The 222,642-nt window shown below is 65.3% G+C and carries 218 protein-coding genes, 2 tRNA genes and 3 pseudogenes (1 of these 223 only partly in view); 121 read left to right on the forward strand and 102 right to left on the reverse strand.

The genetic code is table 11. The annotated features are described in order from the left end of the window. The 6 genes and pseudogenes from BLQ71_RS11480 to BLQ71_RS11500 all read left to right on the forward strand — a co-directional run. The coding region (locus BLQ71_RS11480; RefSeq protein WP_139168475.1) for an IS5 family transposase at positions 1–342 on the forward strand (342 nt) is incomplete at its 5' end. A gap of 45 nt (positions 343–387) precedes the next feature. Further along, positions 388–630 (forward strand): winged helix domain-containing protein, encoded by a 243-nt coding sequence (locus tag BLQ71_RS11485; protein ID WP_373286039.1) that lies wholly within the window; start codon positions 388–390, stop codon positions 628–630. 108 nt (positions 631–738) lie between these two features. Beyond that, entirely contained in the window at positions 739–1,605 is an 867-nt protein-coding gene (locus tag BLQ71_RS11490; RefSeq protein ID WP_232784778.1) for a DUF7146 domain-containing protein, read from the forward strand. A 137-nt stretch (positions 1,606–1,742) separates the two neighbouring features. After that, positions 1,743–2,627 (forward strand): annotated as a pseudogene (locus tag BLQ71_RS11495) (DUF3987 domain-containing protein); the annotation flags it as partial. Continuing rightward, a complete protein-coding gene (locus tag BLQ71_RS27060; RefSeq protein WP_107992216.1) occupies positions 2,626–3,096 on the forward strand; it encodes a DUF3987 domain-containing protein in 471 nt (156 codons plus the stop codon). The pseudogene BLQ71_RS11495 and the gene BLQ71_RS27060, both read left to right, overlap by 2 nt. 421 nt (positions 3,097–3,517) lie before the next feature. Next, positions 3,518–3,808 (forward strand): annotated as a pseudogene (locus tag BLQ71_RS11500) (transposase domain-containing protein); the annotation flags it as partial. On the opposite strand, the gene BLQ71_RS25985 reads toward BLQ71_RS11500, so the two are convergent. Both BLQ71_RS25985 and BLQ71_RS11510 read right to left on the reverse strand, forming a co-directional pair. Continuing rightward, positions 3,792–5,024, reverse strand: a complete 1,233-nt coding sequence (locus BLQ71_RS25985; protein WP_107992215.1) for a calcium-binding protein — start codon at positions 5,022–5,024, stop codon at positions 3,792–3,794. The pseudogene BLQ71_RS11500 and the gene BLQ71_RS25985 overlap by 17 nt on opposite strands. Positions 5,025–5,082: 58 nt before the next feature. Beyond that, on the reverse strand, positions 5,083–6,486 hold the full coding sequence (locus BLQ71_RS11510) for a nucleotide sugar dehydrogenase (RefSeq protein ID WP_083342227.1): 1,404 nt from the start codon (positions 6,484–6,486) through the stop codon (positions 5,083–5,085). A gap of 282 nt (positions 6,487–6,768) precedes the next feature. On the opposite strand from BLQ71_RS11510, the gene BLQ71_RS11515 reads away from it, so the two are divergent. Then, a complete protein-coding gene (locus BLQ71_RS11515; RefSeq protein ID WP_088702331.1) occupies positions 6,769–7,956 on the forward strand; it encodes an XRE family transcriptional regulator in 1,188 nt (395 codons plus the stop codon). After that, positions 7,953–8,462 (forward strand): DUF4411 family protein, encoded by a 510-nt coding sequence (locus BLQ71_RS11520; protein WP_074621827.1) that lies wholly within the window; start codon positions 7,953–7,955, stop codon positions 8,460–8,462. Before BLQ71_RS11515 ends, BLQ71_RS11520 begins: the two co-directional genes overlap by 4 nt. Positions 8,463–8,582: 120 nt before the next feature. Here the strand turns inward: BLQ71_RS11520 and BLQ71_RS11525 are convergent, their stop codons facing one another. The 4 genes and pseudogenes from BLQ71_RS11525 to BLQ71_RS11540 all read right to left on the reverse strand — a co-directional run. Next, positions 8,583–9,509 (reverse strand): IS1595 family transposase, encoded by a 927-nt coding sequence (locus tag BLQ71_RS11525; protein ID WP_074621828.1) that lies wholly within the window; start codon positions 9,507–9,509, stop codon positions 8,583–8,585. 107 nt (positions 9,510–9,616) lie between these two features. Beyond that, positions 9,617–11,197: a glycosyltransferase gene (locus BLQ71_RS11530; RefSeq protein WP_074621829.1), complete on the reverse strand. Its 1,581-nt coding sequence runs from the start codon at positions 11,195–11,197 to the stop codon at positions 9,617–9,619. Then, positions 11,197–11,745, reverse strand: a complete 549-nt coding sequence (locus tag BLQ71_RS11535; protein ID WP_043140988.1) for a hypothetical protein — start codon at positions 11,743–11,745, stop codon at positions 11,197–11,199. Before BLQ71_RS11535 ends, BLQ71_RS11530 begins: the two co-directional genes overlap by 1 nt. A 263-nt stretch (positions 11,746–12,008) precedes the next feature. Further along, positions 12,009–12,302 (reverse strand): annotated as a pseudogene (locus BLQ71_RS11540) (integrase core domain-containing protein); the annotation flags it as partial. A 181-nt stretch (positions 12,303–12,483) separates the two neighbouring features. Here BLQ71_RS11540 and BLQ71_RS11545 point away from each other — a divergent pair. Next, positions 12,484–12,771, forward strand: coding sequence for a hypothetical protein (locus BLQ71_RS11545; RefSeq protein ID WP_074621830.1), 288 nt, complete (start codon positions 12,484–12,486; stop codon positions 12,769–12,771). Between the two features lie 353 nt (positions 12,772–13,124). After that, positions 13,125–13,628, forward strand: coding sequence for a helix-turn-helix domain-containing protein (locus BLQ71_RS26415; RefSeq protein WP_074621831.1), 504 nt, complete (start codon positions 13,125–13,127; stop codon positions 13,626–13,628). 286 nt (positions 13,629–13,914) lie between these two features. Here the strand turns inward: BLQ71_RS26415 and BLQ71_RS11555 are convergent. The 4 genes from BLQ71_RS11555 to BLQ71_RS11570 form a co-directional block, all read right to left on the reverse strand. After that, positions 13,915–13,991, reverse strand: a tRNA-Arg gene (locus tag BLQ71_RS11555). A 114-nt stretch (positions 13,992–14,105) separates the two neighbouring features. Continuing rightward, positions 14,106–15,488: a sensor histidine kinase gene (locus BLQ71_RS11560; protein WP_043140976.1), complete on the reverse strand. Its 1,383-nt coding sequence runs from the start codon at positions 15,486–15,488 to the stop codon at positions 14,106–14,108. Between the two features lie 12 nt (positions 15,489–15,500). Further along, complete coding sequence (locus BLQ71_RS11565; protein WP_074621832.1) at positions 15,501–16,919, reverse strand: dihydrolipoyl dehydrogenase family protein; 1,419 nt, start codon at positions 16,917–16,919, stop codon at positions 15,501–15,503. Position 16,920: 1 nt separating this feature from the next. Next, positions 16,921–17,652, reverse strand: a complete 732-nt coding sequence (locus BLQ71_RS11570) for a TVP38/TMEM64 family protein (protein ID WP_074621833.1) — start codon at positions 17,650–17,652, stop codon at positions 16,921–16,923. 386 nt (positions 17,653–18,038) lie between these two features. Between BLQ71_RS11570 and rpmH the strand changes: the two genes are divergently transcribed. From rpmH to BLQ71_RS11625, 11 genes are all read left to right on the forward strand, one after another. Then, on the forward strand, positions 18,039–18,173 hold the full coding sequence (gene rpmH / locus BLQ71_RS11575; protein ID WP_012177012.1) for a 50S ribosomal protein L34: 135 nt from the start codon (positions 18,039–18,041) through the stop codon (positions 18,171–18,173). 29 nt (positions 18,174–18,202) lie between these two features. Continuing rightward, on the forward strand, positions 18,203–18,598 hold the full coding sequence (rnpA, locus tag BLQ71_RS11580; protein ID WP_069209502.1) for a ribonuclease P protein component: 396 nt from the start codon (positions 18,203–18,205) through the stop codon (positions 18,596–18,598). Then, the gene (gene yidD / locus BLQ71_RS11585) at positions 18,595–18,816 is read left to right on the forward strand and encodes a membrane protein insertion efficiency factor YidD (protein WP_074621834.1); all 222 of its coding nucleotides are present in this window, start codon (positions 18,595–18,597) and stop codon (positions 18,814–18,816) included. Before rnpA ends, yidD begins: the two co-directional genes overlap by 4 nt. A 640-nt stretch (positions 18,817–19,456) precedes the next feature. Further along, a complete protein-coding gene (gene ttcA / locus BLQ71_RS11590) occupies positions 19,457–20,320 on the forward strand; it encodes a tRNA 2-thiocytidine(32) synthetase TtcA (protein ID WP_074621835.1) in 864 nt (287 codons plus the stop codon). Between the two features lie 55 nt (positions 20,321–20,375). Beyond that, positions 20,376–21,920: a putative bifunctional diguanylate cyclase/phosphodiesterase gene (locus tag BLQ71_RS11595; protein ID WP_074621836.1), complete on the forward strand. Its 1,545-nt coding sequence runs from the start codon at positions 20,376–20,378 to the stop codon at positions 21,918–21,920. 152 nt (positions 21,921–22,072) lie between these two features. After that, positions 22,073–23,905 (forward strand): membrane protein insertase YidC, encoded by a 1,833-nt coding sequence (yidC, locus tag BLQ71_RS11600; RefSeq protein ID WP_043140955.1) that lies wholly within the window; start codon positions 22,073–22,075, stop codon positions 23,903–23,905. Beyond that, positions 23,902–24,645 (forward strand): MOSC domain-containing protein, encoded by a 744-nt coding sequence (locus BLQ71_RS11605; protein ID WP_074621837.1) that lies wholly within the window; start codon positions 23,902–23,904, stop codon positions 24,643–24,645. The genes yidC and BLQ71_RS11605 overlap by 4 nt, the downstream gene beginning before the upstream one ends. Further along, positions 24,645–25,298 carry a ribosome biogenesis GTP-binding protein YihA/YsxC gene (gene yihA / locus BLQ71_RS11610; protein ID WP_043140952.1) on the forward strand — a complete coding sequence of 218 codons (654 nt, stop codon included), beginning with the start codon at positions 24,645–24,647 and terminating at the stop codon, positions 25,296–25,298. The genes BLQ71_RS11605 and yihA overlap by 1 nt, the downstream gene beginning before the upstream one ends. 75 nt (positions 25,299–25,373) lie before the next feature. Continuing rightward, positions 25,374–26,261: an acetylglutamate kinase gene (argB, locus tag BLQ71_RS11615; RefSeq protein WP_043140951.1), complete on the forward strand. Its 888-nt coding sequence runs from the start codon at positions 25,374–25,376 to the stop codon at positions 26,259–26,261. Next, entirely contained in the window at positions 26,258–26,929 is a 672-nt protein-coding gene (locus tag BLQ71_RS11620; protein WP_069209507.1) for a ferredoxin, read from the forward strand. Before argB ends, BLQ71_RS11620 begins: the two co-directional genes overlap by 4 nt. Then, complete coding sequence (locus BLQ71_RS11625; RefSeq protein ID WP_074621838.1) at positions 26,926–27,414, forward strand: SixA phosphatase family protein; 489 nt, start codon at positions 26,926–26,928, stop codon at positions 27,412–27,414. The genes BLQ71_RS11620 and BLQ71_RS11625 overlap by 4 nt, the downstream gene beginning before the upstream one ends. A 51-nt stretch (positions 27,415–27,465) precedes the next feature. Here BLQ71_RS11625 and BLQ71_RS11630 read toward each other — a convergent pair whose 3' ends face one another. From BLQ71_RS11630 to BLQ71_RS11670, 9 genes are all read right to left on the reverse strand, one after another. After that, positions 27,466–28,479, reverse strand: a complete 1,014-nt coding sequence (locus BLQ71_RS11630) for an amino acid ABC transporter substrate-binding protein (RefSeq protein WP_074621839.1) — start codon at positions 28,477–28,479, stop codon at positions 27,466–27,468. Positions 28,480–28,655: 176 nt separating this feature from the next. Further along, positions 28,656–29,366 (reverse strand): ATP12 family chaperone protein, encoded by a 711-nt coding sequence (locus tag BLQ71_RS11635; protein ID WP_074621840.1) that lies wholly within the window; start codon positions 29,364–29,366, stop codon positions 28,656–28,658. Further along, positions 29,363–30,037 carry an HAD-IA family hydrolase gene (locus tag BLQ71_RS11640; RefSeq protein ID WP_074621841.1) on the reverse strand — a complete coding sequence of 225 codons (675 nt, stop codon included), beginning with the start codon at positions 30,035–30,037 and terminating at the stop codon, positions 29,363–29,365. Before BLQ71_RS11640 ends, BLQ71_RS11635 begins: the two co-directional genes overlap by 4 nt. Next, positions 30,034–31,077: an RluA family pseudouridine synthase gene (locus tag BLQ71_RS11645; RefSeq protein ID WP_074621842.1), complete on the reverse strand. Its 1,044-nt coding sequence runs from the start codon at positions 31,075–31,077 to the stop codon at positions 30,034–30,036. Before BLQ71_RS11645 ends, BLQ71_RS11640 begins: the two co-directional genes overlap by 4 nt. Then, complete coding sequence (gene crcB, locus BLQ71_RS11650; RefSeq protein ID WP_043140932.1) at positions 31,074–31,448, reverse strand: fluoride efflux transporter CrcB; 375 nt, start codon at positions 31,446–31,448, stop codon at positions 31,074–31,076. The genes BLQ71_RS11645 and crcB overlap by 4 nt, the downstream gene beginning before the upstream one ends. Positions 31,449–31,480: 32 nt before the next feature. After that, positions 31,481–32,110, reverse strand: coding sequence for a ferric reductase-like transmembrane domain-containing protein (locus BLQ71_RS11655; RefSeq protein ID WP_074621843.1), 630 nt, complete (start codon positions 32,108–32,110; stop codon positions 31,481–31,483). 24 nt (positions 32,111–32,134) lie between these two features. Continuing rightward, positions 32,135–32,617 (reverse strand): peptidase associated/transthyretin-like domain-containing protein, encoded by a 483-nt coding sequence (locus BLQ71_RS11660; protein ID WP_074621844.1) that lies wholly within the window; start codon positions 32,615–32,617, stop codon positions 32,135–32,137. A 119-nt stretch (positions 32,618–32,736) separates the two neighbouring features. Then, positions 32,737–34,056 (reverse strand): replication-associated recombination protein A, encoded by a 1,320-nt coding sequence (locus BLQ71_RS11665; protein ID WP_074621845.1) that lies wholly within the window; start codon positions 34,054–34,056, stop codon positions 32,737–32,739. A gap of 4 nt (positions 34,057–34,060) precedes the next feature. Further along, entirely contained in the window at positions 34,061–35,434 is a 1,374-nt protein-coding gene (locus tag BLQ71_RS11670; RefSeq protein WP_074621846.1) for a trypsin-like peptidase domain-containing protein, read from the reverse strand. Between the two features lie 129 nt (positions 35,435–35,563). Here BLQ71_RS11670 and BLQ71_RS11675 point away from each other — a divergent pair, with 129 nt between their 5' ends. After that, the gene (locus tag BLQ71_RS11675) at positions 35,564–36,274 is read left to right on the forward strand and encodes a CDP-alcohol phosphatidyltransferase family protein (protein WP_074621847.1); all 711 of its coding nucleotides are present in this window, start codon (positions 35,564–35,566) and stop codon (positions 36,272–36,274) included. Positions 36,275–36,424: 150 nt separating this feature from the next. Further along, the gene (locus BLQ71_RS11680; protein WP_043140919.1) at positions 36,425–37,249 is read left to right on the forward strand and encodes a transglutaminase-like domain-containing protein; all 825 of its coding nucleotides are present in this window, start codon (positions 36,425–36,427) and stop codon (positions 37,247–37,249) included. A gap of 11 nt (positions 37,250–37,260) precedes the next feature. Here the strand turns inward: BLQ71_RS11680 and xylA are convergent, their stop codons facing one another. The 3 genes from xylA to BLQ71_RS11695 form a co-directional block, all read right to left on the reverse strand. After that, the gene (gene xylA, locus BLQ71_RS11685) at positions 37,261–38,568 is read right to left on the reverse strand and encodes a xylose isomerase (RefSeq protein ID WP_074621848.1); all 1,308 of its coding nucleotides are present in this window, start codon (positions 38,566–38,568) and stop codon (positions 37,261–37,263) included. Next, positions 38,565–40,016, reverse strand: a complete 1,452-nt coding sequence (xylB, locus tag BLQ71_RS11690; protein ID WP_074621849.1) for a xylulokinase — start codon at positions 40,014–40,016, stop codon at positions 38,565–38,567. The genes xylA and xylB overlap by 4 nt, the downstream gene beginning before the upstream one ends. A gap of 171 nt (positions 40,017–40,187) precedes the next feature. Next, on the reverse strand, positions 40,188–40,427 hold the full coding sequence (locus tag BLQ71_RS11695; RefSeq protein WP_043140914.1) for an accessory factor UbiK family protein: 240 nt from the start codon (positions 40,425–40,427) through the stop codon (positions 40,188–40,190). A gap of 95 nt (positions 40,428–40,522) precedes the next feature. Between BLQ71_RS11695 and lgt the strand changes: the two genes are divergently transcribed. The 5 genes from lgt (at position 40,523) to BLQ71_RS11715 (ending at position 44,718) form a co-directional block, all read left to right on the forward strand. Next, a complete protein-coding gene (lgt, locus tag BLQ71_RS11700) occupies positions 40,523–41,434 on the forward strand; it encodes a prolipoprotein diacylglyceryl transferase (protein WP_074621850.1) in 912 nt (303 codons plus the stop codon). Beyond that, positions 41,431–42,504, forward strand: coding sequence for a class I SAM-dependent methyltransferase (locus BLQ71_RS11705; RefSeq protein ID WP_074621851.1), 1,074 nt, complete (start codon positions 41,431–41,433; stop codon positions 42,502–42,504). The genes lgt and BLQ71_RS11705 overlap by 4 nt, the downstream gene beginning before the upstream one ends. Next, positions 42,501–43,256 (forward strand): peptidoglycan editing factor PgeF, encoded by a 756-nt coding sequence (gene pgeF / locus BLQ71_RS11710; protein ID WP_074621852.1) that lies wholly within the window; start codon positions 42,501–42,503, stop codon positions 43,254–43,256. The genes BLQ71_RS11705 and pgeF overlap by 4 nt, the downstream gene beginning before the upstream one ends. 122 nt (positions 43,257–43,378) lie before the next feature. After that, positions 43,379–43,534 carry a hypothetical protein gene (locus BLQ71_RS26420; protein WP_157923299.1) on the forward strand — a complete coding sequence of 52 codons (156 nt, stop codon included), beginning with the start codon at positions 43,379–43,381 and terminating at the stop codon, positions 43,532–43,534. Positions 43,535–44,037: 503 nt separating this feature from the next. Then, positions 44,038–44,718 carry a Hint domain-containing protein gene (locus BLQ71_RS11715; protein ID WP_069209521.1) on the forward strand — a complete coding sequence of 227 codons (681 nt, stop codon included), beginning with the start codon at positions 44,038–44,040 and terminating at the stop codon, positions 44,716–44,718. A 63-nt stretch (positions 44,719–44,781) separates the two neighbouring features. Here BLQ71_RS11715 and BLQ71_RS11720 read toward each other — a convergent pair whose 3' ends face one another. Beyond that, positions 44,782–45,282: an Lrp/AsnC family transcriptional regulator gene (locus BLQ71_RS11720; protein WP_043140899.1), complete on the reverse strand. Its 501-nt coding sequence runs from the start codon at positions 45,280–45,282 to the stop codon at positions 44,782–44,784. A 180-nt stretch (positions 45,283–45,462) separates the two neighbouring features. Between BLQ71_RS11720 and trxB the strand changes: the two genes are divergently transcribed. The 3 genes from trxB to BLQ71_RS11735 all read left to right on the forward strand — a co-directional run bounded on the left by trxB (position 45,463) and on the right by BLQ71_RS11735 (position 49,079). Next, positions 45,463–46,452: a thioredoxin-disulfide reductase gene (gene trxB / locus BLQ71_RS11725; protein WP_074621853.1), complete on the forward strand. Its 990-nt coding sequence runs from the start codon at positions 45,463–45,465 to the stop codon at positions 46,450–46,452. Positions 46,453–46,575: 123 nt separating this feature from the next. Next, on the forward strand, positions 46,576–46,869 hold the full coding sequence (locus tag BLQ71_RS11730; protein WP_074621854.1) for a PIN domain-containing protein: 294 nt from the start codon (positions 46,576–46,578) through the stop codon (positions 46,867–46,869). A 128-nt stretch (positions 46,870–46,997) separates the two neighbouring features. Then, entirely contained in the window at positions 46,998–49,079 is a 2,082-nt protein-coding gene (locus BLQ71_RS11735) for a bifunctional sulfate adenylyltransferase/adenylylsulfate kinase (RefSeq protein WP_074621855.1), read from the forward strand. Between the two features lie 86 nt (positions 49,080–49,165). Here the strand turns inward: BLQ71_RS11735 and BLQ71_RS11740 are convergent, their stop codons facing one another. The 3 genes from BLQ71_RS11740 to BLQ71_RS11750 all read right to left on the reverse strand — a co-directional run bounded on the left by BLQ71_RS11740 (position 49,166) and on the right by BLQ71_RS11750 (position 54,071). Continuing rightward, positions 49,166–50,392, reverse strand: a complete 1,227-nt coding sequence (locus BLQ71_RS11740) for a peptidoglycan-binding protein (RefSeq protein ID WP_074621856.1) — start codon at positions 50,390–50,392, stop codon at positions 49,166–49,168. 61 nt (positions 50,393–50,453) lie between these two features. Continuing rightward, the gene (locus BLQ71_RS11745; RefSeq protein ID WP_133066149.1) at positions 50,454–52,754 is read right to left on the reverse strand and encodes a peptidoglycan-binding domain-containing protein; all 2,301 of its coding nucleotides are present in this window, start codon (positions 52,752–52,754) and stop codon (positions 50,454–50,456) included. 129 nt (positions 52,755–52,883) lie between these two features. Beyond that, positions 52,884–54,071 (reverse strand): peptidoglycan-binding domain-containing protein, encoded by a 1,188-nt coding sequence (locus BLQ71_RS11750; protein ID WP_074621858.1) that lies wholly within the window; start codon positions 54,069–54,071, stop codon positions 52,884–52,886. A gap of 265 nt (positions 54,072–54,336) precedes the next feature. Here BLQ71_RS11750 and BLQ71_RS11755 point away from each other — a divergent pair, with 265 nt between their 5' ends. Together BLQ71_RS11755 and BLQ71_RS11760 are read left to right on the forward strand one after the other, a co-directional pair. Beyond that, positions 54,337–55,551, forward strand: coding sequence for an autotransporter outer membrane beta-barrel domain-containing protein (locus BLQ71_RS11755; protein ID WP_074621859.1), 1,215 nt, complete (start codon positions 54,337–54,339; stop codon positions 55,549–55,551). 61 nt (positions 55,552–55,612) lie between these two features. Next, a complete protein-coding gene (locus tag BLQ71_RS11760) occupies positions 55,613–56,227 on the forward strand; it encodes a glycosyltransferase family A protein (RefSeq protein WP_074621860.1) in 615 nt (204 codons plus the stop codon). 90 nt (positions 56,228–56,317) lie between these two features. Here the strand turns inward: BLQ71_RS11760 and BLQ71_RS11765 are convergent, their stop codons facing one another. Then, positions 56,318–56,545: a DUF1150 family protein gene (locus BLQ71_RS11765; RefSeq protein WP_043140876.1), complete on the reverse strand. Its 228-nt coding sequence runs from the start codon at positions 56,543–56,545 to the stop codon at positions 56,318–56,320. Positions 56,546–56,550: 5 nt separating this feature from the next. Next, on the reverse strand, positions 56,551–56,961 hold the full coding sequence (locus BLQ71_RS11770) for an Hsp20 family protein (RefSeq protein ID WP_043140874.1): 411 nt from the start codon (positions 56,959–56,961) through the stop codon (positions 56,551–56,553). A 158-nt stretch (positions 56,962–57,119) separates the two neighbouring features. Here BLQ71_RS11770 and BLQ71_RS11775 point away from each other — a divergent pair, with 158 nt between their 5' ends. The 3 genes from BLQ71_RS11775 (at position 57,120) to BLQ71_RS11785 (ending at position 59,036) form a co-directional block, all read left to right on the forward strand. Beyond that, the gene (locus tag BLQ71_RS11775; protein ID WP_074621861.1) at positions 57,120–57,344 is read left to right on the forward strand and encodes a YdcH family protein; all 225 of its coding nucleotides are present in this window, start codon (positions 57,120–57,122) and stop codon (positions 57,342–57,344) included. 65 nt (positions 57,345–57,409) lie between these two features. Continuing rightward, entirely contained in the window at positions 57,410–57,898 is a 489-nt protein-coding gene (gene purE, locus BLQ71_RS11780; RefSeq protein ID WP_043140869.1) for a 5-(carboxyamino)imidazole ribonucleotide mutase, read from the forward strand. 64 nt (positions 57,899–57,962) lie between these two features. After that, positions 57,963–59,036 carry a 5-(carboxyamino)imidazole ribonucleotide synthase gene (locus BLQ71_RS11785; protein ID WP_074621862.1) on the forward strand — a complete coding sequence of 358 codons (1,074 nt, stop codon included), beginning with the start codon at positions 57,963–57,965 and terminating at the stop codon, positions 59,034–59,036. A gap of 112 nt (positions 59,037–59,148) precedes the next feature. Here BLQ71_RS11785 and BLQ71_RS11790 read toward each other — a convergent pair whose 3' ends face one another. Both BLQ71_RS11790 and BLQ71_RS11795 read right to left on the reverse strand, forming a co-directional pair. After that, positions 59,149–60,294: an alpha-D-ribose 1-methylphosphonate 5-triphosphate diphosphatase gene (locus tag BLQ71_RS11790; protein WP_074621863.1), complete on the reverse strand. Its 1,146-nt coding sequence runs from the start codon at positions 60,292–60,294 to the stop codon at positions 59,149–59,151. Beyond that, on the reverse strand, positions 60,284–61,039 hold the full coding sequence (locus BLQ71_RS11795; protein WP_074621864.1) for an alpha/beta fold hydrolase: 756 nt from the start codon (positions 61,037–61,039) through the stop codon (positions 60,284–60,286). The genes BLQ71_RS11790 and BLQ71_RS11795 overlap by 11 nt, the downstream gene beginning before the upstream one ends. 55 nt (positions 61,040–61,094) lie before the next feature. Between BLQ71_RS11795 and BLQ71_RS11800 the strand changes: the two genes are divergently transcribed. After that, positions 61,095–61,535: an NUDIX domain-containing protein gene (locus BLQ71_RS11800; RefSeq protein WP_043140858.1), complete on the forward strand. Its 441-nt coding sequence runs from the start codon at positions 61,095–61,097 to the stop codon at positions 61,533–61,535. Positions 61,536–61,544: 9 nt separating this feature from the next. On the opposite strand, the gene BLQ71_RS11805 is transcribed toward BLQ71_RS11800, so the two are convergent. From BLQ71_RS11805 to BLQ71_RS11815, 3 genes are all read right to left on the reverse strand, one after another. Continuing rightward, on the reverse strand, positions 61,545–62,387 hold the full coding sequence (locus BLQ71_RS11805; protein WP_074621865.1) for a DMT family transporter: 843 nt from the start codon (positions 62,385–62,387) through the stop codon (positions 61,545–61,547). A gap of 109 nt (positions 62,388–62,496) precedes the next feature. Further along, positions 62,497–65,952: a chromosome segregation protein SMC gene (gene smc / locus BLQ71_RS11810; protein WP_074621866.1), complete on the reverse strand. Its 3,456-nt coding sequence runs from the start codon at positions 65,950–65,952 to the stop codon at positions 62,497–62,499. Positions 65,953–66,068: 116 nt separating this feature from the next. After that, positions 66,069–66,389: a hypothetical protein gene (locus BLQ71_RS11815; protein ID WP_074621867.1), complete on the reverse strand. Its 321-nt coding sequence runs from the start codon at positions 66,387–66,389 to the stop codon at positions 66,069–66,071. Between the two features lie 242 nt (positions 66,390–66,631). On the opposite strand from BLQ71_RS11815, the gene BLQ71_RS11820 reads away from it, so the two are divergent. Then, a complete protein-coding gene (locus BLQ71_RS11820) occupies positions 66,632–67,843 on the forward strand; it encodes a TsoY family (seleno)protein (protein WP_074621868.1) in 1,212 nt (403 codons plus the stop codon). Positions 67,844–68,004: 161 nt separating this feature from the next. Here the strand turns inward: BLQ71_RS11820 and BLQ71_RS11825 are convergent, their stop codons facing one another. The 6 genes from BLQ71_RS11825 to BLQ71_RS11850 form a co-directional block, all read right to left on the reverse strand. Next, entirely contained in the window at positions 68,005–68,814 is an 810-nt protein-coding gene (locus tag BLQ71_RS11825) for a division plane positioning ATPase MipZ (protein ID WP_074621869.1), read from the reverse strand. A 144-nt stretch (positions 68,815–68,958) separates the two neighbouring features. Further along, complete coding sequence (locus BLQ71_RS11830) at positions 68,959–69,519, reverse strand: F0F1 ATP synthase subunit B (RefSeq protein ID WP_074621870.1); 561 nt, start codon at positions 69,517–69,519, stop codon at positions 68,959–68,961. 4 nt (positions 69,520–69,523) lie between these two features. After that, positions 69,524–70,075, reverse strand: coding sequence for a F0F1 ATP synthase subunit B' (locus tag BLQ71_RS11835; protein ID WP_074621871.1), 552 nt, complete (start codon positions 70,073–70,075; stop codon positions 69,524–69,526). 85 nt (positions 70,076–70,160) lie between these two features. Beyond that, positions 70,161–70,382 carry a F0F1 ATP synthase subunit C gene (locus BLQ71_RS11840; RefSeq protein ID WP_043140840.1) on the reverse strand — a complete coding sequence of 74 codons (222 nt, stop codon included), beginning with the start codon at positions 70,380–70,382 and terminating at the stop codon, positions 70,161–70,163. A gap of 77 nt (positions 70,383–70,459) precedes the next feature. Further along, entirely contained in the window at positions 70,460–71,218 is a 759-nt protein-coding gene (locus BLQ71_RS11845; protein ID WP_043140837.1) for a F0F1 ATP synthase subunit A, read from the reverse strand. Next, the gene (locus tag BLQ71_RS11850; RefSeq protein WP_074622023.1) at positions 71,208–71,624 is read right to left on the reverse strand and encodes an AtpZ/AtpI family protein; all 417 of its coding nucleotides are present in this window, start codon (positions 71,622–71,624) and stop codon (positions 71,208–71,210) included. Before BLQ71_RS11850 ends, BLQ71_RS11845 begins: the two co-directional genes overlap by 11 nt. Positions 71,625–71,943: 319 nt before the next feature. Here BLQ71_RS11850 and BLQ71_RS11855 point away from each other — a divergent pair, with 319 nt between their 5' ends. Next, a complete protein-coding gene (locus BLQ71_RS11855) occupies positions 71,944–72,285 on the forward strand; it encodes an ArsR/SmtB family transcription factor (RefSeq protein ID WP_074621872.1) in 342 nt (113 codons plus the stop codon). A gap of 21 nt (positions 72,286–72,306) precedes the next feature. On the opposite strand, the gene BLQ71_RS11860 is transcribed toward BLQ71_RS11855, so the two are convergent. Further along, positions 72,307–73,212, reverse strand: a complete 906-nt coding sequence (locus BLQ71_RS11860; protein WP_074621873.1) for a DMT family transporter — start codon at positions 73,210–73,212, stop codon at positions 72,307–72,309. Further along, complete coding sequence (locus BLQ71_RS11865; protein WP_074621874.1) at positions 73,209–74,090, reverse strand: LysR family transcriptional regulator; 882 nt, start codon at positions 74,088–74,090, stop codon at positions 73,209–73,211. The genes BLQ71_RS11860 and BLQ71_RS11865 overlap by 4 nt, the downstream gene beginning before the upstream one ends. A 126-nt stretch (positions 74,091–74,216) precedes the next feature. Between BLQ71_RS11865 and BLQ71_RS11870 the strand changes: the two genes are divergently transcribed. From BLQ71_RS11870 to rpmE, 18 genes are all read left to right on the forward strand, one after another. Continuing rightward, positions 74,217–74,798: an FMN-dependent NADH-azoreductase gene (locus BLQ71_RS11870; protein WP_074621875.1), complete on the forward strand. Its 582-nt coding sequence runs from the start codon at positions 74,217–74,219 to the stop codon at positions 74,796–74,798. A gap of 73 nt (positions 74,799–74,871) precedes the next feature. Further along, positions 74,872–75,348 (forward strand): hypothetical protein, encoded by a 477-nt coding sequence (locus tag BLQ71_RS11875; protein ID WP_074621876.1) that lies wholly within the window; start codon positions 74,872–74,874, stop codon positions 75,346–75,348. A 222-nt stretch (positions 75,349–75,570) separates the two neighbouring features. Next, a complete protein-coding gene (gene ffh / locus BLQ71_RS11880) occupies positions 75,571–77,073 on the forward strand; it encodes a signal recognition particle protein (RefSeq protein WP_069209541.1) in 1,503 nt (500 codons plus the stop codon). Positions 77,074–77,173: 100 nt separating this feature from the next. Then, positions 77,174–77,707, forward strand: coding sequence for a GNAT family N-acetyltransferase (locus BLQ71_RS11885; RefSeq protein ID WP_074621877.1), 534 nt, complete (start codon positions 77,174–77,176; stop codon positions 77,705–77,707). After that, positions 77,704–78,231, forward strand: coding sequence for a GNAT family N-acetyltransferase (locus BLQ71_RS11890; protein ID WP_043140820.1), 528 nt, complete (start codon positions 77,704–77,706; stop codon positions 78,229–78,231). Before BLQ71_RS11885 ends, BLQ71_RS11890 begins: the two co-directional genes overlap by 4 nt. Then, positions 78,228–78,734, forward strand: a complete 507-nt coding sequence (locus tag BLQ71_RS11895; RefSeq protein WP_069210594.1) for a GNAT family N-acetyltransferase — start codon at positions 78,228–78,230, stop codon at positions 78,732–78,734. Before BLQ71_RS11890 ends, BLQ71_RS11895 begins: the two co-directional genes overlap by 4 nt. Continuing rightward, on the forward strand, positions 78,731–79,300 hold the full coding sequence (locus tag BLQ71_RS11900) for a GNAT family N-acetyltransferase (RefSeq protein WP_043140815.1): 570 nt from the start codon (positions 78,731–78,733) through the stop codon (positions 79,298–79,300). The genes BLQ71_RS11895 and BLQ71_RS11900 overlap by 4 nt, the downstream gene beginning before the upstream one ends. Continuing rightward, positions 79,300–79,902 (forward strand): GNAT family N-acetyltransferase, encoded by a 603-nt coding sequence (locus BLQ71_RS11905; protein WP_069210592.1) that lies wholly within the window; start codon positions 79,300–79,302, stop codon positions 79,900–79,902. The genes BLQ71_RS11900 and BLQ71_RS11905 overlap by 1 nt, the downstream gene beginning before the upstream one ends. A gap of 36 nt (positions 79,903–79,938) precedes the next feature. Continuing rightward, the gene (locus BLQ71_RS11910) at positions 79,939–80,235 is read left to right on the forward strand and encodes a chorismate mutase (protein WP_043140810.1); all 297 of its coding nucleotides are present in this window, start codon (positions 79,939–79,941) and stop codon (positions 80,233–80,235) included. 44 nt (positions 80,236–80,279) lie between these two features. After that, on the forward strand, positions 80,280–80,642 hold the full coding sequence (gene rpsP / locus BLQ71_RS11915; protein ID WP_043140807.1) for a 30S ribosomal protein S16: 363 nt from the start codon (positions 80,280–80,282) through the stop codon (positions 80,640–80,642). 191 nt (positions 80,643–80,833) lie between these two features. Then, a complete protein-coding gene (gene rimM, locus BLQ71_RS11920) occupies positions 80,834–81,340 on the forward strand; it encodes a ribosome maturation factor RimM (RefSeq protein WP_043140804.1) in 507 nt (168 codons plus the stop codon). A 285-nt stretch (positions 81,341–81,625) separates the two neighbouring features. After that, positions 81,626–82,717, forward strand: coding sequence for a hypothetical protein (locus tag BLQ71_RS11925; protein WP_133066150.1), 1,092 nt, complete (start codon positions 81,626–81,628; stop codon positions 82,715–82,717). 71 nt (positions 82,718–82,788) lie between these two features. After that, positions 82,789–83,592, forward strand: a complete 804-nt coding sequence (gene trmD / locus BLQ71_RS11930; RefSeq protein ID WP_043140800.1) for a tRNA (guanosine(37)-N1)-methyltransferase TrmD — start codon at positions 82,789–82,791, stop codon at positions 83,590–83,592. Between the two features lie 4 nt (positions 83,593–83,596). Continuing rightward, positions 83,597–84,049: a GNAT family N-acetyltransferase gene (locus BLQ71_RS11935; RefSeq protein ID WP_074621879.1), complete on the forward strand. Its 453-nt coding sequence runs from the start codon at positions 83,597–83,599 to the stop codon at positions 84,047–84,049. Positions 84,050–84,110: 61 nt separating this feature from the next. Further along, on the forward strand, positions 84,111–84,446 hold the full coding sequence (locus tag BLQ71_RS11940) for a hypothetical protein (protein ID WP_074621880.1): 336 nt from the start codon (positions 84,111–84,113) through the stop codon (positions 84,444–84,446). A 473-nt stretch (positions 84,447–84,919) separates the two neighbouring features. Next, on the forward strand, positions 84,920–85,840 hold the full coding sequence (locus tag BLQ71_RS11945; RefSeq protein ID WP_083342231.1) for a Hint domain-containing protein: 921 nt from the start codon (positions 84,920–84,922) through the stop codon (positions 85,838–85,840). Between the two features lie 228 nt (positions 85,841–86,068). Continuing rightward, positions 86,069–86,464: a 50S ribosomal protein L19 gene (gene rplS, locus BLQ71_RS11950; protein WP_043140793.1), complete on the forward strand. Its 396-nt coding sequence runs from the start codon at positions 86,069–86,071 to the stop codon at positions 86,462–86,464. Positions 86,465–86,476: 12 nt separating this feature from the next. After that, a complete protein-coding gene (rpmE, locus tag BLQ71_RS11955) occupies positions 86,477–86,698 on the forward strand; it encodes a 50S ribosomal protein L31 (RefSeq protein ID WP_043140792.1) in 222 nt (73 codons plus the stop codon). Between the two features lie 81 nt (positions 86,699–86,779). Here the strand turns inward: rpmE and BLQ71_RS25995 are convergent, their stop codons facing one another. Next, positions 86,780–86,968, reverse strand: coding sequence for a hypothetical protein (locus tag BLQ71_RS25995; RefSeq protein WP_069210587.1), 189 nt, complete (start codon positions 86,966–86,968; stop codon positions 86,780–86,782). A gap of 227 nt (positions 86,969–87,195) precedes the next feature. On the opposite strand from BLQ71_RS25995, the gene BLQ71_RS11960 reads away from it, so the two are divergent. Continuing rightward, entirely contained in the window at positions 87,196–88,545 is a 1,350-nt protein-coding gene (locus BLQ71_RS11960; RefSeq protein ID WP_074621882.1) for an aminotransferase class III-fold pyridoxal phosphate-dependent enzyme, read from the forward strand. Between the two features lie 209 nt (positions 88,546–88,754). Beyond that, entirely contained in the window at positions 88,755–89,552 is a 798-nt protein-coding gene (locus BLQ71_RS11965) for a class I SAM-dependent methyltransferase (protein ID WP_157923301.1), read from the forward strand. Positions 89,553–89,664: 112 nt separating this feature from the next. Here the strand turns inward: BLQ71_RS11965 and BLQ71_RS11970 are convergent, their stop codons facing one another. Together BLQ71_RS11970 and BLQ71_RS11975 are read right to left on the reverse strand one after the other, a co-directional pair. Next, positions 89,665–91,218 (reverse strand): alanine/glycine:cation symporter family protein, encoded by a 1,554-nt coding sequence (locus BLQ71_RS11970; RefSeq protein WP_043140783.1) that lies wholly within the window; start codon positions 91,216–91,218, stop codon positions 89,665–89,667. Between the two features lie 25 nt (positions 91,219–91,243). Continuing rightward, positions 91,244–91,678: a universal stress protein gene (locus BLQ71_RS11975; protein ID WP_074621884.1), complete on the reverse strand. Its 435-nt coding sequence runs from the start codon at positions 91,676–91,678 to the stop codon at positions 91,244–91,246. A gap of 272 nt (positions 91,679–91,950) precedes the next feature. Here BLQ71_RS11975 and BLQ71_RS11980 point away from each other — a divergent pair, with 272 nt between their 5' ends. Both BLQ71_RS11980 and BLQ71_RS11985 read left to right on the forward strand, forming a co-directional pair. After that, positions 91,951–93,624: a bifunctional protein tyrosine phosphatase family protein/NAD(P)/FAD-dependent oxidoreductase gene (locus BLQ71_RS11980; protein ID WP_074622024.1), complete on the forward strand. Its 1,674-nt coding sequence runs from the start codon at positions 91,951–91,953 to the stop codon at positions 93,622–93,624. A 163-nt stretch (positions 93,625–93,787) separates the two neighbouring features. Continuing rightward, on the forward strand, positions 93,788–95,554 hold the full coding sequence (locus tag BLQ71_RS11985; protein ID WP_074621885.1) for a SulP family inorganic anion transporter: 1,767 nt from the start codon (positions 93,788–93,790) through the stop codon (positions 95,552–95,554). Here the strand turns inward: BLQ71_RS11985 and BLQ71_RS11990 are convergent. Continuing rightward, positions 95,528–96,262 carry a metallophosphoesterase family protein gene (locus BLQ71_RS11990; protein WP_074621886.1) on the reverse strand — a complete coding sequence of 245 codons (735 nt, stop codon included), beginning with the start codon at positions 96,260–96,262 and terminating at the stop codon, positions 95,528–95,530. The genes BLQ71_RS11985 and BLQ71_RS11990 overlap by 27 nt on opposite strands. A gap of 107 nt (positions 96,263–96,369) precedes the next feature. Between BLQ71_RS11990 and BLQ71_RS11995 the strand changes: the two genes are divergently transcribed. Continuing rightward, a complete protein-coding gene (locus tag BLQ71_RS11995) occupies positions 96,370–96,825 on the forward strand; it encodes a GFA family protein (protein ID WP_074621887.1) in 456 nt (151 codons plus the stop codon). Between the two features lie 70 nt (positions 96,826–96,895). Here the strand turns inward: BLQ71_RS11995 and serA are convergent, their stop codons facing one another. The 4 genes from serA to paaI form a co-directional block, all read right to left on the reverse strand. Further along, the gene (gene serA, locus BLQ71_RS12000) at positions 96,896–98,497 is read right to left on the reverse strand and encodes a phosphoglycerate dehydrogenase (RefSeq protein ID WP_043140770.1); all 1,602 of its coding nucleotides are present in this window, start codon (positions 98,495–98,497) and stop codon (positions 96,896–96,898) included. Positions 98,498–98,587: 90 nt separating this feature from the next. After that, positions 98,588–99,742 carry a phosphoserine transaminase gene (locus BLQ71_RS12005; RefSeq protein WP_043140767.1) on the reverse strand — a complete coding sequence of 385 codons (1,155 nt, stop codon included), beginning with the start codon at positions 99,740–99,742 and terminating at the stop codon, positions 98,588–98,590. A 261-nt stretch (positions 99,743–100,003) separates the two neighbouring features. Next, complete coding sequence (gene paaK / locus BLQ71_RS12010; protein ID WP_074621888.1) at positions 100,004–101,308, reverse strand: phenylacetate--CoA ligase PaaK; 1,305 nt, start codon at positions 101,306–101,308, stop codon at positions 100,004–100,006. A 27-nt stretch (positions 101,309–101,335) separates the two neighbouring features. After that, the gene (gene paaI, locus BLQ71_RS12015) at positions 101,336–101,788 is read right to left on the reverse strand and encodes a hydroxyphenylacetyl-CoA thioesterase PaaI (RefSeq protein ID WP_074621889.1); all 453 of its coding nucleotides are present in this window, start codon (positions 101,786–101,788) and stop codon (positions 101,336–101,338) included. Positions 101,789–101,902: 114 nt separating this feature from the next. Here paaI and BLQ71_RS12020 point away from each other — a divergent pair, with 114 nt between their 5' ends. Beyond that, entirely contained in the window at positions 101,903–102,244 is a 342-nt protein-coding gene (locus BLQ71_RS12020; RefSeq protein ID WP_043140761.1) for a DUF2794 domain-containing protein, read from the forward strand. Positions 102,245–102,276: 32 nt separating this feature from the next. Here BLQ71_RS12020 and speB read toward each other — a convergent pair whose 3' ends face one another. The 4 genes from speB to BLQ71_RS12040 form a co-directional block, all read right to left on the reverse strand. Further along, a complete protein-coding gene (speB, locus tag BLQ71_RS12025; RefSeq protein WP_074621890.1) occupies positions 102,277–103,230 on the reverse strand; it encodes an agmatinase in 954 nt (317 codons plus the stop codon). A gap of 86 nt (positions 103,231–103,316) precedes the next feature. Further along, the gene (locus BLQ71_RS12030; protein WP_074621891.1) at positions 103,317–104,174 is read right to left on the reverse strand and encodes a C40 family peptidase; all 858 of its coding nucleotides are present in this window, start codon (positions 104,172–104,174) and stop codon (positions 103,317–103,319) included. Next, a complete protein-coding gene (locus BLQ71_RS12035; protein WP_074621892.1) occupies positions 104,174–105,565 on the reverse strand; it encodes a leucyl aminopeptidase family protein in 1,392 nt (463 codons plus the stop codon). Before BLQ71_RS12035 ends, BLQ71_RS12030 begins: the two co-directional genes overlap by 1 nt. Before the next feature lie 72 nt (positions 105,566–105,637). Further along, positions 105,638–106,018, reverse strand: coding sequence for a hypothetical protein (locus tag BLQ71_RS12040; protein WP_043140751.1), 381 nt, complete (start codon positions 106,016–106,018; stop codon positions 105,638–105,640). A gap of 146 nt (positions 106,019–106,164) precedes the next feature. Between BLQ71_RS12040 and BLQ71_RS12045 the strand changes: the two genes are divergently transcribed. Then, the gene (locus tag BLQ71_RS12045) at positions 106,165–106,806 is read left to right on the forward strand and encodes a carbonic anhydrase (protein WP_043140748.1); all 642 of its coding nucleotides are present in this window, start codon (positions 106,165–106,167) and stop codon (positions 106,804–106,806) included. A gap of 62 nt (positions 106,807–106,868) precedes the next feature. On the opposite strand, the gene BLQ71_RS12050 is transcribed toward BLQ71_RS12045, so the two are convergent. Then, positions 106,869–107,237: a hypothetical protein gene (locus BLQ71_RS12050; protein ID WP_074621893.1), complete on the reverse strand. Its 369-nt coding sequence runs from the start codon at positions 107,235–107,237 to the stop codon at positions 106,869–106,871. Positions 107,238–107,369: 132 nt separating this feature from the next. Here BLQ71_RS12050 and BLQ71_RS12055 point away from each other — a divergent pair, with 132 nt between their 5' ends. Continuing rightward, positions 107,370–107,822, forward strand: a complete 453-nt coding sequence (locus BLQ71_RS12055; RefSeq protein ID WP_133066152.1) for a hypothetical protein — start codon at positions 107,370–107,372, stop codon at positions 107,820–107,822. A 124-nt stretch (positions 107,823–107,946) separates the two neighbouring features. Here BLQ71_RS12055 and BLQ71_RS12060 read toward each other — a convergent pair whose 3' ends face one another. Next, the gene (locus BLQ71_RS12060; RefSeq protein WP_074621895.1) at positions 107,947–108,969 is read right to left on the reverse strand and encodes an aspartate-semialdehyde dehydrogenase; all 1,023 of its coding nucleotides are present in this window, start codon (positions 108,967–108,969) and stop codon (positions 107,947–107,949) included. Positions 108,970–109,336: 367 nt separating this feature from the next. On the opposite strand from BLQ71_RS12060, the gene BLQ71_RS12065 reads away from it, so the two are divergent. Then, positions 109,337–111,205 (forward strand): nucleoside-diphosphate sugar epimerase/dehydratase, encoded by a 1,869-nt coding sequence (locus BLQ71_RS12065; RefSeq protein WP_074621896.1) that lies wholly within the window; start codon positions 109,337–109,339, stop codon positions 111,203–111,205. 43 nt (positions 111,206–111,248) lie between these two features. On the opposite strand, the gene BLQ71_RS12070 is transcribed toward BLQ71_RS12065, so the two are convergent. Beyond that, the gene (locus tag BLQ71_RS12070; protein WP_074621897.1) at positions 111,249–112,091 is read right to left on the reverse strand and encodes an LOG family protein; all 843 of its coding nucleotides are present in this window, start codon (positions 112,089–112,091) and stop codon (positions 111,249–111,251) included. Positions 112,092–112,201: 110 nt separating this feature from the next. Here BLQ71_RS12070 and BLQ71_RS12075 point away from each other — a divergent pair, with 110 nt between their 5' ends. The 3 genes from BLQ71_RS12075 (at position 112,202) to BLQ71_RS12085 (ending at position 115,149) form a co-directional block, all read left to right on the forward strand. Continuing rightward, the gene (locus tag BLQ71_RS12075) at positions 112,202–113,119 is read left to right on the forward strand and encodes a threonine/serine dehydratase (RefSeq protein ID WP_074621898.1); all 918 of its coding nucleotides are present in this window, start codon (positions 112,202–112,204) and stop codon (positions 113,117–113,119) included. A 104-nt stretch (positions 113,120–113,223) separates the two neighbouring features. Beyond that, positions 113,224–114,051 carry a 2,3,4,5-tetrahydropyridine-2,6-dicarboxylate N-succinyltransferase gene (gene dapD, locus BLQ71_RS12080; protein ID WP_043140638.1) on the forward strand — a complete coding sequence of 276 codons (828 nt, stop codon included), beginning with the start codon at positions 113,224–113,226 and terminating at the stop codon, positions 114,049–114,051. Positions 114,052–114,117: 66 nt separating this feature from the next. Next, positions 114,118–115,149 (forward strand): sodium:calcium antiporter, encoded by a 1,032-nt coding sequence (locus tag BLQ71_RS12085; protein ID WP_074621899.1) that lies wholly within the window; start codon positions 114,118–114,120, stop codon positions 115,147–115,149. Positions 115,150–115,251: 102 nt separating this feature from the next. On the opposite strand, the gene BLQ71_RS12090 is transcribed toward BLQ71_RS12085, so the two are convergent. Then, a complete protein-coding gene (locus BLQ71_RS12090) occupies positions 115,252–116,490 on the reverse strand; it encodes an AAA family ATPase (protein ID WP_074621900.1) in 1,239 nt (412 codons plus the stop codon). A gap of 291 nt (positions 116,491–116,781) precedes the next feature. Between BLQ71_RS12090 and BLQ71_RS12095 the strand changes: the two genes are divergently transcribed. Further along, entirely contained in the window at positions 116,782–117,102 is a 321-nt protein-coding gene (locus tag BLQ71_RS12095) for a DUF8846 family protein (RefSeq protein ID WP_175459236.1), read from the forward strand. A 3-nt stretch (positions 117,103–117,105) separates the two neighbouring features. Here the strand turns inward: BLQ71_RS12095 and BLQ71_RS12100 are convergent, their stop codons facing one another. After that, entirely contained in the window at positions 117,106–118,146 is a 1,041-nt protein-coding gene (locus tag BLQ71_RS12100; protein ID WP_074621902.1) for a Hint domain-containing protein, read from the reverse strand. Positions 118,147–118,261: 115 nt separating this feature from the next. On the opposite strand from BLQ71_RS12100, the gene dapE reads away from it, so the two are divergent. The 3 genes from dapE (at position 118,262) to rnr (ending at position 122,391) form a co-directional block, all read left to right on the forward strand. Next, on the forward strand, positions 118,262–119,404 hold the full coding sequence (dapE, locus tag BLQ71_RS12105; protein WP_074621903.1) for a succinyl-diaminopimelate desuccinylase: 1,143 nt from the start codon (positions 118,262–118,264) through the stop codon (positions 119,402–119,404). Positions 119,405–119,412: 8 nt separating this feature from the next. Further along, positions 119,413–120,012: a TIGR04282 family arsenosugar biosynthesis glycosyltransferase gene (locus tag BLQ71_RS12110; protein WP_074621904.1), complete on the forward strand. Its 600-nt coding sequence runs from the start codon at positions 119,413–119,415 to the stop codon at positions 120,010–120,012. 81 nt (positions 120,013–120,093) lie between these two features. Further along, the gene (rnr, locus tag BLQ71_RS12115) at positions 120,094–122,391 is read left to right on the forward strand and encodes a ribonuclease R (RefSeq protein WP_043140627.1); all 2,298 of its coding nucleotides are present in this window, start codon (positions 120,094–120,096) and stop codon (positions 122,389–122,391) included. Here rnr and BLQ71_RS12120 read toward each other — a convergent pair. Then, positions 122,388–123,101 (reverse strand): glutathione S-transferase family protein, encoded by a 714-nt coding sequence (locus BLQ71_RS12120; protein WP_074621905.1) that lies wholly within the window; start codon positions 123,099–123,101, stop codon positions 122,388–122,390. The genes rnr and BLQ71_RS12120 overlap by 4 nt on opposite strands. Positions 123,102–123,281: 180 nt before the next feature. Here BLQ71_RS12120 and BLQ71_RS12125 point away from each other — a divergent pair, with 180 nt between their 5' ends. After that, on the forward strand, positions 123,282–124,751 hold the full coding sequence (locus tag BLQ71_RS12125; protein ID WP_229754852.1) for a lytic murein transglycosylase: 1,470 nt from the start codon (positions 123,282–123,284) through the stop codon (positions 124,749–124,751). A 103-nt stretch (positions 124,752–124,854) separates the two neighbouring features. Here the strand turns inward: BLQ71_RS12125 and BLQ71_RS12130 are convergent, their stop codons facing one another. The 5 genes from BLQ71_RS12130 to gpmI form a co-directional block, all read right to left on the reverse strand. After that, positions 124,855–125,343, reverse strand: a complete 489-nt coding sequence (locus tag BLQ71_RS12130) for a hypothetical protein (RefSeq protein ID WP_074621906.1) — start codon at positions 125,341–125,343, stop codon at positions 124,855–124,857. Next, positions 125,340–125,825, reverse strand: coding sequence for an RNA pyrophosphohydrolase (locus BLQ71_RS12135; RefSeq protein WP_074621907.1), 486 nt, complete (start codon positions 125,823–125,825; stop codon positions 125,340–125,342). The genes BLQ71_RS12130 and BLQ71_RS12135 overlap by 4 nt, the downstream gene beginning before the upstream one ends. A 219-nt stretch (positions 125,826–126,044) precedes the next feature. Then, positions 126,045–127,385 (reverse strand): S41 family peptidase, encoded by a 1,341-nt coding sequence (locus BLQ71_RS12140; RefSeq protein WP_074621908.1) that lies wholly within the window; start codon positions 127,383–127,385, stop codon positions 126,045–126,047. 7 nt (positions 127,386–127,392) lie between these two features. After that, complete coding sequence (locus BLQ71_RS12145; RefSeq protein ID WP_074621909.1) at positions 127,393–128,505, reverse strand: murein hydrolase activator EnvC family protein; 1,113 nt, start codon at positions 128,503–128,505, stop codon at positions 127,393–127,395. After that, positions 128,502–130,007: a 2,3-bisphosphoglycerate-independent phosphoglycerate mutase gene (gene gpmI / locus BLQ71_RS12150; RefSeq protein WP_074621910.1), complete on the reverse strand. Its 1,506-nt coding sequence runs from the start codon at positions 130,005–130,007 to the stop codon at positions 128,502–128,504. Before gpmI ends, BLQ71_RS12145 begins: the two co-directional genes overlap by 4 nt. Positions 130,008–130,319: 312 nt before the next feature. Here gpmI and BLQ71_RS26425 point away from each other — a divergent pair, with 312 nt between their 5' ends. Then, positions 130,320–131,075: a DUF3592 domain-containing protein gene (locus BLQ71_RS26425; RefSeq protein WP_074621911.1), complete on the forward strand. Its 756-nt coding sequence runs from the start codon at positions 130,320–130,322 to the stop codon at positions 131,073–131,075. Positions 131,076–131,206: 131 nt separating this feature from the next. Here the strand turns inward: BLQ71_RS26425 and carB are convergent, their stop codons facing one another. After that, on the reverse strand, positions 131,207–134,578 hold the full coding sequence (gene carB / locus BLQ71_RS12160; protein ID WP_074621912.1) for a carbamoyl-phosphate synthase large subunit: 3,372 nt from the start codon (positions 134,576–134,578) through the stop codon (positions 131,207–131,209). Between the two features lie 166 nt (positions 134,579–134,744). Between carB and BLQ71_RS12165 the strand changes: the two genes are divergently transcribed. Next, on the forward strand, positions 134,745–135,419 hold the full coding sequence (locus tag BLQ71_RS12165) for a CPBP family intramembrane glutamic endopeptidase (RefSeq protein WP_074621913.1): 675 nt from the start codon (positions 134,745–134,747) through the stop codon (positions 135,417–135,419). Between the two features lie 13 nt (positions 135,420–135,432). On the opposite strand, the gene BLQ71_RS12170 is transcribed toward BLQ71_RS12165, so the two are convergent. Further along, positions 135,433–136,662, reverse strand: a complete 1,230-nt coding sequence (locus BLQ71_RS12170; RefSeq protein WP_074621914.1) for an SAM-dependent methyltransferase — start codon at positions 136,660–136,662, stop codon at positions 135,433–135,435. Positions 136,663–136,816: 154 nt separating this feature from the next. Here BLQ71_RS12170 and aspS point away from each other — a divergent pair, with 154 nt between their 5' ends. The 3 genes from aspS (at position 136,817) to BLQ71_RS26010 (ending at position 141,311) form a co-directional block, all read left to right on the forward strand. Continuing rightward, positions 136,817–138,598, forward strand: coding sequence for an aspartate--tRNA ligase (gene aspS, locus BLQ71_RS12175; protein WP_074621915.1), 1,782 nt, complete (start codon positions 136,817–136,819; stop codon positions 138,596–138,598). 109 nt (positions 138,599–138,707) lie between these two features. Further along, entirely contained in the window at positions 138,708–140,084 is a 1,377-nt protein-coding gene (locus BLQ71_RS26005) for a DUF1800 domain-containing protein (RefSeq protein WP_074621916.1), read from the forward strand. A gap of 3 nt (positions 140,085–140,087) precedes the next feature. Next, entirely contained in the window at positions 140,088–141,311 is a 1,224-nt protein-coding gene (locus BLQ71_RS26010; RefSeq protein WP_074621917.1) for a DUF1501 domain-containing protein, read from the forward strand. 9 nt (positions 141,312–141,320) lie between these two features. Here BLQ71_RS26010 and BLQ71_RS12190 read toward each other — a convergent pair whose 3' ends face one another. After that, on the reverse strand, positions 141,321–142,037 hold the full coding sequence (locus BLQ71_RS12190; protein ID WP_043140593.1) for a response regulator transcription factor: 717 nt from the start codon (positions 142,035–142,037) through the stop codon (positions 141,321–141,323). 132 nt (positions 142,038–142,169) lie between these two features. Between BLQ71_RS12190 and mce the strand changes: the two genes are divergently transcribed. Next, a complete protein-coding gene (gene mce, locus BLQ71_RS12195; protein ID WP_074621918.1) occupies positions 142,170–142,574 on the forward strand; it encodes a methylmalonyl-CoA epimerase in 405 nt (134 codons plus the stop codon). Beyond that, positions 142,574–142,864, forward strand: coding sequence for a DUF1467 family protein (locus BLQ71_RS12200; RefSeq protein WP_069210554.1), 291 nt, complete (start codon positions 142,574–142,576; stop codon positions 142,862–142,864). Before mce ends, BLQ71_RS12200 begins: the two co-directional genes overlap by 1 nt. Before the next feature lie 14 nt (positions 142,865–142,878). Here BLQ71_RS12200 and BLQ71_RS12205 read toward each other — a convergent pair whose 3' ends face one another. Both BLQ71_RS12205 and BLQ71_RS12210 read right to left on the reverse strand, forming a co-directional pair. Further along, entirely contained in the window at positions 142,879–143,571 is a 693-nt protein-coding gene (locus BLQ71_RS12205; protein ID WP_043140586.1) for an EI24 domain-containing protein, read from the reverse strand. Beyond that, on the reverse strand, positions 143,568–144,146 hold the full coding sequence (locus BLQ71_RS12210) for a nitroreductase family protein (RefSeq protein ID WP_074621919.1): 579 nt from the start codon (positions 144,144–144,146) through the stop codon (positions 143,568–143,570). Before BLQ71_RS12210 ends, BLQ71_RS12205 begins: the two co-directional genes overlap by 4 nt. A 97-nt stretch (positions 144,147–144,243) precedes the next feature. Here BLQ71_RS12210 and BLQ71_RS12215 point away from each other — a divergent pair, with 97 nt between their 5' ends. Continuing rightward, positions 144,244–144,501 (forward strand): DUF167 domain-containing protein, encoded by a 258-nt coding sequence (locus BLQ71_RS12215; RefSeq protein ID WP_074622026.1) that lies wholly within the window; start codon positions 144,244–144,246, stop codon positions 144,499–144,501. An 8-nt stretch (positions 144,502–144,509) separates the two neighbouring features. Here BLQ71_RS12215 and BLQ71_RS12220 read toward each other — a convergent pair whose 3' ends face one another. Further along, positions 144,510–144,740 carry a DUF8831 family protein gene (locus BLQ71_RS12220; RefSeq protein ID WP_043140582.1) on the reverse strand — a complete coding sequence of 77 codons (231 nt, stop codon included), beginning with the start codon at positions 144,738–144,740 and terminating at the stop codon, positions 144,510–144,512. A 9-nt stretch (positions 144,741–144,749) separates the two neighbouring features. Beyond that, on the reverse strand, positions 144,750–145,148 hold the full coding sequence (locus BLQ71_RS12225; RefSeq protein WP_074621920.1) for a thiol-disulfide oxidoreductase DCC family protein: 399 nt from the start codon (positions 145,146–145,148) through the stop codon (positions 144,750–144,752). A gap of 111 nt (positions 145,149–145,259) precedes the next feature. On the opposite strand from BLQ71_RS12225, the gene BLQ71_RS12230 reads away from it, so the two are divergent. The 4 genes from BLQ71_RS12230 to BLQ71_RS12245 all read left to right on the forward strand — a co-directional run bounded on the left by BLQ71_RS12230 (position 145,260) and on the right by BLQ71_RS12245 (position 146,904). Continuing rightward, the gene (locus tag BLQ71_RS12230; protein WP_069210550.1) at positions 145,260–145,967 is read left to right on the forward strand and encodes a M48 family metallopeptidase; all 708 of its coding nucleotides are present in this window, start codon (positions 145,260–145,262) and stop codon (positions 145,965–145,967) included. Positions 145,968–146,069: 102 nt separating this feature from the next. Beyond that, positions 146,070–146,321, forward strand: coding sequence for a DUF6455 family protein (locus BLQ71_RS12235; RefSeq protein ID WP_074621921.1), 252 nt, complete (start codon positions 146,070–146,072; stop codon positions 146,319–146,321). A gap of 3 nt (positions 146,322–146,324) precedes the next feature. Further along, positions 146,325–146,630, forward strand: coding sequence for a DUF6455 family protein (locus BLQ71_RS12240; protein WP_074621922.1), 306 nt, complete (start codon positions 146,325–146,327; stop codon positions 146,628–146,630). 10 nt (positions 146,631–146,640) lie between these two features. Further along, positions 146,641–146,904 (forward strand): DUF6455 family protein, encoded by a 264-nt coding sequence (locus tag BLQ71_RS12245; protein WP_074621923.1) that lies wholly within the window; start codon positions 146,641–146,643, stop codon positions 146,902–146,904. 71 nt (positions 146,905–146,975) lie between these two features. Here BLQ71_RS12245 and BLQ71_RS12250 read toward each other — a convergent pair whose 3' ends face one another. Then, the gene (locus BLQ71_RS12250; RefSeq protein ID WP_074621924.1) at positions 146,976–147,959 is read right to left on the reverse strand and encodes a complex I NDUFA9 subunit family protein; all 984 of its coding nucleotides are present in this window, start codon (positions 147,957–147,959) and stop codon (positions 146,976–146,978) included. A 152-nt stretch (positions 147,960–148,111) separates the two neighbouring features. On the opposite strand from BLQ71_RS12250, the gene BLQ71_RS12255 reads away from it, so the two are divergent. Further along, a tRNA-Leu gene (locus BLQ71_RS12255) sits at positions 148,112–148,196 on the forward strand. Between the two features lie 177 nt (positions 148,197–148,373). Here the strand turns inward: BLQ71_RS12255 and BLQ71_RS12260 are convergent. Next, on the reverse strand, positions 148,374–149,600 hold the full coding sequence (locus tag BLQ71_RS12260) for an ROK family transcriptional regulator (RefSeq protein ID WP_074621925.1): 1,227 nt from the start codon (positions 149,598–149,600) through the stop codon (positions 148,374–148,376). A gap of 218 nt (positions 149,601–149,818) precedes the next feature. On the opposite strand from BLQ71_RS12260, the gene BLQ71_RS12265 reads away from it, so the two are divergent. The 10 genes from BLQ71_RS12265 to BLQ71_RS12310 all read left to right on the forward strand — a co-directional run bounded on the left by BLQ71_RS12265 (position 149,819) and on the right by BLQ71_RS12310 (position 166,069). After that, positions 149,819–150,844, forward strand: a complete 1,026-nt coding sequence (locus BLQ71_RS12265; protein ID WP_043140561.1) for a sugar ABC transporter substrate-binding protein — start codon at positions 149,819–149,821, stop codon at positions 150,842–150,844. A gap of 129 nt (positions 150,845–150,973) precedes the next feature. Continuing rightward, positions 150,974–152,044, forward strand: coding sequence for an ABC transporter permease (locus BLQ71_RS12270; RefSeq protein WP_043140558.1), 1,071 nt, complete (start codon positions 150,974–150,976; stop codon positions 152,042–152,044). Then, positions 152,020–152,847 carry an ATP-binding cassette domain-containing protein gene (locus tag BLQ71_RS12275; RefSeq protein WP_052244427.1) on the forward strand — a complete coding sequence of 276 codons (828 nt, stop codon included), beginning with the start codon at positions 152,020–152,022 and terminating at the stop codon, positions 152,845–152,847. The genes BLQ71_RS12270 and BLQ71_RS12275 overlap by 25 nt, the downstream gene beginning before the upstream one ends. A 191-nt stretch (positions 152,848–153,038) precedes the next feature. Then, positions 153,039–155,417 (forward strand): glycogen/starch/alpha-glucan phosphorylase, encoded by a 2,379-nt coding sequence (locus BLQ71_RS12280; RefSeq protein WP_074621926.1) that lies wholly within the window; start codon positions 153,039–153,041, stop codon positions 155,415–155,417. Beyond that, a complete protein-coding gene (gene glgB / locus BLQ71_RS12285; RefSeq protein ID WP_074621927.1) occupies positions 155,414–157,624 on the forward strand; it encodes a 1,4-alpha-glucan branching protein GlgB in 2,211 nt (736 codons plus the stop codon). The genes BLQ71_RS12280 and glgB overlap by 4 nt, the downstream gene beginning before the upstream one ends. A 29-nt stretch (positions 157,625–157,653) precedes the next feature. Continuing rightward, positions 157,654–158,910: a glucose-1-phosphate adenylyltransferase gene (gene glgC, locus BLQ71_RS12290; protein ID WP_043140549.1), complete on the forward strand. Its 1,257-nt coding sequence runs from the start codon at positions 157,654–157,656 to the stop codon at positions 158,908–158,910. A gap of 4 nt (positions 158,911–158,914) precedes the next feature. Then, positions 158,915–160,351, forward strand: coding sequence for a glycogen synthase GlgA (glgA, locus tag BLQ71_RS12295; protein ID WP_074621928.1), 1,437 nt, complete (start codon positions 158,915–158,917; stop codon positions 160,349–160,351). Then, positions 160,348–162,450, forward strand: coding sequence for a glycogen debranching protein GlgX (glgX, locus tag BLQ71_RS12300; RefSeq protein WP_074621929.1), 2,103 nt, complete (start codon positions 160,348–160,350; stop codon positions 162,448–162,450). The genes glgA and glgX overlap by 4 nt, the downstream gene beginning before the upstream one ends. Next, on the forward strand, positions 162,447–164,417 hold the full coding sequence (gene malQ, locus BLQ71_RS12305; RefSeq protein ID WP_074621930.1) for a 4-alpha-glucanotransferase: 1,971 nt from the start codon (positions 162,447–162,449) through the stop codon (positions 164,415–164,417). Before glgX ends, malQ begins: the two co-directional genes overlap by 4 nt. A 14-nt stretch (positions 164,418–164,431) precedes the next feature. Further along, the gene (locus BLQ71_RS12310) at positions 164,432–166,069 is read left to right on the forward strand and encodes an alpha-D-glucose phosphate-specific phosphoglucomutase (protein WP_074621931.1); all 1,638 of its coding nucleotides are present in this window, start codon (positions 164,432–164,434) and stop codon (positions 166,067–166,069) included. 94 nt (positions 166,070–166,163) lie between these two features. On the opposite strand, the gene BLQ71_RS12315 is transcribed toward BLQ71_RS12310, so the two are convergent. After that, positions 166,164–167,297: a jacalin-like lectin gene (locus tag BLQ71_RS12315; protein WP_069210537.1), complete on the reverse strand. Its 1,134-nt coding sequence runs from the start codon at positions 167,295–167,297 to the stop codon at positions 166,164–166,166. Positions 167,298–167,644: 347 nt separating this feature from the next. On the opposite strand from BLQ71_RS12315, the gene rimP reads away from it, so the two are divergent. From rimP to infB, 4 genes are read left to right on the forward strand one after another with little or no spacing between them, the layout of a single operon-like run. Further along, positions 167,645–168,238 (forward strand): ribosome maturation factor RimP, encoded by a 594-nt coding sequence (rimP, locus tag BLQ71_RS12320; RefSeq protein WP_069210536.1) that lies wholly within the window; start codon positions 167,645–167,647, stop codon positions 168,236–168,238. A gap of 2 nt (positions 168,239–168,240) precedes the next feature. Next, on the forward strand, positions 168,241–169,875 hold the full coding sequence (gene nusA, locus BLQ71_RS12325; RefSeq protein WP_043140532.1) for a transcription termination factor NusA: 1,635 nt from the start codon (positions 168,241–168,243) through the stop codon (positions 169,873–169,875). A gap of 7 nt (positions 169,876–169,882) precedes the next feature. Beyond that, positions 169,883–170,515 (forward strand): RNA-binding protein, encoded by a 633-nt coding sequence (locus BLQ71_RS12330; protein WP_069210535.1) that lies wholly within the window; start codon positions 169,883–169,885, stop codon positions 170,513–170,515. Positions 170,516–170,524: 9 nt separating this feature from the next. Next, positions 170,525–173,023, forward strand: coding sequence for a translation initiation factor IF-2 (infB, locus tag BLQ71_RS12335; protein WP_043140525.1), 2,499 nt, complete (start codon positions 170,525–170,527; stop codon positions 173,021–173,023). A gap of 113 nt (positions 173,024–173,136) precedes the next feature. Here infB and BLQ71_RS26970 read toward each other — a convergent pair whose 3' ends face one another. The 4 genes from BLQ71_RS26970 to BLQ71_RS12350 form a co-directional block, all read right to left on the reverse strand. Next, a complete protein-coding gene (locus BLQ71_RS26970; protein ID WP_043140522.1) occupies positions 173,137–173,259 on the reverse strand; it encodes a hypothetical protein in 123 nt (40 codons plus the stop codon). Positions 173,260–173,437: 178 nt separating this feature from the next. Then, positions 173,438–173,836, reverse strand: a complete 399-nt coding sequence (gene mutT / locus BLQ71_RS12340; protein ID WP_043140520.1) for an 8-oxo-dGTP diphosphatase MutT — start codon at positions 173,834–173,836, stop codon at positions 173,438–173,440. 104 nt (positions 173,837–173,940) lie between these two features. Further along, a complete protein-coding gene (gene argJ / locus BLQ71_RS12345; RefSeq protein ID WP_074621932.1) occupies positions 173,941–175,158 on the reverse strand; it encodes a bifunctional glutamate N-acetyltransferase/amino-acid acetyltransferase ArgJ in 1,218 nt (405 codons plus the stop codon). Positions 175,159–175,164: 6 nt separating this feature from the next. Then, positions 175,165–176,037 carry a peptidylprolyl isomerase gene (locus BLQ71_RS12350; protein ID WP_043140514.1) on the reverse strand — a complete coding sequence of 291 codons (873 nt, stop codon included), beginning with the start codon at positions 176,035–176,037 and terminating at the stop codon, positions 175,165–175,167. 175 nt (positions 176,038–176,212) lie between these two features. Here BLQ71_RS12350 and secA point away from each other — a divergent pair, with 175 nt between their 5' ends. From secA to BLQ71_RS12365, 3 genes are all read left to right on the forward strand, one after another. Continuing rightward, positions 176,213–178,945, forward strand: a complete 2,733-nt coding sequence (gene secA, locus BLQ71_RS12355) for a preprotein translocase subunit SecA (protein WP_074621933.1) — start codon at positions 176,213–176,215, stop codon at positions 178,943–178,945. A gap of 128 nt (positions 178,946–179,073) precedes the next feature. After that, positions 179,074–180,048 (forward strand): translocase, encoded by a 975-nt coding sequence (locus BLQ71_RS12360; protein ID WP_074621934.1) that lies wholly within the window; start codon positions 179,074–179,076, stop codon positions 180,046–180,048. Between the two features lie 21 nt (positions 180,049–180,069). Further along, on the forward strand, positions 180,070–181,623 hold the full coding sequence (locus BLQ71_RS12365) for a substrate-binding domain-containing protein (protein ID WP_074621935.1): 1,554 nt from the start codon (positions 180,070–180,072) through the stop codon (positions 181,621–181,623). Positions 181,624–181,635: 12 nt separating this feature from the next. Here BLQ71_RS12365 and radC read toward each other — a convergent pair whose 3' ends face one another. The 3 genes from radC to dnaK form a co-directional block, all read right to left on the reverse strand. Then, positions 181,636–182,400: a RadC family protein gene (gene radC, locus BLQ71_RS12370; protein WP_074621936.1), complete on the reverse strand. Its 765-nt coding sequence runs from the start codon at positions 182,398–182,400 to the stop codon at positions 181,636–181,638. A gap of 535 nt (positions 182,401–182,935) precedes the next feature. Continuing rightward, the gene (gene dnaJ / locus BLQ71_RS12375; RefSeq protein ID WP_043140501.1) at positions 182,936–184,084 is read right to left on the reverse strand and encodes a molecular chaperone DnaJ; all 1,149 of its coding nucleotides are present in this window, start codon (positions 184,082–184,084) and stop codon (positions 182,936–182,938) included. Between the two features lie 81 nt (positions 184,085–184,165). Continuing rightward, a complete protein-coding gene (dnaK, locus tag BLQ71_RS12380) occupies positions 184,166–186,085 on the reverse strand; it encodes a molecular chaperone DnaK (protein WP_043140498.1) in 1,920 nt (639 codons plus the stop codon). A gap of 224 nt (positions 186,086–186,309) precedes the next feature. Between dnaK and BLQ71_RS12385 the strand changes: the two genes are divergently transcribed. Further along, on the forward strand, positions 186,310–186,912 hold the full coding sequence (locus tag BLQ71_RS12385) for an alpha-ketoglutarate-dependent dioxygenase AlkB family protein (RefSeq protein WP_074621937.1): 603 nt from the start codon (positions 186,310–186,312) through the stop codon (positions 186,910–186,912). Between the two features lie 17 nt (positions 186,913–186,929). Here BLQ71_RS12385 and BLQ71_RS12390 read toward each other — a convergent pair whose 3' ends face one another. Genes BLQ71_RS12390 through BLQ71_RS12400 form a run of 3 tightly spaced genes read right to left on the reverse strand, consistent with a single transcriptional unit; the run spans position 186,930 to position 189,022 of the window. Next, positions 186,930–187,532, reverse strand: a complete 603-nt coding sequence (locus tag BLQ71_RS12390; protein ID WP_074621938.1) for a hypothetical protein — start codon at positions 187,530–187,532, stop codon at positions 186,930–186,932. A 14-nt stretch (positions 187,533–187,546) separates the two neighbouring features. After that, the gene (locus BLQ71_RS12395) at positions 187,547–188,143 is read right to left on the reverse strand and encodes a COG3650 family protein (protein WP_043140491.1); all 597 of its coding nucleotides are present in this window, start codon (positions 188,141–188,143) and stop codon (positions 187,547–187,549) included. 48 nt (positions 188,144–188,191) lie between these two features. Then, a complete protein-coding gene (locus BLQ71_RS12400) occupies positions 188,192–189,022 on the reverse strand; it encodes an ABC transporter permease (protein ID WP_069210602.1) in 831 nt (276 codons plus the stop codon). A gap of 128 nt (positions 189,023–189,150) precedes the next feature. Between BLQ71_RS12400 and cysQ the strand changes: the two genes are divergently transcribed. From cysQ to BLQ71_RS12440, 8 genes are all read left to right on the forward strand, one after another. Next, positions 189,151–189,948, forward strand: coding sequence for a 3'(2'),5'-bisphosphate nucleotidase CysQ (gene cysQ / locus BLQ71_RS12405; RefSeq protein ID WP_074621939.1), 798 nt, complete (start codon positions 189,151–189,153; stop codon positions 189,946–189,948). A gap of 6 nt (positions 189,949–189,954) precedes the next feature. Continuing rightward, positions 189,955–191,178 (forward strand): glycosyltransferase family 2 protein, encoded by a 1,224-nt coding sequence (locus BLQ71_RS12410; RefSeq protein WP_074621940.1) that lies wholly within the window; start codon positions 189,955–189,957, stop codon positions 191,176–191,178. Between the two features lie 139 nt (positions 191,179–191,317). Next, positions 191,318–192,208, forward strand: a complete 891-nt coding sequence (gene galU / locus BLQ71_RS12415) for a UTP--glucose-1-phosphate uridylyltransferase GalU (protein WP_074621941.1) — start codon at positions 191,318–191,320, stop codon at positions 192,206–192,208. Positions 192,209–192,213: 5 nt separating this feature from the next. Next, positions 192,214–193,197, forward strand: a complete 984-nt coding sequence (galE, locus tag BLQ71_RS12420) for a UDP-glucose 4-epimerase GalE (protein ID WP_074621942.1) — start codon at positions 192,214–192,216, stop codon at positions 193,195–193,197. Next, positions 193,178–194,362 carry a glycosyltransferase family 4 protein gene (locus BLQ71_RS12425; RefSeq protein WP_074621943.1) on the forward strand — a complete coding sequence of 395 codons (1,185 nt, stop codon included), beginning with the start codon at positions 193,178–193,180 and terminating at the stop codon, positions 194,360–194,362. Before galE ends, BLQ71_RS12425 begins: the two co-directional genes overlap by 20 nt. A 75-nt stretch (positions 194,363–194,437) precedes the next feature. Next, positions 194,438–195,424, forward strand: coding sequence for a glycosyltransferase family 2 protein (locus BLQ71_RS12430; RefSeq protein ID WP_175459237.1), 987 nt, complete (start codon positions 194,438–194,440; stop codon positions 195,422–195,424). After that, positions 195,421–197,121: a DUF5927 domain-containing protein gene (locus BLQ71_RS12435; protein ID WP_074621945.1), complete on the forward strand. Its 1,701-nt coding sequence runs from the start codon at positions 195,421–195,423 to the stop codon at positions 197,119–197,121. Before BLQ71_RS12430 ends, BLQ71_RS12435 begins: the two co-directional genes overlap by 4 nt. 6 nt (positions 197,122–197,127) lie before the next feature. Then, positions 197,128–198,555, forward strand: coding sequence for a nodulation protein NodH (locus BLQ71_RS12440; RefSeq protein ID WP_074621946.1), 1,428 nt, complete (start codon positions 197,128–197,130; stop codon positions 198,553–198,555). Positions 198,556–198,629: 74 nt separating this feature from the next. Here BLQ71_RS12440 and prfH read toward each other — a convergent pair whose 3' ends face one another. The 8 genes from prfH to BLQ71_RS12480 all read right to left on the reverse strand — a co-directional run bounded on the left by prfH (position 198,630) and on the right by BLQ71_RS12480 (position 204,471). Further along, positions 198,630–199,238, reverse strand: coding sequence for a peptide chain release factor H (gene prfH / locus BLQ71_RS12445; RefSeq protein ID WP_074621947.1), 609 nt, complete (start codon positions 199,236–199,238; stop codon positions 198,630–198,632). Beyond that, positions 199,238–200,350: an RNA ligase RtcB family protein gene (locus tag BLQ71_RS12450; RefSeq protein WP_074621948.1), complete on the reverse strand. Its 1,113-nt coding sequence runs from the start codon at positions 200,348–200,350 to the stop codon at positions 199,238–199,240. The genes prfH and BLQ71_RS12450 overlap by 1 nt, the downstream gene beginning before the upstream one ends. Positions 200,351–200,607: 257 nt before the next feature. Next, positions 200,608–201,072: a PTS sugar transporter subunit IIA gene (locus tag BLQ71_RS12455; protein ID WP_043140466.1), complete on the reverse strand. Its 465-nt coding sequence runs from the start codon at positions 201,070–201,072 to the stop codon at positions 200,608–200,610. Positions 201,073–201,137: 65 nt separating this feature from the next. Further along, positions 201,138–201,701 (reverse strand): ribosome hibernation-promoting factor, HPF/YfiA family, encoded by a 564-nt coding sequence (gene hpf, locus BLQ71_RS12460; protein WP_043140463.1) that lies wholly within the window; start codon positions 201,699–201,701, stop codon positions 201,138–201,140. A 274-nt stretch (positions 201,702–201,975) separates the two neighbouring features. Next, positions 201,976–202,734, reverse strand: coding sequence for an LPS export ABC transporter ATP-binding protein (gene lptB, locus BLQ71_RS12465; RefSeq protein WP_074621949.1), 759 nt, complete (start codon positions 202,732–202,734; stop codon positions 201,976–201,978). Between the two features lies 1 nt (position 202,735). Beyond that, entirely contained in the window at positions 202,736–203,233 is a 498-nt protein-coding gene (locus tag BLQ71_RS12470) for an LptA/OstA family protein (protein ID WP_074621950.1), read from the reverse strand. Further along, the gene (locus tag BLQ71_RS12475; protein ID WP_043140708.1) at positions 203,230–203,844 is read right to left on the reverse strand and encodes a hypothetical protein; all 615 of its coding nucleotides are present in this window, start codon (positions 203,842–203,844) and stop codon (positions 203,230–203,232) included. Before BLQ71_RS12475 ends, BLQ71_RS12470 begins: the two co-directional genes overlap by 4 nt. Before the next feature lie 12 nt (positions 203,845–203,856). Beyond that, the gene (locus BLQ71_RS12480) at positions 203,857–204,471 is read right to left on the reverse strand and encodes a ribonuclease D (protein ID WP_074621951.1); all 615 of its coding nucleotides are present in this window, start codon (positions 204,469–204,471) and stop codon (positions 203,857–203,859) included. Positions 204,472–205,408: 937 nt separating this feature from the next. Between BLQ71_RS12480 and BLQ71_RS12485 the strand changes: the two genes are divergently transcribed. Further along, positions 205,409–206,098: a sugar transferase gene (locus BLQ71_RS12485; RefSeq protein WP_043140453.1), complete on the forward strand. Its 690-nt coding sequence runs from the start codon at positions 205,409–205,411 to the stop codon at positions 206,096–206,098. Positions 206,099–206,134: 36 nt separating this feature from the next. Here BLQ71_RS12485 and BLQ71_RS12490 read toward each other — a convergent pair whose 3' ends face one another. Further along, positions 206,135–206,938, reverse strand: a complete 804-nt coding sequence (locus BLQ71_RS12490; RefSeq protein WP_074621952.1) for an HTD2 family dehydratase — start codon at positions 206,936–206,938, stop codon at positions 206,135–206,137. Positions 206,939–206,976: 38 nt separating this feature from the next. Between BLQ71_RS12490 and BLQ71_RS12495 the strand changes: the two genes are divergently transcribed. Beyond that, positions 206,977–207,375, forward strand: coding sequence for a VOC family protein (locus BLQ71_RS12495; RefSeq protein WP_074621953.1), 399 nt, complete (start codon positions 206,977–206,979; stop codon positions 207,373–207,375). Positions 207,376–207,380: 5 nt separating this feature from the next. On the opposite strand, the gene BLQ71_RS12500 is transcribed toward BLQ71_RS12495, so the two are convergent. From BLQ71_RS12500 to BLQ71_RS12510, 3 genes are all read right to left on the reverse strand, one after another. After that, on the reverse strand, positions 207,381–207,932 hold the full coding sequence (locus BLQ71_RS12500; RefSeq protein ID WP_074621954.1) for an NADPH-dependent FMN reductase: 552 nt from the start codon (positions 207,930–207,932) through the stop codon (positions 207,381–207,383). A 114-nt stretch (positions 207,933–208,046) separates the two neighbouring features. After that, positions 208,047–208,706 (reverse strand): YiaD family glycine zipper/OmpA-like lipoprotein, encoded by a 660-nt coding sequence (locus BLQ71_RS12505; RefSeq protein ID WP_043140442.1) that lies wholly within the window; start codon positions 208,704–208,706, stop codon positions 208,047–208,049. A 176-nt stretch (positions 208,707–208,882) separates the two neighbouring features. Then, on the reverse strand, positions 208,883–209,725 hold the full coding sequence (locus tag BLQ71_RS12510) for a methylated-DNA--[protein]-cysteine S-methyltransferase (protein ID WP_043140441.1): 843 nt from the start codon (positions 209,723–209,725) through the stop codon (positions 208,883–208,885). A gap of 183 nt (positions 209,726–209,908) precedes the next feature. Between BLQ71_RS12510 and BLQ71_RS12515 the strand changes: the two genes are divergently transcribed. The 5 genes from BLQ71_RS12515 (at position 209,909) to BLQ71_RS12535 (ending at position 214,543) form a co-directional block, all read left to right on the forward strand. Further along, positions 209,909–210,829, forward strand: coding sequence for a Hint domain-containing protein (locus BLQ71_RS12515; RefSeq protein ID WP_074621955.1), 921 nt, complete (start codon positions 209,909–209,911; stop codon positions 210,827–210,829). A gap of 155 nt (positions 210,830–210,984) precedes the next feature. Next, positions 210,985–211,629, forward strand: a complete 645-nt coding sequence (gene nth / locus BLQ71_RS12520) for an endonuclease III (RefSeq protein ID WP_074622027.1) — start codon at positions 210,985–210,987, stop codon at positions 211,627–211,629. After that, complete coding sequence (locus BLQ71_RS12525) at positions 211,626–212,615, forward strand: adenosine kinase (protein WP_043140439.1); 990 nt, start codon at positions 211,626–211,628, stop codon at positions 212,613–212,615. Before nth ends, BLQ71_RS12525 begins: the two co-directional genes overlap by 4 nt. A 147-nt stretch (positions 212,616–212,762) precedes the next feature. Next, the gene (locus tag BLQ71_RS12530; protein ID WP_074621956.1) at positions 212,763–213,950 is read left to right on the forward strand and encodes a S8 family serine peptidase; all 1,188 of its coding nucleotides are present in this window, start codon (positions 212,763–212,765) and stop codon (positions 213,948–213,950) included. 56 nt (positions 213,951–214,006) lie between these two features. Continuing rightward, the gene (locus BLQ71_RS12535; protein ID WP_074621957.1) at positions 214,007–214,543 is read left to right on the forward strand and encodes a putative glycolipid-binding domain-containing protein; all 537 of its coding nucleotides are present in this window, start codon (positions 214,007–214,009) and stop codon (positions 214,541–214,543) included. 19 nt (positions 214,544–214,562) lie between these two features. On the opposite strand, the gene polA is transcribed toward BLQ71_RS12535, so the two are convergent. The 4 genes from polA to BLQ71_RS12555 form a co-directional block, all read right to left on the reverse strand. After that, on the reverse strand, positions 214,563–217,370 hold the full coding sequence (gene polA, locus BLQ71_RS12540; RefSeq protein WP_074621958.1) for a DNA polymerase I: 2,808 nt from the start codon (positions 217,368–217,370) through the stop codon (positions 214,563–214,565). 77 nt (positions 217,371–217,447) lie between these two features. After that, the gene (gene trhA / locus BLQ71_RS12545; protein ID WP_074621959.1) at positions 217,448–218,143 is read right to left on the reverse strand and encodes a PAQR family membrane homeostasis protein TrhA; all 696 of its coding nucleotides are present in this window, start codon (positions 218,141–218,143) and stop codon (positions 217,448–217,450) included. Positions 218,144–218,249: 106 nt separating this feature from the next. Further along, on the reverse strand, positions 218,250–219,161 hold the full coding sequence (locus tag BLQ71_RS12550) for a pirin family protein (protein WP_074621960.1): 912 nt from the start codon (positions 219,159–219,161) through the stop codon (positions 218,250–218,252). A 98-nt stretch (positions 219,162–219,259) separates the two neighbouring features. Further along, entirely contained in the window at positions 219,260–219,439 is a 180-nt protein-coding gene (locus tag BLQ71_RS12555) for a zinc-finger domain-containing protein (RefSeq protein WP_069210508.1), read from the reverse strand. A gap of 67 nt (positions 219,440–219,506) precedes the next feature. On the opposite strand from BLQ71_RS12555, the gene BLQ71_RS12560 reads away from it, so the two are divergent. Continuing rightward, positions 219,507–220,442 carry an ABC transporter ATP-binding protein gene (locus tag BLQ71_RS12560; protein ID WP_232786307.1) on the forward strand — a complete coding sequence of 312 codons (936 nt, stop codon included), beginning with the start codon at positions 219,507–219,509 and terminating at the stop codon, positions 220,440–220,442. Positions 220,443–220,604: 162 nt separating this feature from the next. Here BLQ71_RS12560 and BLQ71_RS12565 read toward each other — a convergent pair whose 3' ends face one another. Further along, positions 220,605–220,973, reverse strand: coding sequence for a histidine triad nucleotide-binding protein (locus BLQ71_RS12565; protein ID WP_043140425.1), 369 nt, complete (start codon positions 220,971–220,973; stop codon positions 220,605–220,607). A 129-nt stretch (positions 220,974–221,102) separates the two neighbouring features. Then, positions 221,103–222,642: the 3' portion of a DUF5928 domain-containing protein gene (locus BLQ71_RS12570; RefSeq protein ID WP_074621961.1), read on the reverse strand. It continues 35 nt past the right edge of the window; 1,540 of the gene's 1,575 nt are visible here — the last part of the coding sequence; the start codon falls outside the window, past its right edge; it ends in the stop codon at positions 221,103–221,105.

The raw sequence follows: 222,642 nt of genomic DNA on the forward strand, positions 1-222,642 counted from the left end.
GACCTGTTCCTGACTGCCGGACCCGTCAGCGATTACATCGGGGCGCGTGCCCTGGTCAGCGGGTTGCCCAAGGTGAAGTGGCTGCTCGGAGATCGTGGCTATGATGCCGATTGGTTTCGAGAAGCCTTGCAGGACAAGAAGATACATCCTTGCATCCCGGGCCGGAAGAAACGGAAGACGCACGTCCGGTACGACAAGCGCAGATACAAACGTCGCAACCGGATCGAGATCATGTTCGGCAGGCTCAAGGACTGGAGGAGGGTTGCGACCCGTTATGACCGCTGCCCACGAACCTTCTTCTCAGCAATCGCACTTGCTGCGACCGTAATCTTCTGGCTTTGAGAGAGAACGAGTCCTGACCCCAATGGTGAAACGCAAACCGTCAATATTGGCGGACGTGTGAGATGGGCAATCGAGGAACTGCGGAAAGCTGGCCCGGCGGGCCGCACCGGACGCGAAGCATTGGGGCCGCGATGGGCGGCCTATATCTGGCAGGCCAAGCACGTTCACGGCATCCCGATTGCCGATGCCTGGGAAAGCCATGAAGGCGAGCACCCCGGCAGGCACAAGCGCTGGTGGCTGGATAGCGAAATCCTTTCCTGCATACAGGAAAGCGAGGGCCAGTCATGAACCGGCTGCAAATCTTCTATCTCCGCCGCTTGCACGGCCTGACCGAAGCACAGGCGCAGGCCGTCGCCGCCCTGATCTGGGGGGCAGGCAATGACTGACGCACGCGACATGACAAACCGCCTTGGCGGCAAGTGGCTTCGCACCTATGGCACCGCGCCTTGCCCGGTTTGCCAGCCCGAACGCCGGAAGGATCAAAACGCCCTGACGTTGCGTGATGGCGAGGCCGGGCGGTTGCTGGCGAACTGCAAGCGGTTGGACTGCGGTTTTCGCGACATTCTGGCGGCGGCTGGCGTTGTCCCCGGAGAGTATCGCGCGCCGGATCCAGTGAAACTTGCCCGCCGCGAAGCGGAACAGCGAAACGAAACCGCACGCCGCGCGCGTATTGCGCGGCAAAACTGGCAAGAGGCGCAGCCATTGGCCGGAACCGTGGCAGAAAGTTACCTGCGCGGACGCGGCATCACCTGCGATCTGCCCGATAAACTCCGTTATCATCCGGCCTGCTGGCACGGTGCCACAGCGAAACGCTATCCCGCCCTGGTCGCGGTGGTTGAGGGCGGCAACGGTTTTGCGGTCCACAGAACCTACCTTTCCATGGACACCTCGGAAAAAGCGGCAATCGAGCCAAACAAGGCCATGCTGGGGGCAACCGCAGGCGGCGCTGTGCGGCTCGCTGAAGCCCAAGGTTCGTTGGTGGTGGCTGAGGGCATAGAAACCGCCCTGAGCCTTGCCTGTGGCCTTCTGCGCGCACCTGCGACCATCTGGGCGGCGCTCTCCACCTCTGGAATGCGCGGGCTGCGACTTCCGCCCGACGCCGGGCGACTAACCATCGCCCCCGATGGCGACCCGGCGGGCCGCGCGGCTGCGCACGCTCTGGCCGAACGGGCACACGCGACCGGCTGGGCCGTGTCGCTTTTGCCCGCCCTCGATGGCCACGACTGGAATGATATTCTCATGATGAAAGGGACGCGCGCATGACCGCCTTCAATCCCGCCGAACCCATCCCGTTCACACCCGAAGGACCGCAACCGCTGGTGCGCGAGATTGCCCTCGGCGCGCAGTATCCCGTCACCCATCTCGGACCATTGCGCGAGGCGGTGGAAGCGGTGCAGGGCATGGCGCAGGCCCCCGTCGCAATCCCGGCGGCTTCGGCCCTGGCGGTGGCATCGCTGGCGGTGCAGGGTTTTGCGAATGTGGAAACGCTGGGCGGGCCGCGTCCCGTGTCTCTCTACGCCCTGACCATCGCCCGCAGCGGCGAACGTAAATCGAGCTGTGACGGGCCGCTGATGGCCGCCCTGCGCGACCACGATAGGGAACAGGGCAAGGCCCAGCGCGAAGCCTTTACGGCTTGGCAGAATGCGCACGCGCTATGGAAAGGCGAGCGCGACCGCATCCTTGCCGAGGCCAAGAAGAGCAAGGGAGAAAAGCGCACCGCTGCGCAGGCCGACCTTGACGCGCTCGGGGCGGAACCGGCGGCACCGCCCAGCGCCGACCGCACCGTGACCGAACCGACCTTTGAAGGCCTGACCCGGCTTTTCGCCACGGGGCAACCGTCGCTCGGGATTTTCAGCGACGAAGGAGGGCAATTCCTGGGCGGGCACGCCATGAACAGCGACAACCGGCAAAAGACGCTGGCCGCGCTGAATGACCTTTGGCAGGGCAACCCGATACGCCGCACGCGGGCCGGTGACGGGCACGCAACGCTCTACGGGCGCAGGCTGGCGGTGCACCTGATGGTGGAGCCTGCCGTCGCACGCGCCTTCATCGCCGACCGGATGGCGGCGGATACGGGCTTCCTGATTTGCGAACCGACTTCGACCATCGGCACACGGCTTCATGCGAACGCACGGGGCGATTCCGTGACCGTGGCGGACTTCGGGCAACGGCTGCGCACGATACTGGAAACACCCTTGCCGATGGACGACGAAACCCGCGAACTCTTGCCCCGCGTACTGCCGCTCGCCCCCGAGGCCCGCGCGTTGCTGGTCCGCTTAGCCGATGCAATCGAGGCCGCGCAGGCCCCCCAGTGGCGACCTCGCAAACGTCACCGGCTATGCCAGCAAGGCGGCGGAACAAGCCGCGCGCATCGCGGGTGTGCTGACGCTATGGCGCGACTTGGATGCACCTTCCGTCACTGCGCGGGACATGGGCGAGGGCATCGCGCTTGCGCAATTCTACCTGTCCGAGGCGGTGCGATTGGCCGACGCTGCGACGGTATCACAAGAAATCGACCGGGCCGAAGCACTGCGCAAATGGCTGCTGGAAAGCTGGGAACATTCTGACGTCATGGTGCGCGACGTGGTGCGGCTCGGGCCGAACCCGCTTCGCGAAAGCCCGAAGGCCCGTGCCGCTCTGGGCATCCTTGAGCGGCACGGATGGATTGCGCCGCTCGCCCCTGGAACGGTGGTGCGCGGGGCTGCGCGGAATAAAGCGTGGGCAATCGTGAAGGGTGGCGGCGATGTGGTTTGATGTGTCCGCCGCGCTTGCTGAAATCGAAGGCGACACAGAGCCCGCCGCCGAGGCTCGACCCGCTGCGACAATCGCGACACCTGCGACACAAGCCCCGGATCCACGCCCCGTGTCGCGATTGTCGCAAGTGTCGCAACACGCCCGCCCGCGACCCCGGCGCGCCCCGTCCCCCCTTCATGGCTGGACGGAGAACCTTTCCCGCACGGCAAGTCCCCTGGTGGCCGCCCATTGACCTGGACGGGCCGTGTCGTGTCGCTGGACGATTGGCGCACACTGTCGGATTGGGACCGCCACGGGCCGGGTGGGCGGCGGTGGTGCTGCAAGAGGAGGCAGTGGCTTGAATCTTGATCGAAAGGTTTGCAAGATTTGACCTAACCTGCAGTGACCAGATGTGAGGATGATATGGGGCTGGATCGACCGACGAGGGATGAAGCCTGTGGCTATAGGCAGGAAAAACTGGATGTTTGCCGGTTCTAAGGGCGGCGGAGAAGCCATGGCCACCGCCTTCACCGTCATCGAGACCGCCAAGTTGAACGGCATAGATCCCCAAGCCTGGCTGACCTGGGTGCTCGGGCGCATCGCTGACCACAAGACCAACCGTCACGACGAACTGATGCCTTGGAGTTACGCTGCGCAGGCGGCGCAAGCGAGACCGCCGACGCCCTGCCAGAGCACCTTCACCGGGCGGTCACGCTTCAGGCGATCTGAATAGCGCTGATCACAAGCTCTTCGAAGCTGGCTTCGTCGAGCATTTTGCTGTTTTCGATCGATATATGCAGATCGCCAAACTGCAAGAGACCATCGCCCGATGGCTGCACGATGAAGGCGTCGGCAAGCATTAGCAGGGGATCTGCTGCCGCCAACAGTTCATCGAAACCGGCAAGGACTATGATATCGTCCGCGTTCAAATCAATGATGGTGTCGCTGGATCCATCGCTGGTTTCGGCATCGAAGACAAACCAATCGGTCCCAGAGCCGCCCGACAGGCTGTCTGCGCCAAACCCGCCGATCAGGGTATCGTCTCCCGAGGTCCCGATGAGCGTATCGTCTCCGTCGCCACCGCTCATGGAATCATTGCCGCTTTGGCCTTCGAGCAGGTCATTGCCGGCAGATCCGATCAGGGTATCGTTATCCTTGCCGCCAAAGAGGTTGTCTGATCCATCGCCACCGTCGATCAAGTCATTGCCGTTGCCGCCGTAGATCATGTCCACGTCGTCACCGCCATACAGGCTGTCATCGCCTGTGTCTCCGTATAGCCGATCCTCGCCCGCGCCGCCGTCGAGCAGGTCATTGTCCTTGCCACCTTTCAGCAAGTCAGCGCCGTCGCCACCTTGCAAGGTGTCTGCGTCATCGCCACCGGACAATTTGTCCGCGCCGGAACCACCCACCAGAAGGTCCTCGCCAGAGTCGCCGAAAAGGCTGTCATCCGCCGCGTTGCCAAGAACCGTATCATTGCCCGAGTTGCCGAAGACAGGCCCGGATGCGCCACCGGCAAGCAGGATGACCGTGTCGTCCCCGTCCTTGGCATCGCGTTCCGTTTCCGACGGAGACAGAAAGACGAAATCGTCTTCGACAGTGAACAGGCCTCGGTCTTCGGCAAAGCTTATTCCGTCGGGACCGATCGAAACCTGTACAGGTTCCAGATGCATATCAACGGTGCGCAGGAACAGGCCCGAAGGGCTTACCGAAACCGACGCGCCGATCTTGGAAATGCGATCCAGGAAGGATTCCGGAATCTCGTCCAGAGAGGGCAACCACTTACCTTGCCCCTTGTGCCCGGGGTGGGCCGCGTCAAGCGAGCGCGCCCATTTCAGCAAGAGGGCTTCGGTTGGTGGGGCAAGATCGAGGTCGGGAATTGGCCCGCGTGGGACGTTGCCGGGTGTGCCGGCCGACTTCGCAAGAGTCTTGGCGGCTTTGGGTACTGGCATGGTCTTTCACTCCGAATGAATTGTATTGCGCGGCTCCGCCTGTCGGCCCGCAAACTGGTTACCAACCGATGCCTTGGCAGTGCGCGGGTTCGGTCTGTCCGGCAAACAGGCGAGCAACGTCGATGACCGGAACAAACACGTCCTGCGCCGCCTGGCGGTATTCAGGCAGGGCGTGGGTCACGATCACCGCATCCGCGTCATGAAGCGTGTCCGCGATGTCTTCGCTCAGAAGCTGCGGCAACTGCTGGCAGAGGTCTTGCAAACCCGGTTTCGTCGAGGCCGCGTGGCGCGCACTTTCGGCAACATTGTCAGATGTCACGAAGTGGTCATGTGCGCTGACGGCGATGCCTTTCTCCTGAAGCTGGGCGATCACGTCCAGGATCGGGCTTTCGCGCAGGTCGTTGGTGCCGGGCTTGAAGGCAAGGCCAAGTACGGCCACCTTGCGGGGTCGCGCGGCAAGAAGCATGGCAACGGCCCGGTCGATCTGCGCCAGGTTGGACTGGTCAAGGCTGCCGATCAGGGGCAGGTCCACGTTTCGGCTCTGCGCCAAATGGTTCATCGCCCGCACTTCCTTGGGCAGGCAGGACCCGCCGTAGGCGAAGCCCGGCTTTAGGTAATAGGGCGACAAATTCAGCTTGGTGTCCTGGCAAAAGATGTCCATGACGTCTCTTCCGTCGATATTCAGAGCCTTGGACAGGCGACCGATCTCGTTTGCGAAGCAGACCTTGTTCGCGTGCCAGACATTGTCGACGTATTTGACCAGTTCGGCGGTTTCGATTTCGGTCAGGATCGGCTTGGCATCGACGGGCTCGAAGATCCGGGCCACGATTGCGACAGAGCGTTCATCCGACGCGCCGATGACCGTCTTGGGCGGCGTCCGGAAGTCATCTACCGCGACACCTTCGCGCAAGAATTCGGGAACAAAGGCGATGCCGAAGTCGACGCCGGCCGCCTTGCGTGACGCTTGCTCGATCCGGCGTGCCATGACGTTCATCGTGGTTCCCGGCGGAACAGAACACCGCAAAACGACCACGTGAAAGCTCTTCTTGGTTGCGATGGCGGCACCGATCGTATCGGCCACGCTTTCGATGTAACGCAAGTCACAAGAGCCATCGGAGGCGGTCGGCGTGCCGACGGAAACAAAGGTCGCATCCGTACCGGCAACGGCCGCACAGAGGTCGTCGGTGGCAGAGATTGCCCCGCACTTGACGCCGTCGGCCAACAGGTCATCGAGGCCCGCTTCGTGAATCGGGGATTTGCCTTCCATGACGTTCGCGATCTTGAGCGGATCGACGTCCACGCCAACGACCTGGTGGCCGAGCGATGCAAGACATCCAGCGGTCACCGATCCGACGTAGCCGAGACCGACGACGCTGATGCGCGGTTTGTGGTCCGGAACCAGATAGGGCTGGAACCCCCTCGACACATCTGAATGCCAGTTCGCAGAGACAGCGTCCAACATTTGCTCATTACCTCGATTTCTGTTTCTTTAAGTTGGACAATCAACCTTCATTGTGGTCGAAATTGGACGCTATTAAGAATATGTTAGGATTTGCAGGACTCGCCTCAACTTATTGACGGTAAAGCGAAAATTCGGATGCCTCTGGTGTTTGAAACCGGACATCGTCACCAAAAGGGAAGGGGTTTATCCCCTTGACGCAAGTGATTCAAAACTGCCGCAATCTGGCGGCGGCGTGACGCCGCAGGTCTAGCCTTGCGGTCCAGTAGAAACTACCTTGAGAACATGAGCGCAGCAGGCACCCAACTTCCGTACAATCCGCGCGTCCTTGAGTGGGCGCGTGTTCGTACGGGCATGGCTGTCGACGAAGTCGCAAAAAAGATCAATGTTGCAACTCAGAAGATAATTGACTGGGAGTCAGGAAAGTCCACGCCCACTACGCGCCAAGGTCGGATGCTGGCAGCGTCTTATGACAGGCACTTTCTTGAGTTTTTCTCGGACAGCATACCACAACCTTCTGAGGTTGTGCTGGTGCCAGACTACCGAACCTTCAAAGGCAAACAAGCGCCTGGTCCAAAAGAAACCCGCTCAATGATTGCCGTGCAGGAATGGGCGGAGGAGCAAAGGCTAAACGCTCTAGCGATTATTGAAGAACTTGGGGACCGCCCGCCCGTTTTCTCCCAAAACCTTCGATTTAACCTTGACGCGGATATTGAAACGGCTGCTGAAATCAGCCGCGAAGCAATGGGCCTCAGCATCGACGACCAGCTCCAACTCAAAAAAGCGCTTCGATACACATTCCCTGAAATTCTTCGCGACAAGATAGAAGGCATGGGGGTACTTGTACTCAAGCAAAGTGGGATTACAAAGCTTGGCGCGCGTGGGATTTGCCTATTTGCAGAGCCGCTTCCTGTAATTATCTATGGGAATGAGTCACCGGGTGCGCAGGCGTTCACGCTGGCCCACGAATTTGGTCATGTGCTGCTTGGATCAAGTGGTATAAGCGGACAGCCTCGTCTTGGAGGAAAGTCAGGCCACAAGGCAATTGAGGATTGGTGCAACAGATTTGCTTCGGCATTTCTTGCCCCCAAGGCTTCCATAGAGCGGGCGCTGGAAAAGCCTTCTAAACCCCTGGAGCAATTTGACACAATCGCCCTTGGGGATCTTGCCCAGATGTTCGCTATGAGCCGTCATGCGATGCTCATCAGGCTTGTCAATCTAGGTTATGTGCGGCCTGAATTCTATTGGAAAACAATGCGTCCGCTTTTCCTCGAAGAAGAGGAAAACCATAAGTCTTTCGGGCGTCCACCATACTACGGGAAAAGATACGTCAATGCGAAAGGTCGCTTTTATACTGGACTTGTGATGTCGGCTTGGAGTGGTGGGCACGTGACCGCGCACAACGCAGCCGAGTACATGGGCATTAAGAATTTAGAGCACCTAAAAGATATCCGCGAGGATTATGGATTTTGACCCATAAGTATTGCCTCGATACGTCCGGTTTCTCCAATCCTCTGATGGATATGCCAGAGGACATTCACAAAACACTGTGGCCAAGTGTAGTTGCGAAAATTGATGCTCACATTTTCTGCTGGAATGTGGAGATCGCTACTGAGATGAGTTCCATCCAAGGAGCCGTGGGTGCTGCGCTCAAAAATTGCAATGGTTCGTGCTGCTTTGTGGAGGGTGAGGGCAGTTGGAATTGGGGAGTGTACATTGCGACAAACAACACATGGCGGGATCAGTTTAAGCAGTACATCTCCGAATACAACGGGAACCGAAAAAACACAATTGGCCTCAATGACTTGTCCATTGTTGCGCTTGCTCACACACTGGAATTACCAGTCGTCAGCATGGAGGCCCCCAACCTTGGGCAACCTAGCCAAACAAAACTGCGAATACCGGATTTGTGCAAAGTGGTCCAAGTCGAACACTTCAACTTCACGCAGCTATGTCGAAAAGAGGGGATAAGCGGATGAATCTATCCTTGATGCAAGCGTTGAATGAAGATCGCTTGGAAGACTTCATCGCCCAAGAGGAAGCCCGAGGGGTTGGCCCCATCAGCGAGGCAGACTTTGACGCGACCGCCTCTGCCGTTATCAAAACGCCGCAACCAGACGATCAAACATCAGGTTCACCTCGCCGCGATGGTTCGCGCGGAAAGTGAACTCGTCCAGATACTTGCGCATATGCTGCTGGCTGATCGACACGTGAGTGCCACGGATGGAGTGCTTGAAGTGCCGCCAGAAGCTTTCCACGTGGTTCGTGTGATGCATCGTGTCTGTCTCAGCGTCATAGATCGCCCATTGCTTCGCCCCGTGCTTAACCGCAACGTGAGTGTAGCCTTCGCCTTTCAGTAAGCTGTAGCTGTAGAGTTCGTCAGTCGAAACAGTGGCGCCAGCCTCAACAGTCTTGAGCGTTTCAGCGCGTAGGGTTTTCAGCTTCACGTCAGGAATGATTTCCGTGACCAGCCGCCCGCCACGCTGCTTAAAGCCCATGACGATTGTCTTGCCAGCCGCACCGCGGCCACGCTTGCCAGGGCGCTTGCCTCCCACGTAAGCCTCATCAATCTCAACATGGCCTTGCAGCATGGCCTTGAGTTCGTTCTTGTCCATTTGCTCGCGGATTTTGTGGCCCATCCGCCAAGCGGTCTTATAAGTCACGCCAAGTTGGCGTTGCAGTTCCTTGGCGGAAACGCCGTGGCGCGTCGTAACAAACAGATAGATTGCATAGAACCACGATTGCAGCGGTGTGCGCGTGTCCTGGAAGATGGTGCCAGCGGTGGGGTAAACGTGGTCGCCGCAAGCAGCGCAGGCCCAAGCGCGGCGCACTTGCTCTTTGCCGCGTTTCTTGTCGTAGACCGCGCTCACACGGTGAAAAGTGCTTTCAACACCGCAGGACCGGCACACATGCCTGTCGCCAAATCTAACGCGGAAGATGTGCTCAAGGCAGACTTCATCGTCCGGGAAGCGATTAAAGAAATCGCGAACGCTAAAGTCAGGGGATGCTGATTTGCTCTTTTCCATGCATCATAGATAGCAAATCGGCCTACTTGCGTCAAGGGGATACACCCCAAAGGGAAAGGCAGGCCAGGTCTTCCGGCGTCACGTCGGGCCCTCGATCTGAACGGGGTTCAGAACGTCTGGAACAATGCGCCGGAGCCCAAGACCAGTGCCACTACTTGTATGAAGACAAGGGCAACCGTGACGAACTGGAAAAGCGCGACGGCAGACTTGGCCCGGTAGGCAAGGCTGACTTCGTGCTGAGCTCTCTGACCGCCCCGGTTGGCCCAGCGCTGCTTGTGTGGAAAGAAGATCATGAATGACTTCACCGAAGCATTCAAAAGCTGGTTGGCATACAGCAGGAAAGGCCATGTCAGATCCGGCCGCTTGGCATACCGGAAGAGGAACAGGCTGAGCACCAGGCGGGACACCAGGATCCATGACAGGGCGATCCAGACATAGCCCGGGTCAAGGATCAGCGAGAGCAGGATCAATGTCGGGCTAACCAGCATGGTCCAGATCGCAAGACGCTGATCCAGCACGCACCACCAGATGAACCAGCCGACTTTTCCCGGCCCCAGCTGCAACGCGCGTGCGCCATTGCGCAGCATGTTGCCCGACCAGCGGCGCAGGTTCTGGACCATCCGGTCCCGACCGCTGCCCTTGATGACTTCGACGGTATAGACGCAGACGTCCGGCACGTAGAGCATCTTTGCCCCACGTCCGAGCAGGAAGTACCAGGTGCTCTTGTCGTCCCCGGAGAGGAAGCGGAAACGCCCCCAGAGCCAATGATCGAGGAAATCCGCTTCGATGGTCCGGACAAAGGACAAATTGCAGATCTGCCGCGCCCGGAACATGCTCATCCGTCCGGTTAGGGTCAGGACCTTGTCGCTCATGGCGTGGCTCTGCATGGCGAGCCGGCGTTGTGCGAAACGCATGTTCAGCCAGCGGCGCATCCAGGACGGTCCATAAGTGATGGCCTCTTCGTCCGTCGTCAGGGCCTCGAGCTTGGCATCCGCGCCGAACATGGCGCAGCACCGCGCCAGGACACCAGGGCCCAGAATGGCGTCGCCATCCATGAACAGGATCAGGTCATCGTCGTCTGGAGCGGTGCGAATGATGGCGCGCATCACAAGGCCAATTGCCATCCGCTTGCCAGGCTGGTTCTGGCGGATGAACGCTACTTCTGCGTCAAGATCGGCGCCATGTTCCCAGATAACTTCTTCGATGATGCGTTCGTCGTGACGCGCACCACTGCCGACCCAGATGGTCGCAGGTACGCCTATTTCGCGGATCTGATCCAGAAGTGCCTTGATCACGTGGCGCGTGATGGCCTCTTCTTCGTAGTAGGTCGTCATCTGGACATGCAGGTGCCGTGGTCGCCACCCGTCGTTCCAGATCCGGTCACAGTGACTGCGAATGCCCGGGAACTTGTCCCTTTCGTAACGGCGGGCGCGTTGTGCGTGGTTGAACCACCAGCCATACCGCCATATGCCCAGAAGCCCCAGGACCCAGGTGATCTCTTGGTGCTCCACATCGTAGAGGAACCCCGGGATCAAGACGACGCAAAGCAGACCAAGCAGAACCATGCCCGCCAGGGCCAGCATGTCCCGAAGACGCCATTTGTTCCCGGGAATCGGGGCCTGATGGACCCTCATACGTTCGGCGATGTCGCCATAGGGATCCGCGGGAAGCCAGCTGGTTTCGGGCATCAGTTCTTCTGCGTCTCGGCAGAGGCCGGACCGACACTCAGGGCCTGGTAGATGGGGAGAACAACAGGCTTGTATGCGAAGAAGGCAAAAAGCGCGTAGATGGCGACCGCCGTCAGGACCCGCGTCGGGCGTGGCAAGGCACGGCGCGTCTCCGCCGCGACTTCCTTCGGAGTTTGTTCCATCGAGATTTTTTCGACAGGCGCGTCCATCGCAAGGATCATGCGGTCCATCGTCATCGCCCGGCCCGTTGCCAATTGTCGGTAGAAGTTGGCCAAGACTTCGGACTCACGCTGGCCAATGGCCGAAAACCGGAAGCCGTCGATATCGGGGTCATAGGCCAACCTGGCTTGCAATGTAATGCCGAAGCCCTGGAAGGGGATGGTGATCGTGGCTTCGCCGCTAAGTCGGGGGACCGATATCGGACGCGTCACATGCTCAAGCGACCAGGACTCAGCCCAGAAACATCCCGCGCCCTCGAGGTCAACCAGAAGAGGTGCCTGGATGGTGTAGCTCAAATCTGGCAAAGCGGGTTCGAACCGGACTTTCATGTGATTCATCCTTATTTAAATGAATAATGCTAGTCGAATGTGTCTATTGTTTGGCGTAGCGACGACAGTCGGGGACGCTGAGGGGCATTGTTGTGTCAACGGCGCCAAAAGGGCGGCCAGTCTGGGCATGACGGGCGATTTGGCAGCCGCGCTCCCCAAGGAGTTGGGGTTGCCAAGGTGCCTTTGTCTGCAAGGACCAAATTCGAACTTGGTACAGCCGTTCTGGTGAGGATCCGCCCCACCTGAGTGGTCCGCGTTGAGTGTTAGTGCATGGTCGGCCTTTGGTCCATCGGGACGATGGTTTCCGGAGCCGGCGGGCGGTAGCCCAGAGCACTGTGAGGTCGCTTGGTGTTATAGTGTTTTCGCCATTGTTCGATCAGGATTTGCGCCTCGCGCAGGCTGTAGAAGATTTCACCGTCGAGCAGCTCGTCTCGGAAACGTGCGTTGAAGCTCTCGCAGTAGCCATTCTCCCAAGGCGATCCCGGCTCGATGTAGGCCGTCTTGGCGCCGACGGCTGCGATCCAGTCCCGGACAGCCTGGGCGACGAACTCGGGTCCGTAGCACGTCGGGAAGAAGCGTTGTTTTGAGGTTATGGCCGCGCGCTTCTGCCCCCCCCTTTGTCCCCTTCTTGAATGACCGGGGCCTCGGCGTCAGGCAGGTTGGCCAGGCCACACGTTCGCCCACGATCATCCATGTACCCAGGAAGGATACCGCGATCAGAGATACCCCTATCCCAAGATGCGCCCCGAATACCAGAACCCCGAGGGCCGCGTGGCAAAGGAAAAGGAACAGGACGCAATGACCCTTGGCCCCAAGGAAACTGCGACCAAGCCACCTTTCCCGAAATCCCTGCCGGAACATATCGCCACCGTGCGCGAAGCCCTGTCCGACCTGGGCGAAGCAACCCCGGAACAGGTGGCTCGCCAATTCAAACGGGGCCGCGCCGCGACCGTCCAGCCGCTTCTGCAAAGCCTGACTGCCCTCGGGCAGGCGCGCATTGACGACAAGGGCCGCTTTGCGTTGTGACTGCGCAAAAGGTCAAAAAATGCTATCCTTTGATTTCAAGGTGCTGGCCCGGCTTTGGGTGCCCGGAAAATCAAACGGATCAAAATGCCCGGACCCGACCCACACGCCTTCTGGATTGTCGATAGCGACCCAAGCAGCCCCCGCGCCAGCTATCATTCGTATCTTTGGACCGGCAACGGCGGGAACCGAAAAGCCCGTGCGATTGCCATACTGAAACGCCTGATGCGGCGAGACTGGCATTGCCGCTGGTGCGGCGACACTCTGCCCGACTATGTGCGCGCAGACGCCCTCTATTGCCGCGAAGCCTGCCGCAAGGCCGCCGCGCGGCAAAGACGTTCTGTGAGGGCAGGCGCGTGACCGGGGCGGAACTGGCAGCAATCCGCAAGCGTGCCGGGCTGTCGCAAACCGAATTGGCCCGACAGGCCGGATGCGGGCGCCACGCCGTCAGCTATTGGGAATACAAACCCGTGGTGGACTTGCGCGCCTGGGCCGTTGAACGCATGGCCACAGTCCTGGACCTGCCGGATACACCCGCAGTCACCCGCGCACGGGCGGCTAGGGCTGATTTGCTGGCCGCCGCGGACGCGGCGCGTGAGGCCGCGTTTCTTGTGCACGTCCGGCGACTGCAAATGCAATGCGAAACAGTCAGGGCCAAGCGACGGGTTATCTGCGGCGCGCGGACGCGCAAGGGAACACCCTGCCGTGCGAAGTCCGAACCGGGCAGGCGCCGCTGCAAGTTTCACGGCGGTAAATCGACCGGCGCCAGAACCCCGGAAGGCATCGAGCGCATTCGCGAAGCGCAGCGGCAACGCTGGACGCGCTGGCGGCTTTGCCGCAAAGAGGGTGACAAAACGTGAGGTTTCAGGCCGCGCCCTCGCCATGGGCTGTTACTGCCTCGGCGGTTTGAAAAACAATCAAACCCGCTGCGCGGCATGGGGTGTCACTTCGACAGCCCGGCAATCAAACCCGATTTTGTGGATGCTCGCAAAAGCCTGCCCGCGCCGGTCCCTATGCCGAAAGCTGGCAGGATTGAGCATACCCCCCGTGTCGCATCGCTTTGCGTTCAAGCGTTTTCAGCATGGTGGGTATTTAGGTGGGTGAAACCACCAAATCGCCACTTTTCCCAATGTTATCAGGGGTAAGTGGCGGACCGAGGAGGATTCGAACCCCCGACCCCTTGATTCGTAGTCAAGTACTCTATCCAGCTGAGCTATCGGTCCGTGAGGGCTGCATGTACCCCCCACCTCTGCACGATGCAAGGGGCAATCCGCGGATTTTTTCGATCAGCCCAAAGAATTTCCGCGCAGCCCGCCCGGCGCCGGAAACCCCGGTCGTCAGCCCACGTCTCCCATTGGCAGGCGGATCTCGAAGCAGGTGCCGGTCTCGTCGCTGCGCGCCAGCCTCAGGTTGCCACCGTGTCCGCGCACCAGTTCCGCCACGATGGCAAGGCCCAGCCCCGAGCCCCCCTTGCGCACGCCGCCCTGGAAGGGCTGGAACAGGTGATCGCGCGCCTTGGGCGGCAGGCCCGGGCCCGTGTCGGTCACCGTGATGACCCAATCCGCATCCTCGATCCGCGCGGCAATGTTGATCTCTCCCGGTTGCGAGGTCGCAACGATGGCCTGCCGTGCGTTGCGGACCATGTTCGACAGGGCACGGTAGATCTGTTCCGGATCGCCCCGCACCATCAACCCGGCCGGGATATCCTCGCTCAGCGAGACATCCGCCTCGCCGATGGCCAGTCTTTCGGCCTCGAGCACCTCGTTGGTCAATTCGGCCAGGTTGAACAGGGTCATCACCGGCGCCGGTTCCTCGGCACGCCCAAAGGCCAGCGTGCTTTCGCAAAGAGAGACCGCCCGGGTGATCGAGTTAACCAGCTTGGGTGCCATGCGCTTGACCGCCGGATCCTCGGACATCTCGATCCGGTCCGTGAACAACTGCGCACTGGTCAGGATGTTGCGCAAGTCATGACTGACCCGCGCCACGGCGCCGCCCAGCTGCGCAAGCCGGTCCTTCTGGCGCAGGGCCTGGGTCAGCTGGGTCTGCAGGGATTGCAGCGATTCCTCTGCCTCGCGCAGCTCTCGGACCGTGGCAGAGGGCTTTATGATCCGCCGCGCGTCCTCGGGCGCCTCGGCATAGGCGCCGATATGGCCCACGACCCCCTTGATCGGCTTGACCAGCAAGGACCGCACAGCCAGGAACAACAGCCCGGCCGTGATGATCGAGATCGCCGCCGACAGCAGCAGGATGCGCAGCCCGTAGTCGATCATCGCGGTCCGCAGCGGCCCGCCGTCCATCGTGACCTCGATCAATTCGCCTCCATCGCGGAAGGGATCGCCGATCACACGGATCACCGTCCATTCGCTGTCGACCAGGCAGAGGATCGCGTCCCGCATCAGCACCCAGGCCGACGCGTCGCGCAGGTCGAAGGTCTGCGCCACCTCACCCGGGATCGGCGATGACAGCATCAGTTGCCGGATCTCGTCACGCCGCAGCACCACGTTGAAGACGCCCGCGTTGTCCAGCAGTTCCTTTTCCAGCTCCGGTTCGATCATGTCGTCGGCCAGCAAGGCCAGAGAAGCGATCTGCGCCCGTTCCAGCCGGGCCAGCAGGTAGTCCTCGCGGAAGCGCGCCACGGAGGGGACAAAGATCAGCACCTCTGCCACCATCACGAAGATGATGGTGAGGATCAGGAATCGTCCGGAAAGCGAGTTGACCATGTCCTACCGTACTCAGGGCAGCCAGCGCTGGACCAGCCGCACCACTTTCTTGACCGTCTCGTTCTCGAACAGCCTGGGGGAGAAATAGGCCCCCGCGGCCCGTTTGTTAATCTCCCCGATGGTCGGATAGGGCGAAACCATGTTCGAAACCGCGCTCATCTTGAGGCGGTTTGCGATCACCAGCGACCAGAGATTGATCAGCTCCCCGGCCTGATGGCCCACGATCGACACACCGACGGGGCGCCCCTTGACCACCATGACCTTGATGACACCGCGCGTCCTGCGCTCGGCAATGGCCCGGTCATTGTGGTGGTAGTCGAACCGCGCGACCTCCATCCGGTCGCCGTGTGCCTTCCGCGCCGCGCCCTCTGTCAGGCCGACCTGCGCCAGTTCCGGGCTTGTGTAGGTGGCCCAGGGGATGTGATCCGTCTTGGCCGTGGCTGGCAGCCCCAGCAGGGCAGAGCGGATGACGATCCCGGCATGATAGCCGGCCACATGGGTGAACTGCATTCCGCCCGCCACGTCGCCAATGGCGTAAACGCGAGAGTTGGTGCTCTTTAGACTGGCGTCCACCTTGATGCTCGTCTTGGTGGTCTCGATCCCGGCGGCTTCGAGGTTCAGCTTGTCGATGTTGGGTTTGCGCCCAACTGCCACCAGCAGGTGAGAGCCCCGGAACACGCGCCCGTCCTTCACTTCGACCTCGATGGCGCCCGCCTGTCCCCGCACCTCCTGTGCCAGAGCCTCTTCGGCGATCTCGATGCCTTCCTCCCGCAGGGTCTCCAACACGATCCCGGCCAGTTCCGGATCATCCTTGCCCAGCGCCCTTGCGCCTTCGATCACTGTCACCGCACAGCCCAATCGCCGATGCGCCTGCGCCATTTCCATCCCGATGGGCCCGCCTCCGATGATCAGCAGGTGTTCGGGACGCTCACGCAGCTTCCACAGGGTTTCATTGGTCAGGTAGGGCACGCCGTCCATGCCCGGGATCGGCGGCACCAGCGGAGAAGACCCGGTGGCGAGCACGATTCGCCGCGCGGTGATACGGTAATTGCCAGCCTCGACCTCGCGGTCGGACACGAAACGCCCGTATTCGCGGATGACCCGCACGCCAAAGCCCTCGAACCGCTCCTGGCTGTCCACGGGTTCGATCTGGGAAATCACATCGGCGACATGGTCCTGGGCCGCGGCGTAATCGACCTGTGGCACGGCATTGGCCACGCCATAGACGGCTGCATGCTCCATCCCGTGCGCCACCTTGGCACTGGCAATCAGCGCCTTGGACGGCACGCAGCCGTAATTCAGGCAGTCGCCACCCATCTTGTGACCCTCAAGCAGGATCACGTCGGCGCCCATCTGGCTGGCCCCCGCGGCCACCGACAGGCCACCGGACCCGGCGCCGAGGATCAGCAGATCACATGTCAGCTTTTCCATCTCAGATCCCCTTCCGGCCACGCAGGGCCTTGAGCAGGATCGGCAGGGCGGACAGGGCCGCCAGCCCGAGGATGGGCAGAATCACATGCGGGGCAAAGATGATGCCCAGGTCCGGCGTCTCGCCGCGCTCGAACACCTCGCCCAGGCCCGCGCCGACGGAGGTATAGACCACCGCACCCGGGATGATGCCCAGGAAGGTCGAGATGACATAGCGGTGCACTGGCACCTCGAGAAAGGCAGGGACGAGGTTGGCGACGAAGAAGGGCACCGCAGGGACCAACCGGATCAGGAACAGCATCGACCACTGATTCTCGTCGATGCCGTCCTTGATCTTTTTCACCATGCCCTGAGAATGCTCCAGCCTGTCGCCGAGGCGCGCGCCCAAGCCCCAGCGGGCAGCCAGGAAGATTCCCGTGGCGCCCAGCGTGGCGGCGGTCACGTTGTAGAGCGCGCCGGGAAAGGTCGCGAAGAGAAAGCCGCCGGTCAGCGTGGCAATCGTGGCCCCCGGCAGGGAAAACCCGACGATGACGACGTAGACCGCCATGAACAGCCCCAGCGTCAGCAGGTAATGCGCGTCACGGAACCCCAGCAGCGCCTCTCGGTTGTCGGCCAGTGTCTGAAAGCTCAGCAGGTCGCCCAGCGTGAAGTACCCGATGATCGCCACCACGAGGATGGCCAGCAGGGGCAGGTGGCGTCGGAGGCCGGGTTTGGGCGTGTCGGTCATGTCGCTCATCGTTCGGGGCCTTTGGGTTGCGGCAGGGGCACCGCATAGATGCCCCCGACGCCACCGGGAAAACAGCCGTCTCACGCCCGCTTGATCCGGCTTGTTCCCCAGCGTGAGAAATTCACGCCCGAAAAGCCAGAGTGAAACATTTCGCGGGTCAGGCCGCATGCAAGTGTTGCAGTCGGAACCGGAAGGCCACAAAGGTTCAGTGCACCGAGGGTCGGCACGCCTGCCCCGTGTGGTCGGACGCCGCTCCGAACGCCTGTCAGGCACCCGCGCCATTGGCAAAAAAACCATGACACCCATTTGACAGGGGACGCCCGCCCCCCTATAGGCAGGGCTTCGAATTTCCTGCGCCCGAGTCGACTCGGGGGCATTGAACCGGAGTAGCCGCGATGAAACGCACCTTCCAGCCGTCGAACCTCGTCCGCAAGCGTCGCCACGGGTTCCGCGCCCGCATGGCCACCAAGGCAGGTCGCAAGATCCTGAACGCGCGCCGCGCCCGCGGCCGCAAGAGCCTGAGCGCCTGATCCCCACGCCGCCCACAGCGGAGCGGGAGATGAACGCCGACGAAAAAGCCGCCGCGGATCGCTCCGAGGCGGCCTTTTTGCCGTTGACGGTTCTGGCCCGGCGCGCAGATTTCCTGCGCGCGGCTCGTGCCCGTCGCGCTCCGACAGAGGGGTTCCTGCTGCAGGCCCGGCAACGCCAGGACGGCGAGGCAGAGGGTATCCGCGTCGGGTTCACCTGCTCCAAGAAGGTCGGCAACGCCGTCGCCCGCAATCGGGCCAAGCGGCGCCTGCGCGAAATCGCGCGCCTGATCCTGCCCGAGCAGGGCCGGGACGGCTGGGATTATGTTCTGATCGGCCGCGCGGAAAAGACTGCCTGGCGCGATTTCACCGCCCTGCAGGCCGACCTGCGCCATGCCCTGCGCAAGGTGCACGGGGGCAGCAGATGAGTCCGTTCGCCCATATCGTCGCCCTGCCCGTGCGCGCCTATCGCCTCGTGCTCAGCCCCTGGGTCGGCCACGGGTGCCGCTTTCATCCCACCTGTTCCGTCTACGCGCTGGAAGCGCTGGAAAAACATGGCGCGCTCAAGGGCAGCTGGCTGGCCGCGCGGCGCATTGCCCGCTGCCACCCCTGGGGCGGCTCCGGCATCGACAACGTGCCCGATTGACCACAGCCACGGGCACATTCGCCTCGTGCCCAGGCATTTTCCAAAAAACATGTACCATTTTCGACCGGGCTCGGCTAACGACCCCGCAGAGACCACGCATCAACAAGAGGAGGTCCGACATGAACGATCAGACTTTCTCGCGCCGCGCGGCCTCTCTCGAAGCGACCTGGGGCAACGGCTTTCGCCGATCCGTCCAGGACTAACACCGCTTCACTTCCGGCCCTCGCCTGACGCGGGTCGTTTTCCAACCAACCATCGCTGACATTCGCGCCCGGGGTCCCCCGTGCGTCGTCAGTCCATTTCAAACCAGACCAGGAGTCCGGCCCTTTTCGCGCCGGGAAACACTTATGAACAATCCCGCAGTCGCTCGGCATCCGAGCACCGACATCGCCTCCACCATCGCGCAACACGGTGCGCCCAGGGTGCTTGCCGCCGCCCTGGCCGCGCTGTTCAGGGCCCCGAGAATGCGGCCTCCGCCACCGCTTGCAGAGGATCTGACCGATCATCTCAGGCGGGACGTCGGTCTGCCGCCAAAGACCTTGGTGGACAGACGCCTGGCGATCCAACCCTTCGTTCCGGCACCCGGCCCTGGCCCGCGATAACACTTGCCCAAGTCGCGGCGGGGACGTATCCCCGCCGCATGCTGGATCATGCTGACGACATTCACCCCCTGTTCCACGGGGCGCCCAAGACCACCGAGTTCAAGAAGCTCCGCAAACGGATCGTGCAGAACGTGCGCGAGGCCGTGGAGCAATACGGCATGGTCGAAGAAGGGGCCAAATGGCTTGTCTGCCTGTCCGGCGGCAAGGACAGCTATACGCTGCTCGCGGTGCTGCACGAGCTGAAGTGGCGCGGGCTGCTGCCGGTCGAAATCCTGGCCTGCAACCTCGACCAGGGCCAGCCGGGCTTTCCGGCAACCGTTCTGCCGGAGTTCCTGGAAAAGATGCAGGTGCCCCACCGGATCGAGTACCAAGACACCTATTCCATCGTGGTCGACAAGGTGCCCCAGGGCCGGACCTATTGCGCGCTCTGCTCGCGCCTGCGGCGGGGCAATCTGTACCGGATCGCGCGCGAAGAGGGCTGTTCGGCCGTCGTGCTGGGCCATCACCGGGATGACATCCTGGAAACCTTCTTCATGAACCTGTTCCACGGCGGGCGACTGGCGACCATGCCGCCGAAACTTGTCAACGAAGAGGGCGACCTGTTCGTTTACCGTCCGTTGGCACATGTGGCAGAGGCGGACTGCGACCGATTCGCGCGGGCCATGAACTATCCGATCATTCCCTGTGACCTCTGTGGCAGCCAGGACGGCCTGCAGCGTCAGCAGGTCAAGCAAATCCTTGATGGATGGGAGAAAAACTCTCCCGGAAGGCGCCAGGTCATGTTCCGGGCGCTGATGAACGTCCGCCCGTCGCATATGCTGGATCCGGGATTGTTCGACTTTGCCGGCCTCATGCGGGACATGGAATCGCCCAATTCCTTGAAAAACCCGGAGCCGCGTTAAGAACCGAGTTACCAGCGTCGCCTAGTCTCGCCTCATGAGGTACAAGGACACGGGCATGTTGGCGTCACTTCGCGCGCTTCCGACAACGCTGCGCACAGGCGTGCGGCGGGGTCTGCAGGGACCACAGGCTTTGGCATTCCTGCCTGCGGCGGCGCTTGCCGCCTTCTGGCTGGGGGGCGAGGCGCTGTTGCTGGTGGTTGCCCTGGGCACGCCGGGCATCTTTCTTCTGGTCGGCGTCCCCGCGGACCGGGGCGATGGCCGGTCGGGAACCGATCAGGCCGACATCGTCGACAGCATCGCGGCCACGCAATTGGCGCAACAGGCGCTGGACAATGCGCGCGCGGCCAACCTGGCGACGGCCTGCCTGCTGATCGAGGTCGACGGCCTTACCGAAGTGGCCCAGCAGACCGATGAGGCAACGGTCGACGCCCTGCGCGAACTGACCCTGGGCCGCCTGCGCAAGACCCTGCGCCGCGATGACGAGGCCGTGCGCCTGGGCGAAACACGATTCGTGATCTTCCTCGGCCCCTCGCTGCGGCTTGACCTCGAGGCATTGCTGCAACTCTCCGGCCGCCTGCAGAACGCGGTCGAAGAACCTGCATCGGTTGGCGATGCCATGCGCTATCTATCGGGGTCCATCGGGTTCTGCGGCAGCCTGCGGCTGAGCAACGACGCCTCCGGCAAGCAACTGCTGGAAGCGGCGCAGGTCGCACTTGAGGAAGCAACCGCCAATGGCCCCTCGGCGATCCGTGCCTGGTCCGAAAACATGCGCCAGGCCCACATGGAACAGCGTTCCCTGCGCAACGAGGTGGATCGCGCCCTGTCGAACGGTCAAATCCAGCCCTGGTTCCAACCCCAGATCTGCACCTCGACCGGTGCGATCAGCGGGGTCGAGGCGCTGGCGCGCTGGATCCACCCCGAACGCGGCATCGTCCCGCCCGCGCAATTCCTGCGCGTGCTCGAAGACGCCGGGCGCATGGAACAGCTGTCGGAGGTCATCCTGCAGCATTCTCTGACCGCACTGCGCAGCTGGGACCAGGCCGGGCTCGACATTCCACGCGTCAGCGTGAATTTTTCCGACCCCGAACTGCGCGACCCCCGCCTTGTCGACCGCATCCAATGGGAGCTCGACCGCTTCGGCCTGACCGCCGAACGGCTGGGAATCGAGGTTCTTGAAACCGTGATCGCAGGCGCGCCAGAGGGAATCGTGGCCCGCAACATCGTCGAACTGGGCAAGATCGGCTGCCATATCGACCTCGACGATTTCGGCACGGGTCATGCCTCGATCACCTCGCTGCGCCGGTTCCACGTACACCGGCTCAAGATCGACCGCAGCTTTGTCACCCGCGTCGACCGCGACGAGGATCAGCACCGGATGCTGGCCGCGGTCCTGGGCCTGGCAGACCGGCTGGGCCTGGAAACCCTTGCCGAGGGCGTCGAAAGCGTGGGCGAACACGCGCTGCTGGCCCAGCTTGGCTGTGATCACGTCCAGGGCTTTGGCATCGCCCGCCCGATGCCCGTCGACAAGCTGATCGACTGGGCACATGAACATGACGCCCGGATCGCCGACGCCAGGAAACTGGGCGGCACCACCGGCTGAGCCGGAAAGCCCTTTCCGAACACCTGCCATCCCCTTGCTCGGGTTCGGCATCCATGTGCCACACCGCCCCGTCCGGCTGGATTCCGCTTGACCTTTGCACTGCGGGACGTTTGAACCCAGCGATGACTTTCAACGGATAGGTGGCCGGCCTCATGGACGATCAGAACAAGAACCTGCTTCTCGCGACCGCGCTCAGCATGGTCGTGATCCTTGTATGGTTCCTGCTGTTTCCCCCTCCGGAGCCGACTGAGGATCCGAATGCTCCGGTGGCCACCGAAACCGACGCCCCCGCGCCCGACGGCGTGGCAACCGCGCCGCGTGCCGCTGATCCCTTGGGCGGCGGAACACCGGCAGAGGCCCCCGCGGCCAATGCCGACACGACGGAGGCCCCTCGCCTGCCGCTGGACAGCGCCCGCCTGGAAGGGTCGATCTCGCTCACTGGCGGCCGCATCGACGACCTGCGGCTCAAGGACTATCACGTCGAACTGTCGGTGGAATCGCCCATCGTGCAGATGCTTGACCCGGTCGGCAGCTCCAACCCCTACTACGCGCTCTACGGCTGGGCGCCTGGCAACGGATTGGCGCTGTCGGATGTCCCCGGGGCCAATACCTCCTGGACCATCGAAAGCGGCGAGACCCTGACCCCCGACAGCCCTGTGACCCTGCGCTGGGAAAGCCCCGCCGGGTTGATTTTCCGCCGGACCATCTCTGTCGACGAGGATTTCATGTTCTCGGTCACGCAGGCGGTCGAGAACACCGGCGACCAGACCGTGTCCCTGGCCCCCTACGGCGTGCTCGCGCGGCACGGCGAACCGGACGACCTCAAGAACTTCTTCGTGCTGTTCGAAGGCGCGCTGCAGATGTCCGACGGCATCCTGGAGCAGACCAAGTACAAGAACATCCCCGATCTGGACATGCTGCCCGCCGAGGGCACGCAGGCCACGGTCGAGCGTGTGCAGGAAACCGGCTGGGTCGGGTTCACGGATCACTACTGGATGGCGACGCTGATCCCCGACGCGGGGACGCCGTTCAAGTCGGTGGTCAAATACGACGCCCGCCGCGACATCTACCAGACAGAGGCGGTGCTGCCGACCGTCGAACTGGCGCCCGGCGCCAGCCGGGAGGTCAGCAGCAAGCTCTTTGCCGGTGCCAAGGAATGGGAAACCATCCGGGAATACCAAAAGGCCGGCATCGACCGCTTCCTCGACTCGATCGACTGGGGCTGGTTCTTCTTCATCACCAAATACATGTTCGCCGTCCTGCACTGGCTGAACCTGCATATCGGCAACATGGGCCTCGCCATCATCGCTCTGACCTTGCTGCTCAAGGCGCTGCTGTTCCCGCTGGCCTATAAATCCTATGCCTCGATGGCCAAGATGAAGGAACTCCAGCCTGAGATGGAAAAGCTCAAGGAGCGCGCGGGCGACGACCGCGAGAAGCTCCAGAAAGAGATGATGGCGCTCTACAAGAAGGAAAAGGTCAACCCGGCCGCCGGCTGCCTGCCGATCCTTCTGCAGATCCCGATCTTCTTCTCTCTTTACAAGGTGATCTTCGTCACGCTGGAACTGCGGCACGCCAACTTCTTTGGCCCGTTCAACGATCTCTCGGCGCCTGATCCGACCTCGCTCTACAACCTGTTCGGCCTGCTGCCCTGGGGCGCGCCCGATCCGCAGTCGATCCTGGCCCTGGTCTTCATCGGCATCCTGCCGCTGCTTCTGGGTATCTCGATGTGGCTGCAGCAAAAGCTGAACCCGGCGCCCGCCGATCCGACGCAGCAGATGATCTTTGCCTGGATGCCCTGGGTCTTCATGTTCATGCTGGGCGGTTTCGCCAGCGGCCTGGTGGTCTACTGGATCACCAACAACGTGATCACCTTCATGCAGCAGTACATGATCATGCGCAGCCACGGGTACACGCCCGACATCATGGGCAACATCAAGTCCAGCGTGAAAAAGAAGAAGGACAAGGAGCAGGACAGCAAATGACCCGTTCCCTGACCGCGATCTGGCGCTTTCCGATCAAGAGCCACGGCCGGGAAGAGCTGGACGCGGTCACGCTGAGCGCCGGGCAGTGCCTGCCCTGGGATCGCCTTTGGGCTGTCGCACATGACCGGTCCGGTGCCGATGGTTCGGAATGGGTCTCCTGCCGGAACTTCTCGATCGGCAGCAAGGCCCCCGCGCTGGGGGCCATCTCTGCCCGGCTGGACGAGGCATCGGCCACGGTCACGCTCTCACACCCGGACCGGGACGACCTGACCCTGCGGCCCGACGACGAAGGCGACAAGCTGATCGCCTGGGCCGGCGGGTTCATCCCGGAAAACCGCGCGCAATCCGCCCGGGTGGTGCGCGGCAGGACCCGCGGCTTTACCGACAGCGATTTCCCCTCGATCACACTGTGCAACCTGTCCTCGCACCGGGCCGTGGAACAGCGGCTTGGCCATGCCCTGTCGATCCACCGCTGGCGCGGCAATCTCTGGTTCGATGGCGGCGCCCCCTGGGAAGAGTTCGACTGGATCGACCGCGAGGTACAGATCGGCGAGGCGGTTCTGATCCCGCGCGAACGCACGGACCGCTGCCTTGCCACCCACAACAATCCCGACACCGGAAAGCGTGATCATGACGTGCTGGGCACGCTGGATCACTGGGATCACCGCGATTTCTCGGTCCGGGCCGAGGTCGTGCGCAGCGGACGGATCGCGCTTGGCGACCGCGTGGAGGTTCTGTGATGCAACTTGCCTTTCCCGTCGCCGAGGAACCGGACGACGCCGCCCGCGAGGCGGCGCGCAAGCTTTTCGTCGGTCACGAGGTCGATTTCCTCAAGGGCGTCGTCGGCATGGACGGCCTGCCGCCCGATGACCGGGCCGAGGTCTGCTTTGCCGGCCGGTCCAACGTCGGCAAGTCCAGCCTGATCAATGCGCTGACCGGCCGCAAGGGGCTGGCACGCGCGTCGAACACGCCCGGACGGACCCAGGAAATCAACTATTTCACCCTGGGCGCCGATCACTACCTGGTCGACCTGCCCGGTTACGGATTTGCCAACGCGCCCGTGGACGTGGTCGCGCGCTGGCAGGCCCTGCTGAAATCCTATCTTTCGGGCCGGGTCAGCCTGCGCCGTGCTTTCGTGCTGATCGATTTCCGCCACGGGATCAAACCCGTCGACGACGAGATCATGACCCTGCTGGACCGCTCCGCCGTGACCTTCCAGGCGGTTTTGACCAAGGCCGACAAGGTCAAGGACAAGGATAAGGACCGTATCCTGGCGCAAGTGCGCCAGGGGTTGTCGAAGCACCCCGCCGCCTACCCGGAAATCGTCCTGACCAGCAGCGAAAAGGGGGATGGCATCGCCACCCTGCGCGCGATCATTGCCGGGCTCAGCTGATCGCGGTCCTGCCCTCTGGAAATCCCGCCCCGCGCGGGGCATTCTGGGTATAGCCCCCTGCCTGGAAGACCCGAGATGAGACGACAGAACATGAACAGAGACTGGATCGCCACCGCCCGGACCCTCTCCGAGGCCCTGCCCTTCATGCAGCGCTACACCGGCGCCATTGTCGTGGTGAAATTCGGCGGCAACGCGATGGGCGACGACGCGGAAATGGCCGCCTTTGCCCGCGACATCGTTCTGATGCGCCAGGTGGGCGTGAACCCTGTCGTGGTGCATGGCGGCGGGCCGATGATCAACGACATGCTCAAGCGGCTGAACATCGAAAGCAAGTTCGTCCGCGGCAAGCGCGTTACCGACCAAGCCACCGTCGAGGTGGTCGAGATGGTTCTGACCGGCCTCGTGAACAAGCGCATCGTTCAGGCTATCATGGATGAGGGGGGCCGCGCGGTCGGCCTGTCGGGCAAGGACGACGACCTGATGGTCTGCGAACCGGACGATCCCGAACTGGGATTTGTCGGTCGCCCGATCGAGATGAACGTCCAGGTCCTGCGGGATCTCTTTACCGCCGGGATCATCCCGGTCGTGGCCCCGGTCGCCACCGGGACAGAGGTGACGGAAACCTACAACGTCAACGGCGACACCGCCGCCGGCGCCATTGCCGGCGCGCTCAAGGCCGACCGCCTGCTGCTCTTGACCGATGTGCAGGGCGTCAAGGGACCGGACGGCGAGGTCGTGACCGAACTGTCGCCGGACGACGTGCGCAAGCTGACCGCCGAGGGCGTGATCGCGGGCGGCATGATCCCCAAGACGGAAACCGCGCTCAAGGCCATCGAAGAGGGCGTGCGCGCTGTGGTCATCATCGACGGGCGCGTGTCCAATGCCTGCTTGCTGGAGCTGTTCACCGAACATGGGTCGGGGTCAATGATCCGCTCCGACAACCGGCCGCCCCTGCCAAAATGACCCCGAGGGACCTGCAGGACGCCGACATCGCCGCCGCCCGTGCCGGGCTTCGGCTGCGCGGCGCCCTGCACCCGGACAGCGAAGACGGCGCGCCCGAGGGCACCGGCACCCTGTTGCTGCTCGGCCCGGACGAGCCGCATTTCTGGCCTCTCTTCACCGCTGCCCCCGAATACCTGGACGGTGCGCCCGATCCGCTCGACCGCTGGTCGAAACGGGTGCTGTCCGCGGTGGCCGAGGACTGGGGCGGAACGGCGATCTTTCCGTCGGACGGACCACCCTATGCGCCGTTCCTGTCCTGGGCGCTGGGAACGGGCCGCGCATGGTCGTCGCCGGTCGGGATGCTGGTGCATGATGCCGCCGGGCTCTTCATCAGCTACCGTGGCGCCATTGCCCTTCCGGTGCGCCTGCCGCTGACACCCACCGGCACGCAGCCCTGCGGCACCTGTCCGCGCCCCTGCGAAACCGCCTGTCCGGTGGGGGCACTTGGGCCCGGTCAAACCTATGACGTGGCGCGCTGCAAGGCCCATATGCTGACACCCGAGGGCATGACCTGCCGGACCGAGGGCTGCCTGGTCCGCCGCGCCTGCCCCGTCTCTGACGGTTTCTCGCGCAGGGCAGCGCAATCCGCCTTTCACATGCGGGCTTTCCTTGGGGCAGATGCGCCTTGAAACAGCTCATCCTGATCCGCCACGCCAAATCCGATTGGAGCCATGGCCTACCCGATCATGATCGGCCACTGAACAGCCGGGGCCGCCGTGCCGCGCCTGCGATCGGCGATTGGTTACGCGAAAAGGGATTTCTTCCGGACGACATCCTGTGCTCGACGGCAACGCGCACGCGCGAGACGCTGGCCCTGCTGGGGGCCAAAGCCCCCGTTCGCTTCGAACCGGCGCTTTATCACGCGGCCCCGGAAACCATGCTGGAGATCCTGAAAACCGCAGCGGGCAACAGCGTGATGATGCTGGGCCATAACCCGGGCATCGCGGCCCTCGCCGAAGACCTGCTGGAATCGCCCCCGGATCACCCGCGCTTTGCCGCCTATCCGACCTGCGCCACGCTGGTGGCCCGTTTCGACATCGACGACTGGCGCCTCCTGCAACCCGGCACCGGGACCGCCGTGGCCTTCATCGTGCCGCGCGATCTCACCGACTGACGCGCGCGCCCCTGTTTCTTCTCTGCATAAATCCCCGAAAGGCGAGCGAATTCAGCGGAACGGCGGGCTATATAGCAACCCGCCATCGGTCCACTGCAGGTTCAACCCGCGCGACAGGCCGATAGGCGTCGTCTCACCGATGTTGCGGGCAAAGATCTCGCCATAGTTGCCGCCGGCCTTGATCGCCCGCACGGCCCAATCCGCATCCAGGCCCAGCATCTCGCCCATCAGCCCGCTGGTGCCCAGCAGGCGCGCGATTTCCGGGTTGTCCGTGCTCTCGCGCATCTCGTCGATGTTGACCGAGGTCACGCCCAGTTCCTCTGCCGAGATCAGCGCGTTCAGGACCCAGCGCACGACATCCGCCCATTCGTCGTCCCCGTGGCGCACCACCGGACCCAGCGGTTCCTTCGAAATCACGTCGTCCAGCAAAAGGTGATCACCCGGCGCCTTGAAGGCGGCGCGGATCGCCGCCAGTTCCGAGGCGTCGCCGGTGAAGACCTCGCATTCGCCTTCCAGGTAGAAGGTCTGCGCCTGCGCCGTGCTTTCGACAGCGACCGGCTCGTAGGTGATGTTGTTGCGGGCGAAATACTCGTCCAGATTCATCGCCGTCTTGGTATCCGGCTGGACGCAGACGCGCTTGCCGTTCAGCTCCGTCGGAGAAGAGACCCCCAGCGTCTTGGGCACCATGAAGCGCTGCCCGTCATAGTAGTTGATCCCGGCGAAATCGACCTTCACGCCAACGTCGGTGGCAAAGCTCCAGGTCGTATTGCGTGCCAGCACGTCCAGGTCCCCGCCAAGAAGCAGGGTAAAGCGCGTGCGGTTCGTGGTTTCCACGAATTCCACCGCCGAAGGATCGCCTAGCACCGCCGCCGCGATGGCACGGCACAGGTCCACGTCGAACCCCGCCCATTCGTCGCGCGAATCCCGCGAGGCAAAGCCGATCAGGCCGGAGTTGACCCCGCAGTTCAGGACTTCCCTGTCCTTAACGTCCTTCAGCGTGCCGGCCGAGGCGCCGCCGACGGCACAGGCCAATAAGGCCGTCGCGCATAGAAATAACCTCAGCATGCCGTTCTCTAACCCCGGATCTCGCTTGTCACAGACCGGCCACCGCCGGACAAAAAAACGGAGGGGTCCTTGATCCGAGCCCCCCTCGACGCTGGGCCAATTTGGGCGGATTCCCGCCCAAAGGTCAAGCAAGGATGCCACCCGGAAAGGCAAGGTTCCGCCCGTCCCGATCCTGTCTAACCATCTGCGAGCGAATGGAAAACACTCGCATGCAGGAACTCGCCGCGTTTTCTTTGGGCAATTTCGGCGGCTTCTTCATCGACACCCCATTGCTCTTCCTGCCAGGTCTCGTCGATCCGCGACAGCGCCCAGGCCTCTTCGGGTGCACATGCGCCCCGGATCACCGCCAACGCCAGCACCAGCGAACCGGACATCGACACGAGGTCATGGAAAGCGGCCAGGTGGAACGGCGATTGCCCGTGCACCTCTGCGCTCAGCCGGTCCAGCGCCTGCGCGTCCTGCGGCTGGTGGATGACCCCCGCCACGGGCACGAGCCTGGCACCATAGGTCGCCTCGGCCCAGTCCAGCAAGGGGTCCCAGCCCTGGCGCTGACGCTCTGCCAGCCCTTCCGGATCATCGGCACGATAGCACAGCAGATCGCTGTCACCATAAGCGGCCAGCATGTCGGCCACGGCCGCATGCTGCGGCGTCACCTTGTCCAGGGCGGAGTTGGCCATGCGGGTAAAGGGCATCGCGTTCGGATCGACCTTGTCCTCCTGTGCGGCCCATTCGCCCGCGATCTCACGCGCCAGGGCCTCTGTCGGCACCACAAGCGCGGTCTTGGCCGGGGTCTTGACCCCGCGCCCGTCCAGCGTGACGGCAAAGCCGCCCTCGACCGGTGTCACCTCGGCGTTCTGCCAGAAACGTTTGAGCGCCCATTCGCTCATGTCATGCCCTCCAGGACGGTGTCTATGGCGCGTTCCAGCCCGGCGGCATCATCCACGACATGTTCCGCCCCGGTCAGCGCCTCGGGCGGGTGATACCCCCATGTCACGCCGATGCGCGGCATACCCGCAGCCTGCGCCATTTCCATGTCATAGCTCGTGTCGCCGATCATCATCGCCCGCTCGGGGTCCACCCCCGCTTCATCCAGGGCGTTGAACAGCATCGCGGGATGCGGCTTGGACGGGTTGTCATCGGCACATTGCCGGGTGACGAAGCGCTGTGTCAGCCCGTGGCTTTCCAGAAGCGCGGTCAGCCCGCGCCGCGACTTGCCCGTGGCGATCCCCAACAGCACGTCGTCCCGCGCCGACAACCGATCCAGCAAAGCCGGGATGCCGGGATAGAGCGGCGAGGCCTCTGGCCCGCCCTTCATCCGCAACTCGGCATAGGCGTCCTTGTAAGCCTCGACCAGGCGCGTGCGCTGCACCGGGCCAAGCTCGGGCGCGAGATGCGAAAAGGCCTGCGGCAGTGACAGGCCGACGATCGCCAGGATCGCCTCGCGCGTCGGGCGTTCGATCCCCTCGCTGGCAAAGGCGATGCTCATGGCACCCAGGATATCGCCCTGGCTGTCGACAAGCGTCCCGTCGACGTCGAAGATCACGAGGCTCAGGCTCATTGCAGTTCCTCGAAAGGATCGTCGGCGGCGATATCCTCGGTCCAGCCCAGCGTGTCCCAGCTTTGCGCCATGTGATCGGGCAAGGGCGCGGTCAGGGTCAGTGGCTTGCCGGTGAAGGGATGTTCGAACCGCATCGAGCGTGCGTGCAGGTGCAACTTGCGCGAGATCATCCCACCCAGTTGTGCGCCCCAGCCATCGCCAAGGTTTTCCTGCCCCGAACCGCCGTATTTGCCATCCCCGATGATCGGATGTCCGATCTCTGCCATGTGCGCGCGCAGCTGGTGGGTGCGGCCGGTGATCGGCTCCAGCGCCACCCAGGAGGCGCGGCCCGCGACGCGGTAAAGCGTTGCATACAATGTGTGTGCACGTTTTGCACCTTCTGTATGCGCCATGTCGCGCGGGTGGACGCACAGCATCTTTTCACCCTCGCCGTGGTGGCCGTGGCCCGGTGCTTTGACCAGGCCATACCGGATCTCGCCCAGGTAAGGCGTAGGCACACCGGCCACCAGCGCCCAGTATATCTTGCGCGTCAGCTTGTGCCGGATCGCGGCGGTCAGCGCCTTGGCCGCCTCGCGCGTGCGCGCCAGCACAAGGACGCCCGAGGTGTCCTTGTCCAGCCGGTGCACCAGGCGGGGTTTCTCGTCGTAGTCAAACTTGAGCGCCTCGGCCAACCCGTCCACATGGCGGGTCTGCTTGCTGCCGCCCTGTGTCGCCAGCCCGGGGGGCTTGTTGATCGCGATCAGGTGATCGTCCTTGTAGATCACGCAATCGCGGATCATCTGCGCATCCTGGTCCGAAACGGCGGGTTTCGGCGCGCTTTCCACCTGGCCGGGTTCGGGCAAGGGCGGGATGCGGACCTGCTGTCCGACCTCCAGCCGGGTTGAGGCCTTGACGCGCGCGCCGTCGACGCGCAGCTCACCCTTGCGGCACATCTTTTCGATACGGCCCTGCGCCAGTTGCGGGAAATGCCGCTTGAGCCAGCGGTCAAGCCGCTGGTCGCCATCGCCCGGGCCCACGGTCACGGTTTGAACTCGGCTCATGTAACAGCACTCCGTGCAAGGGTGAGACCGGCAAGGAGCGCCGCCAGCGACAGGATCACGGACCCCGCGACATAGACCGCCGCCAACCCGCCCTGTCCCCGTTCATACAGGGTAATCGCATCCAGCGAAAAGGCCGAGAAGGTGGTGAATCCGCCCAGCACACCGGTCATCAGCAAGGGCGCATAGCGGTTCGCGCTGAGGTGCAGCAGGGCCACCACCAGAACGCCCATCAGGAAGGATCCGACGATGTTCACGGTCAGAGTGCCCCAGGGGAATCCCTTGCCCAACAGGCGCGCCGCGGCGATGCCTGTCATGTATCGGGCCGAGGCGCCAAGGGCGCCGCCCAGCGCAACTTGCAGAAGGGGCGTCATGGGCGCGGACATGGCGGCGAGGGGCGCGGATGTCAAGCGCGGCCGGGCCGGGTGTCGCGACGGTCCCGCCAACGCCGCAGCGGCTTGAGCACCCGCAGGTCCAGCAGGGCCGCCCCGGTCGCCGCCAGCACCGTCAGGCAAAGCCCCCATTTCGTCACCGGTTCCATCGCGCCCTGGATCTGGACCGCATGAACCACCGTCGAGACGGCGATCACCAGCGCCAGCACAGCGTGCACCTGCTGCCAGAGGCGGGGCCGCAGCCCGATCCGCCGCCGCAACCCGGCCAGCAGCGCGGTCAGCAGGACGGCCCACATGGCCGCAACGCCATAGACGGAAAACGGCGTCGGCGAGACCAAAAGAAGCGCGTCAAGCGTGTCCGGCGGGCTGGTCACGTACAGACCCGCCACATGCAGCACCACGCCGGCGGTCAACATCCCCCCCAGCCAACGGTGCCAGAGCCGCCCGCGCGGGCCGCCGGCGCCGGGCAGGTAGCCCGCTGCCAGCAGCGGCTGCAAAACCATCAGCGCCAGGCAGAAAATGCCGGCAAAGCCCCCAACGATATAGGCGCCGCCGCGATAGGATAGCAGCGGGCTGGCAGCGGCATAGGCCACCGGCACCGCCATCAGCGCCAGCACGGCGCCCCAGATCAGCAGCCCGCGCATGGGTTTGTGGCTGCCCGACACGCCTCAGGCGGGTTGCAGAACGAAATCCGCCGACACGGCGGTGTCTTTGGCACTTGGCATCACGGGTCGCAGGAAGACGGTCTTGAAGCGGCCGTCGTCATAGGCCAGATGCGCGTGCGGCTGGCCGAAGTTCGGGACGATCTGTTCCATCTCCAGCTCGAAAGAACCATCGGCCCGGGTCAGCACGCTGCCATGATTGCGCGGCTCGCGCTCTCCGCCCAGCACGGTGGCGGCCCAGATCTGGATTCGAAGGTTGTCCAGCGGCGCGCCGTCGCCTGCGCGCAGCACCTTGCCCCGGACAAAGAACCCGCGGCCCAGATTGTCGACCAAGGGTGCGCCGGGCCGATAGTTGTTGCTGCCGCCCCGCATCGACCGGGTCGGCGCCAGTCCGGCGGCCAGCGCCTGCCCCGGCGCATGGACCAGAGCGGCCCCGGCCAGCCCTGCGGAAATCAGAAAGGCGCGGCGGTTGTAGAACGGAACGGTCATGGCGGCGTCTCCTCCTTGGCCGTCGGCACGGCGGTTCGGGAAAGTCGTGAGGGAAAGCCTAGGCCGTTCGGCCCCGCGTTTCACCCGTCCGCCCACCACAATGCCGTGAACGCCGCGCCCTAGCCGCCCTTTCGCTGCGACCGCAGACGCGCGAAATAATCCACCCGCTTGCGCAGGTCGCGTTCGAAGCCGCGTTCCACCGGCTCGTAGAAACTGGCGCGGTCCATCTTGTCGGGGAAATAATCCTGCCCGGAAAACCCGTCCTCGGCATCGTGGTCATAGGCATAGCCCGCGCCATAGCCCTGGTCCTTCATCAACCCGGTGGGCGCGTTCAGGATATGCTTGGGCGGCATCAGGCTGCCGGTCTTTTTCGCCGATGCCCGCGCGGCCTTGTACGCGACATAGGCCGCGTTCGATTTCGGCGCCAGCGCTAGGTAGACCAGCGCCTGCGCAATGGCGAGTTCCCCCTCAGGGCTGCCCAGCCGTTCGTAGGTTTCCCAGCTTTGCAGGCAGACCGCCTGCGCCTGCGGATCGGCCAGGCCGATGTCCTCGACCGCCATGCGAGTGATGCGGCGCGCGAGGTATCGCGGGTCTTCGCCCGCCTCCAGCATCCGCGCGTACCAGTAGAGCGCGGCATCGGGATCGGACCCACGCACCGATTTATGCAGCGCCGAGATCAGGTTGTAATGGCCATCCCCGGACTTGTCGTAGACGGCGGCGCGCTTCATCAGCCGCGTCTTCAACCCATCCGTGTCCAGCGGTTTTGCCAGCCGCCAGGAGGTCACCTGTTCGACCAGGTTCAACAGCGCGCGCCCGTCGCCATCGGCCATGTCCAGCAGCGCGGCACGGGCCGATGCGTCCAGCGGCAGGTCCCGGCCAAGTTCGCCCTCGGCCCGCTTGACCAGGGCCTCGAGATCTTCTTCGCCCAGGCGTTCCAGCACCAGCACCTGCGCCCGGCTGAGCAAAGCGGCGTTCAGTTCAAAGGACGGGTTTTCCGTGGTGGCGCCCACCAGCAGGATCGTCCCGTCCTCCATGTGGGGGAGGAAGCTGTCCTGTTGTGCCTTGTTGAAACGATGGATCTCGTCGACGAAAAGCAGGGTGCCCTGCCCGGCGCGGCGGCGCTGTTTCGCGGCCTCGAAAACCTTGCGCAGCTCCGGCACGCCGGAAAAGATCGCGCTGATCTGGACAAAATGCAGGTCGGTGGCATCCGCCAGCAGCCGCGCGATGGTGGTCTTGCCCACCCCCGGCGGCCCCCAGAAGACGATCGACCCCAGCGTGCCCGCCTCCAGCATCACGCCCAGCGGCGCGTCCGGTCCCAGCACCTGGCGCTGGCCGATCACCTCGTCCAGCCGCCGGGGCCGCAGCCGGTCGGCCAGCGGGCGCGGTGCGCTGTCGGCCACGGCGGGTTCTGCGGCCCCGGTATCAAAGAGATCGGCCATCCGGTCAGGCCCGGAAGCGCAACAGGAGCCGGCGGTTGCCGCGCAGCACCTCGATCTGGACCAGCGGGCCGGGACGGCGCAACAGGCGATCCACGTCGCGCGGCGCCTCGATCCGGCGGCCGTTCACGCCCAGCAGCCGGTCCCCGGTCTGCAGGCCGATCTGGGCGCCGAAGGGGCCGGGATCCAGCACGACGATCCCCTCGGAGTCCACCGGCAGTCCCAGTTCCGAAACCACCGCCGGATTGGCCCGCGCCACCTGCAACCCCGGCAGGACGGTGCGTTCGCCAAGATCGACCATCTCGCGCGGCGGGCTGTCGGGCGGGGCGATCATCGGAACGGTGGCGATCTTTTCCTCGCCCCTGCGGACATAGATCACCTCGGCCGACCGGCCGATCCCGCGCATCGACATGCGGAACAGCATCTCGGCGGGTGTGTTCACCGGCGCGCGGTCGACCTCGGACACCACGTCGCCCACCTGAAGGCCCGCGGCGGCAAAGGGGCTGTCTTCGTGCATCTCGGCGATGACCACACCCCCGGGCAGGTCAAGGCCAAGGCTGTCCGACAGTTCCGCCGTCACCGGCTGTCCAACCATCCCCGCCCAGGGCCGCTGGAACCGGCGATGGCCTTCCTGTGCCTGTTTGACGAATTGCGCCACCAGCCCCGCGGGGATGGCAAAGCCGATACCGTTCGACCCGCCCGACCGCGTCAGGATCGAGGTGTTCACGCCGATCAGCTCACCCTGCACGTCGATCAGCGCCCCGCCGGAATTGCCCGGGTTGATCGGCGCATCGGTCTGGATGAAATACCCACGCGCATTGCCCGTCGCGGTCCCCGACCGCGCCAGCCCGGACACGATGCCGGACGAAACGGTCTGCCCGATGCCGAAGGGATTACCGATAGCCAGCACGAGCTCGCCCACCTCGACCGTGTCACTGTCACGCAGATCCAGGTGCGGCATGTCCTCGGCGCCGGCCAAACGCATGATGGCCAGGTCGGATTCCTCGTCCGCCAGCAGGATTTCCGCGTCGTATTCGCGCCGGTCGTTCAGCACCACGCGGATGTCCGTCGCCTGGCCCACGACATGATAATTCGTCACCGCGATGCCATCGGCGGACAGGATCACGCCGGACCCCAGCGAATTCTGCACCCGTGGCCGCTGTTCGAACTGGCGAAAGAAATCGCCAAAGACCGGGTCGCCGGCAAAGGGGCTGCGCTGTTCGACGACGCGGCGGGCATAGATGTTGACCACAGCCGGGGCCGCCTCTTTCACGAGGGGCGCAAAACTGAGGCTGATCTCACCCGGGCTCTGCGGCACGCGCACGTCCTGCGCCGCCGCCGGGACCGCCAGCATAATTAGACAAACAAAAGCTCTGAGCATGAAAATCCTCCGGCTATCTCGGACCCCTAGCATATGTCCCCCACCCCGGTCCGATGCAAGCGGCGCCCGCGCCCGGCACCAAACGCTTGGGCAATTGCAACCCGTGCACATTTGCTCCATGACGGTTTCATGACGTCACGATTGAAGCCCGAGACCAGTGCGCTCTGCGTTCACCTTCTGACCGCCACCGGGGCGGTCTTTGCCATGCTGGCGATGCTGGCGGCGGTGCAGGAAAATTGGTCGCTCATGTTCCTCTGGCTGGTGGTGGCCTTTGCCGTCGACGGCGTGGACGGACCTCTGGCGCGGAAATACGACGTCAAGACCTTTGCCCCCCGGTTCGACGGCGTCCTGCTGGACCTGATCATCGACTACCTGACCTATGTCTTCATTCCGGCCTTCGCTCTGTTCCAGTCGGGGCTGTTGCCGGGCTGGACGGGCTGGGTGGCGATCATCCTGATCACCTTTTCCAGCGCCATGTATTTCGCCGACAACCGCATGAAGACAGAGGATAATTCCTTTCAGGGCTTTCCCGGCTGCTGGAACATGCTGGTGCTGGTCCTTTTCGCCATCAAGCCCGATTTCTGGGTGATCCTGGCACTTGTCGCCGCGCTGGCGCTGGCCATGTTCCTGCCGTTGAAATTCATTCACCCGGTGCGCACCGCGCGCTGGCGGATGCTGTCGCTGCCCATCGCCCTCGCCTGGACGGTCTTTGCCGGCTGGGCCGCCTGGGTGGATTTCCACCCGCAAAGCTGGGCGCACTGGGGGCTGGTGGTGACCTCTGTCTACCTGTTGTTCGCGGGCATCGCGCAACAGGTGATCCCGGCCCGCAAGGCGGCCTGACCGTCGGCATAGCCCTGCCGGTTTATTCGGCACAGCCCGTTATTTGAGCACCCCAACCAGAGGCTATGGCTTTCGCCCGGCGCCCAATGATGTTTGGGTAAAGGAACTGGCCGGGCGCCACAGGCCCGGGCCGCAACCGGACGAGGGACCATGCGTATCAACCTGGGCTGCCGGATTTCTATCGAGCTTGCCGCGCCCACACCGCTGATCTGCTTGCTGAACGTGCATTATTCCCGCGCCAGCGATCTGGAACGGCCCGACCTGCTGCTGACCGATCCCGGCGTCCCGGTCGAGGCCTATCGCGACGGGTTCGGCAACTGGTGCAACCGGCTGGTCGCGCCCGAAGGCCGGATGACCATGACGACGGACGGCACGCTGTTCGATGCCGGGTTTTCCGACCCCGTGGGGCATGAGGCGCAGCAACATGCCGTCGAACAACTGCCGGTCGAGGCGCTGGGGTTCCTGCTGCCCAGTCGCTACTGCGAAAGCGACGTTCTGTCGGAATTTGCCTGGGACCGGTTCGGCGACACGCCCCTTGGCTGGTCCCGGGTGCAGGCGGTCTGCGACTTCGTGCATACCCACATCCGCTTCGGCTATGAGCACTCGCGTCCCACCCGCACCGCCGCCGAGGCGCTGAACGAGGGCGTCGGCGTCTGCCGCGACTTCACCCATCTGGCGGTGGCGCTGTGCCGCGCGCTGAACATCCCCACGCGTTATTGCACCGGCTATGTCAGCGACATCGGCCAGTCCGCGCCGATCCGCCCGATGGATTTCGCCGCCTGGATGGAGGTCTACCTGGGCGGGCAATGGTGGGTCTTCGATCCGCGCAACAACGACACCCGCTTTGGCCGGGTGCTGATCGCGCGCGGACGTGACGCGGCGGACGTGCCGCTGATCCACAGTTTCGGCCGCCACGACCTGACCGGGTTCGAGGTCTGGATTCACCAGATCGACGACGCCCCCGGGCCAGCCTGAGCGGCCTCCCCTTAGACGAACCGGTTGACCCAGTTTTCCAGCCGTTCCTGCCGGCCGGACCCTGGCTCGGGATTGATCCCCTCCTCCAGCACCCTGCGCTGGATCGCCCCCAGGTCGCTTTGCAACATGGCCTGCGCCCCGGGCGTGTCCCAACCGGCGTACCGCTCGGCCAGGGCCTGCTCCAACCCGCCGTCCTCCAGCATCGCCGCCGCCGCCTTCAGCCCGCGCGCGCAGATGTCCATGCCCCCCACATGGGCGGCCACCAGGTCCACCGGGTCCAGCGACTGCCGCCGCAGCTTGGCGTCGAAATTGGTCCCCCCAGTGGTGAACCCGCCCATCTTCAGCACCTGGTAGTAGGCCAGCGCCACCTCGGGCACGTTGTTGGGAAACTGGTCGGTGTCCCAGCCCGATTGGTAGTCGTTGCGGTTCATGTCGATCGACCCCAGCATCCCCTCGGTGGCCGCCAGCGCCAGCTCATGCTCGAACGAATGCCCGGCCAGGATCGCATGTCCCTGCTCGATGTTCAGCTTGATGTCATCCTGCAGCCCGTACTTGCGCAGGAAGCCGATGCAGGTGGCCACGTCGTAATCATACTGATGCTTCGACGGTTCCTGCGGCTTGGGTTCGACAAGGATCGTGCCCTGGAACCCGATCTTGTGCTTGTAATCCACCACCATCGACAGGAAGCGCGCCATGTTGTCGGCCTCGCGGCCCAGGTCGGTGTTCAGCAGGGTTTCATACCCCTCGCGCCCACCCCACAGAACGTAGTTCTGCCCGCCGAGTTTATGCGTCGCGTCGATGCAGCCCTTCACCGTCGCGGCAGCAAAGGCAAAGACCTCCGGGTCCGGGTTGGTCGCCGCCCCCGACATGAACCGCCGGTGCGAGAACAAGTTGGCCGTCCCCCAGAGCAGCCGGGTCCCCGTGGCCTCCTGCTTTTCGCCCATGTAGTCGGTGATCTCTTCCAGCCCGGCGAGGTTGTCGGCGTAATTGCCCATTTCCGGCCGGATGTCCGCGTCATGCCAGCAATAAAAGGGCTGGCCCAGGATGCCGAACATCTCGAAGGCCACGTCGGCCTTCATCTTCGCGCGCCCCATGTCGTCCTGCGGATGCCAGGGCCGGACAAAGGTCTGACCGCCGAACGGATCGCCCCCCTCCCAGGCAAAGCTGTGCCACCAGGCGACGGCAAAACGCAGGTGATCCTCCATGCGCTTGCCCATGACCATCTCATCGGGGTCGTAGTGGCGATAGGCCAGTTCGCTGGTGCTTTGCGGCCCCTCGTACCGGATGGTGTCGATCCCGTCGAAAAATCCCGTGCTCATGTCAGCCCCCTCACTGCCGGATAAATCTCGCGCCACGCGGCATAGGCGTCGCGGTAGGCGCCGGTCAGCGCCGCATTCGGCGCAATGGTCTCGCGCACGGGCGGGGGCGTCATGATCTCGTCGACCGTGCCCGCCCCGGCCCCCACCATCGCCAGCCGGGCCGCACCCAGCGCCGCGCCGAAATCGCCCTTGTCGGGCAAGGCCAGCGGCACATCCAGGACCGTCGCGATCAGTTGCACCCAATAGCGCGACTGCGCCCCGCCGCCGATGGCCAGAAGGCTGTCCAGCCGTGCGCCGGAGGCCTTGAGCGCCTCGGCGCAATCACACAGGGCAAAGGCAACGCCCTCCATCACCGCGCGCGTCATGTCGCGGCGGCTGCTGCCCACGTCGATGTTCAGGAACCCCGCCCGGATGCGGCTGTCGTTGTGCGGCGTCCGCTCACCCGAAAGGTAGGGCATGAAGCGCAGCGCACCCGGCCCGTCAAAAGTGTCGCCCAGCTCGGTCGCAAGCTCCGCCGGGGAGGCCCCCGTCACCCGCGACAACCAGTTCAGGCTGTCCGTTGCCGCCAGGATCACCCCCATCTGGTACCACTGCCCCGGCACCGCGTGGCAAAAGGTGTGGACCGCGCTTTCCGGCAGCGGCGCATAGCCGTCGCGCCCGGTCAGCACGACACCCGATGTGCCCAGCGAGACAAAACCCGTTCCCTCGCGCATCGCGCCGACGCCACAGGCCGAGGCCGCGTTGTCGCCCGCCCCGCCGACCACGATCACACCCGCAGACATGCCCCAACGGTCCGCGAGGTCGGGGCGCAGGGCGCCCCCCGTCTCACAGCCCTCAACGAGGCGCGGCATCTGGTCGGGGCGCATCCCCGACACCTCCAGCAGGCGCGCGGACCAGTCGCGCGCGCCCACGTCCAGCCAGGCGGTGCCGGCGCTGTCCGACATGTCGGCAAAGCGTTCGCCTGTCAGGTGAAAGTTCATGTAGGCGGCGGGCAGCAGCACCGTCGCGGTGCGGGCAAAAACATCGGGTTCGTTGCGCGCCACCCAGAGCAGTTTCGGCGCGGTGAACCCCGGAAAGACGATATTGCCCGAAAGGTCGCGTACCGCCGCCGCTCCGTCCAGCTCTGCCGCCTCGGCCGCGCTGCGGGTGTCGTTCCACAGGATGCAGGGGCGCAGCACCGCACCGTCGGCATCCAGCAGCGTGGCACCATGCATGTGACCCGACACGCCCATGCCCCGCACAGCGGACATGGCTTGGGGATGTGCGGAGGCCAGTTCGCCCAGCGCGCCGTCCACCGCCGCCACCCAATCCGCCGGATCCTGTTCGGACCAGCCGGGATGCGGATGTTTCGGCGCATAGGCCCGCACGGCGCTGCCCACCGGCGCACCGTTGCCATCCACCAACAGGGCCCGCAGCCCCGAGGTTCCCATATCCAAACCCAGATACATGTCCCGCCTCCTCGTGTTGGCGCTAACGAAAGCCAAGGAGGGGCGGACTGTCAAACCCCTGCGGTCAGAAACCGCGCAAGTTTGCAGGAATGAGAGTCTTGCGCCGGGCCAGGACGGAAATGAGAGGTTTCATCTCATTTCCGCGAAATCCGGCCCGATGCCGTCAGGGCTTCAGCCCTTTTCCAGCGCTTCGATACGCGCCTTCAGCGCTTCGTTTTCCTCGCGCGCCTTCTGCGCCATCGCGCGGACCGCGTCGAATTCCTCGCGGGTGACGAAATCACGATCCGCAAGCCAGCGGTCGATCATCGACTTCATGGCGGTTTCCGCCTCTTCCCGCGCGCCCTGGGCCACGCCCATAGCGTTGGTCATCAGCTGGCTGATATCCTCGAAAACCTTGTTACGCGTCTGCATTGGGTCACTCCGCCGTTGCATTCCCTGCCTATATGGTCGCACAAGGCGGAACCCTCAAGGTTGACTTCGCCGCGCGACAAGAGGCAACAGGACGCATGCAGGCCGCCATTCCCTTTCCCGATCTCTCGTCAGAGGTCTTTTCCATCGCGCTTTTCGGGTTCGAATTCGCGCTGCGCTGGTACGCGCTCGCCTATATCGCGGGCATCCTGATCGGCTGGCGGCTGGCCCTCTGGGCGGTCAAGCGTGCGCACCTGTGGGCCAATGACACGCCGCCCATGACCCCGCGCCAGATCGAGGACCTGCTGACCTGGGTGATCCTGGGCATCATCCTGGGTGGGCGGCTGGGCTTTGTCCTGTTCTACATGCCCGGCTACTACCTGACGCATCCGGCGGAAATCCTGATGATCTGGCAGGGCGGCATGGCCTTTCACGGCGGGCTGATCGGCGTGGTGCTGGCGGTCTGGATCTTCTGCGCGCGCAACAAGGTGCCACTGGCCTCGGCCTCGGACCTGCTGGCGCTGGCGACACCGCCGGGGCTGCTACTGGGCCGGCTGGCGAATTTCATCAACGCCGAGCTCTGGGGCCGCCCCTCGGACGTGCCCTGGGCGGTGATCTTTCCCGGCCAACTGGCACAGGACTGCGGCCAGCCCCTTGGCGAACTCTGTGCGCGTCACCCCTCGCAGCTGTACGAGGCAACGCTCGAAGGACTGGTGCTGCTGATCGTACTGATCTGGATGGTCTCGCGCGGGTGGCTGAAACGGCCCGGCGCGGTCGCGGGCACCTTCTTCATGGGCTATGGCATCGGGCGATTCATTGTCGAGTTCTTTCGCCAGCCCGACGCGCAGTTCCAGTCCGAGGGCAATCCACTGGGTCTTGCCCTGCAGGTGAACGGCTACGGCCTGACGATGGGGCAACTGCTGACCCTGCCGATGATCCTGGGAGGGGCGCTGACAATCTGGTTCGCCCTGAACCGCGCGCGCGGGGCCAGGGCTGACGCGGCCTCTTGACCGCACTGCGCGATATCCTGGTCCGGCAGGTCATGGCCAACGGGCCGATGACGCTGGCCGACTTCATGGCCGCCTGCCTGATGCATCCGCAGCACGGCTATTACAGCACGCGTGACCCTCTGGGTGCGGCGGGCGACTTTACCACCGCGCCTGAAATCAGCCAGATGTTCGGTGAGCTGGTGGGCCTGTGCCTGGCGCAAAGCTGGATGGACCAGGGGGCGCCCGCGTCCTTTGTCCTGGCAGAGCTTGGCCCCGGTCGCGGCACCCTGATGGCCGACATCCTGCGCGCCACCGCCCGCGTGCCCGGCTTTCACGCCGCCGCCCGGCTGCATCTTGTCGAAACCTCGCCCAAGCTGCGCACCGAACAGGCCGGCCGCCTGCCGCAGGCAACATGGCATGACAGCGTCGAGGATCTGCCCGAGGGGCCGATGTTCCTTGTCGCCAACGAGTTCTTTGACGCGCTGCCGGTGCGCCAGTTCCAGCGCGCGGGTGAGGCCTGGCAGGAACGGGTTGTCGGGCTGGACGATGCGGGCACGCTTGCGCTTGGCCTTGCCGCGCCGGCCCCGCAGCCCGGCCTGGCCCACAGGCTGCAGGACACGCGCGACGGCGACATCGTCGAGACCTGTGCCCCGGCGCAGGCGGTCGCCGCCACCCTTGGCGCCCGAATCGCCCGACATGGCGGGCTTGCGCTGATCGTCGACTATGGCGACTGGCGCTCACTTGGCGACACCTTGCAGGCCCTTCAGGGGCACAAGGCCGCCGACCCGCTCGCCACCCCCGGAGAGGCCGATCTCACCACCCATGTCGATTTCGAGGCCCTGGCCACTGCCGCCGCCCCCGCCACCCATACGTTGCTGACCCCGCAGGGAGTTTTCCTGGAACGCCTGGGGATCACCGCGCGGGCCCAGGCGCTGGCACAGCGACTCAGCGGCGAGGCGCTGGACAGCCACATTGCCGCACATCGCCGGTTGACGCATCCGGCGGAAATGGGATCACTGTTCAAGACCATCGCCCTGCTGCCACAGGGCTCCCCGCCCCCGCCCGGACTGGAGCTGCGCGCCACGCCATGACGCTCGAGATCATCACTTCGCTGAGCCTCTCCCCCCTGCGCCACGGTTTTTTCACGCGCCGGGGCGGCGCCTCCTCGGGTATCTTCTCGGGGCTGAACTGCGGCGCGGGCTCCTCGGACCAGGCGGAAATCGTGGCAATCAACCGGTCGCGCGTGGCCAACGCGATGGAAACCGCGCCCGACCGCCTGCTGACCGTGCACCAGGTGCATTCGCCGGATGTCGTCACCGTGGTACAGCCCCAGGATGCCTCGGACAGGAAGGCAGACGCGCTTGTCACCGCGATGCCCGGCGTGGCGCTGGGGGTGCTGACCGCCGATTGCCAGCCGGTGCTGTTCGCCGACCACGGCGCAGGTGTGATCGGCGCGGCCCACGCGGGCTGGCGCGGCGCGCGGGACGGCGTGCTGGAGGCCACGGTCGAGGCGATGCTGGCCCTCGGCGCCACGCGCGAGGGGATTCGCGCCGTGATCGGCCCCTCGATCAGTCAGCGCGCCTACGAGGTCGGGCCCGAGTTCTTCGAGGATTTCGTCATCGAGGACGGGCGCAACAGCCGGTTCTTTGCCGGCGGCACGGGCGACCGCATGATGTTCGACCTGCCCGCCTACGGGCTGCACCGCCTGCGCGAGGCCGGGGTCGAGGCGGAATGGACACGTCATTGCACCTATTCCGACCCGGATCGGTTCTATTCCTACCGCCGCGCCACCCATGCCGGCGAGGCGGACTATGGCCGCCTGATCTCTGCCATCCGTCTCTAGACGCTATGCCCGGCCTCTGCCGGAAACAATCCACCTATTGGCCCGCCATTGTCCCAATGATGCCGCAATTCGCTGCAAATTCTACGGACAGGCACGACCAGAGGCAGAGCAGAGGACACGTCATGAAATCGCAGCGCCGCTTTATCGCATCGATCACGGAAACCGCCCGCAAGGGCGCACCGCGCCTGCCGTTCGAACGCGGCGCCCCGCGTACGGCCATGATCGTCCGCCGCGAACAGGCGCAGGCCCCGCGCCAGCCCAGCGTCAAGAGCGCCTGACCCTTCCGTGGCAGGGCCGGAAACGCCCTGTATCCCTGTATTGTGACCAAGTCCCCGACCGTCGCGGCGATGCCGCGCCGGTCCACTCCCGGCCAGCCTGGATAGCGCCCCGCGCCCGTCCACAGGCCCCTCCCCCAGACATCCGACAGGCCTCGATTCGCCGCGCAGCCGACGGAATGTGGCACCAATATCCCGTCAGGTCCGACAATCCCGGAGAAGCTTCCGCATTGTCGCCCGCCGCAACCCCTCAAGCGCGCCAATTTTGACAGGCCGGGCCGATTGCGGCCAGATCGGCATCAGTCAGTTACTTGTTTCAATATTCCGTCTGTCGTTGTTGGTGGGGGCCAACACGGATGTGACCAACCTCAAGGGGTGTTCACATGACCCGCCTCCATCGCGGCCTTTCGGGCGTTGCCCCGGCGGCTGACCCGGCTCTCTCTCTTCCCGTTTCTCCGGAACGGGAGCTCTCTCCGGACGGGCGACCTCGCCGCGCAGGCTCTCTCATGCGCAAATACGAGGTCGCCGCCCTGCTTCCCGACCTCACGGTCTCCTTCACCCAGCATGTCGCCCCGGCCTCTCCGTTCTTCGAGGAATGCGCCTCGGCCTTTGCGCGCGGCACGCTGATCGAAACGGTGCGCGGCCCGGTGGCCATCGAGGACCTCGTGCCCGGCGACTACATCCTGACCGCCAGCGGGTCGGAGCCAGTCACCTGGATCGGCTCCACGACCTATGTCCCCGGCCACGAGGACGAGGCGACCACGCTCACCCACATGACGCGGATCACCACCGATGCCTTCGGCATGGGGCATCCACCGATGGACCTGCTGCTGGGCCCGGCCGCACGAATGGTGGTGCGTCACCCCCGGCTGGAGGATCTGCTGGGTCAGAACAGCGTGCTGGCCCCGGTCAAGGACTACGCCGACGGCGACCGCTTCCTGGAGGTGACGCCGATGGGCACGGTGCAGCTGTTCCACCTGATGGTGCAACGCCACACGACCATCCGCATCGGCGGCGTCGACCTGGAAACCTATCACCCTGGCAACACGGCGGGGCAGTCCCTGGGCCAGAACATGCGGGCACTCTACCTGACGATGTTCCCCAACATCTCGGCACTGGACGATTTCGGGCAGGTCAGCATGACGCGCACGACGCGGGACGTGGTCGAAAACCTCGTGGGGGTCTGACCGGGCGGCGGGGCAAGCCCCGCCCTACACGACCACCCGACACGACCACAGGGCCGCATCCGCTCAGGCGGTGCGGCTCAACCGTTCTTCCAGTACCTCGAAGGGCACGCCGGGATCGTCCTTGGCGTTGCGGATCACCAGAGAGGTCTTGACGCTGGCGACGTTGGGCGCGGTCAACAGCTCTCCGGTCAGGAAACTCTGAAAGGTCGACAGGTCGGGCGCGACGCATTTCAGGATGAAATCCACCTCGCCGTTCAGCATGTGGCATTCGCGCACAAGCGGCCAGGCGCGGCAGCGTTCCTCGAAGACGCTGAGATCGACCTCGGCCTGGCTTTGCAGGCCGACCATGACAAAGACCTGCACCTCGAAGCCCAGCGCGCGGCTGTCGACCTCGGCGTGGTAGCCGCGGATATAGCCCTGTTCTTCCAGAACGCGCACACGTCTTAGGCAGGGCGGCGCCGAAATACCCACCCTGCGGGCCAATTCGACGTTCGTCATTCGGCCATCCGCTTGCAGTTCTGCCAGAATCTTGCGATCGATCGGATCAAGCCGGTGACCTGCCATAGTCTCCCCCGTGTATTTCGCGATTGTTATAGCAGCCAGTAGGCCCTGCGCAATAATATTTCAACAAGGCGCAAGAATCTTTTCCGGCATGGCACAAAGACGCGGCACCCTGCCGCCCCTCTTTTTTCACCCCATCCTTGTCGTTATATGACCCCGCACGCGCCGCTAAGGAGAAATTCCATGTCCGAGACACGCCACACCAAGGTCCTCATCATCGGCTCCGGCCCCGCAGGCTACACGGCGGGCGTCTATGCCAGCCGGGCGATGCTGGACCCGATCCTCGTGCAGGGGCTGGAACCCGGCGGCCAGCTGACCACCACCACCGAGGTCGAAAACTGGCCCGGCGACACCGAGGTGCAAGGCCCTGACCTGATGGTCAGGATGGAGGCCCACGCCCGCGCGATGGGCACTGAGATCATCGGCGACATCGTCAACTCGCTGGAGCTCGACAAGCGCCCCTTCGTGGCGCATGGCGACAGCGGCACGACCTATACCGCCGACGCGGTCATCCTCGCCACTGGCGCGCGGGCGAAATGGCTGGGCTTGCCGTCCGAAGAATCCTTCAAGGGCTTCGGCGTCTCGGCCTGCGCCACCTGTGATGGCTTTTTCTACCGCGGCAAGGAAATCGTGGTGATCGGCGGCGGCAACACCGCCGTGGAAGAGGCGCTGTTCCTGACCAACTTCGCCTCCAAGGTGACGCTGATCCACCGCCGCGACGAGCTGCGCGCCGAGAAGATCCTGCAGGACCGGCTGATGAAGAACCCCAAGATCGAGCCGCTCTGGTTCCACCAGCTCGAGGAAGTGGTGGGTGACGACATGCCCAAGGGTGTCACCGGGGTAAAGGTCAAGCACGTCGAGACCGGCGAGATCACCGAGATCCCCTGCGCCGGCGTCTTTGTCGCCATCGGCCACGCGCCGGCGAACGAGCTGGTCAAGGACGTGCTGGAAACCCACATGGGCGGCTATGTGGTGACCAAGCCCGACAGCACCGCCACCTCGATCCCCGGCGTCTTTGCCGCCGGCGACCTGACCGACCACAAGTACCGTCAGGCCGTAACCAGTGCCGGTATGGGCTGCATGGCCGCGCTCGAGGCCGAGCGCTGGCTGGCGGAACAGGACGCGGCGGGCGAACCCGCACCGGAAGCCGCCAACGAACCCGAAAGCGCCTGAGGCGACATTCTCTGAAGTCCCCGAACGGCCCCGGCATCACGCCGGGGCCGAATTGTTTCCGGGGTTCGGGTTGCACTATCTCCGGATCGGGTTTCTGCTCTCGGCATTACCGTTTCCAAGCCAGTGTCCCGTTTCGTTGTGCAAGATCCGCTTCCAACCTCCCCCGATACCCCTGTCGCCCTGCTGGTCGATGGTGACAATATCAGCGCCGCACATGCCGCGCAGTTGATCCAAATCGCCTCTCGCAAGGGGCGTGTGACGGTGGCGCGTGTCTACGCCACCACGATGAAGCTGGCCTTGTCTTCGCGTATCGGCACCTTCGTCCTGGCCAAGCGCCCGCATCTCTTCCAGCTTGATCCAAAGGGACCAGAGGAAATGGTTCGCTTTCTGCCCGAAGGCTTTGACAGCCCGTCCTGACCGGCAACTCTACGGCGTTGCGCAAGAGTCACGCCGGCGGAAATCCCCCACGCCCGCGAATTTCGACTTTTCTGCAGGTGCAAACTGTGGGATTCGTTCAGCGATGAACACACTTTGAGTCGCCCGCCATGTCCGCCTCCAAGGCACAGCTCATTTCGGATGAAGAAGGCCTGCTCTTCCGCCTCCTGCGCCAGCTCGACCTGGCGCCGGACGTGTCGTCGCAGCGTGCCATCGCCTCCGCGCTGGGTGTCTCCCTGGGACGGTTGAACGCGCAGCTCCGGGCGGCGGCCGAGGCCGGGTTCATCAAGATCAGCGAACGCGAGGGGCCGGACCGGCGCCAGAGGTTCGCCTATGCGCTGACCTCTCGCGGGGCCGCCGAGAAGAACCGGCTCACGGACCGGTTTCTGGCCCGGAAACTCGCGGAATACGACGCACTCCACGCCGAACTGACAGGCACCTCCAGCAACCTGGTTCCCATTAAGCACAGGACCGAATTGATGCAGAACAACCTTGCCCCCATCCCCGAGCTGTACGTTTCCTACGACAGCGCACAGAAACTGAAGGTCGAAGCAGCCGACCTCGTCAGCCACGACCTGAGCCCGCGCCAGATCTGCGACCTGGAACTGCTGATGAACGGCGGCTTCAACCCGCTCAAGGGCTTCCTGGGTGAGGAAGACTATAATGGCGTCGTGGAAAACATGCGCCTGGCCGACGGCACCCTGTGGCCGATGCCGATCACGCTGGACGTGAAAAAGGACTTTGCCGACAGCATCGAGATCGGCCAGGACATTGCCCTGCGCGACCAGGAAGGCGTGATCCTGGGCACCATGACCGTCACCGACAAATACGTGCCGAACAAGTCGAACGAAGCCGAGAAGGTCTTTGGCGCCGACGACCAGGCGCACCCGGCCGTCTACTACCTGCACAACCAGGCAGGCGAGGTCTACCTGGGCGGTCCCGTGACCGGCATCCAGCAGCCCGTGCACTATGACTTCCGCGCCCGCCGCGACACCCCGAACGAATTGCGCGCCTACTTCCGCAAGCTGGGCTGGCGCCGCGTCGTGGCCTTCCAGACCCGCAACCCGCTGCACCGCGCGCACCAGGAACTGACCTTCCGCGCCGCCAAGGACGCGCAGGCCAACCTGCTGATCCACCCCGTCGTGGGCATGACCAAACCGGGCGACGTCGATCACTTCACCCGCGTGCGCTGCTACGAGGCGGTCCTGGACAAGTACCCGGCATCGACCACCACCATGTCGCTGCTGCCGCTTGCGATGCGCATGGGTGGCCCCCGCGAGGCGGTCTGGCACGGGCTGATCCGCAAGAACTATGGCTGTACCCACCTGATCGTCGGCCGCGACCACGCCGGCCCCGGCAAGAACTCCGCCGGCGAGGATTTCTACGGCCCCTACGACGCGCAGGACCTATTCCGCCAGCACCAGGAAGAGATGGGCATCGAAATGGTCGACTTCAAACACATGGTCTATGTGCAGGAGCGCGCCCAGTACGAGCCCAACGACGAGATCGAGGACAAGGACAACGTCACCATCCTCAACATCTCGGGCACCGAACTGCGCCGCCGCCTGCAAGAGGGTCTGGAAATCCCCGAGTGGTTCTCCTTCCCCGAGGTGGTCGAAGAGCTGCGCAAGACCAAGCCGCCGCGCTCGCAGCAGGGCTTTACCGTCTTCTTCACCGGCCTCAGCGGCTCGGGCAAGTCGACGATCGCCAACGCGCTGATGGTCAAGCTGATGGAAATGGGCGGTCGCCCGGTGACACTGCTGGACGGCGACGTGGTGCGCAAACACCTGTCGTCGGAACTGGGCTTCTCGAAAGAGCACCGCGACCTGAACATCAAGCGCATCGGCTATGTCGCGTCGGAAATCACCAAGAACGGCGGCATCGCGATCTGTGCGCCCATCGCGCCCTATACCGCGACCCGTCGCGCCGTCCGCGAGATGATCGAACAGTACGGCGCCTTTGCCGAGGTCCATGTTGCCACCTCGCTGGAGGAATGCGAACGCCGCGACCGCAAGGGCCTGTACAAGCTCGCCCGCGAAGGCAAGATCAAGGAATTCACCGGGATCTCCGACCCCTATGAAGTCCCCGAGAATGCCGAACTGGTGGTCGAGACCGAAAACGTCGACGTCGACAACTGCGCCCACCAGGTGATCCTCAAGCTGGAAAGCATGGGCCTGATCGCCGCGCAGTAAGGCGCCGCATCCCGAAAGACGACAAAGCCCGGCGCCAACGCGCCGGGCTTTCTTGTGTGTGCCGACTGGTCCGCGTGTGCCGGGACCTACCCCCGCACGCTGCCCCGTCCTGCATGCCCCGGCCGTCCGGCGCCCTTGATCGGGCCGAACCGCATGTCCAGCCCATAGGGTTCCTGCCCGCGGGCGAATTTCACCAGCTTGCCCTGGTCGTGGCGCAGCTCTTCGAAGAGCTCCTCGAAATCGGCCATCTTCATGCCGTAGACCGTCTCGAAGGCGGGTTCCCAGTCGTCCATCTCGCCGGCCACCCGCCAGAAATCCACCATCCGGTCTTCGCCATAGCGCAGGGCCAGCACGGCCACCGCCAGGTTCGAGGCCGAATATTCACCGTCCGAGCGCACCGACTGCTTCTTGCGGATGTAATCCAGCGGCACGGCCTCTTCCTCATCCCGGGCCCGCAGCGCGGCCAGCATGGGCACAGAGACCTCGCGGGTGGGACCGCCGCGCGACTTGATCTGCGCAAGGTAGGCGCTGCCTTCGACCATCCAGAGCGGCCCCATGCGGCGGCGCCCGGTCTCATCATAGGCCACCTTGTCATACAGCATCTCGCGCTGAACATGGTGCATGTATTCGTGCAGCATCACGTACTGGTAGCGCCCGCGCCAGATGTCGTAGCTGGCCACGCTGTCCAGGTGTTCGGGCGGCATGCACAGGGCGATCCGGTTGCGGTAGGCGCTGCCCATCACGCGCTCGACCCCGACACAAAGGTCGTCCGCGGTGTCCCGCGCCGCGCTGACGGACAGATCCGGAATGCCCTCGACCGGCTCCAGCAGCAACTTTTCCAGGTCGTCGCGCCCAAAGGCCACGATCAGCACCGGCTTGGACGCGGTGGTGATGCCGTATTCCTGTGCGAACATCGCGCGCGCGTCATCGTAGGACCGCTGGATATAGCCCCGAACCTCTTCCGGGATATTGGGCGCGGTCAGGATCAGGGGCGGTTCCGACGAGGGCATCAGCGCCGCCGCCTGCGGGGCATATCCGCCGATCTCGCGGCACCAGCCCACCGCCGCGCGTTCCGAGAAATCCGGCAACCCGGCAAAGATCGCCTGCACGTCCTCACCGACCAGCCCGCGCATGAATTCTGCCAGCGCCTGCCGCGTCCCCGCGCCGCTGGTACCATCGTTCTCGCCCGGGTCGATCCCCAGTGTCGCCAGCTGCTTTTGCACGCAGCTGACATGCCGATCCGAAGCCTCTGCCGCGCCGATACTGGCCGCCAGGCAGAGCGTGAGCGAACACATCAGTTTCTTGATCGCCATGATGCCGGTCCCTTGATGCTGTCTGGCATCAACTTAGGAAATCCTGTGGCCGGTCAACAAGTCAGGGGATTCCTACCTTCCCGACAGCCCGTGCTTCCTCGACTTCTGCCGGCGGCAGGCCCAGCAAGGCCCTTTCTTCCGGCGTGTAGGGATAGGCCCCCTGCCCCGTCGCATAGGCGCGGGCGGCGGTCTCGTCGCGGCGCAGGGTTTCAAAGACTCCCTCGAACCCTGTGACCGATTGGCCGTAGACCGTTTCAAAGGCGGACTTCCAGTCACCTTGCGCCGCCACCCTGCGCCAGAACTCCGTCAATCGCGCCTCTCCATAGCGCGCCGACAACAGCACAACGGCCAGTTCCGAGGTCGCGGAAGCCCCGGCCAATCGGGCCGGAATCCGTGAACGCAGTTGCGCCAGCGGCATCGCCCCGTCATCGCGCTGCAATTCGGCCAGCGGCAAGGCCCCGCTTTCGGACGGTCGGCCCCGGGCAAGCCCGCGCGCCGTCCCGATTACCATCCAGGCCGGCCGTAGGCCCGCCGCCCCGTCGGACGTCAGCGGATCCCGCAGGCCGATTTCGGCCAGCAGGTGATGCGCGTGATCATAGGCGATCCGCCGGGACAGCGCCTCTGTCGAGGCCGCGCCGCTGATCAGCCGCGCCGTCATCTCCTCCGGCAGGCACAGCACGATCCGCCCGGGCAAAAGATCGGTGGCAAGCCTGTCGATATCGGCTCCGGCCCCGCAATAGGACCGCGCATGAAGCCCGGCCTCGTTCTCGGACAGGCCCAAAGCGCCGGGATAATCCCGCCGCAGCATCTGTGTCAGCGCATCCGCATCCTGCGCGTAGATCAGCACCGGCGCCGTCGCCGCCCGCAAACCGTAGACCCCGGTCGCCGCATCGCGCGCCTCGCCGTAGAGATCGCGCAGCACCTCGCCCATTGCCTCGGGCACCTCAGCGGCCAGCACGACCTCCGGCGGAGCAGCCGAAGGCAAAAGCTCTGCCGCCTCCGGGGCCATCGCCCCGATCTCGCGGCACCAGGCCACGGCCGACCTGGGCGACAGATCCGGCAGCAGGTCGAAGACCGCGCGCCCCGGGCCATCCTGCCGCTGCACAAAATCCGCCAGCGCCGCGCGGGTGCGCGGCCCCGGCACCCCGTCCGCCGCGCCCGGCGACAGGCCCAGCGCCGCCAACTGGCGTTGCACACAGACCACCTGCGCCCGGCGCTGCGCCGCCATGTTCCCCGGGGCGGGCATCGCAGCGGACCCCGCGATCAGCCCGTCGCCATCCAGATCACGGTTCGCCAGGAACTCCTGCGCGGCATCCGGATCGGCGGTCAGGGTCGGGAAGATGCGCTCGAAATCCTGCATCGCGATGCCAAAGACATCCTCGAAGGCTGTTTCCCAGCGGTCGGTCTCTCCCAGACGCCGCCAGTAGCTGACCAAGGTCTCTTCGCCGAAACGTTCTGTCAGCAGGTGCACCGCGTAGAAGGAGGTGCTATAGGCGTTGGGCTCGCGCACCTCACCCTTGCGGCGGATCCCGTCCAGCGTCAGGCCAGAGCGCGACGCGCCCAGCCGCAGCCATTTGGTGCGCGGCAACGAACTGTCATGAATATCATGGATATAACGGTATTCGATCACCTGGGCGCCGCCCTCGGCCATCCAGGCCGGCCCCATCCGGGGCCGCACGCTCTGTCCCCGCCGGACCCATTGCGGCACCTTGTCATAAGCCAGTTCGCGCTGAAGATGATGGGTGAATTCATGCGCCATGACCCGGCGCAGCCATACACGAAAATCCTCGAACCTTGCGGTATTCCCGGCTTCGAACTCTTCGCGCCAGCAAAACACCATGTGGTGACGGTACATCGAGGCGCCGATCCGCGAGCTCTTGCGGCAGTTTCGCTCGGCGGTCCGGCGGACCTCCGCCGCGCCCACCTCTTGATGGCTGGCCGCCGCCCGCAGAATCCGGCCCAGGCTGTCCGGATCATTGGCCGCAACCAGTTGCACGCGACTGGCCAGCGCCACCCCAAAGCGTTCTTCGAAGTACCGCGCAACCTCGTCAAAGGCGATCTGCAGCTCCAGCCGCATCATCGGGTCAAAGCCCTCGGGCGTCCAGATCTGCGGCCCCTCGCTCGACGGCATCAGCCCCCTTGCCTCGGGGTAGAGACGCGCAATCTCGCGGCACCAGCCCAGCGCCGCCCGTGCCGAAAGGCCGGGCAAAACCTCCAGCGCCTCGCGGGCCTCCGTTTCGGAAACCAACCGGCCCAGAGCGCCGCGTGTCTGCGGCCCGATGGCGCCGTCCGCCGGGCCCGGATCGAAACCAAGGGCATCCAGTTGCCGCTGAACGCACACGACATGCGGATCCTGTGCCACGGCCGGCCCCGCCAAGGCGAACAACCCATAAAAGGCATATAAAATCAATCTCTTCAACTAACCACCACCCTCTGCGCACCCACACCGGACCAAGGATATCGAAATGCCTGCCCCCGGGCCTGTCAAGAATTACCGCCCCAGCTCTGCCTCTGTCAGCGGACGGTGCGCCAGGATGTGATCGCCGTTCATGTCCCGATCGGCGAGGAACTCTCGCTGGGCCATCTCGTCGTCGCGCAGCGTCGGGTAAAGCGTTTCAAAGCTTTCCACCGTCATGCCATAGACCTGCTCGAAGGCGGTGTACCAATTGTCGGTCTCACCCACCGCGCGCCAGAAACGGAACAGGGTTTCCTCGCCAAACCGCTCGACCAGCATCGCCACGGCATAGGCCGAAACGTCATAGGCCTCGACCGTGCGCACCTCTCGCGCCAGCCGGATCTGGCGCGGGGTCAGCTCCGACCCGGCGGCCTGTGCGCGCATCTGGTGCAGAGCGGGCGCCACCCGGCCGAACTTTTCCTCCATGAAGACCTGCTCGATCACCTGCGCGGTGCCCTCTACCATCCAGGCCGGCCCCATGCGCGGGCGCACCGCATCCGGGTTGTGCACCCAGCGGGCAACCTTGTCATAGCTGTACTCGCGCTGTGCGTGGTGGACCACCTCATGCGTCATCGTCACCGACAGGACCATGCGGTACAGCTCTGCCAGCCCCGGCTCCTTCAGGGCCAGGGTGGTGCCGCAAAAGGACAGCCCGTCGCGCGAAGCGCTGGCGCCCAGCCCGAACTCGGTGTCGCAATCCCGCTTGCCGCGCGCACGGATCGCCGCCCAGCTTTGCAACTTCATCGTCCCGGCCTGGCCGATCAGGCGATGCCAGGCCTCGACCTCGGTCGCCACGATGATGCTGACCTGGCTGGCCAGTTTCACGCCATACCGCCGCTCAAGAAAATCTTCGGCCTCTTGGTAGGCCGACAGGACGTGATCGGCGATCTCAGGGTGCACGTCCGGACCGATCAGGATCCTGGGCGGATTGACCGAGGGCATGAGCTTTGCCGCCTCGGGCTCGGCAAGCCCGATCTCACGGCACCAACCCACGGAGGAGCGGTTGTCGAAAGGCGGCAGGGTTTCAAAGACCGCGCGCGCCCCGGCCTCGCGCGTGTCCAGCCAGGCACGCAGCGCGCCGCGCGTGCGCGGGCCGCTTTGGCCGTCGATCGGCCCGGGATCGAACCCCAACGCCTGCAACTGTCCTTGCACGCAGGTCACATGGGCATCGCCCGCCGCCTCTGCGCGCTGCCCGGGCAAGGCAAGGCCCAGCGCCAGAAGCACTGCAAACCTCCATCTGGTCCCCGATCCGGGCATGGGCTACTCCGATCATCGTGACTGACGTCCGATCAGTGACGCCCAGCGGCAGGCAAGCTGTCAAGGCCAAGGCCCCCGCCACCCGCCTCCCTGCCCGGACAAGCGCCTGTCGTTGCGGGATTCTTGTCAGGTGACAAAAACGTGACGCCCAGTGGCGTCAGCCGGCCCAACAGGTGAAGCGCCAAAGTTTCCGTGATAAACTGTTAAGGATTGACCATGCTACACTGATGCCATGATTCCCTTGCGCCTCATTCCACTGGCCGCGCTCCTGATCGGATCCGGCCCCGCCCTGGCCACCACGCTGGACTGTTCCACGGTTCAGGGCGTGGTGCATACCGCCCCGGCCTTTGTCACCGTGAACCTGCAACAGGGTGAGACGCTGAACATCTCGACACCGGACGCCGGCACTCTGGCCGTCTCGATCGAATTCGGCGGACAGGGCGGCACGGATGACGGTATCTGCAACCCCGCCTTCGACGGTACCTCCTGCGACGGGTTCAGCCATACCGCCGCCCTGACCGGAGACTACGGGGTCGAGGCCTTTGCCCAGTCCGGCGATACCTTCACCCTGTCCTGCGGCGGGGGTGGCAACGGTGCGGCAGGACAGGGCGGACGCAAGGCCGCGCAGGGCATGGGTGCCTTCGCCTCGGCCAGCACATCGGTGGGCTTTGTCGGCAGCGCGATCAACAGCACCCTCTCGGGCGGCGCCCCGGCCTCGGTCACGCGAAACGGGCTGTTCCTCTCCACCTACGGCGACCAAACCGGCATGACCGGCTGGGCAGCCTTGCAGGGGCGCGTCTTTGACGGCGACATCGACGGCAGCGCACATGAACTGACCTTCGGCCTCGACTACGAGGTCGGCGCCTCCACGCGCCTGGGCTTCTTCCTGTCGGCGGGCCGGTCCGATCTGGACGTTTCCGGCGTCTCGGTCGACAGCGACGCGCTCAGCATCGGCCCCTATTTCAAGTCCCGCATCGGCGACCGCTACAACGTGACCGGATACGCCCTTTTTGCACGGCCCGATTACGACGTCGGCGGCGTCACCTACCAGGCCGAACGCCGCGCCGCCGGGCTGACCGCCAACGCGGATTACACCTGGGGCAGCGCCGACATCCGTTCCTTCATCGGGGTGTCCGGCTTTGCCGAGGATCATCCCGCCGCCGGAGGCCTGGCCCCGCGAACCGTGACCGGGTTGACCGGATCGCTGGGCACACGCGCCAGTTTCGACATCGGCACGGCCTTGACGCCCTATGTCAGCCTCGGCGCGGAATACAACCGTTTCGACGACGGGCTGGGCCGCGAAACCAGCCATACCGGCCCCCGTATCGGAACAGGGTTTGCCTATGATGCGGGCAAAGGCCGGCTGACGCTCGACCTGGATGGCGGCCGCATCCTGGATGACACGCGCGACATGAAACTGCGGATGAACTACAATCTCAATTTCTGAGCCCAGCCGCACGACCATCACGCTCACCTCGATCCCGCCGCGCTTTGCCGCCCTGGCCGGGGTGCTGGACAGCCTACTGGCGCAGGGCGCCGCGCGGGTCGTGCTGTGCCTGCCGCGCCACTATGCCCGCTTTCCCGGCCCGGTCGCGCCGCCAGCCCTGCCCCCGGGGGTCACCCTGCTCTGGTCCGACACCGACTATGGCCCGGCGACCAAGCTGCTGCCGGCCCTGCGCGCCTTTCCGCAGGACGCCCTTGCCTATTGCGATGACGATTGCCTCTACCAGCCCGGCTGGCTTGCCGAACTCTGCACCGCCGCCAGCCCCACGGAGGCGGTGGCCGCCTCCGGCTGGTCCGTCGACCGGCTGAAACGGCAGGGCGCCGCGCCCCCGCACAGCGATATCGCACAGGGGTTTTCCGGTGTGCTGATCCGGCCCGGAATGATCGACCCGCGCGCCTTTGACATCCCGGCAGAGGCCCGCCCGGTCGATGACATCTGGCTATCGGGCATGCGCGCGCTGACCGGCACCCCCCTGAGGCTGGCGCCCGCGGCGCGCGCCCGCGTCACGCCCCTGGTCCGCCCCGCCCCGCTGCAGGATACGACGGACCGCGCCCGCGCCAATGCCGCCGCCGCGCAATGTCTTTGGGAGAGGTTCGGCCTCTGGCCCCCGCGTCGGTGATCCCCCAACCACCCAGAAACGAAAAGCCCGGCGAAATCCGCCGGGCCCTGCGATACGAGATCAGGGGGAAAACCCCCGCCCGTCAATGCGTCAGTGCACCGTCACCGGCGCCAGGTCGTTCTGCCGCGCCAGCACGAAGGCCAGCGAGCGGTCCTTGACCAGCGCCAGGCGTTCGCCATCGGCGCGGTGCACCGCATACAGCGTGTCACGACCGGCCGCCTGCTTGCGCACGTCGTCGGGCAGGTCCGCGGTTTTCACCGGGCGTACATAGACCGTCCGCCCCTCGACCAGTTTGTCAAAATCGTACTTGGCATGCATGGTACTTACCCCTTCCTGATCTTGATCGTCTGCACGACGGTCTCGGGCCGGCTCATCGTCAGATCGACGTGCAACAGCCCGTTCTCGATCACAGCCTCACCCACCTCGACACCATCCGCCAACACAAATGTGCGCTGGAACTGCCGCGCGGCAATGCCGCGATGAAGGAATATGCGATCCGACCCATCGTCACGCTGCCGACCCCGGATGACCAGCTGGCGGTCCTCGACGGTGATCGACAGGTCATCCTCGCGGAACCCGGCCACGGCCAGGGTGATGCGATAGGAATGATCCGAAGTCTGCTCGATGTTGAAGGGCGGATAGCCCTCCGATGTCTTTGCGGTGCGCTCCAGCAGGCGCTCCAGCTGCTCGAACCCGAGCATATGGGGATAAGATCCCAGCGTCAGTTTGGTCATCGACACGTCCTTTGCACAAGCGACCGTCACGCCACGGCCCCCGAAGGCGACCGTTGCCCCTGAAATATGGGCACAGGGGCTAATCCGCGCAAGGGGCTATGCGCAATGCCACAGAAACGCTATCTTGGGGTCCGGGTATCACTCAAGGGATTAGGCTCATGAACGCGCCCACGGATATCGCCATGAAGAGCGAGGACGTTCTGCGTGTGGAGTTGGAGGTGTTCCGCCGCGAACACCGCGACCTCGACGAGGCAATTCATGCACTGCAGGAGACCGGCACCGCCGATCGCCTGACGCTGCAGCGCCTGAAAAAGAAAAAGCTGCGGCTCAAGGACAAGATCGCCCTGATCGAGGACCGCCTGCTGCCCGACATCATCGCCTGAACGCCGCCCCATTGCGCCCCTGCCCCCATCGCCTATAACAACACCCGCATAACGCGGAGGCAGGCATGGACAGTCCCAGGGTCGGCATCATCATGGGCAGCCAGTCGGACTGGCCCACAATGGTCGAGGCGGCGGATATTCTCGACGAGCTCGGGGTAGAGTACGAGGCGCGCATCGTCTCGGCCCACCGCACGCCGGACCGGCTGTGGGACTACGGCAAGACGGCCGTCACCCGGGGCCTGCAGGTCATCATCGCGGGCGCCGGCGGCGCCGCGCACCTGCCCGGCATGATGGCCTCGAAAACCCGCGTTCCGGTAATCGGCGTGCCGGTCCAGACCCGGGCGCTGAACGGCGTCGACAGTCTCTATTCCATCCTGCAGATGCCGCGCGGCTTCCCGGTTGCCACGATGGCCATCGGTGCGGCGGGGGCGAAGAACGCGGGTCTCATGGCCGCCGGGATTCTCGCCCTTCAGGATGCCGATCTTGCCGCCCGGCTCGACCAGTGGCGGGCCGATCTTTCTGCCTCCATCGCCGATGAACCCCTCCGCGACTGACTTTGTACAAAACGTCGGAAACGCCGTACAAAACGTACAAAACGTACAAACTGCAGGTACCCTCATGACCGCCCCTCTCCCCACCGGCAGCACCATCGGCATCCTCGGCGGAGGCCAGCTTGGCCGGATGCTTTCCGTCGCGGCCAGCCGCCTCGGATTCAAGACCGCGATCTTTGAACCGGGCGGCGATTGCCCCGCCTCGCATGTGGCCAACTTCCATCATCAGGCCGGCTACGATGACATCAAGGCCCTGGAAAAATTCGGAAATTCCGTCGATGTCCTCACCTATGAGTTCGAGAACATCCCGACCGAAGCGCTTGACGCGCTGGACCAGATCCGCCCGATCCGCCCGGGGCGCGAGGCGCTGCGTATCAGCCAGGATCGCCTGACCGAAAAGACCTTCCTGCGCGATCTCGGATTGCAGACCGCCCCCTTCGCAACGGTGGACGACGCGGCCTCCCTGGCTCAAGCCATTGAAACCATTGGGACTCCCTCGATCCTGAAAACCCGCCGCTTCGGCTATGACGGCAAGGGGCAGGCCCGGCTCACCAAACCCGAAGACGCCGCAGAGGCGCTTGCCGCGCTGCAGGGTGCGCCCGCCGTGCTCGAAGGTTTCGTCGATTTCACCTGCGAAATCTCCGTGATCGCGGCGCGCGGCACCGACGGCCGCGTCGCCGCATTCGACCCCGGCCAGAACGTGCATGAGGGCGGCATCCTGCGCACCACCACCGTGCCTGCCAGCCTGCCCAACCGCACCCTCACCGATGCCGTTCTGACAGCGGGCAAGATCCTGAACGCGCTCGATTATATCGGCGTCCTGGGGGTCGAGTTCTTCGTCACCCCCGGCGGGCTGATCGTGAACGAGATCGCCCCCCGCGTGCACAATTCCGGCCACTGGACCCAGAACGGCTGCATGACCGACCAGTTCGAACAGCACATCCGCGCCGTCGCGGGCTGGCCCCTGGGCGACGGCAGCCGCCACAGCGACATCCGCATGGAAAACCTGATCGGCGACGACATGGACCGTGTCCCCGCCCTTGCCGCCGATCCGGCCTGTGCCCTGCATCTTTACGGCAAGGCCGAGACCAAGCCTGGCCGCAAGATGGGTCACGCCAATTTCCTTGTCCCCAAGGACTGACCCGGTTTTCTTTGGTTTTCCAAATACCTCGGGAGGAGTTTGAGGAGGGCAGCGCCCTCCTCAAGGCCTGCGTGGCCTGAACGCAATCCACCCTGTGCGTGCCAGCGCTCCGCTAACTGATAAAGCGTGCCGCCACCGGCCCGCTCATCCAGGCCAGATCGCCGCCCGCAAAGACCGCCGCGATGCGCCGCGTCTCGCGGTCCATCACCACCAGGTCCGCGCGCAGGCCGGTATCCAGTCGCCCCCGATCCGCGAGGCCCAGCACCCGCGCCGGCCCCTCCGAGACCAGCGCCCAGGCCGCCGCCTCGTCCATCAGGCCCAGCTCGACACAACGCCAGGCCGCCCGCGCCGGCGCCGGGTAGTGATAATCCGAGGCCAGCGCATCACAAAGCCCCGCGCCGATCAGGTCCAGCGCCGAGACATTGCCCGCATGGCTGGCCCCGCGCACCACGTTCGGCGCCCCAAGGACCACCGGCTCCCCCGCGTCCCGCGCCGCCTGCGCCGCCTCCAGCGTTTCGGGAAACTCGGACACCGTGACGCCCCGCGCGCGCCACGCGGCCCGACCCGCCGCCGTCCGGTCGTCATGGCTGCCCATGCGGATCCCTTGTGCGGCCAGCCGCGCGCATAGCGCATCCAGGACGCCCGGGACCGCGTCCCCGGCGTCATGCAGGCGCGTCATCAGTGCCAGGTGCGCCTCAGGGTTGCGACCGGATTTCAACGCCTGCCCGGTCAGGCGCGGCGGGCGCCGCCCCTCGGCCAGCCGCGCATGCGGCAGGTGGTCGTTGAAAACGACATAGCCGATCCCCCAGCGCGCCAGCGCCGCCTCGGCCGCTTCGAAACTCTCGGTGAAATGCGTCTCCAGCCGCATCTGCAGCCGCAGGTCCACCGGCACAGTTGGGGCCACGGCACTCACGGCGGCAAAGACCTCTTCGGCGAACTCCGGCCCGCGCATTCCGCCTTCCCAGGACCAGAACTGCGCCAGAACGGCCGTGGTGATCCCGCAGGCCCCCAGTTCGGCGGCGCAGGCCACCATGCCCGCGTCGCGTTCCCGCAGGGCGCCCCGGCGCGGCGCCATGTGCCGCTCGAACCCGTCGCCATGCACGTCGACAATCCCGGGCAGCAGGTCATAGCCGGACAGGTCCACGGCGCGTCCCACCGGTCCGTCGACGATCACCCCGCCCGCCAGCGACAGGGGCCCGTGATCCCAGCCACCGGGCCGCAACACCCGCGCACCCTGAAGGTCCAGTTCAATCGGCATTGCACTCTCCCAGCAGGCAGTCCAGGTCCGCCTCGTCCAGCAGCAGGCGCCAGTCCGCGCCCGGCTGGAAATGCCCCTCTTCCAGGAACCGCACCACCTGCACCATGACCTCGGGCGCCTGCATCATGAAGGTATGGGTGACCGGCAGAACGATGTGGTCAGCCATGCCGTCGACGCGGGTCGACGCAATCGAAACCTTGCCATCGTCCTCCCCGGGGATCACCGAGCTGGTCAGCGCGTTCAGGGTCCGGGACCCGGCAATCACCCCCAAAGGGAAATCCACCGGCGGCAGCCGCGCGGGCAGATCCTGCGGCCCGGTGCCCAGCTGCTGGCCCGCCGGACCATTCATCCACTCGAAAACCTCCCAGCCCCCGGCAAGATCCACGATCTCGCTGCCGCCATTTGGCGGGCCCATCATCACCACCCGGCCCAACCGGGGCGGGCGATGGTCCCGCAGCCAGTGCCGCAAAAGGATGCCGCCCATCGAATGGGTGACGAAATGCACCGTTTTGGGTCCGCAACGGTTCACCGCCTCCGGCAGGGTCTCTTCGGCTAGGTGTTCGACCCGGTAGCGGGTCGAATCGTAGCCGGGGATGATGACGCGATGCCCGCGCGATTCCAGCACCGCGCCCAGCAGCGCCATCGAATACTCGGTCCGCGCCAGCCCGTGCAGCAGGATGACGCAATCCCCGGCCCGCGCAGGCAGAGGGGCAAGCAGGACAAGACAGAGGAGAAACCATTTCATGACGCTGGCATAGCGTCCCGCCAGCGCCTAGAAAAGTCATGAAAGGAGTGCCCCGTTGCCCGCCCCCCGCATCGCCTGCCGCGCCGTGATCCTGCAGGACAACCGCCTGCTGCTGGTCAACGCCTGGCCCGGCAACCTGTCGGACCTGTGGTGCGCCCCCGGCGGCGGGGTCGAGCCGCACTCGAGCCTGCCCGAAAACCTCGCCCGTGAAGTGCTGGAAGAAACCGGCCTGCGCGTGGAGGTCGGCGCCCCCTGCCTCGTCAACGAGTTCCACGACCCCAAGCGCGGTTTTCACCAGGTCGAGATCTTCTTTCGCGCCCGCATCACCGCAGGCACGCTGACCGACGACTGGAAAGACCCGGAGGGCGTGGTGCACAAGCGGCGCTTTTTTGCGCGGGACGAGCTGACGCGCCTGCGCCTGAAACCCTCCAGCCTGCCCGATGTCGCCTGGGGCGAAGGGCCCGGCTATGACCCGCTGGAACCGATCCTGCGTTGATCCACGCGGCTATTTCCGCAGCACCGACAGGGCCACACCGCCCAGGACCACCGCCGCGGCGATGACGAAATCCAGCGACAGTGCCTCGCCCAGAAAGATCATGCCGCCCGCCATCGCGATCACCGGCACGCTCAACTGTGCCACCGCCGCGACGCTGCCCTTGATCTGCGGCAGGACATGATACCACAACGCATAGCCCAGACCCGAGGTCACTGCGCCCGAGATCACCGCCAGCAGGATGCCTGTGGGCTCTGATGACGTCGCCTCGGGGCTGACCGGCAAAACCAGCCCCAGCAGAAAGCCCATTGGCACGGCCAGCAGGAAGTTCGCCCCGGTCGCCAGCAGCGGATCCTCGGCCTTGCGCCCGGCCAGCGAATAGATGCCCCAGCCCAACCCGGCCAGGACCATCGCCGCACCGTGCGTCAGGCTGAGCGCAACGCCACCCCCCGGCCAGAGCAGCCATGCCAGCCCGCCAAAGGCCAGCGCCGCCCCGGCCCAGCGCAGGGCCGGAGGGCGCTCTCCGCCGATCAGGCTGCCGCCGAACATGGTCACCTGGACCGTCCCGAAGAGGATCAGCGCCCCAAGGCCCGCGTCCAGCGCCACATAGGCCACCGAGAACCCATAGATGTAGAGAACCAGCCCAAGCACCCCGGCCACCCGTCCGGCGCCGCCCAGCGCAATTCGTCCGCGCAGCACCAGCCCCAGCAGCACCAGCATCGCCGCACCGGACCACAGGCGGATGGTGCCGAAACTCACCGCGTCGATCCCGCCCGCGGCCAGGGCAGCCCGGTTCAGGACAGAGTTCGCGGCAAAAGCCACCATTGTCAGGGCGATCAGAAGAAACAGGCGCATGGGATACCGTAGCGGAGAACCGGATCAAAGGAACAGCCCGCCCTACATGGCGCAATTGGCCCGTGGCGAAAACCCTTTGACGTGAACGTGACGGCGCCGTGTGCCTGGTTCAGGCCACAAGGCTCTCGGCGCGCTTGAGGTCGACCGAGACAAGCTGGCTGACGCCCTGCTCCTGCATGGTCACGCCGAACAGCCGGTCCATCCGCGCCATCGTCACCGCGTGGTGGGTGATGATCAGGAACCGCGTGTCCGTGCGACGGCACATCTCGTCCAGCATGTCGCAGAACCGGGTCACGTTGGCATCGTCCAGCGGCGCGTCCACCTCGTCCAGCACACAGATCGGCGAGGGGTTGGCCATGAAGACCGCAAAGATCAGCGCCAGGCAGGTCAGGGTCTGTTCACCGCCAGACATCAGCGACAGGGTCGACAGTTTCTTGCCCGGTGGCTGGCACATGATCTCCAGCCCGGCCTCCAGCGGGTCGTCGCTTTCGACCATCATCAGGCTGGCCTCGCCGCCGCCGAAAAGATGGGTAAACAGCATCGAGAAATTGCTGTTCACCTGCTCGAAAGCGGTCAGCAGGCGTTCACGCCCTTCGCGGTTGAGGCTGGCAATGCCCGAGCGCAGCGTCTTGACCGCCTCTTCGAGGTCGGATTTTTCCGCCACCAGCGTGTCATGCTCTTCCTGCACTTCCTTGGCGTCTTCCTCGGCACGCAGGTTGACCGCACCCAAGGCATCGCGTTGGCGTTTCAGGCGCGACACCTCGGCCTCGATCTTGTCCGAGGCGGGCATCTGGTCCGGGTCCACGTCCAATTGCTCCAAGAGCGTCGCCGGCGTGGTTTCCAACTCGTCGGTGATGCGCTCTGCGGCGGCCTCGACGGTTTCGCGGGCGGCCTCGGCCCGTGCCTCGGCCCGCGCCCGCGCCTCTCTCGCCTCACCGGCCTGACGTTCGGCGTCGCGTTCGGCGGTGATCGCCTCGCGCAGGGCGCTTTCAGCCGCCGACAATGCATCGCTGGCCGCCGCCTTGCGGTCTTCGGCCGTTTCCATCGCGCCGGTCAGGTCGTCGCGCTGCGCCTCCAACTCGCCGGGGACCTCCTCGGCCTGGGCCAGTTCCGCTTCGCTCTCGGCCTTGCGCTCGGCCAGTTCGGTGGCGCGTTTCTCGGCGGTTTCCAGGCGATGGCGCCAGCCCGACAGGTCCTTGGTCACCTGCTGGGCGCGCCCCTTGCGGGCCTCGCCGTCGCGGCGCAACTCGTCATGGGCAGAGCGGCGGGCCATCATGGTCATCCGCGCGGCCTCGACCGTCATCTTGATGTCTTCGGCCTGCGCGCGCGCCTCTTCGAGATCGTCCAACCCTTCGAGTGCGCGCTCGGCCTCTTTCAGCTGGCCGCGTGCCGCGCCGGCCTCGTCCTCGTAGCGCTTGACCGACAGGCTCGCGCTTTCCACCTTGCCCTCGGCCATGTCGCGTTCGGCCTCGGCGCGGCTTTGCGCCCGGGCGGCCTCTGTCACGGCCTGATCCGCCGCGCGCCGTGCCGCGCGCGCCGCCTTGTCGGCCTCGGTCAGCGCGCTCAACTGCGCCACCAGCGCCTCATGCGCGGCCTGCGTCCCTTCGAGCTGCGCCGAGGCGCGGGCCATTTCCTGTTTCAACCCTTCCAGCCGGTTAAGCTGTTCCAGCCGCAGCGCCGCCGCCGAGGGCTGATCCTCGGCCCAGGCGCGATAGCCGTCCCAGCGCCAGAGATCGCCCTCCAGCGTCACCAGACGCTGACCGGGTTTCAGCAAGGCCTGCAGGCGCGGGCCATCCTCGGGGTCCACCAAGCCGATCTGGCTCAGCCGCCGTTCCAGCACGTCGGGAACAGAGACATGGCCCGCCAGCGGCGAGGCGCCATCGGGGAGCGGCTGCGTGGTGTCGTAGGCCGCCAACACGACCCAGCCGGTCGGCCCGTCGCCCTCGACCTCGGGGGCGCGCAGGTCGTCCGACAGCGCCGCACCCAGTGCCTTTTCATAGCCCTGTTCCACCTGCAGCCGATCCAGGATCTGCCCGCCCTCGGCGGTGTCGCGGTCCAACAAGCGGGCCAGCGCCGTCACCTCGGCCCGCAGGGCATTCATCTGGCCCTCGGCCTCGGAGCGTTCCCCACGCGCCTCGGCTTCGCGGGCCTGCGTATCGGCACGGGCGGCCTCGGCCTCGGTCAGGGTTACCTCGGCCTGCTCCGCCGCCTCCTGCGCCTCGGCCAGGCGGGCCTGCGCGGCCTCTGCCGCCTCGCGCGACCGGGCCTGTGCCTCCTTGGCGGTGTCGACCGTGGCACGCGCCCGGGCGGCCTCGCTTTCGTTCCGCTCAACCGTCTTGCGGCAATCGGCGAGGTAGCGCTGCGCGGATTGGTGGCGCGCGGACAGACGGGCGACATCCTCTGTCTGCTGTTCCAGCTCCGCCTCGCGGGCCTGCAACACGCCCGAGGCTTCGCGTGCAGCCTCATGCGCCTCGGCCAGCCGGTCCTCGTGCCCTTCCGAGGCCTTGGCAAGCTCTCGGGCCTCCCATTCCAGCCGCTCGATGGTCTCTCCGGCGTCGCGGTTCAGCCCCGCCTCGCGGTCCATGTCACGGACCAGTTGGGCGATCCGGTTGCGCAGGGTCTCGATCCGGGCCAGCGCCTGCTTTTCCTGATCGGACAGCGTGTCACGCTGGACGATCAATCGCTGCAGAACGGCCGCCGCGATTGCCTCTTCCTCGCGGAGGGGCGGCAGGGTTTCTTCGCGCTCGGCCCGGGTCTTTTCGGCGGCACGCGCCGCGGTTTCCGCCTGCGCGGCCCGTGTCACCGTCTCGCGCAATGCAGCCTCTGCCGCGGCACGGGCATCGTCAGCCTCGCGCCAGCGGCGATACAACAACATGCCCTCGGCCTGGCGCAGTTCGGTCCCGATGGCCCGATAGCGCGCCGCCTGCCGGGCCTGTTTGGCCAGCGCGGCCAATTGTCCAGCCAGTTGCTCAACCACATCATCGACCCGCAACAAGTTCGCTTCGGTGTTCTTCAGCTTCAGCTCGGCCTCGTGCCGACGCTGGTACAACCCGCCGATCCCGGCGGCATCCTCCAGCACCTTGCGTCGGTTCTTGGGCTTGGCGTTGATCAACTCGCTGATCTGCCCCTGCCGGACCAGTGCCGGGGAATGCGCCCCGGTCGCCGCGTCCGCGAACAGCATCTGCACGTCGCGCGCCCGCGTGTCCTTGGAGTTGACCTTGTAGGCGCTGCCGACGTCACGGGTGATGCGGCGCACGATTTCCAGATGATCGTGGTCGTTGAACCCCGCCGGGGCCAGACGGTCGGCGTTGTCGATATGCAGGCTGACCTCGGCAAAGTTGCGGGCGGGCCGCGACGAGGCGCCGGCAAAGATCACGTCCTCCATCCCGCCGCCACGCATCGCCTTGGCCCGGGTTTCGCCCATGACCCAGCGCAGCGCCTCCAAAAGGTTGGACTTGCCACAGCCGTTGGGACCGACCACGCCGGTCAGCCCGTCGTTGATGATCAGGTCCGTCGGATCGACGAAGCTCTTGAAGCCGGTGAGTCTGAGTCTGGAAAAGCGCAATGGGCCATGTCCGATTCCGGGATTGGACCTCAGCCTGCGCTTTCGGGGGGTGCCGAGTCAAGGAAAGGACGCCCCATATGGCGGCTTCGCACCACTTCTCCACAAGATATTGCGACCTAACGCCGGCCTGCGCCGCAATCCAAGACCAAACCGCGCCGGGTCGCTCGCGGGGCGGGTTCATCAATGGCACATTGGATGGTGCGGGGCCGTCGGGGCATTTGCGGTGCAGGTTTGCCGTCGCAGGACAATCCGATCCACATCATCGCCGGATCGCCCTCGACCCACTTGGCGCGGCAACCGGTTTCGATCTGCGCCGCGATGCCGGCCTTGCGAGCGATCTCTTCGAACCGGGGCAACCATTCCGGGGAGGTGCGTGTGGCCTCGACCAAGGGGCCGCGGAACCTAAGGCTAAAGCGTGATCCTTCGACCGAGCGCATGTGTTTCTCTGCTCCATAAAAACCCGGCCCCGCCGATGCGCATCCGACGAGGCCGAGCAGAAGAAGAACACAGGGATAACCGCGCATGGCCAATTCTGGCCTGAACCTGGTTACGAAGTGGTTAATCCCGTCATGTGTGGCGTGCATGGCGGGCAATCGACGCCACCCTTTACATTCTTATTTTAGAATGTATATTACATTCCATCTGATGAATGTTTACCTGCATGTCACAGGAGGCCCTCATGGCCAACGCAGCACAAAGACCCGCAGACAGCTATTCCCCGATCTACTTTCTCGCCTCGCTGGGCGCCGGCGGCATCGCGGTCAGTTTCTTCATGTTCCTCATGTTCTGGGTGCCCCACCCCGGCCAGCCCGTCCCGGTGTTCGAAGACATCATGGCCGCCTGGGCCAAAGGCGGCCCCTACATTCAGGCCGCAATCTTGATCGCGATGGCGGGCATTGCCGGCTTTGCCTTTCTCAACATCAAGTCGCTGATCTGGAACCTTGCGTCCTACAGCGCCTTCAAGAAGGGCCCGGCCTACGAAGAGCTGCGCAATTCCAACGCCGAATCCACACTTCTTGCGATGCCGCTGGCGCTGGCAATGTCGGTGAACGTCGGTTTCATCATCGGCCTCGTCTTCGTGCCCCAACTCTGGAACGTGGTGGAATACCTGTTCCCCTTGGCCATGATCGGCTTTGGCCTGATTGCCGTGATCGCCTTCCGTCTGATCGGTGATTTCCTGGGCCGCGTGCTGGCCAAGGGTGGGCTGTTCGACGTGACCGCGCATAACTCCTTCGCGCAGCTCACCCCGGCCTTCGCGCTGTCGATGATCGCGGTCGGCTTTGCCGCCCCCGCCGCCATGAGCACAAGCGCCACGACCGTCGGTGTCGCCCTGGTGATCTCGACCATCCTCGGCACCATCGCGGTTCTCTACGCCGCGTTTGCCAGCATCACGGCCTTCGGCTCGATGTTGCAGCATGGCACCGCGCGCGAAGCCGGCCCGACCCTGATGATCATCGTTCCGATCGTCACCGTGTTGGGAATCATGTTCCTGCGCCAGGATCACGGGCTGCACACCAGCTTTGACGCACATGGCAACGCCGGCGAAACGATGGTCTTCCTTGCCCGCCTGCTGGGCATCCAGCTGGCCTTCCTTGGCCTCGGGGCAGTGGTGCTCAAGGCGCAGGGGTACTTCAGCGACTTCGTGATGGGGTCCAAGACCTCGCCGGGCTCCTACGCCCTGGTATGCCCCTTCGTGGCCCTGGCAGTGATGATCCACTTCTTTGCCAACAAGGGTCTGGTCGCAGCCGGTGTCGTGGACAAGTTCGACCTTGCCTACTGGGGCGTCACCGGGCTGGCCATCGCGTCGCAGGTGGTTGCCATCGCCCTGGTGCTGCGCCTGAACCGCCAGCACTTTGCCAAGGCAACCCCCGCAGCGGTTCCGGCCGAGTAACATCTCCTCCAAATCCTTGGCCGGATTCATGGGCCGGACCTTCGGGTCCGGTCTTTTTTCTTGCCGCCAAGGCGGCGCCGGGGGCTCTGCCCCCGGACCCCCGAAGAATTTCGTGCCCAAAGAAACACGGGACGTTGTGAATCGCGCCCAACGCAGGACGTCTAGAAGTTGACCGTGACGTCCGGGAGTTTCAGCGACTTGACGAGGTCACGCACCTCTTGCCGGGCCGCGATGTTCGAAAGGCTCAGGCTGCGCACGCCGATGTCGCGCAGGTCCAGCAGGGTCAACCCGCGCGGGAACAGCTCTCGGAACACAACCCGTTCCGAGAAGCCGGGCGCAACGCGAAAGCCGATCCGCTTTGACAGGGTTGCGACCGCCTTTTCCATCTTGGCCTTGTTGATCATCTGCTGGGCACCGATCCGGTTGCGCAGCACGATCCAGTCCATCGGCTGCAGCCCGGCCTGTGCCCGGAGCTGACGCGCCGACCAGACCATCTCGGCATAGACCGACGGGCCGGCGATGGTCTCGCCGTCGCCCTCGATCCGGGCAAGAAGGTCGAAATCGACGAAACTGTCGTTCAGGGGCGTCACCAGCGTATCCGCCAGCGAATGCGCCACCTGCGCCAAACGGGTGTAGGCGCCGGGGCAGTCGATGATGATGAAGTCGGACTTGGGCTCCAGCTCTGCGACCGCGCGGCTGAGGCGGTTGTCGGCGGCCTGCTCACCCGCCGCGAGGGCAGCGGGATCGGCCTCGGGCAAGGCCATGTACCCCGGCACGGGCAGGTCGTGTTCCTCTTTCTTCAGCCAGGCACGGCGGTTGGCAAGGTAGCGCCCCAGGCTCTGCTGACGCAGGTCCAGGTCCAGCGTCCAGACCCGATGATCCATGCGCGCAAGCGCCGTCGCGACATGCATCGCGATGGTCGACTTGCCCGCCCCGCCCTTTTCGTTCCCCACGACGATGATATGTGCCACGCCTCAACCCTTGTTCTGGTGCGGCCGCGATGTCTCTCGCGGTCCGGTCTTGCTGCCTGTTCCGGCGATTAGGCCCACCGGGGGCCTGCAACGCGCAAGGCCCGGCACTTTGGCCGGGCCTCGTCACTGTCCCTCGGGACGCGGTCAGTGGAGCTTGGCGCTCACGTCTGCGATCGCGTCGTCGATCAGTTTGCCCGCGCTGTCGGCAGTCATCTGCTCGGCCACCACGTTGCGCGCGGCAGCCACGGCCACGGCAGCGGCACGGTCGCGCACTTCCTTGACCGCTGCGGCCTCGGCCGATGCGATCTGGCCTTCGGCGGCCTGAAGGCGGCGGGCGATCGAGGCCTGGATGTCGGCCTTGGCCTGCTCGGCGGCCAGTTCGGCCTCCTGCTTGGCATGGGCAACGATGCGGTCGGCCTGGCCCTGAACTTCGCGCTGCTTGCGCTCGTAGCTCGCCAGCAACGACTGAGCTTCTTCACGCAGCTTACGTGCCTCGTCCAGCTCGTCCTGAATGCCCTCGGCGCGCTTGTCCAGCAGGCCCATGAGCAGGCCCGGCACCTTGAAGTAGATCAGGACGCCGATGAAGACGATGAAGCCAAGCAGCACCACGAAATCGGTGTTGCCCAGCGAAAAGAAGGGGCCGGATGCGGCGGCAGCCGGGGTCGCGGCCAGCGCTGCGATCACGGGAAGGATGAGTTTCTTCATAACCTTACCCTTTCAGCTGCGCGTCGACCGCAGCGGCGATCTTGGCGTCGTCGGCGGATGCCCCCAGGGCGGCCACGATGGCGCCTGCGGTGTCCTTGGCCACGACTTCGACATTTGCAAGGGCGCTGTCGCGGATCTCGGCGATGGCCTTCTCCGACCCGGCAGCCTTGGCCGCGATTTCCGCGTCGGCCTTTTCCATTGCGACGTCGAGGTCGGCCTTGATGTCGTCACGCGCCTTTTGCGCAATAACCTGGGCCTCGGCCCGGGCATCGGCAAGCGCCTTGTCATAAGCGGCTTCGGCCTCTTCGGCCTTGCGCTTGAGATCTTCGGCGGCGGCGATGTCGTTGGTGATCGTCCCCTGGCGTTCCGCCAGAACGGCCGCGATGCGCGGCAGGGCGATGCGGGCCAGCACAAAGTAGATCACGACCAGCGTGATCACCAGCCAGAAGACCTGGTTGCCGATCCAGTCACCGCAGAGCTGCGGCATCCCGACGGCAGAGCCGTGCGAGTCCACGCAGGTGCTGACGGCTTCGGCTCCGTGAGTTTCGGTCGCCATTTTGTCCTCCGTCGGAACTTGTCTCTACATCGGGCGGTCAGGCGTGCCTGACCGCCCGCGCGTAAGGATCGTTAAGTTCCGTGGATCAGACGGCGAACATCAGCAGCAGCGAAACCAGGAACGAGAAGATGCCCAGTGCTTCCGCGAATGCGATGCCGATGAAGAGGGTGGCGGTCTGCGAAGCAGCTGCCGAGGGGTTGCGCAGGGCGCCGGCCAGGAAGTTGCCGGCAACGTTGCCCACACCGATGGCGGCTGCGCCCGAACCGATTGCTGCGAGACCGGCGCCGATGAAGTTGAGACCTTCCATTGTGTATCTCCTTACGATTGGAAGTTTCTGTATCGAGGTGTTCTGTGCGGTAGGATGGGTCGTCCGACCCATCTGCCTTAGTGATGCGGATGCAGTGCGTCCTTGAGGTAGACGCAGGTCAGGATCGTGAAGACGTAGGCCTGGATGAAGGCCACCAGGATCTCAAGGCCGTACATCGCCGTGATTGCCAGCACCGAAATCGGCGAGATGGCGGCGATTGCGGCAAACCCCGCGAAGACCTTGATCACGGCGTGGCCCGCCATGACGTTACCCGCAAGACGAATGGAATGGCTGACCGGACGCACGAAGTACGAGATCAGTTCGATCAGGGCCAGGACCGGGCGCAGCGCCAAGGGTGCGCTGGAGACCCAGAAAAGGCTCAGGAAACCGGCGCCGTTCTTGACGAAGCCCAGCACGGTCACGGTCAGGAAGACCGAGAGCGCCAGAACCACGGTGACGGCGAAATGCGAGGTCGTGGTGAAGCTCATCGGGATCAGGCCAAGGAAGTTGGCGAAGACGATGAACATGAACAGGGTCATGATGTAGGGGAAGTACTTCAGCCCGTCCTTGCCGGTCACGTCCTCGACCATCTTGTAGACGAAACCGTAGGCCAGTTCGGCCACCGACTGCGACCGCGACGGCACGATGGCGCGCTTGGAGGTGCCCAGAACCATCATCAGGACAACGGCGACGATGGCCAGGAACAGCCAGAGCGTCACGTTGGTGATGGTGAACATGCCCACTTCACCGTGGCCGAACAGCGGCTTGACGATGAACTGGTCCATCGGGTGGAACACCAGGCCGCCGTCTGCCGTTTCTGCGCTTTCAGTCGCCATCTCTTTTCCCCTCATCCGCGCCGGTCAACCGGGCGTTGTCGTTCGTGCCCCCGTCGGGGCGGTCCGCCTTGGCCCGCTCAGGGCCTGTTCCGGACTGCGGTCCGGAACCCTGTCTCGCCTGGACCTCTTTCGCCGTCCGCAGCATCACGTTGATGCCCGCGGCGATGCCCAGCAATGCAAACACCACCATCAGCAACGGCTTGGTGCCCAAGAGAACGTCGAGCCCGTATCCGATCCCGAACCCGATCCCCAGACCGGCAACCATTTCCGTCACCATCCGCCAGGCGATATTGGCCTGCGAGTAGTGTTCTTCCTGATGGGCCTTCTCCACTTTGCGTCCCGCCTTGTAGGCGTTCAGCTTGGCGTCCAGGTCATCCAGCTTTCGCTTGGGGTCAGGGTCGCTCACGGTGCAGATGGCTCCGGTCAGGGTTGGCATGGTGCTAAGCTGGGGGGCGCATCGAGTCAACACGCATGGCGAGCCGAATATGGGCGCCTCAAGATACTGTAATTAAATGACTATTTCAGAGGCGCCAAGGCAGAGGTCATTCCGCCGCAGCCCGTTTGGGCGCCAACCATGCTGCAATTGCAAATTCAACTTAGCGGTTGAGTTTTCCACGGGACCCGCCCAAACCGGCCTAAACCGCTCAGGATCGCCCCATGTTCGCCCGCCCCTTCCATTGCCGCCGACAAACGCCCGCGGCCACCGCTCTCCGCGCCAGGACAAGATGAGCGACCGGCTCGACACCGTCTTTGCCGCGCTCGCCGATCCGACGCGCCGCCGCATCCTGTCGATGCTGCTGGAGGACGACATGGCGGTGACCGATGTCGCCCACCCGTTCGAGATGTCGCTGGCCGCGATATCCAAGCACCTCGTCATCCTGACCCGCGCGGGCCTTATCAGCCAGGAAAAGCGCGGTCGCGTGAAATGGTGCAAGCTGGAACCCGACGCCCTGCGCGAAGCCAGCATCTGGATGCAGGCCTTTGGGCAGTTCGACCAGTTCGACCTCGACGGCTTTGAACGCTTCCTTGAACAGGAACTGGCCCCCGCGCCCGAGGACAAGCCCTGAGGCCGCCACAGCCGGGGCATCTCAGGCCGCAGTCACTTCCTCGGGCTTTTCTTCGTCCTTGAGCAACAGGAGCAGCGACAAGGCAGTCAGCGCGACCCCCGGCAGGACCATCGCCGTCGGCACGCCCCGCCCCAGCACCAGCTCCCACAGGATCACGCAGGACGGCACGATGTAGGTGTAGGCCATGACCTTGGCTGCCGGCAGCCGCAGGGTCGCGTAGCGCAGGATCAGGAAGGTCACGCCCGTCGCCGCCAGCGAGACGTAGAGGATCGTCCACCAGACGATCATCGGCAATGCGGCCCAGTCCATCGCCATCAGGCCCGGCCCCGCCCAGATGCACAGGATCACCGACCCGGCTGTCAGGATACCCGCGTTGAAGGCGATGCCGGATTCCCCGCGGCTCAGCTTGCGCAGCATCGGCGCGTAGAGGGCATGCGCCACGCAGCCCCAGAAATAGATCGCCTCGCCGCGCCCGACCTCGAATCGCATCAAGGCCGCCAGGTCGGCATCGAAGATCACCCAGAGCGCGCCGACCCCGCCCACGACGATGGCCAGCGCCATGCGGGCCGTGGTGACCTGGCGCACGACCATGTAGCCAAAGACCGCCGTCAGCGCCGGGTTCAGGGTAAAGACCGCCGCCATGCTGACCGGGGCCGCCGTCTTGAGCCCCTCGAACATGGTGACGAAATAGATGACGAAGAGTCCGGCTAGGACAAAGTACCGCCAGGGCGCATCAAAGACCGCGCGCGTCACCTTGCCCGTCGCCAGCGCCCAGCCCCAGAGCACCGCCCCCGCCAGCAGGAAACGCACCGCGTTCAGCACCTCGGGTTCGATGAAGGGGGCCGCCATCGCACCCAGCGAAAAAGATCCCGAAACCAGCATGGCAAAGCCCAGCATGGCCAGGTGCCCGCGCCCTGCCTCGCTCATCGGGCCGAACCTTCGCCCGCGAAGGCCTTAAGATGCGACAGGAAGGCCTGGACCTTGGCGGTCCGGTGCAGATCCACATGGGTCACCAGCCAGAGCGGCGAGGCCCAGTCCTCGCGCGGGGGCATGACCTGCACCAGCTCCGGGCGCATCGCGGCCTCCCGCGCGCCCATGAAGCCGATCCCCGCACCCTCGGCCACCGCGGCCTCCAGCACCCGGGAATCGGTACTGCGAAAGACGACGTGGTCCGCCGGCACATGCCCGCGCAGCCAGCGCGCAAAAGGCGCGCGGCTTTCGGGATCGTCGTGGGAGACGAAGAAATGATCCTTAAGGTCGCCTTCGCCCTCGGGCATCCCGTGCTTCGTGATGTAGTCGCGATGCGCATAAAGGGCGATGTCCTGGCGGGCAAAGCTTTGCACCACATTGTCCGGTTCCTGCGGGGCAGGACCGGCGCGCAGCGCCACATGCGCCTCACCGTATTCCAGCCGGAACACCCGGTCGTCTGTCAGAAAACGCACGATCACGTCCGGGTATTGCGCGCGGAAACTGGTCAGCGCCGGGACCAGTAGCGGTGCGAAGGCCACCAGGGACGTGACCAGAAGGTCACCCGCCACCTCGTTGCCGCGCCCCTTTATCCGGCCCTCCAGCTGCTGCAACTGGTCGTCGGTGGTCTGCGCCACGCGCATCAGGTCATGGCCCGCCTCGGTCGCCGTATAGCCACGCGCATGTCGCTGGAACAGCTTGACACCCAGCCTCCCCTCCAGTGCGTCGATATGACGGATCACCGTCGCGTGGTGCACGCCCAGCACCTCTGCGGCGCCGCTGACCGTTCCCAGCCGGGCGACCTGGTAGGCCGTGCGGATCTCATCCCAGTTGTCCATCTGCCCCTCGCTTGGCCACCTGCGCATATGCGCACACCATTTGCGCTTGATGCGATATTGCGTTCAGAAATGCAATGATCAAGTTGTGGTCCATCGAATGCATCATTCCTGGAAAGGACCCGACTGATGACCAACACCGTTCTCCGCATCGACGCCTCTGCCCGTGGCACCGATTCCGTCAGCCGCCAGCTTGCCGACGAGGTGATCTCGCGCCTGAACCCCGCCACCGTCGTTTCGCGCGACCTGGCAGAAACCGTGCCCCAGATCGACACCCGCTGGCTGGAAGCCAACGGCACCCCCGAGGCCGAGCGCACCCCTGATCAGCGCGCCCGCCTGGCCCTGTCCGACGCACTGATCGAGGAACTGCGCGCCGCCGACACGCTGGTGATCGCGCTGCCGATCTACAACTTCGGCGTGCCCTCCGGCTTCAAGGCCTGGTTCGACCAGATTGCCCGCGCCGGCATCGCGTTCCGCTACACCGAAGAAGGCCCCGAGGGCCTGATGAAGGGCAAGCGCGCCATCATCACCGTCGCCTCGGGCGGCACCGAGGTCGACGGCCCGATCGACTTTGCCACCCCCTGGCTGCGTCACGTCCTGGGCTTCATCGGCATCACCGACATCCAGGTGGTGCGGTCGGACCGCCAGATGATCGACGCCGAAGCGTCGAAGGCCCGCGCGGCGGACGACCTGGCGCATCTGGCCGCCTGATCCAACCATCCGGGCGGCCCCCACGGGGCTGCCCGGATTTGACCCGATGCGCCGACCTGCCTAACCTGAAGGCATGGGCGTCATCCAGAACAGCGAAACCCGGTTCGAGGCCAGCATTCGGAGCTGGCTGGCCGGGTTTCTTCTGTCCGTCTTCGGCGTGCTCTTCACGGCGCTCGGCGTCACCGCCCTGGGGGCCGGAGAGGCACAAGGCGGCATCTTAGTGGCCGTGGGCCTGGGCATGATCGGGCTGGGCGTCTGGCTGCTGTCCCGCCGCACGCATATCCTCCTTGATCGCGAAACGGGCACGGCCACAATCCGTTTTGCCAGGCTTTTCGGCAGGCGCGACCTTACCCTACCGCTGGCCTCCATCACCCGGGCACAGGTCCTGCGCCGACGCACATCCGGCAACCGCCTCTACAAGCTGGTCCTGCAGGTGTCAGGGGGCGAACACTCCGGCACCCATTCGCTGACAGGCGGCTACAGCTCCGGCGGATGGCGCAAGGGCCGCATGGCCCGCGCCATCAACGCCTGGCTGGGGGTCGAGGACTGACAAGACCGCGGGCCTTGACTCGCAGCCAACCTCCTCTCTATATGCACCCAACCTCCGGGAGTCCTCTGGCCTTCCGGTCCCTTGGGCTATGCCCGGGATCGCCCTCCGTCAGCGCGTTGCGCCCACGGGGGCTCTCGCGCTTTGACCCATCCGATTGTGATGCACGCCGCGCGCCCTTACCTTGAGTGGCGCAATACGAAGGAAAAGGAGGCCCTGCGCCCCATGTTCGAAAATCTCTCCGAACGCCTCGGCGGCGTCTTCGACCGTCTGACCAAGCAGGGCGCCCTGTCCGAGGATGACGTCCGCACCGCCCTCCGCGAAGTTCGCGTGGCCCTGCTCGAGGCCGACGTTTCGCTGCCCGTGGCACGCCAGTTCATCAAGGCCGTCGAAAAGAAGGCGACCGGCGCTGCTGTCACCAAGTCCGTCACCCCCGGTCAGCAGGTCGTCAAGATCGTCCATGACGAGCTGATCGCCGTCCTGGCCGGCGAAGATGGCGACCCCGGCAAGCTGCGCATCGACAGCCCGCCCGCGCCGATCCTGATGGTCGGCCTGCAGGGCGGCGGCAAGACCACGACCACCGCGAAACTGGCCAAGCGCCTCAAGGAGCGCGACGGCAAGAAGGTCCTGATGGCCTCGCTTGACGTCAACCGCCCGGCGGCGATGGAACAGCTGGCCATCCTCGGCCAGCAGATCGGCGTCGACACCCTGCCCATCGTCAAGGGCGAGGACCCGGTGGCGATTGCCAAACGCGCCAAGACCCAGGCGGGCCTCGGCGGCTACGATGTCTACATGCTGGACACCGCCGGGCGCCTTTCCATCGACGAAGAGCTGATGGCCCAGGTCGAGGCGGTGCGCGACGTCGCCAACCCGCGCGAGACCATCCTTGTCGTCGACGGCCTGACCGGCCAGGACGCTGTGCACACCGCCGAGAATTTCGACAGCCGCATCGGCATCACCGGCGTCGTGCTGACCCGGATGGACGGCGACGGCCGTGGTGGTGCGGCGCTCTCGATGCGCGCCGTGACCGGCAAGCCGATCAAGTTCGTCGGCCTTGGCGAAAAGATGGACGCGCTCGAAACCTTCGAGCCGGACCGCGTCGCGGGCCGCATCCTGGGCATGGGCGACATCGTCGCGCTGGTGGAAAAGGCGCAACAGACGCTCGAGGCCGAACAGGCCGAGCGCATGATGAAGCGCTTCCAGAAAGGTCAGTTCAACATGAACGACCTCAAGATGCAGCTCGACCAGATGATCAAGATGGGCGGCATGGAGGGCATGATGTCCATGATGCCCGGCATGGGCAAGATGGCCAAGCAGATGGACGGCGCGGGCATCGACGACAAGATGCTGCGCCAGCAGATCGCGCTCATCAACTCGATGACGAAAAAGGAACGCGCCAACCCGCAGATCCTGCAGGCCAGCCGCAAGAAACGCATCGCGGCGGGCGCGGGCATGGAGGTCGCCGACCTCAACAAGCTGCTGAAAATGCAGCGCCAGATGTCCGACATGATGAAGAAGATGGGCAAGATGGGCAAAGGCGGCATGCTGAAACAGGCGATGCGCGGCATGTTCGGCGGCAAGGGAGGCCTTCCCCCGGAAATGGCGCAGGGCATGGATCCCAAGGCGCTGGAGGCCGCGGCCAAGCAGATGGGAGCCAAGGGCGGCATGCCCGGCCTCGGCGGCGGCGCCCTGCCCCCCGGCCTCTCCGGTTTCGGCAAGAAGAAGTAACGAAAGGACAGACCGACACGGCGTTTCTTTGGGCTGAAAATACCTCCCGCCGGAGGCACCCGCCCTCGCCACAGGAACCGCCGATCACGTTGACTCGCCCATGCCCGCCCCCACGCTGCATACTCCGCGCCTGACACTGCGCCCCCATGTCGAAAGCGACATGACCCCGTTCTGGGACTTTCACCAGAGCGACCGGGCCGCCTATGTCTGGCGCCCGAAAAGCCTGACGCACCAATGGCTCGGCTTCGCGTCGGAGGTCGGCAGTTGGGATCTTCTGGGGCACGGGGGCTGGGGCGTCGACCTCAAGGATGGCCGGGTCATCGGCCAGGTGGCGATCACCCGCCCCCCGATATTCCCCGAGCGCGAAATCGGCTGGATCTTCTTCGAAGGCTTCGAGGGCAAGGGCTATGCCACCGAGGCCGCCACCGCCGCGTTGCACTGGGCCTGGGCGCAGGGCTGGTCCACGCTGGTCAGCTACATCCACCCCGACAACACCCGGTCCCGTGCCCTGGCCGAACGGCTGGGCGCGGTACACGACCCCGACGCGCAACTGCCCGAGGGCGAGACGGCGCAGGAAACGCTGGTCTATCGCCACAGCCCCGACGCGGACGGCAGCCCGGAGGCCTACGCATGAGCCTCACCAATGCCCCCCGCCTGGAAACCGACCGCCTGATCCTGCGCGGCCCCGAAAAACGCGACGCCGAAGCGGTCATCGCCTTCCTGCAGGATCCGGTGCGCGCCGACGGTTTTGGCCACATCCCGCAACGGGGCGACGCCTGGCGCTGGTTCACCATGAACGTCGGCCACTGGCACTGGCATGGCTTTGGCTACTTCGTGATCGAGGTGAAGGACACCGGCGAGGCCGCCGGCATCTCCGGCATCTGGTTCCCGGAATCCTGGCCGGAACCGGAACTGGGCTGGGTCGTTTTCGACGGGTTCGAAGGCAAGGGCATCGCGCGCGAGGCCGCGGAACGCGCCCGCCGCTGGGCCTATGACGACCTGGGGTTCACCACGCTCACCTCGAACATCGTTCCCGGCAACGACAGGTCCAAGGCGCTGGCGCGCCGCCTTGGTGCCGCCTACGAGCGCACCTATCACAACGAGAACATGGGCGAGGACGAACTCTGGCGCCACCCCGGTCCGGAGGCGCTGGCATGATCCCTCAGATCACCCTGACCAGCGATCGCCTCACCCTGCGTACGCCGCTGGAAGAGGACTATCCTGTCATTTCCGCCTTCATGGCCTCGGACCGCGCGCGTTTTGTCGGCGGGCCGGTGACCGATGAATTCGACCAGTGGCGCGGTTTCCTGTCCGGTTTCGGCCACTGGGCGCTGCGCGGCTACGGCTTTTTCATGGTTCTGCACGACGGGCAAAAGGTCGGACGCGTGGGCATCGTCAACCATGTCATGTGGGACGAGCCCGAACTGGGCTGGCACATCTTCGACGGGTTCGAGGGACAGGGCTTTGCCACCGAGGCAGCGGCCCGCATCCGGGACTGGGCCGGCACGGAACGCGGTCTTGGCCCGCTGATCTCCTACATCCATCCCGACAACGCGCCCTCACGCAGGGTTGCAGAACGGCTGGGCGCGCATTTTGAACGGGATACGGACCTGCTGGGTCATGCCGCCCAGGTCTGGCGCCACACCGGGGGGCAGGCATGACCGCGCCCTGCGAACGTCATATCCCGGGACCCGGCGCCCGCGTCGCCGCCCGGTTGGGTGGCCGGCTGCCGGTGCTCGACACCCGGCGCCTGCAGTTGCGCGGCCCGCGGATCTACGATTTCGACGCCTACGCGACGATCCTCTGTTCCGAGCGCGCGGTCCACATGGGCGGCCCGATGACCCGCGAGGGCGCCTGGGCGGATTTCACCAATTACTGCGCCTGCTGGCTGCTGCACGGCTTCGGGCTCTGGACCATCGATGCCAGCACCACGCCCTCGGCGGGCTTTGCGCTGATCGGCTACGAATACGAAGACCCCGAGCCCGAGCTTGGCATCTTCCTGACCGCCGAGGCCGAAGGGCAGGGCTATGCCACCGAGGCGGTCGAGGCCGTGCGCGCCCATGCCTTCGAGGCGCTGAAGTGGGACAGCATCGTGTCCTATGTCGCCCCCGGGAACGACCGCAGCATCGGCCTGATGACCCGGCTTGGCGCCCGTCGCGACGCCGAGGCAGAGGCCGCGCTGACCGATGGCACCCTTGTCTTCCGCCACTACAAGGAGGCCGCCTGATGGGTCATCGCGACATCCCCGTCCTGGAAACCAGGCGGCTGATCCTGCGTGGGCCGGAGCCCCATGATTACCCCGATTTCAAGGCCACCTTTGCCTCGTACCGGTCGCGTTTCATGGGCGGGCCGCTGAATGCCTACGAAACCTGGATGCTCTACGCCGCCGAGATCGGCCATTGGGAAATCCGCGGGTTCGGCATGTGGATGATCCACCTTCGCGAAACCGGCGAAACCGTGGGCATGGCTGGTGGCTGGTTCCCCGCGAAATGGCCCGAGCGCGAGATCGCCTGGATCATCTGGCCGGACCAGGCCGGCAAGGGCTATGCGCTGGAGGCGACCGACCGGGTGCGGCGGCATTTCTACCATGATCTTGGGTGGGAAAGCGCCGTCAGCTACATCGACCCCAAGAACCTGGACTCGATCCGCCTGGCCGAACGCCTCGGCTGCAAGAAGGACGCAACCGCGCCCTCGATCGACGGCAGCGACGCGGTCTACCGCCATCCCTCGCTCGACGAACTGCGCGGCCAGGTCGGTCATGGGGTCGCGATGGAAATCGCGCATTACCAGGACCCGTTGTTCAAACCGAAAGGCTGGGCCGTTGACTGACATCGCCCGCCCCGTTTCGCCCGAAAGGACCGCACAATGACCGATCCCGTCATCCGCGCCGCGGAACTGTTGAAGGAGCATCGCGAAAGCATCGACCGGCTCGACGCGATCCTTGTCTTCACCCTGGCCGAACGGTTCAAGCACACCCAGGCCGTGGGCGTCCTCAAGGCGCAGCACGAGCTTCCCCCATCCGACCCCGCGCGTGAGGAAAAACAGATCGCGCGGCTCCAGGATCTTGCGACCCAGGCCGACCTCGACCCGGAATTCGCCAAGAAATTCCTGAACTTCGTCATTCAGGAAGTCATACAGCACCACAAGCAACACCAGACGTAAGACGGCCCTGTCCGTCTTCAGCCATTCGACAAAGGAGAAAACAAATGGCAGTCAAGATTCGTCTCGCCCGCGGCGGCTCGAAAAAGCGTCCCTTCTACCGCATCGTGGCCGCCGACTCGCGCATGCCGCGCGACGGTCGCTTCATCGAGAAGCTGGGCACCTACAACCCGCTCCTGCCCAAGGACAGCGAAGAGCGCGTCAAGATGGACGTCGAGCGCATCCAGTACTGGCTGGGCGAAGGCGCACAGGCCACCGACCGCGTGTCGCGCTTCCTCGAAGCCGCTGGCGTGATCGAGAAGAAAGAGCGCAACAACCCCAAGAAGGGCACCCCGGGCAAGAAAGCCCAGGAACGCGCCGAAGAGAAGGCCGAAAAGGCCGCCGCAGCGGCTGGCGCCGACGCGGAATAAGATCCGTACAGCGGGACGGCGGGCCAGCCCCGCCGTCCCGTCCCATTCCCCATGTTTCGCCTGTTGCGCAGTTTCTTCCTGTTGGTGATCGCCTTCACCGCCGGGTTTCTCTATTCCGAATTGACATGGCATGATCGCTGTGAGGACAAGGGAGGCGAGGCCCGTGATGGCGTCTGTTTCGGAATATCCCAATGACTGACACGATCTGCGTTGGCGCGATCGCGGGCGCCTTCGGCGTCCACGGTGAGGTGCGCCTCAAGAGTTTCACATCCGATCCGCTTGCGGTGGCCGACTATTCGCCGCTGAGCACCGAGGACGGCGCGCGCCTCTTCGACATCGAGATCACCCGCGAAATCAAGAACGGCTTTGCCGCCCACCTGTCCGGGGTTCGGACGAAGGAAGAGGCGGATGCGCTCAAGGGCACTCGCCTTTACGCCCCGCGTGACCGGTTGCCCAATCTTCCCGACGACGAATACTACCACGCCGACCTGATCGGCCTGCCGGTCTTCGACGCCGGCGGTGTTGAACTGGGCAAGGTCCGCGCGGTCCAGAACCACGGTGCCACCGACCTGCTGGAGCTTCAGGTTCCGGGCAAGTCCAGCACCGTGCTCCTGCCCTTCACGCTGGCGGCGGTACCCACCGTCGACCTGACCGCGGGCCGGATCGTGGCAGACCCTCCCGAGGGCTTGTTCGACTGAGTGCCCGGCCTACGCCGGTTGCGCAAATCGCGCCATAGTTGATCCCGCACGCGCCACGGCAACCCCTGCCCGTGACTCGTTTTGGTCCCGTTTCGATCTGGACTTTTGCCGCATCCCGGCCGCGCCCTGAGGGATTTCACGCACCCCGAAAACAACCACACAGAACAGCCCGCAATGTCACCACCTGCGAAACGCAGGCCGGGAATTTGGGCCGTTTCGCGCCACGATCAAGCCGCAATTTTCGGCCAATTTTAGCCGCATTCGACGTGGATTTGAGGGGCTACCGTGGACGCATTCGTGTATCGATTGGCACTGGCAGGTGTGGCCATCGGCCCAGCCTTTCTGGCCACGCTGTTGCCGGCTTCTGCCATCGGCGTGCCGATCGGTCTGGCCATCGGCGGGATAGGCAGCCTCTATGCACTCATGACGTCGTTACGCGGACGCAAGGCGCGCCCGCGCCCGGCCGGCCCCGTCCTTTTGCGGCGCGCCTCTCTGCGCCGACCTGACGACACCCTGCCCTCGACCGCGGATCAGCGCCTTGCACTGGCCGATGCCCTGGCCGCCGCCGTGGACCTGCGCGCCGAACCCGAGGCCCCGCCGACCCGGGAAACCGCCATCGCGCGCATTCTGGGACGCATCCTGGACAGCTGGAAGGTCACGGACCTTGCAGAACTGCCGCGCGACATGACGATTGCACTGACCCAGCTGGAACGCCTGCTGAAAGCGGATCCGGGCGAGGCCGGCCGCATCGCCCAGATGTTCCAACGTCCCGACGTGGTGCTGAGCCTGCGCGAAGAGATCGAAAGGATCACCGAGGCGCGCGCCGCCTACGACCGGGCCTTTGCCGCCTTTCAGGCCACCCGCCTGATGTTCGCCGCCAGCCCGCAGCCCGGCACCCTGACCGAGGCGCTGCAAAGCCTAGGCACGGTGGACAGGGACCTGTGGCATCGCATCGTTCTGGAGCACGACCCAGCAGACCCCGCCCAGCGCAGCGCGGCGCTGTGGTGCGTGACCCAGCCCGACTGCGATCGCGCGACGGTTGCCGCCTACCTGGCCCGCCTGACCGATGAGTCCCAGTTGCAGAATGCCGAGATCGACGGCGACCTCGGCTTTCTGGGCCAGGTGCGCCGGATCATCGACAACTGCAACGCCGGGATCTACCGCAGCCAGGAACTGGCCTATGCGCCGGACAGCGACAGTGCCGCCGCCCTGGTACGGGAACTGGACGGGCTTGCGGTGCTGAACCGCGAACCGCGCTGGCCGGACCCGCAGTGCATCCTTGTCCTGCACGAAGGCCGCGAGGCCCGTCCGCGCCCGGCCTGGGACATCGTCCTGGGACGGCTCGTCGCCGCGCCGAACCGGGCCGACTATCTCTGAGATCGGGCACATCCTTGCCCCCTGCCCCCGGCTCGGGCTAAAGGGCGCGTCAAAGCAGGACGCCCTTACCCATGACAGACAAGTCCCCCCCGGCCCGGTCCCACGGGCGCAAGACGATCCGCCCCACGCTCAAGCCCCGCGAGCTGATGGACCCGGAGGCAGAACTGGCCCGCGCCTGGCGCGCTCAGGTCATCACCCTTTTCCCCGAGGCCTTTCCGGGGACGCTTGGCCTGTCCCTGACCGGCAAGGCGCTGAAGGACGGGCTCTGGCAGTTGAATACCGTGCCGCTGCGTGCCTTCGGCGAGGGCAAGCACCGCAACGTCGATGACACGCCCGCCGGCGGCGGCGCGGGAATGGTGCTGCGCCCCGATGTCATGGGCGCGGCGATCGAGACCGCGCGCGCCACCCAGCACGCCGGGGCACCGCTGGTCTACCTGTCGCCACGCGGACGGCCATTCACGCAGGGCATGGCGCGCGATCTTGCCACGCGTCCCGGGATCACCTTGATCTGCGGCCGCTTCGAGGGTCTGGACCAGCGCGTGATCGACCATTTCAACATCGCCGAGGTGTCCATCGGTGACTACGTTCTGACCGGCGGAGAAATCGCCGCGCAGGTCATGCTGGATGCCATTGTACGCCTCTTGCCCGGCGTCCTGGGCAATGCCGAGTCCGCCGAGGAAGAAAGCTTTTCCGACGGACTGTTGGAACATCCGCAATACACCCGTCCCGCCGAATGGCAGGGCCGGGCAATCCCGCCGGTTCTGCTGTCCGGCAATCACGGCGCGGTCGAGACCTGGCGCCGCGCGGAATCCGAGAAGCTGACACAGGAACGCCGACCGGATCTCTGGCAGGCGCATCTTGGCACGGAGGACTGACCCCGTGATCCGCTTTCGCCGCGCCACCGCCGAGGACCTGCCTGCCATCGTCGCCCTGCTGGCCGATGATGACCTTGGCGCGGCGCGCGAGGACGCCTCTCTGCCACTGAACCGGGCCTATATCTCTGCCTTCGCCGGGATCGACGCGGACCCGAACCAGTTGCTTGCCGTATCGGTCCGAAACCAGGAAATCCTTGGCTGCCTGCAGATCACGTTCCTGCCCGGCCTGTCCCGCATGGGCGCCTGGCGGGGCCAGATCGAATCCGTGCGCATCGCCCGCGCGGCGCGGGGCGAGGGGCTTGGCCGGCAGATGTTCGACTGGGCCATCGAGACCTGTCGCGCCCGCGGGTGCACCCTTGTCCAGCTGACCTCGGACACGGCCCGGCCCGAGGCGCATCACTTTTACGAAAGCCTCGGCTTCACCGGCAGCCACACCGGCTTCAAGCTGGCGCTCTGAGCGGCTTTACAGGCCGGATGGCGCGTGCCAGCCTACCCCGGTCCAGCCTTGGAGAACCGTCATGCGCCTTGTCCCCGCCCTTTCCCTTTGCCTTTTGGCCATGCCGGCCCTGGCCTGGGAACACACCGTGGAATGGCGGTTCCAGGGGCCGGAAATCGCCGGATTTCGGGCCATCTCCCCCGATTTCGACGAGGACCCGGAGATGCTCGAGGTCTCGCTGTCCCACCAGCACCACGGCGATACCATCATCACCATCGAGGCCGACAACGGGCTGGGCGAATGTGCCGACACGCTGTCCTATGCCCAGGGCAATCCCTTTGTGACGGTGGTCCTGACCGCGAACCTGAACGCGCAGACCATGAACGGCACAACGCTGGCGCAATGTTCGACACGATGACCCCCTCGCACCCTTGACGCGACGGCACGTCAATTCGGCATTCACTTTCGGGGCCTTCTGGCTATCTTTCTGAAAACTTGATTGTTTCGGGATAGCCATGTCCATCTTTGACCATTGCGGAGGCGTTTTCTGCCCCACACCGTCCGGTCCGGATTTTCCGGGCCGCACTGCCAGCCCCAGACAGCGCACAGCGCGCTCCCCACACATGAGACATGTGTCCCTGACGGTGCTGCAACCGGGCCACTAACGCGCTCTGCGCGTCGGCCCTGAACGACCCGGACGGCCCACCGCACCCCCGCGCGTGCCCTACCACCCCATCCCCTGACAGACCGTCGGCACATCAGACCATCCACCGCGCGAGCCCTCGGTTCGCGCGCCTTGCAACGACATGTGGCGCCCGCTGCGGACGCCCTGTCGAACGGATCAGACAGGCCTGCGCGCCAAAAGATTGTACCAAAAAGGAGTGACCCCAAATGCCAAACTTCCAAGCAACGGACATGCTGTATTTCCGAGGCTCGGACAGCGGTTCGACCCTGACGCCCTCCGGGAACTACGTTCTCTACACCTCGAACACGACCGTGGTGGACGGCAACACTGATGGCCAGGTCAACCTTGGCTTCGACTATCTTCAGTGGGGCAGCAGCACGCTGTCCTTCAGCAGCTTTACCATCACGATCAACGGCAACGAATATGCCATCTTCCAGGACGGCCGGGATTTCTACATCCCCTTCGATTCCAGCATCGACGACCTGTCGACGCTGAACGGCAGCGCCGTCACGCAGCCCATTTCTTCGCCCACCGCATCCGCCAGCACGATCAACTGTTTTGCGGCAGGCACCCGGATCGCGACCGCCCGGGGCGAAGCCGCCGTCGAAACGCTGACAGCGGGCCAGGAGATCCTGCGCGCCGATGGCGGCACCACCCGGGTACGTTGGGTCGGCCACCAGGCGGTGCGTCCCGTCGACGGCCACCTGATCGTGATCCGTGCCGGCGCGCTGGGTGCTGGGCTACCGCTGCGCGACCTGATCGTGACCGGCGATCACGGAATGGTTCTGGACGGGCATGTCGTCAACGCCTCTGTCCTGGTGAACGGGCGCGGGATCACCTGGGCCGACCCGGCGCAGATGCCCCAGACCGTTAACGTCTACCATGTCGAGACCGAGACCCACGAGGCGCTGCTGGCGGAAGGCGCCCCGGCAGAAACCTATGTCGATTACGCCGGGCGTGGCGCCTTTGCCAACTACCAGGAATACCTCGACCTGAACGGCGCAGACCGGCTCATCCACGAGATGGCCCTGCCCCGGATTTCCAGCCGCCGTTTCCTGCCCGATAGCCTCCGCGCCCGGCTGGACGACGATGCCCCGCGGCACGCGGATTTCGCGCAAAGCGCCTGATCGCGACGCACCTTGCGGGCCGTGGGTCTTGGTCCTTGATTTAGCTCCGGCGCGCATGTAAGGACACGCATCTTTCGGTGCCGGGGCGACTCGGCGCCGATTGGTTTTGTTGCCCGGAAACGGGCGACACCCGAACAAAGAACAGCTGGTCATCTTTTTCCCGACAGGGGGAAAGCACTGCCCAGACATCTCCGCGGGAAAACCGCGACGAACATAGGAGAAGGTCAGATGGATCTGATCGCACAGCTCGAGGCAGAACAGATTGCCTCGCTCGGGAAGAGCATTCCCGATTTCAAGCCCGGCGACACCGTGCGCGTCGGCTACAAGGTGACCGAAGGCACCCGCACCCGTGTGCAGAACTACGAAGGCGTCTGCATCAGCCGCAAGAACGGCAAGGGCATCGCGGGTTCGTTCACCGTTCGCAAGATCTCTTTCGGTGAAGGCGTGGAACGTGTGTTCCCGCTGTACTCGACCAACATCGAGTCGATCGAAGTCGTCCGTCGTGGCCGCGTCCGCCGCGCCAAGATGTACTACCTGCGCTCGCGCCGCGGCAAGTCGGCCCGTATCGCAGAGGACACCACCTACAAGCCGCTCAAAGGCAAGAGCGCTGGCGCTGACGCGTAAGGAGCCCGCGATATGAAAAAGAATCTGCACCCCGATTATCACCTGATCACCGTCAAGATGACCGACGGGACCGAGTATCAGACCCGTTCGACCTGGGGCAAAGAGGGCGACACGCTCGTTCTCGACATCGACCCCACCGTGCACCCGGCCTGGACCGGCGGTACGGGCCGCATGCTCGACCAGGGCGGCCGCGTGTCGAAGTTCAAGAAGAAATACGAAGGCCTCGGCTTCTGAGCCTTCCGCCTTTCGAAACAGGACGCCGCCCCTCGGGGCGGCGTTTTTCGTTTGGCAGACCGCGAACGGCCGTTCGAGCGGTCATTTCTTGACGCTCAGCCCCATCCCGGACACGGTCTTGGGGCCGCTGGGGGCATGCAATTCATCCGGCACACAGGTTGTCCATTTCACCTGTCCCGGGCTGACCTTGGGCATGCAGGGCGGGGTGTCCGCCACGGCGACATTGGCCAGGGCAACAAGGGTTGTCATCGAAAGCAAAGCTATACGCATTGTAATCTCCTCAATCAAAATTCGGGGCCTGGAACACCCCGCCGGTCAAAGCTACGCCGGCCGGTCGCGGCGCGTCAGTCTGATTTCCCTCACCCGGACCCGGCTGGTTCTTGCGCATCTCAGGCCCCGTGCCTGCGGCATTCACCATACCGAAGGCGCGTCGCCCCACTGGACAGCCCGTCACGCCCCTGCCAATTTGATCAAAACCTGCAGCCGGAGTCGCCGCCATGAAGGACGAGAACTTTCTCAAGGAAAACAACGCCCGCCAACTCTGGCACCCGATGGGCGCCCCGGGCGACGCACAGGCCAACCCGCCCAAGATCATCAAGGGCGCCGAGGGTAGCAGCATCACCGACATCGACGGGCACTCTGCCGTGGACGCGGTGGGCGGCCTGTGGTGCGTGAACCTTGGCTATTCCAACGACCGGGTGAAACAGGCCATCGCGGATCAGCTGTTCGACCTGCCCTATTACTCGGCCTTCGCCGGCACCTCGAACCCGCCGGCGATCGAGGCCGCCTATGCGGTGCAGGAGTTCTTTGCCCCTGACGGCATGGAGCGGGTGTTCTTCACTTCGGGCGGATCGGACTCGGTGGAAACCTGCCTGCGGCTGGCGCGGCAGTACCACCGCCTGCGGGGCGAAGCGACGCGCACCAAGTTCCTCAGCCTGAAAAAGGGCTATCACGGCACCCATTTCGGCGGCGCGAGCGTCAACGGCAACAACCGCTTCCGCATCAACTATGAACCGCTCCTGCCCGGCTGTTTCCACCTGCCCTCTCCCTACCCCTATCGCAACCCGTTCAACGAGACGGACCCGGCGAAACTGGCCCAACTGATCGCGCAGACGATGGAAGACGAGATCCAGTTCCAGGGCGCAAACACCATCGCGGCCTTCATCATGGAACCGATCCAGGGCGCCGGGGGCGTGATCGTACCGGATGCGACCTTCATGCCGCTGATGCGCGAGATCTGCGACCGGCACGGCATCCTCCTGATCTCGGACGAGGTCATCACCGGCTTTGGCCGCACCGGCGACTGGTCCGGCGCGCGGCACTGGGGCGTGCAGCCCGACATGATGAGCACCGCCAAGGGCATCACATCGGGCTATTTCCCGGTGGGCGCGGCGCTGATGTCGGGCAAGGTGGCCGAGGTCTTCGAAGGTGCGGGCGCCGATGGCGGCATCTACCACGGCTACACCTATTCCGCGCATCCGGTGGGCGCCGCGGCGGTGATCGCCTGCCTCGAAGAGACCCTGCGCCTCGACACGAAAACCAACGCGGCGGCACGCGGCAAGCAGCTGTATGACGGGGTCTGCAAGCTGGCCGAACGCTATGACATCATCGGCGACGTGCGCGGCGGCCACGGACTGATGACCGGGATCGAGATCGTCAGCGACCGCGCGGCCAAGACGCCGATGGACGGTGAAACCATGAAGCGCATCCACCAGACCGCCTACGAGGCTGGCGCGATGGTCCGCCTTGGCATGCACAACATCCTGATGTCGCCGCCGCTGACCATCACCGAGGGCGAGATCGACACCATCCTCACCGCCCTGGACAAGGGGTTTGCCTCCGCCTGACAGCGGGCCGGGGGCCGTGAAACGACACGGCCCCTTCCAGCCCTTTCGGTGCGCGTCACCCGCCGGCGCACCGCACTGTCGCTGCTCCGGCAGTTTGACATTTGGCCCGTGCCGCATCCGTGATAAGCTGAATCCAGCATCAATGACGCGGCGTCGGAGCCAGGTGCATGATCTTGCCCGGCGTCACGCGCAAACCGTTGGGTGCGGACATGCCGACAGACTTGACCTTTGCAGACCGTTACCAGTCGATCCTGGTACCGGTGATCTTCAGGCCCTGGGCAGAAGAGCTCGTCCGCCGCGCTGAACCCGGGGCGGGGGAACATATCCTTGATCTTGCCTGCGGCACGGGCGTGGTCACGAGGCTGGTCTCTTCGCTCGCGTTCCAACCGGGCAGTCTCACTGGCTGCGATCACAGCCCCGACATGCTGCGCGTCGCACGGACCCTCGCCGACAACGCCGCAAGGGATGTCGAATGGGTCGAAGCCGATGCGGCACACCTGCCCTTCCCGGACGACCGCTTCGATCTGGCATTTTGCCAGCAAGCCTTGCAGTTCTTCCCGGACAAGCCCGCCGCGCTGAGCGATCTGCACCGCGTCATGAAACCGGGCGGGCGGGTTGTCTTCTGCGTGCAACGAGAGCTGGACGTCAACCCGATGCTTCGGGCGCAGGCCGCCGCGCTTGACGCCTGTGTCGGCAGCACCGCCGGGGATGCTGTCCGGGCCATCTGCAGCCTGCCGGACGGCAATGAGCTGAGGCAGTTGTTCAAAGAGGCGGGTTTCCGGGACATCGAAGTCGACCCCGTGACCCTGACGCTGCATCACCCTGATGCCCGCGCCTTTGCGATCGGGGCAATGGGCGGCATGCACACGGGGGACAAGCTGTCAGACCTGGCAAGGGATGGCGTTGCGCGCGCCGTGGGGATCTTTCTGGATGGGCTGGAGGACTGTTTCGACGGAACGGCGATGACATTTCCACACGCGTCGCACGTCGTGGTCGCCAAAGCCTGATCCACTGTACCGGGCTTCAAACGCCCTTTGTCCGCAGGCCCCCGGATCGGTCAATGACGGATTTGTGCGGCAGGGGGCCAAACCCGGCCCCCTGCCTGCGCTGTTGCAAGCCTCAGTGCTTGAACTTCTTGATTTCGCCGGATTTCAGGCGGTCGAGGTAGCTGTTCACCTCGCGCTTGACGATCGGCATCAGGAAGTAGAGGCCGATGATGTTGACCACCGCCATCGCAAAGATCGCCGCATCCGAGAAGTCGATCACCGGGCCAAGGCTGGCCGAAGCGCCGATAATCACGAAGATGCAGAAGATCACCTTGAACACCAGTTCCTTGGTCTTTCCCTCGCCGAACAGGAAGGTCCAGGCCTTCAGGCCGTAGTAGGACCAGCTGATCATGGTCGAGAAAGCAAAGAGGATCACGGCAATGGCAAGGATCGTCGGGAACCAGCTGAAGGAGCTGCCGAAGGCCGCCGCCGTCAGGCCCACACCCGAGGTATCGCCAACCGTCCTGATCGCGGTTCCGGCCTCGTTCAGCAGGTAGTTGCCCGTCGCCTCGTCGATCACCAGTTGCTGGGTGATGATGATCACCAGCGCCGTCATGGTGCAGATCACCACCGTGTCGATGAAGGGTTCAAGCAAGGACACGAAGCCTTCGGTGATCGGCTCCTTGGTACGCACGGCAGAGTGTGCGATGGCCGCCGAACCGACGCCCGCCTCGTTCGAGAAGGCCGCCCGCTTGAACCCCTGGATCAGCGCGCCGACCATGCCGCCCGCGACACCCAACCCGGTAAAGGCACCGGCAAAGATCTGGCCGAATGCCCAGCCGATCATGTCGGCGTTCATGATCAGGATGATCAGCGCCGTGCCGACGTAGATCACCGCCATGAAGGGCACGACCTTTTCCGTCACCGAGGCGATGGATTTCAGCCCGCCGATGATGACGACAAAGACGATCGCCGCAAAGATCAGCCCGGTGATGAAGCCGGGATAATCCCCCAGCACCCCGGTCAGCGCCTGGTGTGCCTGGTTGGCCTGGAACATGTTGCCGCCGCCCAGCGACCCCAGGATACAGAAGATCGAGAAGAGCACCGCCAGGATGCCGCCGCCCGGCAGTCCGCGTTCGGCAAAGCCCTTGGTCAGGTAGTACATCGGGCCGCCCGAGACATGGCCGTCCTCGAACTCGTTTCGGTATTTCACGCCCAGCGTACATTCGGTGAATTTCGACGCCATGCCCATGAGACCGGCGAGGATCATCCAGAAGGTCGCCCCCGGCCCGCCGATGCCCACGGCCACCGCGACACCCGCGATATTGCCCAGGCCGACCGTGCCCGACAGCGCCGTGGCCAGCGCCTGGAAGTGGCTGACCTCGCCCGCGTCATCAGGATCGGAATAGTCGCCTTTGACCAGCGCGATGGAATGCGGAAAGGCCCGGAACTGGATGAAGCCGAAGTAGATGGTGAAGACGGTTGCCGCGATCACCAGCCAGGCGACGATCCAGGGAAAGCTGGTGCCGGGAAAGGGGCTGAAGATGAAGCTCACGAACCAGCCGGTTGCGCCGCTGAAGACCGCGTTGATCCTGTCGTCGATGGTCTGCTCCTGCGCGGCGGCAGCGCCCGCAAAAAGCAGAAAAGCCGTGGCGGCAAGCGCCGCACGTTGTGTCAATCTGTTCATGTCGGTTGTCCTGTTCTACGGCGCTTCAGGGGACGATGGTGCAGGGCACCGGGGCGGTCTGGACCAGCGACCCGGCGACAGAGCCGAAGACCCGGCTGCCGAAACGCGAATGCCCGTTCCGCCCGATGAAGATCTGGGCCGCCTCCATCTTGTCGGCGACCTCGCACAGCGTGTCGGCGATATGGCCGTAACGCAGCACCGTCTCGACCGGCACGCCCTTGCCCTCGACCGCGGCCTTGGCGGGCGTGATGATCGATTTCTCGGCCCGGTTCAGCTCTTCCTTGCGGCGCATGTGGCGCTCTTCAAGCTCGGTCGGGGTCAGGAAGGAGTAGGGCGACCATTCCAGCACATGGGCGATCACAACCGTCGCTCCCTGCGCCGCGTCGCGATCCATCGCGAAGTCCAGCGCACGCCGCGCCGCTTCGCTGCCGTCATATCCGACGACAAACTTATCGTTCATCTTGATTGTCCCTGTTCCGTTTATTCGCCTTATGGCTGAGTGAAGAGTAACAACGGTGTGACAGGGGATTTTCCCGAAAACATGTCAAACGCATGCCGGTTCGACCGAATTATCCAATTTTTCGCGCCTGAGGCGAAACATCTCCCGGTTTTTATGCGGTAAGGGGCCGGTTTTGCCCCATCAGCCTGCGACCGTTTCGCCCATGACGCATTCGCAGAAATGAATGTATACTTTCGCATAACCCGATTCCCCGCATGCAGGAGGTGCAGGCCTTGGAATTCCGCAAGATCACCGACGACATCACCGTCTCTCCCCAGATCACCGCAGATCACCTGCAAGAGATCGCCGACGCCGGCTATCGCGCCGTCATCTGCAACCGCCCGGATGGCGAGGGCGCCGATCAGCCGACCTTTGACGAGATCGCAGCGGCGGCCAAGGCCAAGGGGCTGGAGGTCCGCTATCAGCCCGTGACCTCGGGCAAGGTCCGGGACGAGGACGCCGAGGCCTTTGGCAAGCTGCTGCGAGAATTGCCCGGCCCGGTCTTTGCCTACTGCCGCACCGGCACGCGGTCGGCGACGCTCTGGTCGCTGAGCCAGGCCAATGCGCTGGCCCCGGCGACCATCCTCGCCGCGACCAAGGGCGCCGGCTATGACATGGCCGGTGTCGTGCGGCGCATCGTGAACGGCGGCAAGACCCCCACGGACGAGGGCGACGCCAAGTTCGACGTCGTGATCGTGGGCGGCGGCGCGGCGGGGATCGCCGTGGCCTCCAGCCTCAAGGCACGCAAGCCGGGGCTGGGCATCGCCATTCTGGACCCGGCCGACGTGCACTATTACCAGCCCGGCTGGACGATGGTCGGCGGCGGCGTCTTCGAGGCCGCGACCACGGCCCGCACGATGGGCAGCCTGATCCCGCAGGGTGTCCACTGGATCAAATCCGCCGTCGCCGCCTTCGAGCCGCAGAACAATGCCGTGGTGCTCGATGGCTGCCGCGTGGTGAAATACGACCGGCTGATCGTCTGCCCGGGGCTGAAACTGGACTGGCACGGTGTCGAGGGGCTGGTGGACACGCTGGGCAAGAACGGCGTGACCTCGAACTATCGCTATGACCTGGCGCCCTACACCTGGGAACTGGTCAGCAAGATGCGCGAGGGGCGCGCGCTGTTCACCCAGCCGCCGATGCCGATCAAATGCGCCGGCGCACCGCAAAAGGCGATGTACCTGTCGGGCGACCATTGGTTCCGCACCGGTCGACTGAAGGACATCGACATCCAGTTCATGAACGCCGGCGGCCTGCTCTTCGGGGTCAAGGACTATGTCCCAGCGCTGATGGACTACGTCAGGAAATACGACGCCTCGCTGAACTTCTTCCACAACCTGATCGCCGTGGACGGCCCCGGAAAAACGGCGACCTTCAAGGTCTCCAAGCCAGACGAAGAGCCGACCGAGGTCACGGTCGACTTCGACATGATGCATGTCTGCCCGCCGCAGGTGGCACCGGATTTCATCCGCGTGTCACCGCTGGCCGATGCCGCCGGATGGGTCGACGTGGACCAGGCCACGCTGCGGCACAAGACCTATGACAACATCTGGTCGCTCGGGGACGTGATGAACGCGCCCAACGCCAAGACCGCCGCCGCCGCCCGGATGCAGGCGCCCGTGGTGGCCGAGAACGTGGTGGCCGACACACGCGGCCTCAGCCCGCATGCGGTCTACAACGGTTACGGGTCCTGCCCGCTGACGGTGGAGAAGGGCAAGATCGTTCTGGCCGAGTTCGGCTATGGCGGTGCGCTGCTGCCCTCCTTCCCCAAGTGGGTGATCGACGGCACCAAGCCGACGCGCGCCGCCTGGTTGCTCAAGGAACAGATCCTGCCGCCCGTCTACTGGAAGGCCATGCTGCGCGGGAAGGAATGGATGGCCAAGCCGGAAAGCGTCTCGGCCGGATAAACCCAAGGGCACAAGGGGCCGGAGCCAATGGCCCGGCCCCTTTTCGTCTGCCGAAGTCGTCTGGCGAATGCGCACTGCCCCTTTTAAATTCTGATTCCTGAATATATATACGAGTTCCAAACGCGACTCGGGGGATGAACCCGACCCGAAAGCAGGATTCGCCATGCAACTGCCACGCCAACTGACCCGCTACCTGCCCATTCTCGACTGGGCGCGGACTTATGACCGCGAAACCGCCTCTGCCGATGGGCTGGCGGCGGTGATCGTGACGATCATGCTGATCCCGCAATCTCTGGCCTACGCGCTGCTGGCGGGCCTGCCCGCCGAGATGGGCCTTTACGCCTCGATCCTGCCGCTGGTGGCCTATGCGATCTTTGGCACCAGCCGCGCGCTTGCCGTCGGCCCCGTGGCCGTCGTCTCGTTGATGACCGCCGCCGCCATCGGCAACCTGGGCCTGTCGGACCCGGTGGACATTGCGCTGGCCGCCGGAACGCTGGCCTTCATCTCTGGCGTGATCCTGTCCTTGCTGGGGCTGTTCCGGCTGGGCTTTCTGGCCAATTTCCTGTCGCACCCGGTCATCGCAGGGTTCATCACCGCCTCCGGCGTGCTGATCGCCGCCTCGCAGCTGAAACATATCTTCGGCATCGACATGCACGGTCACACCCTGACCGAGTTGATCCGCACCATGTTCGCGCATCTGGGCGAGACCAACGGCTATACCCTCGTCCTGGGCCTGACGGCGCTGGCCTTCCTGTTCTGGGTCCGCAAGGGGCTGAAACCGCTGCTGCTGAAAAAGGGGGTCCCGCCGAAACTGGCCGACGTGCTGACCAAGGCCGGGCCGGTGGCCGCCGTCGTCGTGACCACGCTGGCCACCTGGGTCTTTGGCCTGTCGAATGCCGGGGTCAAGATCGTCGGCGAGATCCCGATGGGCCTGCCGCCGCTGACCGCACCCAGCTTTTCGCCGGCGCTCTGGAATGAGCTCTTCATGTCCGCGCTGCTGATCTCGATCATCGGCTTCGTGGAATCCGTGTCCGTCGCGCAGACGCTGGCCGCCAAGCGGCGCCAGCGCATCTCGCCCGACCAAGAGCTGATCGGCCTGGGCACCTCGAACATCGCCTCGGCGGTCTCGGGCGGCTTTCCGGTGACGGGTGGTTTCTCGCGCTCGGTGGTGAACTTCGACGCCGGCGCCGCAACCCCGGCGGCGGGCGCCTATACCGCCGTGGGCATCGCCGTTGCGACGCTGCTGCTGACGCCCTTGCTGTTCTTCCTGCCCAAGGCGACGCTGGCCGCGACGATCATCGTGGCCGTCCTCAGCCTTGTCGATTTCTCGATCCTCAAGAAGGCCTGGGGCTATTCCAAGGTCGATTTCGCCGCTGTCTTTGCCACCATCGTCCTGACGCTGGGGTTCGGCGTGGAACTGGGCGTTTCGGCGGGTGTGCTGATCTCGATCGGCCTGCATCTCTACAAGACCTCGCGCCCGCATGTGGCAGAGGTCGGGCTGGTGCCGGAGACCCATCATTTCCGCAACATCAAGCGTCACAAGGTCGAAACGCTGCCGCACCTCGTCACGCTGCGGGTGGACGAAAGCCTGTATTTCGCCAACGCGCGTTTCCTCGAGGACTACGTTCTTGGCCGCGTCACCTGTGACGAGCCGATCGAACATGTCGTGCTGATGTTCCCGGCGGTCAACGAGGTCGACATGAGCGCGCTGGAAACGCTGGAAGAACTGAATCGCCGCCTGTCGGAAATGGGCATTCAGTTGCACCTGTCCGAGGTCAAGGGCCCGGTGATGGACCGGCTGAAACGGTCGCATTTCCTGGACGAGCTGACTGGCAAGGTCTTCCTGTCGCAATACGACGCCTGGCAAGCCCTGCAAGAGCCTGCCCCCAGCCCGGAACAGGGTTCACCCGCCAAGGTAGGTGCGGCCTGACGCTTCGAGCGTGAAGATCGCGCCATTGTCCTCAAGAACGGCAACGCCGGGCGGGCGCCCGTAGCCCGCCCCGGTATCCAGGTTCAGGCGGTTGGGTTTCAGCTCGGGCGCCTCCACCGGCGTATGCCCGTGCACGATCAACGCCCCGTGGTCGCGCGGGTCATCGTGGAACTCTTGCCGGATCCACAACAGGTCTTCCTCGTCCTGCTGATCCAGCGGTACGCGGGGGCGGATGCCCGCATGGACAAAGACCTTGCCCGCCTCGCGGTGCATCAGTTTCAGCCCCTGCAAGAAGGCTAGGTGTTCCGGCGGCACGGCGGCCCGGAACTCGGCGGCCAGATCCTTGCGCCGGATCCGAGTGGGCACGTCGACACCGTAGGAGTCCGCCGTGTCCAGCCCGCCGATGCGTTCATGGAACCAGTCGTAGCCCAGCAGCAGGTAAGGGTCCTGGCGCGGTGCGGGCGGCGCGATGAACCATTCGAACAGGCGGTCGTGGTTGCCTTTCAGGCAGACCCAGTTTCGCCCCTCGGCCAGACCCCGGCTCAGCCGTTCGATCACCCCGCGAGAGTTCGGCCCGCGGTCGACGTAATCGCCCAGGAAGATCACGCGCGCATCCGGCCCGCCGTCCTGCTCGATCCGGTCCAGCGCGGTGTTCAGCATGGCCAGCTGGCCGTGTATGTCGCCAATGGCGTAGATCGTGTCACCCATGCCCGCCGCCTAGCATGTTCCCCGGGGCCGGGCCAGAGCGCCCGCACCTCTGGCAGGGGCTGCGGGTTGCGCCTAGGGTGCGGCCAGGAAACAGCCAAGGAAACATCATGCCGACGCCTTCCCTGCCCCTCGACGGGTCCTGCCGCTGCGGCCAGGTCCACATCCGGATCACCAAGCCGCCCCTGATGACCGCCGCCTGCCATTGCCGGGGCTGCCAGAAAATGTCCTCGAGCGCCTTTTCCCTGACCGTCATGGTCCCGGCGGACGGGCTGGACGTGACAAAGGGCGCGCCGGTCGAATGCGGCACCCACGGGCCGAACCAAGACCACATGGGCTGCCCGCATTGCATGAGCTGGATGTTCACCCGCATCACCGGGATCGACGCCTTCGTGAACGTCCGCCCGACGATGTTCGACGACACCAGCTGGTTTTCGCCCTTCATCGAGACCATGACCAGCGCCCGCCTGCCCTGGGCCACCACCCCGGCGCGGCACAGCTACGTGGAATGGCCGCCGATGGACCGGTTCGAAGAGCTGATCGCCGAATACCACGCGCAGGGCTGACACCCGGACAAGAAAAGACCCTCCCCCGGCGCGCGGGAGAGGGTCGTAGCCGTCAGGGCTGACGCCAGGTTCAGGCCACGTCGAATTGCAGCGGCTTGATCTGGTTGAACAGGCCGGTTTCTGCCAACTGCGCGCGGGCCTCGGCCGGGACCGGCTCATCGACGTACAGCAGCGCGATGGCCTCGCCGCCCGCATCCTTGCGCCCCAGGGTAAAGTTCGCGATGTTCACGCCGTTTTTGCCCATCGTATGCCCCAGCGCACCAATGATGCCCGGTTCATCGTTGTTGGTGGTATACAGCATGTGGCGACCGACCTCGGCGTCGATGTTGATGCCCTTGATCTGGATGAAGCGCGGCTTGCCGTCGCTGAACACCGTCCCGGCGATCGAGCGTTCGCGCTTTTCGGTCACGACCGTCACCTTGATGTAGCCCTCGAAGGCGCCCGACTGCTCCTGGTTGGTGGTCGAGATCTTGATGCCACGCTCGCGCGCCACCATCGGCGCCGAAACCATGTTCACCTCGGGATTCACCGATTTCATGATCCCGGCAATCAGCGAACAGTTCAGCGCCTCCAGGTTCATGGTCGCCGCTTCGCCGTCGTAAAGGATGTTGATCGCCTTGATCGCCTCGTCGGTCATCTGGCCGATGAAGCTGCCCAGGTGATCGGCCAGCTTGATCCAGGGCCCCATGACCTTGGCCTCTTCGGCGGTGACACTGGGCATGTTCAGCGCGTTCTGCACCGCGCCGGTCAGCAGGTAATCCGACATCTGTTCCGCCACCTGCAGGGCGACGTTTTCCTGCGCCTCGCTGGTAGAGGCGCCAAGGTGCGGCGTGCAGACCACGTTCGGCAGGTTGAACAGCGGGTTTTCCTTGGCCGGTTCCTCGGCAAAGACGTCAAAGGCCGCGCCGGCCACGTGGCCGGACTTGATCAGCTCTGCCAGCGCCGCCTCGTCGACCAGGCCGCCACGGGCACAGTTGATGATGCGCACGCCTTTCTTGGTCTTGGCCAGGTTCTCCTTCGACAGGATATTGCGGGTCTGGTCGGTCAGCGGAACGTGCAGCGTGATGAAATCGGCGCGCTTCAACAGGTCGTCCAGGTCCTCGACCTTTTCCACCTGCATCTTGCCGGCCTTCTCTTCCGACAGGAAGGGATCATAGGCCACGACCTTCATCTTGAGGCCGCGCGCGCGGTCGCAGACGATGCCGCCGATATTGCCGGCGCCGATCACGCCCAGGGTCTTGCCGGTCAGCTCGACCCCCATGAACTTGGATTTCTCCCACTTGCCTGCATGGGTCGAGGCGCTGGCCTCGGGGATCTGGCGGGCGCAGGCGAACATCATGGCGATGGCATGTTCGGCAGTGGTGATCATGTTGCCGAAGGGCGTGTTCATCACGATCACGCCCTTTTTCGACGCCGCTTCCTTGTCGACGTTGTCGGTGCCGATCCCGGCGCGGCCCACCACCTTCAGTTTGTGGGCATGTTCCAGGATCGAGGGAGTCACCTTGGTGGCCGACCGGATGGCAAGGCCGTCATACTGGCCGATGATCTCGGCCAGCTTTTCCTTGTCCTTGCCCACGTCGGGCAGGAAATCGACATCGATGCCGCGATCGCGAAAGATCTGGACGGCGGTTTCCGAGAGCTTGTCGGAGACGAGAACTTTGGGTGCAGTCATGGGATACACACCCCGGACCTGATCCGGGGCCTCCTGTTGAGAGGATATGGGGGAGAGGCCCCGGGTCAGGCCCGGGGCGCGCGTGTTGTCTCAGGCGGCTTGCGCTTGCGCCGCGATCTCTGCCGCAAAGGCGTGTTCCAGCCAGGGCATCAGGGCCTCGATGTCCGAGGTTTCCACCGTGGCGCCGCACCAGATGCGCAGGCCCGCCGGGGCGTCACGATAGGCGCCGATGTCCAGCGCCACGCCCTCAGCCTCCAGCCGCTTGGCCACGGCCTTGGCAAAGGCGGCCCCGTCCTTGATCCGGTCGTCGGTGAACTTCAGGCAGACACTGGTGTTCGACCGCGTCGCCGGGTCCTCTGCCAGGTTGGCGATCCAGTCGTGCGTATCGCAGAAATCCCAGATCACCTTGGCGTTGGCGTCGGCGCGGGCCATCAGCGCGGTCAGACCGCCGATCTCGCGCGCCCAGTCCAGCGCCACCAGGTAGTCCTCGACCGCCAGCATCGACGGCGTGTTGATCGTCGCGCCGGTAAAGATGCCGTCGATCAGCTTGCCGCCCTTGGTCAGGCGAAAGATCTTGGGCAGCGGCCATGCGGGGGTGTAGCTTTCCAGCCGCTCGACGGCGCGGGGGCTGAGGATCAGCATCCCGTGCGCGGCCTCGCCGCCCATGACCTTTTGCCAGGAAAAGGTCGTCACATCCAGCTTGTCCCAGGGCAGGTCCTGCGCAAAGGCCGCCGAGGTGGCGTCGCAGATGGTCAGGCCCTGGCGGTCCGCCGGGATCACGTCGCCATTGGGGACGCGCACGCCCGAAGTGGTGCCGTTCCAGGTAAAGACGACGTCGGTGTCATAGTCGATCGCGGCCATGTCCACGATCTCGCCGTAGCCGGCCTCTTTCACATCGGCGTCGATCTTGAGTTGCTTGACGACATCGGACACCCAGCCCGAGCCAAAGCTTTCCCAAGCCACCATTGTCGCCTTGCGTGCGCCCAGCATCGACCACATGGCCATCTCGACCGCGCCGGTGTCGGACGCGGGAACGATGCCGATCTTGTAGTCAGCCGGGATGCCCAGGACTTCGCGCGTGCCTTCGATGGCCGCTTTCAGCTTATCCTTGCCCACCGCCGCGCGGTGTGACCGGCCCAGGGCCGCGTCGGACAGCTTGTCCAGGGAGAATGTGGGGATCTTGGCGCAGGGGCCAGAGGAAAAACGCGGATTAGCCGGCCGCGTTGCCGGTGCTTGGGGTGCCATAGCTGAGCTAACCTTCCAGATAGATGCCCCTCGTTGGGGAGGGGTGTCCCACGAACGCATCTACGGCAGGGCCGGAGACTCGGCAAGTCGGTTTTTGCACCTATTGCGTCGGGTTTCAGGCCCGCAAGCGGTGGCCCTGACGCCAATCGGAAACTCGACAAGGCCACTCCAAACGGAAAAAGGCGCCCGCAGGCGCCTTTCAGGGACGGTGGGCGGGGCGACGTCGGGCCGCATGGCCCGGCAAGCGTCGCCCGATGGCCCTCAGGTCTTGGGCCGGTTGTCGACGATCCGCACCGCCTTGCCCTGGCTGCGGGCCACGCCGCCGGGGTCGGCAACCTCGACCTTGACGGTCACGCCGACCACCTGCTTGACCTTGGCCGCCAGTTCGCGTGCGGCCTCGGCGCCGCCTTCGACGGAATGCGGCCAGGGTTCGACGACCACCTTCATGACGTCCTTGTGGTCGACCCGGTCCAGTTCCAGCTGGAAATGCGGTGCAAGCGCCTTGACCGTCATCAGCTGTTCCTCGATCTGGGTCGGGAAGACGTTGACGCCGCGCAGGATGATCATGTCATCCGACCGCCCCGTCACCTTCTCCATCCGCCGCATCGACCGCGCCGTACCGGGCAGCAGGCGCGTCAGGTCACGGGTCCGGTAGCGGATCACCGGGAAGGCCTCCTTGGTCAGCGAGGTGAAGACCAGTTCCCCCAGCTCGCCGTCCGGCAGCACCTCGCCCGTCTCCGGGTCAATGATCTCGGGGTAGAAGTGGTCTTCCCAGATATGCAGGCCGTCCTTGGTCTCGACGCATTCATTCGCCACGCCCGGCCCCATGACCTCGGACAGGCCATAGATGTCGACCGCGTGCATGTCGAAGGCCTCTTCGATCTCCAGCCGCATGGCGTTGGTCCAGGGCTCGGCGCCAAATATCCCGACCTTCAGCGGAGACTTGCGCGGGTCGCGGCCCTGCGCGGCATATTCGTCGATGATCGACAGCGCGTAAGAGGGCGTGACCGTGATTCCCGTGGCCTGGAAATCCTCGATCAGGCGCACTTGGCGCTGGGTCATGCCGCCGGAAATCGGGACCGTGGACAGGCCCAGCTTGTCGGCGCCCAGGTGGATGCCAAGACCGCCGGTGAACAGCCCGTAGCCATAGGCATTGTGCAGCACGTCGCCGGGCTTCAGCCCCGCCGCCCGCAGGCTGCGCGCGACCACCGTCCCCCAGGCATCCAGGTCGTTGTCGGTATAGCCCACGACCGTCGGCTGACCCGTGGTGCCGGACGACGCATGGATGCGCCGCACCTTTTCGCGCGGGACGGCGAACATGCCGAACGGATAGTTGTCGCGCAGGTCGGTCTTGACCGTGAAGGGGAACTTGGCCAGGTCCGCCAGCGAGGTCAGGTCATCCGGGTGCACGCCCGCCGCGTCAAAGCTCTGCTTGTAGAACGGCACGTTGTCATAGGCATGGCGCAGCGACCATTTCATCCGCTGCAACTGCAGGGCGGAAATCTCATCGCGCGAGGCGATCTCGATCGGGTCAAGGCTGTCCTTGGACGGGGTGAGGTCTTCCATCGGGTCTCCTCCGGCAGTGCTGGCGCGTCAGGCGCGATCTTCCTGGGTCAATTCGTCTTCGGGGAAATGCTGGCCCTTCACGGTGCGCGACAGGCCGCGCATCAGCGCCACCTTGCGACCATCCCCGCCGGTCACGGTCACGTCGTAGACGCCGGACCGGCCGGCCAGCGCCTGTTCCTCGGCAGTGGCGGTCAACCGTTCGCCCAGCTGGCCCGGCGCCAGGAAGGTGATCTGGTTTTCCTGCGCGACGGTCAGGGTGTTGTAGCTGTTGCAGGCATAGGCAAAAGCGGTGTCGGCCAGGGTAAAGATGATCCCGCCATGACAGATGCGGTGGCCGTTCAGATGCGCTGGCTGAACCTCCATCGACAGCACGGCCCGACCGGGACCCACCGCCTCGACCTGCATCTTCATCTCCTGCGCGGCGGTATCCTTGGCATACATGGCCTCGGCCGCACGCTCGGCGCGTTGCTGCGGTGTCATCTCGCTCCTCCCTCGGTGGCGCGACACTGCCCAAAACCGACCGCTCGGTCAAGTAATTTCTGAACCTCCATCCACCCCCTTGATTTATTGCCGGAAGGGCGCAACTCTGAGGGTATGAACAGCTTGACGCCCTTCCCCGGCCAAGGGTCCGCGCATGAGGTGGTCGCCTTTCAGCGGCCCGAGCTCAACGTCATCCTATCGCTCTATGGACGCATGGTCGCCGCCGGCGAATGGCGCGACTACGGGATTTCCAGCCTGCGAGAGGTGGCTGTCTTCTCGGTTTTTCGCCGCACCGCCGAACACCCGCTTTACCGGATCGAGAAACGCCCGAAGCTGCGCAATAAACAGGGCGAATACGCGGTCTACGGGATGGAGGGGCAGGTCCTGAAACGTGGCCACGACCTCAAGACCGTGCTGCGGGTGCTGGAACGCAAGCTGATCCGCCCGGTCGACTAGGGACAGGCAGGGCACCGCCCTGCCCCAAGCCGTCACTTGGCCAGCATGGCGCAAAGCAGTTCGAACATGATCGACACGCCCAGGAAGGCGGTTCCGCCGGATTGATCGAAGGGCGGAGAGACCTCGACCAGGTCCGCGCCTACGATGTCCAGCCCTTCCAGTTCTCGGCAAACCTGCAACGCCTGGTAACTGTTGGGGCCGCCCACTTCCGGCGTGCCGGTCCCGGGCGCAAAGGTCGGATCGACAAAGTCGATGTCGTAGCTGACGTAACAGGGCGCGCTGCCCACGGTTGCGCGCGCCTCTTCCATGACCTCGGCCACGCCACGGGCAAAGAACTCCTCGATCGGGACGATGCGGATGCCGTTCGCGGCGGCGAAATCGCGGTCCTCGGAATCGTACATCGTGCCGCGAATGCCGATCTGGATGACCCGTTTCGGATCCAGCAATCCCTCTTCGACGGCCCGGCGGAAGGGCGTGCCATGCGTGTACATCGTGCCCCCGAAATAACTGTGGAAGAGATCCGTGTGGCTGTCGAAATGCACCATGCCCAGCGGACCGTCCTTGGCCAGCGCCCGCAGGACCGGAAGCGAGGTCAGGTGGTCGCCACCCGCCGTCAGCGGCCGAATGCCCGCCTGCCGCAGCTGCGTGTAAAAGGCGGTGATGCGCGCCATGCTGTCGGGGATGTCCGCCGGGTTCGGCCCGACATCGCCAAGATCGGCGCAATTGGCTGCCTCGAAGGGGCGCACGCCGTTCGCCGCGTGCTGGGCCCGGATCATGGTCGAGGCATCGCGCAACTGACGCGGGCCGTGACGCGGCCCGGGACGGTTGGTGGTGCCACTGTCCCAGGGCACGCCGACAAGGCCGATCTGCACATCCTTGAACCGCGGGTGGTCCGGCGTCAGGTGTGGCAGGCGCATGAAGGTCGGCACCCCGGCAAAGCGCGGCAGGTCGAAACCGGAGACGGGGTGAAAGAACGGGTCGGACATTGCAGGCTCCAGTCGTTGCGGGGGCGAGGGGCCAGCCCCTCGCGCTCCCCGGGAGTATTTTCACCAAGAAGAAGACAGGGGCGTACTCAGGCGGTCAAGCGGGCGTGGCGGGTGACGGGGCCATCTCCCTGTTGCCGGATGCGGGATATGGCCTCTTTGATCGGCTCGTAGGCGACGGCCATGTGGTAGGCATTGGCATGGATCAGCGTGTCGGGGTCCGCGACCCAGGCCACATGGCCCTTCCAGAACATCAGGTCGCCGCGTTCGGGAGGCGTGCCGGGGGGCAGGGCCCGGCCCAGTGCCTCTTGCATGTCGCTGTCGCCGGGGCAGTCTTGCCCGCAGGCGTGCAGCGCGATCTGGACGAGGCCTGAACAGTCGATGCCCAAGGCGCTGTTGCCTCCCCAGAGATAGGGGGTGTTGAGGAGCCGTTCGGCCACGGCGACGGGATCGGCCTCTGGATGGTCGACAGGCGCAAGGTGTTGGCCCGGGATGTACAGATCACGCGGGGTGGCCCCCCGAGCCCAGGCGACCCGCGCCCAGCCGTCGATTTCTTCGATAACGGCCAGTCGGGTTCCCAGTGACAGTGGCGTGATTTGCCCCATCTGCTTGAGACCTGGGGTGGTTTTGCCATAGCTCCGAGCGCTGGCGATACGGTGGGTCTCGGGTTCCTTGGGTATCCCGACCAGATCGCTGGCCGCGACCCAGCCCACGTAGCCGTCCCGTTCCGCGAACCCGTAGGCCCAGCCGTCTGCCAGTTCCAGAACCTGAAACGGCGCGCCGCGCAGCAACTGCCGGTCGCGGGCGCCCTTGGGTTTTGTCAGCAGGTCCGCGATGGGGGCAGCGATCCGGTGCCGCTCGCCCTCGACGAAACGGTCCGCCTCGACTTGCCCTGTCAGCGAGACATGGGCCACCCGGCCATTGAAGGGCGTCAGGCGGCGGTCCATCAGAGGTTCAGAACCTGCGGCAGCGCATCGAGGATCGCCCGCGGGCCCTGCATCAGCCCGCCCTTGGCACGGCCCGGTTCGGGCTTGGGCTGCCAGGAATAAATGTCGAAATGCGCGTAGCGTGCGGCCTGCCCGGTGAAGCGGCGCAGGAACAGCGCGGCGGTGATCGAGCCGGCAAAGCCGCCCGACGGCGCGTTGTCGAGGTCGGCGATGCCCGGTTCGATCATTGCCTCGTAGGGCGCGTGGAAGGGCAACCGCCAGACCGGGTCTGCGGCACCGGGGGCAGCACCCGCCAGCGCGCCGGCAAAATCCTCGGCATCGGTGTAGAAAGGCGCCAGGTCCGGCCCCACGGCCACGCGGGCCGCCCCGGTCAGCGTCGCCATCGAGATCATCAGGTCCGGCGTTTCCTCGTCGCCATAGGCCAGTGCATCTGCCAGCACCAACCGCCCCTCGGCGTCGGTATTGTTGATCTCGACCGTCAGCCCCTTGCGTGACTGCAGGATGTCGCCGGGGCGGAAGCTGTGGCCGGATACGCTGTTTTCCACCGCCGGGATCAGCAGCCGCAGCCGCAGCCGCAGGTCCAGCGCCATGATCGCCTGCGCCAGCCCGATGGTATTGGCCGCACCGCCCATGTCCTTTTTCATCAGCCCCATCGAACCGCCGGGTTTCAGGTTCAGCCCCCCGGTGTCGAAACAGACCCCCTTGCCGACCAGCGTCAGCATAGGCCCCGAACGGCCCCAGCGCATGTCGATCAGCCGCGGCACCTGCCCGGCGGCGCGGCCTACCGCGTGGATCATCGGGAAATATGTCTTTTCCGACAGCAGGTCGTCGCCTGCGATGACCGCGACCTCGGCACTGAACCGGCCTGCCAGCGCCCGCACCTCGGCCTCCAGCGCCTCCGGCCCCATGTCCGAGGCCGGCGTGTTCACCAGATCGCGGGTCAGCGTCTCGGCCTCTGCCAGGATCTCGATCCGGCGGGGGTCGATGCCCTCGGGCGCGACAAGCGTCCGTTCGCGCCCCCCCTGTTCGCGGTAGCGACCGTAGGAATACCCCGACAGCAGCCAGCCCAGCGCCTCGGTCGCCGCGCATTCCGGCGGCAGGCCGGAGGCAATCCGGTAACTCCCCGGCGCCAGCCCCGGGATCGCACCGGCCAGCGGGAACCGATGGCGCGCGCGCGCGTCGGAACTGCCGTAGCCCGCAAGCGCCCCCACCGGCGTGCCATCCGGCCCCGGCAGCATCAGCGCCGTGCCCAGCCCGCCGGCAAAGCCGCTGGCCTCGACCCAGGCGCGTGTCGGTGCGTCCTGCCCGTCCAGCCAGGCGGCCAAGGCATCGGCTTCGATCACGTAGAGCGGCAGGGGGGAAGTATCGGGCGTGGCAAAGGACACGGGCATGGAGGCTCCTGTAACAAGGTGCCGCCAGCCTATTGCCTGCGCCGCCCGCCGCAAGCGGATTTCACGACCCGTTCAGACGGTGAACTCGTTGAGATCCCAGAGCTCGGTCAACGAGCGTTCGCCCACCCGCGCCAGCCGGGCCAATGTCGCCGCTTCGGCCACCGCGTCGCCCAGCTCGATACAGGCCATGACATCATGGGCCACCTCGCTCAGCGAACACAGGCCGATCTGGTCGGCAATCGCCGCAAGGGCGCGCAGCCCCTTGTGCATGTCCTCGCGCGGCCCTTTCAGGGCCTGGGTCTGGATAAGGCACATACGCTGTGCCAGTTCCTCCATCGCGCGGCAAACCACGTCTTCGGCCGCCGGTCTGCCCAGATCGGTGCACAGCGTCTCGATCTGCGCCGGATCAACGGCGGGTCGTTCCGCCGGTGCCAGATAGGTAACCTCTTTCACATCTCACCCCATTCAAGTGCCCCACGCAGGGCGCAACATGCCCTCGGCGGGGTTCTCAAAAGGTTATTCCAGAGACGTGTTTTCGCTCGAATTTCCCGTGAATTCATCGTAGTTGGACCGAACCCTTGCGACGACCGGAGGATTTCATGGAATTCGCTCGCCCCCTGCCCGGATTTCTACTGCAGCGCTATCATGGCTGGAAAGCCACCACGCACGCTGAAAACAGTGCCTGGTACCGCCGTCTTGCCGATGAAGGCCAGCGGCCGCGGGCGATGGTGATTTCCTGCTGCGATTCGCGAGTCCACGTGACGTCGATCTTCGGCGCGGATCAGGGCGAGTTCTTCATTCACCGCAACATCGCCAACCTGGTGCCCGTCTACGAACCCGATGGCCAGCACCACGGCACCTCGGCGGCCGTGGAATACGCGGTCATGGCGCTCAAGGTCGCGCATCTGATCGTGCTGGGACATTCCAGCTGTGGCGGTGTGCAGGGATGTCTGGACATGTGCGAAGGCCGCGCCCCCGAACTGGAGGAAACCGGCAGCTTCGTCGGCCGCTGGATGGACATCCTGCGCCCCGGATACGAGGCGGTGAAGGGCGACGCGGACATGCCGCACGCCCTGGAACGCGAGGCCGTTTCCGTGTCGCTGCGCAACCTGATGACCTTCCCCTTCGTGCGCGAGGCGGTCGAGGCGGGCAAGCTGGGTCTTCACGGTCTCTGGGTCGATATCGGCAGCGGCGAGTTGCAGAACCTCGACGGCAAGTCCGGCCAGTTCGTCCCGGTCTGACGCCGGCCTCACACAAACCGTCTTTTGGCCCGGCTGTGTCCGGGCCTTTTCGTTTCCGCCCTTTAGGCGCGGGCCGCACGGGCCGCAGCGCGCGGCAGATCCAGTTCGCCGGTCTGTCCGGTCCGATGCGCGCGAACGCAGGGCCGCCCGATCCGGGCCGAAATGGTGGCCAGGGGGACACCCAGGTCGCTGCCGGTGCAAAGCCCCTCGCCGGTGTCGTTCAGGATGACCATGTGGCCCCGGCGAAAGACCAGCCGGAACCCCTTGGCGCAGAGCTGTTCATGAAGGGCCTGCCAACTGGCGGCGCGTTCCAGGATCGGCGTCAGGAACAATCGCAGCAGCGACAGGGCCTCACTGTCCAGAGGCCTGGGCAGGCCGGATGTCCGGGGGGCATTCGGCCAATTGGCCTGCGGTATGGCAGTGTGAAACATCCTACGTCTCCTTGCCGATCCAGAAAGCGTGGCACCGAATTGCGGCAAAACTTGGGCAACTCCGGCCGCCCGCCCAGAATTCGACACGAAAGGAAAACCGGGCGTTAACCATGCGTGCGGCACGGTAACAGCATGGAAGAGACGGAAATCACCCTGCGCCTGCCGCGTCCCCTGCACGATGCGGCGACCCGCCTGTCGGCCCGGCAGGGCACGACGTTGGATCACCTCCTGCAAAAGGCATTGACCCGCACGGTCCGGGACGCGGCCGCACACAGGGCCGCCCCCGGTCCCGCGTTGGCCGCGTGCCTTCGGGACAGGCTGTCACCGGATTTCGCCAGGGCGCGCAGTTGGCCCGAACTCCAGGGCCGGCTGCTGCTCAAGGGCTACCGCCTGCGCCAATCGGTGGAGGGGCTCGTGCTATACCACCAACCGGGAGGGCAGCGGATCTGTACGCTTGCGGCTCTGGACCAATGCGCCGAGGCACTGGCCAGGAGGTTCGGGCGCGCCTTCCCCGCCCATGCCAACAGCTGGATACCGGACACGGCACACGCCACGGAACGGGACGCTCTGCGGCCCGCGGGATAGCCCCGGATACGAAAGAACCCGCGCACGTGGCGCGGGTTCTGTTGATGCCTATGGCCGGAACGCGGCCCGTGACCTGGGAAACCTCCGCCGGAGGTGCCGCCGCGCCGTCGCGCGGCGCCTCAAATCACCCTTTCTTGAGCGCCTTCTGGCCCAGCACCTCGGCGATCTGCACCGCATTCAGCGCCGCGCCCTTGCGCAGGTTGTCGCTGACGCACCACAGGTTCAGACCGTTGTCGATGGTCGAGTCCTGGCGGATGCGGCTGATGAAGGTGGCGAAATCGCCCACGCATTCGACCGGCGTGACGTAACCACCGTCCTCGCGCTTGTCGATCACCATGATGCCGGGCGCCTCGCGCAGGATGTCGCGCGCCTCGTCCTCGTCGAGGTAGTCCTCGAACTCCAGGTTGATCGACTCGGCGTGGCCGACAAAGACCGGAACGCGCACGCAGGTGGCCGTGACCTTGATCGACGGATCGACGATCTTCTTGGTCTCGGCGACCATCTTCCACTCTTCCTTGGTCGAACCGTCTTCCATGAAGACGTCGATATGCGGAATGACGTTGAAGGCGATCTGCTTCTGGAACTTCTTCGGCGCGACCTCGTCTGTCGGGTTGTAGACCGCCTTGGTCTGGTCCCACAGCTCGTCCATGCCTTCCTTGCCGGCGCCGGAGACCGACTGGTAGGTCGACACGACGACGCGCTTGATCTTGGCGCGGTCATGCAGCGGCTTCAGCGCCACGACCATCTGCGCGGTCGAGCAGTTCGGGTTCGCGATGATGTTCTTCTTGGTATAGCCCATGACCGCGTCGGCATTCACCTCGGGCACGATCAGCGGCACGTCCGGGTCGTAGCGGTAGAGCGACGAGTTGTCGATCACCACGCAGCCCGCGGCCGCGGCCTTGGGGGCGAATTCCTTGGTCGGCCCCGAACCCACGGCGAACAGCGCCATGTCCCAGCCGGTGAAGTCGAAGGTGGCAAGGTCCTGGGTCTTGAGGGTCTTGTCGCCAAAGCTCACCTCGGTGCCCAGCGATTTTCGCGACGCAAGCACGGCAATCTCGTCGACGGGGAACGCCCGTTCGGCGAGGATGTTGAGCATCTCGCGGCCCACGTTGCCCGTGGCGCCTACGACGACAATACGGTAGCCCATCTGGCCCTCCTCTGGATCTGCGCCGCCGGAAGCAGGCGGAATGCCCCGCCGGCGGACTGGCGCGGTACTTATCGCAGGTGCAGCATGGGCGAAAGCCCCCATCGGCGTCACAAACGCTTCAGAAGCGCGCAAAGGGCCACCTGATCCACCGGAACGCGCCCAAAAATTCGGCATGTGGGACAAGTGATAATCCGCCGGTACTCGCAACTGCAGAAATAAGCAGCTTGCCTGTTTGGTGTTCAGTAACCTAAGAGTTGAAAAAACGGAGCACTCGCATCAGGCGAACTGGCCCACTTCGACACACGTCGATTTCGGGTCTGAGCTTGGGTATAAGCTTCGCACGGCCATAAGCGAGGGACAGGGCTGAATGTTCTACAAGATCGTGACGGCATTGTCCCGGGCGCAGAAACAGGCGCTCTTCATCCTGATGGATGCCATTGTCGTCCCGCTTGCCATGTTCGCCGCCCTGGTCCTGGCCGCAACCGTCACCCCCGACAGCACGACCGTCTCAGCCCTCTTGCCATTGGTGCTGATCCTCAACGTCACGGCCGTTGGCCTGGGCTGGTGGCTGGGGCTGACGCGGATCACGCTGAATGCCTATGAAATGCGCGGAGTCATCCGCACCGCCACCTATGCCGGCCTGCTGGCCGCGCTGGGCCTGGCCCTGAACGCGGCGATGGGCACCGGCCTGCCGCTGGGCGCCTTCGTCATCTTCGGCCTGCTGTTGCTGGTCATGTCAGCCACATGGCGCATCGCCCTGCGCCAGTTCACCCTGCATGTCTACCGTCACGGCAAGGACCGGATGCGGGTGCTGATCTACGGCGCCGGGCAGACCGGGCAACAGCTGGTTGCGGCCCTCCGCCATGACGAGGCGATCCTGCCGGTCGCCTTCATCGACGACAACCCGACCCTGCAAAGCCTCATGGTCTCGGGCCTGCGCGTGCACGCGCCCTCCAGCCTCAAGAAACTGGTGCTGGACAAGGACATCGACCGTGTCGTGCTGGCCATGCCCTCGATCAGCCAGCCCGCGATCGCCCGGATTGCGCATAAACTGCGCCACATCGGCTGCGAGGTGCACGCCCTGCCCTCCTTTGCCGCGATGGTCGGCGAGGGCGAGATCCGCAAGCAGGTCAGCCCGGTCTCGATCCAGGACCTTCTGGGGCGCAGCCGCCTGGAAAGCGAGCTGCCCGGCGTCAGCCACGTCTATTCCGGCCGCCGCATCCTCGTCTCCGGCGCGGGCGGGTCCATCGGGTCGGAACTCTGCCGCCAGCTGATCGCCTGCAAACCGGCCTGCGTGGTGCTGGTCGATCACTCGGAACTGGCGCTCTACAACATCGACAAGGAACTGCGTGACATCGGTGACGGGCTGCACATCGTGCCCGTTCTGGCCTCGGTGCTGGACGAACAGCTGATGCGCGACGTCCTGATCGAACACGACATCGACGTCGTTCTGCACGCCGCCGCCTACAAGCATCTGCCGCTGGTGGAAAAGAACGTCATGGCGGGCCTGCGCAACAACGTGCTGGGCACCAAGGTTCTGGCAGAGGCATCGCGCGCCGCCGGGGTCGACCGGTTCATCCTGGTATCGACCGACAAGGCCGTGCGCCCGACCAATGTCATGGGCGCGTCCAAACGCCTGGCCGAACTGGTGATCCAGGATCTCGCCGCCCGCACCCCCGGCACGCGCTTCTCGATGGTGCGCTTCGGCAACGTGCTGGGCTCGTCCGGGTCGGTCATCCCGCTGTTCGAGGAACAGATCGCACGCGGCGGTCCCGTCACGCTGACCGATCCGCAGGTGACGCGCTATTTCATGACGATCTCCGAGGCCGCGCGCCTGGTCCTGCTGGCCGGGTCCTTCGCCCGCGGCGGTGACGTCTTTGTGCTGGACATGGGCGATCCGGTCCCGATCCGCAAACTGGCCCGCCAGATGATCGAGGGCGCGGGGTTCTCTGTCCGCGACAATGACAATCCGGACGGCGACATCGAAATCAAGATCACCGGCCTGCGCCCGGGTGAGAAACTGCACGAAGAACTGCTGATCTCGCCCGACATGCTGACAACGCCGCACACCAAGATCCTGCGCGCCCAGGAAAGCTTTCTCTCGGAATTCGAGATGGCCACCGCGCTCAAGGACCTGCGCCTGGCCATCGAGGCCTACGACGAGTCCGCCGCCCGCGCCGTCATCCTGCGCTGGGTGGAACAGGCAGAGCTGGACGAGGCCGCGCAGTCGGTCTGACCGGTTCGGGACGGGCCGTCAGGCCCGCCCCGTGGACTTTGCCTTAGCGGTCCGGAATGTCCGTCCGCGCGTCCAGCGGTCCCCAGGTCTCGACGATCTCCATCGCTTCGGCCGCATTCTCGACATAGCGGAACAGGTCCAGGTCCTCGCGGCTGATCGTGCCCGCGTCGGCCAGCGCATCCCAGTTGATGATCCGCTCCCAGAACGCGCGCCCGAACAGCAGCATCGGCACCCGCTGCATGCGCCCCGTCTGGATCAGGGTCAGCGTCTCGAACAGCTCGTCCAGCGTGCCGAACCCGCCGGGAAAGACGCAGATCGCCTTGGCCCGCATCAGGAAATGCATCTTGCGGATGGCGAAGTAGTGAAAGTTGAAGGCCAGCTCCGGCGTGACATAGGGGTTCGGCGCCTGCTCGTGCGGCAACACGATGTTCAGGCCGACCGAAACGCCCCCCTCTTCATGCGCGCCCAGGTTGCCCGCCTCCATCACGCCCGGCCCGCCGCCGGTGCAGACGACGTATTCGCGGTTGCCCGTCTCCTTGGACTTGCGCGTCATCAGCCGGGCAAACTCGCGCGCCTCGTCGTAAAAGCGGGACAGGTCGGCCAGTGTCTGCGTCCGCGCATTGTCCTTGTCCGCGGGCGCGGGGATGCGCGCCCCGCCGAACAGCACCACGGTCGAGTCGATCTGGTACTGGTCCATCAGCATCTCGAACTTCAGCAGTTCCAGCTGCAGACGCACCGGGCGCAATTCCTCCTGGCCCATGAAATCCACGTCCGCAAAGGCCAGCCGATAGCTGGGCGATTGCGTCTGCGGGGTCTGCGGGACGTGCTCGGCCGTGCTCCGGTCGAGGTTGGCGTCGCGCAGCGGGCTGCGGCGGTCTTCTTTCATGTCGCGGCTCCTTGTTCGCCTCTTCTCAGGACTATAGCCTGCCGGACCGAAGCGCCAGTTGCCGCGTGCCCCCGCGGCCCGGCGGCGCCCCCTGCCGCAGGAGACCGCACATGGACTGGACATCGGAAATCGAAAACGCCGCCGGCAGGATCGCGGGCTACACGGTCCGGACCCCGGTCATGCACAGCGACGCCCTGTGGGACCGCGACATCGGCCTGAAACTGGAACAGTGCCAGCACACCGGCAGCTTCAAGGCGCGCGGGGCCTTCAACACCCTGCGCGCCTCGGATGTGCCGGCGGGTGGCGTGGTGGCGGCCTCGGGCGGCAACCACGGTGCTGCTGTGGCCTTTGCCGCGCAGCGGCTGGGTCATCGGGCAGGCATCTTCGTCCCGGAAATCGCAGGGCCCGCCAAGATCGCGCTTATCGAACGCACCGGGGCCGAGCTGACCGTGGTGCCGGGCGAATACGCCGACGCGCTGGACATGGCCCGCCGTTACGAGGACGAACAGGGCGCCATGCAGATCCACGCCTATGACGCGCCGCTGACCGTGGCGGGCCAGGGCACCCTGCTGCGCGAGTGGGAGGCGCAGGGGCTGGACGCCGACACGGTTCTGATCGCCGTAGGCGGCGGCGGGCTGATCGCCGGCGCGCTGGCCTGGGCACAAGGCGCGCGCAAGATCGTCGCCGTCGAACCCGTGCCCTGCAACGCGCTGGAGGCCGCGCGGGCGGCGGGCAAGCCCGTGGACGTGGCGGTGTCCGGTGTCGCGGCCAACGCGCTGGGGGCGCGGCGCATCGGCGACATCTGCTTTGGCCTCGCACAGCAGTTCGACACGCCGGTCGTCACCGTCCCCGACGCCGCCATCCTCGACGCGCAAGCCGCGCTCTGGCAGGCGCACCGCCTGCTGGTGGAACCGGCAGGTGCCACGGCCCTCGCCGCCCTGCGCTGCGGCGCCTATGTGCCCGAACCAGGCGAACGGGTGGCAGTGCTGGTCTGCGGCGGCAACATCGCGCCCGACCCGCTGGGCTGACTGCGCCGGAAACCTGCCTGCCCCTGGGGCAGCGGATAGGATTGTCCCACCCGGGCAAGGCCGCTATAGGGCTTCGGAACAATATTTCGTGGGGAGAGGACCGCATGTCCAACGCACAACTTGAAACGGCCATCGAAGCCGCCTGGGAAAACCGCGCCGAGATCACGCCCTCGACCGGCGGCGAAACGCGCGAGGCGATCGAGGACACGCTGAACGCGCTCGACAGCGGCAAGCTCCGCGTAGCCGAACGCCAGGACAACGGCGACTGGCACGTCAACCAGTGGGCCAAGAAGGCCGTGCTGCTGGGCTTCCGCCTCAAGGACATGGAACAGCAGGACGGCGGCCCGCAGGGCGGCCACTGGTGGGACAAGGTCGACAGCAAGTTCAAGGGCTGGGGCGACAATGAATGGAAAGCCGGCGGCTTCCGCGCCGTCCCCAATGCCATCGTCCGCAAATCCGCCTTCATCGCGCCCGGCGTGGTGCTGATGCCCTCTTTCGTGAACCTCGGCGCCTATGTCGACGAGGGCACGATGGTCGACACCTGGGCCACCGTCGGCTCCTGTGCGCAGATCGGCAAGAACGTGCACCTGTCGGGCGGCGTCGGTATCGGCGGCGTGCTGGAACCGATGCAGGCCGGCCCCACCATCATCGAGGACAACTGCTTTATCGGCGCCCGCTCCGAAGTGGTCGAAGGCTGCATCGTCCGCGAAGGCTCGGTCCTGGGCATGGGTGTCTTCATCGGCCAGTCCACCAAGATCGTCGACCGTGAAACCGGTGAGGTCTTCATGGGTGAGGTGCCGCCTTACTCGGTGGTGGTTGCAGGCTCGATGCCGACCAAGAACAACCTGAACCTCTATTGCGCCGTGATCGTGAAGCGCGTCGACGAGCGGACCCGCTCCAAGACCGGCATCAACGAACTTCTCCGCGACTGATCGCGGAACCACTGACAGCCGGGCGGGTTCAAGACGCATGACCGACACGCGCCTCCCCCGCCCGGCATGATCGCCAGCCTCTCTCTCCTGCCGCTGCTGGCGGTCTTTGCCGGTTCGGCGGCGGTCCTCGTGATCACCGCCATCCGCGCCACCGACCTGGCCGACATCCTGGCCGACCGCACCCGCATGGGCGAGGCGCTGGTCGGCGCGGTTCTCCTGGGCGCGGCCACCTCGCTGGCAGGCACCATCGTCTCGATCAACGCCGCGGCCTCCGGCGATGCCTCTTTCGCCTTTTCCAACGCCGTGGGCGGGATCGCCGCCCAGACGCTGTTCCTTGCGCTGGCCGACCTGACCTATCGCAAGGCCAATCTCGAACATGCCGCCGCAGAGCCGGCCAACCTGTTCCAGTCGGTGCTGCTGATCCTGCTGCTCTGCCTGCCGCTGGCCGCAATCGCAGGACCGAATATCAGCTTCTGGGGCATTCACCCGGCCTCGCCCCTGCTGGTCATGGTCTACCTCGGCGGGTTGCACCTGACGGCACGCCTGCGCGATGAACCCATGTGGCAGCCGGTCCAGACCCCCGAAACCCGCACCGATACGCCAGAGGACAGCAGCGAACCGCACCGCTCGGCCCTGAAACCGGCGCTGGGATTCGCCGCGCTGGTGGCGGTCCTGGGCCTCTGCGGCTGGGTCATCAGCCAGGTCGGCGGGACGCTGATCGCGCGCTTCGGTATGGGCTCGACGCTGGTGGGCGCGCTGGTCACCGCTGTCGTCACCTCGATGCCGGAACTGGTGACGACGCTGGCCGCCACCCGGCGCGGGGCGCTGCAACTGGCGCTTGGCGGGATCATCGGCGGCAACACCTTCGACACCCTGTTCCTGGTCTTCGCCGATACCGCCTACCGCGAGGGGTCGCTCTATCACGCGGTGGGGACGCAAGACCTATACTGGCTGGTGACGGGGCAGATGATGACCGCCGTCCTCTTGGCCGGGCTGATCCTGCGGCAACGCCACGGCCCCGCGCAGATCGGGTTGGAGAGCCTTCTGCTGATCCTGATCTACGGCGGGGCTGTGGCCCTCGCGGTGGTCGGCGGCTGAGACGTCATATCCCGGCGAGGCTTTCAGTTCTGGACCCTGGGTGCGGCCAGGTTCCACGATCCAATCTCCAGGGGGGCAAGGGCGCATCCCGCGCCCCTGCCCTTACTCCGCCGCCACGGCCTCGGCCCCGGCCACCAATCCCTCTGCCGATGAGGCCGCCACCGGGTCCTGCGCATGGCTGAGCAGCCAGCCCTGCAATGCCGCCGGTGTCACCCGGCGCGGCCCCAGTGCCTCGGCGAACCGCCTTGCCAGCGCCTCTTCCCCCGGGAAGAACCGGCGGAACAGGTCCGCCGCGACCGATGCCGGAACCGGCCCGAGTTCCAGATGCACATCCGCCCGTCCCGGACGGATCAGCGCCGGGTCCAGCCGCTCGGGGTGGTTGGTGGTCATGACCAGAACCCGCCCCTCCTGCGCCGCCACCCCGTCGATGGCATTGAGCAGACCGGAAAAGCTGATGCCCGACCGGGCCTCTCCCTGACCACGCCCGGCAAAGCTGGCGTCGATGTCCTCCAGCACCAGGAAGGCGCCCTTGGGGGCCGAGGCCAGCCCACTGCGCAGGTCCTCGTCCGTCAGGCCGGGACTCGCCAGGCTGACACTGGCCAGGTCCTTGCCCAGGTCGCTGGCCAGCGCGCGGATCACGCTCGACTTGCCGGTGCCCGGCGGCCCGTACAGCAGGTAGCCCCGCCGCCAGGGCACGCCCCGCGTCCGGTACCAATCCTCGTTGCCGTAGAACCAGGCCATGTCGTCGCGCAGCCGCTCGATCCGGTCGTCCTCGGCCAGGATCGTGTCCAGCGCGCGGCGCGGCATCTCGCAGACATGGTCCCACCAGTCGCCCCGCAGGACGTGCAGGATCGGCGCACGCTCTTCCTCGGCGGCGCAGATCGCGGCGCCATCGTCGACCCAGCTCCGCAGCACCTCGGACCGGCCGAACAGCATGGTCACGGTCAGCACCTCCATCGGGCCGCCGTCGCCGCCGACACGGGTCTTTTCCCGCAGGGACCGCTCAAAGGAACACAGCCGCCCGCCATGCAGGAACCAGTGGCGCCCCTCGGCGGGGGCAAAGATCTCGGCCCGGCCCGCGCGGACACCTGTGGCCTGCACCTGCCGGATGCGCCGAAGCACACCCTTGCGGTCCAGCCAGACATAGAGATGCCGGTAGGCCTCGGACCGGTTGTCGACGGTCAGTGACACCGCCCAGCGGCGCCGCGCCTGCGCGCGGGCCATGCCATAGACCATGCGCAGGATGCCGATCGCGGCCCCGAAGACGCCCAGCGCAAGGCCACCGGCAAAGAAATCGCTGCCCACCGCGCGGGTGAGCATATCTGTCAGGAAACTGTCCATGAAACCATCGGCGCATCACGCGCCGCTCTTGGAAAATCAGCCCCGCACGGGGGCAGTCGGGTCTTAAAGGATGGGGCCCGCGAGGGCGGCTAGCTTTTCGATTGTCATAGGCGCCCTCCTTTCCGTCGAGGTGTTTCGGATGCGCCCTGATACCGCCACCCCGCGATTCGGGCCAAGTGAGGTTTTCCCGACGCCCCGCACTGCCGTGACCGGAATGCCACAGGCCCCGGCTTGACAGCCCGCCCGCAAAGGCACATCCCACGGCGCGTAATGCCACGAAGGAGCGCGGATATGCCGGGCAAGAAACCGCAACAGGTCTACACCCTGCTGGTCGAGGTCGGCCGCAAGTCCGGCGATGGCCTGCCCGACAAGGCAACCGGCGCGGGCCTGATGTGCTACGCCTCCGGCGTGGACGAGGCAGAGGCCGTGCGCGAAACCGTCGCCATCCTGAAACAGGCCGACATGGCGCCTCTGGATGTCACCGGCTACGGCACCCGCGAGGAACGCGAGGCACAGGGCCACGAGATCGACGACGACGAAGCGACCCTGATGGATCGCGCGCTGGCAGAAAATGCGGTGATCGTGGCGCAGGTCTCGCCCTTCTTCGACTGATCGTCAGGCGGCGCGGGTCTCGGCCAGGGTGATCGCCTCGAAGGGCGCCAGCGCTTTCAGCGAACGGCCACCATGTTCCGGCATCAGCCCCGGCGGCACCTCTGCCAGCAGGGTTTCGCGCAGGATCTCGCGGCGGCGCCGCAGTCGTCCGACGTAAAGGCTCTCGATCCCGGCGCCTTCGGACACCAGCGCCTCGTGCCCCGGCAGCAGCAGCTGGTGCCATGTCACCAATGGCCCGGTGTCCTCGAAGACCGCCGCGCGACCGTTCACCAGCGCCGAGGCGGGCACCAGCACCGCCTCGCAGCCGAAAAGATAGGCGACGTCCGTGCCGGAGACGACCAGGCTTTGCCCCGGCGCCACCACCAGGTCCGCGCGCAGCCCGAAATAGGGCGCCCGCAGGCGCACCGGGCGGAACGATCCGCGCGCCGGAACGCGGCGCTCCAGCGGCGCCAGCACCGGCACCACCGCCCCGCTCCGCGTCAATACCGTGTCGCCACAGCGCAGATCGGCCACCGACCGCGCGCCCTGCGGTGTCTCGACCTGCGTTGCCGCGTCCAGCGTCGGCACCGGCCCCAGCGGCTCGACCGCCTCGCTGAGCGCGCACAGCGCCAGCCCCTGTCCGTCCAGCGCCTGTGCATCCGCTGCCAGCAACGGCGGCGGCGCCGCGATGTCTCGGAGCGCCAGCAGCGTGCCATCGGTGCGTTCCGCCGCGACCCGTCCCCGCCGCGCCGGGCTGTCCCAGGCATAGGTGATCCGCAAGCCGCCCTCGCGCCGGTCCAGGTCCAGCGGCAGCACCGCCTGCACCACTTGGGTGCCCTGCGTCACCACCAGCGCAAGTCCCTCGCCCGGCAGGGCCGTCAGGGACAGGCTCCCCGGCCAGGGCGTTTCACGCTCCAGCGTCACCAGCCGCTCGGGCCGGGTGGCCCCGGTGACAGGCACCTCCACCATCAGCGTTCCGCGTGGCAGCAGGCGATCTGCCGGGCTCTCCGCCCAATCCTGCCGCAGCCAGCGACCGCCCTCATCCGCCACTGCAATCCAGCCCATGCCGCCCCACTCTTGCCCCTGTGCAACAGGCCTAGCACGCTCACCCGTCCCGCGCCATTTGCCAAGCGCCGCAGGGCGGGGTAGCCCTGTGCCACGTCACACCAAGGAGCCGCCGATGACCACCGATCCGGTCGATCTTACCGCCCGCCTCGTGCAATGCCCCTCTGTCACGCCGGAAGAGGGCGGCGCCCTTGTCCTGTTGCAGGACCTGCTGGAAGGCGCGGGCTTTGCCTGCACCCGTGTCGATCGCGGCGAGGTGTGCAATCTCTTTGCCCGCTGGGGCGACAAGGGCCACGCCCGCAGCTTCGGCTTCAATGGGCACACGGACGTGGTGCCCATCGGCAACCCCGACGACTGGACCCACGCCCCTTTCGGCGCCGAGATCGAGGACGGGTTCCTCTATGGCCGGGGCGCCACGGACATGAAATCCGGCGTCGCCGCCTTTGCCGCCGCTGCCATCGACTATGTCACCGACACCCCCCCGGACGGCGCCCTGATCCTGGCCATCACCGGCGATGAAGAGGGCGATGCCGTGGACGGCACCACCGCCCTGCTCGACTGGATGTCCGAGAACGACGAACAGATGAGCGTCTGCATCGTCGGCGAACCCACCTGCCCCGACCACATGGGCCAGATGATGAAGATCGGGCGGCGCGGCTCGATGAATGCCCATTTCACCGTCACCGGCAAGCAGGGCCATTCCGCCTATCCCCACCGCGCGGTGAACCCGATGCACGCGATGGCGCGGCTGATGGACAGGCTGGCCTCGCATGAACTGGACCAGGGCACGGAACATTTCGATCCCTCCACCCTGGCCGTCGTCACCATCGACACCGGCAACCCGGCCACCAACGTGATCCCGGCGCAGACGCGCGGCACGGTCAACATCCGCTTCAATGACACCCATACGGGCGCCGCGCTGTCCGACTGGCTGCGCGAAGAGGCCGCAAGGGTGGACGCGGAATTCGACACCACCACCGAGGTCCGGATCAAGATCTCGGGTGAGAGCTTTCTCACACCGCCGGGACCGCTGTCCGACCTCGTGTCGCGCGCGGTCGCGGTGGAAACCAACATCACGCCAGAGATGTCCACCACGGGCGGCACGTCGGATGCGCGGTTCGTCAAGGATCACTGCCCGGTGGTGGAATTCGGCCTCGTGGGCAAGACCATGCACGCGGTCGACGAACGGGTCGAGATCGCCCATGTGCACCAGCTCAAGGCGATCTACACCCGGATGCTGCGCGACTATTTCGCCTGACCGCCACCATGCAACGCACCCTGATCGTCATGGTCAAGGAACCGCGCCCCGGCCGGGTCAAGACCCGGCTGGCGCGGGACATTGGCAGCGTGGCCGCCGCCTGGTGGTTCCGGCACCAATGCGCGCGCCTGTTGCGGCGCCTGCGCGATCCGCGCTGGCGGATCGTGCTGGCGGTCTCGCCTGACCGCGACGGCATGGCCTCGCGCTGCTGGCCCGACGACCTCACCCGCCTGCCGCAGGGCTCCGGCGATCTTGGCGCCCGCATGGCCCGGGCGATGCGATCCGCGCCCCCCGGTCCGGTTTGCGTGATCGGCGCCGATATTCCCGGCATCACCCGTGCCGCGGTCTGGCGTGCCTTCCGCGCCCTGGGCAAGGCTGGGGTGGTCTTTGGCCCGGCCGAGGACGGCGGCTATTGGCTGGTCGGTGTGCGAAACGCCCGACGATTTCCGCAAGGGCTGTTCCGTGACGTGCGCTGGTCCACCGAACACGCGCTGAGCGACACCGAAGCCTCGGTCGCCGGGCACCGGGTCGCGCGGATCGATGTCCTGGCGGATGTGGACCGGGCCACGGACCTCGACAGGGGGACACGCCGCTTCGAAGCGGCTTGAGGCAAGCGTTCCCAAACGCGTTGCCCCTCACCCCGCCGGTTTCGACATGACGCCGCCCCGCGCCCATGCTACGCCAACCTCATGAGCAAGCTGCCCACCAAGGCGGATGTCCTCGACTGGATCTCCGCCAACCCGACCCTCACCTCGAAACGCGACATCGCCAAGGCCTTTGGCATAAAGGGGGCTGACCGGATCGACCTCAAGCGCATCCTGCGCGAGCTGGAGGACGAGGGGCACCTTGAAAAGCGCCACAAGACCTATCGCGACCCGGATCGCCTGCCGCCTGTCAGCGTGCTGCAGGTCAAGGCGCCGGACGACAACGGCGACCTTTTTGCGCGCCCCCTGGAATGGCACGGCGAAGGGGTCGAACCCACCGTGCTGATCATCGCCCGCGCCAATGACCCGGCCCTGGGCGAAGGCGACCGCATCCTGGCCCGCCTGCAGGTGGTCCATCACGCAGATCACAACTACGAGGCCCGCCTGATCCGCCGCATCGGCACCTCACCCCGCAAGGTGGTGGGCATCTTCCGCAAGGGCGCCGAGGGCGGGCGCATCCTGCCCATCGACAAGGGCTCGGACAAGGAATGGACGGTCTCGCCCGATGCCACCGGCGGCGCCCAGGATGGAGAGCTGGTCGAGGCGGAACAGGCCGGGCCCAAGGGCCGCATGGGCCTGCCCAAGGCGCGCATCGTGCTGCGGCTGGGCGATCCCACCGCGCCGCGCGCGGTGTCGCTGATCGCCATCCACCAGCACGGCATTCCCGACGATTTCCCCGAACAGGTTCTGGCCGAGGCCGACAGCATGAAGCCCGCCGGCCTCAAGGGCCGGACCGACCTGCGCGAGCTGCCGCTGATCACCATCGACCCTTCCGATGCCCGCGACCATGACGATGCGGTCTTTGCCGAACCGGACGAGGACCCTCAGAACGAGGGCGGGCATGTCCTCTGGGTCGCCATTGCCGACGTGGCCCATTACGTCACCCCCGGCTCGGCGCTCGACCGCGAGGCCAAGATGCGGGGCAACTCCTCGTACTTTCCCGACCGGGTGGTGCCGATGCTGCCCGACCGGCTGTCCGGCGATCTGTGTTCGCTGCACGAGGGCGTGCCGCGCGCCTGCATCGCGGCGCGCATCCGCATCGACGCCGAGGGCAACAAGCTGGGGCAGAAATTCTACCGCGCCCTGATGCGCTCGCCTGCCTCGCTCAGCTACCAGGAGGTGCAGGCGGCCATCGACGGGCAGCCCAACGACAAGTGCGGACCGCTGCTGGAGCCGGTGCTGAAACCGCTCTACGCCGCCTATGCCGCCCTGCGCGCGGCCCGCGAACGCCGCCAGCCGCTGGACCTCGACCTGCCGGAACGCAAGATCGCGCTGGACGAGGACGGCAAGGTCACATCCGTCAATTTCGCCGACCGGCTGGATGCGCACAAGCTGATCGAGGAATTCATGGTACTGGCCAATGTCGCCGCCGCCGAAACCCTGATCGCCAAGGACACGCCGCTGTTGTTCCGCGTCCACGAGGAACCGCCCGTCGACAAGCTGGAGTCGCTCCGCGACACGGCTCAGGCCGCCGGGCTGACGCTGGCCAAGGGACAGGTGCTCAAAACCCGCCACCTCAACCAGCTGTTGCACCAGGCGGCCAAAACCGGCGAGGCGGAACTGATCAACCTCGCCACCCTCAGGTCGATGACGCAGGCCTATTACAGCCCCAAGAACTTTGGCCACTTCGGGCTGGCGCTGCAAAACTACGCGCATTTCACCTCGCCCATCCGGCGGTATTCCGACCTGATCGTGCACCGCGCCCTGATCACCGCCCACAAGTGGGAGGGCGACGGCCTCAGCCAGGAGGACATCGAGCGGCTGGACGCCACAGCGCAGCACATATCAGACACCGAACGCCGGTCGATGATGGCAGAGCGCGACACCACCGATCGCTACCTGGCCGCCTACCTCTCTGACCGGCTGGGGGCGGAATTCACAGGCCGCGTTTCCGGGATCGCCAAGTTCGGGATCTTCGTGAAACTCGACGAGACCGGCGCCGACGGGCTGGTGCCCATCGGCACGCTGGGCAACGAGTATTTCCATTTCGACCGCGACGCCGGCACGCTGATGGGCGGCGACACGGGCCGGATCATCGGGCTGGGGATGCGCGCGCGGGTGAAACTGGTCGAGGCCGCGCCGGTGACAGGCGGCATCGCGTTTGAACTTCTGGAGCTGGACGACGAGGAATACGAAAGCCGCCAGGGCGGACGGTTTTCGCGCGGCAAGGGCCGCCCCCGTGGCAAATCCGGCCCTTCGCCCCGCCGCAAACAGGCCAAGGCCAAGGCCAAGGATGCCAAGACCAAGCGCAAGGTGACCCGGCAGCGGCGCTCAAAGGGCTAGAGCGTCAGCGGCAACCCCGCGTAGAGCCGCTCCCGCCCCCGCGCGACATAGCCCATCAGGTTGTCGCGCCCCCGCAGGTTCGCGCGCAGCGGCGTCTGTACCGGCAAGTGGTCGATCATGCTCAGCACCGGCAGAGTGCTGGCATCCGCGGCCGTGGGCTGATCCCCGAACAGCCAGTCCTTCTCGCCCAGTTGCACCGTCAAACTGTCCAGGTCTGCGCCCATCTGGGTCAGGCGATCCCCCTCCGAGAAACGCGCAATACCGTGGCTTTTCAGCCCCTTGACCACCCTGCCCCGCATGATCCCCGAGACGATGCCACGGAGAGGCGCGGGGACCGTGGCGAAAAACACCGGCCCCATCACGGCCCAGCAGTCGTCCCGCGCCCAACGGTCATGCACCAGCCCCTGCCGCAGCGTGTCTTCGACCATGCGCATCAGTACATGCGCCCGCGCCCGCTCTTCCAGCCCAAGGCCCGGGAACAGGTCCGCCCCCTGCCCGGTCAGCCAACGCAGGATCAGGGTGCTGTCGGGCACGATCCCGTCGGGCGTGCGCAGCGCGGGCAGCTTGCCCAGCGGCGCCTTGCGCGGGTCCGGATGCCAGTCCGGTTCCCAGTCGACACCCGCCAGTTGCAAGAGAATCATCGCCTTGGCGCAAAAGGGGCTGTGGCTGGGCTCGTCGAGACCGGGCGGGAACGTCATCAATTGCAGCATCGGAAAACCTCTCTTGGGCGGGATACCAACAGAATGGTCCATGCCGCCGGGCATATCCATGTTTCGTGCAACACCCCACCGGGGGCGGCGGGAATCTGCATGCGGTGTCGCGGATGGCTTCGCAATTGCGCCCGGGCACGCTAATCTCTTGTAAAACCAAAGAGCAGCAGGACCCGATCCATGATGTGGCGCGCAACAACCGGGCTGATCGCCCTTGCCCTTTTCGCCCCGCTGGCGGCGGCGGAGGCGGTCGAGGTCTCCTTGCGCCCCGTCGCGCGTGGGGAACTGGAGGCCCGCGTGACCGACCGCGCCATTCCCGCCTCTCCCCGGCCCGTCGGACGCGGCGAGGCGCCCGAGGTCGAGGATCGCCCGCTGATCGTCGACGGCGTGCCGGAGGATGAGCTGGAGCTGGTCAGCCGCGCCGCCACGCTGACGCCCAGCCTGCTGGCGCCTTCTGGCTCGTTGCGCCCCGTCCTGCGCCCTGCCGCGCTGGAAACACTGGCCGCACATTCCGCCCGGATCACCGGCACGCAGGCCGGGTTCCGCGACTGGGTGCGCGCGTTTCGCCCCCGCGCCCTGGAACAGGGGATCGAACCGGCTGTCTTCGATGCCGCCTTCAAGGGGGCAAAGTTCGACCGCAAGGTGGTGGAACGCGACCGTAACCAGTCCGAGTTCACCAAGACGATCTGGGACTACCTCGACAGCGCCGCCTCGGCGACCCGCATCCGCAACGGCAAGGCAGCGCTGAAAAAGCACCGAAAGCTGTTGGACAAGATCGAGGCGGAATACGGCGTGCAGAAAGAGATCGTCGTGGCGATCTGGGGCCTGGAATCCGCCTATGGCACCTTTCGCGGCAGCACCCCGGTGATCGAGGCGATGGCCAGCCTCGCCTATGACGCGCGGCGCGCCGAATTCTTCGAGGGAGAGCTGATCGACGCGCTGAGAATCCTGCAGGACGGGCACACGACACAGGCCAACCTGCGCGGATCCTGGGCCGGGGCGATGGGGCACACCCAGTTCATGCCCGGCTCGTTCCAGCGGCTCTCGGTGGATCACGACGGCGACGGCAAGCGCGACATCTGGGGCGACGACCCCGCCGATGCCCTTGCCTCGACCGCCAATTACCTGAAATCCAACGGCTGGAAGACCGGCGTGCCCTGGGGGGTCGAGGTCCGCGTGCCCAAGGGCTTCGACTACATGCAGGCCAAGCGCGAGGTGACCCGCCTGCCCTCGGAGTGGGCCGACCTGGGCGTGCTGGACATTGATGGCAAGCCGGTCGAGGATTTCGGCCCGGCCTCGGTGCTGCTACCCGCCGGGCATACCGGCGCGGCCTTCCTCGTCTTCGACAATTTCGAGGTGATCGAGACCTACAACACCGCCGATGCCTACGTCATCGGCGTCGGCCACCTGGCGGACCGCATCGCGGGCGGCAAGGCGATCCAGGGCAAATGGCCCCGGGGCGACCGGGCGCTGAGTTTCGAGGAACGCATCGAACTGCAACAGCGCCTGACCGCCGCCGGCTTCGACACCGAGGGCATCGACGCCAAGATCGGCCCGTTGACCGTCGAGGCGGTGCGCCAGTACCAGAGATCCCAGGGGCTGGTGCCGGACGGCTATGCCTCGCTCTCGGTGTTGAAGCGGCTGCGGTAAGGTTTCTGCTTTCGCCCGGCCTGCGGCCAGGCGACCCGCTGGGGGGCCAGCCCCCCAGACCCCCCGGGGGTATTTCCGCCAAGAAGAAGCAGGGGCGTGGGGATCAGAACCCGCGTTCCTCGCAGGGGCCACCGGCAAGACAGCTGTGGACCCGGTCCAGATCATGCCGGTGCGGGTTCGGGTAGAGCCAGCTGCCGCAGGGGTCGGCCTGCAGCACGCGCTTGCCGTTTTCATGCTTGATGAAAGCCAGGTAACGCGTACCGCTTTTCGGATGTGCGCACCAGGGGCCGAAGCAGAGCACCCGCAGGGTCACATTCGCCTGGAACAGGGTGTCAAAGCCGTTCATGTCCAGCGAATGTCCGATGAACTGTGCCCGCAGATCGGTCCGTGGAGGCACCCGGTCCTGGCGGGCCCAGTCGACCCTGGGCAGGCGCCCCTCGTCGAAATCGAGCCGGCCGACGGCGATCCCCCAACGATCGCCGGACGCTTCGGCCGCCTTGAAATCGCGCACCGGGTCCGCCGGGCGACAGGAAAGCGCCAGCGCCGGAGAGGCCGCCAGCAGCGACAGGACAAGGGCCAGCCAGCGTATCACAAATGCCCCCGGAAGGCATCGACGACCTGTTCATAGACCGGACGCTTGAACGGCACGATCTGTTCCACGACCTCATCGGCTGGCAGCCAGCACCATTCCGAGAACTCCTGGTGGTCGTCCGCATCCAGCCGCACCTGGTCGTCCGTGCCGTGAAAGCGCAGCAGGAACCATTTCTGCTCCTGCCCCTTGTAGCGGCCCTTCCAGATCCGGGGCACGATGTCATGCGGCAGGTCGTAGGCGATCCAGCCCTCGGTTTCCGCCTCGACGGTGACGAGGTCGCGGCTCACGCCGGTTTCCTCTTCCAACTCGCGCAGCGCCGCGTCGCGCGGGTCTTCACCCTTGTCGATGCCGCCCTGGGGCATCTGCCAGGCGGGCACCTCGCTGTCGATGCGCTGGCCGACAAAGGCATGGCCCTTGGCGTTGACCAGCATCACGCCGACGTTGCGGCGGTAGGGGAGGGCGGCGATGTCTTCGGGGGTCATCGGGCGGGTCTTGCTCACCTTGGGCCTCTTTGTACGTTTTGCCGGAAATCGCGTACGTTTTGTACAAAACGTACAGGATCCACGGGCACTCCTGCCTTCTCGTGCATACACCCGCCGGACCCGTTTTCAAAGCGGTCGGGCGCGCGGACCATGGCGCATTCTAAACGAAAACCGGCGGCCAGGGGGCCGCCGGTGTAGCTGTTTCGAGACAGGACAGCCTCAGTTCTTGGGGCCCAGCGCCGACAGGCCCTTGAGGATGTCGATGGCATAGGCCAGCTGGTAATCCTCTTCGCGCAGGCGGGCGGCGGCCTCGGCCTTGGCCCGGTCAAGTTCGATCTGCTCGATTTCCTCGGGCGTCAGCGAGTCGTTGTCGAGGCGACCGCGCAGGTCGGCCTCGGAACGGGTGAACGGGTTGGCCGCCGGCTCTTCTGCGGGTTCGGCGTTCGGATCGCGGCGCGGCTGGGCGACCACGATGTCGGGAGAGACACCCAGCGCCTGGATCGACCGGCCCGAGGGCGTGTAGTAGCGCGAGGTGGTCAGTCGCATTGCGCCGTTGCCCCGCAGCGGCATCACGGTCTGGACCGAGCCCTTGCCGAAACTCTTGGTGCCGACTACGATAGCGCGGCGGTGATCCTGCAGCGCACCGGCGACGATTTCGGAGGCCGAGGCCGAGCCGCCGTTGATCAGCACGACCAGCGGCTTGCCCTCGGCCAGGTCGCCGGGCTGGGCGTTGTAGCGGTCGCCATCAGCCGGGTCGCGGCCCCGGGTCGAGACGATCTCGCCCTTGTCGAGGAAGGCATCGGCCACCATGATCGCCTGGTTCAGCAACCCGCCGGGGTTGTTGCGCAGGTCGACGACAAAGCCGTTCACCTTGTCGATGCCACCCGCCTCTTCAACCTGCTTGGCGATGCCGTCGGCGAGGTTCGGGAAGGTCTGATCGTTGAAGGTGGTGATGCGCAGCACGACGGTCTCACCCTCGGTGCGCGAACGCACGGCCGTCAACTTGATGGTGTCGCGGATGATCGAGACGTCAAAGGGCTCGTCGACGCCTTCGCGGACCACGGTGATCACGATTTCCGACCCCACCGGCCCGCGCATCATGTCCACTGCCTCGTCCAGGGTCAGGCCCAGCACGCTTTCGCCATCGACATGGGTGATGAAATCGCCCGCCTCGATGCCGGCCTCCATCGCGGGGGTGCCATCGATGGGAGAGACCACCTTGACGAAGCCGTCTTCCTGCGTGACCTCGATCCCCAGGCCGCCGAATTCGCCGCGCGTCTGCACGCGCATGTCGGCGGCATCGTCGGGGGCAAGGTAGCTGGAATGCGGGTCGAGCGAGGTCAGCATGCCGTTGATGGCGGCCTCGATCAGTTCCTTTTCGTCGACTTCCTCGACGTATTGCGCGCGGATGCGTTCAAAGATGTCACCGAACAGGTCGAGCTGCTCATAAACGCTCTCCGGACGGCTGCCCTCTTGCGCCAGCAACGGCCCGACCAATTGGGTCGTCGCCACGATGGACGCCAGGGTGCCGCCGACGGCGGCCATCACGAATTTCCTCATACCTCAATCATCCCTTGTCGGTTGTGAACCACCGCAGTGGGTCCTCGGGCACGTCGCCCTCTCTGACCTCTATATAGAGCGTTTCCGAACGGTCTCCGCCAGCCCCCTCACCCGAAGGTGACATATTGTTGCCGGCAGGCCCACCCATCAGCCCGACAGGCGCCCCGGCGGCCAGGACCTGCCCCGCCTCGCCAAAGACCGTGTCCAGCCCGGCAAGCACGAACATCAGGTCCGCCTGAGGTTCCAGGATGACCACCAGGCCGTAGTCCAGCAGCGGGCCGGCATAGCGGATCGTCGCGGCAGACGGGGTTGTCACCAGTGCCCCGGGACGGGTGGCGATGACGACGCCGGGGCGCGCGACGCCCGCCGCGTCGCGGTCCCCGGCCCCGTGCAGAACCACCCCGCGCACGGGTAACGGCAGGCTGCCCTTGCGGTCGGTGATCGGCGGCAGCGGCGGGCCGGTCTCGTCCTCGGTGATCTTGGCCAGGCCCGAGGCGAAACCCTGCAATGTCTCGGTCGAGGTGATCAGCAGTTCGGCCCGGATCCGGTCCTCGGTAAAGCGGCGGGGCAGATCGGTGCGGTCGGCGATCGCCTGGCTGAGCGCGGTGCGCGCGGCCTGCACGCCGCTCAGACCCTCCTGCAGGGTGTTCGCGGCATTCTGCTGCAGGGCGCGCAGGGCCGTGACCTCTTCGAGATCGGCGCGCAGTTCTGCCGCCTGCGCGGCAAGACCGGGCGTCAATGCCGCTACCAACATCCCCGAACGCGCGGCATCCAAGGGACCGCCCGGATGCACCAGCGTGCGCGGCGCGGCGCGGTCGCCCACGGCCATGAGAGCGCCCAGCAGGCGCGCCACCTCGGCCTCCTGCGCGGACAGCTTGCGGCTGAGTTCTGTCTCCCGGATCGTCGCCGCGCGCAGCCCCTCGCGCATGGCGGTCAGCCCGTCCTCGTAGGCGCGCACCGTATCGGTCAGGGCCGCCACACGGTCCTGCGCCTCGTCGGCGGTGTCCAGCAGGACAGAGGCCGCCTCCAACGCCTCGGCGGCGGCGCGCGCCTTGTCCCCCGCGTCCTGCGCGGCCAGCGGCGCGGCAACCAGGCAGAGGATCAGGGCCAGCCGTCTCACGCGATCAGGCTTTCCCCGGTCATTTCCTCGGGCTGCGGCAGGTCCATCAGGTGCAGCAGGGTCGGCGCCACGTCAGCCAGCCGCCCATCGCGCAGCTTTTCCACGCCGGGCGCGCCATAGAGGATCACCGGCACCAGGTTCGTCGTATGCGCCGTATGCGGCCCGCCGGTTTCCGGATCGACCATCGTTTCGCAATTGCCGTGGTCGGCGATCACCAGCAGCGCGCCGCCGGTCTGTTCCAGCTTGTCGACCACCTGCCCCAGCCCGGCATCGACCGCCTCGCAGGCCTTCATCGCCGCCTGCAGATCACCGGTATGCCCGACCATGTCGGGGTTGGCGTAGTTCACCACGATCAGGTCATAGCCGTGGTCGATCGCGCCCAGGAATTTCTCCGTCACCTCGCCCGCGGACATCTCGGGCTGCAGGTCATAGGTCGCCACCTTGGGCGACTTGGGCATGAACCGATCCTCGTGCGGTTCCGGCACTTCCTTGCCGCCATTGAGGAAGAACGTCACATGCGGATATTTCTCGGTCTCGGCCAGGCGGAACTGGGTCTTGTCGTGCTTGGCCACCCATTCGCCCAGCGTGTTGACGATCTTCCGCTTGGGGTAAGCCGTCGTCATGTAGGCGTTGTGGCTGTCGGAATATTCCACCATCCCCAGCAGGCCGGACAGGTCCGGTTTCTCGCGGTCGAACCCGTCGAAATCCGGCGCACCGATGGCGGCGAGGATCTCGCGCGCGCGGTCGGCACGGAAATTGACGAAGAAGACACCGTCGCCTTCGGCAATCCCGCCATAGCCCTCGATGACAAAGGGCAGGATGAACTCGTCAGCCTTGTCCGCTGAATAGCTGGCCTTGATGCCGCTCACGGCGTCGGGATGCGCGGGGGCCTCGCCCTCGATCATCGCGCGATAGGCCTTTTCCACCCGGTCCCAGCGATTGTCCCTGTCCATCGCGTAGTAGCGGCCGGTGACGCTGACGATCTCCGCGCCCTCGGGCAGGGATTTTTCGAATCGTGCGACTTGATCCGCGGCGGACGTGGGCGCCACGTCGCGACCATCGGTGATGATATGGACCGCCACCCGCAGCCCCTGGCCGGTCAGGACCCTGGCCGCCGCCAGCATGTGATCGGTATGGGCGTGCACGCCGCCGTCCGAGGTCAACCCCATGACATGCGCCCGGCCACCCGCAGCCTTCAACTTGGCGGCAAACTCCAGAATGGCCGTGTTGTCAAAGAAACTGCCGTCTTCGATGGCCAGGTCGATCTGGCCCAGGTCCATCGCCACCACCCGGCCCGCGCCGATATTGGTATGCCCCACCTCGGAATTGCCCATCTGCCCGGTCGGCAGGCCCACGTCAGGGCCGTGGGTGATCAGCGTGGCATGGGGGCAGCTGGCCATCAGCCTGTCCATCGTCGGGGTATGGGCCAGCTTGGGGGCATTGTTCGCCTCCTCCTCGCGCAGGCCCCAGCCGTCCAGGATCGTGAGAATGACGGGTTTCATCGGCTAAGCCCTCCGAGGATCGTTCAGCAGCGGTTTAACAGGGGCGGAGAGGGATGTGGAGGGGGTATGCCAGCGCGAGAGGCACGCCGCGCCGGAACGGCGGGTGCCCCTAAACAAGGGGTTGCCCATATGCCGCCCGGACCGGCATCCTTTCTGAGCGGGTTGGCGCCGGGTTCGGTCCGAGATCCTGCCGACCTGCCGGAAAATCCGGACCGCGCGCAGCCCCGCATTCCCGTACCCCGAACTCGTGCTAAAAAGCGATGGAATGGACGGGAGGACCCGCCCGCAACGTGCAGCAACCGGGGGAACAGGATGAGTGCCCGCAAACCGATTCCCCTGTTTGTCGCCGGGTTAATAGCGCTTTTGTTTCTCCTGCTTGTCGCGCTGATCTACAGCGCCTCGTCGCGCGCCGCCCGGTTCGAACGTAATGGGGTCGAGACCACGGCAGTCTTCGTCTCCGGCCGCACGCAGCGGACACAAAGCCAGCCCGAAAAGCCGGTGCGCTATCGCCACTATGCCACGGTCCGCTATTTCGTGGACGGTGAGGTCATCACGGCCGAGGCTCAGGTGACCGGAGATTTCCTGCGCGCCCATGACCCCGGCGCGCAGGTGCCGGTGCGCTACCTGCGGGACGAGCCGGACACCGTGCTGGTGGACCCGCTGTTCGAAAGCCGGAGCCTGGCGCTGGCCTGGATGTTCCTGATCTTCTTCGCGGGGTGCCTGATCTGGCCGCTGATACGGCGCTGGCGCGCGCGGCGCGTGGCCGGCGGCGAGGTCCCGGGCAAGGTCCGGAACGGGCGAGCACCCGTCGCGCGCGACCGCCAGAGGGCACCACCGCTGCCGGTTTGGGTCAGGTGGGTCTCTGCGCTGCTTATGCTCTGCGCGCTGGGATCGTTCTTTACCCTCTCGATCTGGCTGCGCTACGCCGTCGAGGCCTGGGCCTTGCCGCACCTAGGCTGGGTGAGCCTGCCGCTGGGCATGGCGGCAATGCTGTTGCCGCCGGTGGGGTTCGGACTGGTGAATTTCGGGCTGATCTGGGGTGTGCAGAGGTGGCGGACGGCGCGGTAAACGCCGCCGTCCGCCGATGTTTCAACGGCTGATATTTCCGCAGGCGGCGCCGCGTCCCGGGGCAGGCCCGGGACGCGGCGGCACGAAACAGAGCGGGTCATTGTTCCCCCAGCTCGCGTCGAAACCGCACCTCACCCCTGAAGCGACTTCACCACCAATTCGCCCTCTTCCCGCGCCTTCATGGCCAGCGCGGCGGCGTGTGCCCCCGCGGCCGTCGTGAAGTAGGGGATCTTGTCATAGAGCGCGACCGAACGAATTTCGCGGCTGTCCTCGACCGCCGCGGACCCCTCGGTGGTGTTCATGACAAGGTGAACCTTGCCGTCCTTCATCAGGTCGACAATGTTAGGGCGGCCTTCGTAGACCTTTTTCACCAGCTCGCAGGCGATGTCATGCGCGGCCAGGAAGGACGCCGTGCCAGAGGTCGCGACGATGGTGAAGCCGAGGTCCACGAGGATGCGCGCGGTCTCGATCAGTTGATGTGTCTTGTCCTCGTCCTTGATCGAAAAGAAGACCGTGCCCTCTGTCGGCAGATGCGTTCCCGCCCCCAGCTGCGCCTTGAGGAAGGCCCGGGCAAAGCTGCGGTCCCAGCCCATGACTTCGCCAGTCGAACGCATTTCCGGGCCCAGGATCGTGTCCACGCCGGGGAAGCGGGCGAAGGGCAGCACCGCTTCCTTGACGCTGAACCAGGGCATGTTCGGATCGGCCAGCGTCATCGGATCAGCCATCGGCACGTCGGTGTCATAGTCGATGCTTGCCTCGTAACCGGCGCGCTTGGGGAAGGCCGTCAGCGGTTCACCGGCCATGACGCGGGCGGCGATGCTGGCGATTGCGCTGTCGGTCGCCTTGGCGACGAAGGGCACCGTGCGACTGGCGCGTGGGTTAACCTCGATCAGGTAGACCTCGTTTTCGCCCGCCGCGTTGGCCTTGATCGCGAACTGCACGTTCATCAGGCCAACCACGTTCAGCGCCTTGGCCAGCGCATGGGTTTGACGTTCGATCTCGGCCAGGATCTCGGCGTCCAGCGAGTAGGGCGGCAACGAACAGGCACTGTCGCCCGAGTGCACGCCGGCCTCTTCGATGTGCTGCATGATGCCGGCGACATGGACGTTTTCGCCATCACAGAGCGCATCGACGTCCAGCTCTGTCGCGCCGGACAGGTAGCTGTCCAGCAGGACGGGGCTGTCACCGGACACGACAACCGCCTCCTTGATGTAGCGGCGCAGGTGATCCATGTCGCGCACGATTTCCATCGCCCGACCACCCAGGACGTAAGAGGGGCGGATCACCAGCGGAAAGCCGATCTCTTCGGCGATGTCCAGCGCCTGCGCGTCGGTCGAGGCGATGCCGTTCCTGGGCTGTTTCAGGCCCAGCTGGTTGACCAGCGCCTGGAACCGCTCGCGGTCCTCGGCCAGGTCGATGGCGTCGGGCGTGGTGCCCAGGATCGGGATGCCCTCGGCCTCGAGCGAGTTGGCAAGCTTCAGCGGGGTCTGGCCGCCGAACTGAACGATGACGCCGTGCAGCGTGCCGTTTTCCTGCTCTTTCGTCAGGATTTCCATGACGTGTTCAAAGGTCAGCGGCTCGAAATAGAGGCGGTCCGAGGTATCGTAGTCGGTCGAGACAGTTTCCGGGTTGCAGTTGACCATGATGGTCTCATAGCCCGCGTCGGTCAGCGCGAAACAGGCATGGCAGCAGCAATAGTCGAACTCGATCCCCTGCCCGATCCGGTTGGGACCGCCGCCCAGAATGACCACTTTCTTGCGGTCGGAGGGGCGCGCCTCGCATTCCACCTCGCCCATGAGGGGCTCTTCGTAGGTGGAATACATGTAGGGGGTCTGCGCCTCGAACTCGGCGGCGCAGGTGTCGATGCGCTTGAAGACGGCGGTGACGCCCAGCGCCTGCCGCCGTGCGCGCACGTCCTTTTCGGCAAAACCGGTCAGCTTGGCCAGGCGGGCATCGGTAAAGCCCATCATCTTGAGCGCGCGCATCGCGTCGGCGTCCTGCGGCAGCCCCTCGGCGCGGACCTCCTGCTCGGCCTCGACGATCTCGCGGATCCGGGCCAGGAACCAAGGGTCGAACATGGTGGTGCCGTGGATCTCGTCGTCCGTCAGCCCGTGGCGCATGGCCTGGGCGATGGTGCGCATCCGGTCCGGGGTCTGTTCGCTGATCGCTTTAATGACGGCAGCCTTTTCCGGGGCGGTCGACCACGGATCGACACTGACGCCGGGGATTTCCACCTCGTCAAAGCCGGTGAGGCCGGATTCCATCGACGCCAGCGCCTTTTGCAGCGATTCGTGGATGGTGCGGCCGATGGACATGGCCTCGCCCACCGATTTCATCGCCGTGGTCAGGTAAGGTTCGGAACCGGGGAATTTCTCGAAGGCGAATTTCGGGATCTTGGTCACGACATAGTCGATGGTCGGCTCAAAGCTGGCGGGCGTGACCTTGGTGATGTCGTTGTCCAGCTCGTCCAGCGTGTAGCCGACCGCCAGCTTGGCCGCGATCTTGGCGATCGGGAAGCCGGTGGCCTTGGACGCCAGCGCGGACGACCGCGACACACGCGGGTTCATTTCGATCACGACCATGCGGCCGTTTTCGGGGTTCACCGCCCATTGCACGTTGGAGCCGCCGGTCTCGACGCCGATCTCGCGCAGCACGGCGATGCTGCCGTTGCGCATGATCTGGTATTCCTTGTCGGTCAGCGTCAGTGCGGGCGCCACGGTGATCGAGTCGCCGGTGTGTACGCCCATCGGATCGACGTTCTCGATGGAACAGACGATGATCGCGTTGTCCGCCTTGTCGCGGACAACCTCCATTTCATACTCTTTCCAGCCCAGCAGGGATTCATCGACAAGGATCTGGCCCACGGGCGAGGCATCCATACCGGTGCGGCAATAGTGGATATAGTCCTCGCGGTTGTAGGCCACGCCGCCGCCGGTACCGCCAAGGGTAAAGGCGGGGCGGATGATCGCCGGCAGGCCGATCTCTTCCAGTTCTTCCAACGCCAGGGCGACGCCGGCCTCCAGATCACGCTTGCCGTTGTCCTTCTTGGGCGCGGTGATGATCGTGGCCTTGGGGTTTTCCAGGCCGATGCGGTCCATCGCCTCGCGGAACAGCTTGCGGTCCTCGGCCATCTCGATGGCCTCGCGCTTGGCGCCGATCATCTCGACGCCGAATTTCTCCAGCACCCCCATCTCTTCCAGCGCCAGCGAGGTGTTCAGGCCCGTCTGCCCGCCCATCGTGGGCAAAAGCGCGTCGGGGCGTTCCTTCTCGATGATCTTGGCGACGACTTCCGGCGTGATCGGCTCGATGTAGGTGGCATCGGCCAGGCCGGGGTCGGTCATGATGGTGGCCGGGTTCGAGTTCACCAGGATCACCCGGTAGCCCTCTTCGCGCAGCGCCTTGCAGGCCTGGGCACCGGAATAGTCGAACTCGCAGGCTTGGCCGATGATGATGGGCCCCGCTCCGATGATCATGATGGACTGAATGTCGGTACGCTTGGGCATCGGGCAGCTCCGTCTGGGCCCCGGCATGGCGCGTTTCCGGGGGACTCTGTTGGCAAATTGTCGGCGTTATACGCAGCGCGGGTTCAAGCGCAAGCCTCGAACGGGGTGGTACGGCGACACAGGGCACCTATCTGACAGCAGGGTACAGGACAAGGATGCGGCGGGTATGGCCATTTTGCCGGAGGACGACAGGGCAGAGACGCGGCGCGCCTGGCTATGGGTAGAGTTCGCCTGTTTCTTTGCGGTGATTCCCGCGGTCATCGCGCTGGCCTTTCCCGCGGGCATGATGTTTCCGCTGCTTTTCGGGTTCACCGCGCTGGGGGTGGTCCTGCTGCACATCACGCCGGGGTTTCAATGGCGCTCGCTGCGGCGCGGCGCCGCGCGGATCGACTGGTGGCTGGTGGCGGGCTTTGCGGCGGTGACGGCCACCACGGGCTACGCGGTGCTGCAATTGACCGCGCCAGAGGCCGCCTTTGCGTTGATCCGTCTAAACCCGGTGCTGATGCTGATGATCGCGGCGCTCTATCCATTCCTGTCGGCCCTGCCGCAGGAACTGGTCTTTCGGCCCTTGTTCTTTCGCCGGTACGGCGGGCTCCTGCCCGGCGGGACATGGCCGCCGCTGGTGCTGAACGCCGCGCTCTTTTCCTTTGCCCACCTGATGTACTGGAGCTGGATCGTCGCCGGGATGACCTTTTTCGGCGGGCTCGCCTTTGCCTGGGCTTATGAACGGCGCGGAAGTTTCGCAGAGGCGGTGGTACTGCATTCCATCGCCGGGGTGATCCTGTTCGCGCTGGGGCTGGGCGTCTTCTTTTACTCGGGCAACGTGGTGCGGCCATTCTGAGACCGCACCACCACTATTCCGCCGCGCGCATCCAGTCCGCCCGCGCCGCCGGGTACAGGTAATCGCGGGTGATCGGCACCGCCGACATGGACTTGGCCAGTTGCCACTGCTGGACATGCAGGTTGCCCTGCCGGAAAGAGACTTCCATCGAGACCAGGTAGAACCGCCACATCCGCAGGAACTGTTCGTCGAACATCTCGACCACCCGATCCCGATTCTCTTCCAGCCGCTCGCGCCAGGCCCGCAGCGTCATGGCGTAATGGATGCGCAGCGCCTCGTCGTCGCACTGGTGCAGCCAGTTGTCCTCGATCGCGCGATAGACCTCGGAGGCGGAGGGGGCGTAGCTGCCGGGAAAGATGTACTTGTCGATCCAGGCGTTGTTGGGACGCGGCGGGCCGTTCTTGACGATGGAGTGGATCAGCGCGACACCGTCGTCGGCCATCAGGTCGCGCACCTTGCCGAAATACTCGCGGTAATGCGGGGCGCCGACATGTTCCAGCATGCCGACACTGACGATCCGATCGAATCGCTCTTCCAGCTTGCGATAGTCCAGAAGCAGGAAGCGCACCCGATCCTCCAGCCCCTCGACATGCGCCCGTGCCTGCGCCGTGGCCAGCTGGTTCTCCGACAGCGTCACGCCCGTCACCTGCGCGCCGTAGTCGCGTGCCAGCGTCAGCGCCATGCCGCCCCAGCCGCTGCCGATGTCCAGCACCCGCATCCCCGGCTTTATCATCAGCTTGTCAGCGATATGCGCCTTCTTGGCCGCCTGCGCCTCTTCCAGGGTCATGTCGGACTTTGACCAGTAGGCACAGGAATACTGCATGTCCGCATCCAGGAAGATCCGGTACAGATCGTCCGAAAGATCGTAGTGATGCGCGACGTTGCGCCGGGCCGTGAACGGCGTGTTGCGCTGCAGGAAACCTCGCATAGCGCTTTGCAATCTGCGCGGCAGTTCGTACCAGGGCGGCAGTTCGGCGATGTTGCCGCTGGGCACGAACAGCCCCAGAAGCCCCGGCAGGTCGTCGCCTTCGACCTGCAGCGTGCCCTCGGCATAGCATTCCCCCAACGCCAGGCCGGGGCGCATCAGTAACCGGCGCACGGTATCCGGTTCGGTCAGGATGATATGGGCCTCGGGGCCACCGCCCGGCCCGTAGGTTTCCGATTGCCCGCCGGGCATGGTCACGGTCAACTGGCCGTGCCGCAGCATCCGGCGCATCATGTTGCGGAACAGAGACTCCCACATGGCAAACCCCCTTGCGACGTTTTGGCGCGTCCTCCCGGCATTGATGATTAGCAGACTCAGGTGATTCTCACCAAATAAAGCCGTCTCCCTTGACTTCCCCCGCCCCTCGGGATGTATCGGCGCCTGACTTTTGCGCATATCAAAGGGGCCCGACATGCACGCCTATCGCAGCCATACCTGTGCCGATCTGACCAAGGACCAGGTGGGTGATACCGTCCGGCTGGCCGGCTGGGTGCACCGCATCCGCGACCACGGCGGCGTGCTGTTCATCGACCTGCGCGACCATTACGGCATGACGCAGGTGCTCTGCGATCCCGACAGCCCGGTGTTTGCCCAGGTCGAGAAGGTGCGCAGCGAATGGTGCATCCGCATCGACGGCACGGTGAAGGCCCGCGCCGAAAGCCTTGTGAACCCCAAGCTGCCCACCGGCGAAATCGAGGTCTATATCCGCGACATCGAGGTGCTGGGTGAGGCGCAGGAACTGCCGCTGATCGTCTTCGGCGACCAGGAATACCCCGAGGAAACGCGCCTGAAATACCGCTATCTCGACCTGCGTCGCGAAGCGATGCAGAAGTCGATGACGCTGCGGTCCGACGTGGTGTCCAGCATCCGCCGCCGCATGTGGGACAAGGGGTTCCGCGAGTACCAGACGCCGATCATCACCGCCTCCTCGCCCGAGGGCGCGCGCGACTTCCTGGTGCCGTCGCGCCTGCATCCGGGCAAGTTCTACGCCCTGCCGCAGGCCCCGCAGCAGTTCAAGCAGCTCATCATGGTCTCGGGCTTCGACAAGTATTTCCAGATCGCGCCCTGTTTCCGCGACGAGGACCCGCGCGCCGACCGCTCGCCCACCGATTTCTACCAGCTGGACATGGAGATGTCCTTTGTCGAACAGCAGGACGTGTTCGACACGGTGGCGCCGGTGATCGCGGGCGTCTTCGAGGAATTCGGCGGCGGCAAGTCCGTGGATGCACCCGAGACATGGCCGCAGATCCCCTATGCCGAGGCGGCGCTGAAATACGGCACCGACAAGCCCGACCTGCGCAACCCGATCGAGATGCAGGTGGTCTCCGAGCATTTCGCCGGTTCCGGCTTTGCCATCTTCGCCAAGCTGCTGGAACAGGAGGGCACCGAGATCCGCGCCATCCCGGCGCCGGGCGGCGGCTCGCGCAAGTTCTGTGACCGGATGAACGCCTGGGCGCAGAAAGAGGGTCTGCCGGGCATGGGCTACATCTTCTGGCGCGACCAGGGCGAGGGCATGGAGGCCGCCGGCCCGCTGGCCAAGAACATCGGCCCCGAGCGCACCGAGGCGATCCGCCAGCAGCTGGGCCTTGGCGTCGGCGACGCGGCCTTCTTCCTGGGTGGCAAGCCCGCCAGCTTCCAGCGGATCGCGGGCAAGGCGCGCGACGTGCTGGGCCAGGAACTGAAGCTGATCGACCCCAACCGCTTTGCCTTTGCCTGGATCGTGGATTTCCCGATCTACGAAAAGGACGAGGAAACCGGCGAGGTCGACTTCGAGCACAACCCGTTTTCCATGCCGCAGGGCGGGATGGAGGCGCTGCAGGGCGATCCGCTCAAGGTGCTGGGCTTCCAGTACGACCTGGCCTGCAACGGTTACGAGCTGGTGTCCGGTGCGATCCGGAACCACAAGCCCGAGGTCATGCTGAAGGCGTTCGAAATCGCGGGTTACGGCGAGGACGAGGTCAAGAACCGCTTTGGCGCGCTCTACAACGCCTTCCACTACGGCGCCCCGCCGCACGGCGGCTGTGCCGCGGGCATCGACCGGATGGTGATGCTGCTGGCCGAAACGGCGAACATTCGCGAGGTCATCATGTTCCCGATGAACCAGCGCGCCGAAGACCTGATGATGAACGCGCCCTCCGATCCATCGTCGGATCAGCTAATGGAACTGTCCCTGCGCGTCATTCCGCAGGACTGACGCCGCAAAAGGCGCCTTTTTGCCGAGGTGCCGGACACAACATCGTGCGGGGCGATGCAAGCACGCCCCGCTTGCGGTATAGGGGCCTTAACAGCGTTGAGGCCCCAAGATGTTCGACCCCGTTCTTGCCGATATCCGCTTTGGCTGTGGCCGGTCCCCCCGGATCTCCGCCCCCGCCTCCATGCAGACGCTGCTGGACGGGCTGACCGCCCCAGACGGAATGGCACAGAGCTTTCCGATCATGGCGTTCGACGCCTTTTCCAGGGACATGGTCGTCAACGCCTACACGCTGGGTCGCATCCGCCGCCTGACGCGCGGCACCGAGGCGGAGGGGCTGGCACTTGAACAAATCCAGCGACTCAAACGCAGTGCCCGCAAGTTGCAGTCGGAGTGGCTGGTGGCCCATGTCGCCCGCCGCGTGAACAGCCCGACGCCTTTGCGCGAACGGCTGGAAAGCTTTTGGGCCGACCATTTCACCGCGCGCGGCAAGGCCAACGTGATGATCCAGGCCGGGTCGCCCTACGTCGAATCTGCCATCCGCCCGCATCTCGCCGGCAGGTTCGAGGACATGTTGATCGCGGTGACGACGCATCCCCTGATGCTGCACTACCTCGACCAGCACGCCTCGGCCGGGCCGAACTCTCCGCAGGCACTGAAATACCCCGGGCAAAAGGGCCTGAACGAGAACCTGGCCCGCGAGGTGCTGGAGCTGCACACGCTGGGCGTGGACGGCCCCTATACGCAGACCGACGTGCGCGAACTGGCAGAACTGCTGACCGGGCTGGCCTTCACCCCCGAAGGCGGCACCGAGTTCCGCCGCCCGCTGGCCGAACCCGGGTCGGAGACCGTGCTGGGCAAAAGCTATGGCGGCGACCAACCCGCCCGGCTGGAGGATATTCACGACGCCCTGCGCGACCTTGCCAGGCATCCGGTGACAGCGCGCCATGTCGCGAGCAAGCTGGCCGTGCATTTCGTGGCGGATGCACCCGACGCGGACCTGGTCAGCGCGATGGAAACCGCCTGGCTGAACACGGACGGCGACCTGATGGCGGTCTACCGGGCCATGCTGGATCACCCGGCCGCCTGGGACCCGCGCCCGGCCAATGCCAAGCAGCCGCTGGATTTCATCGCCTCGGCCTGCCGCGCGCTGGACATCCCGCAGGAAATCCTGGGCAAGCGGGTCGGCATCGCGCTGGTCGAACCGATGCGCCTGATGGGGCAGGTCTGGCAGAAACCACCCGGCCCCGACGGGTTGCCCGAGGCGGATGACGCCTGGCTGACACCGCAGGGGTTGGCCGCCCGTCTGCAATGGGGCTTTACCATGCCGCAGGCCCTGCTGGGGGCCCTGCCGGACCCGCGCGATTTCGTTGAAACCGCGCTGGGGTCGCGCGCCACTGACGAGGTGCGCTTCGCCGCCGGCGCCGCCGAGACCCGAGCCGACGGGATCGGCGTGGTGTTGGCCTCCCCCGCCTTTCAGAGGATGTGAGCGATGGACAGACGCAATTTCCTGGCCCGCAGTGCCGCCCTTGGCTGTTCTCTGGCCGCCAGCCCGCTGGTCACGCCGGTCAGCTTCGCCGCGACGCCGGGCGATGCCCGGCTGGTGGTCATCATCCTGCGCGGCGGCATGGATGGCCTCGACGTGGTGGCGCCCTATGGCGATCCGGATTTTGCCGCCCTGGGCCGGCCGGGACCGGACATGGACGGGGGCGCCTTCGATCTCGACGGGCGGTTCGGGCTGCACGGGGCCCTGGCCCCGTTGCGCCCCCTCTGGCAGGCGGGTGACCTGGGTTTCGCCCATGCGGTCTCGATCCCCTACCGCGACAAGCGCAGCCACTTCGACGGCCAGGACCTGTTGGAGGCCGGCGTGGCCGCCTCGGACGCGCCTTTGCCCGATGATGGCTGGCTGAACCGTCTCGTCCAGAATCTGCCCGGGGCCAGCGCGGAAACCGCCTATGCCATCGGCAGCGAGCCGCTACGCATCCTGTCGGGGCCTGCGCCCGTGAACCGCTGGACGCCGGAGGCGGACCTGCGCCTGTCGCCTCAGGCCATTCTGCTGACCCAACGGGTTATGCAGTCCGATCCTGCGATGGCCGCAGCGCTGGAAAGCGCCTTTGCGCTGGCGGGAGGTGACGGTGACGGGCTGGCCTTTTCGGGCACCCCCGGCGACATGATGGCCGCCATGCGGGACGACATGATGGCGCCGCGCGACCGGCATCGACCGGGCCGTGTGCTTGCGGAATTTGCCGGTGCGCAATTGCGGGATGCGGCGCGGATCGCCTGTTATTCCCTGAACGGCTGGGACACGCATAAGTCGCAGGAGCGCCACTTGGCCCTGTCGCTGGAACAGCTGTCGGACTCGCTTCTGGCCCTGCAAGAGGCCCTGGGACCAGAGGCCTGGGGCAAGACGACGGTGGCTGCGGTGACCGAATTCGGGCGGACCGCGCGCTGGAACGGCACAGAAGGCACGGACCACGGCACCGGTGGGGCGATGGTACTGGCCGGTGGCGCCCTGCGCGGGGGCCGTGTCATCACCGACTGGCCCGGCCTGGGCGACGGAGCGCTTTATGAAGGGCGTGACCTGAGACCCACCCGCGACCTGCGGGCGCATCTGGCCTGGCTTTTGCACGGACAATTCGGCATCGCACGCAGCACGCTGGAAACCACGGTCTTTCCCGGACTCGACATGGGAAGCGACCCGGGCCTGCTGCTGTAGTGCGGGCGGTCAGATCGCCATGCGATCGGCCACGCGGTCCTGAACCAGGGCAGAAACACGGTCCAGACCGGGCTTGACCGGACGGCCAGCCGCACGCGCATCGGCCAGGTCCTCTGCTGCCTGCTGCAACACGCCGTCGCCCGCGCTGCGCGCGACCCCGGCAAGGAACTGCGTCAGGTAGGCCAAGGTCTGTGGGTTGCGCGCGTCGCCCAGCACGTCTGCCGCGTGGGCCATGTCATCGCGGTAGGACAGGGGATCGGGGACCACGGGATCGTCACAGACAAGACGCGGGCCGGTGGGACGCCGTTCGCTGGGCAGGACCGACAGGATGGCGTTCTGGAAGGCGACAACCGAAGAGATCGGCTTGCCCAGGAAACCGTCGGCACCGGCGGCCAGGGCCACTTCTTCGGCGAAGGTGTCGCCGCTGGTGCCCAACAGGACATCTACGCGCGGACAGGTCGTGCTGAGTTCGGCGATCAGGTCTGCACCCGACCCATCCGGCAGGCCCAGGTCGATGATCACCACGCTGGGTCGATAGACCTGCAGGTGCCGTCGCGCCGACTTCAGGCAGTCCGCACGGCGGATACGCGCCCCGGACCGCAGGCACAACAGGCGCATGGCATCACAAGAGTACCGGCTGTCCTCAACCACGAGGATGGTCAGCCCAAGCAGGGGCCGCGTCGCGGTAGGACGCAGGTGCGGGGAGAGTTGATCATAGTCGTCCATGTCGGGGCTCCTCATCGAGTCGCCTGCCAGATTGGCCCCGACAAGGTGAACAAGCGGTTAAGGGTCGCACCGGCTTGTCCGGCCTGTGTCGTCACGCCATAACCTCTGCCAACGCCAGACATGGAGAGACAAATGATCGGACGCCTGAATCACGTTGCCATCGCCGTGCCCGACCTAGAGGCCGCCGCCGCACAGTACCGCACCGCGCTGGGTGCCAAGGTCGGTGAGCCGCAGGACGAGCCCGACCACGGCGTGACCGTGATCTTCATCGAACTCCCGAACACCAAGATCGAGCTGCTGTATCCACTGGGAGAAAACTCTCCGATCCAGGGGTTTCTGGACAAGAACCCCTCGGGCGGCATCCACCACGTCTGCTACGAGGTCGAGGACATCCTTGCGGCGCGCGACCACCTGCAGGAAACCGGCGCCCGCGTGCTGGGCACCGGAGAGCCAAAGATCGGCGCACATGGCAAGCCCGTGCTCTTTCTGCACCCCAAGGACTTCAACGGCTGCCTCGTGGAACTGGAGCAGGTCTGATGGGGATCACCTCGGCTATCGTCCTCTTTGCCGTGATCTGGTTCATGACGTTCCTCTGCGTCATCCCGATCCGGCTGAAGACCCAGGGAGACCTGGGCGACGTTGTGCCCGGCACCCATGCCGGCAGCCCCGAGGTGCATAACCTCAAGCGAAAGGCCTGGATCACGACCGGCATCGCCTTCGTGCTCTGGGCCGTCATCGCCTCGATCATCGTCTTCGAAGTGATCACGGTGCGCGACATCGACGGTTGGATGTTCGACCGGATGGACGGCAGCTCGCACGTCAACTGATTGGGACCGCGCCCCTAGCGGGCGCGGTTCACCCGGTGGAACACATGGGTAAAGGCCGCCGCCCCCAGCACGGGAACCAGCAGGTTCACGATGGGAACGGTCAGCGGCACCGCCATCACCACGCCCGTCACCCAGATCGTCAGCATGTGCCGGCGCCGCAGCTTGCGTGCCTCGATCCGGCCGACACGGCGCATGGCGGCCAGGGTGAAATATTCCCGACCCAGCAGAAACCCGTTCAGCGCCCAGAAGATGAAGGGCGCGAAGGGGATGAAGATCAGGTAGACGATCAGCGCCAGCAGGTTCGCCAGGACCATTGTCCCGAAGAACCCCAGCGCATCCTTCAGGCCATCTGAAAAGCTGACCGGGGTTGCGGCGGGCAAACCGGGATAGTGGCGATCCTCAACCGCCTGCGCGACTTCTTCGAGGAACATCGAGATGATGGCCGAGGCCACCGGCGTCATCAAAAAGACCGACAACAGCAGCATGACCGGCACCGAGGCCCAGCTTGCCGCGTCGTCGAGCCATTGCACCGTGCCGATCCAGGGCAGCGTGACGGCATCTCCGACCATCCAGCCGACCACGTTGAACACCACCACGACGGCGGCGATCAGCGCCCCAAGCGTGATCCCGATCCCGCGCAACAGCACGCCGCGAAAGCGCGGATCCGGCATTTGCGCGATGGCGCGGCTAACGGCATCGAAGATCATTCCGACACCCAGCTGACGATCTGGTCAAGGTCGGGGCGCGGACGTTCCGGCGGCGCCGCGCCTTCGGTTCCGATGTGGATGAACCCGGCGATCTTTTCATCTGCGCCGAGCCCCAGTGCGCCCTCGACAAAGCCGCGATCATGGCTGGCCCAACCCGACAGCCAGTTCGCGCCCCAGCCAGAGGCCAGCGCCGCGTTCAGCAGCGCAAGACAGGCCGCGCCCGCCGAATAGGTCTGTTCCAGCGCCGGGATCTTGGGGCTGTCCTTCTGCACCTCGACGACGGCAACGCAGAGCGGGCTGCGCTCCCATGCGTCGCGTGCCTTGGCGATGTCCTCGTCACTTTTGCCCAGCCGGGTGCCGCACTCTGTCACGGCATCCGCCAGTCGCCGCATCGCGGGCGCCCGCAACACGATGAACCGCCAGGGCTCCAGCTTGCCGTGATCGGGGGTCCGCGCCGCTGCCGTCAACAGGGGCATCAGCGCGGCATCGTCGGGGCCGGGCGCCTTCAACGTCTTGGCCGGGCGCGACCGGCGGCTCAGCAGAAAGTCCATTGCAGCGGGGTTCGGGGTGGGCATGGCGTCTCCTGTCATCGTCCGCCGTTATGTCAGGCCGCAGGCGCCGGGTTTCAACCGGGAATATTGCGCATCACGGCGCAGCCTGTATGCCGGGGGCATGAAACAGCCAGATCTTTCCGACCTCGCGGTGCCGGGCGCCACGCTGGCCGTGCGTGTCACGCCCAGGGCATCGCGCAATGCCGTCGTCCGAGACGGGGACAGCCTACGCGTCACGGTCACGACGGTGCCGGAGGGCGGCAAGGCCAATGCGGCGGTGATCAAGCTACTGGCCAAGGCGCTGGGACTGCCGAAAAGCCGCCTGGAACTGGTGCGCGGCGAGACCACGCGGGACAAGCTGTTTCGAATAGCCGACTGAGCCGGGCTTCAATCCTTGCGCCGATAGACGCCTTCGGGCGTGTTCACCGCCGCCACCAGGTCCTGCATCTGTGAAATCGACAGGGTGATCCGCTGCATCCTGTCGGTGCGCGGGTCGTATTGCTCGACCGTGATGCAATCCTCGAAGCCCGAGATGACCACGTCCTCTTGCAGGGGCGGGCCGCCTTCGTCCACCAGGGTCACGACGGTGGCGTCAAAGTCATGTTCTACGCTGTACATGTCGTCAGCCTAGCCCGCGCGCCCCTTGCCGGAAACCGATTCGGCGCGACGCTGACGCCGCCGGTACAGGGCATATAGCGCCGGGGCCACGAGGTGATCGTAGATCAGGCCCAGAATGCGACTCAGCACCGGCAGGCGCACCAGCCAGGCCAGCCAGCGCAGGCGCGGCATCTCTGCCCAGAGCACGGCAAAGGCGGGCAACCCGCTGTAAAGCGTGCCGTCCTTGACCACATGAAACCTGCGGGCCGCCTGGTCGCGGGACAGTCCGTGATCTTGATGCGTGCCTTCGGAGAGCCCGGCAAAGCCGACATCGACGCCGTCACGTTCCGCCATGCGGCGATAGCCTGCCACCTCGCGCGAACAGATCGGGCAACTGTCGTTGTAGATCACGGTTGGCCTTTCGGTCATGCACCGAAACCTAGATCACCGGCGCAACACTGCCAATTGATCGCGACCGGCTGGAACAGAAGGTCGCGGCAGCTTAGGGTCGCGGTACACTCATCGTTTTCCGGACCCTCCATGACCCGACTGTTGCCGCTCATCGCCCTTGCGTTGCTGTCCGCCTGTGCCGCGCCCCTGCCGGCCCCCGCGCCCAGTGCCCTGGGCGGATCCGAGGCCCAGCAGCGCGCCAACCGCGCCGCGCGGCAATTCGTGCAGGTCGTGCAGACCGTCGAGCCGGTGGCGGAACGCGAATGCCGCGAGCGGACCCGGGGGCTGAACTGCGATTTCCAGATCGTGATCGACGACCGGGCCGAGCTGGCGCCCAATGCCTTCCAGACCGTCGACCGGTTCGGCCGACCGATCCTGGCCTTCAACATCGGCATGATCAACTCGGTCCGGAACGCGGACGAACTGGCCTTTGTCATGGGGCACGAGGCCGCGCATCACATACTCGACCATCTCGCCAAGACCAAGCAGAGCGCCACCATCGGCGCCGTGGTCTTTGCCGGGATTGCCGCCATCAGCGGGGCCGAGGCCGAGGCCGTGCGCAATGCCGAACAATTGGGTGCAGCGGTGGGCGCCCGCACCTATTCCAAGGAGTTCGAGCTGGAAGCGGACCAGCTGGGCACGATCATCACCTATCGCGCCGGCTTCGATCCCTTGCGCGGGGCCGAGTTTTTCGCGCGCATTCCCGATCCCGGCAACAGGTTCCTTGGCAGCCACCCGCCCAATGCCGCCCGCCTCAAGATCGTGGCCGAGACGGAAAAGGCGCTGCGCCAACAGTGACACCTCACCCTGCGTCAACCCTGCGTTGACCTGAGTCAAGGCGACCGCGCGCCCGCTCTGCCATGCTTTGCCTCGACGACAGAGGACAGAGGGGACGGATCAATGCAGAGCAGAGCGACACTGAAACGCCATGCGGCGCTGGTCGATGACATGGCGCAGGCCCGCGGGATAGACCTTGAAGAACAGATCATGCGCGGAAAGCTGACGGTCTCTGAACTGGAGGACGCGGTGTTGCGCTGCACGGCCTGCACGTCGCCAGAGACCTGCGCACGCTGGCTGGGCAATCGCGAAGACACCGAGACGCCCGCGTTCTGCCGCAACTCCGGCCTGTTCCGTTCCCTGGAAGCGGGCTGAGAGATGGACGGAACGCGCCCTGCCCCGACCCGCCCCACCGTCTTGGGGGATGAAACCGAGCACTACTGGCTGGTCCAGCGCATGGCCAAGGCCACCGGCGTCGATCTGGTCGGCGCGATGGACGCCGGGCTGCTCACGCAGGAGGACTGGGCGGGACTCGTCACGCGCTGCCGGGGCTGCACCTGGTCCGAGGGTTGCGGTCAATGGCTGAACAAGCCCGTGGACGACACGCGCAGCTTTCCCGGCACCTGTCTGAACCGCAAACGCCTTGCCGCGCTGCAAGACGCGATGGAAGGCACCACGTCCTAGGAGAAGAAAGATGGGACTGACGCTTGGTGACCCCGCCCGGCATTTTTTCATGACACGCAGCGTTGCGCGGGTCATGGGCCTGAGCCTCAGCGATGCGTTGAACGATGGCAGCCTGGCACCGGGCGCCTATGCCTCGATGGTCACCGCCTGTCGGGGATGCGCCTTGGTCGATGCCTGCGAGCAATGGTTGTCTCGCCAGACCTCGCTGACCGGGACACCGCCCCCGGGGTGCTACAACGGCCCCATACTGGCCGAGCTTCAGCGACGCCAGTGACGGTCACCTGCGGGAAAGAGACACCCGGGCCAGAATGACAACAGGGGGCGTTTCCGCCCCCATTTTTTCTGTCATTGCGACCGCAGGTTCTGGGCCGATTCCTTGATCGCCTCGTATTGGCCCGAAGGCCGGAACCGCCAGAGATAGTCCGGCAGCACCGCCTGAACGGACATCGGCGAGATCCCCAGGTCGGAGAACCCCCGAGCGCCTTCGGCGGTGACGTTGTCCTGGCGCAGGCTGCGGACCTGGTCGGCGGTGATCTGCGCGGGAATCAGGCCCAGCGAGAGGCTTTGCACGAGATCCGAAACCGCCCCGATGACACTTGCGGCAAAAAAGGGAATGTTTGCCACGAAGCGACGGCGGCGGATCACGTCCAACATCACCTGCATCAGCTCGCGGAAGGTCATCACGTCCGGACCGCCCAGTTCATAGATGCCCGGCTCTGCCTGTCCCAGAACGCCCTTGACGGCGGCCTGCGCCACGTCGTCCACATAGACCGGCTGGAATTTCGTTGCGCCGCCGACGATCGGCAGCACAGGACCCATGCGGGTCATCGAGGCGAAGCGGTTGAAAAAGGCGTCCTCGGGGCCGAAAATCACCGACGGGCGCAGGATCACGGCCTGCGGCATGTGCTCAAGGACGGCTTCCTCACCTTTGCCCTTGCTCTTGGCGTAAAGGCTCTTGCCCTTGGGATCGGCACCGATGGCAGAAACATGCACCATCCGCGAAACGCCTTCCTCGGCGGCGATGCGTGAGATACGCTCCGCGCCTTCGTGCTGAACGGCGTCAAAGTTGTTCTTGCCGCCCTTGTCGAAGGTGCCGACGCAATTCACCACCGCATCGGCCCCCTGCATCACGCTGCGGACGCTGTCGTCATCGCGGATGTTGCAGAACACCGGTTCGACCTGGCCGACGACGCCATAGGGCCGGACAAAGATCGCCTCGTTCGGGCGGCGGCAGGCGACACGGACGCGCCAGCCCTCCCTGGCCATGCGACGGGCGATATAGCGTCCGACGAATCCCGAGCCGCCATAGATGGTGACGAGTTTGGACATTGGGGCGCGCCCTCCTGTAGCCAGCTTTCCCGGCAGGAATACCGGCGCGGCGCCTCGCCCGCAAGGCGCCGCATTGCCGCGTGAAGATTTCTTGAAAATGGCCGTTGACACCCCCTCGCACCACCTTTAAACGCCTGCCTCACGCTCCTGATGCCCAGGTGGCGGAATTGGTAGACGCGCTGGTTTCAGGTACCAGTGACTTCGGTCGTGGAGGTTCGAGTCCTCTCCTGGGCACCATTTTCCAAGACATGAAAAACATCGGCTTACCCGCACCGGGACGCCTAAATATCGTGCCGGGAAATCCGCTAGCGCCCAGCACCTTCGCGACGCTTCAAAGTTCAGGAATTCGCTCTGCGCCCCAAGAGTCAGCGCATGCCTTCGGTCAATCGTGACCAAGGACTCGGGGACACCGGCTCAGGCCTTGAGAAAGGCGTTCCGGTCGACGAGGAACTTGTCCGACAGCGGCAGGCTGGCCGCGCCCAGCGCGCGCGCGTCGCGACCGATGCTGCCTTCGCGCAGGTCCGGCACCTCGATTCCCGCGACGCGAATCTCGTTCAGCCGTCGGCGGGTATGATCGACAAGGGAGGTACGGACGGAATCGGGCAGCCAGCCGTCGATCACCACGCATTCAAAGTCGATCAGGCAAGAGGCCGAGAGCGTCGCATAGGCCAGCCCCTCGGCGGCCTTTTCCACCCAGGTGGGCAGTACGTCACCCGGCAGGTTCCATTCGGTCGGATTGTCCCAAATCAGGCGACTGTCGCCCCCTTCGCCGATCACCAGTTGTTCCAACGTGTAAATCGAGGCCACGTCGACCAGTTGCCGGACCTTCGCGCCCTTGATTCCGATGGGGATAGAGGCGAGGGCGGCTGCGTTGCCGCTGCGCCCGGTAAAGACCGTGTTGTCGATCACCAAACCGCCGCCCACAAAAAAACCGACGAAGAAATACAGGAAGTCGCGCGGCTTGTTCTGATCGCCAAAGACCAGTTCCGCCCCGCAGGCGGCAGACCCGTCGTTGCGCAGGTAGACCGGAAACTCCCAGGTGTCCGCGATTTCGGCGGCGATGTCGCGTTCGCGCCAGGCCTCCATTTCGGAACTGGTCAGGCCCAGCGGGCGCGCCCAGTCCCACAGGCGAAACGGTGTTGCGATTCCCAGGCCCGACACCTTCTTGCGGTTCTCCGGCGTCAGCTGGTCCAGTAGCTGGGCAATGGCCGTGTTGGCGAAGGTCACAACGCTTTCGGGAGTCGGATAGCGATGCGACAGGTGTACCCGGCCTTCGACGTGACCGTGGAAATCCGTCAGGATAAGGTCCAGCGAGCGGCGGCCGACCTTCAACCCCAGGAAATAGGCGCCGCCCTGCGCCAGGCCCATCGGCACAGAAGGCTGGCCGACCTTGCCGCGCACAGGTTCTCCCTTTTCCAGCAGGCCTTCCTTTTCCAGCGCGCGCATGATGACCGAAACGGTCTGCGCCGAAAGCCCAGTGCGCCGGGCGATCTCTGCCTTGGCGAGCGGCCCGAACTGACGGACAAGCGACAGGACAAGGCGCTCGTTATGGGCCCGCACCCCGCTCTGGTTAGAGCCTCGAACCCCATCGGCGGGCATTGCCGCCGCCTCTCCCTCTGCCTTTGTGCCGTCCAGTTTCATCGGGTCTGTTCTCGTCTTCTTGGCCAATGTTGGCTGCCTGACAGACTCCATGCCGGACGGCCTCCTGTCAATAATAAATAAAGTGGATTTATTAATGTTGACAGACTCGGTCCGAATCGGCTTTCTAGATGGCATGGGGCCGGCGAACCCTGCCCTCGGGCTCGGTTCACCACGCGAGGGGCCCCGCGATACGTCGAAAGACATTCTGGGAGGATACCATGACAAAGCTTCTGACCGGCACGGCCATTGCCCTGACCGCCGCCGCTCTGGCCAGCGGCGCAAGCGCCGCCAGCCATTCGATCAGCGCCTGCCTGATCACCAAGACCGACACCAACCCCTTCTTCGTCAAGATGAAGGAAGGCGCGACCGCCAAGGCCGAAGAGTTGGGCATCGAGCTGAAATCCTTTGCCGGCAAGATCGACGGCGACCATGAAACCCAGGTTCAGGCGATCGAGACCTGCATCGCCGACGGCGCCAAGGGCATCCTGCTGACCGCATCGGACACCTCGTCCATCGTTCCCGCCGTGCAACAGGCGCGTGACGCCGGCATCCTGGTGATCGCCCTGGATACACCGCTGAGCCCGATCGACGCCGCAGACGCGACCTTTGCCACCGACAACTTCCTGGCCGGTGAACTGATCGGCAAATGGGCCGCCGCCAAACTGGGCGACGATGCAGCCGATGCCAAGATCGGCATGCTGGACCTGGCCGTGTCGCAACCGACCGTGGGCGTTCTGCGTGACCAGGGCTTCCTGACCGGCTTCGGGATCGACGTCATGGACGCGTCCAAGTGGGGCGACGAGACCGACCCGCGCATCGTCGGCAACGACGTGACACAGGGCAACGAGGAAGGCGGTCGCCGCGCGATGGAGAACCTGCTGGCGCAGGATCCCTTCATCAACGTGGTCTACACAATCAACGAACCCGCCGCCGCCGGTGCCTACGAGGCGCTCAAGGCCATCGGGCGTGAAAATGACGTGCTGATCGTTTCTGTCGACGGCGGTTGCCCCGGCGTTCAGAACATCGCGGACGGCGTGATCGGCGCCACCTCGCAGCAGTACCCGCTGATGATGGCCAGCCTGGGCATCGAGGCGATCAAGAAATGGGCCGACGAGGGCGTCAAGCCCGAGCCGACCGAGGGCAAGGACTTCTTCGACACCGGCGTGGCCCTGGTCACCGACGAGCCGGTCGAAGGCGTCGAGTCGATCTCGGTCAAGGAAGGTCTGGACCTCTGCTGGGGCTGATCCCCTCCGCCTGAGACAAGAACAAGGGGGCGCCGTCCGCCCCCTTGCCAATGGACGCGTCGCCACCCGATCGACTAGGCTGGTTGAAAACGCGCATCAGAACGCACCCACATAGACGGGAGGACCCCCATGTCAGAGTCTGCCTCAAAGGGGCAGGACTACGAGTCGTCGTTGTCCGGCGCCAACCAGCAAGTGGCCGAATTCGAAAAGCGCGAGGGGTTTGTCTACAAGCTCCAACACGCATTGCACACGAACCCCGCGCTGGTTCCGCTCATCGTGCTTGTTCTGTCCATCATTGTTTTCGGGCTCTTGCTGGGGTCGAAGTTCTTTTCGCCCTTCGCCCTGACCCTCATCCTGCAACAGGTTCAGATCGTCGGCATCGTGGCCGCCGCGCAATCGCTGGTGATCCTGACTGCGGGGATCGACCTCAGCGTCGGCGCCATCATGGTCATGAGCTCTGTCGTCATGGGCCAGTTCACCTTTCGCTACGGCATTCCCCCGGGAATCGCGGTGGTCTGCGGCCTGGCCGTCGGCACCGGCATCGGCGCCATCAACGGGCTGCTGGTCACGCGGATGAAACTGCCGCCCTTCATCGTGACGCTGGGCATGTGGCAGATCGTGCTGGCCGCCAACTTCCTCTACTCGGCCAACGAAACCATCCGCTCGCAGGAAATCGCGGAAAAGGCACCGATCCTGCAGTTCTTCGGCAACGTGATCCAGATCGGCAGCGCCCGCCTGACCTTTGGCGCGATCTTCATGCTGATCCTCTTTGCGGTGCTGACCTATGCGCTGACACAAACCGCCTGGGGCAGGCACGTCTATGCCGTGGGCGATGACAAGGAAGCCGCCGAACTGTCAGGGATGGAGGCGAACAAGGTTCTCGTCTCGGTCTACGCGCTCTCCGGCCTGATCTGCGCCTTTGCCGGATGGGCCCTGATCGGGCGCATCGGCTCGGTCTCGCCGACCTCGGGCCAGCTGGCCAACATCGAAAGCATCACCGCCGTGGTGATCGGGGGCATCTCGCTCTTTGGCGGTCGCGGCTCTGTGCTCGGCTCGCTCTTCGGGGCGCTCATCGTGGGCGTGTTCACCCTTGGCCTGCGTCTGCTGGGGGCTGACGCGCAATGGACTTACCTGCTCATCGGCGTGCTGATCATCGCTGCCGTCTCTGTCGACCAATGGATCCGGAAGGTGTCGGGATAATGACTGTGCAACCTATCGTTCAAGGCCGCGGAATCGTGAAGCGTTACGGCCACGTCACCGCGATCAACCACTCCGATTTCGATCTTTTCCCCGGCGAGGTGCTGGCGGTGATCGGAGACAACGGCGCCGGCAAATCCTCGATCGTCAAGGCGATCTGCGGCGCCGTCCAGGCCGATGAGGGCGAGATCAGGATCGAGGGCAAACCGGTGCACTTTTCCTCGCCCCTGCAGGCGCGGGAAATGGGGATCGAGATCGTCTACCAGCAGCTTGCCCTGTCCCCGGCGCTGTCCATCGCGGACAATATGTTCGCCGGACGAGAGCTGCGCAAACCCGGCATCATGGGCAGCGTCTTTCGCCAGCTCGACAAGAAGGCGATGGAGAAATTCGCCCGGGACAAGCTGACCGAACTGGGCCTCATGACGGTCCAGTCGATCAACCAGGCGGTCGAAACCCTCTCCGGCGGCCAGCGCCAGGGCGTCGCCGTGGCCCGCGCCGCCGCCTTTGCCAGGAAGTTCATCATCATGGACGAGCCGACCGCCGCACTGGGCGTCAAGGAAAGCCGCCGGGTTCTGGAACTGATCCAGGACGTGCGCGCCAAGGGCATCCCGATCATCCTGATCAGCCACAACATGCCGCATGTCTTCGAGGTGGCGGACCGCGTCCACATCCACCGGCTGGGCAAACGGCACGCGGTGGTCGACCCGGCCAAGATCTCGATGTCCGAAGCGGTGGCCATCATGACCGGTGCGATGGAACCGCCCCCCGTCGAGGAACAGCAGCTTGTGCCCAAGGCCGCGGCATAAACCCGGCATTGCCGCCCCCGAAACAGGCAGGGGGCGGCCCCTTTACTGGGACCTGCTTGCAACAGGGCGTTCACGGGTTCACGCTGCCCCCTGTCGGGTCTGGCCAATGTCGGGAAACTGTCGTTAGCGATAACAGGCGTGGCACGGGTCAGTGGCGCGCGCACCGCCGCCCGAAGGACAGGACCGATCCTATGAAAGACGACATCCTCGCACATCTGCGTTACTCGCTTGGCAAGGACGCCGGGCATGCCGCGATCTACGACTGGCGCATGGCGTTGTCGCTGACGCTGCGGGACCGGATGATGGATTCCTGGTTCCAGAGCACCAAGACCAGCTACGACCGCCATGCCAAGCGCGTCTACTACCTGTCGATGGAATTCCTGATCGGCCGCCTGGTCGAGGACGTGGCCGCCAACCTTGGCCTCGTCGAAGAGGCCCGCGCCGCGGTGGCCGGGCTGGGCCAGGACTATGACCTCCTGGTCAAGGATGAACCGGACGCGGCCCTGGGCAATGGCGGTCTGGGCCGGCTGGCCGCCTGCTTTATGGACAGTCTCGCCACGCTTGGCATTCCCGCGATGGGCTATGGCATCCGCTACGAACACGGGCTCTTCGAACAGGATTTCGTCGAGGGCCAGCAGATCGAAAAACCCGAAACATGGCTGCAACAGCGCCACGCCTGGGAATTCGAACGCCCCGAGGTCAGCTACAAGGTCGGGTTCGGCGGCCATGTCCACCACCACGAGGGCAAGGCGCAATGGCATCCACATGAAACCGTGATCGCCACTGCCTTCGACACGCCCATCGTCGGCTGGCAGGGGCGTTGGGGAAACACGCTGCGCCTTTGGTCGGCCCGGCCGCAAAAGGAATTCGACCTGGCCAGCTTCAACCGGGGCGACTACCTCGCCGCCAGCCGGTCCGAGGCGCTGGCCCGCACGATCTGCCGCGTGCTCTACCCGGACGACACCACCGAAAGCGGCAAGGAACTGCGCCTGAAGCAGGAGTATTTCTTTACGGCCGCGTCCATCAAGGACCTGCTGCGCCGGTTTTTCACCGATCACGACGATATCCGCCAGCTTCCCGATGCTGCCGCGATCCAGCTGAACGACACGCACCCGGCCATCGCGGGGCCGGAACTGGTGCGCATCCTGGCCGACGAACACGGGTTGGAGATGGCAGAAGCCATCGACCTCGCCCGCCGCTGCCTGGGCTACACCAACCACACCCTCTTGCCCGAGGCGCTGGAACGCTGGCCCGAATGGCTGCTGGGCCGCGTTTTGCCCCGCCACCTGGAAATCATCCGCGCCATAGAGTCCGGCCAGCAGGCGCAATATCCCGGCAGCCCGCGCATCCTGGACCACGGCAACGTCAACATGGGCGAATTGGCCTTCATCATGGCGCACAAGGTCAACGGGGTCTCGGCGCTGCACACCGACCTGGTGAAATCGACAGTCTTTGCCGACCTGCACCGCATCCACCCGACCCGCATCGTGAACCAGACCAACGGCATCACGCCGCGCCGCTGGCTGCATGGCTGCAACCCGGCGCTGAGCGGCCTCATCACCCGGGAAATCGGCGAGGGTTGGGCGGCGGACCTGGAGCAACTGGGCGCTCTGCGGACCCGCACCGGCGACCCGGACTTCCTGCGCGCCTTCATGGCTGCCAAGCGGACCAACAAGGAGCGCCTGTCGAACTGGGTGCAGGATCACTGCGGCATCGCCATCGACCCGGATGCGATGTTCGACGTCCAGATCAAGCGTATCCATGAATACAAGCGCCAGTTGATGAACATCCTCGAAACCATCGCGCTCTGGAACGAGATGCACGCCAGTCCGCAGGCGGGCTGGACGCCCCGGGTCAAGATCTTCGGCGGCAAGGCGGCGCCTGGTTATCACGTCGCCAAGGAGATCATCCGCCTGATCAACGACGTGGCCGCCGTGGTGAACAACGATCCGGTCACGAAGGATCTGCTGAAAATCGTCTATCCGCCCAACTACAACGTGACGATGGCCGAACTGCTGATCCCGGCGGCGGACCTGTCTGAGCAGATCTCGACCGCCGGCAAGGAGGCCAGCGGCACCGGCAACATGAAATTCGCCCTGAACGGCGCTCTGACCATCGGCACGCTGGACGGCGCCAACGTGGAAATCCGCGAACATGTGGGGGCGGAGAACTTCTTTCTTTTTGGCCTGACCGCCGAAGAGGTGATCGAACGGCGCAGCCACCACGGCTATGCCCGCGCCGCCATCGAACAAAGCCCGCGGATGCAGAAGGTGCTGGCCCAGATCGCCGAGGGGCGCTTCTCGCCGCAGGAACCGGGCCGCTATCACGGCCTGGTGGGCAACCTCTGGGACCACGACCATTTCCTCGTGTCCTGCGATTTCGACAGCTATTTCGACACCCAGCGCCGCGCCGACGAGGCCTTCAAGCATCAGGCGACCTGGGCGGCAATGGCGCTGAGCAACACCGCCAGCGTCGGCTGGTTTTCCTCCGACAGAACGATCAGGGGTTACGCGCGTGACATCTGGAACGTGCATAGCGCCATTGACGGCCAACTGGAGCAAAGCGCATGACAGCCCCTCTCGACCAACGCACCGCCCGAAACATCGTCGAGGGACGCCACGGCGACCCGTTCTCTGTTCTTGGCCAGCACACCCTGCCCGACGGCAGCCAATGCGTGCGGGTCTTTTACCCGAACGTCGACCGGGTCGAGGTGCTGGCGCGCGACAGCGGCATGTTGCTGGCGGTACTGGAGCCGGTCGAAGGCGCGCCCGGGATGTACGACGGCATCCTGCCGGGGATCGCCGGGCGATATGACTATCGCCTGCGTCTGTCGCGCGGCAACGACAACTGGGAAGAAGAAGACGCCTATGCCTTCGGCACCGTGCTGGGCGAGATCGACGAATACCTGCTGGGCGAGGGCACGCATGGCCAGCTCTGGCGCGCACTGGGGGCGCATCTGACAAGCTACGCCGGCACCTCGGGCGTACATTTCGCCGTCTGGGCGCCCAATGCCGCGCGCGTTTCGGTGGTGGGCAACTTCAACGAATGGGACGGACGCCGCCACGTCATGCGCCGCCGGGGCCCGACCGGTATCTGGGAGATCTTCGTGCCCGGCGTGGCAGAAGGCGCGCTCTACAAGTTCGAGCTGCTGGACGCCAACGGGATGCTCCTGCCGCTCAAGGCCGATCCGGTGGGCTTTGGCGCCGAATTGCCGCCCAACACCGCCTCTGTCGTCCGCGACCTTGGACAGCATTGGTGGATGGACAACGGCTGGATGGCGACACGCTGTCACAAGCACCGCATCGACCAGCCGATCTCGATCTACGAGGTGCACCTGGAAAGTTGGCGCCGCGTGCCCGAAGAGGACGGCCGCCCGCTGACCTACCGCGAACACGCCGAACACCTGGTGCGATACGCGGCAGACATGGGCTTTACCCATATCGAGCTGACGCCGATTTCCGAATATCCCTTCGGCGGCTCCTGGGGCTATCAGCCGGTGGGCCTTTACGCGCCCACCTCGCGCTTTGGCACGCCCGAGGATTTCCGGGCGCTGGTCGAGGCCGCGCATGGTGCGGGCCTTGGCCTGATCATCGACTGGGTGCCGGGCCATTTCCCCACCGACAGCCACGGGCTGGCGCGGTTCGACGGTTCGGCGCTGTATGAACATTCCGACCCCAAGGAAGGCTATCACCCGGACTGGAACACGCTGGTCTACAACTATGGCCGCACCGAGGTGGCGAATTTCCTGATCGCCAACGCCCGTTACTGGCTGGAGGAATTCCACATCGACGGGCTGCGCGTCGATGCGGTGGCCTCGATGCTGTATCGCGACTATTCCCGCAAGGACGGCGAATGGATCCCCAACCAGCACGGCGGACGCGAAAACCTGGAAGCCATCGCCTTTCTGCGGCACATGAACGAACAGGTCTATGCCGCGCATCCGGACATCATGACCTTGGCCGAGGAATCCACCGCCTTTCCGGGCGTCAGCGCGCCCACCGATACCGGCGGGCTGGGTTTTGGCTTCAAGTGGAACATGGGGTGGATGAACGACACCCTGCGCTACATGGGCGAGGACCCGATCAACCGCAAATACCACCACGACAAGATGACCTTCGGGCTGCACTACGCCTTTTCGGAAAACTTCGTGCTGCCGCTCAGCCATGACGAGGTGGTGCATGGCAAGGGTTCGCTGCTGTCGCGGATGCCGGGCGACGACTGGCAGAAATTCGCGAACCTGCGGGCCTATTTCGGCTTCATGTACGGCCATCCCGGCAAGAAGCTGATGTTCATGGGCGGCGAATTCGGCCAGTGGGAGGAATGGAACCACAACCGCAGCCTTGACTGGCACCTGCTGGAACAGGAGCCGCACAAGGGGATGCAGCGGCTGGTCCGCGATCTCAACACGCTCTACCGGGGCACGCCGGCGCTCTACCAGCTGGACAGCAAGGCAGAGGGCTTTCGCTGGATCGACGGCGGCAACGCGGCGGAATCCATCTTTTCCTGGGTCCGCATGGGCGACGAGGGCGAGGGGCCGGTGCTGGTGGTGTCGAACTTCACGCCGGTGACACGGCATGGCTACCGGATCGGCGTGCCGCTTTCAGGCCACTGGGACGAACGCCTGAACACCGACGCGCCGCTTTACGGCGGCAGCGGCCAGGGCAACCCAGGCGGGGTGACCGCAACGGCGGACTCCGCACATGGCTGCGCCTTTTCGATTGAAATCACCGTACCGCCGCTGGCGACGGTATTTTTTCAACTGTCCGGGGGGGAGTGACCGGACGCCAGATAACGGGGGAGGACCACATGGAATACGACAGGTTCAGACTGGCCCAGCAGACGATGGCCTATGTCCTGGCAGGCGGGCGCGGATCGCGCCTGAAGGAGATGACCGACATCCGAGCCAAACCCGCGGTCTATTTCGGCGGCAAGACAAGGATCATCGACTTTGCCCTGTCGAACGCGGTCAATTCCGGCATCCGCCGCATCGGCGTCGCAACCCAGTACAAGGCGCACAGCCTGATCCGCCACCTTCAGCGCGGCTGGTCCTTTTTCCGGGCCGAACGCAACGAGGGATTGGATATTCTCCCGGCCTCACAGCAACTGAACGAGGAAAACTGGTACAAGGGCACCGCCGACGCGGTCACGCAAAACATCTCGATCATCAAGGGATACGAGCCCAAGTACATCCTGATCCTGGCCGGGGATCACATCTACAAGCAGGATTACTCCTACATGATCGAACAGCATGTGGAATCCGGCGCCAAGGTGACGGTCGGCTGTATCGAGGTGCCCCGCGAAGAGGCCAAGGGCTTTGGCGTCATGGCGGTGGACGAGAACGACAAGATCCTGGAGTTTGTCGAGAAACCCGCAGATCCGCCCACCATGCCGAACGATCCGACACGATCGCTGGCCTCGATGGGGATCTATGTCTTCGAGACGGATTTCCTGTGCGAGCTGCTGGAGGCGGACGCACGCGACCCCAACTCCAGCCATGATTTCGGCAAGGACATCATCCCCGGGCTGGTGGCCTCTGGCGATGCCGTCGCCCATCCCTTTGGCCGCTCCTGCGTCATGTCGGGGCTCGAACGCAAACCCTACTGGCGCGATGTCGGCACGCTGGATGCCTACTGGCAGGCCAATATCGACATGACCGACTTTGAACCGGAACTGGACATCTACGCCACCGACTGGCCGATCTGGACCTACTCCGAGCTGACGGCCCCCGCCAAGTTCATCCACAACGAGGAAGGCCGGCGCGGTCAGGCCGTGTCCTCGATGGTCTCGGGCGGCTGCATCATCTCGGGCTCGTCGCTCTATCGCTGCCTGTTGTTCACCGGGGTCAAGACGCATTCCTATTCACAGATGGAAGGCGTCGTCGCCCTGCCCTATTCCGAGGTCGGACGGCGGGCACATATCAAGAACGCGATCATCGACCGTGGCGTGAAAATCCCGCCGGGTTTGGTCGTGGGCGAAGACCCCGAGCTTGACGCCAAGCGATTCCGGCGGACCGAAAACGGCATCTGCCTCATCACCCGCAAGATGATCGAGGAACTGGAGTGATCGCATGAAGGTGCTGATGGTCGCCTCGGAATGTGCGCCCTTCGTCAAGACCGGGGGGCTGGCGGACGTGGCGGGCGCGCTGCCCGGTGCGCTGGCGCCGCTGGGGGTCGAGGTCAAGACCGTCCTGCCCGCCTACCCGGCGCTGTTTCCCCTGCTGGCCAAGGGCAAGGAAGTGGCCAGCTTTGGCGACCTGCCCGGCGGCACCGGACGACTGGTCGAGGTTCAGGCCGAGGGGCTTACACTGCTGCTGCTGGACGCGCCGCAGCTTTTCGACCGGCCCGGCGCTCCCTACACCGGCGCCGATGGCAAGGACTGGCCCGACAATCACCGCCGCTTCGGTGCACTGGCGCAGGCGGCGGCACGGATCAGTTTCGACGGGCTTGACGGCTGGGTGCCGGACGTGCTGCACGCGCATGACTGGCAAGCGGGGCTGGCGCCGGTCTACCTGAAACAGGACGGACGCACGCCGCCCAAATCGGTCATCACGATCCACAACATCGCCTTCCAGGGCCGGTTCGGCCCGCATGTCATGGGCGATCTGCAGTTGCGCAGCGACTGGTTCCACCCCGGCGGGCTGGAATATTACGGCGATGTCAGCTTTCTCAAGGCGGGGCTGGTCTATGCCGATCACATCACCACCGTCAGCCCAACCTACGCGCGCGAGATCCTGACCCCGCAATTCGGCATGGGGCTGGACGGGGTGTTGGCAGGCCGGGCCTCGGACCTGACCGGCATCCTGAACGGCATCGACCTGGAGGCCTGGAACCCCAAGAGCGACCCGGCCCTGACCGCGACCTATGGGTTGAAACGACTGGGCGCCAAGACCAAGAACCGCGCCACCCTGGCCGAGCGGCTGGGGCTGGACCCCGACCATGACGGCCCGCTTTTTTGCGTCATCAGCCGCCTGACCCTGCAAAAGGGACTGGACGCGTTGGCCGGCGCCCTGCCTGCGCTGGTCGCCGGCGGCGGCCAACTGGCGCTGCTCGGCTCGGGCGAGCCAGAGCTGGAGCAGGCCTTTCGCGACGCCGCCGCGCGCTTCCCCGGAAAGGTTGGGGTCGAGATCGGCTATGACGAGGCGCTGTCGCACCTGATGCAAGGGGGATCGGATGCGATCCTGATCCCCTCGCGGTTCGAACCCTGCGGCCTGACCCAGCTGTACGGGCTGCGCTACGGTACCTTGCCGGTGGTGGCGCGGACCGGCGGGCTGGCCGACACGGTGATCGATGCCAACCACGCGGCGCTGGCGGCGGGCGTGGCCACCGGCTTTGTGTTCGACGATGTCTCTGTCGCCGGGATCGAGGGCGTGATTGCCCGCGCCATCGCCGCCCATGCCAACCGGGACCTGTGGAAACAGATGCAGGCGGCGGCCATGCGTCAGCCCGTTGGCTGGGAAAGCTCGGCCCGCGACTATGTCCAGATGTACGAGACGCTCTGCGCATGACCGAACCCGGGGGCGGCACATATGGGATCGGCGCAGGCCGGCCAAACCGGCTGGGCGCCGTCTTTGACGGAGAAGGCACCAATTTCGCGCTCTTCTCGGATCATGCCCAGCGGGTCGACCTGTGCCTCTTCTCGCCCGATGGCAAAACCGAGCAGCAACGCCTTTCGCTGCCCGAACGGCGCGGCGCGGTCTGGCACGGGTATGTCCCGGGGCTGAAGCCCGGAGCGCTTTACGGCTATCGTGTCCACGGTCCCTTTGCCCCCGAGCGCGGCCACCGCTTCAACGCCAACAAGCTGCTGGTCGATCCCTACACCCGCGCCCTGCACGGCGGGTTCAGCACCCATCCCGCGACCTTCGGCTACAGCCCCGGGTCGGCGGATGGCGATCTGTCGTTCAGCTCGTCCGACAGCGCAGCCCATACACCCAAATCCGTGGTCTGGGACCCCGCCGACTATCCCACCGGCACCAGGGGACTGCGGCGCGGATGGTCCAACACGGTCATTTACGAAACCCACGTCCGGGGCAGCACAATGCGCCACCCGGACGTGCCCGAGGCGCTGCGCGGCACGGTCGAGGGGCTGGCCTCGGACGCGATGCTGGACCATCTGACCCGGTTGGGCATCACCACGGTCGAACTGCTGCCGGTGCAGGCGATCCGGTCGGAAAACGCGCTGACCGGGCGCGGGCTGGTCAATTACTGGGGCTACAACACCGCCGGGTTCTTTGTCCCGGAACCGCGCTACCTTGGCCCTGCGGGGGTGGCAGGCTTCCGCCGGATGGTCGACAGGTTCCACGCGGCGGGGATCGAGGTGATCCTTGACGTGGTCTACAACCACTCGGCCGAGGGCGACCACCTTGGCCCGACCTTCTCTTTTCGTGGGCTCGACAATGCCTCCTACTATCGCCTCGTCGAGGGGCAGCCCCGGTTCTACGTCAACGACACCGGCACCGGGAACACGCTGAACACCGACCATCCCTTTGTCCTGCGCATGATCCTCGACAGCCTGCGCTTCTGGGTGGACTGTATGGGCGTCGACGGGTTCCGCTTTGACCTGGCCACCACCTTGGGGCGCGAGCGGCAGGGGTTCGACCGGCACGGCGGCTTCATGGATGCGCTCAGGCAGGACCCGCTGCTGGCCGAGGTCAAGCTGATCGCCGAACCCTGGGATCTGGGACACGGCGGCTATCGGCTGGGCCAGTTCCCGCCCGAGTTCGCTGAATGGAACGACCGCTTTCGCGACACGGTACGGCGCTTCTGGCGCGGCGACGGGCATGCGGCGCAGGATCTTGGCTCGGCACTTTTGGGCACGGCGGACCTGTTCGACACGCGCGGGCGCCGCGCCTGGGCCTCTGTCAACTTTGCCGCAGCCCACGACGGGTTCACGCTGGCCGATGTCACCGCCTATTCGAAACGCCACAACCAGGCCAATGGCGAGGGCAACCGCGACGGCCACCATGCCAACCATTCGGACAACCTGGGCGAGGAAGGCGAGACCAAGGACGCGACGATCCTGTCCGCTCGTCGCCAGCGGGTGCGCAACATGCTGGCCACGGTTCTGTTGTCTCAGGGCACGCCCATGATCCTTGCGGGCGACGAGGGCGGCCATTCGCAAGGCGGCAACAACAACGCCTATTGCCAGGACAATGAAACCAGCTGGCTGGACTGGGCGACGATGGACAAGGACCTGGTCGATTTCACCGCCGCGCTGATCGCTTTCCGCAAGGCGCATGGCGTGCTGCGGCAGGGCCGGTTCCTGCACGGGGTTCAGCGCGCGGACGGCAAGCCGGACGTGGAATGGCGTGGCTTTGACGGCAGCGCGCTCAACTGGCGCGATCCGGGGCTGTCCTCGCTCTGCCTGCTGCTGCGCGGCTGTGCCGAAAGCCCGTCGGGCTGCGCCGACACCGAGGAAATCCTGCTGGCCTTCAACCGCGAGGGCAGCGATCAGGTCCTTGAACTGCCCCCGCCCGCAGGCACATGGCGGCGCGAGATCGACAGCTCGGCGCCGCGCCAGCACCCGCAGGACATCACAGAGGCGACCGTCACCGTCGCCGCATTCAGCGTCGCGGGCTTTGTCCGCCACCCGGAGAAGACGACATGACCGGAGCCGACGAGGCCCTGCGCGACCTGGCAAAGGCCTATGGCGTTAACCTGGGCTTTCACGACCTGCAAGGCCATGAACACGCCGCCGCACCAGAAACGCTGCGCGCGCTCCTGGGGGGTATGGGGGTTGCGTCCGATACGCCCGCCGCGGTGGCCGAGGCGCTGGACCAGTTGCGCGCCCGCCAGGACGAAAGCCCCGTGCCATCCGAGATCCTGGCCCGCGCCGGTGCGCCCCTGTCGCTACCCGTTCCGTCGCCCTGCGACTGGATGCTGCTGGACGAGAGCGGCGCCGAGGTACAGGCGGGACGGGCCGGGGAAAGCATCGACCTCGGGCCGATGGACGTGGGCTATTTCACCCTGCATGTCGCTGCACCGGACCGGCATGCCGAATCGCTGGTGCTGGCGGCCCCGGCCCACGCACCAACCGTTCAGGACCTGACCGGGCGGGCAAAGGGATGGGGCGTCTGCGGCGCGCTTTACGGTCTGCGGTCCGGGCATAACGGCGGGTTGGGCAGCTATGGCGACCTGCCCGCCGCCCTGCGGGCGCTGGCGCAGGCGGGGGCGCAGTTCTTCGGTCTGAACCCGATCCATGCGCTGGGCTGGACGGCGGAGGAAATGACCAGCCCCTATTCGCCCACGCACCGGGGCTTTTTCAGCACCGATCACATCGCACCGCGCGCCGGGCTGGGACCGACACCCCGGGATGAGCTGATCGACTACGCCACCTACCGCCGCCGCCAGCGCGGCGCGCTGCACAGCGAGTACCTGCGCTTCGAGGCCGCCCCCGAAGCCGAGCGCCGCGCCTTTCAGCGTTTCCGGGCCGAGGGTGGCGCCCGGCTGGATACTTTTGCCCAGTTCGAGGCGCTCAGCGGCCTGCACGGCGAGGATTTCCGCAACTGGCCCGATGCCTTGCGACGTCCGGGCCCCGACGCCGCTCGGGCCGCCGCCGAAGACGTGGAATTCCACCAGTGGCTGCAATGGCGGGCCGAGACACAGATCGACGCCGCGCAGGCCGCCGCGCGCGAGGCAGGAATGGATTTCGGGCTGTACCTGGATTTGGCGGTGGGCGCGCGGCCCGGCGGCGCCGAGGTCTGGATGCACCGCGACACCATCGCCCAAGGCGTCACCATCGGCGCCCCGCCCGATCACCTGAACCCCGAGGGCCAGTCGTGGAACCTGGCCGCCCATGCGCCCGCACGCCTGCGCGCCGCGCAGTATCGCCCGCTGCGCGCCATGCTGCGCAAGCTGATGGCCAAGGCGGGCATCCTGCGGGTGGATCACGCGCTGGGGCTTTTGCGCAGCTTCTGGATTCCCGATGACGGCAGCCCGGGCGGCTATGTCTCGCAGCCTTTCGAAAGCCTGCTGGCGGTGATCGCCATCGAGGCGGCGCGGGCGCGCTGTCTTGTGGTGGGGGAGGACCTGGGACTGGTGCCCGACGGCTTTCGCGAAACCCTGAACGGCGCCGGGTTGCTGAGCTATGCCGTCTGGCAATACGAAACGGCGGCGGACGGAACACTCTGTGATCCCAAGGACCTGCGCGCCTTCTCGCTGGCCTGTTTCGGCACCCATGACACGCCGACGCTGCGCGGGTTCTGGTACGGGCAGGACATCGACTGGTGGCAGCGCATGGGCTGGCTGAACAGCGGCCAGACCCGCGCCCGCCACGACGAGCGCGCCCGCCAGCGCGCGGGCCTGCGCGACATGTGCCACCTCCCGCCAGAGGCCGGTCCCGACCGGATCGCCGAAGCGGTGCAGGCCCGGCTTTGCACGGCGCCATCGGCGCTGGTGGCCCTGCAACTGGACGACCTGCTGGGCTGTCTCGAGGCCCAGAACCTGCCCGGCACCGTCACCGAGCATTCCAACTGGCGCCGCCGCCTGCCCGTGGCGGTCGATGGCCTCAAGCAAGCATTGCCCGCCAGCCGCATTCGCGCTTTCATGCCCGTGGACCGCAGCGGGACCGTTTAGAAAGGACCCTTTTCATGACGCCCATCACCCGCCCCCTGACGCCCTTCGACGGCCAGAAACCCGGCACCTCGGGCCTGCGCAAGAAGACGCGGGTCTTCATGCAGGACGGTTATGTCGAGGCCTTTGTCCAATCCATCTTCAACGCCATCGGCGGTGTCTCGGGCAAGACCTTCGTCGTCGGCGGGGACGGGCGTTATTTCAATGCCGAGGCGATCCAGACCATCCTGCGCATGGCCGCCGCGCAGGGCGCGGCGCGCTGCATCGTCGGGCGGGAGGGCCTGTTGTCGACACCCGCCGCCTCGAACCTGATCCGCAAGCGCGGCGCGGATGGCGGGCTGGTCCTGTCGGCCAGTCACAACCCGGGCGGGATCGACGCGGATTTCGGGCTGAAATACAACATCGCCAACGGTGGCCCAGCGCCGGAAAGCGTGACCGCGGCGATCCATGAACAGACGCAGGGCATTTCCGAATACGTCACCTTGGAAACGCCGGACGTGGACCTGGGCCTCCTGGGCGAAACCGCGCTGGGCAAGATGACGGTCGAGATCCTGGATCCGGTGGCCGACTACGCCGCGCTGATGCAGGAACTGTTCGATTTCGACGCTATCCGGGCGCTGATCGCCGGGGGATTCAGCCTGAAATTCGACGCGATGCATGCGGTGACAGGCCCCTATGCCACTGCGATCCTTGAAGGAATGCTGGGCGCGCCAAAGGGCACCGTGCTGAACGGCGTGCCCTCGGTCGACTTCGGCAAGGGACATCCAGACCCGAACCCGATCTGGGCCAAGCCGCTGGTCGACATGGTGATGCGCGACGACGGACCGGATTTTGCCGCCGCCTCGGACGGCGACGGCGACCGCAACATGATCCTGGGCAAGGGCATCTATGTCACGCCCTCTGACAGCCTGGCGGTGCTGGCCGCGAACGCCCATCTGGCGCCGGGGTACGCGCGCGGGCTGGCAGGCGTGGCGCGGTCGATGCCGACCAGTCGCGCCGCCGACCGGGTGGCGGAGAAACTGGGCATCGAAAGTTTCGAGACGCCGACAGGCTGGAAGTTCTTCGGCAACCTGCTGGACGCGGGCCGCACCACGCTCTGCGGCGAGGAAAGCGCCGGCACCGGGAGCGACCACGTCCGCGAAAAGGACGGGCTGTGGGCGGTGCTCTTATGGCTCAACATATTGGCCGCACGCAAGATTTCCGTGGCGGAGATCCTGCAGGACCACTGGCGCAGCTATGGGCGGGACTACTATTCGCGGCACGACTACGAGGCGGTGGACTCTGCCGCCGCCGAAGGGTTGATGGCCGATATGAACGCCCGTCTGGACGATCTGCCGGGGATCGAAGTGGGCAATCCGCCCAAGGTGATCGCCCGCGCCGACCAGTTTGCCTATACCGATCCGGTGGACGGATCGGTCAGCAGGAACCAGGGCTTGCGGATCTTTTTCGCGGACGACAGCCGGGCGGTGATCCGCCTCTCGGGCACCGGAACAGAGGGCGCGACGATCCGCGTCTACCTGGAACGCTATGAACCTGCCGGGGGCGATCTGAACGTCGAGACCCAGGCCGCGCTGCGCGACCTGGCGGCCGCCGTGAATGCCCTGACGGGCCTCTCCGAACGGACCGGGCGCGAGGCACCGGATGTCATGACCTGACCCGCCCAAACCGGGCTTGCACACTCCATGCAAGGCCCTGCGCATGAGATGCGCAGGGCGCGGTGCCGCGGCCAGGTCCGCTGAGAACCCTAGTTCAATTCTGCACGTTCGTTGGGCAGACGTTGACGTAGCGTTCCGTGATATTCACCGTCGATGCCAGCACCCCGGTATAGGTTCCGGACACAGGCCACGACAGTTTCTTTTGATCTCTGTAGACCAGTTCCATCGTACCCTTGTAAGGCAAGTCCAGATTGGCCTCGTAGTAGCTTGGGACAACCAGCACGTTCAAAAGCGGCTCACCGTTCTCATCCACTTCGGTGAAGGAATCGAGACGGCCTGCTGCCTTGAAATCTTCATAGGTCGAGGCCGGGAACTTTTTCGTCATCTCGGCGACCAGGGTTCTTTCGTTATTGTCTTGCCATTCATGGCCCAGCCCGAAGCTCGCTTCGGCAGATACTTCGAATCCGGTTTCGCCTACGGACGGCACGCCAGCCTTGCCCGAGTACTTGAAGCCCAACTTGAGGCCAACCCGCCAATCCCACTTTGAGATATCAACATGCTTTCGCGTTTCTGAAAGCTTTACCGTGGTTTCCTCGTTCCGGCGCACCGGCACACAGACCGGCGTCATGTTCTTCAGTTTGGGTCGCGCGTCTTTGAGTGTGGGATAGGTGTCGACGTTCAAGTTGATCCTTTCCGGTTCGCGGATGAATGCCAAGCCGAAACTGTCGATCTCGGTCCCGGAACGCACCCAGACGCCCACGGGATAGCCAGTGCCTACATTGGCGTCGGCCTTGCCATCCGCGATCCCCGCGGTCACCCCTAGACTTACCTTCCTGTCCATACTGGTCTGGAACACGATCTGCTTAACGCGACGCGGGTTCTGATTTGGATAGACTGTCAGCCCCGTGATCAATTCATTCGGATCGAACAGGATCTGCTGTGTCGCAAAGCCGTTTGTCGAGCCGTAAGACTTTTCTTGTGTTGTATTGAAAACGCCGTCGGCGTCCTGCTTTGACCACCTGACTTTCAAACCCGTCACGTACCCGTGACGCAGCCACAGTTGAATTTCCGAAACGCGGCTACCGTCGCACATCACGTCGAAATGCGGATTTCCGCCGCTGCCGCCCGCGACGGCCTTTTTTTCAAGGAACCATTCATCGCAGGCCTGCGACACGGTTGCTGCAAGACACATGAAACAGGCAAGAAACAGATAGCGGAGATGAAACATCTTGGCGGCTCCTAATCCGGATAATTACCAAGAAATTGTGCTTTCCGCGTATGGCCATTACAACCTTGACACGCAACTATTTCTGTGGAGTATCGCTCGACTGGTGACCTTGGGCATTCAGGACGCCCAACTCTGGCACGACCGCCTTGGCGACATCCCAATTCCTCGCGGTGTTAGAGTGTGCGGATCGTGGTCAGCCTTGACCCTACCGAATCTGCTTGCGTCCGCCCCCATGCTCGCCTATATGCGCCTCAACAGCGGCGCGCCGAGGTTCAGCCCCGGCGCCCATCGTTCTTTCGCAAACGGGCCGCTGGCCCGTTTTTTTGTGCCCGAAAGGCAAGTGACCAATGACCGACCTGATCGCAAAGACCGGCATGGACAAGCGTCTTGCGGAGATCGTGCAGCCCGTGATCGAGGACATGGGATTCGACCTGGTCCGCATCCGCCTGATGGGCGGACAGGTGCCGACGCTGCAGATCATGGCCGAACGCCCCCAGGGCGGGATCGAGGTGGATGAATGCGCCGAGATCTCGACCGCCGTCAGCGCCGTGCTGGACGTCGAGGACCCGATCATCGACACCTACACGCTGGAGGTGTCCAGCCCCGGCATCGACCGCCCGCTGACCCGGCTCAAGGATTTCGATACCTACGAGGGGTACGAAGCCCGGCTTGAGACCTCGGAGATGATCGAGGGCCGCAAGCGATTCCGCGGCGTGCTGGCCGGGGTCGAGGACGGCGAGGTCCTGATCAACCTGGACGAGGGCACCATCGGGCTGCAGTTCGACTGGCTGACCGACGCCAAGCTGGTGATGACGGACGAACTGATCCGCCTCATGCTGAAGGCCCGCAAGAAAGCGGATGCCCAGGGCGCGGGCGATACACTGGACGAGACCAAGTTTGACGAGATCGAGACCGAACAGTCTCGGGACGAGGAGCAATAACAATGGCAATCACCTCTGCAAACCAGCTGGAACTCCTGCAGACCGCCGAGGCGGTGGCGCGCGAAAAGATGATCGACCCCGGTCTGGTCGTCGAAGCGATGGAAGAAAGCCTCGCCCGCGCGGCCAAGTCCCGTTACGGCGCCGAGATGGACATCCGCGTGTCGATCGACCGCCGCACCGGCAAGGCGACCTTTACCCGCGTCCGCACCGTCGTCGAGGACGAGGAGCTGGAGAACTACCAGGCAGAGTTGACCGTCGAGCAGGCCAAGCAGTACATGGCCGACCCGCAGGTGGGTGACGTCTATTCCGAAGAGGTGCCGCCGGTGGAACTGGGCCGGATCGCGGCGCAGTCGGCCAAGCAGGTGATCCTGCAGAAGGTCCGCGAAGCAGAGCGCGACCGCCAGTACGACGAATTCAAGGACCGCGCCGGCACCATCATCAACGGTGTCGTCAAGCGCGAGGAATACGGCAACGTCATCGTCGACGTGGGCCGTGGCGAGGCGATCCTGCGCCGGAACGAAAAGATCGGCCGCGAAAGCTATCGCCCCGGCGACCGCATCCGCTGCTACATCAAGGACGTGCGCCGCGAGACGCGCGGGCCGCAGATCTTCCTCAGCCGCACCGACCCGCAGTTCATGGCCGAGCTGTTCAAGATGGAAGTGCCGGAAATCTACGACGGCATCATCGAGATCAAGGCCGTCGCCCGCGATCCCGGCTCGCGCGCCAAGATCGCCGTGATTTCCTATGACAGCGGCATCGACCCGGTCGGCGCCTGCGTCGGCATGCGCGGCAGCCGCGTGCAGGCCGTCGTGAACGAGCTTCAGGGCGAAAAGATCGACATCATCCCGTGGAACGAGGACGTGCCGACCTTCCTCGTCAACGCGTTGCAGCCCGCCGAGGTGTCCAAGGTGGTCCTCGACGAAGAGGCCGAGCGCATCGAGGTCGTGGTGCCGGACGAGCAGCTGTCGCTTGCGATCGGCCGTCGCGGTCAGAACGTGCGTCTTGCCTCGCAGCTGACCGCGCTCGACATCGACATCATGACCGAAGAGGAAGAATCGAAGCGCCGCCAGGCCGAGTTCGAGGAACGCACCAAGCTGTTCATGGACACGCTGGACCTGGACGAGTTCTTTGCCCAGCTTCTGGTCTCCGAAGGGTTCACCAACCTCGAAGAGGTGGCCTATGTCGAGATCGACGAGCTGCTGGTGATCGACGGCGTCGACGAGGACACCGCCAACGAGTTGCAGGCCCGTGCCCGCGACGTGCTGGAAGAGCAGGCCCGCAAGGCGCTGGAACACGCCCGCGAACTGGGTGTGGACGACAGCCTCGTGAATTTCGAGGGGCTGACCCCGCAGATGGTCGAGGCCCTGGCCGAAGACGGCATCAAGACGCTGGAAGACTTCGCCACCTGCGCCGACTGGGAACTGGCCGGCGGCTGGACCACTGTCGACGGGCAGCGCGTCAAGGACGACGGGCTGCTGGAGAAATTCGAGGTCGATCTCGAAGAGGCGCAGAACATGGTCATGACCGCGCGCGTCCTTCTGGGCTGGGTCGATCCGACCGAGCTGGAAGCCGCGGCCGAGGAAGGTGACGAAGACCTGGCCGACGACGACGGCGAAACCGAAGAGCAGGAGGCGTAAAGCCGGCATGACCAGGGGCGGACGGGCCAAGACCCACGACGACGGACCTGAGCGGAAGTGCATCGCCACCGGCGATGTGCAGCCCCGCGACGGGCTGATCCGGTTCGTCCTGGGCCCGGACGGACGGATCGTGCCGGATCTGGCTGGTAAATTGCCGGGACGCGGCCTATATGTATCGGCCAACCGGGCGGCGATCGACAAGGCAGCCGCAAAGGGGCTTTTCTCACGGGCGATGAAACAGCCGGTGAAACTCCCCGACGGGCTGTCCGATCTGATCGAACAGATGCTGGCGAAGCGGGTCATCGACCTGATCTCGCTGGCGCGGAAGTCGGGACAGGCCATCTCGGGCTACGAGAAGGTCAAGTCCTGGTTGCAGATGGAAGAGGCCTCGGTGCTGATCCAGGCGGAGGACGGCTCGGGTCGGGGCAAGTCGAAACTCTCGACGCCGTATGGCGGTGATTATATCGGCTGGCTCACGGCAGACGAACTGGGCATGGCCTTTGGCCGACAAACTGTGATACATGCCGCGCTTGGCTCTGGCGGACTCGTGCCGCGTATTGTAGAGGAAGCCCAGCGCTTGAAGGGTGTACGCGTCACGTCAGACGCGGATCGCGGTGGCAGGGGCCACCGGAAAGGATGAAGAAGCTTTATGAGCGATAACGACGGCAAAAAGACATTGGGCGTGCGTGGCGGCGGAGCCCGTTCGGGCAGTGTGAAGCAGAGCTTCAGCCACGGACGCACAAAGAACGTCGTGGTGGAGACCAAGCGTAAGCGGGTCGTCGTCCCGAAGCCCGGCGCCGGTAGCGGTGCGGGTGGCGGCAAGGGCGGCCAGGTTGGCGGATCGGGCGGCAAGCGCCCGGCCGGCATCTCGGATGCCGAGATGGAGCGCCGCCTGAAGGCGCTGCAAGCCGCCAAGGCACGCGAGGCAGAGGAAACCGCCAAGCGCGAGGCCGAGGAAAAGGCCCGCGCCGAAGAGCGTGAGCGCCTCCGCGCCGAAAAGGAACAGAAAGAGCGCGAGCAGCGCGAAGCCGAGGAAGCGCTGAAGCGCAAGGCCGAGGAAGAAGAGCGCAAGAAGCGCGAGGCAGAGGACGCGGCCAAGGCCGCCGCCGCTGCCGCCGCCCAGCCTGCGCCCAAGGCCGACGACCAGGCCCGCGCCAAGCCCAAGAAGGAAGAGGCCCCGCGCCGCACCCCCGACCGCGACGACCAGAAGAGCGGTCGCGGCGGACGTGGCCGTGGCGACGGCGGACGCCGTTCCGGCAAGCTGACCCTGAACCAGGCCCTCTCCGGCGGCGAAGGCGGCCGGCAGAAATCCCTGGCCGCGATGAAGCGGAAGCAGGAGCGCGCACGCCAGAAGGCGATGGGCGGCCAGCAGTCCCGCGAGAAGGTGACGCGCGACGTCAAGCTGCCCGAGGCGATCACGGTGGCCGAACTGGCCAACCGCATGGCCGAACGCGTGGGCGACGTCGTCAAGGCGCTGATGAACAACGGCATCATGGCGACTCAGAACCAGTCGATCGACGCCGATACCGCGGAACTGATCATCGAGGAATTCGGCCACCGCGTGCAGCGGGTGTCCGATGCCGATGTCGAGGACGTCATCAAGGAGGTCGAGGACAAGGCCGAAGACCTGCAGCCGCGCCCCCCGGTCATCACGATCATGGGTCACGTCGACCACGGCAAGACTTCGCTTCTGGACGCGATCCGCGATGCCAAGGTGACAGCCGGCGAAGCGGGCGGGATCACGCAGCACATCGGCGCCTACCAGGTGAAGACCGAGAGCGGCGCGGTGCTGAGCTTCCTCGACACGCCGGGCCACGCGGCCTTTACCTCGATGCGTTCGCGCGGGGCCCAGGTGACGGATATCGTCGTCCTGGTGGTTGCCGCCGACGACGCGGTGATGCCGCAGACCGTCGAGGCCATCAACCATGCCAAGGCGGCGAAGGTTCCGATGATCGTGGCGATCAACAAGATCGACAAGCCGTCGGCCAACCCGACCAAGGTGCGCACCGACCTGCTGCAGCACGAGGTGATCGTCGAGGAACTGTCCGGTGACGTTCAGGACGTCGAGGTCTCGGCCCATACCGGCCAGGGCCTGGATGAACTGCTGGAAGCCATCGCGCTGCAGGCCGAGATCCTGGAACTGAAGGCGAACCCGAACCGGGCCGCCGAAGGCGCCGTGATCGAGGCTCAGCTGGACGTGGGCCGTGGCCCCGTGGCCACCGTGCTGGTTCAGCGCGGCACCCTGCGCCAGGGCGACGTCTTTGTCGTCGGCGAGCAGTACGGCAAGGTCCGCGCGCTGATCAACGACAAGGGCGAGCGCGTCAAGGAAGCTGGCCCCTCGGTGCCTGTCGAGGTGCTGGGCCTGAACGGCACACCCGAGGCCGGCGACGTTCTGAACGTCACCGAGACCGAGGCGCAGGCGCGTGAAATCGCCGAGTACCGTGCCAACCTGGCCAAGGAAAAGCGGGCCGCGGCCGGTGCAGCCACCACGCTGGACCAGCTGCTGCAGAAGGCCAAGGAAGACGAGAACGTCAGCGAGCTGCCGGTCATCGTCAAGGCCGACGTGCAAGGTTCGTCCGAGGCCATCGTGCAGGCGCTGGAGAAGGTCGGCAACGACGAGGTCCGCGTGCGGGTCATCCACTATGGCGTGGGTGCCATCACGGAGACCGACGTTGGCCTTGCAGAGGCGTCCGGCTGTCCGGTGATCGGCTTCAACGTGCGGGCCAATGCACCCGCGCGGAACGCCGCCAACCAGAAGGGCGTCGAGATCCGCTACTACTCGGTGATCTACGACCTCGTGGACGACGTGAAGGCGGCGGCCTCGGGCCTGCTGTCGAACGAGATCCGCGAGAACTTCATCGGTTACGCGCAGATCAAGGAGGTCTTCAAGGTCTCGAACGTGGGCAAGGTGGCTGGCTGCCTGGTCACCGAGGGCGTTGCCCGCCGGTCCGCCGGTGTACGCCTGCTGCGCGACGACGTGGTGATCCACGAAGGCACGCTGAAGACGCTCAAGCGCTTCAAGGACGAGGTTGCCGAAGTGCAGTCCGGCCAGGAATGCGGCATGGCCTTCGAGAACTACGACGACATCCGTCCCGGCGACGTGATCGAGATCTTCGAACGCCAGGAGATCGAACGGTCGCTGGACTGATCCGGTCGACAAGGTCAATCGAGAGACACGAAAAGACCCCCGAATCGGGGGTCTTTTTCATTTCAACTGGACGAAAACCGGGGCGGGGTTTCGGTCTGGCCCCGGTGGCAATGTCAGGCGGGGCGGCCGATAAAGATGCGCTGGCCGACACGGACCGAGATCCGCCCGTCGGGAAAGGTCTTTTCCAGCAGACCCTGCACCGACACACAACTGCCGATAACGATTGTCTTGAGCATGACACTCCTCCGGTTGTCACAATTTTGCCAAAATTACACCGGGAGCGTTAACAATACCATAAGCCCTTGGTCTATCTTCCACGAGGGAGCGCCCAAATTACCGGCAAGTGCGCTGAAAGCACAGGCAAAGAGCCGATACCCGTCCCGCAAAGCCGGATAACAGGTCAGCAGGGCTTGCCTATAGCCAGTCCCGAAGAATCGGGATCAGGGGCACATCGGCCGGCGGCATCGGGTAATCGCGCAGCTCTTGCTTGCGCACCCATTTCAGGGCCTGCCCCTCTTTCGACTGCGGAATCCCGCCCCACTTGCGGCAGGCAAAGAGCGGCATCAGCAGGTGGAAATCGTCATAACCATGCGAGGCGAAGGTCAGCGGCGCCAGGCAGCTCGACCAGGTCTCGATCCCCAGTTCCTCGTGCAATTCGCGAATCAGCGCCGCCTCGGGTGTCTCTCCCGGTTCGACCTTGCCGCCCGGAAATTCCCAGAGGCCCGCCATGCTCTTGCCCTCGGGACGCTGGGCCAGCAGGACGCGGCCATCGGCGTCGATCAGGGCAACGGCGGAGACGAGGATGATCTTCATGGCGGGTCCTGCACAGGCTGGAGAAGGCGGGAGCGAGGGGCCAGCCCCTCGCGCTCCCCGGAGGTATTTTAAGCCCAAAGAAACCTAGGGCCGTGACGGAAAGGTCAGGACCGGTAATCCGCGTTGATCTGGATGTAACCGTGGGTCAGGTCGCAGGTCCAGACGGTCGCCTGCCCTGCGCCAAGTCCGATATCGACGTTGATGTCGATGTCCTGCCCCTTGAAATAGGTCGCGCCATCCTCTTCGCGATAGCTTTCAGCGACCCAGCCTTCGCTGGCGACAAGGGTCTCGCCGAAGCGGATCGACAGCTTGTCGCGGTCGGCGGCGGCGCCGCTTTTGCCCACGGCCATGACGATGCGGCCCCAGTTCGGGTCCTCACCGGCGAGCGCGGTCTTGACCAGCGGCGAATTCGCGATGGCCAGCGCATGGGTGCGGGCATCGGCGTCAGAGGCCGCACCGGAGACATGCACGGTGACGAATTTCGTCGCCCCCTCGCCGTCGCGGACCACCTGGTGGGCCAGGTTCAGCATCACGTTGTAGAGCGCCTGGGTGAAGTCGGCATTCCAGGTCACGTCCACACCCGACGCACCGGTCGCCGCCATCAGCAGCGTGTCCGAGGTCGAGGTGTCGCTGTCCACGGTGATGTTGTTGAAGGTCTTGGCGTTGAGTTCCGACACCAGCGCCTGCAGCTCGGCGCGCGGGATACGCGCGTCGGTGAAGATGTAGACCAGCATCGTCGCCATGTCGGGCGCGATCATGCCCGACCCCTTGGCGATGCCGGCGATGCGCACCGGTTTGCCATCGACGTCGATTTCCGCCGTCGCCGCCTTGGGGAAGGTGTCGGTGGTCATGATGGCGCGGGCGGCCTCGGCCATGCCGTCGGGCGACAGGGCGCCGTGCAGCTCGTCGAGCTTGGCGGTGATGCGGTCATGCGGCAGGCGCTCGCCGATCACCCCGGTCGAGGAGGTGAAGACGCGGGACACGGGCAGGCCTGTCTGCGCCGCCACGGCCTGACAGATGGCCGCGACAGAGCCCTCACCGGCCTTGCCGGTGAAGGCGTTGGAATTGCCCGAGTTGACGATGATGGCGGCGCCTTCGGCGCTGTCCGTGCCGATCTTGGACTGGCAGTCCAGCACGTTGGCCGAGCGCGTGGCCGACCGGGTAAAGACCCCGGCCACCACACTGCCCGGGTCGAGCAGCGCCAGCATCACGTCGGGGCGGCCCTTGTAGCGCACCCCGGCCTCGGCGATGGCGAACCTTGCGCCCCCGATGACCGGGAGCGCGGGAAAGTCTGCGGGGGCAAGCGGAGACCGGGGAGGCATGTGCTCTTACTCCGCCAGCAGGCCGAGGTTGTTCAGGATCGACGTGTCGATTTCGGTGAAATCGAGCCGCGTCACCTCACCTGCCTCGGCCTGTTCCGCGATATAGGCCTGGACAGCGTCCTGCTTGAGCTTCTGCTCGATCGCGGGGCGGACCTGTTCCAGCGGCGGGGCATCCATCGTCCGGGTCTCGTTCAGGGTGATGACGTGCCAGCCATAGCGCGTCTGCACCGGGGCGGAGACGGCGCCCGGTTCCATCGCGGCGACCGCGTCTTCGAAGGCCTTGAGCATACGGCCCTTGCCGAACCAGCCCAGAGAACCGCCGTTGGGGCCGGTCGGACCGGTGGAATTGGCGCGTGCCAGTTCCGCGAAATCGGCGCCATCGGCCAGTTCCTGGATCAGTTCCTTGGCCTTTTCCTCGGTCTCGACCAGGATGTGCGAGGCGTTGTATTCGACTCCAAGGTCGGCATCGACATAGTCGGCCTTGTAGGCGGCCTCGACGGCCTCTTCGGTCACGGCACCGTCGGCCACGGCCTGCATCGCCTCGGCGGCCAGAAGTTCACGCTTTTCATTGTCCAGCGCCAGCTGGACACGGTGGGTTTCCTCGCCCTTGTCGGACTGTGCCAGCGTCTCGTACTGGATCAGCCGTTCCAGCAGCCCTTGCCAGAGATCGTCGGTTGGCGCCTGCTGGAACCGTTCCGGCAGCGAGGCGCGCGCCATCAGCATGTGGCCAAAGGTGATGTCCGTGCCATTGACGGTGGCGACAACGGTGTCGATCGTGATCTCGGCCGGCTTGTCGGCGTCGGCGTCCTGCGCCAGGGCCGGCAAAGCCAGGGTCAGCGCGACCGCCGCAGCCGAGAGTTTCATGAGGGTTTTCGACATCGGTTCTTCCTCTTGATTCGGTGCCGCGTCCCTGGGCGGCGTTGACACTCTACAGCCGTCCCCTTACATGCCCGAAAGGCTCTGCGAGGCCGGTCTTTTCGTTCCGTCATATGGCTCATGTGCGAGGCGGGCAAGCAGATGCCGCACTTGACGCTGGAAACAGGTACATCAGACCATGCTTGGAAAAATCGCGCGCAAGGTATTCGGCACGCCGAATGACCGTAAGATCAAGGCCACACGCCCGCTGGTGGAAAAGATCAACGCGCTGGAGCCGGAGTTCGAGAAACTCGACGATGCCGGTCTGATCGCCAAGAGCCAGGAGTTCAAGGAGCGCATCGAAAAGGGCGAGAGCCTCGACTCGCTGCTGCCCGAGGCCTTTGCCAACTGCCGCGAAGCCGCCAAGCGGGCCCTGGGCCTGCGCGCCTTCGACGTTCAGCTGATGGGCGGGATTTTCCTGCACCAGGGCAATATCGCAGAGATGAAGACCGGTGAGGGCAAGACGCTGGTCGCGACCTTCCCCGCTTACCTGAACGCGCTGACGGGCCGGGGCGTGCATATCGTCACCGTCAACGACTATCTCGCCAAGCGGGACGCAGAGTGGATGAGCAACGTCTACGGCGCGCTTGGCCTGTCGACCGGCGTCGTCTACCCGCGCCAGCCCGACGAGGAAAAGAAGCAGGCCTATGCCTGCGACATCACCTACGCCACCAACAACGAGCTGGGCTTCGACTATCTGCGCGATAACATGAAGTCCGAGCTGGACCAGATGTTCCAGCGCGACCACTACTTTGCCGTCGTCGACGAGGTCGACTCGATCCTGATCGATGAGGCGCGGACGCCGCTGATCATCTCGGGGCCCTCCGACGACCGTTCGGAACTGTACCAGGCCATCGACAAGCTGATCCCGGAACTGGCCGAGGATCACTATACCGTCGATGAAAAGACCCGGAACGTCACCTTTACCGACGAGGGCAACGAGTACCTCGAGCAGATGCTGCAGGCGCATGAGCTGCTGGAAGAAGGCCGGAGCCTCTACGACCCGGAAAGCACCACCGTCGTGCACCACGTCAACCAGGCGATCCGGGCGCACAAGCTGTTCACCAAGGACAAGGATTACATCGTCCGCGACGGCGAGGTTGTGCTGATCGACGAGTTCACCGGCCGGATGATGGCCGGGCGGCGCCTGTCGGACGGTCTGCACCAGGCGATCGAGGCCAAGGAAGGCTGTGACATCCAGCCCGAGAACGTGACGCTGGCCAGCGTGACATTCCAGAACTACTTCCGCCTCTACGAGAAACTGTCCGGCATGACCGGGACGGCCTCCACTGAGGCCGAGGAATTCGGCCAGATCTACGGCCTGGGCGTGGTCGAGGTTCCGACCAACCTGCCCATTGCGCGGATCGACGAGGACGACGCCGTCTATCGCACCGGAACCGAAAAATACGCCGCTATCGTCGAGGAAATCCGCAAGGCGCATGAAAAGGGCCAGCCGGTCCTTGTCGGCACGACTTCGATCGAGAAGTCCGAGATGCTGAGCCAGATGCTGACGCAGGCGGGGCTGAAGCACAACGTCCTGAACGCGCGCCAGCACGAGCAGGAGGCGCAGATCGTCGCCGACGCCGGCAAGCTGGGCGCGATCACGATTGCCACGAACATGGCGGGCCGCGGCACCGACATCAAGCTGGGCGGCAACGTGGAATTCCAGATCATGGAAGCCATCGCCGCCAATCCCGATCGTCACCCCGACGAGATCCGCGCCGAGATCGCGGCGCAGCACGAGGCTGACGAACAGGCGGTCAAGGAGGCGGGCGGCCTGTTCGTCCTGGCCACCGAACGCCACGAATCGCGCCGCATCGACAACCAGTTGCGCGGTCGTTCGGGCCGCCAGGGCGACCCGGGGCGGTCCTCCTTCTTCCTCAGCCTCGAAGACGACCTGATGCGCATCTTCGGGTCCGAACGGCTGGAAAAGGTGCTGTCGGGCCTGGGCATGAAAGAAGGCGAGGCCATCGTACACCCTTGGGTGAACAAATCGCTGGAACGCGCGCAGGCCAAGGTCGAGGGGCGCAACTTCGACATCCGCAAGCAGCTGTTGAAATTCGACGACGTGATGAACGACCAGCGGAAGGTGATCTTCAGCCAGCGGCGCGAGATCATGGAATCGCAGGACGTCAGCGAGATCACCACCGACATGCGCCACGAGGTGATCGAGGAGCTGGTGGATGCCTATGCGCCGCCCAAGGCCTATGCCGACCAGTGGGACATGCCGGGTCTCTATGCCGCCGTGCTGGAAAAGCTGGGCATGGACCTGCCGATCATCGGCTGGGCCGACGAGGACGGCGTCGACCAGGAGGTGATCCGCGAGCGGCTGGAAGAAGCCAGCGACGAGATGATGGCCGAGAAGACCGAGGCCTTTGGCCCGGACACCATGCGCCAGATCGAAAAGCAGGTCCTGCTGCAGACCATCGACGGCAAGTGGCGCGAACACCTGCTGACGCTGGAACACCTGCGCTCGGTCGTGGGCTTCCGTGGCTATGCGCAGCGTGACCCGCTGAACGAATACAAGAACGAATCCTTCCAGCTGTTCCAGAACATGCTGGACGGCCTGCGCGAGACGGTGACCGAGCAGCTGAGCAGGGTGCGCCCGATGTCCGAAGAGGAACAGCAGGCAATGATCGCCGAGATGCGCCGCCAGCAGGAAGAGATGCAGCGGCAGATGGACCGCGCCGCGGCCGCGGCCGCCCCGGCCCCCTCTGCCGCCGCCCCGGCGGGCGATGCCCCCTCGCCCGAGGCCGTGGCCGCAGGGTTCGACGAGAACGACCCCGAAACATGGGGCAATCCCGGCCGCAACGACGCCTGCCCCTGCGGGTCGGGCAAGAAGTTCAAGCATTGCCACGGCCGGCTCAGCTGACCCCGCGCGGCGGCCCCAGGCGGGCCGCCCGCCCGATTAAGGCCCCAATGACTCCGCCTGCGTGCCCTATGCGCGCCATGTTTACCTTTCATCCTGCAAGATGAGAACAAAGGACAGGAGTCTTCATCATGGCCCGGCTTACCAGCTATCTCCTCGGCGGCGCGACGCTGGTTTGCGCGCTAGGGACCGGTTACGTGATGCAATACGGCTTTGCCCTGCCCCAGCAGGGCGGCAAGGCACCTGAACCCAGGCTGGAAATTTCCGAGATCAAACAGACCTCGTCAGCCGTTGTCCTGCCGATGATCCCCGTCGACCGCCCGCCCGAGGCACAGCTGCCGGAGGCCCCCGTGGTGGTCAAGGCCGCCGCAGAGGTCGACCTGCCCCAGGCCGACCTGCCCGAGGCGCCCGCCGAAACCGGGTTTTCCTGCGACATGACAATGACCGCGACGCCAACGGCAGGTGCGCTTGTCGACGTGGAACTGATTGCCCCCTGCCGCGCCAGCGAACGGGTGACGATCCACCACCAGGGCATGATGTTCACCGAGGTGATCCAGCCGGACGGCTCGCTCTCCGTCACGGTCCCCGCACTTGCCGAACAGGCCGTCTTCATCGCCAGCTTTGCCAGCGGCGAAGGCACGCTGGCCAGCACGGATGTCAGCTCGCTGCCATTCTATGACCGCGTCGTCGTGCAGTGGAAGGGCGAGGCCGGGCTGCAACTGCATGCCCGCGAATTCGATGCGGGCTATTTCACCGATGGCCACATCTGGGCCGCCCATGCCGGCAACCTGACCGCCGCTGCCAAGGGCGAAGGTGGGTTCCTGACCCGCATGGGCCGCGCCGACACGCCCGAGGCGCTGGCCGCCGAGGTCTATTCCTTTCCCGCCGGCACCGCCAAGCGCGGCGGTGAGATCCTGCTGTCGGTCGAGGCCGAAGTGACGGCAGGCAACTGCGAAACCCAGGTCGAGGCACAGACGCTGGAAATCCGTGACGGCGGCGATCTGCGCACCCGCGACCTGACGCTGCAGATGCCCTCTTGCGAGGTTCTGGGCGACTTTCTGGTGTTGAAAAACCTTGTCGAAGACATGACTATCGCCGCCAGATGAGAGGCGGGTGACGGGGACTTCATGTCGATCAGTCGTGCGGCGGTATTCGCCGCACTTTTCCTTTTCATGCAGGCCGGTTTCGCCCTGGCGCAGGACATCACGCTGAAATCGCGGGATGGCAGCATCGCCTTGTCGGGCAACCTGCTGGGGTTCGACGGCGAGTTCTACCGGATCGAGACCCGCTTTGGCGAATTGACCGTCGACGGCTCGGGCGTGACCTGCACCGGCGTCGGCTGCCCCTCGCTGATCGACTATGTCGCAGAGGTGACGATTTCCGGCTCCGCCAGTGTCGGCCACGGGTTGATGCCTGCCCTTGTCGAGGGTTTTGCCGCCCGCAGCGGGTTGCAGGCGGAACGCATCGGCACCGCCAGCGGGACGGTCTATGCCCTGCGCAAACCGGGTGGGCGTGTACTTGGCAGGTTTACCTTTCGCGTCACGGACACCGACAGCGGCTTTTCCGACCTGCTGGCGGATGAGGCCGATATCGTCATGGCCCTGCGCGAAATCCGTCCCGAGGAGGCCGCCCGCGCCCGCGCGGCGGGACTGGGGGACCTGACGGCGCCCAACCGCTCTCGCGTGCTGGCGCTGGATGCTGCGGTGCCGATCGTCTCGCCGCGCAATCCGGTCGACCGACTGTCGATCGCGCAACTGGTCGATGTTCTTTCCGGTCGGATCACCAACTGGAGCGATCTGGGCGGCCCGGATGCGCCGATCACGTTGCACCTTCGGGGCGAGGGCTCTGGCATGGTGCAGGGCTTGCAGGACCGGCTGTTGCGCCCTGCCCGCCTTGACCTGGTCGATGGCGCCAGACGCCACGACAGCAATACCGCGCTTGTCCGGGCCGTGGCGGTCGATCCTTTCGGGCTGGGGCTGGCCAGTTATGCCGAAACGGGCGTGACCCGGCCGCTGGTTCTGGCCGGGGCCTGCGGCTTTACCCTGCGGGCGGCGCGGCGCAGCATCAAGACCGAGGACTATCCGCTGACCGCGCCGATGTTCCTGTATATCCCGGCGCGGCGCCTGCCCAAGCTGGCCCGCGATTTCCTGGCTTATGCGCATGGGTCATCGGCCCAGATCACGATCCGCGAGGCCGGTTACATCGACCAGGCTCCCGAGGAGGTGGCCCTGGACCTGCAGGGAGACCGCCTGGCCAATGCCGTCGCCGTGGCCGAGGGCGAAGAGGGGTTGGCGGCCTTGCAGGACATGGTGACCGCGCTTGGGCCGATGCGGCGGCTGACGACTACCTTCCGTTTCGAGACCGGGTCGACCAAGCTGGACGCGCAGTCCCGCTCGAACGTCCTGGCGCTTGCCCGCGCGCTGGAGGCAGGAGGGTATGATGGACGCGAGCTGGTCTTTGTCGGGTTCTCGGACGGGGTCGGGCCCGCTGCGGCCAATCTGGACATCGCGCGACGCCGGGCCGAGGCCGTGCGCCGCGCGGTCGAGGATGCGGCGGAAACGGCCGACCTGGACCGGGTGCAGATCAGCGCGCGCGCCTTTGGCGAGGCCCTGCCGATGGCCTGCGACGACAGCGCCTGGGGGCGGCAGGTGAACCGGCGGGTCGAGGTCTGGGTTCGGTGATCCCGCGCAGCGTCAGAGCAACCCTTCGCTGCGGAAACTGAGTTCACGCGATTTCCCGATCACCAGGTGATCGTGCAGCGTGATGCCCAAGGCATCGGCAGCCACCTGGATCTGCGCCGTCATGTCGATATCCGCCTGGCTGGGCGTGGGGTCGCCGGACGGATGATTGTGCACCAGGATCAGCGCCGAGGCGTTGAGTTCGAGCGCCCGTTTCACCACCTCACGCGGGTAGACGGGCACATGATCGACCGTGCCGCGCGCCTGCGGTTCATCGGCGATCAGCACGTTCTTTCGGTCGAGAAACAGGATGCGGAACTGTTCGGTGTCACGGTGGGACATGGTGGTCTGGCAATAGTCGATCAGCGCATCCCAGCTGCTGACCACCTGTTTGCGCAGGACCCGCGACCGCGCAAGGCGGTGCGCCGCCGCCTCGACGATCTTGAGTTCCGTCACGACGGCCTCTCCGACGCCATTGACCTCTTTCAGGCGATGCAGGGGCGCCGAGACGACACCGTTGAAATCCCCGAAGGTTTCCAGCAGTAGGCGCGCCAGCGGCTTGACGTCCCGCCTGGGAATGGCCCGGAACAGGACCAGTTCCATCAGTTCGTAGTCCGGCAGTGCCTCTGCCCCGCCGATCAGGAATCTTTCGCGCAGGCGCGCGCGGTGATCGCGAATGTAGGACGGCAGTTTCTGCGCCCCCGGACCGGGCCGAGCGGGTGCCTCATCATGATCGAAGAGGGCAGCCTGTGAGTCGGAGAAATGCGAGCCTCGGGTCATACTGGCGATGGTGGCGCACCGAGGTGAACAGTTGGTTAACGTTGCAGTTTCTGGGCGAATTTAAAACCAAAGGCAAGACTCAGTACGATCCATCCTGTGAACGTCAAGATATATGCGAACTGTGTACAGGTTGTTATCCACAGGCCAGACTTGACTAAAAATGGAAAGTGAGTCACTTTGACGCAGCATGAGTGGGCATCGACGGGATTCTCTTACCTCCCCCGCCGACGCTCCGTCTCCTGCTAAGCAACCAAGGTCGCCTAAGACTGGATAGACTCCGACAGAAGAATCTATTCTGCCGGACCTGTCAAGGCAGACCTTTCAGAACCGGCAAGGTCCGGAGAAAGGCCAACTATGGCAAAGAAAACACCCTGGCACTCAATCAAGTCGAACGTCTATCATGACGACACAGACTGCAACACTGGCAATAACATCGAGCGCGAGAACCTGCGCTCAGGCACAGGGGGAAAGCCCAAGTGCGCCGAGTGCAAGAGTCTGAACGGCTGAAAGAATGGAGTGGCCTTTAAGGGCCACTCTACCCCTTCATCGAGTCCCAGAAGTTTTTCACCGAAGTGAAGAAACTGTGTGATTCCGGGTTGTTGTCCTCGGCCAGGGATTCGAACTCGCGCAGGAGCTCCTTCTGTTTCGAGGTCAGGTTCACCGGGGTTTCCACCGCCAGTTCGATGAACATGTCGCCCGAGGCGCCGCCGCGCAGGGCTGGCATGCCCTTGCCACGCAGGCGCATCTGGCGGCCGGACTGGCTGCCCGAGGGGATCTTGACGCGCGAGCGGCCGCCGTCGATCGTCGGCACCTCGATGTCGCCGCCCAGCGCCGCAACGGTCATCGCCACCGGCACGCGGCAGTGCAGTTCGGCGCCGTCACGTTCAAAGATCTTGTGGGGCTCGACCTCGATAAAGATGTAGAGATCGCCCGGAGGGCCACCGCGCATCCCGGCCTCGCCTTCGCCCGCAAGGCGAATGCGCGTGCCGGTTTCCACGCCCGCGGGGATGTTCACCGACAGGGCACGTTCCTTCTGCACCCGGCCCGCGCCGCCGCAGTTGTTGCAGGGGTTCTTGATGATCTGGCCCAGGCCCGAACAGGTCGGACAGGTCCGTTCCACGGTAAAGAACCCTTGCGTCGCGCGGACCTTGCCCAGGCCCGAACAGGTCGGACAGGTGGTCGGTTCGGCCCCGCCTTCGGCGCCCGATCCGTGGCATTCGTCACACTGGATCGAAGTCGGCACCTTGATGGTCTTCTGCAGCCCGTTATAGGCCTCTTCCAGCGTCACGCGCAGGTTGTAGCGCAGGTCGGCCCCGCGCGCCGCGCGCTGGCGCCCCCCCTGGCGGCCGCCCATGAAATCGCCGAAAAGATCGTCGAAGACGTCGGAAAAGGCGCTGGCGAAATCAGCGTTGCCGCCGCCCATGCCGCCGCCAGGACGCGGGCCGCCGCCCATCCCGCCTTCGAAGGCCGCGTGGCCAAAGCGGTCGTAGGCCGCCTTCTTGTCGGCGTCCTTCAGGACGTCATAGGCCTCGTTGGCCTCCTTGAACTGCGACTCGGCCTCCGGGTTGTCGGCGTTGCGATCCGGGTGCAGCTCCTTGGCCTTCTTGCGGTAGGCTTTCTTGATCTCGTCTGCCGAGGCACCGCGCTCGAGGCCGAGTACGTCGTAATAGTCTCGTTTGGACATGGTCGTCCTCCTCGTTGCGGAACGTCATGGGGCCGGCCCGGTGTCCGGACCGGCCCCAGATTGGTTCCGAGGGCGCTGGCCTCAGGCCCGCTTGTTGTCGTCGAGATCCTCGAAGTCCGCGTCGACGATGTCGTCGTCGCCCGGACCCGCGGCGTCATCGGCGGCCTCGGGGGCATCGCTGCCCTCATCGGCCTGTGCCTTGTAGATCGCCTCGCCCAGCTTCATCGCGGCTTCGGTGACGTTCTGAATGCCACCCTTCAGTTTGTCCGCGGTGACGTCGTCCTTTTCGAGGTCGTCCTTGAGCGCGGCCACGGCCAGTTCGATCGCCTCGACGGTCGAGGGATCGACCTTGTCGCCATGCTCCTCGATCGACTTCTCGGTCGAATGGATGAGGCTTTCAGCCTGGTTGCGCGCCTCGACCAGTTCCTTGCGGGCCTTGTCGGCGTCGGCGTTCTCTTCCGCTTCCTTGACCATGCGCTCGATGTCGTCATCCGACAGACCGCCAGATGCCTGGATGGTGATCTTCTGCTCCTTGTTGGTGCCCTTGTCCTTGGCACCGACGGAGACGATGCCGTTGGCATCGATGTCGAAGGTCACCTCGATCTGCGGCATCCCACGCGGCGCCGGCGGGATTTCCTCGAGGTTGAACTGGCCCAGCATCTTGTTGTCCGCGGCCATTTCACGCTCCCCCTGGAAGACGCGGATCGTCACGGCCGACTGGTTGTCCTCGGCAGTGGAGAAGATCTGCGACTTCTTGGTCGGGATCGTGGTGTTGCGGTCGATCAGGCGGGTAAAGACACCGCCCAGCGTCTCGATGCCGAGCGACAGCGGGGTCACGTCCAGCAGCACGACGTCCTTGACGTCACCCTGCAGAACGCCGGCCTGGATGGCGGCGCCCATCGCGACGACCTCGTCCGGGTTCACGCCCTTGTGCGGCTCCTTGCCGAAGAACTTGGTCACTTCCTCGAACACCTTGGGCATCCGGGTCTGACCGCCGACCAGAACGACCTCGTCGATCTCGTCCTTGGAGATACCGGCATCCTTGAGCGCGGCCTGGCAAGGCTTGATCGAGTTCTTGATCAGGTCACCGACAAGGCTTTCCAGCTTGGCGCGGGTCAGCTTCATCACCATGTGCAACGGCTGACCGTTGGAACCCATCGAGATGAACGGCTGGTTGATCTCGGTCTGGGTGGCCGAGGACAGTTCGATCTTGGCCTTTTCCGCCGCCTCTTTCAGGCGCTGCAGGGCCATCTTGTCCTTGGTCAGGTCGACCTGGTGCTCTTTCTTGAACTCGTCCGCCAGGTAGTTGACGATCCGCATGTCGAAGTCTTCGCCACCCAGGAAGGTGTCACCGTTGGTCGACTTGACCTCGAACAGGCCGTCGTCGATTTCCAGGATGGTCACGTCGAAGGTACCGCCGCCAAGGTCGTAGACCGCGATGGTTTTCGAATCCTTCTTGTCGAGACCGTAGGCCAGTGCGGCGGCCGTCGGCTCGTTGATGATGCGCAGCACTTCGAGACCGGCAATCTTGCCCGCGTCCTTGGTGGCCTGACGCTGGGCGTCGTTGAAGTAGGCCGGGACGGTGATGACCGCCTGGGTCACTTCCTCACCGAGATACGACTCGGCGGTTTCCTTCATCTTCTGAAGGGTGAAGGCCGAGATCTGCGAGGGCGAGAACTTTTCGCCACGGATATCGACCCAAGCGTCGCCGTTGCCGCCGTCCACGATCTTGTACGGAACGATGTCCTTGTCTTTGGTCACTTCCGGATCCGTGACGCGGCGGCCGATCAGGCGCTTGACGGCGAAGACGGTGTTTTCCGGGTTGGTCACGGCCTGGCGCTTGGCGGCCTGACCAACAAGGCGTTCGTCGTCGGTGAAGGCGACGATGGAGGGGGTGGTGCGTGCACCTTCGGCGTTTTCGATCACGCGCGCCTGGGAACCATCCATGATGGCCACGCAGGAGTTGGTGGTGCCGAGGTCGATACCGATCACTTTACCCATGTTTCGATCCCTTTCATTCTCAAGGCGATGTCACGAGGCGACGGACCCGTTACGGCATCCAGCCCCGTATGGTGGTCGCTGGGCACGCTGTAAGGGGCGTGCCCGGCGTTCGGAGGACATATAAGGAGGGGTATGAGGGCCTGCAAGCATCCTGATGACAGCATTTCACGGCTTTCTCGCTAACATCGGTTGGCATCTAGCCTGCATTCCTTGACAACCCCCTTATGACCGACGCGATCACGCAAAAAGGCTTTGTCATCCATCCGGGCTTTCTCGACCGCCCGGCGCAGGAGGCCCTGGTGGCCCGGCTGCGCGAGGTTTTGGCGGTGGCGCCGCTCTTCACGCCGCGCACGCGCCGCGGGCCGATGTCGGTGCGGATGAGCGCGGCGGGCACATTTGGCTGGTACAGCGACAGCAGGGGTTATCGCTATGAACGGCGCCACCCGGACGGCATCGACTGGCCGCCGATCCCCGAAGAGGTGCTTGCGATCTGGCGTGGCGTCTCGGGCTGTGAGCGATTGCCGGAATGCTGCCTGATCAACTGGTACGGCGAAGGCGCGCGCATGGGCCTGCACCGGGACGAGGACGAGGCGGATTTCTCCTGCCCGGTGGTTTCCGTCTCATTGGGGGACGACGGGCTGTTCCGCATGGGCAACGTGGACCGCGGTGGCAAGACCTCGTCGATCTGGCTGAAATCCGGGGACGTGGTGGTGATGGGCGGCGACGCGCGGCTGGCTTTCCACGGAGTCGACCGGATCCGCTTTGGTTCATCCACGCTGTTGCCGAAGGGCGGGCGGATCAACCTGACCCTGCGGGTGGTGACCTGAGCCTATGCGGCGCGGCCCTAGTCCGACAGTTCGCAACAGCCGGAATAGACATAGCCATCGGACCCGGTGACGATCAGCGTCGCGTCCAGCCCGAATTCATTGTCGGACATGCCGTTGTCGCAATAGGCCCCGGCCACGACAAGCGCCAGATCGCGGCTGCCGTTCGTCCCTTGCAGGACGTATTTTTCCAGCGGGTTGTAGGCCCTCTGGAACAGGCCAACGGAAAACCTGTCGCCGGCCTCGTAGTTCATTGGTGTCCGGATCGTGGCGTCCTGCCCGGCAAAGACTTCGACATCCCAGAAGGGTTCCGTGCCGCCGCAGGTCACGCGGCGGACATTGGGCAAATCGCCGTCGGCGCGCGGGGACAGATAGCGCAGCGAGGCCCATCCGGGCCCTTCTCCGGCATTCACGAGGCCCCAGTTGCCCTCGGCCCGCACCACCTCGATGCCCCGGGCGTCGAAGGCCAGTTCGCCGACCTTGTCGTGCCCGGCCCCCGGCCCGGCACGCAGGTTCAGCACATCATCCGGGGCCACGCCCACGACGTCATGCAGGCGCGGATAGGTGTCCTGGGCCGCGGCGGCGCCACCGAGGACCAGCAGTGCAAGCAGAATCCTCAGCATCGCCGCCCCCTGCCTCAGTTCATGTCCAGCGAACAGCAGCCGGTGTAGACCTGCGTTTCATAGCCGCCGATCACCACCGCACCGGAATAGCCGAACTTGTAGTCGGACATGCCGTCGGTGCAGATCTCATGGGTCATGACCAGGGTCACATGTTCGCCCATCTTGGCGCCCAGCAGGGCAAAGGGATGGTCGCGGCTGGCGGCGGTCGTCAGGCCCGAGGCGCTGAACACCTTGTCGTCGTCGTCGGGGCGGGTGAAGGTCAGCTTATCGTCCTGCACCACGGTCGCGCTCCAGAACGGTTCGGTGCCGAAACACTTGAACTGGTAGCCGGCGGGCAGCTCGGTGCCCTCGAGACGCTCCATCGATTCCAGCGGAACCCAGCCGGACAGTCCCTCGACGTTGACGCGGCCCCAACCGTCGTCTTCCTCGATCACCTCGACCAGCCGCGCGTCATGATCCAGCGCGCCGATCACGGTGCCGTTCTCCGTCGGGCGGGTGCGCATGTTCAGCACGTCGCCATCATCCAGCCCGGTGACGTTGTAGAGCGCCGGGAAATCCTGCGCCGAAGCTGCCCCTGCGAGGCAGATGAAAATGGCTGCAAATCTATTCATTACTCTCTCGTCCTTATGTCCGCGCCCAGGACCGGAAGAGCGAGACCGTCAGCGGCGCGCGCTCCACGAGGCCGAGGCGTGTTTGCGGGTGTAGAACTCACCCATGAGACCAATCATTACGAGGATGATACTCAGGTACAAAGCATATTCCCAGTCGGAATTCCGGGGGTTGTAATCCACGAAAGCGTACCCACGCGACTGGTCGATGGTGTGAAACAGGGGATTCCAGTCGAACATCACCAACATGTAGCTGGGCAGCGTATTGGCCACGAACATCTTGCCGCTCGCGATCATGTTGGCGCGCTGGTACACGGTCGAGATGATGCTGACCGGGGTCGGGAACCAGGGTTTCGCCGCCAGGAAGACCAGCCCGATCGCCCCGCCCGAGAACCAGGACAGCAGGATCATCGCCAGGCAACCGATCGGATCGTGGATCTCCTGCATGACCTCGGGGTTGAAGGCCACGTCGTAGACGAAGAGAATCACCATCAGCGACAGGATCTGGATGTAGAGCGTCGAGATCATCGCCGAAACGATGGCGATGGCCGTGTTCATCGGCGCGTGCTGCATCATCGGGCTGGCCGGCCCCTCGGACCCGGCGACGGCACCCAGCGTCTTGGTATGCGTCATGAAGAGAAAGACGCCGGTCATGATGTAGACAAGGAAATCGCCGCGCAGCGCCGCGCTGCGCATCCCGAGGATCTGGAACATGAAATAGAACGCCAGGACGAAGATGATCGTCTGCAGCATGTTCATGAAGATCGCGATGAAGGCATTGCCATGCGTCTTGCGCACCGCGCGCACGGAATTGTGGTAGATCAATTCAAGGATGTAGATGATGGAACCCAGCCGGGAGCGGGGTCTTGAAGCCTGAAACATCTTGCCTGCTCCGGGTGCGCCCTTGCCATCGACCGCACACTTGCCGTTTTTGATTGCGGGCAGCATAAGGCCCGCGAGCTTTCAAATCAATAAATCCGCGTGGGTCCCGCGCGGTCTGGAGCCTTGTCATGAACTATTCAGAACTGACCACCGTGATGCGCCGACTGGCCCTGCAGGCGGGCGAAAAGATCATGGAGATCTACAACTCCGACGATTTCGAGGTCATGGTGAAGTCCGACAACAGCCCCGTCACTGTCGCGGACGAAGCCGCCGACGCGTTGATCTCCGAGGGCCTGCGCGCGGCCTTCCCGAACGTGGCGCTGGTGACCGAGGAACAGGCCGACAGCCACGACATTTCGGCCATGACCTTCTTGATCGTCGATCCGCTGGACGGCACCAAGGAATTCATCAAGAGGCGCGGCGATTTCACCGTGAACATTGCGCTGGTCGAGGATGGCGTGCCGACGCGCGGCGTCGTCTATGCCCCCGCCAAGGGCCGCATGTTCTACACCGACAGCGTCGGAAAATCGGTCGAGGAAACAGGCCCCTTCGACCTGGAAACCACCGGGGAAACCACGCCGATCAACGTCACCGACCCCGACAATTCCAAGCTGATGGTGGTGGCGTCGAAATCGCACCGCGACCAGGCCACCGACGACTACATCGCCAAGTATGACGTCAAGGACATGACCAGCGCAGGCTCCTCGCTGAAATTCTGCCTTGTCGCCACCGGCGAGGCAGATCTCTACCCGCGCCTGGGCCGCACGATGGAATGGGACACTGCCGCCGGTCATGCCGTCCTGCACGGCGCGGGCGGCCGCGTGGTGCGCTTCGACGATCACACCCCGCTGGCCTATGGCAAGGAAGGTTTCGCCAACCCCTTCTTCATCGCCTACGCTCCGGGCGTGGATCTGAAAGAGGCCTGAGCCAAGGTGACCCCGCCGGTCAGCATCGTCATCGTCAGCCGGGACCGCCCGGCGGCCTTGGCGCGCTGCCTGACCGGCGTGGCGCAACTGGACTACGCCCCGTTTGAGGTGATCGTGGTCACCTGCCCTGCCGGGGCAAAAGTGGTGACCAGCCGCCCCGATGCACCTCAGATCAAACTGATCTCCTACGACGCGGCGAATATTTCCGCTGCCCGGAATCTAGGCATCGGCGCCGCGAGCGGTGAAATTGTCGCCTTTGTCGATGATGACGCAGTGCCCGAACCGCTCTGGCTGCGGCACCTCGTGGCGCCCTTTTCGGAGCCCCGCGTGGCCTGCGCCGGCGGCTATGTGATCGGGCGCAACGGCATCTCGTTCCAGTGGCAGGCCCGCACGGTCGATGTGACCGGCACCGCCCATGACTTGGATCTGCCCGGTGACGCCCCCGTGGTCCCTACCCCGCCCGAAGGCCAGGTCATCAAGACCGAGGGCACCAACATGGCGGTGCGCCGGTCGGTGCTGGCCGAGATGGGCGGCTTTGACCCCGCCTTTCGGTTCTACCTGGACGAAACCGACCTGAACCTGCGCCTTGCCGCCCTGGGGCATCTGACCGCGCTGGTGCCACTGGCGCAGGTGCATCACGGCTTTGCCGAAAGTCCCCGCCGCGCCCGCGACCGCAGCCCGCGAGACCTGAGCCAGATCGGCGCCTCGCAGATGGTCTTTCTGCGCAAGCACTGCCCGCAAAAGGCACGCAAACCGGCCTGGAGAGCCTTTGTTCGCGCCCAGCGCCACCGGCTTTTGCGCTTCATGCAGCGCGGGCCGCTGGACCCGGCAGACGTGATGCGGCTGATGCGGGGGCTGCGCCAAGGCGGCAAGGCGGGTGAGACCCGCGGCTTTGGCGAAACCCCGCCGCTGCCCCCGGCGGATCAGCCCTTCCTGCCCTTTCCCGGCCGCCCGGACGCGCCACGCATCCACCTGTCCGGTCGTCCTTGGCAGGCCCGCCGACTGCGGACCGAGGCCGCGAAAGCGGTGGAAAACGGTGCCATCGTCAGCCTGTTTCTCTTTTCTCCGACAGCCCGGCGCCACCGCGTCCGCTTTGCCCCCGACGGCGTCTGGCTGCAGTCCGGCGGCCTATTCGGGCAAAGCCTGAGAGAGGGGCGCGCGATCCGTCCGTGGCTCTTTTCTTCTCGCCTCTCGTCCGAGATTGTGCGAGTGCAGAAACTGCGAGGTTAATACGCCATCGTGGGTCCGAAGGGCCCTTCATGACATATTGGGAACACAACTTTACCAAGGTTTTTGCCCTGCCTTAGGATATTCAGGTCGCAAGGCCAGGCCCCTACCGGCCCGAAGGCAAGGACATATGGAGACTGTAATGAACACGAAAGTCACCAAGGCGATCTTTCCCGTGGCAGGGCTTGGCACCCGTTTCCTCCCGGCCACCAAATCCGTTCCGAAGGAAATCATGACACTGGTGGACCGGCCCCTGGTCCAATACGCCATCGACGAGGCGCGCGCCGCCGGGATCGAGGAATTCATTTTTGTCACCTCGCGCGGCAAAGGCGCGCTCGAGGATTATTTCGACGTCGCCCCGCAGCTGGAAGAAGAGCTGCGTCGCAAGGGCAAGGACGCTCTGCTGGACATCCTGCTGTCGACCAACATGGACTCGGGCGAGATCGCCTATATCCGCCAGCACAAGGCGCTTGGCCTGGGACACGCCATCTGGTGCGCACGCCGGCTGGTCGGGAACGAGCCCTTTGCCGTCATGCTGCCCGACGACGTGATCGCCGCCGACAAGCCCTGCCTGCAGCAGATGGTCGAGGCCTACCAGGACACCGGCGGCTGCATGGTCGCCGCGATGGAAGTGCCGCGCGACAAGGTCAGCGCCTACGGCGTGCTCGACTGTTCCGAGGATATGGGCCACATGGTCAAGGTGCGGGGCATGGTCGAGAAACCCAAGGCCGAAGACGCGCCGTCGAACCTGGCGGTGATCGGGCGCTACATCCTGTCCCCCGACGTGTTCAAGCACCTGGAAAACCCGGAAACCGGCGCCGGCGGAGAGATCCAGCTGACCGATGCCATCGCCAAGGAAATCGACTCCAGCGGCGTCTACGGTTACCGCTTCAACGGCCAGCGCTTCGACTGCGGATCGAAGGCCGGGTTCCTGCAGGCGACCGTGGCCTTTGGCCTGGCGCGCGACGATCTCAAGGATGACCTGGGCGCCTATCTCGACGAACTGGCGGTGACCCGCAAGGCGGCGGAATAAGTCCCGTGTCGAACGTATTGGTGACAGGCGGGGCGGGCTATATTGGCAGTCACGCCTGCAAGGCATTAAGAGCGGCGGGCTACACGCCCGTCACCTACGACAACCTCGTGACCGGCTGGAAGGACGCGGTGAAATTCGGCCCCTTCGAAGAGGGCGCGCTGTCTGATCGCGCACGCCTGGACGAGGTCTTTGCCAAGTGGCAGCCGATCGCCGTCATGCATTTCGCCGCCCTGAGCCAGGTCGGCGAGGCGATGGCCAAGCCCGGCCTTTACTGGCGCAACAACGTCGAAGGCTCGCTGACCCTGATCGAGGCCGCCTGCGCCGCGGGCTGCCTGGATTTCGTCTTTTCCTCGACCTGCGCCACCTACGGCGAGCATGACAATGTCGTGCTGGACGAACACACCCCGCAAGAGCCGCTGAACGCCTATGGCGCGTCGAAACGCGCAGTGGAAAACATCCTGCGGGATTTCGAGGCGTCGCACGGGCTGAAATCTGTGATCTTCCGCTATTTCAACGTGGCGGGCGCCGACCCCGAAGGCGAGGTGGGCGAGCATCACCGCCCAGAGACACACCTGATCCCGGTCATGCTGGAGGCGGTGGACGGCAAGCGCCCCGGCCTGACCGTGCATGGCACGGACTACGACACGCCGGACGGCACTTGCATCCGCGACTACGTCCACGTCATGGACCTGGTCGAGGCGCATGTGCTGGGCCTGCGCTGGCTGCGCGACGGCAAAGGCAGCCGCATCTTCAACCTTGGCACTGGGCGCGGCTTTTCCGTGCGCGAGGTGATCGAGGCGGCGGGTCAGGTGACGAACCTGCCCGTGCCCTGCACCGACGGCCCACGCCGCGCGGGCGATGCCACAAAACTGGTCTCGGGCTCGACCCGCGCCAGCGAGGACCTGGGATGGGAGCCGTACCGTTCGACCATGCCGCAGATGATCGCCGACGCCTGGCGCTGGCACAAAGATGGCCATTACTCCGCGTGACCGCCTGCTGGACCTGACCCGGCTGGTCAGCCGGGCGGGCCGCCCCATGACCGGCGTAGACCGAGTCGAATTCGCCTATCTCACTCACCTGTTGCAGCATGGCCGCCTCTGGGGTCTGGTGCGCTCATCGCTGGGCTATGTTCTGCTGGATGCCACAGGCTGTGCCGCCCTGCGCGACCGGATCGCGGCGGGCAACTGGGGCGAGGCCGACCGCCTGTCACGGATCAAGCGCGGGCTGGACCCGATGCGCGCGCGGGCGGAATCAGACCTGCGCCGGATCTGCGTGGCACGTTGCCTGCCCTTGCGCCTGTCCGCCATGCTGCGCCGCCATCTGCCGTGCGGCCTCACCTATGTGAACACCGGCCACACCAACCTGACGGATCGTGTCCTGTCGGCGCTGCGGGGCATCGACGCCCGGGTGACCGTGTTCATCCATGACACCATCCCGCTGGACGTGCCGCAGTACCAGCGCCCCGGCACGGTCGGCCGCTTTCGCCATTTCCTGAACCGCGCCGCGCGGGCCGATCTGCTGGTCTGCAACTCGCGCCAGACAGAGCGTGACTTGGCCAGGCACCTCGCCGCGCAACGCCTGCCGCAGACGATCTCGGCCCCGCTGGGGCTGGATCTGACGGAGCCGGCGCAGGCACCTGATGGTCCCTGGACCGCGCCCTATTTCGTCACCCTCGGCACCATCGAGCCGCGCAAGAACCACGCCCTGCTGCTGGACCTCTGGGACGACATCCCCGACGCCCACCTGCTGATCTGCGGCAGCCGGGGTTGGGAAAACCACGCGGTTTTTGAACGCCTCGACGCACATCCGGCGCGCGTGCACGAACTGCCCGGGCTGGATGACGGGCAGGTGGCCGCGCTGCTGGCAGGCAGCGCCGGGATGCTCTTTCCCAGCGTTGCCGAAGGCTATGGTCTGCCCCCGGTCGAGGCGGCGGCGCTAGGCGTACCGTTGCTGCTGAACAACCTCCCGATCTACAGGGAGGTTCTGGGCGACATTCCCGTTTACGCAGATGTTGCGGACACGTATCTTTGGCGCAAAGAGATAAGCCGGATGGCAGCGGATCATCGGGCAGGACGGACCCGCGCGGAACAGGCACCGCGCTTTGCGCCCCCGACCTGGGAGGCGCATTTCAAAACGGTCTTAACCCTGACCTGATAGCAGCCCGAGACAGGGCGCCCGTCCGGCGCGATTCAAGAGGCACGCATTTTGAGCGCATTGCAGGCATACCGGCTGAGGCTGCAGCGGAAACGCTGGCGTATCCGCGCCTTCCGCAAGCGCCGTGAACTGCGCCCGGTGTCCAATCGTACCGACCAGATCCGGCCCTCGGACATCCTGCTGTTCTCGACCCAGCGGAACGAGGGTATCCGCCTGCCCTATTTCCTGCGCTACTACCGCGAAATGGGGGTGGGTCATTTCTTTTTCGTCGACAACGACTCGACCGATGGATCGGCGGATTACCTTGCCGAACAGCCCGATGTCTCTGTCTGGACCACGCGGGCCAGCTACAAGCGCGCCCGTTTCGGCATGGACTGGCTCAACTGGCTTCTGCTCAAACACGCGCACGGACACTGGGCGCTGACTGTCGACCCGGATGAGTTCTTTCTCTACCCGTTCTGCGACACGCGACCCTTACGCGCGCTGACCGACTGGCTGGATGCCTCCTCGATCAAGTCGTTCTCGGCCATGTTGCTGGACATGTACCCCAAGGGGCGCATCGACCTGCAGCCCTACCAGTCCGGGCAGGACCCGATGGAAATCGCCAACTGGTTCGATGCCGGCAATTACGCGATCCAGAAGAACCCGAAATTCGGCAATCTCTGGATCCAGGGCGGGCCCCGGGCGCGGATGTTCTTTGCCGACAAGCCCGCGCTGGCCCCCGCGCTGAACAAGATCCCGCTGGTGAAATGGGACCGGCGCTATGCCTATGTTTCCTCCACCCACAACCTGCTGCCGCGCGGGTTGAACCAGGTCTACGACGAATGGGGCGGGGAAAAGGCCAGCGGCATCCTGCTGCACACCAAATTCCTGTCCACCTTCGGCGCCAAGGCCGAAGAGGAACTGACACGCGGCCAGCATTACGGCGCCAGCCGCGAGTACATCGCCTATGCCGAAGGGGTGCGGGACAATCCGGACCTCTGGTGCAAGTGGTCGGAACGCTACATCAACTGGCGCCAGCTTGAGATCCTCGGCCTCATGTCCAAGGGCAACTGGGCATGAGCGTCGGTGTCGCCATGCTGGTCCACACCGCCTTTGACCGGGCCGAGCAGGTGGCGCGGCACTGGGCGGCGGGCGGCTGCCCGGTGGTGATCCACGTCGATGCCAAGGTCGACAAACAGGTGTTCGAGGCATTCCGCAAGGCGCTGGCAGATCGACCCGATGTGCGGTTCTGCAAACGCCACCGCTGTGAATGGGGCACCTGGGGCCTTGTCGCCGCCAGCCAGGACGCCGCCCAGCTGATGCTGGACAGCTTTCCCGAGGTCCGGCACGTCTACCTGTCGTCCGGGTCCTGCCTGCCGCTGCGTCCGGTGGCGGAATTGCAGGCCTACCTGGCCGACCGCCCGCGCACCGATTTCATCGAGAGCGCCACAACCGCGGATGTGCCCTGGACAGTCGGCGGGCTGGACCACGAGCGTTTTACCCTGCAATTCCCGTTTTCCTGGCGCAACAACCGCTATCTCTTTGACAAGTTCGTCGATCTGCAGCGGGCCATGGGCTATGCCCGCCGCATCCCAGAGGGGCTGGTGCCGCATATGGGCAGCCAGTGGTGGTGCCTGACCCGCCAGACCCTGACCGCCATCCTGCAGGACCCGCAGCGCCCCCGTCATGACCGCTATTTCCGCCGCGTCTGGATTCCGGACGAAAGCTATTTCCAGACGCTGGCACGGCTCTATTCCACCCAGATCGAAAGCCGCTCGCTGACCCTGTCCAAGTTCGATTTCCAGGGCAAGCCGCACATCTTCTACGACGACCACCTGCAGCTATTGCGGCGGTCGGACTGTTTCGTCGCGCGCAAGATCTGGCCCCACGCGGACCGCCTGTACCAGGCGTTCCTGACCCACCCGAACAGCGACCAGCAGCGGCAGGAACCGAACCCGGGCAAAATCGACCGCATCTTTGCCAAGGCGGTCGATCGAAGGACCCGGGGCCGCCCCGGGCTCTACATGCAAAGCCGGTTCCCGAACCGGGGCTGGGAGAACGGCGTGACGGCCGGGAAATACTCGGTCTTCCAAGGATTTTCGGACCTGTTCCAGGGGTTCGAGGCCTGGTTGACCAAGGCCACCGGCGCGCAGGTGCACGGCCATCTTTTCGCGCCGGAACGGGCGGAATTCGCCGGCGGGGAAACCGTCATCGCCGGGGCCCTGTCGGACAATGCGAAACTGCGGGATGCCAACCCCAAGGCCTTTCTGACCAACCTGCTGTGGAACACGCGCGGCGAACGCCAGTGCTTTCAGTACGGGCCGCGCGACACCTCCAAGGTCCTCTGGCACATGGCGCGTGACCCCAATGCCCAGATCAGCGTCATCTCGGGCGCCTGGGCGGTGCCGCTGTTCCAGTCCGGCGGCGATTTCGCCGAGATCCGGGCCGAGGCCGCGCGCCTGCAAAGGATCGAGGCAAAGATGCTGGACCAGTTGCGCCAGCCGGACGTCAAGGCCCGCATCCGCACCTGGACGATGGCCGATTTCATCGAGGCCCCGATGGAGCCGCTGCAGACGCTGATCGACGAGATCGGGCAAAAGAACAACCGCCGCCTGGCCGAGGCCCCCCGCCTGGTCGAACTCAATGGCTTTGGCCAGTTCCTGCAAGACCTCAAGAACCAGGGGATGCACCCCTATCTCATGGGCGATTTTCCGGTTGATCCGCTGCCCCGCGCGCATCCCGGCAAGGCCCGCAAACCTTATCTCGTCCGGAAATAGTGCCCAATGTCCCAGCGTTTCGACTGTTTCGTGATCTTCGCCGAGATGCGGACAGGGTCGAATTTCCTAGAGGCGAACCTGAATGCCTTTGACGGGCTGACCTGCCACGGAGAGGCCTTCAACCCGCATTTCATCGGCTATCCGAACGCGCAGGACATACTGGACATCACGCAAGAGGACCGCGACCGCGATCCCCTTGGCCTGGTCGACCGTATCCGCACCGGCAGCGACGGACTGGGCGGCTTTCGCTATTTCCACGATCACGACCCCCGCGTGCTGGAGCCGCTGCTGACCGATCCGCGCGTGGCCAAGATCGTGCTGACGCGCAACCCCGCCGACAGCTACATCTCCAAGAAGATCGCCCAGGCCACCGGCCAATGGAAACTGACCAACGTCAAGAAACGCAAGGATGCCCTGGCGCATTTCGACGCCGAGGAGTTCGAGGCCCACCTGGCCGAGCTGCAGGATTTCCAGGTCAGGCTGCTGAATGGTCTGCAGACCACCGGGCAGACGGCCTTCTACGTCGCCTACGAGGATCTGCAGGACGTCGCCGTGATGAACGGGCTGGCGCAATGGCTGGGGGTGGCGGCGCGACTGGACAGCCTCAACACCGCGCTGAAACGGCAGAACCCGCAACCCATCGCCGAGAAGGTCCAGAACTACGAGGAGATGGCCGACAGCCTGGCCCGGCTCGACCGTTTCAACCTGGCCCGGACCCCCAATTTCGAACCACGGCGCGGGCCGGTTGTCCCCAGCTATGTCGCCGCCGCCGAGACGCCGCTGCTGTACATGCCGATCCGCTCCGGCCCGGAACGCGCGGTCAAGGACTGGCTGGCGGCGCTGGACGGTGTCGGCACGGGCAAACTGGTGGAAAAATTCAACCAGGGCTCCTTGCGGGCCTGGAAACGAGACCGCCCGGGCCACCGCAGTTTTAGCGTGATCCGGCATCCGCTGGCACGCGCGCACGACGCCTTTTGCTCAAGGATTCTGACCACCGGTAAAGGCGGCTTTCAGGGCATCCGCAAGGTGCTGCGCCGGGCGCATAACTTTCCCATCCCCGAGGGGGAGCCGGGGCCGGACTATGACGTGAACGCCCACCGCGAGGCCTTCACCGCCTGGCTGGCCTGGGTCAAGGCCAACCTCAACGGCCAGACGGCGGTGCGGGTGGACGGCCATTGGGCCACGCAGGCGCAATGCCTGCAGGGCATGGCCGAGTTCACCCTGCCCGACATGATCGTGCGCGAGGACGAGATGCAGGCCTACCTGCCCGCGCTTGCCCTGCAGGTGGGCCACGACAACCCGCCCGATCCGCAGCAAGTACCCAACCGCGCGCCCTTTTCCCTGGCCCAGATCTACGACGACCAGATCGAGGCACTGGGCCGCGAGGCTTACCAGCGCGACTATACCATGTTCGGCTTCGACGACTGGGCGTGAAGGGGGGCGCTGCCCCCTCGGCCTTCGGCCTCACCCCCGAGGTATTTGGAAAACCAAAGAAGGGGGGCCTTGCGTCACCGTTCGCGGAACTGCGGCCCTTCGAACGTGCGGGCGGGATCGCCGCGCTGCAACTGATGGTGCAGCCAATGCGCCTGCCCCTCCCGCGCCGCCCGCGCCTCGGCGGTATCAGCATCGGCCAGCGCCTGCAGTCGCTCCAGCGCCAACCGCCGGTTTTGATGCTGCGAGCGTTGATCACGCACTACGACCGCATATGCGCCCCAGCGCGCGCGGATCGCGCTGGAAGTCTTGTTCTGGTGCTGGCCACCGGGTCCGCCGGCGCGGATCGCGGTCATCTCCACCTCGCGCGGGTCGATATGCGCCCCGCGCGCCGTTCTGGGCAGACGAAAGACCTGCACGAACCAGTTCTTGCGCTTGTGACGCGGGCGCAGGGTGCTGGGACAGCGCCAGAGCAATACACCCTCCCAGCGCGCCGCCAGCGCCTGGGCCCCCGGCCCGCTGAGCACGGCAATGGCCGAAACCGGGCCAGTGCGCCCCGCACGTTCGGTCAGGTCCAGCGTGACGCCCTGCGCCTCGGCCTCTTCCGCCAGGCGGGTCAGCACATGACCCACCGCCTGCTGACATTCACCCGGCCCGTTGCCGCTGGAAATTAAGAGGGTCACCATCAGCGGCCTCCCTTGCTGGTCTTGAAGGTGATGAGCGGGGCCAGCGACGCCGCCTCCCGCGCCAGTCCGAAACCTTCGAGATCACGCAGAACCGCGCCCGCGTCCTTGTAGGCGCTGCCCGCCTCCTCGATCAGCAGGTCACGGTCGGCACAGATGACGCGTCCGCCGAACCGGGTCTGGCGCATCGCCTCCAGTTCCGATTTCACCCGGCGGATACGGCCGTGCATGGCGGCACGGTCATAGCGCCGCCCCGCCCCGTGCGAGACAGACCCCAGCGCCTCTGCCGGCCCCTCGGGCACCACCATGAGGTAACTCAGGCTCTCGCGCGACCCGGCCAGGGGCGCCAGCCTGCGATCCGGTGCGGCGGCGCCCTTGCGATGCAGCCAGCCGTCGGGCCGGCCCTCAAGGTGGTTGTGCGGCGCATCGCAGATCAGCTCTGCCGAACAGCGCAAGGCTTCTGAGGCCGCCTGCGCCAGCAGCGCGCGGTTGATCCGCGCCCAGGCCTGCGCGGCGCCATGCAGGGCGGCATAGCTGTCCGCCGCCTCGCTGCCGGGCAGGAAGCCGTCCTTCCAGCTGTCCTCGACCCCGGTGAAAACCCCGGCGCCATGCCCGCGAGAGCCGGTGTGCACCAGCAGGCACAGGTCACCCGGCGCAAGGCCCGGCGCCGTATCGGCCACCTCCTGGACCACCTGAAGTTCGCAGAAATGGTTGCCGCCGCCGAGGGTGCCCAGCCCCTGGGGCCCCAGCAGCTCGGCCTCCGTGCCCGCCAGCGCCGCGCGCGCCTCCTCGGCCGCCGTCCCGTCTTCCAGCACCTCCAGCCGCCGCGCGGCCTTGTCCAGCTTCAGCTTGCGGCGCGGCAGGTCGAGCCGGTACAGCGCCATGCCACAGCCGATGTCCGGACCGATCAGTTGCGGATAGATGCGGTCGGCCAGGAAGGCGCCCCCGACCGGGCCATGACGGCCCGGGTGCAGGTCGGGAAACCCGGCAACGGCGCCCATGCCGGGCCAGCCGGCAACCTCGTTCAGTTGATCGACGGCGCGTCCTTCGATCCAGGCGCCGTCAGAGTAGAATTCGCAGACACGCGCAGGTGCCGCGATGGGGGAATTGCCCATAGGTCCGTCTTTCTCAAATCATGAGAGGCGGCCCGGAAAAGGGCCGCAAAGGCGGATCGTCCAAGGGGGGATGGGGCGCGCCCGCAGGCGCGGAAAATCAGCGACCCGAACGATCCAGGGAGGAAGCGGTGACGATAGATCCGGTCATGTGCGGCCCTCCTCTGTTGTCGGGGTGATGAATGCAACTGAGATACCCCGCCGGCGCATCAACGCCAACGGGGGAATTCCTGACCTCGCGCCTTTGTCGCGCAAATGCCTCAGGCGGCCTTGGAGGCCTCGGTCTCTGTCAGGATGGTGTAAAGCGTGGTCGGCACCGGGTTGGCGCGCAGCTTGGCGCAAAGCCCCTGGTCCCGCAGGCTGCGCGAAACCAGCGCCAGCGCCTTGAGATGTTCGACCCCGGCCTCTTCGGGGGCGAAGATCGCAAAGACGATGTCCACGGGTTGGCGGTCGACCGCGTCGAAGTCGACGGGTTTTTCCAGCAGGATAAAGGCGCCCGCCACCTCGTCGATGCCGGGAATCCGCGCATGGGGCAGCGCGACCCCGTGGCCGACACCCGTCGGCCCCAGGGCTTCGCGTTCCATCAGCGCCTCGAGGATGCGAGGCGCGTTGACGCCATAAGCGCCCTCCGCGAGGTCCGAGATGTCATGCATCAGTCGCTTTTTGCTGGAGGTCGAGGAAACGACTTTGACAGCAGTCGGCGAGATGAGATCGACAAACTTCATGAGCCCTGCCTGTAACTAGGGTGCGAACACTGCACGGGTCCGGTCTGGTGGCGGGGGACGGACCCTTACGGATCGATCCAGCCGATGTTGCCATCATCCCGGCGATACACGACGTTCACGCCATCCTTCTTTTCGTTGCGAAACACCAGAACAGGCGCTCCGGCCAGTTCCATCTGCATCACGGCCTCCCCAACCGACAGAGACGGGATCTTGGTTTGCATCTCCGCCACGATGATCGGCTGCAGCGTTTCGGGTTCTTCCTCCCCCGAATCCGCTTCGGTGGCGAGGATATACGAGGCTGCCCCGAAATGTTCAACAGGTTCGGACCGGTCCTTGTGATGGTCTTTCAACCGGCGCTTGTAGCGACGGAGCTGTTTGTCCATTTTTTCCGCGCAGGCCTCGAAGGCTGCATAGATTTCCGTCGCATGTCCCTTGGCGGCAGCGTTCAGCCCGCTCGACAGATGAACGATCGCTTCGCAGACATATTCATGGGCCGCCTTTGAGAAAACCACGGTCGCGTCGGTCGGACGCTGGCCGTACTTGTCCAGCACACCGCCCAGCTCGTTCGTGACATGAACCTGGAGCGCATCGCCGATATCGATGTGTTTTCCCGTGATCTGATAGCGCATGATTTGTCCTTTTCTTATGCACCCGTACGCCACACGGAGGACAAGCCCCCGTCGCGGCGTCACAAGGTTCAGGGAAGGTAGTACCGGATCGCGGAATGCACGCGGACAGCCTCGGAACCGAGGAGCCCGCCAACACGCAATGCCGTGATCGATAGCACCATACTCATATTTGATGAGGAAACCGGCAGGTCTGTCAATGGAAACCGAAAGCGGATCACGCGCGATCCAGCGACAATGTGTCCCCGGAGAGTGTCAAGGGCACAGGGTCCGATTTTCAACCAAAGCGAAAGTTCTCGCCCAGGTAGACACGCCTGACATTTTCGTTCTGCACCACTTCCTGCGGCGTTCCCGACATCAGGACCTTGCCGTCATGCAAGATATAGGCGCGATCCACGATCTCCAGGGTCTCGCGCACGTTGTGGTCGGTGATCAGCACGCCGATGCCCCGGGTCTTGAGATCCGCGACAAGGTGGCGGATGTCGCCGACGCTGATCGGGTCAACCCCGGCAAAGGGTTCGTCCAGCAGCAGGTACTTGGGATTCGCCGCCAGGCAGCGCGCGATTTCCACCCGCCGCCGTTCGCCCCCAGACAGGGCCAGCGCGGGGGCGCGGCGCAGGTGTTCGATCGAAAACTCGCCCAGAAGCTCCTCCAGCCGCTCGCGGCGGCGGTGGGCGTTGCGTTCGGAGATGTCCAGCACCGCGCCGATGTTGTCCTCGACGCTCATGCCGCGAAAGATCGACATTTCCTGCGGCAGATAGCCGATGCCCAGCCGCGCGCGGCGGTACATCGGCAGATAGGTCGCGTCATACCCGTCGATCAGAACCTGCCCGCCCTCGGGATTCACCAGCCCGGCGATGGCATAGAACGACGTCGTCTTGCCCGACCCGTTCGGCCCCAGTAGCGCCGCAACCTCTCCCCGGTCCACCCGCAGGCTGACGTCGCGGATGACGACGCGTTTGCGATAGCTCTTGCGCAGGTGTTCGACGCGAAGACCACTGTCGCCTTCGGTCACGCTCAGGTCCGGGCGGGCCATCTCAGGGCTGCCCCTCGCCGTCGGGTGCCTGCTGCAACACGGTGCGCACCCGGCCCGACAGCTGCGCGGTGCCGTCGCTGAGGTTGACGACCATGCGTTCGGCCGTCAGCGCACTTGGGCCCTGGGTCAGCAGGACGTTGCCGGTCATGACGACCTGCCCGGCCTCGATGTCGTAATCCGCGCGCTGCGCCTCTGCCGCCTCGGAGCCGCTGACCAGGGTCACGCCGCGCGTGGCCTCCATCCGCCGGATCCGCCCGGCCTCGTTCGAGTAGACGACCAGCACCCGAGGTGCCGCAAGCCGCATCTGCCCCTGCGCGATCACCACGTTGCCGGTATAAAGGGCGGTTCCGTCGGCCTGGTTCACCTGGAGCGTGTCGGCCGTCACCTCGACCGGGGCGCGGGTGTCCTGCTGCATTCCGCCAAAGGCCACCTGGGCCCCTTGCGCAGCCGCGCCCAGAGGCGCGAGGAAAAGCATGACGGCAAGCAGGTGACGGATCATTCGGCAGCACTTTCTTCTTTCGGCGGTTGATATACCAGTTTCACGCCGCCGGAAAACACCATTTGCACCGCCCCCTCTTCTCCGCTGGGCGCGATCTTGAGATGGCCGGCCTCGAAACGGCCCACCGGACCCTCGCCGCTGACCGGGCCGATGCTTTCTGCCGCGATTTCGTCCAGCCGTGACATCAGCCCCTCTGTGCGCAGGACATAGCCCTGCGAGCTTTCGATGCGCACGCCGCCTTGCAGGTGCGCCAACTGGTTCCTGTCGCGCAGCGTCGCCTCGACGGCGTCCAGCCGCAACTCGCTGCCGTCGGTCAGGCGCATCCGCGCCTCCAGCTCATCGGCGATGATCTGGCCGTCCCCCTCGGGCCGCACGCTGCGCGCGGTCATGGTCAACACGTCGCCCTTGGTGGTGGTTCCCGCGTAGTACGGCGCGCTCACCTGCTCGCGCGCGACATTCCTTTGCAAAGCCTCGACAAAGGGCACGTCCTGCAACGGCTCGGTCGAGCGGGACAGGAAGAACAACGTCGACAGCATGGCCAGTGCCACCAGGGGAAGAAGGATCTTCAGCCAGGCGATCACCCGCGAGTAAAGCCCGTCTCCCCGGCGCATGTTCATCCCCTCTTACGCATGGGCAAAGATATCGGTGTCCGGCCAGCCTTCCAGGTCAAGGATCGCCCGGGTCGGCAGGAAATCGAAACAGGACTGGGCAATCTCCGTGCGCCCTTCGCGGTCCAGCATCTCGTTCAGCGCGTCGCGCAGCCGGTGCAGGTGCAGCACGTCCGATGCCGCATAGTCCTTTTGCGCCTCGGTCAGCTCCACGGCGCCCCAGTCACTGGATTGCTGCTGCTTCGAGATGTCGACGGACAGCAGTTCCTGGGTCAGGGCCTTGAGGCCGTGGCGATCAGTATAGGTGCGCACAAGCCGGCTGGCGATCTTGGTACAATAGACGGGCGCTGCCAGCGCGCCAAAGGCATTGTACATCGCGGCGATGTCGAACCGACCATAGTGAAACAGCTTCAGCACCTGCGGATCGGTCAGAAGGCGCGCAAGGTTGGGCGCCTCTGTCTGTCCCTTGGCGATCTGAACGAGGTGGGCATTCCCGTCCCCGCCCGACAACTGCACGACACACAACCGGTCGCGGTGCGGGTTCAGTCCCATCGTCTCGCAGTCGATGGCCACGACCGGGCCAAGGTCCAGATCATCCGGCAGATCGCCCTTGTAGAGATGGTTGGTCACAGTGCGCCCTTTCGTCCCGATCCGCTTGCCGGCTCGACATATCCGCGCCCATGCGGGCTTTCAACACTGGCCTCCCTGCCGCGGCTCTCGCCAAATGTGTTGTCGCGCCACATTTCTCCCGCAAGAGGCGAAAATCCGGCAAGTTTGTGGCAGATCCGGGCGAATCAATGGCGGCGCCAAGGTGTGATTCGGGCAGGATCAAGGCCGAGCCCTCTCGATTTTCTTATATTTGTAACAATCCGTGAGCTTGGCAACTCCCCCTATAATTGTCGAATATATCCGTCGCCCCTAAAGCCGCATCAGAATCCACCGAGCGGCGCATTCCGTTACGGCACGTCGCCGCCATTGTTTCCGCCGGGATGAATTTACAGGCACCCGCAAGATTTCCAAGAGACCATTGCCTCAGCGCCCCAGGCCTGTTTCCCTTATTTCCAGAGACTGTTCCCGATCTGGAAACATCTGCCCGCCAAAATCCTCGAAATTGTTTCAAAGCCCTCGATTAACCAACGGGAAACAAAGCTGCCTGGGGACGCTGAAAACACCCCCGAATTTCGCGTCATTATTGAGCGTTCAACCGAAATTTCCCCCGCATTTCAATCGCCTCCACAAGCGCACTTTTCACCTTTTGGTTGCGCTCTCCGGTGCAGATTGACGGAACGGCGGCGTGAAGCCATAAGAAATCTGTCGAACGATTGGGACAAACTTTCGTCGCAATTTAAATAAACTGCACTTGGGGGTTGGTGCTTCCACAATGGGAGTATCTCGGTAGGTCTGCTGCGCCTTTCGCGCATCGCCATTCGAAGACATGGCCAGGGCAATTTGCCCTGACGTCCGGGGGGACACGCATTTGCGTGTCATGGCGGAGCTATGCCTGAAACAGCGATAAACTCGGATCCATTTCCCGTGCTCTCGTCAACGCATGACTCAGGAGGTCATCTTGACACTACAACTGCGCCAGCCGCTGCCAACGGCCAGAATTGAGAAGCTGATCGACGAGGCGCTGCGCGCCGAAACCGGTCCCGCCCTTTACCGCGACGTCTTCAAACGGGGGCTCGACGTGACGCTCGTCCTGCTCGGTGCCCTTCCGATCCTGATGATCGTCGGCATCTTTGCGCTGCTCGTCGCACGCGACGGTCACTCGCCCTTCTACTCGCAGAAACGGATCGGCCGGAATGGACGGATATTCAATATCTGGAAGCTGCGCAGCATGGTGCCCGATGCCGACGCCCGGCTGAGCGACTATCTCGATCAGAATCCCGCCGCACGCGCGGAATGGGACCGCACGCAGAAACTGCGCCACGATCCGCGCGTCACGACCATCGGTTCGCTGATCCGCAAGACCTCGATCGACGAACTGCCGCAGTTGTTCAACGTGCTGCGCGGGGACATGTCGCTGGTCGGTCCGCGCCCGATGATGCCCTGCCAGCAGGAGATCTATCCCGGCACCGCCTATTACGCGCTGCGCCCGGGGATCACCGGCTACTGGCAGGTCTCGGTGCGCAACGAAAGCTCCTTTGCCCAGCGCGCCGGTTTCGACACCGCCTACCTGGCGCAATTGTCGCTGGCCAATGACCTGCGGGTGCTGGTCAAGACGGTGCGCGTGGTCGTGCACGGCACCGGCTGCTGAGCACATTCGGCCGGGGCGACGCCCCGGCGCCACACATCAGTAATCCACCGTCGCCTGCATGCACTGGCGCCCGTCCGGGCCGCGCACCCAGAGGTCGTTGCCGTTTTGGCACAGGGTGGCGCGCTCGTCATGCATCAGGGGCGCCGTCGCCCGAAAACTGAAACCGCGCACCGGCGCCTTGTCCTGCGCGAACAGCAAAAGCCCCTGCGCCAGCAGCGGGCCATGCACCACCAGCCCGTCATAGCCCTCGACCGCCCGCGCGTATTCCACGTCATAGTGGATGCGGTGGCCGTTGAAGGTCAGCGCAGAGTAGCGGAACAGCAGCGTCTCGGAAAAACCCATCTCGCGGCTGGCCTCTTCGCCTGTCGGGGCCTCTGGCGGCACCGGGCGCGGCGCGGACGGGTCCGGGTCTTGGCGATAGACGAGGTCCTGCCGCTCTGTCACGCACAGCTGGCCGCCCTGCCAGATCTCATGCGCCAGCGTGACGAAACCCAGCGGTCCGCTGCGCCCCTCCTTGCGGGTCACGTCCACCACCCGAGAGACCTTTTCCGCCATCTGCCCCGCTCGCAGTGCCGCGTGGAACTGCAACGCGCCGCCCGCCCACATCCGGCGCGGCAGCCCCAGGTCGGGGATCAGGCCGGTGCCGACGCGCGGATGCCCGTCGCGCCCCAGCACGCCGGGCGGCTGCGCGTCCCAGAAATAGATCTGGTGAAAGAAGACCGGCAGGGGCGTGCCCGCGTCGATGGTCACGGGCAGGTCCAGCGCCGCCTGCAGGGCGCGGGCGCGGTCCGGATCCATCACGTCGGTTTGACGGCGCTCGGCCGCTGGGCCAGTCTGCATGGGTCACGCTCCTTGATTTTTGCCGGGTTATTCCAGCCATGCCACCTGCCGTCCAGTCGCTCGATCACCTGGTGCTGACCGTCGCCGATCCCGCCGCCACGCGGCAATTCTACGAAACCGTCCTGGGGATGCAGGCAGAGCGGTTCATCCCCGCCGATGGCAGCACCCGATGGGCGCTGAAATTCGGGCGGCAAAAGATCAACCTGCACACCGCCGGGCAGGAGTTCGACCCCAAGGCACGCAGGCCCGGCCCCGGAACGGCAGACCTGTGTTTTCTCAGCGAAACACCCCTGGCAGAGTGGCAGGCGCATCTGGCCGCCTTGGGCGTGACGATCGAGGAGGGACCGCTGCCGCGCACCGGCGCAACCGGCCCGATCCGGTCGATCTATATCCGCGATCCGGACGGCAACCTGATCGAGATTTCCAACCCGGCCTGAGGGCTTCAGCCGCGCATCCGTTCCACCTCGCGGCGCAGTTCCTGCATCTGGTCGCCCAGCAGCTTCAGCGCGCGTTCGTCGGTCAGGCGCCCGTCCTCGTCGAACTGCTTGCGGCTTTGTGCCAGCATGACTTCCGGACCGGTCAGCAGGCGTGGACGAAAAGGGTTGAGGCAAAGCCGCGCCATATTCTGCGCCCGCTCGCCCCCGGCGCGGCCCGCCGCCGCCGACATCAGCGCCACAGGCTTGTCCCGCCAGGGCGCGCCCTCGGTCCGGCTGATCCAGTCCAGCGCGTTCTTGAGCAGCCCGGAAAGGCCCTTGTTGTATTCCGGCGTCACCACCAGAACCGCATCCGCACCCGCGATGGCATCTGCGGCGGCCTGCACGGCGGCGGGAATGCCGTCGCCGTTCTGGATGTCCTCGTCGAACAGCGGGAAACGCAGGTCGAGTTCGCTGAACCTGTCGGGGGCAAAGAGACGGGCGGCCTCGAACATCAGTTTGCGGTTACTGCTGTCGGCGCGCAGGGCGCCGCAAAGGCCGACGAGGGTGGGGTCCGGCATTGTGATCTCCTGTCTGTTTCGTCCTGACCTACATGGAAAAAGCGCCGCGGCAAGGCGCGGCGCTTTGATCTATCGGATAAACCGGGGCACAGCCCCTGTCAGGATCGCCCGGCCTTAGCCGTTGGGCAGGATCACGATCTCGACCCGGCGGTTCTGGGCCTTTCCCTCGGGCGTCAGGTTCGACGCCACCGGCTGATCCTCACCCCGGCCGATGACCGAGATCCGCGACGAGGGCACGCCCTCGGAGATCAGCACGTTGGCGACCGAGCGCGCGCGGCGCTGGGACAGGTCCAGGTTATAGGCGGCGTCGCCGTCGCTGTCGGTGTGGCCAATCACCTGGGCGGTGGTGTTCGGGTAGGCCAGCAGCGACTGGCCCACGTCGCGCAGGTCCGACACCAGGGTCGGGCGCAGGTTGGCGCTGTCGGTGGGGAACAGGATGTCCTGCGGCATGGTCACGATCAGCCGGTCGCCGGTGTTGCGGATGGTGACGTTGTCGCCCATCTGCTGACGCAGTTCCGCTTCCTGCTTGTCCAGCTGGTTGCCGATGGCGGCCCCCGCAGCGGCCCCCACCAGGGCGCCCGCGACGGTCGCCCGGTTACGCTCGCCCCTGTCGCCGCCGCCCAGAAGGCGGCCTGCAACCGCACCCACGCCGGCGCCCACGAGGGCACCCTGCTTGGTCTGGCGGTTGGGATCGTTCGGGTTGCCCGTGGTACAGGCCGACAGGCCGATGACAGCCACGGCGGAGATGAGAATCGCGGATTTCGCCCGGATCATGTGTAGCCTCTTTTCAGGTTTGCCCCGCTGGAATGGGGTCTTTCACTGCCGATATGCAATAACATCCGGCAAAACCCCAGCCCTGTCACCGGGAAAATCGGCAAGGCTCCGCGCATGATCCAGAGGCACGCGTGTTTCGCGCGCGAAACATCTTTTCTTTACAGGTTGTTAAGACCTCAAGCCTCCAATCTTGCCGCCTCCCAGGCAAGGATGGCGCGCTTGACCGGCAGCCCCCAATGATAACCGCCCAGACCCCCGGATTTGCGCAGGGCGCGGTGGCAGGGGATCAGGTAGCTGATCGGGTTGCGCCCCACCGCCGTGCCGACCGCGCGCACCGCTTTCGGATGCTCGATGGCCTCGGCGATTTCGGAATAGGTCGTGACATGACCCGAGGGGATCTGCAGCAGCGCCTCCCAGACCTTGATCTGGAACGGCGCGCCGATCAGGTACAAGGGCACCGGCCCGTCCGCCTTGACGCCGAAAGCCGCCAGCGCCCAGGGGCGCAGGCGCATCGGGTCCTCGACGAAGTCTGCCCGCGGCCAGCGCGCCAGCATGTCCTCCATCGCCTCGGCCTCTGTCGTCTCGGCGGAAAAGGCGATACCGCAGATGCCCTTGTCGGTGCCCATGACCAGTGCCGGGCCAAAGGGGCTTTCGAACCAGCCCCAGTAGATTGTCAGCCCCGCGCCCGCGCGCGCGAAATCGCCGGGGCTCATCGCCTCCCACCGCAGGAACAGATCGTGCAGGCGCCCGCCCCCCGACAGCCCGGTGGCATGGGCCGTCTCCAGCGTGGTAAAGCGATCCGCCAGCAGTGCCTTGGCATGGCCCAGCGTCAGGTATTGCTGGTAGCGCTTTGGCGAGACACCGGCCCATTGGCTGAACAACCGCTGGAAATGCGCCGGGCTCATGCCGACCTCGCGCGCGATCTGGTCCAGCGTGGCCTGCGGGCCCAGCCGGTCGACCGCCTCGATGGCGCGTCGCATGACGTTGTAGTGATAGCTCTGGTCGTCGTCCTTGGGCATCGGCTGTCTCCTTGGCCCCGGTTTTACCGCGCCCGCGCAAGACGCACGATCCGAATATTGCGCAAAGGCAATCCGGCAACACCTTGGGCAGGGCGGCAGCGGCGCGGCCCGAAAAAATTGACTGCGGGGCGGAATTCCTTACTTCCGATAGTGATTGACAAAACAATGACGGGGGCGAGGCTCATGCCTTTCAGCATCACCAAAGGTATCGAGTATGACGTTTTTGACGGTGGCCCGGGCAACTTCAACTTTCAGCCCAGCCCCGGAACAGCGACCGATCTTGGCGCCCTGGGGCCGTTCGGCGGCGAAGGCGTCGACGATAGCCAGTTCACGGTCGGCGAGGACATCTCGGGTTCCGGGACCATCTACATCGGCGACATCGAGATCGAGGGCAACCTGTACCCGGTGATAACAGCCGCGGGGGATTACCCCATCGCGGACGGCAGCAACGTGTTCATCCTGGTGCCGGACTACCTGCCGGAACCCTCCGCCTTTCCCGCCTCTTTCGATTTCAACCCGGACGTGGTCGAGGAAACCTACTCCTATTGTTTCGCAGCAGGCACCCGCATCGCCACCGAAGCGGGCGAGACCGAGGTGCAGGACCTGGCCCCCGGTGACCTGGTGCGCACCGCCGACGGACGGCTGGAACCCGTCCGCTGGGTCGGTCGTCAGACCATCGACCGTCATTTCAACGCCGGTTTCGCGCTGGTCCGGATCAACGCCGGCGCCCTGGGCGAAGGCCTGCCGAAACGTGACCTGGTGCTGACCGGCGATCACGCGATGGTGCTGGACGGCAGCCTGGTGAACGCCAGCGCCCTGGTCAACGGTGAGACGATCACCTTTGTTCCCGTTGCCCAGATGGCGGCCCGGACCACCGTCTACCACGTCGAAACCGCCCGCCACGAGGTGCTGCTGGCCGAAGGCGCGGGGTCGGAAAGCTTTTGCGATTACGCCGGGCGCCACAAGCTGGACAACCACGCCGAGTACCTGGCCGCCTGCGGCGCCGAGCACATCATTCCCGAGATGGACATGCCGCGCATTTCCTCGGCCCGGATGTTGCCCGCCGCCCTGCGCGCACGCCTGGGCCTGCGCGACGCGGCCTGAGCCGCCACGGCGGACGCCGGACAGATGACAATCATCCTGAACGGCCCGGAGTTCTGCAAGAATTCCGGGCCGTTTTCCGTGAAAGGCGGCAAGCGCCCGGTGCGGCAGGACCCCGGGTCTTGCGGCGCAATGGCGTTGCGGGCATAGGGGAACGCATGGCCAAGCAGCTTGATTACCACACGATCCGCGAGATCTTTACCCGGTTCCAGGCCTCGGAACCCGAACCCAAGGGTGAGCTGAACCACGTCAACGCCTATACGCTGGTGGTGGCGGTGGCGTTGTCGGCACAGGCGACGGACGCGGGCGTCAACAAGGCCACGGAAAAGCTGTTCCAGATCGCCGATACGCCGGAAAAGATGCTGGCCCTCGGCGAAGAGGGTGTGACCGAGCACATCAAGACCATCGGCCTGTATCGCAACAAGGCCAAGAACGTCATCAAGATGGCGAAGATCCTGGTCGAGGACTATGGCGGCGAGGTGCCCAACAGCCGCGCCGCGCTGGAAAGCCTGCCGGGCGTCGGCCGCAAGACCGCCAACGTGGTGCTGAACATGTGGTGGCACTACCCGGCGCAGGCCGTGGACACGCATATCTTTCGCGTCGGCAACCGGACGGGCATCTGTCCGGGCAAGGACGTGGTCGCCGTGGAACGCGCGATCGAAGACAACACCCCGGTCGATTTCCAGCAACACGCCCATCACTGGCTGATCCTGCACGGGCGGTACATCTGCGTCGCGCGCAAGCCCAAGTGCAAGGCCTGCCTCATCAACGACCTCTGTCCATTCGAGGAAAAGACGACATGAAGAAATACCAGGTCGTCGGCATCGGCAACGCCGTCGTCGACGTGATCGCCCGCACCGACGACGCCTTTCTGGCCGACATGGGAATCGAGAAGGGCATCATGCAGTTGATCGAGCGTGACCGCGCCGAACAACTTTACGAGGCGATGGGCAACCGGGTGCAGACGCCGGGCGGATCGGTGGCCAACACGATCGCCGGCCTGGGAAACCTGGACGCGCGCACCGCCTTCATCGGACGCGTCGCGGATGACGATCTTGGCGAATTCTATGCCTCGGCGATGAAGAACGAGGGCATCGGCTTCGTCAACGAGCCAGTCAAGGGCGGCGAACTGCCCTCATCCCGGTCGATGATCTTTGTCTCGCCCGATGGCGAACGCTCGATGAACACCTACCTCGGGATCTCCGCCGAACTGGGCCCCGACGACGTGTCCGAGGACGTGGCGGGCGAGGCCGAGATCCTGTTCCTGGAGGGCTACCTTTTCGACAAGGACAAGGGGAAGGAGGCTTTCCTTAAGGCCGCGCGCGCCTGCAAGGCGGCGGGCGGCAAGCCGGGCATCGCGATTTCCGACCCCTTCTGCGTCGAACGCCACCGCGCGGACTTCCTGAAGCTGATTGAACACGACATGGACTTCGTCATCGGCAACGAGGACGAGATCCGCTCGCTTTACCAAAACGACGACCTCGACGCCGACCTGCGCGCCGTGGGCGCGATCTGTCCGCTGGTGGTCTGCACCCGGTCGGGCGACGGCGTCTCGATCCTGCACGAGGGCACCCGCACCGACGTGAGCGTTGAAAAGATCGTGCCCGTGGACGCAACCGGCGCTGGCGACCAGTTCGCCGCCGGCTTCCTGTTCGGCCTGGCCACCGGCGCGGACATGGAAAAGGCGGCCCGCATGGGCAGCGTTGCCGCGCGCGAGGTCATCAGCCACATGGGGCCGCGCCCGGAAACCAGCCTGCTGGACCTTTTCCGCCAACAGGGCCTGATCTGACCCTTCGGGCGCCTGCCGGGTCGATTACGGCTGGCGCCCGTCTGATTTCATGGTGATTTCACGCGGCATTCACGCAAGTGCCGTTCCGCCGCGCATCCCGGACCGCTAGCCTTTTCCACAGGGGTTGAGTTGTCCGGGACGCGATGAATGACGCGATACATCCTTTTGCGGGACAGAACCCGAAACTGGCGCAGGCCGCGCGTGCCGCTTGGTGCCGGCATTGCGCCGGAGGATGCCGATGCCCCCGCCGACCCGCAGATCGAGGTGGCCGAGCTGACCCCGGACGACCTGCGCGAGACCGCCGGCGACCGAGACCTGCTGACCATCCAACCCGCCATGCCGACCCGCCTGCTGACCCCCGAACCGATGGACGAACTGCGCGCCTGCGACATGGTCCCCGGCTGGGGTTTGCGGGCCACCGGGGCGGACTGGACCCCGATGTCGGGCGCCGGCGTGCGGGTGGCGCTGTTGGACACGGGGATCGACGCCGGGCATCCCTGCTTTGCCGGGGTCGAGGTGACGGCACGGGATTTCGCCGGAACCGGTATCGCGGATGCCAACGGCCACGGCACCCATGTGGCTGGCACCGTGCTTGGGCGCGATCAGGGCGGCACACGGATCGGCGTGGCGCGCGGGATCACCGACTTGCTGGTGGGCAAGGTGCTGGCCGACAACGGGCGAGGCCGGTCCGAGGATTTCCTGAACGCGCTGCTCTGGACCTTGCAGGAAAAGGCGCAGATCGTCGGCTTTGCCCTGGCCTTCGATACCTCGGCCCAGATCGAAACCCTGGTCGAAGAGGGCTATCCCGCGCCGCTGGCCACCGCGGCGGCGGTCCATGCCTATCGCGGCAACCTGCGCATCTGCGAAATGCTGCTGATGATGATCGGCGGCGGACATGTGCCGCTGATGCTGGGCGCCGTCGGCAACGACTCTCTGCGGACCATCGCGCCCGAGTTCGAAACCGGCCCCGTCGCCCCGGCGGCGGCGGCGGGCGTGCTGGCCGTGGGTGCCTGCGGACCGGGCGAAGAGGGGTTCTGCCCCGCGCCCTTTACCAACGCCGGCGCGGCGGTGGTTGCGCCGGGCGTGGGCATCATCTCGGCGGGTCCGGGCGAAGGGCTGCGTCCGCTCAACGGCACCTCGATGGCGCTGGCGCATGCGGTGGGGATCGCGGCGCTCTGGGTCGAGAGGATGCGCGCCGAGAAAGAGCGGGTGACGGCACCGATGCTGGCCACCCGTCTGATCCGCTCTGCCACTTATGAACCGCTGTGTCCCGAGGCCTCTTACATCGACTGCGGCAGGGGGCTGATCCAGGCCCCCGAGGGCTCGCTGGACTGATTGGCGCCACGGCATCGGTAACGTGTTAGACTGTCGCCGAAAGAGGAGGCACAGCCATGATCGCAGGCGCTTTCGCCGTCTTGTGGGTCCGTCAGGACGGACCGGGAAATGACGCATGCCGTTTCGCAGAGGCCGAAGGCGGCTTTCTGATCGACGGGTCGTCAACGGATGCGGACTGGACCGCGTTGCGGTACCGCATTCGGGCGCGCGGCGACGGGACGACGCGCCGTGTCCGGATCGGTGCCCGGTCCCGCATCTTCATCCAGCGCAATGCAGAGGATGACTGGCTGCTGAACGGGGCACCTGCCCCGGAGGTCGCGGGCGCCAAGGACATCCATCTTGGCTTTACCCCAGCCGCGCTGACCCTGCCGATCCGGCGTCTCGTGCTTGGCATCGGGGAGGAAGCCACGGTCGATCTTGCCAGTCTCGACCTGGACCAGCCGCGCCTGACCCCTCTGCGCCTGACCATCCGGCGGACGGCAAAGGACAAATACCAGACCGCCGATACAGACAGTGGGAGCACGTCCAACCTGACGGTGGATGCGCAGGGGATCGTGCGGGCCGTCGAGGGGCGCTGGATCGCGCAGAAGTAACGCGCGACGCGCGTGGGCCTTAGTGCGCCTCGGCCCAGTTGGCGCCTTGCCCCGCGTCCACCACCAGCGGCACGTCCAGTTTCACCACCGGGTCGCAGGCACTTTCCATGACCTCTTTGGCAACGCCGATCAACTCGTCTACCGCGCCCTTCTCGACCTCGAACAACAGTTCGTCGTGTACCTGCAACAGCATCCGCGCGGGCAGGCCCGCGATAGCATCCGGCATCCGCACCATCGCGCGCCGGATGATGTCGGCGGCTGTGCCCTGGATCGGCGCGTTGATCGCGGCGCGCTTGGCAAAGCCCGCGCGCGGCCCCTTGGCGCCGATCTCGGGCGTGTGGATCTGGCGGCCGAACAGCGTCTCGACCCGCTTGTGTTCCTTGGCGAATTCCACCGTGTCGTCCATGTAGGTCTTGATGCCTGGAAAGCGTTCAAAGTAGCGGTCGATGAAGCCCTGCGCCTCGGATCTCGGAATCCGCAGGTTCCGCGCCAGACCAAAGCCCGAGATCCCGTAGATCACGCCAAAGTTGATCGCCTTGGCCTGCCGGCGAATGTCCGGTGTCATTTCGTCCAGCGGCACGTTGAACATCTCGGACGCGGTCATGGCGTGAATGTCCTTGCCCTCGCGGAAGGCCTGTTTCAGCGCGTCGATCCCGGCCATGTGGGCCAGAATGCGCAGCTCGATCTGGGAATAGTCGAGGCTGACCAGCACCTGCCCCTCGGGCGCGATGAAGGCGGTGCGGATACGCCGCCCTTCCTCTGACCTCACGGGGATGTTCTGCAGGTTCGGATCGTTCGAGGCCAGCCGCCCGGTGTTCGCGCCCGCGATTGAATAAGAGGTGTGCACCCGGCCCGTATCGGCGTTGATGTGTTCCTGCAACGCGTCGGTATAGGTCGATTTCAGCTTGCTGACCTGGCGCCAGTCCAGCACGCGGCGGGGAAGTTCATGTTCCGTTGCCAGGTCTTCGAGGATGTCGGCCCCGGTGGAATACTTGCCGGTCTTGCCGCGCTTGCCGCCCTCCAGCCCCATCTTGTCAAAGAGGATCTCGCCCAGCTGCGCAGGGCTGCCGACGTTGAACTTCTCGCCTGCCAGTTCGTGGATCTCTTCTTCCAACTGCGCCATCTTCTGGGCAAAGGCGCTGGACATATTGCGCAGCACCTCGCGGTCGACCTTGATGCCGGTCATTTCCATCTGCGCCAGCACCGGCACCATCGGCCGTTCCAGCCCCTCGTAGACGCGGGTGACCTTGGCGCGGTGCAACTGCGGCTTGAAGGTCCGGGCGAGGCGCAGGGTGATGTCCGCGTCCTCGGCGGCATAGCGCGTGGCCTTGTCGATGGGCACCTGGTCGAATGTGATCTGGCTCTTGCCGCTGCCGATGATCTCCTTGATCGGGATCGGGGTGTGCGACAGGTAGCGCTCGGCCAGCGCGTCCATGCCATGCGTGTGCAGGCCCGCGTTCATCGCGTAGGACATCAGCATGGTGTCGTCGATGGGCGCGATCTGCACGCCATAGCGCGCCATGACCTTGGCGTCGTATTTCATGTTCTGGCCGATCTTCATCACCGCCGGATCCTCCAGCAGCGGCTTCAGCGCCTCCAGCGCCTGCTCCAGCGGGATCTGCCCCTCTGTCAGCTCCTTCGACTCGAACAGCCCCTCGCCGCTTTCGCCGCGATGGGTCAGCGGGATGTAGCAGGCTTGGCCGGGATCGACGCAAAGCGAGATGCCGACAAGGTCGCAGGTCATCTCGTTCAGGCCGGTGGTTTCCGTGTCAAAGGCAACCGTGCCGCGCTCATTCGCGCGATCGATCCATTTTTGCAGCGCCTCCATGTCGGCCACGGTCTCATAGCGCTCGGGGTCGATGGCGGGCCAGTCCGGGTCCTCGTCGCGCGGGTTGGCGCCCTCGGGGGTGGTGTCGAGGATCGCCGGCGCCTCGACACCAAGGCCGTCGGCGATACGCTTGGTCAGGGTGCGGAATTCCATCTGGGTGAGAAAGCCCAGCAGCACTTCGGGGTCCGGGTCGCGCACCTCGAGATCATCCAGCGTGAAGGGCAGCTCCATGCCCTCGTCCAGCTGTACCAGCTTCTTTGACAGCTCGATCTGCTCGCGCTTTTCGATCAAGGTCTGGCGCCGCTTGGGTTGCGTGATCTCCTCGGCCCGGTCCAGCAGTTCTTCAAGGCTGCCGTATTCGTTGATCAGCAGGGCCGCCGTCTTGATCCCGATGCCCGGCGCGCCCGGCACATTGTCGACGGAATCCCCGGCCAGCGCCTGCACGTCCACGACCCGTTCGGGCGGAACGCCGAATTTTTCCATCACGCCTTCGCGGTCGATGAGCTTGTTCTTCATCGGGTCCAGCATCTCGACTCCGTCCCCGACCAGCTGCATCAGGTCCTTGTCCGACGACAGGATCGTGACCCGCCCGCCCGCCTCGCGCGCGCGGCAGGCCAGCGTCGCCATGATGTCGTCGGCCTCGAAACCCTCGATCTCCTTGCAGGCGATGTTGAAGGCCTCGGTCGCCTGCCGGGTCAGCGGGATCTGCGGGCGCAGGTCCTCGGGCATGGCCTCGCGGTTGGCCTTGTACTGGTCGTAAAGGTCGTTGCGGAACGTATGGCTGCCCTTGTCGAAGACGACCGCCACATGGGTCGGCGCATCGGGGCCGGTGTTCCCCTCGACGTAGCGGTGCAGCATGTTGCAGAACCCGCTGACCGCGCCGATGGGCAACCCGTCACTCTTGCGGGTCAGGGGCGGCAGGGCGTGGAAAGCCCGAAAGATATAGGCCGAACCGTCGATCAGATGCAGGTGGCATCCCTTGCCGAAAGTGCTGGCCATGTCTCGTCTCCCGCTCAGGTCATGTCACGCATGATGTGCCATGAACAGCGGCGGGGTGCCAGCGGCGGATTTCAGCTTTAGCGCACCGCCACCACGGGATGCGGCACGGCGGCAGCCAGGAAAACGGCCACGAAAAAGACGATGGAGGCCGCAACCACCAGTCCATGCCAGATCGTATTGTGGAACCGCAGGCGCGAGGCCATCAGGAAGGGCGTCCCGACGGAATACAGCACGCCGCCCACCACCATCAGCACGCAGACCGACAGCGGAAGCGCCGCCAGCATGTCCCAGCCGCCGATCACCACGGCCCAGCCGGTGGCCAGGCACATAAGCACCGCCAGCCCGGCGGGCAGGCGCCGTTTGAACAGCGTCACGGCCGCCGCCCCTGCCGCCGCGCTCCAGACCGCAGCCAAAAGGCCCGACCCGGTGCCCGAGAGCAGCGCGAAAGGCGTGTAGGTGCCCGCGATTTTCAGATGGATTGCGGACATGTCGAGGCGCCGGAACAGCGCCGTCAGGTGCGGACGTCCGACGTGGTTGTAGAGCAGCGAGGCCGTCAACATGACGATCAGCGTGCCGCCATAGATCGAGACACCGACGATTCCCGCCGCATCACCGCGCCAGACAACCGTCAGGGTGATCAGAACCGGCACGGCCGCAAGAGCCATGACAAGCGCAGCCAGGTGCACGGCCATGTCGCTGGCGAGTTCCGCCCGGCTGTAAGCCCGCTCTTCCCGGTCGGGCAGGGCGATGGGAATGTCCCGGTTTGCCGTCATGGGATCAGGGTATCCGCAGCGTGGTTGAATGCAAACACCCTGGCACGAAAGGGTAAGCAACTCGTGACCCGGGGTGAGGGCAGCCTGGCCCTCCCCCCGGGTTCGATCAATGCGCGGGCTTGATGAAGGTGCCGTTGTGCAGATCCTGCATGGCCTTGCGCAACTCGCCTTGCGTGTTCATCACGATGGGCCCGTGCCAAGCCACCGGCTCCTGGATCGGTTTGCCCGCGACCAGCAGGAAACGCACCCCCTCGGGCCCCGCGCTGACCTTGACCTCATCGCCGTTGCCAAAGCGCACCAGCGTGCGGTTGCCCGACATATCGCGGATGTTCACCTCCTGCCCGCCAAACTCCTTCTCGACGCGCACGCCGACGGGATCGGCGGCATCGGCAAAACGCCCGGCCCCGGCAAAGACATAGGCAAAGGCATTGGCCCGAGTGTCGATGGGCAAAACCTTTGTCACGTTCGGCGGCACCGAGACATCGAGGTACAGCGGATCGGCGGCGATCCCGTCAACCGGCCCGCGCTTGCCCCAGAAGGCGCCGGTGACGACCTTTACCCGGGTGCCGTCATCGTCGATGATCTCGGGGATGTCCGCGCCCTGGATGTCCTGGTAACGCGGCGCCGTCATCTTCAGCGAGGACGGCAGGTTCGCCCAGAGCTGAAAGCCATGCATCTGCCCCTTGGCATTCCCGCGCGGCATCTCCTGGTGCAGGATGCCCGACCCGGCGGTCATCCACTGCACCGACCCGGCGCCAAGCACGCCCTCGTTGCCCAGCGAATCGCCATGCGTCACCTCGCCCTCGAGGACATAGGTGATGGTTTCGATCCCCCGGTGCGGATGCCAGGGAAAGCCTTTCAGGTAATGCGCCGGGTCCTCGTTGCGGAAATCATCGAGCAACAGGAAGGGATCGCTCTCGGTGGTATCGCCAAAGCCGAAAACGCGGTGGAGGTGCACGCCGGCGCCCTCCAGCGTGGGCTGCGCGGCGGATTGAGAGGTGACAGGTCGGAAAGTCATGGCAAACTCCTCATCGGTTTGCCACAACATAGTGCGCGCAACGCGACGCCCCAATCACCACCCGCGCACAGATCCTGTGACGCGGATCACAGAATGGCTCAGGCCTTGCCCTCGAAATCCTTGTGGACGTATTTCGCGTCGCAATAGGGGCATTCGACAAATCCGGTCTCGACCGGGATCTGCAACCAGACCCGGGGATGGCCCAGGGCCCCTTCGCCGCCGTCACAGGCGATGCGATAGCTCTCGACAATCTTGGTCTCGGGCGCTTGGGTCGTCATCTGGTTCCCTTTCGCGATGCTCTGGCCTATTTGCCTTATGACCAAAGCGGAGAAGGGGAGCAAGCCGTTGGACAAGGGGCAGAATGACGCCGCAATCCGCATCGAGGGCCTGACCAAGACCTATGCGGGCGGCAAACAGGCGCTGAAAGGCGTCGACCTGAGCGTGCCGGCTGGCTCGGTCTTTGGCCTGCTAGGGCCGAACGGCGCGGGCAAATCGACGCTGATCAACATCCTCGCCGGGCTGGTCATCAAGACCGCGGGCCAGGTGCAGATCTGGGGCTGGGACCAGGACCGCAACCCGCGCCAGAGCCGCGCCGCCATCGGCGTCATGCCGCAGGAACTCAACCTCGACCCGTTCTTTACCCCGCGCGGCGCGCTGGAGGTGCAGGCGGGGCTTTACGGCGTGCCGAAATCGCAGCGCCGCACCGACGAGATCCTGGAAATGGTCGGCCTGAGCGACAAGGCAGAGGCCTATGCCCGCACGCTCAGCGGTGGCATGCGCCGCCGCCTGCTGCTGGCCAAGGCACTGGTGCATTCGCCGCAGGTGCTGGTGCTGGACGAACCCACGGCCGGCGTCGACATCGAGCTGCGCCAGATGCTCTGGAACAACGTCCGCAAGCTCAACCGTGAGCGCGGCATGACCATCATCCTGACAACCCACTACCTCGAAGAAGCCGAGGAGATGTGCGATGAAATCGCCATCATCAACCACGGCCAGCTGGTGGCACAGGACAGCACCTCGAACCTGCTGGGGCGGCTTGACGCGCGCACGATGGTGATCCAGCCCGAAGAAACGCCGAAGCAACTGCCGCAGGCCGAGGGGATCGAGGCAGAGACCCGCCCCGATGGCAGCCTCGCCCTCACCTACCGTTCGACCCAGACCCGCGCCGAAGAGGTGCTGGCCGCGGTGCAATCCGCCGGCATTCGCATCCGCGAGCTGAGAACCGAGGAACCGGACCTCGAGGATGTCTTCCTCGCCCTGACCAGCAGCACCGCGGCCTGAGCCCGCCCACACCCGGGCTTCTTCTTGGCAAAAATACCCCCGCCCCGCCGGGTCAGGCGAGGCTCCGCCGGGCAGGGGCGTTCACTCCCCCCACACCCCGAGCCCGCAGGCCAAAGGCCGCAGGGCGAGACACCCTGTGCGCCCGCAGGGCGCGCCTCTGGATCAGTCCTTGGCCAGCATCCGGCCCAGCGGGCGGCCGGCCAGGATGTGAACGTGCAGATGCGGCACTTCCTGTACGCCGTCGCGGCCCGCGTTGGAAATCACCCGGTAGCCTCCGGCCTCCAGTCCCTCCATCCGGCAGACCTCGCCGATCACCCGGTTGAAGTCCAGGATCTCGGCGTCCGATGCCTCTTGCGCGAAATGGTCGTAGCAGACGTAGGCGCCCTTGGGGATTACCAGAACATGCACCGGCGCCTGCGGGTAGATGTCGCGAAAGGCCAGCGAGTGCTCTGTCTCCAGCACCGTCTTGTTGGGGATCTCGCCGGTCAGGATCTTGGCGAAGATGTTTTTCGGGTCGTAGGTATAGGCCATGCCGCGCGTCCTGTTGCTGCTGGGGCTGTGTTAGGTGGATGTCCGGCCCCAAGGTCAGGGGCGCGGACCTTGCCCTTGGCATAGCCGCTGCGGCTGGGAACGCCACCGCTTTCTTGGCACGCGGGCGGCTCAATCCGCGAAAAGTTGATCCAGCGCCACGATCTCCTGCGCGACACTTGCGGGCACCGAAAGGAAGCCGGCCAGGGCCTGGGCATGGACCTCTCGCGGGTCGATCTCGCGCAGGCGCAGGTGATTATCGAACTTGGCGTCGCGGATGCGGTCGCTTTCGTGCAGCAGGTCGTTGCGCACGGTGGGCAACAGCCGCGCCAGCGTCTCGGGCGGGGTGCGTTCCCCGGCCAGCCCCGAGCGCATGGCATGGCCGGCCAGGTAATCGTCCGAGAAGTGGCACTCGATCTCCAGCATGCGGGTCTGCGCCCGGTCGCGACCGAAATCCTCCAGCAGGTCGAGGTTGGCCGGATCCATGCAGATCACCAGCCGGTCGGTCTCGTAGTAGTCGTACAGCATCCGCATCAGGGCCCGACGGTGGCGATGCCGCTTGGACATGGTGGACTGGATGCCGCCGAGGTCCGGCAAGGGGCAGTTGTCTTCGTTGAACAGGTACTCGATGCAGGGAATGTTCGTCATCTGGCGGATACGGTCGGTCAGCCGCTTGGCGACGTGCCATTTCTTGCAGATCACGATCAGCAGTTCGCGTTCGCGCCCCAGGCTGCTTTCGGTCTCCCAGAAACGGGGCGCGAACCGACGTCCCGTCCGGCCCCGTTCGGTCAGGAAGCGATACAGCGACCGCCCCTCGTTCGAGACCTGGAACCGCGCCGTTTCGGCGGCATAGAGCACGCCCAGTCGGCGGCGCAGTTCTGTCGCCTCGGGGCTGATCTTGCGCGCGAACAGGTAGTCCTGGCTCAGCAGCAGATCATAGTGATCGTTGTAGAAATTCACCGGCATCCCGTAGTCGGTGAACAGCAGGAAGGTCAGCGTGCGGCTCTCGATCTCCTGCTCGGGCACGAGATGGCGCACGAGGGTCTGAAAGAAGGTTTCATCCGGGATCCAGGTGCTGGCGAAAAAGCGCACCACGTCGCGGCGCGTCTTCACGAAATCAAAGATCCATTCGATCGTGCGGCGGCGCAGGCACCACCACTGGCTGCCGATCATGACCTCGATGTCGTCCGGGATCTTTCGCGTCAGGCCCAATCGCTTCTGCGCCTCGAACATCGCGTAGAACCGGCGTTTCTGGGTGCGTTCGTTGAACCAGTGACGGTAGATCAGGCGCTCTTCCTTCCAGCCGGTCTTGATCCAGTCCGACTGGAAGTAATCAAAGCTCTCGATGTAGTCGCATTCGCGGCGGTCCAGAAAGGCATGGGCGTATTCGGCGGACTTGATCGCCAAGCAATCGCCCGAGACCATGTAGAAATGCGTCGCACGCGGAAATGCGTCCACCGCAGCTTCGACCGCGTTCAGCGTGGCGCGCACCAGGCTCCATTCCCCCCAGCCGCATTTGATCCGCCGGGCGAAGGCCACGTTGGGATTGTCCTTGAGCGCGGTCTTGATGCGGGCAAAGTCCTGCGCCCCGGCGCGGGCATCGAAATGGATGGAAATGTAATCGCCCACGGCGGTCAGGCTCTGCGCCTGCTTGATGATGGCGTCAGGATCC

The sequence above is a fragment of the Antarctobacter albus genome, assembly GCF_900101505.1.
Taxonomy (GTDB): Bacteria; Pseudomonadota; Alphaproteobacteria; order Rhodobacterales; family Rhodobacteraceae; genus Antarctobacter; species Antarctobacter albus.

Bases quoted from the DNA above. Each gene is read 5' to 3' on its own strand.
- BLQ71_RS12165 (WP_074621913.1), top strand. From the start codon at position 134,745: ATGGCCATTTTGCCGGAGGACGACAGGGCAGAGACGCGGCGCGCCTGG.
- hpf (WP_043140463.1), bottom strand. From the start codon at position 201,701: ATGCGCTATCAGATCACGGGAAAACACATCGATATCGGCGATGCGCTC.
- BLQ71_RS11840 (WP_043140840.1), bottom strand. From the start codon at position 70,382: ATGGAAGGTCTCAACTTCATCGGCGCCGGTCTCGCAGCAATCGGTTCG.
- BLQ71_RS12095 (WP_175459236.1), top strand. From the start codon at position 116,782: ATGCCGGGCAAGAAACCGCAACAGGTCTACACCCTGCTGGTCGAGGTC.
- polA (WP_074621958.1), bottom strand. From the start codon at position 217,370: ATGGCCAGCACTTTCGGCAAGGGATGCCACCTGCATCTGATCGACGGT.
- BLQ71_RS12470 (WP_074621950.1), bottom strand. From the start codon at position 203,233: ATGATCCGTCACCTGCTTGCCGTCATGCTTTTCCTCGCGCCTCTGGGC.
- BLQ71_RS11525 (WP_074621828.1), bottom strand. From the start codon at position 9,509: ATGGAAAAGAGCAAATCAGCATCCCCTGACTTTAGCGTTCGCGATTTC.
- BLQ71_RS11620 (WP_069209507.1), top strand. From the start codon at position 26,258: ATGACCCCGAGGGACCTGCAGGACGCCGACATCGCCGCCGCCCGTGCC.
- BLQ71_RS11835 (WP_074621871.1), bottom strand. From the start codon at position 70,075: ATGGCGACCGAAACTCACGGAGCCGAAGCCGTCAGCACCTGCGTGGAC.
- BLQ71_RS12215 (WP_074622026.1), top strand. From the start codon at position 144,244: ATGAAACAGCCAGATCTTTCCGACCTCGCGGTGCCGGGCGCCACGCTG.
- rnr (WP_043140627.1), top strand. From the start codon at position 120,094: ATGAGCAAGCTGCCCACCAAGGCGGATGTCCTCGACTGGATCTCCGCC.
- ffh (WP_069209541.1), top strand. From the start codon at position 75,571: ATGTTCGAAAATCTCTCCGAACGCCTCGGCGGCGTCTTCGACCGTCTG.
- BLQ71_RS12225 (WP_074621920.1), bottom strand. From the start codon at position 145,148: ATGACCGAAAGGCCAACCGTGATCTACAACGACAGTTGCCCGATCTGT.
- BLQ71_RS11910 (WP_043140810.1), top strand. From the start codon at position 79,939: ATGACCGATCCCGTCATCCGCGCCGCGGAACTGTTGAAGGAGCATCGC.
- BLQ71_RS12210 (WP_074621919.1), bottom strand. From the start codon at position 144,146: ATGCCCACCCCGAACCCCGCTGCAATGGACTTTCTGCTGAGCCGCCGG.
- BLQ71_RS11885 (WP_074621877.1), top strand. From the start codon at position 77,174: ATGCCCGCCCCCACGCTGCATACTCCGCGCCTGACACTGCGCCCCCAT.
- BLQ71_RS12360 (WP_074621934.1), top strand. From the start codon at position 179,074: ATGGCCCGGCTTACCAGCTATCTCCTCGGCGGCGCGACGCTGGTTTGC.
- BLQ71_RS12190 (WP_043140593.1), bottom strand. From the start codon at position 142,037: ATGGACGACTATGATCAACTCTCCCCGCACCTGCGTCCTACCGCGACG.
- paaI (WP_074621889.1), bottom strand. From the start codon at position 101,788: ATGACACCGCAGCAACGCGCCGAGCGTGCGGCCGAGGCCATGTATGCC.
- BLQ71_RS27060 (WP_107992216.1), top strand. From the start codon at position 2,626: ATGCAATCGAGGCCGCGCAGGCCCCCCAGTGGCGACCTCGCAAACGTC.
- BLQ71_RS11775 (WP_074621861.1), top strand. From the start codon at position 57,120: ATGAACGCGCCCACGGATATCGCCATGAAGAGCGAGGACGTTCTGCGT.
- trhA (WP_074621959.1), bottom strand. From the start codon at position 218,143: ATGACGGCAAACCGGGACATTCCCATCGCCCTGCCCGACCGGGAAGAG.
- BLQ71_RS12270 (WP_043140558.1), top strand. From the start codon at position 150,974: ATGTCAGAGTCTGCCTCAAAGGGGCAGGACTACGAGTCGTCGTTGTCC.
- BLQ71_RS12550 (WP_074621960.1), bottom strand. From the start codon at position 219,161: ATGACTTTCCGACCTGTCACCTCTCAATCCGCCGCGCAGCCCACGCTG.
- lptB (WP_074621949.1), bottom strand. From the start codon at position 202,734: ATGGCCCGCCCGGACCTGAGCGTGACCGAAGGCGACAGTGGTCTTCGC.
- purE (WP_043140869.1), top strand. From the start codon at position 57,410: ATGGACAGTCCCAGGGTCGGCATCATCATGGGCAGCCAGTCGGACTGG.
- BLQ71_RS11605 (WP_074621837.1), top strand. From the start codon at position 23,902: ATGACCCGTTCCCTGACCGCGATCTGGCGCTTTCCGATCAAGAGCCAC.
- BLQ71_RS11510 (WP_083342227.1), bottom strand. From the start codon at position 6,486: ATGTTGGACGCTGTCTCTGCGAACTGGCATTCAGATGTGTCGAGGGGG.
- BLQ71_RS12245 (WP_074621923.1), top strand. From the start codon at position 146,641: ATGGGACTGACGCTTGGTGACCCCGCCCGGCATTTTTTCATGACACGC.
- rimM (WP_043140804.1), top strand. From the start codon at position 80,834: ATGACTGACACGATCTGCGTTGGCGCGATCGCGGGCGCCTTCGGCGTC.
- BLQ71_RS12135 (WP_074621907.1), bottom strand. From the start codon at position 125,825: ATGACCCCCGAAGACATCGCCGCCCTCCCCTACCGCCGCAACGTCGGC.
- xylA (WP_074621848.1), bottom strand. From the start codon at position 38,568: ATGAGCACGGGATTTTTCGACGGGATCGACACCATCCGGTACGAGGGG.
- BLQ71_RS11735 (WP_074621855.1), top strand. From the start codon at position 46,998: ATGTCCGCCTCCAAGGCACAGCTCATTTCGGATGAAGAAGGCCTGCTC.
- dnaJ (WP_043140501.1), bottom strand. From the start codon at position 184,084: ATGTCCAAACGAGACTATTACGACGTACTCGGCCTCGAGCGCGGTGCC.
- BLQ71_RS12535 (WP_074621957.1), top strand. From the start codon at position 214,007: ATGATCGCAGGCGCTTTCGCCGTCTTGTGGGTCCGTCAGGACGGACCG.
- BLQ71_RS11815 (WP_074621867.1), bottom strand. From the start codon at position 66,389: ATGCGCTCGGTCGAAGGATCACGCTTTAGCCTTAGGTTCCGCGGCCCC.
- BLQ71_RS12395 (WP_043140491.1), bottom strand. From the start codon at position 188,143: ATGAATAGATTTGCAGCCATTTTCATCTGCCTCGCAGGGGCAGCTTCG.
- BLQ71_RS12515 (WP_074621955.1), top strand. From the start codon at position 209,909: ATGCCTTTCAGCATCACCAAAGGTATCGAGTATGACGTTTTTGACGGT.
- BLQ71_RS11560 (WP_043140976.1), bottom strand. From the start codon at position 15,488: ATGGTCAACTCGCTTTCCGGACGATTCCTGATCCTCACCATCATCTTC.
- trmD (WP_043140800.1), top strand. From the start codon at position 82,789: ATGACAGACAAGTCCCCCCCGGCCCGGTCCCACGGGCGCAAGACGATC.
- paaK (WP_074621888.1), bottom strand. From the start codon at position 101,308: ATGGAAGACCTCACCCCGTCCAAGGACAGCCTTGACCCGATCGAGATC.
- argB (WP_043140951.1), top strand. From the start codon at position 25,374: ATGAGACGACAGAACATGAACAGAGACTGGATCGCCACCGCCCGGACC.
- radC (WP_074621936.1), bottom strand. From the start codon at position 182,400: ATGACCCGAGGCTCGCATTTCTCCGACTCACAGGCTGCCCTCTTCGAT.
- BLQ71_RS12260 (WP_074621925.1), bottom strand. From the start codon at position 149,600: ATGAAACTGGACGGCACAAAGGCAGAGGGAGAGGCGGCGGCAATGCCC.
- BLQ71_RS11975 (WP_074621884.1), bottom strand. From the start codon at position 91,678: ATGAACGATAAGTTTGTCGTCGGATATGACGGCAGCGAAGCGGCGCGG.
- lgt (WP_074621850.1), top strand. From the start codon at position 40,523: ATGCAGGCCGCCATTCCCTTTCCCGATCTCTCGTCAGAGGTCTTTTCC.
- BLQ71_RS11995 (WP_074621887.1), top strand. From the start codon at position 96,370: ATGCCGACGCCTTCCCTGCCCCTCGACGGGTCCTGCCGCTGCGGCCAG.
- BLQ71_RS11570 (WP_074621833.1), bottom strand. From the start codon at position 17,652: ATGAGCGACATGACCGACACGCCCAAACCCGGCCTCCGACGCCACCTG.
- BLQ71_RS12435 (WP_074621945.1), top strand. From the start codon at position 195,421: ATGAGCGTCGGTGTCGCCATGCTGGTCCACACCGCCTTTGACCGGGCC.
- BLQ71_RS12385 (WP_074621937.1), top strand. From the start codon at position 186,310: ATGACCGACGCGATCACGCAAAAAGGCTTTGTCATCCATCCGGGCTTT.
- crcB (WP_043140932.1), bottom strand. From the start codon at position 31,448: ATGACGCCCCTTCTGCAAGTTGCGCTGGGCGGCGCCCTTGGCGCCTCG.
- BLQ71_RS11715 (WP_069209521.1), top strand. From the start codon at position 44,038: ATGCGCAAATACGAGGTCGCCGCCCTGCTTCCCGACCTCACGGTCTCC.
- BLQ71_RS11960 (WP_074621882.1), top strand. From the start codon at position 87,196: ATGAAGGACGAGAACTTTCTCAAGGAAAACAACGCCCGCCAACTCTGG.
- infB (WP_043140525.1), top strand. From the start codon at position 170,525: ATGAGCGATAACGACGGCAAAAAGACATTGGGCGTGCGTGGCGGCGGA.
- BLQ71_RS11660 (WP_074621844.1), bottom strand. From the start codon at position 32,617: ATGACCGTTCCGTTCTACAACCGCCGCGCCTTTCTGATTTCCGCAGGG.
- BLQ71_RS12365 (WP_074621935.1), top strand. From the start codon at position 180,070: ATGTCGATCAGTCGTGCGGCGGTATTCGCCGCACTTTTCCTTTTCATG.
- mce (WP_074621918.1), top strand. From the start codon at position 142,170: ATGATCGGACGCCTGAATCACGTTGCCATCGCCGTGCCCGACCTAGAG.
- ttcA (WP_074621835.1), top strand. From the start codon at position 19,457: ATGCTGGATCATGCTGACGACATTCACCCCCTGTTCCACGGGGCGCCC.
- BLQ71_RS11870 (WP_074621875.1), top strand. From the start codon at position 74,217: ATGACCAACACCGTTCTCCGCATCGACGCCTCTGCCCGTGGCACCGAT.
- BLQ71_RS12330 (WP_069210535.1), top strand. From the start codon at position 169,883: ATGACCAGGGGCGGACGGGCCAAGACCCACGACGACGGACCTGAGCGG.
- glgC (WP_043140549.1), top strand. From the start codon at position 157,654: ATGGAATACGACAGGTTCAGACTGGCCCAGCAGACGATGGCCTATGTC.
- BLQ71_RS12055 (WP_133066152.1), top strand. From the start codon at position 107,370: ATGGAAGAGACGGAAATCACCCTGCGCCTGCCGCGTCCCCTGCACGAT.
- prfH (WP_074621947.1), bottom strand. From the start codon at position 199,238: ATGGTGACCCTCTTAATTTCCAGCGGCAACGGGCCGGGTGAATGTCAG.
- BLQ71_RS12005 (WP_043140767.1), bottom strand. From the start codon at position 99,742: ATGGCACCCCAAGCACCGGCAACGCGGCCGGCTAATCCGCGTTTTTCC.
- rpmH (WP_012177012.1), top strand. From the start codon at position 18,039: ATGAAACGCACCTTCCAGCCGTCGAACCTCGTCCGCAAGCGTCGCCAC.
- BLQ71_RS12565 (WP_043140425.1), bottom strand. From the start codon at position 220,973: ATGGCCTATACCTACGACCCGAAAAACATCTTCGCCAAGATCCTGACC.
- BLQ71_RS11755 (WP_074621859.1), top strand. From the start codon at position 54,337: ATGATTCCCTTGCGCCTCATTCCACTGGCCGCGCTCCTGATCGGATCC.
- BLQ71_RS12280 (WP_074621926.1), top strand. From the start codon at position 153,039: ATGAAAGACGACATCCTCGCACATCTGCGTTACTCGCTTGGCAAGGAC.
- yidD (WP_074621834.1), top strand. From the start codon at position 18,595: ATGAGTCCGTTCGCCCATATCGTCGCCCTGCCCGTGCGCGCCTATCGC.
- trxB (WP_074621853.1), top strand. From the start codon at position 45,463: ATGTCCGAGACACGCCACACCAAGGTCCTCATCATCGGCTCCGGCCCC.
- BLQ71_RS11655 (WP_074621843.1), bottom strand. From the start codon at position 32,110: ATGCGCGGGCTGCTGATCTGGGGCGCCGTGCTGGCGCTGATGGCGGTG.
- BLQ71_RS11645 (WP_074621842.1), bottom strand. From the start codon at position 31,077: ATGAGCCGAGTTCAAACCGTGACCGTGGGCCCGGGCGATGGCGACCAG.
- BLQ71_RS11680 (WP_043140919.1), top strand. From the start codon at position 36,425: ATGCGTATCAACCTGGGCTGCCGGATTTCTATCGAGCTTGCCGCGCCC.
- BLQ71_RS12440 (WP_074621946.1), top strand. From the start codon at position 197,128: ATGTCCCAGCGTTTCGACTGTTTCGTGATCTTCGCCGAGATGCGGACA.
- BLQ71_RS11890 (WP_043140820.1), top strand. From the start codon at position 77,704: ATGAGCCTCACCAATGCCCCCCGCCTGGAAACCGACCGCCTGATCCTG.
- BLQ71_RS26420 (WP_157923299.1), top strand. From the start codon at position 43,379: ATGAAATCGCAGCGCCGCTTTATCGCATCGATCACGGAAACCGCCCGC.
- BLQ71_RS11530 (WP_074621829.1), bottom strand. From the start codon at position 11,197: ATGCCCGAAACCAGCTGGCTTCCCGCGGATCCCTATGGCGACATCGCC.
- dnaK (WP_043140498.1), bottom strand. From the start codon at position 186,085: ATGGGTAAAGTGATCGGTATCGACCTCGGCACCACCAACTCCTGCGTG.
- secA (WP_074621933.1), top strand. From the start codon at position 176,213: ATGCTTGGAAAAATCGCGCGCAAGGTATTCGGCACGCCGAATGACCGT.
- BLQ71_RS12050 (WP_074621893.1), bottom strand. From the start codon at position 107,237: ATGTTTCACACTGCCATACCGCAGGCCAATTGGCCGAATGCCCCCCGG.
- BLQ71_RS12065 (WP_074621896.1), top strand. From the start codon at position 109,337: ATGTTCTACAAGATCGTGACGGCATTGTCCCGGGCGCAGAAACAGGCG.
- rimP (WP_069210536.1), top strand. From the start codon at position 167,645: ATGACCGACCTGATCGCAAAGACCGGCATGGACAAGCGTCTTGCGGAG.
- BLQ71_RS12230 (WP_069210550.1), top strand. From the start codon at position 145,260: ATGACCCGACTGTTGCCGCTCATCGCCCTTGCGTTGCTGTCCGCCTGT.
- yihA (WP_043140952.1), top strand. From the start codon at position 24,645: ATGCAACTTGCCTTTCCCGTCGCCGAGGAACCGGACGACGCCGCCCGC.
- pgeF (WP_074621852.1), top strand. From the start codon at position 42,501: ATGACGCTCGAGATCATCACTTCGCTGAGCCTCTCCCCCCTGCGCCAC.
- aspS (WP_074621915.1), top strand. From the start codon at position 136,817: ATGCACGCCTATCGCAGCCATACCTGTGCCGATCTGACCAAGGACCAG.
- rpmE (WP_043140792.1), top strand. From the start codon at position 86,477: ATGAAAAAGAATCTGCACCCCGATTATCACCTGATCACCGTCAAGATG.
- serA (WP_043140770.1), bottom strand. From the start codon at position 98,497: ATGACTGCACCCAAAGTTCTCGTCTCCGACAAGCTCTCGGAAACCGCC.
- BLQ71_RS25985 (WP_107992215.1), bottom strand. From the start codon at position 5,024: ATGCCAGTACCCAAAGCCGCCAAGACTCTTGCGAAGTCGGCCGGCACA.
- BLQ71_RS11720 (WP_043140899.1), bottom strand. From the start codon at position 45,282: ATGGCAGGTCACCGGCTTGATCCGATCGATCGCAAGATTCTGGCAGAA.
- argJ (WP_074621932.1), bottom strand. From the start codon at position 175,158: ATGCCTCCCCGGTCTCCGCTTGCCCCCGCAGACTTTCCCGCGCTCCCG.
- BLQ71_RS11875 (WP_074621876.1), top strand. From the start codon at position 74,872: ATGGGCGTCATCCAGAACAGCGAAACCCGGTTCGAGGCCAGCATTCGG.
- BLQ71_RS12125 (WP_229754852.1), top strand. From the start codon at position 123,282: ATGATGTGGCGCGCAACAACCGGGCTGATCGCCCTTGCCCTTTTCGCC.
- BLQ71_RS11670 (WP_074621846.1), bottom strand. From the start codon at position 35,434: ATGCTCAGAGCTTTTGTTTGTCTAATTATGCTGGCGGTCCCGGCGGCG.
- BLQ71_RS12110 (WP_074621904.1), top strand. From the start codon at position 119,413: ATGCAACGCACCCTGATCGTCATGGTCAAGGAACCGCGCCCCGGCCGG.
- rplS (WP_043140793.1), top strand. From the start codon at position 86,069: ATGGATCTGATCGCACAGCTCGAGGCAGAACAGATTGCCTCGCTCGGG.
- BLQ71_RS11805 (WP_074621865.1), bottom strand. From the start codon at position 62,387: ATGCGCCTGTTTCTTCTGATCGCCCTGACAATGGTGGCTTTTGCCGCG.
- BLQ71_RS11790 (WP_074621863.1), bottom strand. From the start codon at position 60,294: ATGCCGATTGAACTGGACCTTCAGGGTGCGCGGGTGTTGCGGCCCGGT.
- BLQ71_RS12490 (WP_074621952.1), bottom strand. From the start codon at position 206,938: ATGCAGACTGGCCCAGCGGCCGAGCGCCGTCAAACCGACGTGATGGAT.
- gpmI (WP_074621910.1), bottom strand. From the start codon at position 130,007: ATGAAACCCGTCATTCTCACGATCCTGGACGGCTGGGGCCTGCGCGAG.
- BLQ71_RS12475 (WP_043140708.1), bottom strand. From the start codon at position 203,844: ATGCGCCGGGGAGACGGGCTTTACTCGCGGGTGATCGCCTGGCTGAAG.
- carB (WP_074621912.1), bottom strand. From the start codon at position 134,578: ATGCCCAAGCGTACCGACATTCAGTCCATCATGATCATCGGAGCGGGG.
- BLQ71_RS12090 (WP_074621900.1), bottom strand. From the start codon at position 116,490: ATGGACAGTTTCCTGACAGATATGCTCACCCGCGCGGTGGGCAGCGAT.
- BLQ71_RS12075 (WP_074621898.1), top strand. From the start codon at position 112,202: ATGGACTGGACATCGGAAATCGAAAACGCCGCCGGCAGGATCGCGGGC.
- BLQ71_RS11640 (WP_074621841.1), bottom strand. From the start codon at position 30,037: ATGAGCCTGAGCCTCGTGATCTTCGACGTCGACGGGACGCTTGTCGAC.
- yidC (WP_043140955.1), top strand. From the start codon at position 22,073: ATGGACGATCAGAACAAGAACCTGCTTCTCGCGACCGCGCTCAGCATG.
- BLQ71_RS12070 (WP_074621897.1), bottom strand. From the start codon at position 112,091: ATGAAAGAAGACCGCCGCAGCCCGCTGCGCGACGCCAACCTCGACCGG.
- rpsP (WP_043140807.1), top strand. From the start codon at position 80,280: ATGGCAGTCAAGATTCGTCTCGCCCGCGGCGGCTCGAAAAAGCGTCCC.
- BLQ71_RS11940 (WP_074621880.1), top strand. From the start codon at position 84,111: ATGCGCCTTGTCCCCGCCCTTTCCCTTTGCCTTTTGGCCATGCCGGCC.
- BLQ71_RS12060 (WP_074621895.1), bottom strand. From the start codon at position 108,969: ATGGGCTACCGTATTGTCGTCGTAGGCGCCACGGGCAACGTGGGCCGC.
- BLQ71_RS12120 (WP_074621905.1), bottom strand. From the start codon at position 123,101: ATGCTGCAATTGATGACGTTCCCGCCCGGTCTCGACGAGCCCAGCCAC.
- BLQ71_RS25995 (WP_069210587.1), bottom strand. From the start codon at position 86,968: ATGCGTATAGCTTTGCTTTCGATGACAACCCTTGTTGCCCTGGCCAAT.
- BLQ71_RS12200 (WP_069210554.1), top strand. From the start codon at position 142,574: ATGGGGATCACCTCGGCTATCGTCCTCTTTGCCGTGATCTGGTTCATG.
- BLQ71_RS12240 (WP_074621922.1), top strand. From the start codon at position 146,325: ATGGACGGAACGCGCCCTGCCCCGACCCGCCCCACCGTCTTGGGGGAT.
- BLQ71_RS12450 (WP_074621948.1), bottom strand. From the start codon at position 200,350: ATGGGCAATTCCCCCATCGCGGCACCTGCGCGTGTCTGCGAATTCTAC.
- BLQ71_RS12205 (WP_043140586.1), bottom strand. From the start codon at position 143,571: ATGATCTTCGATGCCGTTAGCCGCGCCATCGCGCAAATGCCGGATCCG.
- BLQ71_RS11535 (WP_043140988.1), bottom strand. From the start codon at position 11,745: ATGAAAGTCCGGTTCGAACCCGCTTTGCCAGATTTGAGCTACACCATC.
- BLQ71_RS12235 (WP_074621921.1), top strand. From the start codon at position 146,070: ATGCAGAGCAGAGCGACACTGAAACGCCATGCGGCGCTGGTCGATGAC.
- BLQ71_RS26425 (WP_074621911.1), top strand. From the start codon at position 130,320: ATGAGTGCCCGCAAACCGATTCCCCTGTTTGTCGCCGGGTTAATAGCG.
- BLQ71_RS12170 (WP_074621914.1), bottom strand. From the start codon at position 136,662: ATGTGGGAGTCTCTGTTCCGCAACATGATGCGCCGGATGCTGCGGCAC.
- BLQ71_RS12510 (WP_043140441.1), bottom strand. From the start codon at position 209,725: ATGCCCAAGGACGACGACCAGAGCTATCACTACAACGTCATGCGACGC.
- BLQ71_RS11635 (WP_074621840.1), bottom strand. From the start codon at position 29,366: ATGAGCGAATGGGCGCTCAAACGTTTCTGGCAGAACGCCGAGGTGACA.
- BLQ71_RS12350 (WP_043140514.1), bottom strand. From the start codon at position 176,037: ATGTCGAAAACCCTCATGAAACTCTCGGCTGCGGCGGTCGCGCTGACC.
- BLQ71_RS11970 (WP_043140783.1), bottom strand. From the start codon at position 91,218: ATGAACAGATTGACACAACGTGCGGCGCTTGCCGCCACGGCTTTTCTG.
- cysQ (WP_074621939.1), top strand. From the start codon at position 189,151: ATGAACTATTCAGAACTGACCACCGTGATGCGCCGACTGGCCCTGCAG.
- BLQ71_RS11545 (WP_074621830.1), top strand. From the start codon at position 12,484: ATGCGCCCCGAATACCAGAACCCCGAGGGCCGCGTGGCAAAGGAAAAG.
- BLQ71_RS11695 (WP_043140914.1), bottom strand. From the start codon at position 40,427: ATGCAGACGCGTAACAAGGTTTTCGAGGATATCAGCCAGCTGATGACC.
- BLQ71_RS11865 (WP_074621874.1), bottom strand. From the start codon at position 74,090: ATGGACAACTGGGATGAGATCCGCACGGCCTACCAGGTCGCCCGGCTG.
- BLQ71_RS26010 (WP_074621917.1), top strand. From the start codon at position 140,088: ATGGACAGACGCAATTTCCTGGCCCGCAGTGCCGCCCTTGGCTGTTCT.
- BLQ71_RS12455 (WP_043140466.1), bottom strand. From the start codon at position 201,072: ATGAAGTTTGTCGATCTCATCTCGCCGACTGCTGTCAAAGTCGTTTCC.
- BLQ71_RS26970 (WP_043140522.1), bottom strand. From the start codon at position 173,259: ATGCTCAAGACAATCGTTATCGGCAGTTGTGTGTCGGTGCAGGGTCTG.
- BLQ71_RS12505 (WP_043140442.1), bottom strand. From the start codon at position 208,706: ATGATCCGGGCGAAATCCGCGATTCTCATCTCCGCCGTGGCTGTCATC.
- dapE (WP_074621903.1), top strand. From the start codon at position 118,262: ATGACCACCGATCCGGTCGATCTTACCGCCCGCCTCGTGCAATGCCCC.
- BLQ71_RS12220 (WP_043140582.1), bottom strand. From the start codon at position 144,740: ATGTACAGCGTAGAACATGACTTTGACGCCACCGTCGTGACCCTGGTG.
- BLQ71_RS26005 (WP_074621916.1), top strand. From the start codon at position 138,708: ATGTTCGACCCCGTTCTTGCCGATATCCGCTTTGGCTGTGGCCGGTCC.
- BLQ71_RS11900 (WP_043140815.1), top strand. From the start codon at position 78,731: ATGACCGCGCCCTGCGAACGTCATATCCCGGGACCCGGCGCCCGCGTC.
- BLQ71_RS11515 (WP_088702331.1), top strand. From the start codon at position 6,769: ATGAGCGCAGCAGGCACCCAACTTCCGTACAATCCGCGCGTCCTTGAG.
- BLQ71_RS11595 (WP_074621836.1), top strand. From the start codon at position 20,376: ATGTTGGCGTCACTTCGCGCGCTTCCGACAACGCTGCGCACAGGCGTG.
- BLQ71_RS11630 (WP_074621839.1), bottom strand. From the start codon at position 28,479: ATGCTGAGGTTATTTCTATGCGCGACGGCCTTATTGGCCTGTGCCGTC.
- BLQ71_RS12400 (WP_069210602.1), bottom strand. From the start codon at position 189,022: ATGTTTCAGGCTTCAAGACCCCGCTCCCGGCTGGGTTCCATCATCTAC.
- BLQ71_RS12020 (WP_043140761.1), top strand. From the start codon at position 101,903: ATGAACAGCTTGACGCCCTTCCCCGGCCAAGGGTCCGCGCATGAGGTG.
- BLQ71_RS12525 (WP_043140439.1), top strand. From the start codon at position 211,626: ATGAAGAAATACCAGGTCGTCGGCATCGGCAACGCCGTCGTCGACGTG.
- BLQ71_RS11490 (WP_232784778.1), top strand. From the start codon at position 739: ATGACAAACCGCCTTGGCGGCAAGTGGCTTCGCACCTATGGCACCGCG.
- BLQ71_RS11770 (WP_043140874.1), bottom strand. From the start codon at position 56,961: ATGACCAAACTGACGCTGGGATCTTATCCCCATATGCTCGGGTTCGAG.
- glgA (WP_074621928.1), top strand. From the start codon at position 158,915: ATGAAGGTGCTGATGGTCGCCTCGGAATGTGCGCCCTTCGTCAAGACC.
- BLQ71_RS12500 (WP_074621954.1), bottom strand. From the start codon at position 207,932: ATGCCGGACCCCACCCTCGTCGGCCTTTGCGGCGCCCTGCGCGCCGAC.
- BLQ71_RS12265 (WP_043140561.1), top strand. From the start codon at position 149,819: ATGACAAAGCTTCTGACCGGCACGGCCATTGCCCTGACCGCCGCCGCT.
- BLQ71_RS11895 (WP_069210594.1), top strand. From the start codon at position 78,228: ATGATCCCTCAGATCACCCTGACCAGCGATCGCCTCACCCTGCGTACG.
- galU (WP_074621941.1), top strand. From the start codon at position 191,318: ATGAACACGAAAGTCACCAAGGCGATCTTTCCCGTGGCAGGGCTTGGC.
- BLQ71_RS11845 (WP_043140837.1), bottom strand. From the start codon at position 71,218: ATGGCGACTGAAAGCGCAGAAACGGCAGACGGCGGCCTGGTGTTCCAC.
- BLQ71_RS12250 (WP_074621924.1), bottom strand. From the start codon at position 147,959: ATGTCCAAACTCGTCACCATCTATGGCGGCTCGGGATTCGTCGGACGC.
- BLQ71_RS12045 (WP_043140748.1), top strand. From the start codon at position 106,165: ATGGAATTCGCTCGCCCCCTGCCCGGATTTCTACTGCAGCGCTATCAT.
- BLQ71_RS12555 (WP_069210508.1), bottom strand. From the start codon at position 219,439: ATGACGACCCAAGCGCCCGAGACCAAGATTGTCGAGAGCTATCGCATC.
- mutT (WP_043140520.1), bottom strand. From the start codon at position 173,836: ATGAAGATCATCCTCGTCTCCGCCGTTGCCCTGATCGACGCCGATGGC.
- nth (WP_074622027.1), top strand. From the start codon at position 210,985: ATGGCCAAGCAGCTTGATTACCACACGATCCGCGAGATCTTTACCCGG.
- BLQ71_RS12425 (WP_074621943.1), top strand. From the start codon at position 193,178: ATGGCCATTACTCCGCGTGACCGCCTGCTGGACCTGACCCGGCTGGTC.
- BLQ71_RS11985 (WP_074621885.1), top strand. From the start codon at position 93,788: ATGCAACTGCCACGCCAACTGACCCGCTACCTGCCCATTCTCGACTGG.
- BLQ71_RS11665 (WP_074621845.1), bottom strand. From the start codon at position 34,056: ATGGCCGATCTCTTTGATACCGGGGCCGCAGAACCCGCCGTGGCCGAC.
- BLQ71_RS11855 (WP_074621872.1), top strand. From the start codon at position 71,944: ATGAGCGACCGGCTCGACACCGTCTTTGCCGCGCTCGCCGATCCGACG.
- nusA (WP_043140532.1), top strand. From the start codon at position 168,241: ATGGCAATCACCTCTGCAAACCAGCTGGAACTCCTGCAGACCGCCGAG.
- malQ (WP_074621930.1), top strand. From the start codon at position 162,447: ATGACCGGAGCCGACGAGGCCCTGCGCGACCTGGCAAAGGCCTATGGC.
- glgX (WP_074621929.1), top strand. From the start codon at position 160,348: ATGACCGAACCCGGGGGCGGCACATATGGGATCGGCGCAGGCCGGCCA.
- BLQ71_RS12030 (WP_074621891.1), bottom strand. From the start codon at position 104,174: ATGGACCGCCGCCTGACGCCCTTCAATGGCCGGGTGGCCCATGTCTCG.
- speB (WP_074621890.1), bottom strand. From the start codon at position 103,230: ATGTCCGACCCGTTCTTTCACCCCGTCTCCGGTTTCGACCTGCCGCGC.
- glgB (WP_074621927.1), top strand. From the start codon at position 155,414: ATGACAGCCCCTCTCGACCAACGCACCGCCCGAAACATCGTCGAGGGA.
- BLQ71_RS12085 (WP_074621899.1), top strand. From the start codon at position 114,118: ATGATCGCCAGCCTCTCTCTCCTGCCGCTGCTGGCGGTCTTTGCCGGT.
- BLQ71_RS12530 (WP_074621956.1), top strand. From the start codon at position 212,763: ATGACGCGATACATCCTTTTGCGGGACAGAACCCGAAACTGGCGCAGG.
- BLQ71_RS11675 (WP_074621847.1), top strand. From the start codon at position 35,564: ATGACGTCACGATTGAAGCCCGAGACCAGTGCGCTCTGCGTTCACCTT.
- xylB (WP_074621849.1), bottom strand. From the start codon at position 40,016: ATGTATCTGGGTTTGGATATGGGAACCTCGGGGCTGCGGGCCCTGTTG.
- BLQ71_RS12390 (WP_074621938.1), bottom strand. From the start codon at position 187,532: ATGCTGAGGATTCTGCTTGCACTGCTGGTCCTCGGTGGCGCCGCCGCG.
- BLQ71_RS11945 (WP_083342231.1), top strand. From the start codon at position 84,920: ATGCCAAACTTCCAAGCAACGGACATGCTGTATTTCCGAGGCTCGGAC.
- BLQ71_RS11965 (WP_157923301.1), top strand. From the start codon at position 88,755: ATGCCGACAGACTTGACCTTTGCAGACCGTTACCAGTCGATCCTGGTA.
- BLQ71_RS11740 (WP_074621856.1), bottom strand. From the start codon at position 50,392: ATGGCGATCAAGAAACTGATGTGTTCGCTCACGCTCTGCCTGGCGGCC.
- rnpA (WP_069209502.1), top strand. From the start codon at position 18,203: ATGAACGCCGACGAAAAAGCCGCCGCGGATCGCTCCGAGGCGGCCTTT.
- BLQ71_RS12275 (WP_052244427.1), top strand. From the start codon at position 152,020: ATGGATCCGGAAGGTGTCGGGATAATGACTGTGCAACCTATCGTTCAA.
- BLQ71_RS12495 (WP_074621953.1), top strand. From the start codon at position 206,977: ATGCCACCTGCCGTCCAGTCGCTCGATCACCTGGTGCTGACCGTCGCC.
- BLQ71_RS11830 (WP_074621870.1), bottom strand. From the start codon at position 69,519: ATGAAGAAACTCATCCTTCCCGTGATCGCAGCGCTGGCCGCGACCCCG.
- BLQ71_RS12315 (WP_069210537.1), bottom strand. From the start codon at position 167,297: ATGTTTCATCTCCGCTATCTGTTTCTTGCCTGTTTCATGTGTCTTGCA.
- BLQ71_RS12035 (WP_074621892.1), bottom strand. From the start codon at position 105,565: ATGCCCGTGTCCTTTGCCACGCCCGATACTTCCCCCCTGCCGCTCTAC.
- BLQ71_RS11860 (WP_074621873.1), bottom strand. From the start codon at position 73,212: ATGAGCGAGGCAGGGCGCGGGCACCTGGCCATGCTGGGCTTTGCCATG.
- BLQ71_RS11565 (WP_074621832.1), bottom strand. From the start codon at position 16,919: ATGGAAAAGCTGACATGTGATCTGCTGATCCTCGGCGCCGGGTCCGGT.
- BLQ71_RS11785 (WP_074621862.1), top strand. From the start codon at position 57,963: ATGACCGCCCCTCTCCCCACCGGCAGCACCATCGGCATCCTCGGCGGA.
- BLQ71_RS11820 (WP_074621868.1), top strand. From the start codon at position 66,632: ATGGCCAACGCAGCACAAAGACCCGCAGACAGCTATTCCCCGATCTAC.
- BLQ71_RS11905 (WP_069210592.1), top strand. From the start codon at position 79,300: ATGGGTCATCGCGACATCCCCGTCCTGGAAACCAGGCGGCTGATCCTG.
- BLQ71_RS11795 (WP_074621864.1), bottom strand. From the start codon at position 61,039: ATGAAATGGTTTCTCCTCTGTCTTGTCCTGCTTGCCCCTCTGCCTGCG.
- BLQ71_RS11990 (WP_074621886.1), bottom strand. From the start codon at position 96,262: ATGGGTGACACGATCTACGCCATTGGCGACATACACGGCCAGCTGGCC.
- BLQ71_RS12140 (WP_074621908.1), bottom strand. From the start codon at position 127,385: ATGAGGAAATTCGTGATGGCCGCCGTCGGCGGCACCCTGGCGTCCATC.
- dapD (WP_043140638.1), top strand. From the start codon at position 113,224: ATGTCCAACGCACAACTTGAAACGGCCATCGAAGCCGCCTGGGAAAAC.
- BLQ71_RS11765 (WP_043140876.1), bottom strand. From the start codon at position 56,545: ATGCATGCCAAGTACGATTTTGACAAACTGGTCGAGGGGCGGACGGTC.
- BLQ71_RS12100 (WP_074621902.1), bottom strand. From the start codon at position 118,146: ATGGGCTGGATTGCAGTGGCGGATGAGGGCGGTCGCTGGCTGCGGCAG.
- BLQ71_RS12310 (WP_074621931.1), top strand. From the start codon at position 164,432: ATGACGCCCATCACCCGCCCCCTGACGCCCTTCGACGGCCAGAAACCC.